Genomic DNA, 226824 nt, shown 5'->3' with positions numbered 1-226824 from the left:
GGATCGACTTGCCGGACGACCTCGCCCACCATCTGCCCGCCTTGGTTTACCTCCACTACAAGACGGTCGGCACCATACTGTTCCATCGCCCGTATCGCGGCCTTCGCCCAATCGGTCGGGCTTGCCTGGCTGACGGTTGCATCCGCCAGCACATAGGCCCGCCAATCCTGCGGTGCGCCATCCATGGTCACACCAGCCACGACAATCCCGCATTCATCGGAATGCGCCCCGTTGGTCGCGGCAGGGTCCAGCGCCACGACAATCCGGTCCAACTCCGGCGCCGTTGCCACGCGCAACGCCTCGATCCCGCCAGAGGTCCAAAGCGCGCCTTCCGCATCGGCCAGCAGCACCCCGTCCAACTCCTGTCGGCCCATTCGCGTTCCCGCATAGCGCGCGCGCACCTCTTCCAGGAAGGACGACGCCAGATTGGCCCGGTTCACTTCGGTCTTGGCATGGGTCGTGACAGTGGACGGCGTCTCCAGCAGTTGTTTGAGCACGGACACATTGCGCGGCGTCGTCGTGACACAGACACGGGGATCTTCGCCAAGGCGCAGCGCGAATTGCAGCATGTCCCACGTCTCCTGCGCTTTCGGCCATTTGGCCAACTCATCCACCCACGCCGCATCGAATTGCGGCCCGCGCAGGCCTTCGGGATCATTCGCGGAATGCACCGTGGCAATCGCACCATTTGGCCAAACCAGCCGCTTGCGGCTCGCTTCCCATTTCGGGCGGCGATCTTCGGGCGAGCAGGCCAAGATCCCGCTATCGCCGAAGATCATGACCTCGCGCACCTGATCGTAGGTTTCCCCAACCAATGCCATGCGGCGCGATGCGCCAACATCCATGGGCTTCGACCCTTCCACCTGTGCACGCACCCATTCCGCGCCCGCGCGTGTCTTGCCCGCGCCGCGCCCTCCCAGGATGACCCATGTGCGCCAATCGCCTTCGGGCGGCAACTGGTGGTCAAAGGCCCAGAACTCAAACAAAAAAGGGAGAGCACGAAGCTCTCCCTCATCAAGACTGTCCAGAAACGTCTTTTGCAGATCAGGATCCGCGGAGCTTATCCAACTTGCACCCGATCGAGTCCCGCGCGGCTTCAAGGTCGAAGGCGACGCCGCATTGGGCGATGCCGGCTTGCTGTTCTTTGCATTTGACAAGGCTGGTCTCCACTTCAAGACAGTTCTTCACAAGGCCTGTGAGGCGTTTGACATCCGGGCAGCTGGCTGCATCCGGGGCCTGCCCACGCTCAAGCTGCGCGCGCAGGGATTTCACTTCGTTCAAAAGACGCGAAACTTCTTCGCGGCTCGCCTCCAGCATTTCCTGCTGGCGGGTGATGTCGTGCTCCAGAGTAATCATGGTCATGTGCAAGGGCCTCAAGTTGGTTCGCAAAAGGTTCCCCGCACGAGAGACATGAAAAAACCCCGCGGGGCCAAGGCCCCCGGGGTGTTCATCCACGTCTTCTAGCGTGTCACAAGTTATACGCAGGACCGTTCGGTTTGTCAATTAAAAAAAGGTTAACAACGCCCGGTAAGCGACCGGTATAATTGACAAATCCTTAATCCGCCGTACGGCGCACGCCTAATTGTTTGAATTCGCGCGCTCCGCTTCAAGCCGACGGTACTCCGCGACATTGCGGTTATGTTCGTCCAAAGTGACCGCGAAGTTGTGCCCATCGGCTGGGTCCAGCGTCTTGGCAACGAAGAAGACGAAATCCGTGTCCGGCGGATTGGCGACTGCTTCAAGACTGGCCAGCCCCGGATTGGCAATCGGTGTCGGCGGCAGACCTTCGATCACATAGGTGTTCCACGGCGTGCGTGCGCGCAGCTCGCTCTGGCGCAGACCTCGGCCCAGGATGCCCTGCCCGCGTGTAACGCCATAGATCACTGTCGGGTCCGTTTGCAGCCGCATCCCCTGACGCAGACGATTGACAAAGACACTGGCCACCACGCCGCGCTCTTCGGCATTGCCCGTTTCCTTCTCGACGATAGAGGCGAGAGTCATCAACTCTTCGGGTGTTTCCAGCGGCAAGTCAGGATCGCGCTCGGCCCAGACGCGGGAAATCCGCTCCAGCTGGAGCTCTTCCATCTGCGCCACAAGCTCCGCCCGGTCATCGCCGGGACGCACTTCATAGCTTTCCGGGGCCAAAGCGCCCTCTGCCGGAACCTCGGCAATATCGCCTTCCAGCACGTCGATCGCTTTCAGGCTTTCGACCACCTGCCAGCTTGTCACACCGGGCGCCAAGGACACCGACAATTCCACCCCGACCTCGTCCAGCGCCGCGCTATAGGCTGTCGGTGCCTCTTCTTCTGCGGGACGGAACTCAGCCGTTGTGATAAAGCCCTGCGTCTGCGGATCAAGCGCACGCACACGCACCAACAGATCCGCCACGCGCACCAGATACCGGACCTGCGTGCCACAAGTGGACCGCCCGTCGCCGGTGATCGTCGCCACGATATCTGACATGGAGGCGGCTTCCGAAATCAGGAAAGACCCCGCTTTCAGATCATCGGCCAGTTCCTGATAATCCGCGCCCATGCGGAAGATCGCGCCGTTGCGGATCGCATTTTGCGCCTCCAAGTCACGGCTGACCGACTGAATCGTGCTGCCGCGCGGCACCTGAAGGCAAATGGAATCCTCCAACGGCCCCGCCGCGTTATATTCGCCACGTCCCCACAGGATGACGCCGCCCAACAGGAACAGCGTCAGTACCAGAAAAGTCACCGCGTTGGACGCGACATGCCGCCAAATCACGTTGTCAGACCTTTGTGAAGATGACGCTGGCGTTTGTACCGCCGAACCCGAAGGAGTTGGACAAAGCCGCTTTGACCTCACGCTCGCGCTTCTGGTTCGGGGCTAGGTCCACAGGGGTCTCCACCGCCGGATTGTCCAGGTTGATCGTCGGTGGGCAGACCTGATCGCGGATCGCAAGGATCGAGAAGATCGCCTCGATCGCGCCTGCGGCCCCCAAAAGGTGTCCGGTCGCAGATTTGGTCGACGACATCGTCACCTTGCCTGCCGCATCGCCCATCATCTTTTCAACCGCGCCAAGCTCGATCACATCCGCCATGGTCGATGTGCCATGCGCATTGATGTAATCCAGATCGGCCGGCTCCAGACCCGCCGATTTCAGCGCCGCCCGCATGGAACGCAGCGCGCCGTCGCCATCCTCGGACGGGGCGGTGATGTGGTAGGCATCGCCAGACAAACCGTAGCCAGAGACTTCGGCATAAATCTTGGCACCGCGCGCAACCGCGTGCTCGTATTCCTCCAGCACGACAATACCCGCGCCCTCGCCCATTACGAACCCGTCGCGATCCGCGTCATAGGGGCGGCTGGCCGCTTTGGGGTTGTCGGCTCGCTTGGTGGACAGCGCCTTGCACGCATTGAACCCCGCGATGCCGATCTTGCAGATCGCCGCTTCCGCGCCGCCCGCGACCATGACATCCGCATCGCCATACTGGATCAGACGCGCCGCATCACCGATGGCATGCGCCCCGGTGGAACAGGCCGTCACAACCGAATGGTTCGGCCCCTTGAAGCCGTACTTGATGCTCACCTGACCGGAGATCAGGTTGATCAGCGCGCCCGGCACAAAGAAAGGAGACACCCGGCGCGGCCCCTTTTCTTCCATGATCATCGTCGTATTCGCGATGGAGTTCAGCCCGCCGATACCGGAGCCGATCAGAACGCCGGTGCGCTCAAGGCTCTCACGATCTTCCGGCATCCAGCCCGCATCCTCGACCGCCTGCTGTGCGGCAGCCAGCCCGAACAGGATAAAGGTGTCGACCTTGCGCTGCTCTTTCGGTGCCATGTAGGCGTCGGCGTTGAAAGTCCCGTCAGTTCCGTCGCCCCGTGGCACTTCGCAGGCATAGGTGGTGGTCAACCCTTCGGGGTCGAATTGCGTGATCGGGCCCGCCCCGGATTGACCATCAAGGATCCGGCTCCAACTGGCTTCGACCCCATCGGCCAAAGGTGTGACCAAACCCAATCCGGTTACGACGACTCTGCGCATGCTAATTGCCCTTCTTCCTCCGTCCGAGCTTTCCTTGGCGGACAAGCCCCGGTTGGCTGCTCTTACCCCGCTTGTCGACCCATCGGCAAGGCCCACCGCAGCGCGGGGCAGCGTGCTTTCGCCGCTATGTTATGAATTTTCGTGATAAACCGACCCCGTACTTGGTCCCGGCCCGGTCAGATGAAATCGGCGACCGGTTCGACCTCGGGACGGGCAAGCTTCAGCACGCTCGGCAGATCGACGGCCTTCTCGAACAAGGCGCGGCCAACCATGGCCCCGGCGATGTTGGGAATGTATTTCAGCCGCGCGACATCGTCCTCGCTGCTGACCACGCCGCTGGCGATAACCGGCGCGCGGGCGATGGACGCCAGACCAGAGACAAGACCCAACCGGCCATCCGCGGCGCGATCCCGCGGCTCGATATCCGTCACGATGACCGCCGCAAGCGGGGCGTCATTATAGGCGCGGATCAGCGTTTCAGGCTCATAGGCGCTTTGCTGCTGCCAACCATGGGTCATCACGCGGCCTTCCAGCACATCGACCGAGATCACGATCTGATCGGGATAGGCCTTGGCCAGCGCCTTCACCCCGTCAGGGTCCAGCACCGCCAATGTCGACAGAACGACCCGTCCCGCCCCCAGCTCAATCCACTGCGCGACCGCATCCGCCGTGCGGAAGCCCCCGGCCAATTGCACCGGAATCCCGACGGAGCGGATGATCTCCCGCACCTGATCGGTGTTGCCGTCTCTCCCGGCCACCCAATCGAAATCGGTCAGATGCATCCATTCCGCCCCGGCCTCGGCCCATGAACGCGCTGTCTCCAGCGGATCGACATGCCAAATCGACGCTGCCTCCAGCCGGCCGCGCGTCACGGAAACACAGCGATGGTTCAGCAGTTCCAGTGTCGGATAGATGATCATTGAAGCCCCGGTGATTTTGTTGAGAGACTCACATGCTACCACGAGTGGAGCAGTCGTCCAAAAGATTGCGTGGCCCGCCCGGGGGCGTCTTGCGCAGATATAGTTGTAGCGCACCGTCGTCTTCAGTTTCGGGGTCCGCCAAGTGATAGCCAAGCTGCCGCGCGATGGCATCGGACCGGTCGTTGCCCGGCAAAATCCGGCAGGTCAGCGGCCCGGTGATGACCCGGTCGAACCAGTCATGGGCAGCTTGAACGGCGTCAATGCCCAGCCCCTGCCCCTGCGCGTCCGGGTGCAGCATCCAGCCGGCTTCGGGCCATGGCGATGCGGCCTCATCCGTGCGGTCGACGAAAAAACCGACCTGCCCGACCATCTCCCGCGTGCCATGCGGTTCAATCGCCCATTGGCCATAGCCGACCATCTGCCAATGCCCGGCATTGCGCAGGAAAGACGCCCAGGCGCGCGGTTCGTCCCACGGGACGCCGCCTAAATGTGCCACCACCGACGGATCACGCCAAATCTCTGCGAAACGCTCGAAATCCTGCAAGCGCATCGCCCGCAGCGTAAGCCGCGCGGTTCTTATTGTCGGAATTGCCCTCATTTTTGCGAGAGTCCATTCTGCTGCCTCTTAAGCATACACAATGACGCGCCACCGAGAGCCTGTCAGCCCGATTCCCGCACACCGGGAAAAAAAACGGCGTCTTTCCGCCAAGGAAAAACGCCGCTTAGATCATTTTGTAGCCGAAGCTTAGCTGGCTTCGGAAATGAACTTAACTGCATCACCGAAAGTTTGGATGGTCTCGGCTGCGTCGTCCGGAATCTCGATACCGAATTCCTCTTCGAACGCCATCACCAGTTCTACGGTGTCCAGGCTGTCCGCGCCCAGGTCATCAATGAAAGAAGCATTGTCGGTGACCTTGTCCTCTTCCACTCCGAGGTGATCCACCACGATCTTTTTCACCCGATCTGCGATGTCGCTCATACTTCAAGTCCTCATGTTACGTGTCGGATGCTTCAGATCCGAATATTTTGCCCCCGCTTCCCGGGAGAGCCTTGATATGCCCCACATGGGCGGTTCAACCCCGGGGTCCCCCCAAGGTCCCTTCGACATGGATCAACATGCCTCAGGGTCAATGTCAGCGCCGCCTATAGCATAGTCTGTTCGAATGGCAAGGCGTGCGAAGACGGTTCTATAACATGGCCATACCGCCGTTCACGTGCAAGGTCGTGCCCGTGACATAAGCGGCTTCCGCACTGGAAAGATAGAGAACGGCACTGGCGATTTCCGCCGGATCGCCCATGCGACCGGTGGGAATCTGGGTCAGGATCGCGGCCTTCTGATCGTCGTTCAGCTTGTCGGTCATCGCCGTCTGGATAAAGCCCGGCGCGACCGCATTCACCGTGATTCCCCGGCTGGCAACCTCATAGGCGAGGCTTTTGCTCATACCGATCATCCCGGCCTTGGAGGCCGCGTAGTTGCCCTGCCCCGGATTGCCCGTGGCACCCACAACCGAAGAGATATTCACGATCCGGCCCCACCGCGCCTTCATCATGCCGCGCAGCACAGCTTTGCACAGGCGGAATGTGGCTGTGAGGTTCACGTCGATGACGCTTTGCCATTCGTCGTTGGACATGCGCATGAAGAGGTTGTCGCGCGTAATGCCCGCGTTGTTCACAAGGATATCGACCGCGCCCATGGCTTCGACCGCTTGCTTGGGCAGCGCATCCACCGCTTCGAAATCGGACAAGTTGCAGGGCAGCACATGGGCGCGATCGCCCAGCTCTGCCGCCAATTGCTCCAACGGCTCCACCCGCGTGCCGGACAGCCCCACGGTCGCCCCCGCCGCGTGCAGCGTGCGCGCAATATCGGCCCCGATGCCGCCGGACGCCCCGGTGATGAGTGCGGATTTTCCTGTCAAATCGAACATTGAGATGCCCTTATTCCTTGCCTACGAGTTTCGCCACATCTTCGGGCGTGCCAACGGCCATGGTGACCAGATCGCGATTGATCCGGCGGACCATGCCGCTCAGCGCCTTGCCTGCGCCGATCTCAAGCAGATCGGTCACACCGTTTTCGCCCATCCACAGCACGCTTTCGCGCCAGCGCACGGACCCTGTCACCTGCTCTACCAGCAGCGCGCGAATCTGGTCGGGATCGCTGACCGCTTCGGCGCGGACATTGGCGACCAGCGGCACAGCGGGCGCCTTGATTTCGACCTCGGCCAGCGCTTGCGCCATGACATCGGCTGCGGGCTGCATCAGCGCACAATGGAATGGCGCGCTGACCGGCAGCATCACGGCGCGCTTTGCGCCCTTGGCCTTGGCACGTTCTACCGCATGCTCGACCGCTTCGCGGTGCCCCGAGACGACGACCTGGCTTGGATCATTGTCATTGGCGGCCTGGCAAACCATGTCGCCAAGCGCTGATTCCTGCGCGACCTCGCGCGCGGTTTCGAAATCCAGCCCCAGCAGCGCGGCCATCGCCCCGACACCGACCGGAACTGCCTCTTGCATGGCCTTGCCGCGCGTGCGCAGCAGCCGCGCCGTGTCCGAAAGTGAAATCGCCCCCGCCGCGCAAAGCGCCGAATATTCCCCAAGCGAATGCCCCGCCACATAAGACGCGCGGTCCAGCCCGAACCCTTCGGCTTCCATCGCCCGCAGCGCCGCGACAGAGGTCGCCATCAGCGCGGGCTGCGCGTTCTGGGTCAGCGTCAGCATATCCTGATCGCCCTCCCAGATCAGCTTGGACAAGGCTTCGCCCAGTGCGTCGTCGACTTCCGCAAAGACGTCTGCCGCAACCGGGTATGCGTCGGCAAGGGCCTTGCCCATGCCAATGGTTTGCGCCCCTTGTCCGGGAAAGATGAATGCAAGGCTCATATTGCTGCCCTCTGTTTCCTGCGATCCGGTGTTCTGGATACGCTGGCACCGCCCAAGGCGCAATCACCGCGGGCACAAAAGCTTTTGGATCGAACCACTACCTATGGTAGCATTGATTCGCGCCTACCGCGCAAGTTCGGGAAACCGCATCACTTTTTTGGATAACGTGACTTATGTTTCTACTCTTCGTTAATGCGACCTTTCCGATTGGTTTCGCCCTCCGCTTCAGTTCGTTGCCCGTAGCCAACGGGCCCCACTCACACCCTGCTTTGCTATCGCACAAGCAAAAACGGTTGAGGTGAATACCCCTGCGGGAGACGACGGCACGTACTCACTCCTGTCTCCCGCGTCCGGCCCCCCGTCCCAAGGCAAGTCCCCACGCGCCAAGACGAACCGGACCACTGCGCCAGCGCCTACTCTCCCCGCGCTGGCGCACTTGTCATGTGCAGCCGTGACGTTTTTGTTTGATCGCGCCCGGCCTATGTGAATTCCTGAAGGTGCCCGTACGCGGCGACCAAACTCAGCGACCCAATCAGGATCTGACACATGGCCACCACCAATTCGCATCACCGCTACGGGACCGTTTCGAAAAGCTTTCACTGGCTGACCGCGCTTCTGATCCTGACCCTGATTCCGCTGGGGATCATCGCCAATGGGCTGCCCTTCGACACCGGAGAGCAGTTGGCCCGCAAGGCATTCCTGTTCTCGCTGCACAAGACGCTGGGTGTGACCGTATTCTTCGTGGCGCTTGCCCGTATCGCTTGGGCGCTGTCGCAACCCAAACCGGGGCCGCTGCACCCGGATCGCCGGGTGGAGCATTGGGCCGCGGAAACCGTGCATTGGCTTTTGTATGGCTCGCTCCTGCTCGTGCCGATGTCGGGCTGGATTCATCACGCCGCGACAACGGGCTTCGCACCGATCTGGTGGCCATTTGGCCAATCGCTGCCCTTCGTGCCCAAGGATGACGCAGTCGCCGGGGTGTTCGCGGGGCTGCATATCGTGTTCGAACGGGTTTTGGCGGCATCCATTCTGCTGCATGTGGCGGGCGCGTTGAAGCATCACTTCATCGATCGCGATTCGACGCTGCGCCGCATGTGGTTTGGCCAGACCACAACGCCGGAAGCCGGGGCACATCGTTCGGCCGCCGCGCCGATCCTGTCTGCACTGGTCGTCTGGGGCGCCGCGTTGGGCATTGGCAGCGCAATCGGTGTCTTTGGCGGGCATGGCACCGCCGCGCCGCAAGCCGCCGCGCTGGAAACCGTCGCCTCCGATTGGACCGTGACCGACGGGAAAATCGCCATCACCACCCAGCAGTTCGGCAGCACTGTGGAAGGCAGTTTCGCTGACTGGACCGCAGCGATCACGTTCGACCCGGACGTGCCGCAGGGCAAGGCCGGCGAGGTCGAGGTCACGATCTCCATCCCGTCGTTGACGCTGGGATCTGTCACGGATCAGGCGCTTGGCCCGGATTACTTCGCAGCCGAAAACTATCCCACCGCTGTCTTCAAAGCCGATATCGTCACCATTGCTGACGGCTACGCGGCAGACGGCACGCTGACGATCAAGGACCACACGGTGCCCGTGACCCTGCCCTATTCGCTGGTACGGGATGGCGAGACCGCAAGCATGGAATCGACGCTGATCCTCGACCGTCTCGATTTCGGGATTGGCGAGAACATGGCCGATGAAAGCTCTCTTGGGTTTTCGGTCGAAGTAAACGTGGCGGTTACCGCAACGCGCAACGCCGACTAAATCCGCACCATTCATACAGAAGCCACACGCCACGCAGAAAAAAGCCGCGCTCCTTTCGGGGCGCGGCGGTCTGTCGTCTTGTGCGGAACGGCCGGCTTATTCGGCTTTCATCGCCTCGATCGAGATCATCACTTCGACTTCATCGCTGACATAGGGGGCAAACGCCCCGACATTGAAATCGGACCGCAAAAGCGTCGTGGTAGCGTCGAACCCGGCCCATGGCTTTTGCGCCTGCGGATGCGTGCCTGTCTGGTTCAACGTGGCATCCAGAACGACCGACTTGGTCACGTCATTCATGGTCAGATCACCGGTGATCTTGGCAGTGGTGTCGCCGGTCACTTCGATGGAGGTCGATGTAAAGGTCACCATATCCTCGTCCGTCGCCCCGAAGAAGTCGTCAGACATGAAATGGCCAAAGCGCCCTTCCCACCCGGTCATCATGGATTTGACGGGAAAGGACACGGATACGCTGGATTGCGCGGGGTCTTCCTGATCGAACATGATTTCGCCGTCAAAGCCGGAGAACATGCCATAGGTCGTGGAATAGCCAAGGTGCTGGTAGCTGAACACGACTTGACTGTGGCTGGGATCAAGAACGTATTTCTCTGCCGCAGTCGCAAGGCTGGCAGGCAGGGCAAAAGCGGCGGCAAGAACGAGGGATCGCATCGGTGGAAACTCCTTTATCCGGGGTCCGGTTGCTTACGGAGCACAGCAAAGAAGGTTTCACGTCATTTAGCAATCGCAAGCTCTCCACAGAATCTGCGCATGAGCGAACATCACGTGATTGTGTGGCCCGGAGCGGGTGTCGCCGGGCTTAAAGCGCTAGGCCCTCATCGCGCAGCGCGCTGCGCAGGCTGCGCAAGGCTGTGTCGTCGGCGATGGTCACCTCGGCCAGCAATTCCTGATCCGCGTCCCAGAACGAGACACTGTGATCCTGCGTCTTGACCGCCCCCAGATCGCGGAACCGGCGGCGCGTGACGATGGACCGGCTTGGGCCAAATCCACGGATCAGACGGACCTCGCGGCGCACCACGTCGATTTCCAACTCGGGCGCGGCAACCCGCCCACCCGCTTGCCACAGCGCGGCGCCGACAAAGCCAAGGACCAGTGCGAACATCAGTTTCAGCAGGATTTCGGCAGTCGTCTCAGCGCCGAAGGGAAGTAAAAGCAGGCTCAGCGCCGCAACGGACAAGGTAACACCCAAGAAGCGTTGCGCCGTTCGGATCAGCGCGCGCGTGCCGCCGCGTGCCGTCATTGTGACCTGACGCGTGGGCGCGTCCTTGCCGATATACCCTTGTTCGGTTGTTGCGGCCATTTTCTGTCCCTCCATCCACCGTTTTGGCGTTGTGCTTTACACACCTTTGACGAGAGTTTTGGCGGAAGATCCCGGCACAAATGCGGCAAACCCGTGCCGGAGCAAAGGCCATGTCTGGGCAGCCTTCCGTTGGCCCCGCCCCCCGCAGCACGGGCCGGGAAACACCTGTGCGACCTGTGCGACCTGCGGGGCGCGCAGGGCTTGATCCACACCGCGCCTCGTGTATAAGGCCCCATCCTTCCGCACGTGCAATGAACCGCGCAGTCTCTCGTGACCGGGCCGTGGAAGGATTAGCCCCGGTCTTTGAAATGCGCCTAGATAGAAGTGGAAAGATCCCATGCCTCTTTACGAGCATGTGATGATCGCCCGTCAGGACCTGTCCAATACACAGGCCGAGGGGCTCATCGAACATTTTGGCACCGTGCTGGCCGATAACGGCGGCAAATTCGTCGACACCGAATACTGGGGTGTGAAGACGATGGCCTACAAGATCAACAAGAACCGCAAGGGCCACTATGCCTTCCTGCGTTCGGACGCACCTGCGGCCGCCGTTCAGGAAATGGAACGCCTGATGCGTCTGCACGAAGACGTGATGCGGGTTCTGACCATCAAGGTCGACGAGCACGAGGAAGGCCCCTCGGTTCAGATGCAAAAACGCGAAGAACGTGGCGATCGCCGCGAGCGCCGGAACTAAGGAGCGTAACTCATGGCTGCAAAACCATTTTTCCGCCGCCGCAAGGTCTGCCCGTTCTCTGGCGACAATGCACCCAAAATCGATTACAAAGACACACGCCTGCTGCAACGCTACGTTTCCGAGCGTGGCAAGATCGTGCCTTCGCGCATCACGGCCGTGTCCGCAAAGAAGCAACGTGAGCTTGCGCGCGCCATCAAACGCGCCCGTTTCCTCGCCCTGCTTCCCTATGCCGTGAAGTAAGGAGCAAAGCAGATGCAAGTGATCCTTCTAGAACGTGTGGCCAAGCTGGGCCAGATGGGCGACGTGGTCGACGTCAAACCGGGTTACGCCCGGAACTTCCTTCTGCGTCAGGGCAAGGCTCTGACCGCGTCCAAGGAAAACATCGCCAACTTCGAAGCGCAAAAAGCGCAACTCGAAGCGCGCAACCTTGAGACCAAGAAAGAAGCCGAAGCGATGGCCGAACGCCTTGATGGCGAGCAATTCATCGTGATTCGTCAGGCGTCCGATGGCGGCAACCTCTATGGCTCCGTCACCACCCGTGACGCGGCCGATGCCGCAACCGAAGCTGGCTTCTCCGTCGACCGCAAGCAGGTCGTGATCGAACAACCGATCAAGGAACTGGGCCTGCACACGGTGTCCGTGGTCCTGCACCCGGAAGTCGCCGCCGACATCAAGCTGAACGTTGCGCGCTCCGCCGAGGAAGCGGAACTGCAAGCCTCCGGCAAGTCGATCCAAGAACTGGCCGCGGAAGAAGAAGCCGCAGCAGAGTTCGAAATTCAGGAACTCTTCGACGATATCGGTGCTGCGGCATCCGACGACGAAGACCTGGCCGAAGCTGCTGGCGTCGAAACGCCCGAAGGCGAAGGCACGGACGACGAACAGCCCGTCACATAAGACGCCTGTTCCACTGGAATTGACGAAGGCCGCGCCATCAAGGCGCGGCCTTTTTCGTGTCGTCCGGCCCAATTCGGTGCAAGCGGCTGTCCCCACATGCGCCGGGCCCTCAGCGCCCGTTGTCCATACGCAGGAACACAGGCCCAGAACGAAATTTGCCGCGCCCGGTAGCCCGGACGCGGCAGTTTTCACATGAGGTCAAAGGCTCCAACAAAAACCCCAGTGAAACTCGTTAACCTCAGGCCGGGTCTTGCTCCGACGGCGACAGGGCTTTCCAGATCAGGGCGCCCAGTGCTGCGCCGATCAACGGTGCCACCCAGAAGGCCCAAAGCTGCGCGATCGCCGGACCGTCCGCAAACAGCGCCACACCGGTCGAACGCGCCGGGTTGACGGATGTGTTCGACACCGGGATCGACACCAAATGGATCAGCGTCAGCGACAGGCCAATCGCGATCGGTGCGAAGCCAACCGGCGCCGATGGTGCCGTGCTGCCCAGAATGACGATAAGGAAGATGGCGGTCAGAATGATCTCGATCAGCAGAACCGACATCAGCCCATACCCGTGCGGAGACGCCGCGCCATAGCCATTGGACGCGAACCCGCCAACGCCTTCAAACCCGTCCATACCGGACAAGATGAGGTACAGCGCCAATCCGGCAACGATCCCGCCTGCGACTTGCGCGCCCCAATATTTTGCCAAATCGCCGAAACCGAACCGCCCCGCCATCGCAAGGCCAAGGCTGACCGCCGGATTGAAATGCCCGCCGGAGATCCCCCCGACCGCATAAGCCATTGTCAAAACGGTCAAACCGAAGGCCAATGCGACCCCCATATAGCCGATCCCGACACCTTCGATCCCCGCGGCGAAAACGGCGCTGCCGCAGCCCCCGAAAACCAAGACGAACGTCCCAACGAACTCTGCCAGTAATTTTTGCATCAACATCTCCCTCGTTACTTATTGAGTGCACCCTATGCGCGCGCCTTTTCAATTTGGCGGGGAATAATCACCAACTTCGCCCCCTCAAACGAAAAACGCCGCCCCAAAAGGGACGGCGTTTCAGAATGTCTTTAGATTAGAAGGTCTTATTCGTCTTCGAGCGACTCAACAGCTTTTTCAAGCTCGTCCTTGGACACTTCTTTTTCTGTCACTTCGATCTGATCCAACACATGGTCGATGACCTTGTCTTCAAAGAGCGGCGCGCGAAGCTGCTGTTGCATCTGTGCGTTTTGCTGCACGAACTCGAAGAACTGACGCTCTTGGCCCGGATACTGACGCGCCTGATTCATGATCGCTTGCGTCATTTCGGCGTCGGACACGTCCACCTCGGCCTTCTGGCCCAGATCGGCCAGCAACAGGCCCAGACGCACGCGGCGTTCGGCCAGCTTGTTGTGTTCGTCCGTCGTTTCGATTTCCGGGTGATCGTGCCCTTGCACGTCCGGGTTTTCCTCGTGCCACAGCTGATGCGCGATCTGCTTGGCTTCGGCTTCGACAAGGCTCGGCGGCAGGTCGAAGGACACCAACTTGTCCAGCTCGTCCAGCAGCGCACGCTTCATCACCGCGCGCGAAGCACCGGCATACTCGGCTTCCAGACGCTCTGCGATTTGCCCTTTGAGCGCTTCGAGGTCTTCTGCACCGTATTTCTTGGCCAGCTCATCGTCGATCTCAGCCGCGACGGGTTCCTTCACCTCTTTGATCGTGCAGGAGAACACGGCCTCTTTGCCGGCCAGATGCTCTGCCTGATACTCTTCGGGGAAGGTCACGTTCACGTCGATCTCATCTTCGGCCTTAACACCGACGAGCTGCTCTTCGAAGCCCGGGATGAAGGAGTTGGAGCCGAGCACCAGCGGATAATCTTCGGCAGCGCCACCCTCAAAAGGCTCACCATCGACCTTGCCGACGAAATCCAGAACGATCTGGTCGCCGTCTTTCGCCTTGGAGCCTTTGCGGCGGGCTTTGAAATCCTGCGCGCTTTCCGCAAGGTTGCCCAGCGCGTCGTTGACGGACTCGTCGTCGGATTTGACGACCAGACGCTCCAGCTTCACACCCGAAAAATCGACTTCGGGGATAGCGGGTAGCGCCTCGTAGGACATCTCGACATGGACATCATCGCCCTCTTTCCAGTCCTCGTTGGTCATTTTGACCTCGGGCTGCAATGCGGGACGATCGCCGGATTTCTCGAAATGCTCGTTCATCGCGCCGTCGATGGATTCCTGCATGACTTCGCCCATGATGCGCTGGCCGAACTGCTTTTTCAGCAGCGCCAGCGGGACTTTGCCCTTGCGGAAACCCTTCATTTCGATGTCGGGCTGCGCTTCGGTCAGCTTGGTCGTGACCTTTTCTTCGATTTCCGCGGCAGTGACTGTGATGGCATAGCCGCGTTTCAGCCCTTCGTTCAGCGTCTCGGTGACTTGCATTGTCGCTCCTAGCAAGAAGATCGGGGGCCGTGCCCGTGCGGAACGGCCCGAAAAATTTGCGCCTTACTAATTTGCGGCCCCGGTAGGATCAACCGGAAAATACGCGGGATGCGGCGTGTCTGTCCAGCGGGGCAAAGGCGCGCGGCGCTCCCCTGCCGATTGCGCCCCTATATGCGGCCCGAGGTCAGGTAACGCTCCGCCAGGTCCAGGGTGCCTTCGGTATACTGTTCCAGCCCCGCGTCACGGGCGGTTTCGGTTTCCCGGTGGCTGGAAATCCACGCGGTCAGCAACAGGCGGCGAAACAGGATAAATGTCGGGATCATGTCGACATGTGCATCGCTCAGCGCGTTGACACTGCGATAGCCGCGCACCCACGCCTCTTGCAGTTGCGGAACGATCGGGCTGGTTTCATAGAACGAGATCGCCGCCGCGAAATCGTAGATGAACCATGAAAAGCCGCAATCATCGAAATCGATCACGCCAAGCCGGTCGCCGTCCTTCAGCAAGTTTGCCAACCGGAGGTCAGCATGGACAAGCCCGAAGCGGTCCGGGCCATCGCCATATTGGGCAAGCTTTTCTCGCAGCGCATCGCTGAGCCGTTGCAAAGTGGTGTGACCGCTTTGGGTCAAACCCAGCGCATCACGCCAATCGCCCCAAAGCGGCGCCGGCCCGAAGGCCGTGGCGTGGTTCCAGGTCTTGCGGGTAAAGCCGGTGGGAACAGGCCAGGTTTGCACATGACCATGCAGACGCGCGCTGATCGCGCCCAACGTTTCAAAACCGGCGGCCAGATCACCGTCGAGGTTCGGCTCTTCCCCGGTCATGAATTCGAAGGCGACCACGTGGCGTGCCTGACCATCATCCTCGAACAGCGCGATGAAGTCCCCGTCCTGCTTGGGCAGTAGCGCCGGGGTGTCCACCGTTCCGGCGTGCCGCAGCGCAGTGATCCAACTGTGTTCAGAGGCGATTTCGGCCCGGCTGTGATAGGCAGGCCGGTGGACCCGCAAGACCACCGGCGCCGAACGGTTCGGATCGTCCGCGCGGAAGGTGGCGTTTTCGGACAGGCTCAATAGTTGCACCTTTGTCTCGGGCGACAATCCCCATTGATCAAGCACCCCTTCCGCCCCCTTCCGGAGACGCTCCACAAATGCGTCTTGATACATCCCACTCATGCGGTTCTTCCCCCTCGCGTTTTTGTGCTGTTTAGGGAAAGTCTTCGCCGGATGCACTAGCATCGCGCACCGCGTGCCGTGAGGTTTACCACATCCCCATGGCGGCGTGATTGGCGTGGCCCAATGGGGCTTAAGAAGTTTTGCAGGACTGCGGCGCCAATCCGGCGCCGCTTTCGCTTTTCGGTGGATACCTCGCCGCGCACCCTGGTGCGTTCAAAGTATCTCTTGAGGCCATCACACTCTCATCGCCCTATCGAATATCTATTTGGGTTACTCTGCCGCGAAACGCGGTTCATCCCCATCGCGATCGATTTCACTGGTCTTGAAGCCCTGCGAGATCCTTTCCAGATTGGCCGCCTCGGTCTTCAGCAACTCGCTCGTCGCAAAAGATTCCTCGAACAACGCCGCCGTCCGCTGCGTCGTGTCCTGAACCCGGGCAATCGACTTGTTGATCCCGGAAATCGTCTCGGATTGCTCATGGGTGCCATGCGCGATTTCCGAGATCGTGCCAGAGACGGAGGTGATGGAGTCAAGTATCGTCACAAGGGAAACGCCAGCCTCGCCCACTTCGACCGCGCCCTTGGAAATCTGCGCGCGCGAACGCGTGATCAGCTCATTGATCTCGCTCGCCGCATCAGAGGAGCGTTGCGCCAGCGCGCGGACCTCGGTTGCCACCACCGCGAACCCGCGGCCCTGCTCGCCAGCCCGCGCAGCTTCCACCCCCGCGTTCAGAGCAAGCAGATTGGTCTGGAAGGCGATATCGTCGATCAGACTGACAATCTTTGAAATTTGATCCGACGAACTTTCGATCTCTCCCATCGTTGCCACAGCCGTTTCCACGATGGCCTTGCTGCTCATCGCTTTCTCGCGGGTTTCGATCATGACTTCATTTGCCTTGCCAGAACGCTCGGACATCTGGTGGGCGCTGGCATCCAATTCGGAAATGGAGGTCGTGGAGTTTTCCAGCGCCGCCGCTGCGTGTTCCGTCCGTTCGGCAATATCCCGGGCGGATGCGGCAATGTCAGCGGACGACGCGCTCACATTACTCGCGCTGTCCTTAAGGGACTGGATCAGCCCCGAAAGGTTGTCCAGCGCCATGTTGAAGTTGACGCGCAGCTCTTTGTAGGCGGGCGGGAAATCTGCCTCGATGGCGACGGACAGGTCCCCTTGGGACAACCGCATCAGCGCGGCCTCAAGGTTGTTCACGACGATGTCCAGTTCGGCAGCGTGCTTGTCCCGTTCCGCTTGTGCGGCCGCTTCCAGCTTGCGCTTGCGCTCTTCTTCCTCGGCTTTGCGTTGCAGTTCCTCGTCGCGCAGGCGCTGTTTCTCGCGTGCGGCGGCTTCATCCGCTTTGCGCTTGGCGTCTTGCGCTTCAAGCTGGGCCTTGTGCTCTTGCTCCGCGCGTTCCTTGTCCCGAACGGCCATCTCTTGCCGTTCGATCAGACCACTGCGGAAGACTGACAGGGCCTCGCCCATGCGGCTGATTTCGCCGCCAATCCGGTCGAACCCCGTGACCTCGGACAGATCTCCCTGCGACAGACGGAGAGTCACATCGGTCAGCCGGACCATGGGGCGCAGGATCAGCATCCAGCTCGCTATGAGGGCGATGGCAATTACAGCCGCCGCAGTCAGGGCGACGAAATGCATCTGGCTCTGTGAGGCCTTCGTGCTTTCAAGAATACCCATGCCGGCATCCGTGACCATCGACACGGCGCGTGCACCCTCGCTTTGCGCTTCTTTAGAGATCGCAGACAACCGGCCGCGTGCGGATTCCGCGTGTTGGCGCTCAATCACGACATCCTCAAGATAGGTCTTGCGCGCCGCCAAAAGCCCGGTGTCCGCGGAGGTTAACGCCAAGCTTGCCGCAAGCACCTCTCTCAATCGGTCATCGACATCGCTGGCATCAACCAGTTCCATCAGCGCGGCGGCTTGTTCGCTAAGCAGCGTTTGGGTCGCATCGACCGCCGCGACATCGCGGGCAATGATGCCAAGCAAGGCGCTGATGAACACCTGTTTCGAAGCGGTGTCGATCTCAGCTGCCTGCAAGATATTGCCCACCTGACTATGCAGAAGCTCTTGAATGGCTGTCTCGTTCTCGGCCGCTGTTTCCTCTGCAAGGATGACCAGATCAAAGGACAGATTGTCGGTAAGTTCGCTCAATGCCGCATCGCTGGACTGCCGGAGCCGCAGGATTTGATCGACGTCGCGCGCCACCCGGAGGCTCCCGCGCCCGGCAAGCTCTTGCAGCAGATCATATGTCTCATGGACCGGCTGCATGAATGGCGCCGCGCTCTCTTCCTTGTCGAGCGTTTCCATTTGCCTAGCAAGACGATTCAGGCTCGCGCTTTGCAGGTCTTCAAGGATGGAAGACAGGGACGGGTCGCGTGTCTGCGCCAAGGCGAGCGTGACACCCGTGGACAGGCCGACCTCTGCGCGCAGGTTCAACGCCGCCTGCATGGTCGCAAACGCTTCATCCGTGAGTTTTGACAGGGTTTCGTTGACCGAGGTCACGGTGTCTTCGCCGCCGATGGTCAGGTCGAAGAACGCCGTGTCCATAAGCTCTACGAGATAGCCGCGCGCTTGTTCGCCCAATGTCAGAAAACCGTCGAGCTGCCGCAGCATTTCCTGTTCGGCTGTAAATCGGCGGCGCAGCGCATTTGCAACATCGCCGGCGGACGCATCAACCGCGTCGATCATCGGCTGAATTCGGGCGATCGCCTCTGGCTGCAGCGCGTTGGTTGCTTCGGAAAGCTCTGCGCTTGTTGCCTCAAACCGTGCCAGTTTGGCATCAACCGCCGGTATGTCTTCCGCCGCGCTCAACTCGCGCAGCGCCTCGCTGACATTGTTTGTCTTCTCGATGACCGCGAAGCTGTCGGTGATATCCGGCAGAACATCCTGCGTCATGGTCTGCAAGGAGCCGAACAATCCCCCGAAAGCGATCAGGCCGATACCGACCGCAGCTGCCGTTGTGCCGCCCAATGCGACCACAACGACCATGAGTTTGAACAGCAGGCTACCGAAGAATGAAGAACGTGCGCTTTGTGACATTCAGTGCGACCCTTGCTCATGAAGGTTCCGACTCGTTCGATACCAGCCGGAACCTTTCATTTCGGTTTACTTGCTGGCGTGTTGTTCGGAGAGCGCGATGCTCTCAAACCCGCCATCCTTCGTGATCCGGGTTAGGAAAACGGTATCCAGACCCTGGTTGTCGCCCGGCCCATAGGAGAAGGACAAACCGCCCAGATCGAAAGCGCCAAGGTTACCAAGCGCGGCGAGGAAGGAGTCGCGCGTCAGATCGGCCCCCGCCGTCTCAAGGGCGCGCAACGCAATCCGGCCGACCAGATAACCTTCGAAGGTGACGAAATTCGGCTCCGCCGCCGGATCGTTGGCTTTCAGCGCCGCGTGATATTCAGCGACGACTGGCAAGGAAGTATCCCACGGGAAGGGCACGACCTGGCTGATGATCACCCCTTCGCCGTCGTCGCCCAGTTCAGTCGCCAGCGCGTTGGAGCCAACGAAGGAGATATTCACGAAGGTCGGTTCGAATTTCAGCTTCTTGGACAGCTTCACGAATTCCGCGATGGGTTTATAGGCGCCGACCATGACAACTGCCTGCGGTTTGGCCTTGCGGATGTTCAGCAGCGCGGTTTTCACGGCCACGGTGTTTCGGGTATACGTGCCCTCGGCTGCAAGGCTCATCCCGCGCTTTTCCAATGCGGCGTTCACGCCCGCCAGACCGACGCGCCCGAACCCGTCATCCTGATACAGGATCGCGATGGATTCCATGCCCAGTTCGTCCACCAGATGCGCGATCCATGCCTCCGTCTCTGCGGCATAGGTCGCGCGGACATTCACGACGTTGTTCAAACTGGGATCACGCAGAAACCCCGCGCCGGTAAACGGCCCGACGAAAGGCATGCCCGCAGAGGTCGCGACCGGCTGCGTGGCCCTCGTTGTCGGGGTGCCGACCGGGCCGATCAGCCCCAGATGGGCGTCGCCTTCGATCACCGATTTGACATGCGCCACAGACCGGTCAGGCTCATACCCGTCATCGAAACTTTCAAGCGTCACCATGCGCCCGGCGATACCGCCATTTCTATTCGCCTCTTCGAAGGCGGCGGTGATCCCGATCCGCATCCCGTTGCCAAGCGCGGCGGCGGGGCCATCCAGCGCCGCGACCTGCGCGAATTGCACGGAAGACTCCGAGACGCCCTGCTGTGCCAAGGCGGGCATCGCAAATGTCGCGGCAGCAAGCAGGGCGGCGACGGAATTTGGAAGTTTCATGATGATCGAGCTCCACAAGATGTAATTGTGCGCTCTTCTGGCTACAGCCCCGGTCCTAATAAATCGTTTCCGGCGACGGGGAGCCGGGACGAGTGTCACGCCCGCCGGGTCACCCGATGGCCCCATGGCGTGACGCAGCGGGCCCGCATTTCCCAGCATTTGCGAGCCCCGCGCCGTTCGGCGGGCCTTTAGTCATATTCGAGGTATTATGCGGAAAAACCCGCGCTCAGACCGCAACCGGCGTCCGGCACAGTTCGCTCAGAACCTGCGCCGCGATTTCAAAGGAGCGTACCCGCGCATCGTGATCGTGGATCATTCCGGTGACCATCAGCTCATCCGGCGCGAAGCTGTCGATGATACTGCCAAGCTGCGCCCGCACCGTCTCCGGCGCGCCAATCGCGGAGCAAGAGAGCGCCTGATTGACTTGCGCCAAAACCGGGGCCGGAACCAGCTGTTCGATGTTGTCGACCGGGTGCGGCAGTTTACCGGGCTGCCCGCTGCGCAACCGTGCGAAGGCAAGCTGTTGCGACGTCCGCAAAAAGGCCGCTTCGGCATCTGTCGGTGCCGCGCAAACCCCAGCCGCCACGATGACATAGGGCTTTTGCAAATAGGCCGAAGGGCGGAATTGCGCCCGGTACGTCGCCAAAGCGTCCTCCAGCAAGGCCGGCGCGAAATGCGAGGCGAAGGCGTAAGGCAGCCCCAGAAATGCCGCGAGCTGTGCGCCATAAAGGCTCGACCCGAGGATCCAGATCGGCACATGGGTACCTTCACCGGGGATCGCACGGACTGTCTGCCCCTCTGCCGCCGGGCCGAAATAGGCAAGCAGCTCTTGCACGTCCTGCGGAAACGTATCCTCCGGCGCCATATGCCGCCGCAAGGCGCGGGCCGTGTTCATATCCGTTCCGGGCGCGCGGCCCAGACCCAGATCAATGCGATCGGGAAACAATGTCGCGAGCGTACCGAACTGTTCGGCAATCACCAGCGGCGCATGGTTCGGAAGCATAATGCCCCCTGCCCCAACCCGCATGGTCGAGGTCACCGCCGCCACCTGCCCGATCAGCACAGCGGTCGCGGCGCTGGCAATTCCGGGCATGTTGTGGTGCTCTGCCAACCAATACCGGTGGAACCCGGCGGCCTCTGCGGCGCGCGCAAGATCGAGCGTGCCGGCCATCGCGTCGGCTGCGGTCTTGCCGTCCGGTATGGGGGACAGGTCGAGAAGTGAATAATGCTGCATGGGTGCCTCCGTTGCATTGTCAGGTATGCACACGGCACGCAGATATCAAACGGTTGGGCGCATTTTGACAACGATTGGGCAACTCCATCCATGTCGCGCAGAATAGGAGCGCGGCTGAGTGAACAGGTCCCAAGTCAGATGTCCAAATCGCCCATATTTCGCCACACGGGTATCGCACATATTGAAAGGTTTAGTGTGAGGAATTCAGCGTGACCCATATTTTTGACCTGCGACTGCACAAAGTGCAAATTCCGACCGAAATGCGAGAGTGGGAAGAGCGTTTTCCTGTTGGATCACCAAACGTCGATCAATCAATAACTGATCGAGGACTTAACGCTGTCCATTGTTGGCGCGACGCGAAGGGGCCCAACAATGCAGAAGATATGCCCAAGGTTTTGCTTGCCGAACGCGCCCGCAAAACCTGGCCGGATGCCTTTACAACAACCAATGGGCTTTATGTGGTCTCCGGTGCCGCAAAACACGTGATTGAAGGCCTTGATCCCGGCATCCACCAGTTCTTTCCCCTGAAAATCCAGACCAAACGCGGCATCGACATTCCCGGCCCGTGGTTCGCGATGAATGTGCATGTGAAGCAGGACTCGATTGTCATGGAGAAATCCAGGGTCAACAAAAGTCAGAGAAAGCCAGACGAGCTGTCCCGGTTTTGGGGCGATACTAAGGACGGCGACGTGGTTGTTGATCCAGCCAAACAGTCCGGCATCCACCTCTGGCGCGAGGCGCGCTTCATTGGCAGCCTTCTCGCATCGGACGAATTGATCGCCGCGTTCAAAGTGCAGGGCGTCAAGTTTTTCCCGTCGTTCAAAGCGACCAATATTTCCGAGTTGTCCGAAGGTTGATCAATGGCTGTCAACACCCGGAACCAACAGGGTCTTCCGGCCTCGTTGCAGCCTCAATGCGCCGCGCGTCTCGGTTTGAGGACGCGCAGAGAGGTACCGACAACGCTGGTTACAATACGCCATGTCACGCCGCCCGATCCCAACGGTACCCTTCACAGCCGTCCATTTCTGGCCTCGCTTCGCCCGAACCCCAGCGGGGCAAGCGCCCGAATGGCCGGGCAGCGGTTACTTCCATCGGGAAATAGTGGTGCGGGTGGAGGGACTTGAACCCCCACGCCTTGCGGCGCCAGAACCTAAATCTGGTGCGTCTACCAATTTCGCCACACCCGCATCGGCGCGCGTCCTAGCAAAGCACAGCCAAGGTTGCGAGCGAAAAATGCGTGATGACGACAGGTAAGGTGGTGGCATCATTGCCACAAAATCGCCATCGTTGCCGCTGATTGGGAAAAAACATGCGTTTGCTTAAAGGTTTATAAGATACTCTTGCCCCATAAACGAGGCAGTGAAAGCAAGAGACGCCCATGAAACCGAAAACGGTCGGGCGCGTCACGGGTGGGCAAAACCGCCCCGAAAGCGCGCAGAATTTGTGCCACGGACTTCCCGTGGGCCTTCAAGTAACAACCGCAGATGGCATTCTGCCTGCGGAATTCCTGACACCGGGCGATCGGATCGTCACGCGCAATGGCGGCATGACCCGTCTTGACGCGATCGAGGCTGTTACCCGTGCCACGCGGGCGGTGAAGTTCAGCGCTGGATGTTTTGGCGCAGCGGGACCAAGCGAGGATATCGTCCTTCCCGCCGATCAGCCGGTTCTGGTGCGTGACTGGCGCGCGCGTGCCCTGTTCCACCAATCGCAGGCGATGACAACGGCCGCGCAACTGGTGGATGGGATCGAGATTACCGATATCGGCCCGCGCCGCATGGTTTTGTTCCGGCTGACATTCGACCGTCCGCGCGTGATCTATGCCGGCGGGTTGGAACTTGGCTCCGCGCCCGAGGCTGTCATGCCGCTGCGCGCAGTGGCCTGATCATCACGGCGACACCACGTCCCTGAACGCTTTCGGCAATTGCTCCGGCAGATCTTCCGCGATCAGGCCGGGGCCAAAGATCCGCGCGCATTCCACATGCAGCCACGTGGCCGCCTCGGCGGCCACCATTGGCGCATGGCCGCGCGCCATCAGCCCGGTGACAAAGCCGGAAAGCACATCGCCCGCCCCCGCCGTGCCCAGCCAGGGAACCGCCCGCGCCCCCGTTGCGGAATGGACCGCGACACGCCCGGCGGGATTGGCGATGACCGTCTCCACCCCTTTGAACAAAACGATGGCACCACTGCGCGCGGCGGCCTGTTTCGCCACCTCTGTCTTGACCTCAAGCGCGTCGTCCGCGTCCTTCAGGACCTGCGCCAGATCGGGGAACAGGCGCGCGAATTCGCCGCCATGTGGTGTCAGAACCGCCTTGTCGTGCAACAGGCCAAAGAGCACCTCTGGCTTGCGCTGAAATCGGGACAGGGCATCGGCATCCAGAACGCAGGCGCGCCCGCTTTCCAATGCGACCTGCGCCAGATTGGCGGTGATCTGGCCCAGCCCCATACCGGGGCCAAGGCAGATCGCATTGAACCGCGTGTCTTCCAGAATCTCGGCCAGCCCCGACGGGCCATCCAGCCCTTTCAACATGATCGCGGTCACATGGCCCGCGACTTCGGGCATCGCGCGCAGGGGACAGGCCAGCGTCACAAGCCCCGCGCCGATGCGCAACGCCCCGCGCGCCGCCAGACGCGCAGCGCCCGTCTTGTGCGGCCCGCCCGAAATCACAAGCGCGTGCCCGGCGTCGTATTTGTGCGCGCCCCCCTTGGACAGATCGGGCAGCGTATCACGGGTGATGGAAATGGTCGTCACTCGGCAAAGCCTCCGCCCTTGAGATCGCGTTTACGTCCCACCCTATAGGCCGATATCCTTAACGACCAGTTCCCCGCACAGCTCCGGGCCACGGGCGCTTGAATGGCCTGGTTTTGGCCGATGGAATGTCACAGTCAGATCGCAGCGAAAGACACGGTCCTGCCCGCCAACGACCTCGCCCGTATCGGCATCGAGCCCGGACGGCACATCGATACCGACAATCCGAGCGGTTCGGGACGCGGCGCTATCATTCAGTTGCCGCGCGACGGCTGCAACGTCATCGGGTATCGGGCGCGCCAACCCAATCCCGAAAAGCGCATCAATGACGATATCGACCTTCGGGAGCGCCGCGTTCGGATCACAGGGGACGAGCAACGCAGCACCCTCGGACCAAGGCTGCACCATCCCGACCCGGCCCCACCGTTCATAGTTCACCCGCGCGTCGGGCGGCAGCTTGGCCGGATCGCCATAAAGCAGCACCTCGACCATCCAGCCGGCCTTGTGCAGCAGGCGTGCGACGACGAACCCATCGCCGCCATTATTCCCCGGACCGCACAGGACGACGGCCTTTTTGCGCGCGCCCGCGCTGTCCCGCGCGGCAGATGGCGACAGGTCGGGCCATTTTTCAAAAATCGCCGCGACGACGCCCTGCCCCGCGCGTTCCATCAATTCCAGCCCGGTGACACGCCCGCTCTGCATCGCTGCGCGCTCTATCCGGCGCATTTCATCAGAGGTGATCGGCGTCATTTCGGCCCTCGCGATTCATTTTCGATTACTTTTTGTGCATCACGCCTATTTTTTAACGTGCACTTTCGGATTTCCGCTTACAGTTGATGCAAATTCTTGTAACCCATGGACGCTCCCAACGGGAAGTGATCTGCCTGCCGCAGACAAATGCACGGGGGTGAGGAGACCATCCATGAAAAAGATCGAGGCGATTATCAAACCTTTCAAACTCGACGAGGTGAAAGAGGCGCTTCAGGATATCGGGATTCAGGGCTTGTCCGTGGTCGAGGTCAAGGGTTTTGGCCGTCAAAAGGGCCATACCGAACTGTATCGCGGTGCGGAATATGTGGTTGATTTCCTGCCCAAGGTAAAAGTTGAAGTCGTCCTTGACGACGATCAGGTTGACGGCGCCATCGAGGCAATCGTCGACGCGGCCAAGACCGAAAAAATCGGCGACGGAAAAATCTTCGTGTCCGACGTGCAGCAGGCCATCCGCATCCGTACCGGCGAGTTCGGCTCGGACGCACTGTAACTGACCTAAGCCAAGTTTCCAAAGACAGAGGGGAAGAAGATGAGCGCTAAAGATCTGCTCAAGATGATCAAAGACGAGGATGTGGCGTATGTCGACATCCGTTTCACGGACCCGCGCGGCAAATTGCAGCACGTGACGGTGATGTCCGACCAAGTGGACGAGGATTTCCTCGAAGAGGGCTTCATGTTCGACGGCTCCTCCATCGCGGGTTGGAAATCCATCGAAGCCTCCGACATGAAACTGATGCCGGACACCGATAGCGCCTATATCGACCCGTTCTATGCGGAAAAGACTGTCTGTGTGCATTGCTCCGTTGTTGAGCCTGACACTGGCGAAGCCTATGAGCGTGACCCGCGCGGCACAGCCGAAAAAGCGGAAGCCTATCTGAAATCCTCCGGGATCGGCGATGTGGCTTATATGGGCCCCGAAGCGGAATTCTTCCTGTTCGACGATGTGCGCTTCTCCAACACCATGAACAAGGTGTCCTACGAAGTTGACGCGACAGACGCGTCCTGGAACACCGACACCGAATACGAAATGGGCAACATGGGCCACCGCCCGGGCGTCAAGGGCGGCTACTTCCCGGTCAACCCGACCGACGAAGCACAAGACCTGCGCTCTGAAATGCTGTCGACCATGAAGCGTCTGGGCATGAAAGTGGACAAGCACCACCACGAGGTTGCGTCCTGTCAGCACGAGCTTGGCCTGATCTTCGACAGCCTGACCAAACAGGCGGACGAGCTGCAGAAGTACAAATACGTGATCCACAACGTGGCCCACGCCTATGGCAAGTCGGCAACCTTCATGCCCAAGCCGATCGCAGGCGACAACGGCACGGGTATGCACGTGAACATGTCGATCTGGAAAGACGGCAAGCCGCTGTTCGCAGGTGACAAATACGCGGACCTGTCCCAGGAAGCGCTGTATTTCATCGGCGGCATCCTGAAGCATGCCAAAGCGCTCAACGCCTTCACGAACCCGTCCACCAACTCCTACAAGCGTCTGATCCCCGGCTTCGAAGCCCCGGTTCTGCGCGCGTATTCCGCCCGTAACCGTTCCGGCTGCGTGCGTATTCCGTGGACCGAAAGCCCGAAAGCAAAGCGTGTCGAGGCCCGTTTCCCCGATCCGTCCTCCAACCCCTACCTGTGCTTCGCAGCGCTCCTGATGGCCGGCCTTGACGGCATCAAGAACAAGATCGATCCGGGTGAGGCGATGGACAAGAACCTCTACGATCTGCCGCCCGAAGAGCTGGCAGACATCCCGACCGTCTGCGGTTCCCTGCGCGAAGCGCTGGAAGAACTGCAAGCCGACATGGACTTCCTTCTGGCCGGTGACGTGTTCACCAAAGACCAGATCGACGGCTATATCGACCTGAAGATGGAAGAGATCGAAACCTACGAACACACGCCGCACCCGGTTGAGTACGGCATGTACTACAGCTGCTAAGGCTGGTTTGATAAAATCACGAAAGGGCGCCTGTGACGGGCGCCCTTTTTCGTTGCCACGCACCGGTCCGCGTATCGTTCTGCGGGGCGGGCCGGTCTGGGCAAACACCGCCCGCGTCACCACGTCTTGACCCAAGCATTGCCGCATCTCTGCCCGATTGCCCCGGTATCCTGCCCCGTATCACAACGGCGCCAATCAGGAGACTTGCGATGTCCGGAAAGGACGAATTTGCGGAACGGCTCGCCCGGATTGCGGCGCAGCAGCAGATGCCGGCCGCCCCGGATGGTCCGGCCCCGCACGCGCCGCGAAGCGCTGATGACGGTCCTGCGCTCAAACCGCGCCGCCCATGGATGGTTCTGCTGTCCATCACCGCCGGGTTGGCGCTGATCGGGCTGGCGGCCCACTTGACGTTGGCCCATTTGGAACGCGGAACGCCCGGCATTCGCGCCGCCATCGCAGAGGGGATCACGGGCGGCAAAGGGTTCAACCCGCTCGAATTCATCGCGAAATCCACGGTGGGCGATGACCGCTGGAACGAAAGCCAGTCAGTGCCGCTGGAAAGCCGATATCTCAACAAGGACGGCACATCCAAACTGTCCGACACAGGGCGGTTTATCCTGAACAACTAAGCGCTGTCCCGGCCGCCTGCCCCGCTGCGCCCCCTTGGGCCGCTCGGTTTTCGGGCGCATCCCGATCCCGGCGATCTGCCCGTTTCGCCTCAAATTATCCGCGAATTGACCCAACCACGTCGCCGCACGGTCATAGATGCGCCTGAATTGCCCCCGACAAGCAAGACAGAACGGGAGTCATGCTATGCTCGATATCGTGGATGCAATTTACAACGTTGAAGCGTCGGCGCTGTTTTATACACGCCCCACCCCGGATATCGGCGCGCTGCTGACTGAACTGAACACGCGGCTCGCCGGTCAGGACGGCTGCCATCTGAGCGTCAGCCCCCTCAGCCACGCCGATTGGTGGCTGCTGGCCTGCGAGAAATTCCATATCATGGTCGCCTTCTCCGAAGAGAAAGACACGCGGCCCGCGATCGACGCCTCTGCCATTGCACCGATCACGGCGATCCGCCGCTTTGATTACGTGCAGGCCGCCCAAAGCCATACCGCGCATGTCCGCGTCGAGGTGGGCGACGGCAACGCGCCCTTGCCGCCCGAAGCGCGCGTGATCATGCAGGAATTCGGCGAGGCCAAGATTTGCGATGCCGCCCTCAAGATGCAGGCGCTGCATTGGACCACCCGCTTTATCGCCGAAAATCCCGGGTTTCTGGCGATGTATTTCGGCCCCTCTGAACGGATGTTCTGCCCCGATGAGCTGACAGCGGCGGGCGATACCCCGGACAAGCTGTTGCGCCATCCGGTTCCCGGCCTGCCCGAACAAGGCCCGAACGGCAATGACGGGTACAGCCTCAATCTGCGCAACCCCGAACATCTGGGCGCGCCTGCGATCAGCCTCGAAGGGTTGCCGGTTTCTGTTCCGCTGGCCACGGCGGTGACACTGCTGGACTCGCTCATGGCGGCGCGGGCGCGGGGCAAACTGGCACTGGAACATGGCCGCGTGTTGAAACCCAGCGCCAAGCTGACTTTCTATGTCCGCGAAGAGCCCGCGACACCTGACGCGCCCCTTGGCCGGTTCGTCTTGTCGCTTTGGAAAGATCGCGGCCATGACAAACCGCGTGCGGTGCCCGCACCGGTGCCAGAGGTTCCAGCGCAGCCTGCCACGTCCGGCCTGCCGTCCTTTGTCGCCGCCGAAGCCCCAGCGACGGTCCCCGCCGCGCAAGCCCCCGCCATGCCGCATCCCGCCCCGCAGACACCGTCTGACATGGTGGATATGGCCGCGCCCACCCCGCGCCGCGTCAAAGCCGCCGCCGCCCCGGCGGAGCCGGAGCCGCTGATGGCCCCGGTCGAAGCGCCCTTGCCGCCGCAGCCCGAAGACGAATGGAACGACATGGCGCAGCCCGCGCCGCGTCCGGGTCTGATGTCGCGGCTGATGCGCGCCGTATCCTTCGACACGAAACTGAAGATCGCCAGCATCGCCACGGTTCTTGCCGTGACCTTCTGGGCCAATCCTTATGCCGATTTCACCGGCGGTTTCGACACCACCGGCGCGCCCGCACCGGTCGTCATGGCGCAGCTGGCCGGGGACTTGCGGCTGTTTGCAGACACGCAATTGTTGCCACTTTTCGATACGCCCTGATCAGAACGTCCTTGGCCTGTCCCTGCTGGGATGGTTAACTCTCGCCCAGACACGGTTTTCAGAGAGCTATTGCCATGCCCCTTCCCTCGTTCCGCACACTGCGCAGCGCCGCTACCTCCCTTCTGCTGCTGACCGCCCTGCCCAGCGGCGCGCTCGCCGCGACCTGCGGCAATGACGGCAGCGGCTTCAACGCCTGGAAAGCCGCCTTCGCCAGCGAGGCCAAGAAGGCCGGCGTCAAGAAGCGCGGGTTGGAGGCGCTAGCCGCCGCCACCTATTCCACCGCGACGATCAAGGCCGACCGGAACCAGAAAGGCGTGCGCTACGCGCTGAACGATTTCATTCGCATTCGCCTTGGCTCTCTTGACGGGTTCGCGGCCACAGCCCGCAAGCGCAAGGCCCGCAACGCGAATTTCTACGCCTCTCTGGAACGCTCCTACGGCGTGCCTGCAGGGATTTTGCTGGCGATTCACGGCATGGAAACCGGCTTTGGCCGCAACATGGGCAACACGCCGGTGGTGTCCTCGATCCTGACCGTTGCTTATGACTGCCGCCGCAGCGCCTTCTTCACCCCCCATGCGATTGCGGCGCTGAAAATGGTCGATCGCGGCAGCATTACGGGCAACACGCGCGGCGCCAAGCATGGCGAGCTGGGCCATACGCAATTCCTGCCGGGCAACGCGCTGCAATATGGCGTCGATGCCAATGGCGACGGGCGCGTGGACCTTTACAATGAGGCCGACGCCATGGCCTCCACCGCCAACTTCCTGCGCGGCAAGGGCTGGAAGCCCGGCAAAGGCTACCAACAAGGGCAGCCGAATTTCCGCGTGCTGAACGAATGGAATGCGGCCACGGTCTATCAGCAGGCGATTGCGCTCTCGGCGGCGAAGATCGACGGCTAGGCCAATAAAACCGGGGGTTGAGGCGGCTGAAATAAGGCGAAACCACGGCGCGGGGGCAACAACGGACAGGCCCGCGCAACGGCCACACGTCAAACGCGTATCGCGCCGGACCGTCACCGACTAAAGCCTTGAAATAAAGAAAAATTTCAAATCCGCTCGGTCAAATCCGGGCGGATTTCCCGTTTCGCGGGATCGGTTTCTGGAAACAGTCTATTGCCTGATCCGGGCCTAGATGCCTCATTTTCGCCACATTCGGACCCCAACAAAAACATGGTCCGGCATATTTCCGCCGCAATTTATAGAACGTAAGTTTTCTGGGGGAACAGAATGGAACTTGCCACGAACGAGGCGTCTCGTGCGCCGGCCATATCGCAGTATTCCGCTGTTCTTGAAATGCCGAGCAATGGGCCGGTGCGGGATGTTCTCTATCTGTCGCACCTCTTTGCCGGTCTGATGCATGGCCTGGGCCATCCGGTTACAGCCATCGAAAAGCCCGGCAACCTGCAAATCACGCTGAAATCAGAGAAATTTCGCCTGATGCTGCGCTCTGACGAGGCCAGTCTTTTCATGTCGATCATTGCGCTCAAGGCTAATGATCCGGCCGCGTCGCAGGATGCGGAATACCTGCTGGCCCGGCTGATTGGCGCAGTGAATACGGTGCTGCACCCGGTCGCGATCCGCTGGCAAAACAGCGAAGAGCCGATCGACGCGCGCAGTTGGGTGTCGCGGGTGGTGCCGATCCGTCCGCGCCGGGCGATGCGCCGTGCGGGCAAGGTCACGGCCCGGCCGCAGGAGGAATTCGTGCAGGTCTACCCGAACCGCCCTTGGGATGCCCCCAACAGGGCCCGCTTCGCGGCAATCGACGGCACTGTGAATGTGGTCCCCCTGCACGGCGAAACCTCCGCCGAAACGGCTGAGAAGGTTGCGCTTTATCAACAGCTTGAAATGCCGCAGGACGACCAGACGGGCACGCGCAAATCCGAAGCTTTGCCCGTACGGCTTTGCAGCTGGGCGCTGACCGGGGTCACGGCGGCGCTGATGCCACCGGCGGGCGCGTCGCTGGCGGTCATCAACCTCGTCAAAGGGTCCGACGTGTGGTTGAGCGTTCAGGCGCTGGTACTGACCGTGATTATCCTTGGTCTCTACCAATCGGGTGTTCTGGCGCAGGCTTTCGCGGCGCTCGGCCTGTAATCAGCAGCTTTTCCAACAGATAGGTTACCCCTGCCCCGGCGCTTGGCCGTGCGGCTCGGGTGTTCCCGGCGCGGGGCATGACTTCCGTACCCCAGCCCCGCGCCGGTATTTCGCTGTTCGTCAGGTCAGGTGAACGCTGCCGGTGCGTCGTCTTTGTGCAGCACATAGGTGTGGATTGCGAAGACGGCCCACCGGGTTTGCGGCAGGCGCAGGATGGTCTGGCGCTCGCAGCGCAGAAAGCTGCGGGCATCCGGCGCGGTCTTGTCGCGCTCGGCCCCGGCGCGGCGCGGCTGATGTAACGCCGGGTCCGCGTACCAAAGCTGGTTGAACCGCCAGATCGGGCGGCCCGGTTGCACGCCGTCGAACAGCCGCTGCACCCGTGCGGCCAGGGTTGCGTCATATTCTTCGACCGGGCTGTGGATCGCGACAAGCGGGCGACCGGCCTTTTCAGCCAGGGTCCAGCTTGCCGGAAAGCACAGCGCCGCGCCTTTCAGGACGTGTTCCGCCCCGGCTTTGTCCAGCAGGCACAGATCGCATTGCAGCAAGCGGGCCAGAATCCTCAACGCGGGGCCGCGCCGCGCCACGCGCCGCCCATCGGGGCACAGCACCGTATCGCCCGACACGTCATATCCCAGCTCTGGCAAAAGCGTCGTCACATGGGCCAGCAATTCTTGCGCGGCCGCTTCTGTCGCCGGGTCGTCGTCCTGCCACAGAACATCCTCGGGCCGCGTGGCCAACAGCGTTTCGCGCAGGGCCATCTGCCCGGCATAGGCTTCGTCCCGCCGCAGCCAAAGGCCCTCAACCGGGCGGATTCCCGGCAAGGGGCGCGGCTGGTGCATGTCTTCGGGCAGGCGGCTGTGAAGGATGTCGGTCATGGATCGTGATGTGCCCGCCCCTGCCCCGATTGCCAAGCCCCTTCGCCGGTTCGCCCGGCCTCAAGGCAGAAAAGCGGCGCGGCCTGCGTCGCAAACGGGCAAGCGGAGCCATAACGGCCCGGCGCAGCCTTGGAACAGCGGACGATTGGAGACCGGAGCGATGAACCAGCACTACCGCGAGACCCGCAAGATCGACCCCACACGTGGGGCGACGCTTGGCGATGGCACCCCGAATGACGCCAACCGGGTAGAGATCGGCCCCACCCAGCTTGCCTTTCGCGAATGGGCCGCGGCGGGGCTGGCCCTGCCCGACCTTGCCGCCTTGCGGCGCTATCGCTGGGAACGGCTGGTGCAGCATATCGTGGCGCGCGGCTATGGCGGGCTGTTGCTGTTTGATCCGCTCAATATTCGCTATGCGACCGACAGCACCAATATGCAGCTCTGGAACACCCATAACCCGTTCCGCGCCACGCTGGTTTGCGCCGATGGGCATATGGTGATGTGGGATTACAAGAACTCGCCATTCCTGAGCGAATTCAACCCCTTGGTAAAGGAACGCCGATCCGGGGCGTCCATGTTCTATTTCTCTTGCGGTGATCAGACGGCAGCGGCGGCACAGGCGTTCGCAGGCGAGGTGGCCGAGGTGCTGCGCGCCCATGCGCCCGGCGACACCCGTCTGGCGGTGGACAAGATCATGCTGCACGGGGCCCGCGCGCTGGAGGCAGAAGGCCTGACGCTTGAGGAAGGCGAAGAGCTGACCGAAAAGGCACGCGCCATCAAGGGCCCGGACGAGATTACCGCCATGCGCTGCGCCATCCATGCCTGCGAGGCTGCGATGCACGCGATGGAGGATTACACCCGCGCCCACGTGCCCCAAGGCGGCATCAGCGAGGATGACATCTGGGCGGTCCTGCACGCGGAAAACGTCCGGCGCGGCGGCGAGTGGATCGAAACCCGGCTGCTGGCCTCTGGCCCGCGCACAAATCCGTGGTTTCAGGAATGCGGCCCGCGCGAGGTGCGCAACAATGAAATCGTGGCCTTCGACACCGACCTTGTCGGCGCCTATGGCCTGTGTACCGATATTTCGCGCACATGGTGGGTCGGGGACGCGCCCGCGCCGACCGAGATGGTGGATGCGATGTGCCACGCGCACGAACACATCATGACCAATATGGAGATGCTCAAACCCGGCGTGATGATAAGCGAACTCAGCCGGAACACCCATGTGCTGCGCCCGGAATTTCAGGCGCAGAAATACAGCTGCATCATGCATGGGGTGGGTCTGTGCGATGAATGGCCCCTTGTCGCATATCCCGATCGCATGGTGGAGGGCGCGTTCGATTACCCGCTGGAGCCGGGCATGATGCTTTGTGTCGAAGCGCTGGTCGGCGCGGAAGGCGGTGATTTTTCCATCAAGCTCGAAGATCAGGTTCTGATCACCGAGGATGGGTATGAAAACCTGACGCACTATCCGTTCGATCCGGCCTTGATGGGGGGCTGATCGCATCCTCTTTCGGGCGGCGGCGGGCGGTGCGGCGTCCGATCACCTCTGCGCGACAGGGCTGAAACAGCGCTTGGGTTTGGGCCGCGCGGCCTCCATTGTCTGGGGATGAAGGAGACTGCCTATGCCCACTGAACGCTTTACCTTTACCGGCCATGACGGAAGCACACTGTCCGCGCGTCTTGATCTGCCGGATACGGCGCATGTGGCGACCGCGCTGTTTGCCCATTGCTTTACATGCGGTAAGGACATCCCCGCGGCGCGCCGGATTGCGGCCCGGCTGAGCCAGCTTGGCATCGCCGTGTTGCGCTTTGACTTCACGGGGCTGGGCCATTCAGAGGGGGAGTTCGCCAATACCAGCTTCACTTCCAACGTCGCAGATCTTGAGGCCGCCTGCGCCGCGCTGACCGAACGCGGCCTTGGCCCCAGCCTGCTGATCGGTCACTCCCTTGGCGGCGCGGCGGTGTTGCGGGCGGCCGCGGATCTGCCCGGCATCAAGGCCGTGGTCACCTTGGGCGCGCCGTTCGATCCGGGCCATGTGCTGCACAATTTCGCCGACGCGCTGCCGGAAATCGAAGCCAAGGGCGCGGCAGAGGTTAATCTGGGCGGGCGGCCCGTCCTGATCGGGCGCAGCTTTGTAGAGGACGTGGACCGCGCCCATCTGTCCCAAGCCATCGGCCATCTGAAGGCGGCGCTGCTGGTCATGCACGCGCCCCGCGACGCCGTGGTATCCATCAACAACGCGACAGAGATTTTCGTCGCCGCGAAACATCCCAAAAGCTTCGTGACACTGGACGATGCCGATCATCTGATTTCCCGCCCCCAGGATGCGGAATACGCGGCGGGTGTCATCGCCACCTGGGCGTCACGCTATCTGGACCTGCCCAAGCCGCCCCCGCCCGAAGACGTGCCCGAAGGTGTCTTGCGCGTGCGCGAGGCGGACCCGAACGGATTTTTGCAGGACGTGACAGGCCATGGCGGGCACCACCTGCTGGCCGATGAGCCGGTGTCCTTCGGGGGCACGGATCGCGGGCTTAGCCCCTATGGGCTGGTTTCGGCCGGGCTTGGGGCCTGCACCTCGATGACGATCCGCATGTATGCACGGCGCAAGAAGTGGCCGCTGACCCATGTGGCGGTCGATGTCTCGCACAACAAGGCCCATGCCACCGACGCGCAGGCGCAATCCGGTGACAAGATCGATCATTTCCTGCGCGTGATCCGGCTGGAGGGCGATCTGGACGCAGCGCAACGCGAGAAACTGCTGGAGATCGCGGATAAATGCCCGGTGCATCGCACGTTGGAACGATCGTCAAAGGTGGAAACGACCTTGATGCCTTGATGTAGGTCAAGGCAGCCTGTCCGGCGGCGGGCAGGATGATCACATCGCAAGAGGTGATCTGATGACGTATTTTTCGAAAATGAGCGAGAGTGCCGGGCTGGTATCCGGCATGGCCTCGAGTCTTGACGTGGACCTGACGGAGCGCTTGGCAAGTTCGCCCGAAACCGGGGCGCGCAGCTATGCGGAAATGGTGCGGCGCTGCTCCAACTGTACGCAGCAATCGGCTTGCGCGCAGTTGCAAGAGGCGAACCCGATGCTGGATGACGCGCCGGAATACTGCACGAACCGCGATCTGCTGCACCGCTAGGCGGGCGCGTAGCGGCTGACCATGGTGTAATCCTTGGCCGGTCCCTGTACCCGCCACACGGTTTCAAATCGTGGCCACGCCGCAAAGCGGTAAGTGACCCGGTAATCATCGGGCGCGCACCAATGCCGCGTCTCACCGCCCCCCGGCGGGACGGTGTGAAAGAACCGCCCGTCCTCGAAATAGACATCCAGCGGCGCACGCCACAGGTAACGCCGTTCTGTCTGCATCGGCGGATGGCCTGTAACGGTCAGAATCCCGTTTTCCTGATACAGCAGCCCCGCCTCATCCGGGGTCCAGTGCGCGGTGCCCTCGTATTGCGCATCCGGCGCGTCCGCATGGGTAATCTGCCGCATGATCCGCCATGTTCCCTCAAAATCCGCCAATTGCCGCGACATTGCCCTGCCTTGTCCTTCGCCCGTCACCCGCCTATGAGGGCGATGCTTATCCGATCCACTCATTCGCAGGAAGCCACCGATGATCCCCCGCTATTCCCGTCCCGATATGGTCGCCATCTGGAGCCCCGAAACAAAGTTCCGCATTTGGTACGAAATCGAAGCCCATGCCTGCGATGCCATGGCTGATCTGGGTGTGATCCCGAAAGAGAATGCCGAAGCCGTCTGGAAAGCGAATGACGTGACCTTCGACATCGACCGCATCGACGAGATCGAGCGCGAGACAAAGCATGACGTCATCGCCTTTCTGACTCACTTGGCCGAACATGTGGGTAGCGAAGAGGCGCGTTTCGTGCATCAGGGCATGACCTCTTCCGACGTGCTGGATACTTGCTTCAACGTGCAACTGACCCGCGCCGCCGATATCCTGATCGAAGACCTTCAGGGGTTGTTGGCCGCGCTCAAGCGCCGCGCCTATGAACACAAGGACACGATCCGCATCGGCCGCAGCCACGGCATCCACGCCGAACCGACCACGATGGGCCTGACCTTTGCGCGTTTCTACGCGGAAATGGATCGCAACCTGTCCCGAATGCGTGACGCGCGCGCTGAAATCGCCACCGGCGCGATTTCCGGCGCTGTCGGCACCTTCGCCAATATCGATCCGGCCGTCGAAGAGCATGTTTGCGAAAAGCTGGGCCTTGTGCCTGAACCGATCTCCACCCAGGTGATTCCGCGCGACCGTCACGCGGCCTTCTTCGCCACGCTGGGTGTGATCGCCAGTTCCATCGAAAACGTCGCGGTCGAGATTCGCCACATGCAGCGGACCGAAGTGCTGGAAGCGGCGGAGTTTTTCTCCATGGGGCAGAAAGGCTCTTCGGCGATGCCGCACAAGAAGAACCCCGTCCTGACCGAGAACCTCACCGGTCTGGCGCGGCTGGTCCGCATGGCCGTCGTGCCCGCGATGGAAAACGTCGCGCTCTGGCACGAGCGGGATATCTCGCACAGTTCGGTCGAACGCAATATCGGCCCCGACGCGACGATCACGCTGGATTTCGCGCTGTCCCGCCTGACACAAGTCATCGACAAGCTGCTGGTCTACCCGGACAACATGTTGGAAAACATGAACAAGTTCCCCGGCCTCGTGATGAGCCAGCGCGTGTTGCTGGCGCTGACCCAAGCCGGTGTCAACCGCGAGGACGCCTATCGCCTTGTGCAGCGCAACGCGCTGAAAGTCTGGGACACACGGTCCGACTTCCGCGAGGAACTGCTGGCCGATGAAGAAGTGCGCGCGGCTCTGTCCGAAGAGGAAATCAACGAGAAGTTCGATCTGGGCTACCACACCAAACATGTGGATACGATCTTTGCCCGGGTCTTTGCCGAGGACTGATCTTTGCCCGCATAACGGGCATTCTTGCGCATGACGGGGGGCGCCGGGTTTCTTTATTTTGAAAATCGGCGCCTCCGGGTTATCTTTTGTGCCATCCAGCACAGGAGGACCGATGATGACGACCCTCAAGACCTTGGTACTTGCCGCCGCTTTGATGTCCCTGCCGGGCCTGTCGCTCGCCATGGGATGCAGCCATTCCAAGCAGCAAGCGCAATCCTGCGCCGACGGTGCAACATGGGACAGCGCAACGGGGACCTGTATCCCCGTGGTCAACAGCTGAACCAGAGTGAACATACCGTGATGGGCCCGAAATTCTCGGGCCTTTCGCATTTCCTGACCTATACTTTTTTAAAGACCATCCCGTTTGGAGTGTTATTGATGAAACGCGTTCTTTTCGCCCTGACCTTGACCCTGCCCGGCGCCGCCTTCGCCGCCGGTGCCGGGGACGAAACGCCGCCCAAGCCGACAGAAACCACCAAGAATTGCTTTCAGGAAAAGCAATGGGATCCGTCAATCAAGAAATATGTGAGGTTTTCCAAGCCGGTAAACGGCGTATGGGATCCCAAGATCAAGAAATGCGTGCGCCCGGACAAGACCTCTCATCTGGATACGGAAACGCGCTATGACGCGGTGCGCGAATTGGCCTATGCGGGCCGCCATGACGAGGCGCAGCAAGTCCTGGCGACCATGCCAGACCAAGAGGACGACCGCGTGCTGACCTATTGGGGCTTTACCGCCCGCAAGAAGGGCGATTTCGACACCGCGTTCAGTTTCTATAATCGCGCGATCCTCAAGAACCCGGGCAACCTGCTGGCGCGGTCCTATATGGGACAAGGTCTGGTGGAGGCTGGCGATCTGGACGGCGCACGGCTGCAACTGGCCGAGATCGAGACCCGCGGCGATGCGTCTGGCTGGCCCGCCACATCGCTGCGCACCGCGATCGAAAGCGGGAAGGTTTTTAACTACTGATATTTAGCGAATCTTCACGCCTGCCCGTCTAATCTGCCTTTGGATTGAGTGAGGCAGGCGATGAGTATTGCGATGACCCCTGCCCTTCCCGCGCCAGCCGGGGGGGCCATGACCATCAGTGGCAGACCGGGTGCCCGTCAATTGTCGCGGCGCGCGAAGGCCGCGATTGTGGTGCGCTATTTGCTCAATAACGGGGCGGAAGTGGCGCTTGAGGACTTGCCCGACAACCTGCAAGCGATCCTGACCCAGCAGATGGGCGCAATGCGTCTGGTCGATAAAGTGACCGTGGATCAGGTGATCGAAGAATTCACTGCCGAGCTTGAGGCCGTGGGCCTGCATTTTCCGGGCGATATTGCCGGGGCGCTGGACGCGCTGGACGGCAAGATCAGCGCCCATACCGCCGCGCGGCTGCGCAAGGAAGCGGGCGTGCGTCAGGCCGGCAACCCGTGGGAGCGGATCAAGGGCCTTGCCCCGGAGCGGCTTGTCCCGGTTTTCGAAGAAGAAAGCCCCGAAATCGCTGCTGTGATCCTGTCCAAGCTGGATGTGGGCTCGGCGGCCAAATTGTTGGGAATGCTGCCCGGCCCGCTGGCGCGGCAGATCACCTATGCGGTCAATCAAACCAGTTCCGTCACGCCCGAAGCGGTGGACCGGATCGGGCTGTCCCTTGCCTCGCAACTGGATGCCGAACCGATCCTGGCCTTCGATGAAGGCCCGGTCGAACGGGTGGGCGCGATTCTCAACAGTTCGACCTCCGCCACCCGAGAGGACGTGCTGCAGGGCTTGGATGAGACCGACAAGATGTTCGCGACCGAGGTCCGCAAGGCGATCTTCACCTTCGCCAATATCCCCACACGGATTTCCCCGCGCGACCTGCCGACCGTCCTGCGCGGCGTGGATCAGTCGCGCCTAATCGTGGCCCTTGCCGCCGCGAAGAATGCCGGGATGGAGGATGTGACCGAATTCATCTTCACCAATATCTCCGCCCGCCTGGCCGACCAGATGCGCGAGGAAATGGACGAACTGGACGATGTGAAACCCGCCGATGGCGAGGAAGCGATGTCCGAGATCGTCGGTGTCATCCGCGATATGGAAGCCAAAGGGGAACTGCTCTTGCTTCAGGTCGAAGACGACGACGCGGAATAGGCGCGGAGGCGTCGCAAATCGGGCTGGCCGGTTGTGCGCTGTGGCGCACACCTGTCTTCGCGGGCGGGCTTAAGGCTCGACACGGCGCGCAGTGGCAGATATCGGCGAAACATGACCACCCCATCCGCCACCTCGCCCGCGCGCGCCATAGCCATGATGGTCAGCGCCGTATTCTGCCTGTCGATCATGGATGTCTGCGTCAAAGCCGTCAGTCCCTCTGTCGGGCCGCTGCCCGCGCTTTGGGCGCGCTATGCCGGGCAAATGCTTGTGGTGCTGGTGCTGGTCGCGCCGCGATTGAAGCAGGTCGTTCGCGCCCGGCGCCCCGGATTGCAACTGGCCCGCGCGCTGCTGCTGATGGCGGCCACGTTCTTCTTCTTCTTCAGCCTTTCCTATATCGGGCTGGCCGAGGCGACCGCGGTCATGGTCCTGAACCCGATTTTCATCACGCTGGGCGGCGCATTGTTTCTGGGGGAGCCTCTCGGCCCGCGCCGCATCGGGGCAATCGTCGTGTCCTTCCTTGGCGCGCTGCTCATCATCCGGCCCGGGTCCGAGGCGTTCAATCCCGCCGCGCTTATGCCGATGGGGGCCGCGTTGTGCTTTGCCGGGTACAGCCTTGTCACCCGCGCCGTCGGATCGACAGAGGATGTCTGGACATCGCTGTTCTACACGGCGTCGGTCGGGGGCATCCTGATGACATTGGCCGCCCCTGCCTATTGGGTCTGGCCCGATCCCGGCAGCGCGGCGTTGATGTGCGGGATCGCTTGCGCCGGGACGATGGGGCAGCTTTTGCTGATCCGCGCCTTTTCCCAGGCCGAGGCGGGCTTGCTGGCCCCGTTCGGTTACTCCGGCCTGATTTTCGCAATCATCTTCGGACTGATCTTTTTTGCCGAGGTGCCGACGGTGCTGACGCTCTGCGGTGCAGCGATCATCGCCCTTGCTGGTCTTTATGTCTGGTGGCGGGAAACACGGCTCAAGAAGGTCGCCGCGCGCAGTGCCGCGCCTTAACCCCGATTACCGAAGCCGCGCCGCCCCCAGGACCGGGCCATGCCCTGCCGCCTGCACGATCACCACGACGGGCTGCGCGCCCGGCAGATCGACCTGCGCCTTGAAGGTTTCAGCGCCGCGCCACTTGTCCAGCACCTGCCACTGCGTCACGACATTATGGTAGCGCAGCGTCCGTCCGGCATTCTCGCCGCGCGTGATATGCACGTCCTGGCTTGGCTCGTACCGGATTGCGTTCACCACCATATCGACCGGGGCCGCACCGCTGTATTCGGCCGTGACGGACAGGGCACCGCCCTCGCGGGTCAGGGTGACGGCGACCGGCATCGGCATCTCTTCCGCCGCATCGATCGCGTCCGAAACCTCCATCGGGCGCGCCCCGACGACTGACGCCTCGCCATTCACGATCATCTGCGGGGTGTAGACCGACCGCCGCCCGGCCCGCTTGGCATAGGCGCGCTGGCGTTCGGAATTGGCCGGATCGGCGAAGACATCCTTCCAGCCGATATAATCCCAGTAATCCACATGCAGCGCGAGAGCGATCACGTCATCCCGCTCTGCAAGACGCCCCATCAGCTTGTCAGCCGGTGGGCAGGACGAACATCCCTGCGAGGTGAAAAGTTCCACAACCACAGGCGCGCGGTCCTGCGCCAGCGCGGGCGCGGCGGCAAAGGTCCATGCGATCAACGGGAAAAGGGCGATCCGAACCATTCGGAGGAGCATGTGACGGGATTCCTTGCTAGTGTTAAGCGTATGTAGACGGATGCTGGTGAAATAACCAATCAAGCGTTGTTGAAATCCCGATTGCGTGAGCGACGCCGTGATTGGAAAAGCATCTTTGTATACCGTTGTGTACAAAAAATGTCGCACCCCTGCGGATAAGTGTTGATCCCCGCGCAGACCGGGTCCATAGAGCGCACAGACCGCTAGCTACCATATGAAGGGAGCCGCCTCATGACGATCACCGTCGGCCATGACACCTCGAAAACCCGCAAAACCCTCACCGTTGGAGACCAAAGCGTCGCCTATTACTCGATTCCCGCCGCGACTGAGGCTGGACTTGGCGATTTCTCCAAGCTGCCTGCCGCGTTGAAGGTCGTGCTGGAAAACATGTTGCGCTTTGAAGACGGCAAGACCGTCTCGGTGGACGACATCAAGGCCTTCGCCGAATGGGCGACGCTGGGCGGTAAGAACCCGCGCGAGATCGCCTATCGCCCGGCCCGCGTGCTGATGCAGGACTTCACCGGCGTTCCGGCCGTTGTCGACCTTGCAGCCATGCGCGACGGTATCGTTGCCCTTGGCGGCGATCCCGAAAAGATCAACCCGCTGAACCCTGTCGACCTTGTGATCGACCACTCGGTCATGATCGACGAGTTCGGCAACCCGCGCGCGTTCCAGATGAACGTGGACCGCGAATATGAACGCAACCTCGAACGCTATACCTTCCTGAAATGGGGTCAGAAGGCGTTCAACAACTTCCGCGTTGTGCCCCCGGGCACCGGCATCTGCCACCAGGTGAACCTGGAATACCTGTCGCAAACCGTCTGGACCGATACCGACCAGAACGGTGAAATGGTCGCCTATCCCGACACGCTTGTCGGCACCGACTCGCACACCACCATGGTCAACGGCGCGGCCGTTCTGGGCTGGGGTGTTGGCGGGATCGAGGCGGAAGCCGCGATGCTGGGTCAGCCGATCTCCATGCTGATCCCCGAGGTCGTCGGCTTCAAGCTGACCGGCGAGATGATCGAAGGCACCACCGGCACCGACCTTGTTTTGAAGGTTGTCGAAATGCTGCGCGAAAAAGGCGTGGTCGGCAAATTCGTGGAATTCTATGGCCCCGGCCTCGACAAGCTGCCACTGGCTGACCGTGCGACCATCGCCAACATGGCACCGGAATACGGCGCGACCTGCGGCTTCTTCCCGATCGATAACGAAACCCTGCGTTACCTGCGCAACACGGGCCGCGACGAAGCGCGTATCGCGCTGGTCGAAGCCTATGCCAAGGAAAACGGGTTCTGGCGCGATGCGGGTTACGATCCGGTCTATACCGACACGCTGGAGCTGGACATGGGCACCATTGTGCCGGCGATTTCCGGCCCGAAACGCCCGCAGGACTATGTTGCGCTGACCGCTGCCGCGTCCTCCTTCGAGAAAGTCGTCGCCGATTTCCGCGGTATCGACATCACCGAAGACGCCAAGGACATGCTGGATGAAGGTCCGGCGGCGACCAAGACGGTACCGCTGCACAAGACCGCAAAGGTCGAAGGCGAAGATTATGACCTGCGCGACGGGTCGGTCGTGATCGCGTCGATCACTTCCTGCACCAACACGTCGAACCCCTATGTGATGATCGGCGCGGGCCTTGTGGCACGCAAGGCCGCCGCGCTGGGTCTGACCCGCAAGCCTTGGGTCAAGACATCGCTGGCACCGGGTTCGCAGGTTGTGTCCGCCTATCTTGAGGCCGCTGGCCTGCAAGAGGATCTGGACAAGGTCGGTTTCAACCTGGTCGGCTATGGCTGCACCACCTGCATCGGCAACTCCGGCCCGCTGCAACCGGAAATCAGCAAGGCCATCAACGAGAACGACCTGATCGCAACGTCGGTCCTGTCGGGCAACCGTAACTTCGAAGGCCGGATCAGCCCGGATGTGCGCGCCAACTATCTTGCGTCGCCGCCGCTGGTTGTGGCCTACGCGCTTGCGGGCGACATGAACATCGATCTGGCAACAGAGCCGTTGGCCCAGACCCCGGATGGCAAGGATGTCTACCTCAAGGACATCTGGCCGACGACACAGGAAGTTGCCGAACTGGTCGAGCAGACCGTGACGCGCGAAGCCTTCCAGTCGAAATATGCCGACGTGTTCAAAGGCGACGAAAAGTGGCAGTCGGTCGAAACGACCGATGAAAAGACCTATGACTGGCCGCCAAGCTCCACCTACGTCCAGAATCCCCCCTACTTCCAGGGGATCACGATGGACACCAAGAAGATCGAGAATATCGATGGCGCGCGTGTTCTGGCCCTGCTTGGGGACATGATCACGACCGACCACATCTCGCCTGCTGGTTCGTTCAAGGAAACCACGCCCGCCGGTCGTTATCTGACCGAACGGCAGGTCTCCCCGCGCGAGTTCAACTCCTACGGTTCGCGTCGCGGCAACCACGAGGTGATGATGCGCGGCACTTTCGCCAATATCCGCATCAAGAACGAGATGCTGGATGGCGTCGAAGGCGGCTACACCAAAGGCCCCGATGGCGAGCAGACGTCGATCTATGACGCAGCGATGGCCTATCAGGACCAAGGCACGCCGCTGGTCATCTTCGGTGGTGAGCAATATGGCGCGGGCTCGTCCCGTGACTGGGCTGCCAAAGGGACGGCGCTGCTCGGCGTGAAAGCCGTGATCGCAGAAAGCTTTGAGCGTATTCACCGCTCCAACCTCGTGGGGATGGGCGTGATTCCGTTTGAATTCACCGGCGGTGACACGCGCAAGAGCCTTGGCCTGACGGGTCAGGAAACTGTGGCGATCCACGGGCTGGAAGGCGTGACGCCGCTGGCCGAAGTGCCCTGCACCATCACCTATGAAGACGGCACCACCAAAGAGATCACGCTGAAATGCCGGATCGATACGGCGGTGGAGATCGAATACATCGAAAATGGCGGTGTGCTGCATTACGTGCTGCGCAACCTCGCCAAATCCGCGTAATCCCGGCAAAGGTGCGCTGAAGCGCACCCTACGCGGAGCTCGGATCGGCCCTGCCCCCTTTCTGGTGGCAGGGCTTTTCTTTTGGCGGCATGCTGGGTCCACCGCCATGGTGGCGGCGCGGAGGCGACGAGAATGCAGCAGGGCCGAAAAACCGCACTTGTGACCGGGGCGGCGCGCGGTATTGGCCGGGCCATCGCCGCCGATTTGGCCACGGATCACGATCTGGCCTTTACGTGGCATGCGCACCCGCCGGACGAGACCCTCGCCGATTGCCCCGATGCCTGCGCCGTGCAGGCGGATCTGGCCGATCCGGGTGCGGCACGCGAGGTGATCGACACGGTGATGCAAAGGTTCGGCCGGCTGGATGTGATCGTGAACAATGCCGGCGCAATTCAGACAACCCCGCTTGAGCGTGTCGAGCGCGACGTGCATCGCCATTTGATGGACCTGCATGTTACCGCCCCGGCCGCGCTGCTGGAAGCCGCGCTGGCGCATCTGAAACCGGGTGCGGCGATCGTCAATATCTCTTCCATCAACGCGGTGCTGCCGCCAATGGGTGCCGCCATCTATGGCGCGTCAAAGGCTGCGCAAGACCTGTGGATGCGCGGCATGGCGAAAGAGCTGGGCCCGCGCGGCATCCGGGTCAATTCCGTCGCACCGGGGGCCGTGAACACGCCCGAAGCGCCGCGCGACGCGGAACTGACCCAGGCCTTTCTGGACCTGACCGCGCTTGGCCGACTGGCCACGCCGCAAGATATCGCCGCAGCGGTGCGTTTCCTTGCCTCGGACGCGGCGGGCGCGATCACGGGTGAGGTGCTGAAAGTGTCGGGCGGCTATCGGTTCTAACCCCGATCACTCGGCGGCGCGGGCCATGGCAGGACGGATGGTGTCGTTCAGAACGCGGGGCGTCACGGGACCGGCAAAGCGCAGAACGATCACGCCCTCACCGTCGATCACATAGGTTTCCGGCACGCCGTATAGACCCCATTCCAGCCCTGTGCGTCCTTCGTCATCGGCGCCGATGCCGGTATAGGGATCGCCGAGCTCTTCGAGAAAGGCCAACGCCTTGGCAGGGTCATCCTTGAAGTTGACGCCATAGATCGGCACGCCCTCGCCCGCCAGTTGTTCCAAGACCGGATGTTCGGCCCGGCAAGGCGCGCACCAACTGGCCCAGAAATTCACCAGCTTGACCTGACCATCCGCCATTTGGGCGACAGTGAAACCGGGTTTGCCGGGCAGTTCCGACAAGGTCATCGGGGGTACTTTCTGCCCTTCGCGCGCGGATGGCAGCGCGTTGGGATCGTCGCGGAACATACCGATGGCCGCAAAGACCGCAAAGGCCAGGAACACCAGCGGCGGCGCGATCATCAGCGGGTTAAGCTTCATCTTTGATCTCCCGCCGCGTCTCAACGGCCTCAAGGGCCCGGCGCGCCTTGCGCCCGGCCCGCAGGCTGATCAGCACCAGCCCGATGAGCAAGACAATCGACGCGCCATAGGCCGACAGGACCGTGACCGCGTATTTCCCAAGATCGGGAATCATGCGCGTGCGGCCTCCCGCCGGATCAGGGCCTGCGTCCGGCGCAGGCGGATTTCGGTGCCCGTCCGGTACAAGACAAGCGCAAGGAACAGCAGCACAAAGCCCGCGATGCAGACCAGCAGCGGCAGGTAAAAGACATCGGCCACGTTTTCCTCCTTGTCGAGGCTAAGCGACGCGCCCTGATGCAGACCCTGGTTCCAGAACAGCACCGCATAGCGCGACAGCACCGCAAAGACCGACCCGACAAGGCACAGGACAGATGTCAGGTCCGCCGCGCTATCCGGGTCTTCGATCGCGGCCCAAAGCGCCATGTAGCCAAGGTAGAACAGGAACAGGATCAGGAAAGAGGTCAGGCGCGGATCCCATGCCCACCACGTGCCCCACATCGGCTGGCCCCAGATCGCACCCGTCACCAGCGCAATCAGCGTCATCGTCACGCCCACCGGGGCCGCGGCCTTGGCGGCGAGCGCACTGACATGGTGGCGACGGACGAGCCAGATCAGCGACGCCACCAGCATCATCAGCCAAGCGTTGATCGCCATCAGCGCAGCCGGCACGTGCAGATAGATGATCTTGACAGTGGAGCCTTGCCGGTAATCGTCCGGCGTAAAGAAGAAGCCCCAGATCAGGCCGATGACCAGACAAGCGCCCGCCAAAACCCATAGCACCGGCAGCACCTTTTCCGAGGTGCGCAGGAATTTGACCGGGTTTGCGTATTCCCAAATAGAAGCCATGCGATGTATCTATCTCTCCCTTGTGCCGCCGACAATCGGTGCTCACCGCAAATTCATGCGCAACACGGTCGCAGAGGCGAAGGGCATCAGCGCCGCAACGCCAAAGGTGATCCCCGCAAGCATCAGCAGCGGCGTGCCGACCTCCAGCCCCTGTGCCCCGCGCCGCGCGACCTCGGCGCCAAAGATCAGCGTCGGGACGTAAAGCGGCAGCACCAGCAGCGACAGCAGCAGCCCGCCTCGCTTGATACCGACCGTCAGCGCCGCGCCGAATGCGCCGATCACCGACAGCGCGGGCGTGCCCACGGCAAGGCTGATAACCAGCCACAGATAGCCCGCCGGGGCGAGGTTCAACAGAACCCCCAGCACCGGCGCGGCAAAGACCAGCGGCAGACCCGTCACCAACCAATGGGCCAGCGCCTTGACCGACAGCGCCCCTTCCAGCGGCACCGGCGCCGTGGCCAGCAGATCCAGCGTGCCGTCCTCCCAATCGAGGGCAAGCAGACGGTCCAGCGACAACAGGCAGGCCAGCAGCGCGCCCAGCCACAGCACCCCCGGCGCGATGCGGGTCAGCAGTTCCGATTGTGGCCCCACGGAAAACGGGACCAGCACGGTCACGATCAGGAAAAACGCCAGCCCCAGGCCGAACCCGCCCCCCGCGCGGAAGGCAAGCCGCAGGTCGCGCAGTAACAGCGCCCTCACAGGAAGGCCTCGTCAGAGGTGGCAGCGGCGCTTTGGGCGCGCGCGGCAAAGCGGCTGACATCGAAGACATGCGCTTCGGGCAGGCCAAGGTCGATATGGGTGGCAATGACGGCAAGCCCGCCCTGCCCCAGATGCGCGCGCACCGTCGCGGCGAAGAGTTCGACAGACGCCGCATCAAGCGATACCGTCGGCTCATCCATCGCCCAGATGGGCCGCCCCGTGACCAGCATCCGCGCCAGTCCCAGCCGCCGCTTCTGGCCGGCGGACAATGTCCCGGCCAGCCGGTCCCGCAGCGGCGTCAATTCGAAGGCGGCCAGCGCCGGATCAATCCCGCGCGTGCCATAGATTTCGGCCCAGAAAGTCAGGTTCTCCGCCACCGTCAGCATGGATTTCAGCCCGTCCGAATGCCCGGCATAGGCGATCTCTTCACCGCCGCCAAGGATCTCTCCGGCTTGGGGCGGTTGCAGTCCCGCCAGCGTGCGCAGCAGCGTCGTCTTGCCCGATCCGTTCGGGCCGCGCAGGATCAATGCCTGCCCCGGCGCCAAGGTAAAGGCGAGCCCTTCAAGCACGCAAGCAGCGCCGCGCGCCACAGCCAGATCGCGAATTTCAAGCATCGTCATTCCGGCGCGCACCACCCGCAGGTCGCAGGGATCACATGGCGGAAAGGTTCCGGCGGCATGATCATTCCACCGGTAGCATGGCCAGGGCGACGCGGCGGCCCTCGCTCAGCAGGACGTTATAGGTCCGCGCGGCGGCGGGTGACGACATCGGTTCGGCCCCGATGCCTGCGCGATCCAGCGCATCACGCAATGCCGCAGGGATATGGGCGATGTCTTTTCCAGTGCCCACGAACAGCACATCCACATGCCGCGCGAGCGCCAAAAGCGGCGCGCTGTCCTCATATCCGCCCCACGGGCCAGTGCCCTGCGGCCCGGTCAGCACCCCGCCTTCATAGACCTGCCCACCGATCCGAAAATAGCCCGGTCCGTAGCCCTCGATCGGGGCGCTGTCGTTGAAGTCGATTTCGTTCAAACGCATTTTATTGGTCCCAGAACGGTAAGCCCATCACGGCGGACGCCATGATCACGCCGTAAGCCACCCCTCGATACACGCCCGCCCGGCCCGGGTCAAAGATCGCTTGGCCCAGCAGGATGCCCAGCGTGTTGGGGATGGCCAGCATCGCGCCCAGCAGCATCGGCGTCAGGGCAAAGGCGCCCGCAGCCCAAAGGGCGGCCAGCATCAGGAAATCGACGATGAACAGGAACAGCATGGCATTGGCCCGCACCTGCGCCACCGGCAGGCTGGACGCCATGTAAAGCAGCACGACCGGCGGCCCCGGCAGACCCGCCAGCCCGCCCGATACGCCCGACGCCGCGCCGGTCAGGCCCACCATCGCGCCAGTTGGCTTGCCGGAATAGCGCAGCCCGCCGACAAGGCACACCACCAGGCCGATGGTCAGCCCACACAGTGCGAGGCGATATGTCTCGGGTGCGATGACGGTCAGCAGCCAGACGCCCAAGGGCACGCTCAGCGCTGCAAAGACCGTCAGCAGCGCCAGATCCCGCAGGTTCGCCTGCCGCGCTGTTCGGCGCAGCACCGGAAGCGGGCCGATGATATCCATGGCGATCAGGCACAGGATGGCCCATGCGGGGGGGATGAATTGCGCGGCGATGGGCAGGAACACCATCGCCGTGCCAAAGCCGGAAAAGCCGCGGACCATGCCGCCGACAGCCGCGCCAAAGACAAGCCAGCCAAGCCCCGGCACCGCCAGGGCTTGGGCCAGAATATCAGGCATCTACATTCGCGAACTGTGTTCCGGCATTCGCGTCGGGCTTGGACCAGTCGCGTTTGACACCCAGCCACAGCAGCACGGTCGAGGCCACGAAGATCGACGAATAGGTGCCGACGATCACGCCCCAGATCATCGCAAAGACGAAGCCCCGGATCACGTCACCGCCCAGCACATACAGCGCGATTAGCGCCAGCAATGTGGTCAGCGAGGTGATGAACGTCCGGCTCAACGTCTCGTTGATGGAGATGTTCATGACCTCGGCCAGCGGCTTCTTCTTGTGCTTGCGCAGGTTCTCCCGCACGCGGTCAAAGACCACCACCGTATCGTTCAGCGAATAGCCGACGATGGTCAAAAGCGCCGCGATGATCGCCAGATCGAACTTGATCTGCAATTCAGAGAACACGCCGATGGTCAGCACCACGTCATGCACCAGCGCCGCCACGGCCCCCAGTGCGAACTGCCATTCGAAGCGTAGCCAGATATAGACCAGCACCGCCCCAATCGCGAGCATCACCGCAATGGCCGCCGTCTGGATCAACTCGCCGGACACTTTCGGCCCCACCGATTCCACGGCGGTAAAGCGGATATCGGTCACAGCCGTCTGCAAGGCCGCCTCGACCGCCTCGATGGTTTCCGGCGTGACCGCCTCGGCCCCGTCCTGCGCCTGAATGCGGATCATGGACACGTTCTGGTCTGGCCCGAAGGTCGGATCGAACACCTCGGTGATAGAGATATCGCCCAGTTCCAGCGCATCGATCGCGCCGCGATAGACACCGATATCCACCGGCTGCGAACTTTCCGTCCGGATCGTCGTGCCACCGCGGAAATCAATGCCGAAATTCAGCCCTTGCAGCGCAAAGCTGGCAAAGCCGACGACGACCATGACGGCGGAAATCCCAAGCCACAGGCGCGCGCGTTTGAAGAAGTCGAAGGAGGTGTCGTCCTTCACCACGCGCAGCAGCCACGTCACCTTGATGGTCTTCGGGCGTTTGCGTTCGAACCACATCACGACCAGCAGGCGTGTCACGAAGATCGCGGTGAAGACCGATGTGATGATCCCCAGACCCAGCGTGATGGCAAAGCCGCGCACCGGGCCAGAGCCCATCATGAACAGGATCACAGCGGTGATGAACGTGGTGATATTGGCGTCGATAATCGCCGACAGCGCCTTTTCATAACCAAGCTCGATGGCGCGGGCCGGTCCCCGGGCTGTTCGCAGCTCTTCCTTGATACGTTCGAAGATCAGCACATTGGCGTCCACCGCCATCCCGACGGTCAGCACGATCCCCGCGATCCCCGGCAAGGTCAGCGTCGCCCCGATCAGGCTGAGAAGGCCAAAGATCAGCCCCACATTGATGATCAGCGCGATATTGGCGTACATCCCGAAACGCCCATAGGCGAGCACCATGAAGCCCAGCACGGCGATGAAGGCCACCGCCGTCGCCGTCTTGCCAGCGTCGATGCTGTCTTGGCCCAGTTCCGGGCCGATGGTGCGTTCTTCGAGGAAGGTCAGTTCGGCGGGCAGCGCACCGGCGCGCAGCAGAACCGCAAGCTGGGTGCTTTCCTCGACCGAGAACCGCCCGGTGATGATCCCGGACCCGCCCGGAATATGCGATTGGATCGTCGGGGCGGACACGACTTCGTCATCCAGAACGATGGCGAAGGGCTGGCCGATATTCTCGGCGGTGTAATCCCCGAACTTCCGCGCGCAGGTGGTGTTGAACCGGAAGTTCACCGCAGGTTCGCCATTCTGGTCGAAGGCAGGCTGCGCATCGACCAGGCACTCCCCGGTCACGACCGGCGCGCGTTCGATGATGTAGTAACGGCCCGGCTCATCGATGGAAGGCAGCAGGACATTGCCCACGCCCGGCGCGGCATTTTCGTCGCCCGTGGTGGAAACAACCGGATTGAAGGTCAGCTGCGCAGTGGTGCCGATCAGTTCCTTGAGTTCCGCGGCAGAGCCGATGCCCGGCACCTGAATCAGGATACGGTCATTGCCTTGGCGCTGGATTGTCGGCTCGCGCGTGCCGGCCTCGTCGATCCGGCGGCGAACGATTTCCAGCGATTGCGCCATGGTCCGTTCGTCGGTGGCCCGCTTTTCGTCCTCGCTCAGGCGGACAATGATGGTGTCGCCATCGGGAATCGCTTCGATATCGGTGCCGCCCAGACCCGAGAAAGTCTGGATCGGGCGCGCAAGACCGCGCACGATTTCAATGGCTTGTGCCATGCCTGCGGGCTCCGAAATCCGAACGCGAAGTTCGTCATCGGGGCCTTGTTGCAGACGGATGGTGCCGATTTCGGCCCGCAGCGGACGCAGCGCGTCACGTACTTCGGGCCAGAGGGCCTGCATCCGCGCGGCATAGACGTCATCGACTTTGACCTCGGCCAGAAGATGCGCGCCGCCGCGCAAATCGAGCCCCAGATTGACCAAGCCCGAAGGCAGGATACCGGGCCAGCGGGCGACATCGGCCTCTTGCTCGGGCGTGGCCACGCCGCCGCTTCTCTCGATTGCCTGAACCGCGTCGTTATGGCTTTCGACCCGGCTGTAGAACCCGTTGGGCAGCGCCAGTAGCAGACCCACCACAACAGTAAGCCAGATCAGCACGCGTTTCCACGTCTCAATTTGCAGCATTGCGCAGCGCCCTCAATGGGTTATCGGAAGAAGTTACTTCGCCGGTTCGGTCTTGTTCAGAACCTGCGCGATGGTCGATTGAACCACGCGCACCTTGACGCCTTCGGCCAGTTCGACTTCGACTTCGTTGTCATCCTTGACCTTGGAGACCTTGCCGATCAGCCCGCCTTGGGTGACCACCTGATCACCGCGACGCAGCGAACTGACCATCGCCTGATGCTCTTTCATCTTCTTTTGCTGCGGACGGATCAGCAGGAAATACATGATCGCGAAGATCAGAATCAGGGGTACGAATTGTCCAAGGGCTTCCATGTGGCGCTCTTCATCTGTGTTAGGGGAAGGGAGCGCACTGGCCCCGCTCAAGTCGGCAGGAACCTATGCGTCACCTGCGCCGAGCGCAAGACGATTGGCCCGAAAATCGCCGCGCCGATCCCTGCTATGCTGTGTGTGCGGCCCAAAGCGCGCAAGCCGCGCCGGTGTCAGCGGGCGGCGCCTTGCCTGGATCGGGCGGCAGGCATCACGTAAAAGTGCCATCCCACGCGGCGGGTTTGGCACGGTGCCCCTTGGCAGGGGCGCGTATCGGCGTCACATTTGCCGGATGATGACGATGTCCGCCCGTTTGACCCAGATCCGCCGCCCCGCCGCCTTGCTGCTGGCGGCCCTGTCCTGCGTTGTCTCGGTTTGTGCCGCCCTGCCCGCCGCAGCCCAGCAAAGTGCGCCCGCCGCGCGGACCGATCCGGCCCAGAGCCTGGCAGCGCAGCAGTCGGCCTCCATGCCGGCCTTCCCCGAAGAGATGACCGCGCAGCTTGGCGCCGTGGGGCGGGTGAATATCGCGGGCTTCAAGATCAAGGGCAACTGCACCGGCACGCTGGTCGCGCCCGCCGTCGTGCTGACAGCAGCCCATTGCACCGGAAATCCCGACGTGATGACCAATAGCCGCGTCTTCGTGGCCGGCTGGGACCGGGGCGAGTTCATCGCCGCGCGCAAGATCAAACGGGTGGTGCGCCACCCCGGCTACCAGACTGGCAGCCACATCAATATCCAGTTCGATATCGGCCTGCTTTTTCTGGAAGAGCCGATCACCGAGGTCGCCCCCCTGCCCATTAGCCTTGACCGGGCCGAGCAAGTGACCATCGCGGGCTATCACCGTTTTGTGCCGCATATGCTGAGCGGTCGCGAGGATTGCCCGGTCCTGTCGCGCAACGCGCGCCTGCTGCGTTTGAACTGCCCCGTTGTGTCCGGCAATTCGGGCGGGCCGGTGCTGGAACACAATGATGCGGGCGATTGGGTCGTCACTGCCGTCGTAAGTTCGCAAGAGCGCCGCGCCGACGGGATTCGGGCCATTGCCGTGCGGATGCCGCATTGGGTACACGAGATGCTGGCGGAGCAGTAGGCGGCGCACTATAGAGGCGCCACCGATTCAACCGACCAGAAGGTGACAGACATGCATGACATCAAGGCGATCCGCGAGAACCCGGAAGCGTTCGATGCCGCGCTGACGCGGCAGGGGCATGAGGCCGTGTCGTCCTCCCTGCTGGCGATGGACGAGGCGCGCCGCGCCAAGATCCTTGCGGCGGAAACCGCGCAGGCGGAACAGAACAAGGCTTCCAAATCGGTGGGCGCGGCGAAGGCCAGCGGCGACGAGGCGGAATTCGAACGCCTGCGCGCGCTTGTCTCCGAGAAGAAAGCCGAAGTGGCGCAGATGCAGGCCGAGGCCAAGGCGCTTGATGAAGAGCTGCGCATGGCGCTGATGGGCATTCCGAACCTTGCGCTGCCCGAAGTGCCCGAGGGCGCGGATGAGGATGACAATGTCGAAATCCGCCGCTGGGGCACGCCGCGCAGCTTCGATTTCAAACCGGTGGAGCATTTCGAACTCGCCGCCGTGCAAGATGGCATGGATTTCGAGACCGCCGCGAAACTGTCTGGCAGCCGCTTTGTGCTGATGCGCGGCGCGGTGGCACGGGTGCACCGGGCGCTGGCGCAATTCATGCTTGATCTGCATGTCAACGAACATGGGCTGACGGAAACGATCACGCCGGTTCTGGTCCGCGACGAAGCGATGTATGGCACGAACCAATTGCCGAAATTCGCGGAGGATTCCTATCAGACCACGAATGGCTGGTGGCTGATCCCGACATCGGAAGTGACGCTGACCAATACCGTATCGGGCGATGTACTGGACGAGGCCGATCTGCCGATCCGCATGACCGCCCATACCAATTGCTTCCGCTCCGAGGCGGGCAGCGCCGGGCGCGACACGTCGGGGATGCTGCGCCAGCACCAGTTCGAAAAGGTCGAGATGGTCTCCATCACGCATCCGGACAAATCGCTGGACGAGCATGAGCGGATGACCGGCTGCGCCGAGGCGGTTCTGCAAAAGCTGGGCCTGCCCTACCGCGTGGTGGTTCTGTGTACCGGCGATATGGGCTTTGGCGCGCGCAAGACCCATGACCTTGAAGTGTGGCTGCCGGGGCAAGACACCTATCGTGAGATTTCGTCCGTATCGGTCTGCGGCGACTTCCAGGCGCGGCGGATGAATGCCCGGTTCAAGCCCGAAGCGGGCGGCAAGCCGGATTTCGTGCATACGCTGAACGGCTCTGGCCTGGCTGTGGGGCGCTGCCTGATCGCAGTGCTGGAGAACGGCCAGCAGGAAGACGGCTCTGTCGAACTGCCCGAAGCGATCCATGGCTATCTCGGTGGCAAGACCCGGATCACGGCGCAAGGCACCCTGGCCTGAGCGCCCGATTGCAAACGCCCCAATGACCGGGCCGCGGCTTCAGGCAGCGGCCCGTATCTGTCCGGCGATCACAGGCCGCCGCGTGGTGATCACACGGCGCGCCTCTTCTGTCAGACCCAGCTTCATCAGAACATTCACATAGCTGAGTTCCAGCAGGTCACGCTGCGCCCGGCTGCCGCCAAGGCGCACGGCCTCGCCCATCACGGGCGTCAGTTCCGCCAGTGCGCCCTGCCAATCCTGCGCGGCCATCGCGGCCCATGCTCGCGCCACCGGTCGCACCAGATCGGCGGCAAAGCCGGTTTGCGTATCGGCCAGCCGCGCCAGTTTCTCGCCCTCGCCCGCCATAGCATAGGCCAGCGCCGCGTGAATATCGACAAAGCTCTGGCCCGGATTTGGAAAACGCGCGGCGACATAATCGCTTAACTCCGACCAACGCTCGGGCGCGACGGCGACGCCGGCCATCTGCGCCCGGTACAGGATCGCGGCGGTATCGGTGACCACGTTGATCGGCAGGCTGCAGGTGCTGCGCGGCCCGATCCGCGCATCGACCGTCTGCCACAGCCCATCGGTATCGCCATCCGCCAGCGCCCAGAGCGCGCTGTGCCAGCTTAAATGCCCATGCAGACTGCCGGTCGCGTCATAGCCCGTCATCCAGTCGTCAAGATACCTCCGCCCGGCTGTCACCTCGCCCAGTTCATACAGGGCATGGGCCTTGAAATGCGCGCCATTGGCGTTGCGCGGATTGAGCGCCAGCGCCTGTTCCATCAGTGCCAGCGACGCATCGGTTTGCCCGGTTTCGCACAAGGCGAGCGCGTGCATCGACATCATCCACCAATCCTGCCCGTAATGGGGCAGCAGGCGCGAGGTATAGGCGAAGAGTTCCGCCTCGCGCCCGACTTCCCCGGAAAAGCCGATGAGGCCGAAGACGTTGGAACAAAGCTGCGCCACCAGCGCGTCACGCGGATGGTCGGCCACATGGGCCATGGTCAGCCGCCGCGCCTCGGCGCTTTGTCCGGCGATCATGGCAGCCATGGCGGCAATATGGGCTTGCTCTCGTGCGCTGGCCTTGGCGGCAAGGCTTTGCGCCGTTGCAATGGCTGCGCGGGCGTCTTTCATCTGTGCGCGCGTTGTAAACGCCCGTGCCCGTCCCGCATGGGCCAGGGCGAAATCCGGGTCTGCGGCAATGGCGCTATCGAAGGCCTCCAACGCGCCGCTTCCGGCAGCCAATAGGAGGGCAACGCCCCAGTCATAGGCATCCCGCGCGGCGGTGGCCCCTGTGCTCAGCGCGTTGCCGTAATGGTCTGTCAGTGTCATCTCTGCCGCCCTCGGCCTGTGTTATTGTCCCACTGCCCATCGAAGAGAGCGATTCATCATAGGGCGCTTGAACGGCGCGGCGTCAAGCACACCGCGCCGCTTTTTCGATCAAGGCGCGCCGACGAAGAAGGCCGGGCGCAGCAGCCGGATCGTGATCGCCCCAAGCCCCGCCAGCACCAGCGCCAGCACGAAGAGCCAGCCGAGGAACGGGATCACACCGATGATGGCCGCCACCAGCGCGCCAATCGCCGCCGCCAGAATACGCTCTGGCAGGCTTTCCGGCAGGGACCGGCCCACGGCAAGCAACAGCCCCACCCCAAAGGAATAGGTTGCGACCACATAGCCCGCAAAGCCGCTGACCACCGCAAGCGCGATGAAGGCGGGCGTCAGCAACAGGCCGATCACGGTCATGCCCACCAGAATGCCCGCGCCGATCAGCGCCGACAGCGCCAGAAAGCCGATCCAAAGCGCGTTGAACGGGCGATCCAGCATCTGCCGCCGCATGTCGGCCAGCCGATCCGGCACCAATGCGGCCACCAGCGCGGCCAGCCCTGTCACCAGAAGGATGCCAAGGACGAATTTCCCCAAAAGCCGACCGAAACTCGGCGGGCGCGGGCCGTCCCAGTCTTCGATCTCGCGCCGGTCGATCCGGTCCTCTGCGACCACGCCGCCGGGCACGGTCGTCTCGCCCGGGTCGTCCTCGTAAAGGATCAGCTTCCCGTCGATCTGGGCGGTGTCGCCCCATGTGATCTCTTCGGCGGCAAGGCGCAGATCCCCCATGATCCGCCCTTCGATCCGCACCTCTTCGCCCGCGACCATGGCATAGCCTTGCACATCGCCCAGAACCGACACCTTGGACCCGGCGATGCGCAGATCACCGCCCACATCCTGCACGCTGACCGCGCGCCCGGCGAGCGTGGCATCCCCCGTCACCGCGCCATTCAACGCGACCTCTTCGCCGAATGCATAGGCGTCCCCCTGCACTTCGCCATCCATCACGATCTTGCGCCCGGCCAGATGCGCCGATCCGGCGATATCGCGTTTGCCGGTGACGCGGGCTCCGGCCATGAACAGATCGTCGGTGCCCTCTGCATCATGGGTCACGACGCGCCCGCCTTGGAAAACGTCGCCGCCCATTTCGACAATTGCGGGCCGCTCTTCGGCCAACAGCGCCGAGGACGTCAGGATCAAAAAGAAACAAGCTAAAATACGTGTCATGGTATCTCTCCCCCAAACTATCGGGGGCAGAATATACCGGCCCGCCCCAGCGACCTTGCGTTACATCAAAGACGCCGCCGGGGTGGCGATTCACCGCCCAAAGAGACGTTTGAGGCTTCCCGGGTTGTAATCGCTGCGCCCGCTGCGGCGCTGATTGACGCTGTCATGCAGGTCATGCGCCTTGTTCGGCCCCTTGCGCCATGCGCTCAACCAACCGGATTTCGGCGCGACCTCTTCGGTGTCCTCCAGCGGGTCCGGCGGCAGGATCGGATAGATCACCGCCGGATCGAGGGCGAGCCGCCCCGCCCCCTGCAAGATCCAGTCACCGGTGATGGCGGACAGGCGCTGCGCCTGACCAGAGCCACCGACAACGCCGTGATTTCCGACGAACCAGACCTGTTGATAGGGCCGCAGCGGGTCCGCGAAAGCGTCGCCATTGCGTTCGGCCACATTGTCCCACAGCGCCGGGCGGTAAAGCCGCCGCATCTCGTCCAGCGCGACCGCGTGGCGCGCCGATTTCACGAGAGAGCTGAGCTTCATGTCATGGAACTTGTATTGCAGGTTCCAAAGCGCGGCGACCGGCCCCAGCAGCGCCAGCGGCAGACCGCGCGCGCCCACCGTGTCCCAGACACCGACATAGGCGATCTGGACCAGTTCGGACCCGTCGGCGCGCCACGCCAGATCGTCCTGCGAGGTGCCAAAGCGCGGCGACATCGCCCGGCGCGCCTGCTGGATATGCCGTTTGTCCGGGTGGTTGCGCGCCCCGCGCTTGCGATACAGCGCGAAAGCCGCGTTGATGCCTGCGGGCGTGGTATCCTCGACGATGCCGCATTTGCGGATCATCCCCGCAACGGAACGCGCGGTAAACGCGCCGCGCGAGAATCCGAACAGGTAGATCTCATCGCCCGGCTGATAGACCTGCGCGATGAACTGGTAGGCTTCCTTGACCTTGGCATCCAGACCCCAGCCGAAAGCGCCGCCGCCCCATTTCTGGACAAAGCGTTTTACCGGCCCGTCGAAACGTTCGACCGTGCCGATCCCCCGGAAATAGACCGACACCTGCCCCTGGGTCGGATCGTGCCGCACCGCACGCTGGAGCTTGTGCACATGCGTCGTCTCGGAGATGTCCGGGGAATTCCACGTTCCGTCACAGAAAACCGCAATCCGCGTCATAATCCAATAAGCCCTTCAAAACCTGTTCCTTGTCGGGATAATACAAGGTTAACGTGTCCGGGGCAGCCCCGCAGGCCAGGAGAGTGTATTTTTCATGTTAGCCGCCGTTTTGACCCTTGTGGTCACGCTTGCTTTTGCTGTCAGCCCCTTTCTTGTGCCCGGCTTCAACGGGTTCTCGCCCGAGCAGTTCCCGATCCCGCAGAACGACCCGCCGGTGCAGCCAGCCGGATATGCCTTTTCGATCTGGGGCCTGATCTATCTGTGGCTGATCGCCAGCGCGGTGTTCGGGCTGTGGCTGCGCCGCGACGATCCCGATTGGGCAGAGATGCGACCGGCGCTGATCCTGTCCCTGGCGATCGGTGCCGCCTGGCTGCCCGTGGCGCAGCAGAACCCGCCGATTGCGACGGTGATGATCTGGGCCATGTGGCTGACCGCCGTGGCCGCGCTGATGCGCAGCCCGCGCGATGATCGCGGGATCGCGGCATGGCCCGTGGGGCTTTATGCGGGCTGGTTGACCGCGGCCTCTTGCGTGGCGCTGGGGCTGTGCCTTGCGGGCTACGGAATTGTCAGCGAACGCATCGCGGCGCTGGCGATGCTTGGGCTTGCGCTTGTGTTGGCGGTGGCGATCCAGTGGAAACTGGGGCGCGCGCCCGGCTTCGGCCTTGCGGTGGTCTGGGCGCTGATCGGCGTCTTTGTTGCCAATCGCACGCCCATGACCGAGATCACGATGCTGGCCGTCGCAGGGGCTGCGCTGGTGCTGTTTCTGGCCCTTGTGGCCGCTTTCCGCGATTGGCGCAGCAGCCCGGTCTAAGCCCCAGAGGCGGCCGGGCTATTTCTTCTTGTTGAGGTGCTTGCCAAGCGCGCCGGGGCGTTTTTCGCGCTTGCCCTTGTACGGGTTGTCGCCGCCCTGCCCGCGCAAAGTCAGCCGGATCGGCGTGCCGGGCATGTCGAAATCCTCACGCAGCCCGCCCACCAGATAGCGCGTATAGCTCGCCGGCATCTTGTCCGGGTGCGAACACATCACCACAAAGCCCGGCGGCCGGGTCTTGGCTTGTGTCATATAGCGCAGTTTGATCCGGCGGCCCTGTGGCGCCGGGGGCGGATGCGCTTCGAGCATCCCCGTCAGCCAGCGGTTCAAGGCGGCGGTCGGCACACGGCGATTCCAGACATCATGCGCACGCAGGATCGCGTCATGCAGCCGGTCCAACCCACGCCCGGTCCGTGCGGACACGGTAATGAGCGGCGCCCCCTTGAGCTGCGGCAACAGGCGGTTGAACGCCTCTTTCAGCCCTGCCAGTTTGGCCTGTTTGTTCTCTTCCAGATCCCACTTGTTGACCGCGACGACAACCGCCCGGCCCTCGCGCTCTGCCAGATCGGCGATGCGCAAATCCTGCTGTTCGAACGGGATATCCGCGTCCAGCAGCACCACGACGACCTCGGCGAATTTGACCGCGCGCAGACCGTCCGAGACCGAGAGTTTTTCCAGCTTTTCCTGCACCTTGGCCTTTTTACGCATGCCAGCGGTGTCAAAGATGCGCATGGGCGTGCCCTGCCAGTCGAGGGTCAGCGAGATCGCATCGCGCGTGATCCCGGCCTCCGGTCCGGTCAGCAGCCTGTCCTCACCCAGAATCTTGTTGATCAGCGTGGACTTGCCCGCGTTCGGGCGGCCCACGACGGCAACCTGCAACGGCTTCTCACGGGTCGGCTTGTAGGACTCTTCGTCCTCGGCCTCGTCGTCATCCATCACATCCAGATCGGTCACGGGATCGGGCGTGGAGGCTTCAAGTTCATCGGCGATGGGTTGCAGCACGGCGTATAGCTCGTTCATGCCCTCGCCATGTTCGGCGGACACGCGGATCGGATCGCCCAGCCCCAGCGCATAGGCTTCAAGCGCGCCTTCCTCCCCGGCGCGGCCTTCGGCCTTGTTCGCCACCAGAATCACATGGGCGGAGCGTTTGCGCAGGATCTCCGCGAACAGCTCGTCCACCGGCGTGATCCCGACACGCGCATCAATCATGAAGACGCAGATGTCGGCCATATCCACGGCCCGTTCCGTCAGGCGGCGCATCCGGCCCTGAAGGCTGTCATCGGTGACTTCTTCCAGACCCGCCGTGTCAATCACGGTAAAGCGCAGATCGCCCAGGCGCGCCGCGCCCTCGCGCAGATCGCGGGTCACACCGGGCTGGTCATCCACCAGCGCCAGCCGTTTTCCAACGAGCCGGTTGAACAGGGTGGACTTGCCCACGTTGGGTCGGCCCACAAGGGCCAGCGTGAAGGACATCGGGAAACGCTCCGGGTTAACAGAAACGGGGCTTTAGCTGAAATCACGCGCGGCGGGAAGCCCCCTTGCGCAGGAGGCCCCGTTACCGCGCCAATGCTTTGGTGCCTTAGCGGTAGGCCAGCAACTGCCCGTTGGCATTCACGACATAGAGCGTGCCGCCCGCAATCGCCGGGGTCGTCGCCGCGCCGCCGGGGATTTCCACGCTGTTGACCAGCGCGCCATTGGTCGGGTCAAAGCTGCGCAACTGACCGTCGGACGAGGCCAGCACAACGCGTCCGCCCGCCACGATCGGCCCAAAATGCGCATAGATTTCGGCCCGGCGGCGGGGACGGTCATTGACGAAGTTCGGCAGTTTGGTGCCCCAGATGCGGCTTCCGTCCTTGGCCGAGAGGCGCACCAGTTCATTGAGGTCGGTGACGAAGAACACGCTGTCCCCCGCCGGCCAGATCGGTCCTGCCGCGCCTTCTTGCGCGGTCCAGACGCGGTTGCCGCTGCCGATATTCAGCGCGACGACACGGCCCGATTGGTTGCCCACATAGACATTGCTGCCCGATACCACGGGCGGTGCGGTGATGTCGCTGACCTCGGCGCTGGCATAGCCGCGCCGTTCGCCCACGATGGTGGCATCCCAGCGGCGCAGGCCACCTTTGGGGAACACCGCCTGCACATCGCCGGAGCCGAACGCAAAGAGCGCAAGCCCGTTGCTGATCACCGGAGACGGTGCGCCCAGCACGTTATCAACGCTTTTCGCCGCGCCGATCTGCCAGCGGACCCGGCCGGTGGCGGCGTCGATCGCCCAGCCGGTTTCGTCGCCAGAGGTCAGATAGACCAGATCACCGGACACGCTGGGCGCGCCGGAACTGGAGGCGTCCAGCTCTTGCGTCCAGATCGTGCTGCCATCGGTGCCGTTGAGCGCGGCAAGCAATCCGAAACCGATCGTGACGTACAGCCGCCCATTGGCATAGGCCAGACCGCCGCCCGTCGCCTCGTCCGCGCCGTCATTGGGCGGCGTCAGATCGCGGGTCCAAAGCGTCCCGCCCGAGGTCGAGGTCGCGGTCACCCGCGCGCCTGCATCCAGCGTATAGATGCGGCCATCGGCCACGACGGGATCGGCTGTGATACGTTGGCGGCGCGCATTGCCCTGCCCGATATCCGCGCTCCAGACCAGTTGCGGCGCGGCGGACAGCGCCGGATGCGCCGTGCGGTTGGCAGGCGCGCCCCAGAACTGGGCCCAGTTCGCATTGGCGCTTGTGGCACCAAGGGAAATCGGTTGCGAAGTGTCTTGCTGCGCCACGACGGGTTCGGGATCTTCCAGCACGTCGCGCAGATCTTCGCGCAGACCCGGCAGGACCCGATCCGGTTCTTCGCAGCCGGTCAGCACCAGCGCTGACAAAAGAACGCCCGCCAGAAGCGGGGTTCGGGACTTCAATGTCGTCTTCAAGGATTGCTCGATCATCTGTGCCATGCCGGTGCTCCCGGTCTGTCGCCGGTCAATTGCTGTCAGTCTGCGGCAGAACCGAGACATCCGGCTCCCCACCCAGCGCCACAATCACCTGCAATGCCCGCTGTTGCAAGTCAGTGCCTGCTTCGGCGTCATTCAGGATGGCTTGCAGGCGGGCGATTGCCGCTTCGCGCTGGCCGGTTTCGATCTCGATCAGGGCCAGTTGTTCTTCGGCCAATACGCGCATCGGGTGGCCCGGCGTTGCGATCCGGCTGAACCCTTCAAAGCGTTCCGCGGGCAGTTGATCCGCCGCGCCAACCAGCAGTGCCTTGAACGCGGCGATCTGGCGATAGACTTCCGGCACGTCGGGATTGACCGAAATCGCTTCCAGCCGCGCGGCCGCGTCGGTCGTGTCGCCCGTCGCCGCCAGTTCAGAGGCCGCAATCATATCCACCAGCGCCGCCGCTTCGGGATTATCCGCCTCGACCGAGGAGATCGCCGCCGCACGTGCCGCGGCATTGGGCTGGGTCAGCGCGCCGACGATTTCATCGCCCAATGCCTGCGCCTTGGTTTCTGCCTGCGCCTTGCGATACTCATTCCACGCCGCACCCCCGACGATCAGCAGCACCGCAAGAATTGCGATCCAGCCATAGCGACGCAAATAGCCGTAAAGCTTGTCGCGGCGGACCTCTTCGGTGACTTCCTCAATGAAACTGTCGGTGTCGCTCATTGCGCTCCCCACTGGCAATTTTGCCCGTCTTACAGCGCCCCGCCCGACAAGCCAAGTGGCAGCGGCCCCGCGAAGCGCAGGAAAAACTCGTTGTATTGCAGGTCTTTGGAAAAAACCATAACTTGCGCGCGTTCGATTGGAGCATTCCTGCCCTATATTCAACTAATCATCCTGTATGGCTGGCGCGGCTGATGCCAACGCGGCTGACAAGGAGAGGTCCGAATTGATGCGTGTTTTCCCGGTTCTCTTGTCGATCCTGGTCGGCGGACTCCTCTATTTGTGGATCATGGAGCGGGAGTGGCTCTATGCGCGGATCGGCATTGATACCGCGCCCGCCGAAGACGCCGCGCAAACCAGCGCCGTCGATACGGCCCCGGACGACGCCGAGCTGATCAAGGTGATCGCGGTTCACAGCACCGCGCAAGTGATTGATACCGCCGTGGTTCTGCGCGGCGAGACCGAAGCCTTGCGGCAGGTCGATGTGCGCTCGGAAACCTCGGCGACCGTGGTGTCGACACCGCTGCGCAAGGGCGCGTTCGTCGAAGAAGGCCAGATCTTGTGCGAACTCGATCCGGGCACGCGTCCCGCCATTGTCGCAGAGGCGCGCGCGCGGCTGTCTGAAGCCAAGTCGCGTGTGACCGAAGCCGAAGCGCGCGGTCCCGAGGCCCAGGCGCGGCTGGCCGAAGCAGAGGCGCGGCTGGAAGAGGCTTTGACCAATGACAATGTCGCAGTTCAGTTGAGCTCTGGCGGCTATGCCTCTGATACACGTGTGAAAAACACCCGCGCCGCACTGGCCGCTGCTCGCGCTGGCGTGGAAGCGGCCCGATCCGGGCTGAAGACCGCGCAGGCCGGGGTCGATTCGGCTCGCGCTGGCGTGGAAAGCGCCCAAGCAAGCGTTGCCGCCGCCGAGAAAGAGATCGAACGCCTGACGCTGGTTGCCCCTTTCGCGGGCCTTCTGGAAAGCGACGGGGCGGAGCTTGGCACGCTACTGCAAACCGGCGGGCTGTGCGCGACGGTCATTCAGCTTGACCCGATCAAACTGGTGGCTTTCGTGCCAGAAACCGATGTGAGCCGGATCAAACTTGGTGCGCAGGCGAGCGCGCGGTTGACAGATGGTCAGCAGGTCAGCGGCGTCGTTACCTTCCTGTCGCGCAGCGCCGATGAAACCACCCGCACCTTCCGCGTCGAGATCGAAGCCGACAATGCGGAACTGGACATTCGCGACGGGCAAACGGCAGAAATCCTCATCTCCACCGCCGGGCAAGAGGCGCATCTGCTTCCGGCCTCGGCGCTGACGCTGAATGACGAGGGCACGCTTGGCCTGCGGGTGCTGAGCGCGGGCAACATCGTCGCCTTTGCCCCGGTCACGATCCTGCGGGACACGACCCAGGGCGTCTGGCTGACGGGCCTGCCGCCGCAGGCCGATGTCATCATCGTCGGGCAGGAATACGTCACCGAAGGTGTCAGGGTCGCGCCCAGCTATGAGAAGGCCAAGACATGACCGGGTTGATCGACTGGGCCGCTGAACGGGCGCGGATGATCCTCGCCTTCATTGGCCTGTCGCTTGCGGTCGGAACCTTTGCCTATGTCGGCCTGCCCAAGGAGGGCGAGCCGGATATCGAAATCCCGATGCTGTTCATCTCGGTCCCCTTCCCCGGCATTTCCGCCGCCGATAGCGAAAAGCTGCTGGTCAAACCGATGGAAACGGAACTCGCCGATCTGGACGGGCTCGATTCCATGACCGGCACCGCCGCCGAAGGCTATGCGGGGATCATCCTCGAATTTGAATTCGGTTGGGACAAGACCGCGATCATGGCCGATGTGCGTGACGCCATGAACAGCGCAGAGGCCGATTTCCCCGAAGGCGCAGAGCAATATTCGATCAACGAGATCAACTTCTCCGAATTTCCGATCCTGATCGTGAACCTGACCGGCCCGGTGCCGGAACGCACGATGAACCGGATCGCCAAGGATTTGCAGGACGATCTCGAAAGCCTGGACGCGGTGCTGGAAGCCGCGCTGACGGGCAATCGCGACGAGATGCTGGAAGTGATCATCGATCCCCTGCGGCTCGAAGCCTATAACGTGACGGCGGGTGAGCTGATTTCCGTCGTGCAGAACAACAACCAGTTGATCGCGGCGGGCGAGGTTGAAACCGCGCAAGGCACCTTTGCGGTCAAGATCCCCTCCAGCTTCGATGAGCCGCGCGATGTGTACGATCTGCCGGTCAAGACCAATGGCGACCGCGTTGTGACGCTGGGCGATCTGGCGCAGATCAATCTGACCTTCGAGGATCGCGCAGGCACCGCCCGGTTCAACGGCACCAAGACCGTGGCCTTGCAGGTGGTCAAGCGCAAGGGTTTCAACCTGATCGACACGGTCGCGCTGGTGAAAGAGCGCGTCGCCGCCGCCAGTGAAAGCTGGCCCGAGGGGCTGAAAGCAGCGGTGGAGATCGGCACATCGAACGATCAGAGCCGTCAGGTCAATTCCATGGTCAAGCAGCTTGAAGGGTCGGTCCTGACCGCCATCGCGCTGGTCATGCTGGTCTCTCTCGCGGCGCTGGGGCCGCGCGCCTCGCTGCTGGTCGGCTTTGCGATCCCGACATCCTTCCTGCTGTGCTTTGCCCTTCTGGCGCTGATGGGCGTGTCCATTTCCAACATCGTCATGTTCGGCCTGATCCTTGCGGTGGGGATGCTGGTCGATGGCGCGATCGTGGTCGTGGAATATGCCGACAAACGCCAGGCGGAGGGCGTCGGCCCGATGCACGCCTATGTCGAAGCCGCCAAGCGGATGTTCTGGCCGGTGGTGAGTTCCACCGCGACGACGCTGTGTGCCTTCCTGCCCATGCTGTTCTGGCCCGGTGTGCCGGGGGAGTTCATGGGCATGTTGCCCGTGACGCTGATCTTCGTGCTCTCGGCCTCGCTTGTCGTTGCGCTGGTCTATCTGCCGGTTATGGGCGGCGTCACAGGGCGGCTTGAGCGTTGGATTTCGCAACAGACCCACGTGATCGCGGGGCTGCGCTGGTATCTGCATCTGGCGATCTTCGTGCTGGCCGTTCTGGGGATCGTGCTGGCCATCGCAGCGGTAAGCTTTCTTGGCGGTATGGCCGCCGGTCTGATGGGCGGCATCGACACGCAAAATATCTTTGGCAGCGTCGTGCCGACCTTTGCCAAAGTGTTCTTGCTGGCGGTTGCGCTGGTCGTGGCCAGTGCCGCGGGCGTGGCCGGGGTGGTGGTAATCCTGCTTGGCGTCGTGGCGATCTTCACGCGCATCTCGGTGGGGGCGCGGATGCTCTATCGCCACCTCTTTCCCAAACGCGGCGAGCGGATACGCTCCGGCTATAGCCGCAGCCTGTTCGGGCGGGCCATTCACGGCATCGCCGGCAATCCGGTCATGCCACTGGTCGTGATGGGCGTGGTCTTCACCTTTGTCGGGGCGACACTGTTCTATTTCATGAACAATTCGCGCGGCACCGAGTTCTTCGTCGAATCCGAGACCGAGCAAGCCATCGTCTATGTGCTGGCGCGCGGCAATCTCAGCCTTGAGGAGAAAGACGCGCTGGTCAAACGGGCCGAGGATATCGTTCTGGCCCATCCCGGCATCGACAACGCCTTTGCCTTCGCTGGCGAGGGCGGGCTGAACTCCAACACCGGCGGCAGTCAGGCGCCCAAGGATACGATCGGTCAGATCCAGCTGGAAACCGTCCCGTGGGAGGACCGCAAGGACCAACCCGAACTGGACGGCGATCTGGTGATGGAGGAACTGACCGAGCAGTTGAACCAGATGCCCGGCGTCCGGATCGAAATCCTGTCGCTGTCCCGCGGTCCTGCATCGGGCAAGCCGGTGCATCTGCGGATGAAGGGCGATAGCTGGGATGCATTGCTCCCCGCCGTGGGTATGGCGCGCGCCGCCTTTGACGCCACCCCCGGCCTGACGCTGATCGAAGACACGCGCCCCCTGCCCGGCATTGACTGGCAGATCGACGTCGATGTGGAAAAGGCCGGGCGCTATGGCGCGGATGTGGCCACGGTGGGCGGCATGGTCCAACTTGTAACGCGCGGCATTCTGCTGGACACGATGCGGGTGGACAGTTCCGACGAAGAGATCGAGATCCGCGTGCGCCTGCCGGAAGAGGATCGCATCCTCTCCACGCTCGACTCGCTCAAGGTGCGCACGATGGATGGGCTGGTGCCCCTGTCGAACTTCATCACGCGCACGCCCGTCCCGTCATTGGCCGAGATCAACCGCGTCGATCAGAAGCGCTTCTTCGATGTCAAAGCGGACGTGATGACCGGGCTGCAAAAGCTGGTCGATGCCGATGAACAGACCGTGGCGACGGTGCGCGTCACGGATGCGGACCCGGCGATCACCGGCGCGGATGGCACCGGATACGCCCTGCTGGGCGGGGGCCGTGATGGCGCAGCCTTGCAGGACGGTATCGATGCGGGCGATCTGCGGATGGTGCCCGTGAATGCGAATGAGCGTATCGCCACCTTGACGGAATGGCTGGAAAGCGCGCCGCTGCCCGCAGGTGTGACGTGGGAATGGACCGGCGACCAGGAGGAACAAGCGGAATCGGCCGCCTTCCTGCAAAGCGCATTCAGCGCGGCGTTGGGTCTGATGTTCATCATCCTGCTGGCGCAGTTCAACTCGTTCTACAATTCTGTCCTTGTCCTGCTGGCGGTGATCCTGTCCACGACCGGTGTGCTGTGGGGGATGATCATCATGGATCAGACCTTCTCCATCATCATGACGGGGACCGGGATCGTGGCGCTGGCCGGGATCGTCGTGAACAACAATATCGTGCTGATCGACACCTATCAGGATTACGCGCGCTTCATGCCCCGGATCGAGGCGATTACCCGCACCGCGCAGGACCGTATCCGGCCGGTTCTGCTGACCACGATCACCACGATGGCGGGGCTTGCGCCGATGATGTTCGGCCTCAGCCTCGATTTCGGTGCGGGCGGCTATTCCGTGGATTCGCCCACCGCCCTGTGGTGGAAGCAGCTTGCGACCGCCGTGGTCTTTGGCCTTGGGATCGCAACGGTGCTGACCCTTGTCGTCACCCCGTCGCTGCTTGCCCTGCGGGTCTGGGCCGCCACTTACGCGCAATGGTTCGCGACCTTGCTGGCGCGCCTGTCCATGGGCCGGGCCAGCCGGGCCGCGCGTGACTGGGCGCTGGGGCGCGAAGCGCGGCGCCTGCGCGACAATGAGATCATCTGGGACGACATGACCGATCTTTCCACCGTTTCGACGGACGAATTGCGCGCCGCCGAATAACAGGCGGCGGGCGTCTTTTCGCCAATCGGGCGACGCGGACACGCCATTGTGAGGCGCTGCCCCCATGGCCGGTGCTAGGGTCGGATCAACATTGCAACCAAGGACGCTTCCCATGCTTCGTACCCTGATCACAACGGCCACACTTGGCCTTGCCGCCCTGCCCGCGCTTGCCGATGACCTGATCCGCAAGTCCAGCCCGCATTCCGTGGCAGAAACCATGGACAAGCTGGAAGCTGCGGTCACAAAAGCGGGCGCAACCGTCTTTGCCCGTATCGATCACGCGGGCGGCGCTGAAAAAGTCGGGATGGAACTTGCCGATGCGCAGGTGCTGATCTTCGGCAATCCCAAGCTGGGCACTCCCGCGATGCAGGCCGATATCACCGCCGGGTTGGACCTGCCGCTGCGGGTGCTGGTGGCGCAGGGCGAGTCCGGTGTCGAGGTGATCTACCACGCCCCCGCATCACTGGCCGCCGCATATGACATTCCCGCAGATGCCAAACCGCTGCAAATGATGACCGGGGCGCTGGATAAGCTGACCGGCGCGGCGATCGCTGCGGAATAACGCCAGACTGCGACGGCGCGCCAGCCTTGGGGCAGCGCGCCGCGCCATTGTGCGGGCCATCATTGCAACCGCGACCCGCGGGCGAATGTGCCGGTTTAGCCGACGATCAACTGTTTGAGTTGCAAAGCTTCGTGTTCGAGTTCGGTCAGCCGATAGTTCACCACATCGCCGGTCGTAATCATCGCAACGACCGCGCCGCGTTCCATCACCGGCATGTGGCGGAACCGTCCTTCGGACATGCGGCGCAAAACCGACACGAGTGTATCGTCCGGCCCACAGGTCTTTACGTCGCGGGTCATGTTCTCGGCCACGGTTTGCGGCAGGGTCTGACCGGGCGTCTCGGCCAGTTTCCGCACGATATCGCGCTCGGACAGGATGCCCTCAAGCGCGCCATGGGAATCCAGCACCACCAGCGCACCGATTTTCTCGTCCCGCAGGATCTTCACCGCGTTCGAGATCGTCTCTCCCGCCGTGATCGTGATCAGGGCGCGGCCCTTGGTGTCAAGCAGGTTGCTGACCCGCGCCGTTTCGGTTTTCGCATTGGTTTCAAGCGACTGGCTGACACTCGACGGTTTCTCTTTATCCCCCGCCATCGGAGCCTGATAGGATGTTGGCATTGTGTCGGACCTCCTCTTTCCTGCGCTGATGCCTGCATATGCAAGTCATGATAGCAACAAAGCGGGGTCTGTCAGTCAAAACCTGCACAGACGCGGGAAAGAGGGGGCATTTCCGCGCCCGTGTCAGGCCGTTTCATCCGCCTGCTGCAATTGCCACAGCATCGCGTAACGCCCGTCCTTGGCCAGCAGATCGTCATGGCTGCCCCGTTCGATCACTTCGCCCTTTTCCAGAACGACAATCTGGTCCGCCTCTGCCACGGTGGACAGGCGGTGCGCGATGGTCAGCACCGTGCGCCCTTCGCCCGCCATGCGCAGCGCGCCCTTGATCTCTTGCTCGGTATCGGTGTCGAGCGCCGAGGTCGCCTCGTCCAGCAGCAGGATCGGCGGGTTCTTGAGCAATGTCCGCGCAATGCCCACGCGCTGCTTTTCACCGCCCGACAGTTTCAGGCCGCGTTCGCCCACGGTGGTGTCATAGCCATCGGGTAGCGCTTCGATGAAGTCGTGGATTTGCGCGGCGCGCGCGGCGGCGATGATGTCGTCCTGCGTGGCGCCATCGCGGCCATAGGCGATGTTGTAACGGATGGTATCGTTGAACAGCACCGTATCCTGCGGCACCACGCCTATCGCCGCGTGCAGGCTGTTTTGCGTGACGTTGCGTACGTCCTGCCCATCGATGCGCAAGGCCCCGCCCTGCACATCATAGAACCGGAACAGCAAGCGTCCGATGGTCGATTTCCCCGACCCGGTCGAGCCGACAATCGCGACGGTCTGGCCCGGCTCTGCCGTGATGGAAACGCCCTTGAGGATCTGCCGGTCCGGATCATAGCCGAAGCGCACATCGTCCAGTTCGACACGCCCCCCCGACACCTCCAGCGGGCGCGCATCCGGGGCGTCCTTGACCTCTGCCGGTTGTTCCAGAAGGTCGAACATCTCGCCCATATCGACCAGCGCCTGACGAATTTCGCGGTAGACCGACCCCAGGAAATTCAGCGGCATGGTGATCTGAATCATATAGGCGTTGATCATCACGAAATCGCCGACGGTCAGCGTACCGGCCTGCACTTCCAGCGCGGCCATGACCATCACGATCACCAGCCCGCCGGTGATCAGGAAGGATTGCCCGGCATTGAGAAACGCAAGGCTGTACGCGGTCTTGAGCGCGGCGGTCTCATAGCCTTCCATCGCGCTGTCATAGCGTTGAGCTTCGCGCGCTTCGGCATTGAAATATTTGACAGTTTCAAAGTTCAGCAGGCTGTCGATCGCCTTTTGATTGGCGTCGGTATCCTGATCGTTCATCTGGCGGCGCAGCTTCACCCGCCATTCGGTCACTTTGAAGGTGAAGACGGTGTACAGCACCACGGTGCCCACGACCACGGCCACATAGGTCCAGTCGAAGAGGAACAGCAGCACCACCGCGATCATCAGCAGCTCCAGCACCAGCGGGCCGATAGAGAACAGCAGGAACCGCAGCAGGAAATCGACACCCTTGACGCCGCGTTCGATGATGCGGCTCAGCCCGCCGGTCTTGCGCGTGATGTGATAGCGCATGGACAGGCGGTGAATATGCTCGAAGGTTTCCAGCGCCAGCATCCGCAGCGCGCGTTGACCCACGCGGGCGAAGATCGCATCGCGCAATTGCTGGAACCCGATGGTCAGAAACCGCGCCATGCCATAGGCGACAGTCAGCCCCACGGCCCCCAGAAGCAGCGGAGAGACCCCCTCGCCACTGAGCGTATCGACCGCCTGTTTGTAGAACATCGGCGTGACGACCGTGATCAGCTTGGCGATGAATAGCATCAGCAAGGCCCAGACCACGCGGCGCTTTACCCATGGCATGTCCTGCGGCCACAGATAGGGGCCGACCTTGCGGATAGTCCGCATACCAGAGGCACGGTCAGTGGTGTCGCCCGTAGGCTGCGGTGCCGGAGGGGCGGTTCGCGATAAAGAGCGCATCGATTTTCCTGTTGCTATCCCCGGTAACTAGGACCGGACGCCCCCGATTGCCAGCGCAAGGGCGGTTTATTCTTCGGGCAGCGAAAAGACCTGTCCGGGATAGATCAGGTCGGGGTCGCGAATGGCGGTGCGGTTTGTCTCGAAGACGCGCACATACAGCAGCCCCTCGCCATACCGGTCGCGCGCAATCGCCCAGAGCGTGTCGCCCTTTTGCACGGTGACCGCTTTGACGGTGGCATCGCCTGCGGGCGTGGCCTCGGCAAGGCGGGTGGGGTCTTCGCGCTTGAAGGGGGTTTCGACGCGGCTGGTGACCTCGCCTGTCGCATTCACCTCGTCGATGCGCAGCGTGTAGACCCCGGAATCGATGCTGGGCAGTTCACCGCGCCACGCGCCGCTTTCATCGACATCCAGCGCCGCCACAGCGCGATTGTCGATATAGACGCGCACAGCCTGCGCCCCGGTCTGCGCCCGCCCCGTCAGTTCGACCGCGCCCTGGCTGGAATAGCCGATCGTATCCAGCGCCACCTGATCGGGGATCGCGGGCGCGGAATTGGCGCCGCGCAGCACCTCTACCCCGTCCTCATTCGATTTCAGTATCGCGACCCGTTGCGGGGCGGCATTCGGGACTGAGGCTGGGACCGGGTCTGAGGCGGTTTCGGTGGCGGTGTCGGCGGAGGATGTCGCCGCCGGTGCGGCCTGCGGCTCTGGCGTGGGATCGTCGTTTTGGGCATCAGGGGTGCCGACCGGCTGATCGGCGGTGGTCGTCACAGAGCCTGCCAACGCCTGATCTGCGGGCACCTCCTGCGCTGGGGCCAAAGCCGCGACAGCGCGGGGCGCGTCCTGTGCTGCATCAGGGTCTGCACCCGCGCGCGGCGCCTCGGGCGCCTCGCTCTCCTCAACCGCGCCGCCCAGTTCCGGCGCGGCGGATGCGATGGCCGGTGCTGTGTCGGGTGTTGCGTCTGGGGCTGCACCCGATGCGGGTTCGGATACAGGTTGGGCGGCAGCCGTGACAGGGGCCAGGATCAACTCGTCCGGCGATGGCGTCTCTGCCCCGTCGGCAGCGAGTTCCGCCAGCGTCAGAACGCGCGGAGCGGCGCTTGGTTCCAACATCGCGATGGTCGCGAAAGCGCCCGCGTCATCGGCGGTGGCCCGGGCGATCTCTTGCCCGTCGGCACGCAGGATAATCGCGGCGTTGGGACTGGCCCGCCCGGCGATGACCGCAAGCCCGTCATCCTCCAGCCGGATTTCATCAAGGCGCGGCGCGGCCGGTGCGGTGGTGGGTTCGGTCGTGGTATCGGTGGTGGGTTCCGTCGGCTCTGCGACCGCTGGGGTGGCCTCGCCCCCCGTCGCCTCACCGCGTGCCGGGTCTTGCGACGTACTCAGCGGCAGCGCCGCTGTTGTCGCCAATTCGGTGGGCCGCGTGGCATACCATGTTCCGGCGGCCCCGATCCCGCCAAGCAACACAATGGCACCGATCCAGATCGGCCAGTTTCGCGCGCCCTCCGCCGGCATGAGCCATGTCCCCTTCGATGCCGTTTGCCCAGTTGAGCCTACATATCAGCCAAGTTATCAACGGTCAAAAGAGTTGACCATTTTCCCCATGCGAAAGGCCGTCCCATGTCCCCTTTTTCCGTTTGCGTCTATTGCGGCTCTCGCCCCGGTAGAAATCCGAACTATTCGGTGGCCGCAGAAACACTTGGCACCGCGCTCGCGGGGCATGGTTGGCGTCTGGTCTATGGCGCGGGCGATGTGGGGCTGATGGGCACCGTGGCGCGGGCGGCGCAGGTGGCGGGGGGCGAGACATTCGGTGTCATTCCAGACCATCTTGTGCGGCGCGAAGTCGGCAAAAGCGACCTGACCACCTATGTCGTGACCGAGACGATGCACGAGCGCAAGAAAGTCATGTTCATGAATTGCGACGCGGTCGTGGTTCTGCCGGGCGGTGCCGGATCGCTGGACGAGTTTTTCGAGGTTCTCACATGGCGGCAGCTTGGCCTGCATGACAAGCCCATCGTGCTGCTGAACACCGATGGGTATTGGGCCCCGCTCAATCGTTTGCTGCAACATGTGGTCGAAGAGGGCTTTGCCGATCCCAGCCTGCTGGAGTTCATCACAACCGTCGACACGGTCGAGACAGCCATTGCATTGCTGGAAGGCACCGCCGCCGCGTAAAAGCGCAGGCGCAAACGAAAACGGGGCGGAAAGCCCGCCCCGTTCGATACATCATTCGCGTCCCGATTACATGCGGGAGGCGACGTTTTCCCAGTTCACCAGGTTGTCGAGGAAGTTCGACAGATAGGCCGGGCGCTTGTTGCGGAAGTCGATGTAGTAGGAATGTTCCCACACATCGCAGCCCAGCAGCGCGGTCTGGCCGAAGCACAGCGGGTTGACACCGTTTTCGGTCTTGGTCACGGCCAGGGACCCATCGACATTCTTGACCAGCCAGCACCAGCCGGAGCCGAACTGGCCTGCGCCCGCAGCGGAGAATTCTTCCTTGAACTTGTCGACGGAGCCAAAGCTTTCGGTCAGCGCCTTTTCAAGCTCACCCGGCATCGCGCTATCGCCCGGGCCCATCATCTCCCAGAACTGGTTGTGGTTCCAAAGCTGCGAGATGTTGTTGAAGATCCCGCTTTGAGCCACCGCGCCCTTGTCATAGGTGCCGGTGATGATCTCTTCGAGAGACTTGCTCTCCCATTCGGTGCCGGCAATCAGCTTGTTGCCGTTGTCGACATAGGCCTTGTGGTGCAGATCGTGGTGGTATTCCAGCGTTTCGGCAGACATGCCTTTGCCAGCCAGCGCATCATGTGCGTAGGGAAGATCGGGAAGTTCAAAAGCCATTTTGCGGCCCTCCTGTCAGCGTCGTCATTGGCGTCTTGGTGACAGATTGGTCTTGTGGCTGCAAGGTCAAGGCTGCGATTGTGCACAGGGTTCTCGCAGCCCTGCCCGTCTGGTGCTGTCAAGGACGGCGGAACTGCCTGGGCACATCGGTCCGGACCTTGCAGGTGCCGCTGCCCTTCCAGCTTTGTGGTGGGCCGACCGGGCGCGCCGTCACCGAAATGGTCCCGGTCTTCGGGCTGAAGCGCGCGCCATATTGGAAACGGAAACGGGACCTGGCGCTGTCGATCCCTGTTACGGACCAGCGCAGCACATCTTGCGCGCCCCGTTTCGTGACCTTGGCCTGAACCGGTGCCTCGTTGAAATGCAAAATGACGGCGTCGATCACCAGCACCTGCCCATCAGGCTGATATACCAGACCGATCAGCGGTGGCACCCAATCCACGTTTTTCTGGCGTTTGGTGATCGCGCACTCGTAAAAGGTGCCCTTCTGCTGCGCGGTCGCCGCGCCCGCAGCACCAAGCGATAAGGCCAGAACAAGACTGAGAATACGCGTGAGGCCTCCGGCTAAGTAATTGCAGAATAGCTGAATATTAACGCGATTTCGGCGCGGGCTGCGGATGTCAGCTATCGGCCTTCTTGGCCGCGCATGTGCCATTGGCAGAGCCGGGCAGTATGAAATAGCTTTCACCGACGCCGTTATAGGTGAAGGTTCCGCGCTTGAGGTTGATCGACATCTTGAAGCGGACATTTTGCACCTTGTCGGTGCGGTCGCGAATGCCAATCAGCTTCCAGTCCAGTTGGATGCGGTCCTTGGACGGGCGCGTCACATCGGCAAATGCGGGGCCGTCAAAGACCTGAAGCGTGAAATCGTCGATCACGGCCGCGCGTTGGGCGAAGGGGTCGATCTGAATCAGAACGCCTTTCGGCACCCAATCCTTGGAGGCCGGGTTGGAGGTCACGCAGCCCAGCACGATTGCCTCTTGGGCGCGGACGCTGTCCGGCGTGGCCATCAAGGCCGCCATGGTGGCCAATACCGTTACGATCCGACGCATGTGACTGCAACTCCTCCTTCGAATGCGGACCCGTCTATACCCCGCCCCGACGTTCGACGGAAGAGGTCAGAAATAGCCGACTTCGCTGCCCGGCTGGGCGGCTGTCTTGAGCAGATCGAACATATATTGCGCGACCGACCGGAAGCACACGATTTCGAAGCTGTCCGTCTCGCGCAGGAAAAAGGCTGCGGGCACCTGCGCCATGCGCGTGCGGCGGAACATGCCTGTCTTGAAAGCGTCCGGTGCCAGATCGGCCGGGGTCAGCTTGGCCATGATTTCGCGCGCATAGGGGCCGGTGACGCGGAACACGGCGCGCGCATCCGACACATTCACCGCCAGCGCATGATGCCCTGCCAGCGCTGAGGTCAGCGCAGCCAGCATCGCCGCGACATCGCCATAGGGGCACAGCACCAGCAATTCGTCCGGGGACATCCAGCACAGCGTGTTCTCACCCGACATCTGCACGGCGCGTTGCCCCGGCATGTCCAGCCCTACCGCGTTCTTCACGGCCACCCGGAATTCGGGATCATCGAAATCGCCGCGGAGCGTGATCATGCCCTGCGGCCCGATTTCCGCGATCTGCGCTATGCCATCGGCCCAAGTCACGCCGCCAAGTGCGCTTACCGGTTCAGACATTCTGCTTCTCCCCGTCCTTGTCATAGAAGACCGGGTCCACGATCTTCGCCTTGTAGGTCTTGCCATCGACGCCGGGGAACTCGATCACCTCGCCCATCCGGTCCGGCCCATGCAGCACCAGCCCCATGGCGATGCCGCGATCCAGCGTCGGCGAATGATAGGTCGATGTGACCCGCCCCTGCACATTGCGCTGGCCATTGGCATTGGTGCCCTCGGCCACGGCATAGGCCCCGTCGGGCAGAACCGCGCCATCGACGGTTTCAAGCCCCACCAGCTTCCAGCGGGTCGGATCGGCCATATGCGAGCGTTCCTGCGCCCGCTTGCCAAGATAGTCGTCCTTCTTCTTGGACAGCGCCCAATGCAGGCCCAGATCCTGCGGAATCACCGTTCCGTCGGTTTCATCGCCGATCATGATGAACCCCTTTTCGGCCCGCATGATGTGCAGCGCCTCGGTGCCGTAAGGCATTGCGCCGAACTCTGCGCCCGCCTCCATCAGAGCTTCCCAGAAAGCCAGCCCCTGACTTGCCGGGACCGCGATCTCATAGCTCAGCTCGCCCGAGAAACTGATGCGAAAGGCCCGCGCCGGGATGCCGGCGATCTCGCCTTCCTTCCATTCCATGAAGCCAAGCGCCTCTTTCGAGACATCCATACCGCCCAGCTTTTCCAGCACCTTGCGTGCATTCGGGCCGACCACCGCGATCTGCGCGTATTGTTCGGTCACATTGGCGGTATACACCTTCCAGTCCCACCATTCGGTCTGGAGCCACTCTTCCATATGGCCATGCACGCTGTCAGCGCCGCCCGACGTGGTGTGGCACAGCCACGTGTCCTCATCGATCCGCGCCACGACCCCGTCATCGGTCAAGAAGCCGTTTTCCGAACACATCAGGCCATATCGGCATTTGCCGACCTTCAGCGTGGACATCATGTTGGTATACATCATGTCGAGGAACCGGCCCGCGTCGGGGCCTTTGACGATGATCTTGCCCAACGTCGAAGCATCAAGCAAACCAAGCGCTTGCCGCGTGTTCTTTACCTCGCGCATTACCGCGTCATGCACGCTTTCGCTGCTGCGCGGATAGGCGTAGGGCCGCCGCCAATGGCCGACGGGTTCCCAATCCGCGCCATGCGCGTCGTGCCATGCCTGCATCGGCGTCCGGCGGATCGGCTGAAAGACCGCACCGCGCGCTTCACCCGCAATCGCCCCCATGGAGATCGGCGTATAAGGCGGACGGAAGGTGGTGGTGCCGGTCTGCGGGATCGGCTGACCCAACGCATCAGAAAGGATCGCAAGACCATTGATATTGCTGAGTTTCCCTTGATCCGTCGCCATGCCCAGCGTGGTGTAGCGTTTGGCGTGTTCGACGCTTTCGAAACCTTCCTGCGCCGCCAGTTGCACGTCGGAAACCTTTACGTCGTTCTGGAAATCCAGCCATGCCTTCATGCGCAGCTCATAGGGCGCGCCCTGCGGCATCAGCCAGACCGGCTCCATCGCCGCCTCTTGCGGGCTGGTCACATCGGGGGTCGCGACCGGCTTGGGCTTGTGACCCGCGGCCTTGGCAGCCGCGCGGCCCGACATCTCTGCATCTTCCAGCGCAAGGGCGATATGCATGGCCCCATTCGCGGTGCCGACGGGGATCACGAAAGCTTCCCCTGCGTCATCCCGCGGCGGATTGTCCACATCCGGGCGGAAATGCGCGTGCCCGGTGTCCCAGGTCAGCTTGCCGCCGCAATGGGACCAGAGGTGAACGACCGGTGACCAGCCGCCGGACATGGCAACCGCGTCGCAGGCGATCTCTTTCAGGACAGCGCCTTCGCCCGCCTGCACACAGATGGCAACGCCGGTCACGCGGCGCGTGCCCTTGACCTTTGCGATGGCTTTGCCGGTCTCGACCGGAATGCCTAGATCCTGCGCCGCCTGCATCAGCGCACCGCCCCCTTCGGGCCGCGCATCCAAGATGCAGGGCACTTCAAGACCGGCCTTTTTCATAGCAATTGCAGTGAGATACGCGCTGTCGTTATTCGTGACGACAACAACGCGATCCCCGACGGATACCCCGAAATTCACGACGTAGTCGCGCACGGCAGAGGCAAGCATCACACCCGGCACATCGTTTCCGGCAAAAGACAGCGGCCGTTCAATCGCGCCGGTGGCGGTGACGATCCGCTTGGCACGAATACGCCACAAGCGGTGACGCGGGCCAGCGGCGGTGGGCGCGTGATCGGTCAGCCGCTCATAGCCCAGCACATAGCCGTGGTCGTAAACGCCCGCGCCCATCAGGCGCAACCGCATGGACACATTGGGCATTTTCTCAAGCGCGGCGCGGGTTTCCTCCACGAACTTGTCCACAGGCGCACCACCTATGCGGCCCTCCGCCAAAGGCTCGTCAACCATAGCGCGACCGCCCCAATGGGCCGTCTGTTCGATCACAAGCACCTTGGCACCCGATTTCCCGGCCGCCAGCGCGGCTTGCAACCCGGCGATGCCGCCACCGATCACCAGCACGTCTACATTGACGTTGAAATGCTCATAGGTGTCGGCGTCCTGCTCCTTGGGCGCTTTGCCCAGACCGGCGGATTGGCGGATGAAGGGTTCGTACACATGTTTCCAAAGCGGGCGCGGATGAATGAACATCTTGTAATAGAAGCCCGCCGTCAGGAACCGGCTGAAGCCCGCATTGATCGCGCCCACATCGAATTCGAGATTGGGCCAGTGGTTCTGCGACCCGGCCTGAAGCCCGTCATAAAGCTCTGTGGTGGTGGCGCGCTGGTTCGGCTCGAACGTGCCACCCGCGCCGTGGTTCATCAATGCGTTCGGCTCTTCCGCGCCGCTGGCGACGATGCCGCGCGGGCGGTGGTACTTGAACGAGCGGCCCACCATGACCTGCCCATTGGCCAGCAGCGCAGAGGCCAGCGTGTCGCCCTCATAGCCCTTGAGACGTTTGCCGTTGAACGTGAACGTGACCGGCTTGCCCTTGTCGAGAAACCGCCCCCCCTTGGCCAGACGCGTGCTCATGCGAATTCCCTCCAGCTCCAGCCAGGCCGTTTGGCGCTGATCTTGTCCTTGATCTCTTGCGGCGGTTCGGTGGTTTGGGCGCTGTAGGTGCCGAATACCTCAAGCGTCGAGGTGCAGCGCGCCGCATGGAACCACTTGCCGCAGCCATTGGCATGGCGCCAGCGTTCGAAATGCACGCCCTTGGGGTTCTCGCGCACGAACAGATAGCTTTCGAACTCCGCATCGCTCGATCCGGGGCCGTAGCGCTTTACATGCGCCTCCCCGCCTGCGTGCAGTTCGGTTTCATCGGCATCGACGCCGCAATATGGACAGTGCAGGATCAGCATGGTGCGGCTCCGCGTATTGATCGTGAACAGGTCATGACGCGGCCTCGATCAGCCGGGTCATAAAGATATCGCCAAACCCCCATTGCAGGGTCGCGACGCTCATCAGGGCCACGTTGGCCATGTTGAAGGGGGCAGCTTCCTGGCGCAGGCGGTCGAAGTTGCGCTCTTCCGTCAGGAAATCGACGGCATAGCCTTCCTCGGGGATCTTGGTCGCCTCTGTGCCCGCGCGCATGGCGGCCAGTTCGACGCCGTATTCGTGCAGCAACCGTTCGACAGAGCGTTGCCGCCCCAATTCGATTTTCAGCAGCCGGTCGGAAAAGAACAGGACCGAAGCCGCCACACCAAGCGCGCCGAAGCGGTGGAAGATATCGGCATCCATCTTCGCCAACGCGATCACAGAGCCAATCGCCCACGCCGACAACCCCAGATAGGCCATCGCGACACCAAAACGGTGGAGGATGTAACGCGCCGTGCTCATGCCCTACGCCCCAAAGCATTACGCTGGGAAAGCTCTACTCGACCGCCCGGTGGGCACCACCGGGCAGCGCCCGACCGCCCCCCCGGGCGGGCGCTTTGCTTCCGCCCGCGTTCGGTCGCTGCCCTCAGCACTGCCATTGTCCGCAGCCTACCAGCTTGTCGACGACCAAATCGCCGAACCCCCAAACAACAGTCGCGAGCGCGCCGGAAAATAATTCCGCAACCACAAACTGTCTGGCCTTGGTGATTTTCGGCAGAAATTCGTTGGAAAACGAGCCGGTCAAAGGATAGTCGTTCAGTTTCCGCAGACCCATCTCGTCTAAAGCTTCCGAAAGCTCCAACTTAATCTCGCTCTCAACGCCACCGCTTTTCCTGCGATCTAGTCCGTAGAGTAGTATCAAGACAGCGATAAGCAGGGCTCCAGAACGACTAAACCAATCGTAATTGCTCGCTATCGAAATCGCCAAGCCACCAGCAAGAATGACGACCGTCAGAACAACTATCGGCCACACACCCGCGCTCTCATGAGCCTTTTTGATGTTTTCCTGATCCATCCCTAATGCGCCACCCCGGCCGCCACGCTTTCGTCGATGAACTTGCCTTCGCGGAAACGGAACATGGAGAATTCATCGCAGAGGGGGGAGTCTCCCTTGGCGATCAGTTCGGCAAAGCCCCAGCCGCTGCCGGGGATGGCTTTGAAGCCGCCCGTGCCCCAGCCACAGTTGACGAACATGCCATCCACCGGGGTTTTCGACAGGATCGGCGACCGGTCGCCCGTCACGTCCACGATACCGCCCCATTGGCGCAGCATCTTGAGGCGCGAGATCATCGGGAAGGTTTCGACCAGTGCGCGGACGGTTTCCTCGATATGGTGGAAACTGCCGCGCTGGGTGAAGTTGTTGAAGGAATCGGTGCCGCCGCCGATCACCATCTCTCCCTTGTCGGATTGCGACATATACCCGTGCACCGTGTTGGCCATCACGACCACATCCATGCAGGGTTTGATCGGCTCGGACACCAGCGCTTGCAGCGCCACGGATTCCAGCGGCAGACGGAAGCCCGCCATATCGGCCAACTGCCCCGAATGGCCCGCGACCACGACGCCCAGCTTGTTGCAATCGATCGCGCCGCGATTGGTATCGACGCCAACGACCTTGTCGCCCTCGCGGCGGATGCCCGTCACTTCGCATTTCTGGATGACATGCATCCCCATATCCGAACAGGCCCGCGCATAGCCCCACGCCACCGCATCGTGCCGCGCCGTGCCGCCGCGCGGCTGCCACAGCGCGCCCAGGACCGGGTAGCGTGGCCCGTCGATATTGATGATCGGGACCAGCTTCTTGACCTGTTCCGGGCCGATGAATTCGGTCGACACGCCTTGCAACGCATTGGCGTGGGCGGTGCGCTGATAGCCGCGGATTTCGTGCTGGGTCTGGGCCAGCATCATCACGCCGCGCGGGCTGAACATGACATTGTAGTTCAGATCCTGGCTCATCGTCTCGTAGAGGGAACGCGCCTTTTCATAGATCGCGGCAGAGCTGTCCTGCAGGTAGTTCGACCGGATGATCGTCGTGTTGCGGCCCGTATTGCCGCCACCCAGCCAGCCCTTTTCAAGGATCGCAACATTGGTGATGCCGAAATTCTTGCCCAGATAATACGCTGTCGCCAGACCATGCCCACCTGCCCCGACGATGATCACATCATAAGAGGATTTCGGCTCTGGGCTGGCCCAGGCGCGTTCCCAGCCGGTGTGCTGGCGCAAACCCTCACGGGCGATGGCAAAGGCGGAATAGCGTTTCATGTCAGGCGAATCCCCGTCACTCGGATTTTTGTTCTTGTCGCGCAGTTTCGCAAAATACCGCCGTGAGAAGCCGCCGCAATAGAACCCAGTTGCGACATGTTTTCCGACTGGCGGCGATTTGAACGATTTGCCCTTTTTTCGGGCCATGCGGGCAGATACATCGGATGCCATGAGTTTTTGGGTGATCATTCTGGGAATGGCGGTGCTGTCCGCCGCAATCCTCATACTGGCGAGTCGGCGGCGGACCGATCAGGCGGCGCCTGCGGCGGCCTATGACATGCAGGTCTATCGCGACCAGCTGGCCAGCCTTGACCGCGACGTGGAGCGCGGCGTGGTAGAGGCAGAGGACGCAGAACGCACGCGGGCCGAAATCGGACGACGCATTCTGGCGGCAGACCGGGCCGCGCAGCAGGCAAGCGGTTCCGCAGGCGACGGTTCCGGCTGGGTCTGGGGCGCGCTGATGGGCGTCGGCGTTCTGGCCGGATCGATCGCGCTTTATTCGCAACTGGGCGCGCCGGGCTATGGCGATCTGGCGCTGAAAGACCGGATCGAAGCGGCTGAGAGCCTGCGCAAGACCCGTCCCAGCCAAGAAATCGCCGAGGCAGAGATCGACCCGGCGATGCTGCCTATCCCGGTGGAGCCGCCAAGCGCCGACTACTTGGCGCTTGTCGAACAGCTGCGCAGCGTCGTCGGCGAACGCCCGGATGATCCGCGCGGGTTTCAGTTGCTGGCCCAGTCCGAACGCAACCTTGGCAATTATTCCGCCGCGCATCGGGCGCTTGCGCGCTATCTCGATCTGCGCGGCGATGCGGTGACGGCGAGCGAATTCGCTGACCTGGCCGATACGCTGGTGCTGGCGGCGGGCGGCTATGTCTCGCCCGAGGCGGAAATCGCGCTTGCCCGCGCCTTGCAGCTTGATCCGGCAAACGGACCGGCGCGCTATTACTGGGGGCTGATGATGTCGCAGACAGGTCGCCCCGATCAGGCCTTCACGATCTGGGATCGCCAGTTGCGGGCCGGACCGCCGGATGCCCCATGGATCGGCCCGATTCAGGCGCAGATTGCCGAGATCGCCATGCGCGCCGGGCAGACCAATTACGAGATCCCCCAGATCGGCTCCGCCGCCACCCCGCCGCGCGGCCCCTCGCAAGAGGATATCGACGCGGCAGGCGACATGAGCCCGCAGGAACGCATGGAAATGATCGAGGGCATGGTTTCCAACCTGTCGGAGCGACTGGCCAGCGAAGGCGGCGCACCGCAGGATTGGGCGCGGCTGATCACGGCGCTTGGCGTGCTTGGCCGAAGCGGCGATGCGCGCGCCATTTTCGACGAGGCCAGCCGCGTCTTTGCCGCCGATCCGGGCGCTTTGGATCAGATCAACCGGGCGGGCGAACGCGCGGGGGTTTCCAATTGATCTACGAAGAGATCGAGGATTTCGTCGCCGCCCTGCCCCAAGGCGCGGCAGTGGCCGGGATCGACCTTGGCACCAAGACCATTGGCGTCGCTGTCTCTGACCGGATGCTGTCGGTCGCCTCGCCGCTGGAAACGATCAAGCGCAAGAAATTCGGCATCGATGCGGCGGCGTTGCAGGCGCTTCTTGCCGCGCGCGAGATCGGCGGCATCGTTCTAGGCCTGCCGCGCAACATGGACGGGACCGAGGGGCCGCGCTGCCAATCGACCCGTGCCTTCGCGCGGAACTTCGACAATCTGCACAGCATCCCGATCACCTTCTGGGATGAACGCCTGTCTACCGTGGCCGCCGAAAAGGCGCTGTTGGAGGCGGATACGACCCGCAAACGTCGCGCCGAGGTTATCGACCACGTGGCGGCTGCCTATATCCTGCAAGGGTTGCTGGATCGGTTGAGCATCATGCGCAGCCGGGCGTAAGGAAAATCATGGTGGACAAGAAATCCAAAGACGCGGTCTGGACGCGGAACGAGATCGAAAGCCCCTGCGTTCAGGTCTGTGTGATCCACCCCGAGACGCGGCTTTGCGTGGGCTGTGCGCGCTCCATCGACGAGATCGGCGGCTGGTCCCGGATGACTCCAGAGGCCCGGCGCGACGTGATGGAAGACCTGCCCAACCGTGTCGCCGCCCCGAAGACCCGGCGCGGTGGGCGCGCGGCGCGGGTCAAGTGATCAGGGCGCATTCAGCCATGTCTGCGGGTCCGGAAATTCCGGCCTGAAGAACGCGGTCATCCGCCCCTCGGCGTGATCGCCGCCCGTCCAGGGCGCTGTCCCATGCAATGTGAAGCGGTGCAGCAGCAGTGCAGCGCCCGGCGCGCCTTGCAGTGGTTTGGGATCAACCGTGTCGAACACCTTGCGTCGCGCTTCGTGGTAAGCCTCGGTTATGTCGGTCTGCGCGATCGGCCCTGCCCCTATGGCCTGCCGCAGCGCCTCTGCGACGATCCGGTGACTGCCGGGCCAGAACACCGTTGGCGCGTCGGCACAGTCATTGAGGTGTATGCCAAGGATATAGGCGTGGAACTCGCGGGCAAAGCGCCGGCGGTCCGGCCCGTCTGGCAGCAGCCCGTCCACATGCGCGGCGCAGCGCGTGACGCGGTAGCGGTGGTTCGCCTCGGACTGGTCCGGGTCACGTTGCGGATAGCCGGGATAGACGATGGACAGCTGCGCCCTGTGCAGCGGCGCGCCATGCAGTGGCAGCGCGTCCTGCCATGGGCCGCGAAGTGCCACGCCATCCACACTGCCATCGGCAGCGTTCGGCAGCGCATCGACGCCGGGGAACCATGTGCGCCCGTGCCTCAGATCGCCTTGCGTCCGGGGAAGGCGCAGCGCCGCGTGATAGGCCGCACGCGCCCAGTTTCGGCTGTCGTCGGTCGCGGCAAACTGCACTGCCCCGGTGTCGGCCAGCGCCATCGCGCTAGCCCAGCATCGCTTTGCGCAGCATGTTGAGCGCCACCAGTGTCAGGAACACGCCGAACGCCTTCTTGAGCGGGCCGGGATCCATCGCATGGGCCAGCTTCACCCCCCAAGGGGTCGTGATCAGCGTCATCGCGATGACCAGCACGAATGCCACAAGGTTGACAGATCCAAGGGTCAGCGGCGGGCGCATCGCGGGGTCGATCTGCACCATCAGGAACCCCAGCACCGAAGGCACCGCGATCACCACACCAAAGCCCGCCGCCGTCGCCACGGCACGGTGAATCGGTACGTTCATCAGGCTCATCAAAGGCACCCCGAAAGAGCCGCCGCCGATGCCCATCAGCACCGATCCGAACCCCATCAGCGGCGACAGAACCGCCGTGCCCAGAAGGCCGGGCATACTGTCACGCAAGCGCCAATGCGCACGCCCAAGCAGCATGTAAAGACCGATGATGATGGCCAGGCAGCCGAACACGATCTGCAATGTCTGGGACTTCAGGCCAGAGACAAGCCAAACCCCCAGCACCGCACCGATGACGATGCCCGGGCTCCAGCGGCGCAGGATCTCCCAATCCACCGCGCCCTTCTTGTTATGGCTCAGCACAGAGCGCATGGACGTCACGATGATCGTTGCCAGCGACGTGGCAAGGCACATCTGCATCAGTTGCGGCCCATCATAGCCAAGCGTTTGAAACGCATAGAAAAAGGCGGGAACAAGAACGATCCCGCCCCCGACGCCCAAAAGCCCCGCCAGCACACCGGCAAAGCCGCCGATCACCAGCAGCAGAACCAGCATTTGCACCAAAAGCGCCGTATCGGCCATCTACCCTGCCCCCTCATATTCTTGCGGGCAGGGTGTAGCGCCTGTCAGATCAAAGCGCCAGTGTCAGCTTCGCGCGCGGCGTTTGCGGCGTAGCAGGCCAAACCCGGCCACCCCGGCACCAAGAAGCGAGGCGGATGCGGGCAACGGCACCGGGGAGATCGGAACGGCCAGCCCGTCGATCATCACGCTGATCAATTCCCCGTCCTGCACCACGCCGCCACCGGCAAGATAGGTCGCGTCGTCGATCAGATAGCCGAAGATCGTCGCTGTCCCGGTCAGATCATAGTCGGTCGCATCCGTGACCAGGCTGGGAAACAGGCTTTCTTCCTGTGACTGCCCCACCAGCGCACCGATCAAAAGCGGATCGCCATAGCGCAGCGTCACCGTATTCCCATCGGCAGAGCGGGACGCGCTTGTCGGGCCCTTATCGCCAAGGCCGTCGGTCCTGTATTCAACTTCAAGGCTGGTGTCCCCATAGCCCGTCAGCTGCATCCCGGTGATCGCGAAAAAGCCGCCGTCGATATTGTAGGTGTCCCTGATCCGCGGCGCGAATACCAAGTCTCCCGTCGGTTTGGTCATAACGCGGTTCTGGATATTGCCGCCGACCAATGAGAATGGGGTGATAGGTGTCGGGTCCAGTGTAAACGGCAGCAGATTGTCGTTCGCAACGACCTGAACACCGCCATGTACCGGATCTGCCGCAGTTGTCCCGAACAGGTTCTCGACACCGCCCGGATCAAGCGTGGCCGCAACCGCCGCACAAGATGTAAAGGCAAGCGCCGCAACACTCGCAAGAAGGGTCTGTTTCATGAGTTTTCCCCCAAAAACGGATTCAGTGAATGGGGGGATCATATCACATTTCTACCTATGAGGGTGCATCCTCGCTTGGGTCGGCGGGTTCACGCCATTACGCGGCGCGCTGATCCATCATCGACAGGGCCTTGTCCAGAACCTCGATCCCGGCGCCGGGGCGCGGGGCATCTTCGCTCAGCACCCGGCGCCACTGCCGCGCGCCGGGCTTGCCGGCGAACAATCCCAGCATGTGCCGGGTGACTTGCCCCAGCTTGCCGCCTGACGACAGATGCGCATCGATATAGGGCTTCATCGCCTCGACCACGGCGCGCGGGTCGGACACCTCCCCCACCCCATAGATGCGGCTATCGGCGGCGCACAGAATGTCGGCGGGCTGATGGTAGGCCGCGCGCCCGATCATCACCCCGTCCAGCCCGCCCTCAAGGAACGCCTCGGCCGCGTCCAGCGAGGCAATGCCGCCGTTGACAGAGATATGCAGGTTCGGAAACAGCCCCTTCATGCGATGCACCAGATCATAGTCCAGCGGCGGGATATCGCGGTTTTCCTTGGGGCTCAGCCCTTCGAGCCATGCCTTGCGCGCATGGATCGTGACCCGCTCGCAGCCCGCCGCGACGATGCGGGCGAGGAATTCGGGCAAGACCTCTTCGGGGTTCTGGTCATCCACACCGATACGGCATTTCACCGTGACCTCGACATCGACCGCATCCCGCATCGCCGCCACGCAATCGGCCACCAGCCCCGGTGTCTTCATCAAAACCGCGCCGAAGCTGCCCGATTGCACCCGGTCGGATGGGCAGCCGCAGTTGAGGTTGATCTCGTCATATCCATGCGCCGCGCCCAGCCGGGCCGCCTGCGCAAGTTCCGCCGGGTCGGAGCCGCCAAGCTGCAAGGCAACCGGATGTTCCTCTGCCGAAAAGTCCAGCAAATGCAACGCCCCGCCGCGCACCAACGCGGGCGCGGTCACCATTTCCGTATAAAGCAGCGTTTGACCGGAGAGCAGCCGATGCAGATACCGACAATGCCGGTCGGTCCAATCCATCATGGGGGCGACGGACAATCTGGCGTGTTGTATCAACTGCATGTTTCGTGTCTTCGACCTGTTGCGGCGGATGCGGCGATGCCGGGATGCGGGCCAAACTTCCCGGATGTGCCCGTATCGGCGTGTCTATAGACGATATGGGCGCGTGAGGGAAACCACCCCGGCGCATGGCTTTCAGGGGAGCATGGCTGGGGCGACCATGTAGGCAATGCGGCGCGCTTGGGGCGCGCCGCAGGCTGAAACACCGAAGGGCGGGCACTCTGCCCGCCCGTTGTCTTGGAACGTCAGAATTCGGCGTCGATATCGACAACATCAATAAGCTTGTGATTGACGAATTCCTTGATCCCCAGGCCCAAAAGCTCGCGGCCATAGCCGGAATTCCGGATGCCGCCAAAGGGCAAGTCGGCTTTCACCATTGTCGGGTGATTGACGAACACCATGCCGGTCGAAATCTGTCTGGCGACCTCGGCCCCATGTTTGGTGTCGGTCGTGAAGACAGACCCGCCAAGACCGAAGGGGGAATCGTTCGCGATCCGAATGGCGTCGGCCTCATCCTTGGCGCGGAACAACATCGACACGGGGCCGAAGAATTCCCAATAACGGGCCGGATTGTCTTCGCCGATATCGGTGAGGATGGTGGGCTGAACGAAATTACCCTGATTAGGAACCTTCGGGCCAATCTCCGTCGCCGTCGCGCCAAGTTTGACCGCCTCTTGGATCTGCTTGTTGATATCATCCACCGCGCCGCGCGAGGAAAGCGGCGCTAGGGTTGTCTTGGGATCACGCGGATCACCGGCGACAAGCCCCGCCACACCTTTCGTGTAACGCTCAAGGAACTCGTCATAGACCTCATCGACGATGATCATGCGCTTGGAGGACACACAGACCTGCCCACCGTTCCAGTGGCGACCAAACACCGCCCATTCAACGGTCTTTTCCATATCCGCATCGGCCAGCACGACAAACGCATCGGCGCCGCCCAACTCAAGCGTAGATTTTTTCAACGCCCGTCCGGCGGCGGCGGCCACCACGGCGCCCGCGCCTTCCGATCCCGTCAGCGCCACGCCCCGCACCAGCGGGTGTTCGATGATCATCTCGATCTGGGAATGGGACGGATACAGGTTGATGAACGCGCCGTCCGGCAGACCTGCCTTCTGCATCAGGCTTTCCATCGCGGCGGCGCTTTGCGGAACGATGGCCGCATGTTTCAGCAACAAGGTATTCCCGGCGGACAATTGCGGCGCGATGATGCGTGCGACCTGATAGAAGGGGAAGTTCCACGGCTCCACCGCCAAGAGAACACCCAACGGATCATGGACTAGCATCGCCTCCCCCTCAGCCAAATCGGCCACCGGGAGTTTCTCGGGCTTGAGCTGTTTTTCCGCATGTTCGGCGTAATATTCAAAAATCCGGGCCGATAGTTCGACCTCGCCCTTCGCCTCGGACAGCAGCTTGCCCATTTCCAAGGTCAGAAGCCCCGCATAATGATCGGCGTCACGCCGCAACAGGTCGGCCGCTTTTTGCATGACCTGCGCGCGTTCGGCAAAGCTGGTCTCTTTCCAGGACTGAAAGGCGTGGTCTGCTTTTTCGATCGCAGCGACGATCTCTGCATCGGTGTTTTCCGAGAACGTCTTCACGACTTCGCCGGTATAGGGGTTGGTGGTAGCATAGGACATGGCTGTTTTCCTGAGGGGATTAGTGGTCAGCTTTTCACGGGGGCGCGCGCTTTGGTTTTTCCCAATCGTCTTCGGGAGTTGCCCGCGCCCCGCGTTTGCCGACCAAACCACCCTTCGGCACGCCATGAACTGACATTGGTCAATCTGCCGAAGCACCGGGGCGATAAACGTTCAGGCGAAGACGATCCGCAGCAAGGAGACCCCCATGGAAAAAATGATGAAGGCAGCAGTGGTGCATGAATTCGGCAAGCCGCTGGTCATCGAAGACGTGCCAATCCCGACGCCCGGTCCGGGCGAAGTGCTGGTGAAAATCGTCGCGACAGGCGTGTGTCACACGGACCTGCACGCGGCCAATGGCGACTGGCCGTTCAAGCCGACGGTTCCCTTCATCCCCGGCCATGAGGGCGCGGGTATCGTCGTGGCGCTTGGGCCGGACGTGACCGAAGTGAAGGAAGGCGACAAGGTGGGGATCGCATGGCTGCACGATGCGTGCGGCGGCTGCGAGTTCTGCGAAACCGGCTGGGAGACCTTGTGCGAATCCCAACATATGAGCGGCTACACCGTGAATGGGACATTCGCGGAATACGCGATCGGCAATGCGAAATACGTCGCGAAATTTCCCGATGACGTGGATTTCGCGGCCATGGCCCCGATCCTGTGTGCCGGTGTGACGACCTACAAGGGCATCAAGGAGACCGAGGCGAAGCCGGGCGAATGGGTTGCGATTTCCGGTGTTGGGGGCCTGGGCCATGTAGCCGTTCAATATGCCAAGGCGATGGGCCTTCACATCATTGCGCTGGACGTGACCGATGAGAAGCTTGCCCTTGCCAAGAAACTGGGGGCCGATGTAGCCGTGAATGCGCGCGATGCGGACGCGGTGGATCAGGTGATCAAGGCGACCGATGGCGGCGCGCATGGCGTGGTGGTGACGGCGGTCTCCACCCCGGCTTTCGCGCAGGCCATTGCCATGGTCCGGCGCAAGGGAACGATTGCGCTGAACGGGCTGCCGCCGGGCGATTTTCCGATGCCGATCTTCGATGTCGTGCTCAAGCGTATCACCACGCGGGGCTCCATCGTCGGCACGCGCAAGGATCTTGCCGAAGCGGTTCAATTCGCAAATGAGGGCAAGGTCAAAACCCATATCAACAAAGCGAAACTGGACGACATCAATACGATCTTCGCCGATCTCGAAGCTGGCAAGGTTGACGGGCGTATGGTGATCGAAATGTAACCGTTCGGGGCCGGTTGGCTTTGGCCCGGCGCCATTGCCAATCGGCGCAGTCATGGATCGGGCCGTCAGGTGCCCCGGACGCAAAAGGATCGCGCCGCCCCTCTGCCGAACGGGGGGCGGCGCGGCGGCGCATTACTTCTTCAGGTTCGTCCAGATCTGGTCATAGACTTCCTGCGTGGCCTGATCGCACACTTCGATGAAAACACCGGCGCCGGCCTCTGCGGGCGGGTTGCTTTCGGGCTGCGTGGCAAGCGTGGGGTCAAGATAGGCTTCCACACCCGTCAGCCCGGAATTGTAGCGCGCATAGTTGGACACGGCCGCGATGTTTTCCGGCTCCAGCAGGAAATCCATGAACAACAGCGCGTTCTCGCGGTTGGGCGCGTCCTTCAGCAGCACGACATTGTCCATCCACACGACATAGCCTTGCGCGGGGAACGCGTATTCCACATTGGCCCCTTCGGCGCGCGCCTTGGCGGCAAACCCGTCGTAGATCTGGCCAACCGCCGCGTCGCCGGACACCAGCACTTCCTTGGCGGTGTCGGAATTGAAGCTTGCCCAGTTCGCCTTGGCCGCTTGCAGCATGTCGTTCAGCGCGCTCAGCTGCGCCCGGTCGCCGGAGCATTGCGGGATGCCCATATGCAGCGCCGCCATGGCCAGCACTTCGCCCTGACTGTCGAGCATGTTGATCTTGCCAGCCAGTTCCGCCGGGGGGTTGAACAGGATATCGGTGGTGCTGATATCGCCCGCGTAATCATCGCGGTTCACCGCGAAAGAGGTAGAGCCCCACTGATATGGGATCGACGACGCGCGGCCCGGATCGAAGGAAGGGTCCGCCCATTCCGGCGCGATATTGCCCTTGTTGGCAAGCTCACCTTCGGCAATCGTGTCCAGCAGACCTTCATTGCCCATGATCTGGACCATGTAATCCCCCGGTACGGCAACGTCATAGGTGCCGATCCCGCCCGCCTTGAGCGCGGCCAACAGCGCCTCGTTGCTGTCATAGGTATCCATGACCACTTCGACGTCGTATTTTTCGCTGAACGTATCCAGCAGCTCTTGCGGGATGTATTCGAACCAGTGGTAAATCACGAGCTTGCCTTCCGCATGGGCGGTGCCCGCCAGAAGGCCGAATGCCATCGCTGTGCTTAGCAGTTTTTTCATGTGTTCTTCCTCTGTTGGATTCAGGTTTTTTGGTCTTTACGGCCGATCAGCCATGACAGCGCGACCATGACGATGGACACCAGCAAAAGCAGTGTCGAAATCGCCATGATGTTGGGTTTGATCCCTTGTTTTACCGCGCCGAAGATCGCGGTTGGCAGCGTCTCGACGCCCGCGCCTTTCACGAAATTGGTGATGATGAAATCGTCGAGCGAAATGATGAAGGCGAGGATGAAGCCCGACACGATCCCCGGCATCATCAGCGGCATCAGAATGCGCGTGAAGGCCATTCGCTTGGTGGCGTAAAGGTCCATCGCGGCCTGTTCGTAGCTGGCTTCGATCCCCTGCATCCGGGCCGAGATCGGCATATAGGCAAAGGGGATGCAGAACGCGATATGCGCCAGCAGGATGGTGAGGATGCCACGCTCGAACGCGAGCGCATTGAAGAAGATCAGCGTCGCCACCGCTGTCACGATTTCCGGCACCATCAGCGGCAGGGAGATCAGCCCGATGGATACGGTGCGCAGGCGGAACTTGCCCGATCGCAGCACTGCGGTCGCGGCCAGCGTGGCGATGATGGAGGCAGAGGTCGCTGCGGTAATCGCGATGATAAAGCTGTTCCACGCCGCGTCCCTGTACTTGGCGCTTTCGGGTCCGGTGAAGACATCCGCATACCAGCGCAGGGAAAACCCCTCCCAGATCGTGATCGAGGCAGAGGCGTTGAAGCTGTAGACCGCGACGACCATCAGCGGCGCGTAAAGAATGACGAGACACAGGATGGTGATGGCAAGGAAGCCGGGATAGCGGCGCAGGTCATGGGGTTTGGCCATCAGGCACCGCCTTTCTGGCTTTGCCGGGCAGAGAAGATCAGCAAAATCAGCACCATGGACAGAAGGATCATGGAGGCCGCCGCGCCGAAGGGCCAATTCCCGGCATTGCCTTTGAACTGTTCTTCGATCAGCGAGCCGATCATGAAATTCTTGGCACCGCCCAGCAGGTCTGGGGCCAGAAACGATCCCAGCGACGGCACGAATACCAGAATGCAGCCCGCAACGATCCCCGGTTTGACGGCAGGCAGCAGAACCCGGCGCAGAACCGTCCAGCGCGGCGCGTAAAGGTCGGCGGCGGCTTCGGACAGGGCGAAGTTGTAACGCTCCACCGCGGCATAGATCGGCAGCACCATGAACGGCAGGTAGGAATAGAACAGACCAAGCTGCACCGCGAGGTTGGTGTTCACGATGCCCAGCGGTTCGGAGATCACGCCAAGCGCCATCAGCCCGTCATTCAGCGGCCCTTCGTCGCGCAGCAGGAACTTCATCGACACGGTGCGGATCAGCAGGTTGACCCAATAGGGAATGGTGACAAGAAACACCCAAAGCGCCCGCTGCCTTTGGGGCCGGGTCGCGATGAAATAGGCGGTTGGAAAGCCGATCAAGAGGCTAAGGATCGTCGCGACCCCGGCCTGCCAGATCGAACGCCAGAAGATGCCGATATAGGTCCATTCGATCTTGGGGGCGTCATCGCCGAACAGCCCGCGATCAAAGAAGAACTGGTCATAGGCCCCAAGGCTGAATTCCCAGATCACGCCGCCGCGAAATTCCTTGGTCAAAAAGGAATAGACCAGCATGATCATCAGCGGCGCAAGCGTCAGCAGACCAAGCGTCACCCATGCGGGCAGCAGCAGCCACAGCCGCGCCTCGCGATATGTCTCGCTCTGGACAGAGCCGCCGGGTGCCGCCCCGCCCGCCATCAATCCGCCAGGAGGCGCGCGGCCCCCGTCTCCATGTTGACGGCGACGTTCTGACCCGGTTCGAACACCCGCGCATTGCCACGCGTGGAATTGGACGACCGCACGGTGAATTGCGGCCCATCCTCAAGATCGACGATGGTGGCGATATCGGTGCCGATATAGATCGTCTCGCGCACCGTGCCCGGCAGGCTGCCCGGCTCGGCCGGCTGGGCTGACAGGAACAGGCGTTCGGGTCTGAGCGACATATGCACCCGCGCCCCTGCCTCGACCCCGTCCACCGCGTCGCAGGTCAGGCTATGCCCACCGCCCAGATGGCATTGCGCGCGGCCCCCGGACACCTTGTCGACGGTGACTTCCATCAGGTTGGTGTCGCCGATGAAATCCGCCACGAAGACATTGCGGGGGCGCTCGTAGATCTCGCGCGCTTCGCCCAGTTGCTGCAATTCCCCTTCGGACATCACCGCGATCCGGTCCGACATGGTCAGCGCCTCTTCCTGATCATGCGTCACGAAGATGAAGGTGATCCCGGTCTCGCGTTGCAGGTGCTTGAGTTCCACCTGCATGGATTTGCGCAGCTTCAGATCAAGCGCCGAGAGCGGCTCATCCAGCAACAAGACCCTGGGCCGGGGCGCGAGGGCCCGCGCCAGCGCGACCCGCTGCTGCTGGCCGCCCGACAATTGCGACGGCTTGCGAGAGGCGAATTGCGAAAGCTGAACCATCTCAAGCGCCTCGCCGGCACGCGCGCGGGCTTCGGCCTTGGATTTCCCAAGCATCTCCAGCCCGAAGCCGACATTTTCCAGCACGTTCATATGCGGAAACAGCGCATAGTTCTGGAACACCGTATTGACCGGCCGCTTGTAGGGCGGAAGCGTGTCGAGCGCCTCGCCATAAAGATAGATCGCGCCTTCGGTCACGTCCTCGAACCCTGCGATCATCCGCAGCAGCGTGGTCTTGCCGCAGCCCGACGGCCCCAGAAGGGTGAAGAATTCATTATCCCGAATCGTCAGAGAAATGCGTTTGAGGGCCGCGAAAGTGCCATAGCGCTTGACCGCATCCCGAACGTCGATGGCGATTTCCCTGTCTTGCGGCACCGTGCTTTCTCCGAGACGTCATTGGCTTAGTTGACCCTAAGAAAGACCGGTTGCACGCATAAGACTTTAGTTCCTCAGCGCTTCTTAGCCTTTGCCTAATTCCGCTTCATATTTTGCCCGTATATTGGGCATGCACATGCGGGCCAGACGGGCCTAGGCCGCCATGTCATCCAACACCCGGTCCAGCATCGCCGCGCAGGCGGAAAGCTCTGACAGCGCGATGTATTCGTCGGCCTTGTGCCCCTGCCCCTCCATCGATCCGGGACCGCAGACCACCGTGGGGATGCCCAGCGCGGTGAAGACGCCCGCCTCGGTGCCGAAGGCGACTTTGGTCGTTTGAGTGCCGGCAAATCGCAGCACGTCGCGCACCATTTGCGACGCGACCGGTGTCGCAAGACCGGGATAGTCGCTGGTCTGGGTGATCTCGATCCCTGCCGCCGGACCGTAGGTGGCGCAGATTGATCGCGCGGCGTCCCGAATGCGCTGGTCCAGACGGTTTGGATCGTCTTGCGCCAGATGCCGAAACTCGAAACGCATCTCGGCCTGATCGGGCACGATGTTCAGCGCCCGCCCCCCGCTTAGCGTGCCGACATGAACCGTGCTGTAGGGAATGTCGTAGCCGTCATCGCGCCCGCCCAACTGTTCCAGATCGGCCTGAAGCGCTTGCAAAGCCTGCATGAAATCGCTGGCGACATTCAGCGCGTTGACAAATCGCGGAGCCAGTGCGGAATGCCCCGCCTGCCCCCGGATCACCGCCTGATAGGCGCGTTTGCCCTTGTGCCCTGTGGCCACTTGCAGGCCTGTCGGCTCTCCTACGATGGCGATGCGCGGCGTGCCGACCAGGGGTTTGAGACGGCCAGCCATGCGCGCGATCCCGACGCAGCCGATTTCCTCGTCATAGGACAGCACCAACCGCAGCGGCGCAGACAGCGTCATCCGGCTGGCCCTGTCAGCCGCCCCCAGCATCGCCGCGACAAAGCCTTTCATATCCGTGGTTCCGCGCCCATAGGCCCGGCCCCCTTCGACGGTCAGGCGGAACGGATCACGGGTCCAGACCTGCCCGGCCACCGGCACAACATCGGTATGGGCCGACAGCAAGACCCCGTCGCCCGCCGGCCCGATTTCAGCATACAGCCCGGCTTTCGGCTCTGCCGGATCGGTAAGCCGGGTCACGGAGAACCCGCGCGAGGTTAGAAAATCCTGCGCGAAATCAATCAGATCGAGGTTCGACTGATCGCTCACCGTGTTGAAAGCAACCAGCCGGTCGAGAAGATCCAGCATCGGCCCGCTCAATCGACCGCCAATCCGGTGATTTCCCTGCGGAAGGGCAAGGCGTCGCCAATATCTTCGCCATCCAACTCGCGGGCATAGCGGTGTCCGGCATAGGTCGCCCATGCAATCGGGCCGGGTGCCTCCGCATCGCCGATGATCTTCACGGATTTGATCCCCGCATCGGCCCATTCTGCCTGCCGCGCGGTCAGGGCGTGATAGATCGCGTTGTTTTCCAGTTTTGAAGCCACGACAACCACCGCGTCGCAGTCGATCTGCCGCGTCTGGTCGGTATATGTGCAGTTCGACACCACATGGCCCGCGCCAATCGCCGTCACGCCCCGGTTGAGGATGATCTCCACGCCCATTTCGGCCAGCCGCCGGTGGATCGTGTGCTGCTCAAGCGTGTTTACCGTCCAGTCGGACAGATAGGCCGACGGCGTGACGATCGTCACATCGCACCCGTCCGAGCGCAGAAGCTCTGCCAACACCCCGCCCATGTAGTAATGATCGTCGTCATAGATCACCACGTGGCCCGAGGGGCGCTTGCCATCCATGATATCATCGGGGGTATAGACCGGCATCGCGGCGTCAATCGGCAGCGGCACAACATGCTGGCGGCTGACCCCATCGGCGCGCCATTTGGCACCGGTCGCGATGCAGATGTTTTCAAAGCCGAATTCAAGGATCGCGTCGGCGTCCAATGCGCTGTCGAAATAGGTTTCCACATTGGCTTTCTGGCTGATCTGGAAGTCGCGGTAATCGACAACGCGGCCCCATGCCGACAGGCCGGGCAACAGACGTTCGCGCGCAAGACGTCCCCCCAGCACGGTGCCAGCCTCTGCCAGCGCCACGTCATAGCCACGCTCTGCCAAGGCGCGCGTGGCCTCAAGCCCGGCCGGGCCTGCCCCCACGACAAGAACATTGGTGCTGCCGCCCTTGGGGTTCATCCGTTCGGGATGCCAGCCCTTGCGCCACTCCTCCATGAAGGTGGGGTTCTGGGTACAGCGGCTGATCGACATGGTCATATCGCCGGTGATGCAGATATTGCAGCCGATACATTCGCGGATGTCTTCGATCCGGCCCTCTTCGATCTTCCTGGGCAGGAACGGGTCGGCAATCGACGGGCGCGCGCAGCCAATGGCATCCAGCACGCCCTGGCGGACCATTTTGGCCATCACATCGGGTGAGGTAAAGCGGCCCACACCGACGACCGGTTTGGAGGACAGCTCGCGGATGCCGCGCACCAGCGCCTCTTGCGCGGCCTCCTCCTTGAAGCGGCTGGGGCCGGAGCAGTCCTCCCACGTGCCATGCGCCAGATCCCAAAGATCGGGCAGATCCCTGTTCATGTCGATGAATTCGCGCAGTTCCGCATTGGAAAAGCCCAGATCGCCGATGGTTTCATCCAGACTGACCCGCAGCGTCAGCCCCATCGTGTCGCCCACCGCATCGCGCATATCGGCGATGACCTCCCGTGCGAAACGCGACCGGTTTTCAAGGCTGCCGCCGTATTCGTCGTCGCGCATATTGGTGGCCCGGCTCAGGAAGTGCTGGAAAATCCCGAAGCCATGGGCACCGTACAGACAGATCAGGTCAAAGCCCGCCAGCTTGGCGCGTTTGGCCGCATTCACGAACCAGCGGCGCAGATCCTTGATCTCGTCCCGGGACAGCGCCCGCGCTTGCACCGGATCGTTGGTGAAGGTGCGGATCGGCCCGGGCGAGACCGCCAGCGGCACTTCCTTGGTGTAAAGGTTCGGCCCGTTGATCCCGGAATAGGCAAGCTGGATACCCGCCAGCGCGCCATGTTCCTTCATCTTGCCCGCCATCTTGGCCAGCATCGGGATATCCTTGTCTTCCCAAAGGCGCAGTTCGATGAAGGGGGTGATCTCGGATGTGTGGTGCATCTCGCATTGTTCGGTGAAGATCACGCCCCACCCACCTTCGGATTTGATCCCGCGCATCGCGGCCGCGGCAGAAGGATCGCGGTAGCCGCCCCCGTTGCAATGCGGAACCTGATAGAAGCGGTTCTTTGCCGTGACGGGGCCGATCGCCAGCGGCTCGAACAATACGTCGTAACGGGAATCGCGTCCGTCTAGCATCTTTGTCTCCTGTCGGTTTGGCACAGCTTCACCGCAAATCCCGCCCTGCAAAAGCCCGCCTTCTGGAACCGTTGATTAGCCTCGCGCTAAGTCAGCGGCTCTCCGCCAATCCGGTCCAGCTGCCCGCTGCGCGCCAATGTGCTGGCATAGTCCACCAGCGCCCGCACCGCGTTGGAGCGGTCGGCATTCTGCGCGGTCAAAAGCCCCATGCGCAAGGCACGCGGCGCGCCACTAATCGGCAGGACCCGCACCGGATTGCCATCGGGCGACGTATCGCTGAGCGGGCGCACATTGGCGATGGAGTAGCCGAAATCATTGCCCACCATCGACCGCATCACGGCCATGTCGCGGGTGCGTTCGGCAATTTCGGGTTTTTCACCGATCTCATCGAAAAGCGACAGGAAGTAATCCGCGCTCAGCGGCAGGTCCAACAGCACCATGGGATGGGTGCTAAGCTGCGCCATGCTCACAGTGTCCTGCGCCGCAAGCGGGTGCCGCTCGCTCATCAGTGCGATGGGCGGCAGACGTACCAGCCCGGTGAATTGCAGATCGGCAGGCAGGTCCAGATCATAGGTCAGCGCCACGTCGATTTCAGACCGGCGCAAGGCGCTGAACAATTCGACTTGGTTCAGCTCGTGCTGGCGCATGCGCACTTCGGGATACTGCGCCTCGAACCCTTTGCGCAGGGTCGGCAGCACCAATTGCGCGAAGGTCAACAGGCAGCCCACGCTCAGCGGGCCACGCACCGACCCGGTAATGTCGCCAGCAATATCCATCATGGCGGCGGCTTCGCGCAGGACAAGCTGCGCCTGCACCAGCATTTCGCGCCCCGCTTGGGTCAGGGACAGGCCCTGCGCATGTTGGCGCACGAATAGCGGCAGGCCGAACTCTGCCTCAAGCTGCGAAATGGCGGAAGAGATCGACGGAGAGGAGACATTGATCCTCTCGGACGCGCGCGCGATGCTGCCGGTCTCTCCTACAGCGACGAAGTATTCAAGCTGCCGAAAGGTGTAGCGCAGCATTGGCAGACCCTGACCAGTTATACCGCTGCGACCTTGTACGTGTTCCATCCGGGCTTCAAGATCGCGAATGGGTCATCATTCGTCCCCCGGCACGCCGTATGAGGGGGCCGCCGTCGGATCAAGCGCGCGCTGCACATAGGCGTCAAGCTGCGGTTTGTAGACCTCCCATGCGGTGCGCAGGGCGGCGATGGGGCACGCTTCGGTCCAGTCGCACCGCAGATCGGCGACCGGCCAGTTGACCTTGTCGACCAGCATCAGCCCCGCCGAATGGACCGGACCGGCCTCGCCGCCCGCATCCAGACCCGCTTGCAGAGCCGCCAGAAGCCGGTCGCCCAGATGCCCCGCTGCCGCTTCGAACCCGGCCACGATCGCTGCGGGCACGCCGTCATTGGCCAGCAGATTACCGCCCGAGGCGACGTCGCGCCCCTCGGCCTGCGTCCAGATGCCCAGTGAGTTCGGCCCGGAATGGATCGCCGTGCCGCCCGCCGCGTCAATTGCCAGCACTTGCCGATAGGCGATGTGATGCGCCTGATCGCGCAGCCCTGCAATCGCCTGGGCCGCAGACATGCCGCCTTGCATTAGGTCCAGCGCGAATGGCCCCAATGACGGGTCCGTGACATTCTGGCTGGCCACCGCCCCCACCCCGGCGCGCGCATATGAACATCGCGCCGCAACCGCCGGAGAAGACGAAGAAATCGCGACGCCGAACATGCCGGTTTGCGCGCAGCGGGCCACAAGCGAAAAGGTCATTTGCCGTAGCCTTCCGGGATCACTGCGGTGCCATCGATTTCCACCAGCCATTCGGGCCGCGCCAGCGCCTGAACCACCAACCCGGTAGAGACCGGATGCACGCCTTTGATATATTCGCCCATGGTCCGATAGACCGCCTCGCGGTGGCGCACATCGGTGATGTAGACGACGACCTTGACCAGATGCGCCATCTCGCCGCCCGCCTCTTCAATCAGCTGCCGGATGTTCTGCATCACCTTATGGGTCTGTTCGACGGGGTCATGGCTTTCGATGTTCCTGGCATCATCCAGGTTCTGCGGGCATTGACCGCGAAGCCAGACCGTGCGCCCGCCTTCGGTGACGACCGCCTGACACAGATCATTGTCCAGCTTCTGTTCGGGATAGGTATCGGCAGTGTTGAACTTGCGAATGCGTGTATGGGCCATCGCCATCATCCTCTTGAGGTCTCTTTGGGTATTATCCGGGCCGGTGGCCATTCCCGAAAGACGTATTTCCTCATCCGCGCTTAGCCCGAGACTAAGATTGATTAGAATGAACCCAAGCAAGGCTTCCGCAATTCGTTGTGTTCCGGCTCTGTGGCCGCTGCCTATGGTCGATCCAAGCGTCATGGAGGCATTGATGGAACGAATAGACACCGTTGTGATCGGGGCTGGGCAAGCCGGGGTCGCCATGAGCGAACACCTTACCAATCTTGGGATCGACCACATGGTGCTGGAGCGGGACCGCATCGCGGAACGCTGGCGGACCGGGCGGTGGGATTCCCTCGTGGCCAATGGCCCGGCATGGCATGACCGCTTTCCGAACATGGAATTCGACTGCGACGCGGATGCGTTCGCCCCCAAGGAGGACGTTGCCGCCTATTTCGAAGCCTATGCCAAGCAGATCAACGCCCCGATCCGAACCGGGGTCGAAGTGACCGCTGTCACGCCGCGCGGTGGCGGCTTCGATGTCGAAACCTCCGAGGGCCGTATCGAAGCCCGGCATGTGGTCGCGGCGACCGGGCCCTTCCAGAAGCCCGCCATTCCCCCGGTCATCCCGGCGGATGCCGCGCCCTTGCAGATGCACTCCGCCAATTATCGCAATCCCGGCCAGCTTCCCAAGGGCGCGGTGCTGGTTGTGGGCGGCGGCTCCTCCGGGGTGCAGATCGCCGAGGAACTGAGGACATCGGGGCGCGAGGTATACCTGTCCATCGGGCCGCATGACCGCCCGCCCCGCCGCTATCGTGGGCGCGACAATGTCTGGTGGCTTGGTGTGTTGGGCAAGTGGAATGCCGACAGCCCGGGCCCGGGCGCCGAACATGTGACCATCGCGGTCAGCGGCGCGGAAGGCGGCAAGACCATCGACTTCCGCAATCTGGCCCAAGCGGGCATCACCCTGCTGGGCATGACCCAAGGCTATCGCGATGGGGTCGTCACGTTCGCGGATGATCTGCGCGCGAACCTTCAGGCGGGCGATGCGAACTATCTGTCCGTGCTGGACGAGGCCGACGCCTATATCGCGCGCCACCGGCTGGACCTGCCCGAAGAACCCGAGGCGCGGGACATCCCCAGCGACCCGGTTTGTGTCACGCAGCCGATCCATCAACTCGATCTCGCGAAGGCCGGGATTGGCACGATCCTCTGGGCGACCGGCTATCAGTTCGACTTTGGCTGGATCAAGGCGGACACGTTTGACGATATGGGCCGCCCGCAGCATCAGCGCGGTGTCAGCCGCGAACCGGGGCTCTATTTCGTCGGGCTTCCATGGCAAAGCCGTCGTGGATCGTCCTTCATCTGGGGCGTCTGGCACGATGCCAAGTTCATTGCCGACCAGATCGCGATTCAGCGCAATTATCTGGCCTATGAGGGCAATGCCGAGATTCGCATCCCCGAACAGGTCTGAGCTGCCCTGAGTCTGGCGTGATGGCCACGCGGTGCTACCTCGCCCACTGAAAACGTGATGGCTGCGCCAAGTTCAACTGCGCCCGCGCCGGAGGCGATTTTGCCTTTGCGTGCTTGGCTTTTCCTGCGCCTGCCCTTCGCCTCTCCGCCATATGCGTCGGTCTAAATGAAATTTTGGTATTCCAAAATTCCAAAATGCAAGTTACACCCTCCTTGTGCGCTTCGGCGCCATTTTCCAGGGAGGATACCATGAAGACACTATTCGCCATTGCGGCTGCGACCGCGATTGTCGGCGGCGCGGCTGCCGCCGAGGAATTCCCGGCCAAGACCATCGAAGTGATTACCCATGCCGGGAACGGCGGTGGGACCGATGTGACCACGCGGATGATGATGATCCGCGCGCGCCGTGAACTGGGCACTGATATGGTCGTGGTCAACAAACGGGGCGGTGGAGGCGCCTCTGCGATGGATCACTACCTGACGCAGGCGGCGGACGGGCACAGCATCCTGACCTTCACCATCGGGCATTCGGCCACGGTGGCGCTTGGCAAGACGGATATGAAACTGGAAGACGTGCGCCCGATTGCGCGGGGCACGGACGATCCGCAAATCCTGATGACGCGCTGCGGTGTATACGATTCCGCGCAGGCTTTCGTGGACGCCCAGAAGGACGCGCCACTGACCTATGGCACCACCCATCTTGGCGGCATCGACGACGTGTCGGCCTTCATGTTCACCCGGCGCGGCGACCTGGCGACCCCAAAGATCGTGCCCTTTGAAGGCGGCGGCGAATTGGCGACGCAATTGGTCGCCGGTGCGGTGGATGTGGCGGTTCTGAACCTTGCCGAAGCTGGATCGCAGATCGAGGCGGGCGATATCTGCCCGATGGTCGTACTGGCGCCCGAACGGATGAGCGGGCTGCCCGAAGTTTCGACGGCGCAGGAATTGGGGATCGATGCCAATTTCTCGACCGTGCGGGGCTTTGTCGTCCATGCGGATACGCCCGATGACGTGGCGGCCAAGATCGAAACGGCGCTGCTGAACGCGATGAACCACACGGTCTATCAGGGCTTTCTGACTTCTGTGGGGCTGGACAAGACATCGGTGGCGGATTCGCAGGTCTGGGGCAACCAGTTGGCGTCGATGCAATCCGATATGGACGCCGCCCTGCGAGAGCTAGGCTTCATCAAGTAAACGGCCCGGACATCCGTTCGGCCCAGATCCGGCCTGCCCCCGCAAGGACGCGGCGGGCCGGGTTCCAAACCCAAATTCAGGATACAGATGCAATGACGCGTTATGTGGTTCCTTGCGGGACGATACTCCTTTGTCTGATCGCCTATTGGCTCAGCACACGGTTCGACGAAGTGCCACCGATCTTGCTGCGCGGGATGCAGCCTGCGGATTTCCCGCAGATGGTCTTGCTGCTGATCATCGCGCTGTCGGTGCTGGTCATGGTCTTTGATCCGCCCATCGAACATGCGCCCATCGGCCTGAACGCCTGGACCAGCATGGGGCTGTTCGCGGTCTTTGCCCTGCTGGCGCAAATCGATCTCTTTCTCGGGCTGGGCGTCTTTGCAGGCGGGCTGGCCTATGCCTGGGGCGAGCGCCGGATCTGGGGCATTGGCCTTGTGTCGGTTCTAAGCCCGGCGCTGATCTTCCTTTTGTTCGATCAAGCCTTCCGCATCCGCTTTCCGCGCGGGCTTCTGACCGACCTTTGGTACGGGTGACGGATATGGAACCTTTGCTTGCAGGACTTTACGCGCTGCTCGATCCGCACTTGCTGGTGCTGCTCTTTGCCGCGACGCTGGGCGGTGTCATCATCGGCGCCCTGCCCGGCCTGAACGCCACCACCGGTGCGGCGCTGCTGCTGCCCTTCACCATCACGATGGAGCCGATCCCGGCCATTGCGATCCTGACCACGATCTATTGCGCGGCGACCTTTGCCGGGGCGATCACGGCGATCCTGATCAACACGCCCGGCACCTCTGCCAGCGCCACCACTTGCCTTGATGGCTTCCCCCTCGCCCAGCGCGGCGAGGCCGGGCGCGCACTGGGGATGGCCACGGTGTCCTCGACCATTGGCGGCATCATCTCGGTCGTGTGCCTGATGCTGGCCGCACCGCTGATGGCCCGCATGGCCTATAATTTCGCACCGCCCGAATATTTCGCCCTGACGGTGTTTGGCATTTCCATGCTCGCCACCATCGGCGACGGCACCCCGATGAAGAACATCATCGCAGGCGCGATCGGCATAGTGCTGGCCACGGTGGGCAAAGACCTTCTGACCACGGTCGAACGCTTTACCTTCGGGTTCAACGAGTTGTCCGAGGGGATCGGTTTCGTCCCCGTGATGATCGGCATCTTCGGCATTTCGGAACTGCTGGTGCAGGCGGACCGCCTGAACGGAGAGCCTAAGCTGATCCATATGAAGGCGATCAAGCTGCCGTCGCGCGACGATTACCGCCGGGTCTGGAAAACCATCCTGCGCTCGTCCGGCATCGGCACCTTCATCGGCATCCTACCGGCCGAGGGCGCAACCGTCGCTTCCATGATCGGCTATAACGAGGCGCGGCGATGGTCCAAGACACCCGAAGAATTCGGCAAAGGCTCTGTCGAGGGGATCGCCGGGTCTGAGGCGGCCAATAACTCGGCCACGGGCGGCGCGATGGTGCCGACCCTTGCGCTGGGTATCCCCGGCAGCCCGACAGCGGCGGTCATTCTGGCCGGGCTGATGGTGCATGGCCTGCAACCGGGGCCGACCATGTTCACCCAGCAGGCGGAATTCGCCTATGCGATCTTCTGGGCGATGCTGCTGGTCAATATCACCTTCATCTTCGTCGGCCTTTTCGGCGCAAAGCTGTTTGCCCGCGTCACCTTCGTGCCGGTGCAGATCCTCTGGCCCATCGTCTTCTGCTTTTCGATTGTCGGAGCCTATGCGCTCGACCAGTCGATGCTGGATGTCTACATCGCGCTTGGCGCGGGGGTGGCGGGCTATTTCATGCGCCGCTTCGGCTATTCGGTCGTGCCCTTGGCCATCGGCCTGATCCTTGGCGGGATGCTGGAAAAGCGCCTTGGCCAATCGCTGATCATGCTGGACGACCAATGGTGGCTGATGTTCACCCGCCCGCTGTCCCTGCTGTTTTTCGTCCTGACGATCCTTGCGCTGTTCGGCCCCTATGTCTGGCGTCTGTTCAAGCAACGCGATCCCCTGCTTTCCACCGGAGAATAACCCATGACCAAGATCAAATCTGTGCGCACCCGCGTCTGGAACTGGACCGGGCCGACCGTTCCCCCGCAGGGCCATTTTTGTACCAATGCGTCGGATGCGCTGTGGATCAAAGGCGACGCCATGGCCTCGTTCCGGTTCCACCAATGGCTGACTTGCGAGGTTGAGACAGAGGACGGGACTATCGGCATCGGAAATGCCGCCCTGGCGCCCACGGTGGTGAAACAGGCCATCGACGACTGGTACGCGCCGCTGGTGATCGGGGAAGACCCGTTCGACTACGCCTATATCTGGGAAAAGATGTACCGCCGCACCCATGCCTGGGGTCGCAAGGGCATCGGCATGACTGCGATCAGCGCCATCGACATCGCGATCTGGGATTTGATGGGCAAGCTGGTGAACAAGCCCGTGTTCAAGCTGCTTGGCGGGCGCACGAAAGAGAAGATCCCGGTCTATTACTCCAAGCTCTATGCCGACAGCATCGAGGCGATGCAGCGCGAGGCCGAAGAGGCCGCAAGCCACGGCTACAGCGCGTTCAAGTCCCGCTTTGGCTTTGGCCCAAAGGACGGCATGGCGGGGATGCGCGAGAACCTCAAGCGCGTCGAAGCGCTGCGCGAGGTGCTGGGCTATGACGTCGATCTGATGCTTGAATGCTACATGGGCTGGAACTTGGATTACGCCAAGCGGATGTTGCCCAAACTGGCCCCGTTCGAGCCGCGCTGGCTGGAAGAGCCCGTGATCGCGGATGACGTCGAAGGCTATGCCGAACTCAACGCGATGGGGATTGTGCCGATCTCGGGCGGGGAGCATGAATTCAGCGTCATGGGCTGCGCCGATCTGATCCGCAAGAAGGCGGTAAGTGTGCTGCAATATGACACCAACCGCGTGGGCGGCATCACGGCGGCGCAAAAGATCAACGCCATCGCCGAGGCCGCGCAAATCCCCGTCATCCCCCATGCCGGGCAGATGCACAATTATCACCTGACAATGGCGAACACGAATTGCCCGATTTCGGAATACTTCCCGGTTTTCGATGTCGAGGTCGGCAATGAGCTGTTCTACTACATCTTCGAGGGCGACGTTGAGGCGGAAAACGGCTATCTACAGCTGGACGACAACACGCCTGGCCTTGGCATCACGATCACCGATAAGCACATGAAACATTTCGAGATTATTGAATGACGCAGTATACAGGTATATGGCCGGTCGCCCCGACGCCGTTCCACCCGGATGGCACGCTTGATCTGGACGGCATGAAGCGCGTGCTCGATTGCCTGATCGATCAGGGCGCGGATGGGATTTGCATTCTGGCCAACTTCTCAGAGCAGTTCCTGATCTCCGATGCGGAGCGTGAAGTTCTGGCACGGCTGAGCGTCGAACATATCGCGGGCCGCGTGCCGGTGATCGTCACGATCAGCCACTACGCCACCCAGATCGCGGTAGAGCGCGCGCGTTTTGCCAAGGATCTGGGCGCGGATATCGTGATGATGATGCCGCCCTATCACGGCGCGCTTCTCAAAGGCACGCCAGAGCAGAGCTTTGAACAATTCGCCGCCGTGGGCGAGGTCGGCATCCCGATCATGGTGCAGGACGCACCGCTTTCGGGCGTCGATCTGCCGGTGCCGCTTTTGGTGCGCATGGCGCGCGAGATCGAGGCGGTGAAGTTGTTCAAGATCGAATGCCCACGCGCCGCGAACAAGATCCGAGCGCTGATCGAAGACGGCGGCGACGCGATCGAAGCGCCCTTCGACGGTGAAGAAGCGATCACGCTTCTGGCCGATCTCGACGCGGGGGCGACCGGGTCGATGACCAGCGGCATGATCGTCGATCAGATCAAACCGGTCATCACCCGGCACCACGCGGGTGATGTGGCCGGCGCGACAGAGGCTTATGGCCGGGTCGCCATGGCCATTAACCACGAGAACCGCCAATGCGGCTGGCAATCGTGCAAGGCAGCGATGGTCGAAGGCGGTGTGATCAAATCCGAATTCTGCCGCCATCCGATCCCGCCCCTGCATCCGGCCATCCGGGCGCGGCTGATCGACTTGCTGCGCCCGCTTGATCCTTTGGTGTTGCGTTGGGGGACATGAGATGAGCGAAACCGCATGGACCAATGAGCTGCGCAATTTCGCCGAGTTGAAGCCACGCAAATCGCTGGCGGCAGATGCGGCGGACCATCTGCGCGAATTCATCCTGCTGGGCAAGCTGGCCCCGGGGATGCCGGTGCGCGAACGCGATCTGGCCGAGGCGTTCGGGATTTCCCGCACGCCGCTGAAGGAAGCGTTGCGTATTCTGGAAAGCGAGGGGCTGATCGACTATGGCCCGACCCGCAGACCGGTGGTGGCCGATCCGTCGCTGGACGAGATCAACGATTGGCTGCGTGTGCAAGGCGCGTTGGAGGCGCTGGCGGGCGAACTCGCCTGCGAGGTGGCCAGCGACGCGCAGATCGCCAGGATCGACGCGCTGAACACCTCCATCAAGGAAGCGCGCGACGCCGAAGGTCAGCTGGCCGCGTTCCGGCGGGACATGGATTTTCACGGCGCCATTGTCGAAGCTTCCGGCAACCGCGCGCTGCTTGAAACCCACGCAACCTATAACGCGCGGCTTTGGCGGGTGCGGTTCCTGTCTTCGCAGCGGGTCGCCAGCCGCGACATTACCCGCCGCGAACATCTGGATATCGTGAACGCGCTCAAAGCCCGCGATGCCGCCGCTGCCCGGCGGGCACTCACACAACATCTGCGCACGGCCGAAATCAACATCGCCGCCGCCATCGCAGAGGCCAAGGCCGAAACGGAGGACACCTGATGCATCCCAAGCTCGCCATTATCCCCGGCGATCCGTCCGGGATCGGGCCGGAACTGATCGCCAAACTGCTGTCGCAAGACGGCGTGACCGAGGCCGCCGACATCCTGCTGGTGGGGGACGCCCATATCTGGCAGCGCGGCGCGGCGCAGGCTGGCTGCGAAGTGACGCTGAACACCATCGGCGAAGATGCGATTGCCGGTTTTCAGGGGCTCGCCCATCTGGATATGCAGACCATCGCACCCGAGGATGTGCGCATCGCCCAGACGACCGTGGCCGGGGGCACCACATCCCTGCGCTGTCTCGACAAGGCGCTGGATCTGGCACAGGCGGGGCTGGTCCATGGCGTGCTGTTTGCGCCGTTCAACAAGGCCGCGATGACCTCTGCCGGGCTCAATGCCGAGGATGAGCATCGCTATATGGCGCGGTATCTGGGCTTTACCGGCTATCATTCAGAGATCAACGTGCTCGACGATCTGATGACCACCCGCGTCACCAGCCATATCGGTCTGAAGGATGTCGCCGCCAATATCGACGGGCCGGGGATCGAGCGCGCCATCGAACTGGCCCATGCGACGCTGGCGCGGTCCGGCAAGACGCGCCCGCATGTGGCGGTCGCCGCGCTGAACCCCCATGCGGGAGATAACGGCAAGTTCGGGCGCGAGGAAATCGACGTGATCGAACCCGTGGTCAAGGCCTGCCAAAGCCGCCAGATGAACGTCACCGGCCCCTGGCCGTCGGACACCGTGTTCCTCAAGGCCAAGCGCGGCGAGGTCGATGCGGTCGTGACCATGTATCACGATCAAGGGCAGATCGCGATCAAGCTGATGGGGTTTGAACGCGGCGTGACCGTGGCTGGCGGTCTGCCGATCCCGGTGGCGACGCCCGCCCATGGCACCGCCTTCGATATTGCGGGGCAAGGCGTCGCCAATGTGGGCGCGACGCGGCAAGCCTTTGATCTGCTGGTCCGCATGGCGGGCAACGCCGCCCCGGAGGTCGCGGCATGACCCTTCCCGCTTTGGGCCTGATCGGTGCGGGGATGATGGGCTCTGGCATGGGGCGGTGCCTGCTGGCGGCGGGCTATCCGCTTGCGCTGAGCGTGCATAAACGGCGCGACCATCTGGCGCCGCTTTTCGCCGCCGGTGCGACAGAGGCGCCAAGCCTCGCGGCGCTGGCTGGCGATGCCGATGTGCTGCTGACCTGCCTGCCAAAGGCCGAGACCGTGCTTGCCATCGCGGACGAAATCATCCCGCATTTGCGCGCAGGCCAAATCTGGATCGACACCAGCACCGCAACGCCGGACGTGGCAGAGACGCTTGGCCCACGGCTGGCCAAACGCGGCGCGCTCTTTGTCGATGCGCCCGTGACCGGCGGGCCACCGCAGGCGCAGGACGGCACACTCGCCGCGCTTGTCGGCTGCAAGGCAGACGATTTCCCCGCGCTTCGTCCCCTGATCGGGGCCTATGCCAAGATAGTGCGCCGATGTGGTGATCCCGGACGGGGCTATGCCGCCAAGCTGCTGAACAATATGGTCACGCAAGGAACCCTGCTGCTGCTCGCCGATGCGTTTCACTGCGCAGGCAAGCTGGGCGTCGATGCCGATGCCCTGCATGAGGTGATGCAATCGGGCGCGGCGCGGTCCGGCACGCTGGAAAAGGCTGTCACGCCTGCGTTGCAAGGCAAATACGACGGCGCGCAATTCACCATCGAAAACGCCGCCAAAGACCTGCGCTATGGGCGCGACCTGATCGCCGATCTGGCCCCGGCCCGCGCCCCCATCGCCGCCGCGTTGGCGGATCGCCTTGACGCGCTGGTCGCGGCAGGGCGTGGGCCGGATTTCGTCAGCACGATGCTGGACCCGGCAAGACCTTGAACTTGAACACCCCTCTCCCCCGGACAGGACGCTGACACGCGCCGCCTGCCCTCCTGAAATCAAGATACGGACCCCAAAAAGATGAGCTTTACCCCCCACGGAAAACACCTGATCGCCGGGACTTGGACGCAAAGCGACAAGACCTTCCAATCCGATCCGGCCCACGGCCCGGCCCATAGCTTCAGCCTTGGGAGTGCCGATCTGGTAGATCGCGCCTGCACCGCCGCCGAGGATGCCTTTGCGGTCTATGGCCAGACCAGCCGCGAGGCCCGCGCACAGTTCCTGAACGCCATCGCGGACGAAATCGAAGCGCGCGGCGCGGCCATCACCGAAATCGGCACGCAGGAAACCGGCCTGCCGGACGCACGGCTTCAAGGCGAACGTGGGCGCACCACCGGTCAATTGCGGCTCTTTGCCGATCACATCCTAAAGGGAGATTACCTTGACCGCCGTCACGACGTGGCGCTGCCGGACCGGGCACCGCTGCCCCGGCCCGACCTGAAGATGATCCAACGCCCAATTGGCCCCGTGGCCGTCTTTGGCGCATCGAACTTCCCGCTGGCCTTTTCGACCGCCGGGGGCGACACGGCGGCGGCGCTGGCGGCGGGCTGCCCGGTCGTGGTGAAGGGGCATCCGGCCCATCCCGGCACGACAGAGATCATATGCGAGGCGATCCTTGCCGCCATTGAAAAGACGGGTACGCCCAAGGGCGTGTTTTCCATGGTCCATGATGGCGGCCAGGCGGTGGGCGCTGCGCTGGTGCAGCATCCTCTGATCTGCGCGGTCGGCTTCACCGGGTCGCTGCGCGGCGGGCGCGCGCTCTTCGATCTATGCGCCGCGCGGCCGGACCCGATCCCCTTCTTCGGCGAGCTGGGTTCGATCAATCCGATGTTCCTGCTGCCCAATGCGATGAAGGCGCGCGGGGCGGAGATTGGCACCGGCTGGGCGGGATCGCTGACCATGGGCGCGGGCCAGTTCTGCACCAATCCCGGCATCGCGATCGTGCTGCCCGGCGCAGAGGCGTTCATCGACGCCGCCACATCCGCGCTGCAAGACGCTGCCGCCCAGACCATGCTGACCGATGGCATTGCCGGGGCGTACCGGGATGGGGTGGCGCGGGTCGCGGGCAGCCCCAGCGCCGCCGAGGTGCTGAGTTCTGCCTGTAGCGGACGCAGCGCAACGCCAAACCTGTTCCGCGTTTCGGCGCAGGACTGGCTGGCCGATCACGACCTGCAAGAAGAAGTCTTTGGCCCGCTCGGCATCGTGGTCGAGGCACAGACCCCCGAAGAGATGACCAAGATCGCCACGTCGATCCAAGGGCAATTGACCTGCACCATCCACATGGACGATGCCGACACGGCGCAGGCCAAGACGCTGATGCCACTGATCGAACGCAAGGCCGGGCGCGTGCTGGTCAACGGCTTTCCCACCGGGGTCGAGGTCGCGGATGCGATGGTGCATGGCGGCCCCTACCCGGCTTCGACCAATTTCGGCGCGACCTCTGTCGGGACATTGGCGATCCGCCGCTTCCTGCGCCCGGTCTGCTATCAGAACGTGCCCGATGCGCTGCTGCCCGAAACGGTCTGATCGCCGGTTCCCGCCTTACTCCCGATAAGACCCGGGCGTTCTGTTTGTCCACTTACGGAACGCCCGGTGAAAATTAGCGGGGGCGGAAAAGCCGGTATCGAAGGCGATCTGTTCGATGCTGTCCTTGCCATGTTGCAGCGCGCGGATGGCGATGTCGCGGCGCAGGGCGTCCTTGATGTCCTGAAACGAGGCGCCCTCTTCCTTCAGGCGCCGGTTCAGCGTGCGCGGGGCCATTTTCAGCGAGGCCGCCGCTTCGGGAAGCTGGCACGTCTGCCATTGCGCGCCGTAGAGAAACGCGCGGACCTGCAAACTATATGTGTGCGCGCGCGAGCCGGTGAAAATCCAGTCAAGCGGCGCGTTCTCCACAAAGGCGGTCGCCTCGTCCCGGCTGCGCGCCAGCGGGCGCGGGAATTGGCGCGCGTCGAACAGAATACTGGTGCGCGGCGCGCCGAACCGCACCGGACAGGGAAAGACAACCGCGTAATCGGCGGCGAAATCGGGCCGCGCAAAGGCAAAGCGGACCTCTTGAACCGGCATCTCCGCCCCGCCCAGCCAGGACAGCAGCCCATGCGCCAGCTTGAGCAGCAGCATATGCCCAAAGCGTTGCGGCGGCGTGCCGGGCGTGTAGGGGGTCAGCGACAGCTCATAGATGTCTTCGGTGCTGTGCAGGGCCAGTTGGAAATCGTCCAGCAGCAGGTTCCAGAAGGTCGTATAGCGATACAGCGCCGCGGTCAGGCTGCGCGCCTCGCGCTGGACTGTCACCAGATGCTGCAAGGCCCGTGGGCGGATCGGGCGACTGTACAGGCCCATCATCTCATCTCCGGTTTCAATCGCCGCCAGTTGATACAGCCGCACGATTTCGGTCAGCGTCACCCGCTGGGACGGCATCATCGGCCCCGCTTGCAGCCCAGACCGGTGCAACAGCGAGGCCAGGACAGGCGGCGCACAGCGCGAGCGCAGCGCATCCAGCCAATCGTGGATGAAAGCCGCCGACACCGTGGTCAGCGCGATTGGATCATTGTTTGGCACTGCGGGCCCTTTTGGCGTAATCTGATAAGAGACTGGCGAGTTATGATCTTTTCGGCAAGCCCTGTGGCAGCTACATGACGCAATACCATAATCATCGGTGAGGAGGCCCCATGACATACCAACCGCCCGTACAGGATGTGATGTTCTGCATCGAACATCTGTCGCACTGGGATGAGGTGTCGCAAATCGCGCCCTATAGCGACTTCGACCTGTCCGATATCGGTGCCGCGTTGGAGGGGCTCGCCCGCTTTTGCCAGGAACAGATCGCGCCGCTGTCCCGCACGGGCGATGAACTGGGCGCGCAGTTCGAAGATGGCCGCGTCATCATGCGCGATGCAGTGCAGCACGCCTATGCCCAGTTCGTCGAGATGGGCTGGCAGTCGCTTGCGCATCCGGCGGAATATGGCGGCATGGGCTTGCCCCGCGTGGTCGGAGCCGCCGGGGTAGAGATGCTGAACGCCGCCGATATGAGCTTTGGCCTATGCCCCCTGCTGACCGATGGCGCGATCGAAGCCTTGCTTCTGACCGGCTCGGACGCGCAGCGCGCCACCTATCTGGAGCCGCTGATTTCCGGGCGTTGGTCCGGCACGATGAACCTGACCGAACCGCAGGCGGGCAGCGATCTGGGGCGGGTCGCGACCAAGGCGGTCGCACGGGGCGACGGCACCTACGCGGTCTCCGGCACCAAGATCTTCATCACCTATGGCGCGCATGACCTGACAGAGAACATCGTCCATCTGGTGCTGGCCCGCACGCCAGATGCCCCGGCCGGACCCAAGGGGCTCAGCCTGTTTATCGTGCCGCAGAAGCTGGTGAATGCGGATGGCAGCGTCGGCGCGGGCAACGCGGTCAACTGCGTCAGCATCGAACACAAGCTGGGCGTGCGCGCCAGCCCGACAGCGGTGCTGGAATACAAGGACGCCACCGGCTTTTTGATCGGCGAGGAGAATCGCGGGCTGGAATATATGTTCATCATGATGAACGCCGCACGGTTTTCCGTTGGGGTTCAGGGCGTTGCGACCGCCGACCGGGCGTACCAGCGGGCGCTGGCCTATGCCCGTGACCGGGTGCAGAGCCGGCCTGTCAACGGCTCTGCCAAGGAAGCGGTGGCGATCATCGACCACCCCGACGTGCGCCGGATGCTGCTGCGGATGCGCAGCCTGACGGAAGGCGGACGCGCCATGGCGGCGGCAACGGCGGGGCTGCTGGATATCGCCCATCATCAGGACGCGCCCGAAATGGCGGCACTGGCCGAATTCATGGTGCCGCTGGTCAAGGGGTTCTGTTCGGAACGCGCGGTCGAGGTCGCCTCCCTTGGCGTGCAAATCCATGGCGGCATGGGCTTTATCGAAGAAACTGGCGCGGCGCAGCATTACCGCGATGCGCGCATTCTGCCGATCTACGAGGGGACCACCGCCATTCAGGCGAATGACCTTCTGGGCCGCAAGGTGATGCGCGACGGCGGCGAGACCGCGCGGCTTTTCACGGCCCGCATCGCCGCGACAGAGGCCGAACTGGCGCAGGGCGACGCCACCGCGCAGGCCATTGGCGCTGCGTTGACGCAGGCGCGCGGCACGTTCGAAACCGCGCTTGCATGGCTGCTTGAGAACAGCCGCAGCAATATCGACGGCGCCTTTGCCGGGGCGGTGCCATTCCTGACGCTGACGGGCACACTTGCGGCCGGCTGGAAGCTGGCCAAGGCCGCGCTGGCGGCGCAGACCTGCCGGGACGCCGGTCAAGACCCCGATTTCATGGCGCAAAAGATCGCGACCGCGCTGTTCTTTGCCCAGCATATTCTGCCCGAATGCCATGCCGAAACGGCCCGCATTCTGCATGGCGCGCCCAGTGTGCTGGATGCGGCATTCCCTGTTTGACGCCTTTTGGAAGGACTATACCCCATGAACGATGTCGTGAACCCCGACAGCTACGAGACCCTCGCGCTTTCACCGCAGGAAAACGGACTTTACGTTGTCACGCTGAACCGTCCCGAAAAGCGCAACGCGCTTGATGTGGCCACGATCGAAGAGTTGATCCGCTTTTTCAGCGGCGCGCGCATGGCGGGCGTGAAGGCGGTGGTCCTGACCGGCGCCGGGGATCACTTCTGCGCCGGGCTGGATCTGGTCGAACATTGGAAGGCCGATCGCAGCGCGGATGACTTCATGCATGTCTGCCTGCGCTGGCATGAGGCGTTCAACAAGATGGAATATGGCGGCGTGCCGATCATCGCGGCGCTCAAGGGCGCGGTTGTGGGCGGCGGTCTGGAACTGGCCAGCGCGGCGCATGTGCGGGTGATCGATCCGGGCACGTATTTCGCCCTGCCCGAAGGTCAGCGCGGTATCTTCACCGGCGGCGGCGCGACGATCCGGGTGTCGGACATGATCGGCAAGTATCGCATGATCGACATGGTCCTGACGGGCCGGGTCTATCAGGGGCAAGAGGCCGTCGATCTGGGTCTCGCGCAGTACATCACCGACGCGGGCGGCAGCTTTGACAAGGCGATGGAACTGGCATCCAAGGTCGCGCAGAACCTGCCGCTGACCAACTTCGCGATCTGTTCGGCCGTCAGCCACATGAACAACATGTCCGGGCTGGACGCCGCCTATGCAGAGGCCTTTGTCGGCGGGATCGTCAACACCCAGCCCGCCGCGCGCGAGCGGCTCGAAGCCTTTGCCAACAAGACCGCCGCACGGGTGCGCCCCAAAAGCTAGAACATCGCCTTGGGAAGCCAGGTGGCAAGCGCGGGCCAGAACCAGACCAGCGCCACGCCCACCGCTTGCAGCGCGATAAAGGGCAGCACGCCGCGATAGATATGCGCGGTTGTCACCTCTTCGGGGGCGGCGCCGCGCAGATAGAACAGCGAAAACCCGAAAGGCGGCGTCAGGAACGACGTTTGCAGGTTGATCGCAAGGATGATGCCCAGCCAGATCGGGTCATGCCCCAGCAGGATCAGCGTCGGCGTCACCAGTGGCAGCACGATCACGGAGATTTCGACAAAGTCCAGAAAGAAGCCCATGATGAAGACGATCAGCATCGTCACCAGCAGCGCGCCCGTTGCGCCTCCGGGCAGGTTGGCAAGCCAATGGGCCACCCGCTCTTCCCCGCCAAGCCCGATGAAGACAAGGCTGAACATGCCCGCGGCAAGGATCGTGGCAAAGATCATCGCGGTCATGGTCATCGTGGATGTGGCGGCGTCATGGATCATGCGTTCGGCCACCACATTGCGCAGCGCCGCCAGAATGCCGGCCAGCCCGATCACCGCCAGCAGAATATAGGCGCCGCCCGCGATATAAGACCCGGGGCCCAGATCGGAGCGTTGCAGCCGCACGGGAAAGATGCCCGCCGCGATGGCCAGCACGATCAGCGCAGCCGCGCCGGTCAGGATCAGGGTCCGGTTGCGCCCTGCCCGCGCCGCTGACAACAGCAGCGCGCCGATTGCGCCCACCGCCGCAGCTTCGGTCGGGGTCGCCAGCCCGCCAAGGATCGACCCCAGCACCGCGAAAATCAGCAGCACCGGCGGCACGATGGCGCTGAGGATTTCCGTCCGCGTCGGTTTGGGAATACCGGCATCCGCTGGCGGCATGTCCTGCGGGCGCAGACCGCCGCGCACCAGCACATAGGCCAGATACAGCGACACCAGCACCAGCCCCGGCACAAGGGCGGCGGCAAAGAACTGGCCGACGGACAAGGCCTCGACCGCGAATTTGCCCTGTTCGTATTGCGCCTGCTGATAGGCGTTGGACATCACATCCGCGAGGATGATCAGCAATGTCGAAGGCGGGATAATCTGGCCCAGCGTTCCGGCGGTACAGACGATCCCGGCAGAGACGCGCGGATCATAGCCCGCGCGCAGCATGGTCGGCAGCGCGATCATGCCCATGGCCACAACCGTCGCCCCCACAATCCCGGTGGAGGCCGCCAGAAGCGCGCCCACAAGGATCACCGAAATGCCCAGCCCGCCGCGTAACTGGCCAAAGGCCCGGCCCATCGTGTCCAGCAGTTCCTCAGCGATGCGGCTTTTCTCCAGCAAGGCGCCCATCAGCACGAAAAGCGGAATGGCGATCAGAACCTGGTTGGAAATCAGCCCGAATACGCGCTGGCCAAACGCGCCCAGAAGGGAGATATCCATCACCCCCACCATCCAGCCGAAATAGGCGAAAAGAACCGCGACACCCGCAATGCTGAACGCCACCGGGAAGCCGGACAGGATCGCCACGACCAGCGCCGCGAACATCAGAAGGTCAAGATATTCGGTCATGCACGGGTCTTTCCGGCCAGCAGCCGCAACAGGATGGCAATGGATTGCAACGCGATCAGAAGGCAAAAGGCCGGGATCAGCGATTTCAGCAGGAACACGGCTTCGATCCCCCCGACAGAGATCGGCCCCTCCAGGATTTTCCACGCATTGCGCACCGACGGCCATGACCACCAGCCCAGCGCGGCCATCGCGGGCAAAAGCAGCAACACGTGACCGGCGATGTCGATGCGGCGGCGCGCGGCGCCGGAAACCTTGGCATAGAAGATATCGACGCGCACATGCCGGTCGACCAGCAGCGTATAGCCGCCCGCCAGCATGAACAGCGCGCCATGCAGATACAGCACGCTTTCCTGCACCCAGATCGAATTGACGCCAAAGACGTAGCGCCCGATCACGATGCCAAACTGGATCAGCACCATGGCAATCGCGAACCAGCGCAGCACAAGCGCCAGCCCACGATTGAGCGCGTCAATGAAATCGGCCACCCGCAACATGCGCGCCTCCCCCGTTCCGGTCGTGAAAATGCGCGGCGCTGATCCGCCGCGCATTCGGTCTTTGCGGCCTTAGTACCCCATCACATGGGCACGGGCATTCATCTGACCATTATCGGCAAAAGTCATATACCCGCCGACACTGTCGCGATAGGCGACAAAGCTTTCGGTGATCTGTTTGACCAGCGCATCGTCGTCCTCGCGCAGATCGGCGATCACTTCGGCGGCCGCCGTCCCCATGGCGTCGATGACCTCTTGCGGGAACATCTTGACCTGCACGCCGTCTTCTTCGACCAGCTTTTTAAGCGCAGCCGCGTGTTTCGTCGTGTATTCGGTCCAGACCGGGTTGTAGAGGCTTTCGCAGGCCAGCGCGACCGCCTGTTTCAGATCGTCGGGCAGCGCGCCGAACACCTCGGCATTGACGCCGCATTCCTCGGCAGAGGACGGCTCGCCCACGCCCGGCCAGTAATAGTTCTTGGCAACCTGTTGATAGCCCAGCGCGCTGTCGGTCCAGGGGCCGATGAACTCGCCCGCGTCCAGCGCCCCGGTTTGCAGCGCTTGGAACATGGCGGGGCCGCTCATCGCTTCGGCGGCCATGCCCAGCTTGGCGCACATCTCGGAGGCCAGACCCGTGGTGCGGAATTTCAGCCCCTTGAGATCCTCGGCCGAGTTGATTTCATCGCGGAACCAGCCGCCCCATTGCGGGCCGGAATTGCCGCACAGGAACGGCTTGATGCCAAAGCGGCCATACATTTCGTCATAAAGCGCCTGACCGCCCCCGTGATAAAGCCAGCCGAATTGCTCATCCGCGCGCAGGCCGAAGGGCTGTGAGCCGAACAGCAGGATGCCCTTGGATTTCGACCCCCAATAGGCCGGAACCGCGTGATACAGCTCCGCCGTGCCCTCGCTTACCGCGTCGAACACACCACGTCCGGGCACCAATTCGCCCGCTGCATACAGCTTTACCTCGATCCGGCCACCCGACAGCGTGGTGATCCGGTCGGCCAGCATTTGCGCGGCGACGCCCGGCCCGGGCAGGTTCTTGGGCCATGCCGTGACCAGTTTCCATTCGCGGATATCCTGCGCAATGGCGGGCGCCGCCAGCGAGGCGCTTGCCGCACCCAGCGCGCCGGCCTTGATGAAATTTCGTCTGTCCATGAGGTATCTCCTTGTCGGTTCAGGTTGTTGTTATCGCGTTCAATTTCGCAGAGTGCCCGGACGCCGCCGCCCGTGATCGCGCGCCATGTCCCGCCAGTTGTGCAGATCGGCATTGTCCGGCAACAGATCCTTTCTCGCCTGATCGGTCACGATGTCCGGGCGCAGACCCTGACGATGAATTTCCGGGAAAAGATCGGCGGCATTGCCTAAAAGCGCGACAGATCTTGCCTCGCCCGCCTTGGTGCAGCGGTCAATCATCGCCAACGCTGCGCCAAGGCTGTACGTCTTTTCACCGTCATGGACGACAAGCGCCTGCGGGTTCTCGGCCATGCCGCGATACAGGCTGTCGTGACCAGTACAGGATCTGCCATCCCCACTCCTTGCCATAAATCCTACATAACCGTATTTTGTCGCTACTTAATTTGTCAACGGAGAGTACGCATGAAAAATGCCCAAGCCAAACAGGTGCTTACGCCAGAGGCACAGGCCGGAGTTGCATGCGTTACGCTGGATCAGGGGCGGATCGTTCGAATCTCAGGCCGGATGGGCGCGACAGCCGTGCCGGACTACGCGCCACGCCTGCGCAGAATGTACCGGGCGGCGGTGGCGACGGCGGGTCGGACCACCAGCCAGATCGCTGACGGCTCAGGCGCGGCCCCGAACATGCTGCCGATGGATGGCGAATTACTTTGCGACGCTGCCGGGCAGACTGCCTGCGACAGCCTCATCTTTACCGGGCGGGGTCGCAGTTGTATCACGGACGTCTGGAGCGCGGGACGCCACAGGGTCAAGGCAGGACGCCATGTCCACCGCGACCGCAGCGCCGCGCGTTTCATGGCGCAGACGAAGGAACTCGGGCAGGACAAATGACAACCACCAACCGCTTGTCATGGAAAGATGTGCGTGACGAAATTCACGACGCGATCCTTTCCGGGCGCTACGGGCCGGGGGACCGCCTGCCGCGCGATGCCGACATCGCCGAAGAGATGAAATGCGCCCGTTCGACCGTGCAGCGCGCCATGCAGGACCTGTCCGATAGCGGTCTGGTAGAGCGGCGGCGCAAGGGCGGCACGCGGGTGCGCGCGCATCCCGTCACACGCGCCACGCTTGATATTCCCATCACGCGGCGCGAGGTCGAACAGAAAGGTGGCCGCTATGGGCACCAATTGATCCGCCGCACGCAGATGGATGCCCCGCGCAGCGTCATGGCGACGTTTGAACTGACAGAGCCGCGCCCGATGCTGCGGGTCGAGGCGCTGCACCTGTCCGATGGGCGGCCCTATATCTTTGAGGATCGCTGGATCAGTCTGGACACCGTGCCGGAGATGATCGATCTGGATCTGACCACCCAAAGCGCGAATGAGTGGCTGGTGCTCAACAAGCCCTATAATCGGTGTGATCTGCGGTTCTACGCCATTTCCGCCGATGCCCAATTGGCCGAGGTTTTGGACACCGCCCCTGGGGCTGCGCTGTTCGTGATCGAACGGACCACATGGACCGACAGCGCGCCCATTACCACGGTCAAGGCCATCACCGCCCCCGGCTATCAACTGTTGACGCGCAGCTAGCGCGCTGGGACCTCACGCGCGGAAATGGCGGGGCGCGCATATGCCGGGCAGCGCTGAACGCGATTGCATCGGTCGCAGCACGCCGGGTGAATAGAGGTTGACGGCTGCCCCGCAAATCTGGCACGCAAACACAATGTCTGGTTCCGGGGCCTGCCCCGGAGGAAACAGGGAATGCGGTGCGCGGCCTTTGTCGAAAGACGGGTCCAATTCCGCAACTGCCCCCGCAACTGTAGGCGGCGAGCAGGGTTGATACGCCACTGGGGTTTCCCGGGAAGGCCAGCCCAATGCTTTGACCCGCAAGTCAGGAGACCTGCCCGACATGCACCCCCGGAAAGGGTGCGCCACCGGCGACGGGGTGTGCGTCAGGCCTGTAAGCCCAATTCGGGTAGATGGCTCTGTTCAGTCCGTTGTCAACACAATGCGCCGGGGATGGCGCTGCGGGACAAGGACGACCATATGAAAACGCTGCTTGGAACAGCTCTTACCGCGCTTGCACTGCCTGTCATGGCGCAGGCGCATTTCCTGCTGGAATACACGACCGACACGATGATCGACCGGCCCGGCGACGTCCCGGTGAAGCTGATCTTCTGGCACCCGTTCGAGAACGGCCATGTCATGGATCTGGAGATGCCGCAGGAATTCTTTGCGATCCACCGGGGCGAAAAGATCGATTTGCTGGGCGGCTTGGAACCTGTCCGTTTTCGCGGCGCCCAGAACGAAGGCGCGGCGTTCAAGGGCGCTGTCCCAGTCAAGCGGTCGGGCGATTACGTGCTGGTGACGGTCCCCGCGCCCTATTACGAAGAGGCCGAGGATATTTATATCCAGCAGATCACCAAGGCGTTTCTCAATCGCAATGAACTGCCGACCGACTGGATGAACCCGGTCGGCCTGCCGGTGGAAATCCTGCCTCTCGTCAAACCCTATAACGTCATCGCCGGATCAACCTTTACCGGGCAGGTCGTCGCGAATGGCGTACCTGTGGCGGGGGCCGAGATCGAGATCGAATATATGGCCGCAGAGCCGGATATGGACACCGCCGCCGCATCGACCGGCACCGCGTCGCCCCTGCCCGGCGGCGCACTGGTCGCGATTTCGGACGCGAATGGCTATTTCACTTTCGGGGTGCCCAAGGCGGGCTATTGGGGTTTTGCCGCGCTTGGCGCTGGTCCCGCGACCGAACATGAGGGCAAAGAGCTTAGTCAGGATGCGGTGATCTGGATACGCGCCTGGGACATGCAGTAAGCGGGGGGAGCACACAGGATGCACATCGTTGATGGAGCCTTGTCCAACCCGGTCGTGATCGGCGGCGCGATTGCCTCTGTCGGGGGGATCGCCCTTGGCCTGCGCGCGCTGGACCTGGACCGCATCCCGACCGCCGGGATGTTATCCGCCAGCTTTTTCGTGGCTTCGCTGATCCACGTTCCCATCGGGCCGTCCTCGGTTCACCTGATCCTCAACGGGCTTGCCGGGCTGATGCTCGGCTGGGCGGCGTTCCCGGCGCTGTTCGTGGGGCTGCTGCTTCAGGCGGTATTTTTCGGGTTTGGCGGCCTGACGGTGCTGGGCGTCAACGCGGTCAATATCGCCTTTCCCGCCGTGCTGGCGGGGCTGTTGATCCGCCCGATGATCGGGCGCGGCACGGCGGTATCCGGCGCGATCTGGGGCGGCATTGGCGGGGCTTTGGCCATCGCGCTGACCACCTTCATGGTGGCGATCTCGCTCGCCTCTTCCGGGGATGCCTTTGTGCCGGCTGCCAAGCTTGTCTTTGTCGCGCATATCCCCGTCATGGTGATCGAAGCGCTGCTGACCGGCTTTGCCGTATTGCTGGCGCGCAAGGTAAAACCCGACCTCTTCTTCCAAAGCGCTCTGGCATGACCCGCGCGCTTATCCTGCTTGCGCTGCTCTGCGCGCCCCTGCCTGCGTTGGCGCATAAGGTCATCGCGGGGGTCTTTGCCTCCGGCAGCGCGATCGAAGGGGAAATCGGGCTTTCCAATGGGGAGATGGCGGCGGGGGTCGAGGTCATCGTCACCGGCCCCGATGGGACGGAGCTGGGCCGTGCCCTGACCGATGCCGACGGTTTTTTCATCTTTACGCCGACACAGCCGGTGCGCCACGATTTCCGCGCCAATCTTGGCGCGGGACATGTGGCGAATGTGACCATGCCTGCGGGTGAGGTCGCGCAAATTCTGGGCGTCGCTGCCCAGACGCAAAGCCCGGCCCCCACGGCCCCTGCCACCGGCCCCGCAACGGGCGCGCCGGTCCTTGCCTCCCTATCCCCGGCAGAGCGGCAGGTGATCGCCCAAATCGTGCGCGATGAGATGCGCCCGCTCCGGCGCGAGATCGCGGCCTACCGAGAACGCAACGACCTGCAAACCATTCTGGGCGGGCTGGGCTATATCGCGGGGCTGTTTGGCATCGGGTTCTACATGGCCGCGCGGCGAAAGCTGTCCTCCTGATGGCGCATCTTCTGGGCCATCGCAACACGGCACTGACCGAGGCAGGCCTGTTCGGGCGCACGGGTCTGATCGCGACGCTGGACCCACGGATGCGTATCGTCATGGCCTGCCTCTTTGCCGCCACGGTGATCGCGCTTTCGTCGCTGACGGCACTCACGGCCTCGCTCGCCGTGTCCGTTGTCTTGCTGGCCCTGTCCCGCCTGCCGTGGCGGCAGACACTGCGCCGCATGGCGATGATGGACGGGTTCATCCTGTTCACGCTGTTCCTGCTGCCCTTCTCGGTGCCGGGGGACGAAATTTTCACGCTTTGGGGCTTTGCCGCAAGTTGGCAAGGTCTGTGGAAAGCGATCGAGATCGCGCTGACCGCCAATGCGGTGATCCTGTCGCTGATGGTTCTGGTCGGCAGCATGGAACCGGTGACGCTGGGCCATGCCCTGTTGCGCCTGCGCTGTCCGGAAAAGCTGGTGCATCTGCTGATGTTCACGGTGCGCTATATCGACGTGCTGCGCGAAGAATACCTGCGCCTGCGCGCCGCAATGAAAGTGCGCGGGTTTCGCCCCGGCACCAATTGGCACACCTATCGCAGCTTCGGATACCTTGTCGGGATGATGCTGGTGCGGGCCATCGAACGGTCCGAACGTGTGCTTGGCGCGATGAAATGCCGGGGCTTTTCGGGGCGGATTTTTCTATTGCAGGAGTTCACATTAAGCCCACGGGATATTGTCTTTGCCGCCGGGCTCAGCGCAGTAAGCAGCGGCCTGCTTATTCTGGACCTTGCATGACACTCATCGCGCTGGACGACATCTGCTTTGCCTATCCCGGTCATGCGCCGGTTCTGGACGGGGCCAGTTTGACGCTGGAGGCGGGCCAACGGCTTGCGATCACCGGCCCAAATGGCGCGGGCAAGTCGACCTTGTTGCATATCATGCTGGGCTTGCAGCGCCCGACCTCTGGCACGGTGACGGCTTTCGGCCAGGTACGCACGGCCGAGGCGGATTTCCACGAAGTGCGCCGCCGGGTCGGTCTGGTGTTTCAAGACGCCGACGATCAGCTGTTCTGCCCCACAGTGGCCGAGGATATCGCCTTCGGACCACTGAACCTTGGCAAGACGCGGGACGAGGCGCTTGCCATCGTGGACCGGGTTCTGGACGATCTGGACCTGCGGCACCTGAAAGACCGCATCACGCATAAGCTGTCGGGCGGAGAAAAGCGGTTGGTCACGCTGGCGACCGTGCTGGCGATGGAGCCAGAGGCGCTGCTGCTGGATGAGCCGACCAATGCGCTAGACACCAGGAATGAAGCGCGGCTGCTGGAGATCCTGCAATCGCTGCCGCAAGCCATCCTGCTGGTCAGCCATGCCCCCGCCTTCCGCGAGGCGCTGGCCCCGGACCGGATGGACCTGCGCGGCGGCAAACTGATCCCCGCCTGACCGCACCCTGCCCCTGCGTTGCGCAGTTTATTCGGCGGTGCGGCGCAGCAGATAGGTATCCATGATCCAGCCATGGCGTGCGCGCGCCGCGTCGCGGGTCTGCACGATGCGCGGCGCGGCCTCGGCCAGTGGTCCGGCCTCAAGCACCTGTTCCGGCATTCCCAGAAATCCGCCCCACCAGATATGCAGCCCTTCGGGCGCGAGGGTCTGAAAACTGCACTGACCGTCCAACATGACGACGACCGTATCGGCACCCTCTGGCCAACCGTGATCGCGCAGGCGGCGGCCCGTGGTCACCGTGACGGCACCATTCACGGTGTTGAACGGGATCGCATGGGCACTGGTCAGCGCCTGAAGCGCGGTGATACCCGGCACGACGCGCAAGCGCGGTGCGGGCGTCAGACGTTCGGCAATGCGCAGCGTGCTGTCGTAAAGCCCCGGATCGCCCCAGACTAGCAGCGCCACCGGCCCCTCTGGCGCATCGGCCAGCGCTGTCTGCCAGCGGCGGGCGATTTCGTCATGCCAAAGCGAGACACGCTGCGCATAGGGCTGGCTTTCATCGCGCACCGGCATATCGAATTCGATCACCCGCGCCTCGGCCCCGGCATCGCGCAGAATGGCGTGGCGCAGATGGGCGAGATCTTCCTTACCCGCCCCCTTGCGCGGGATCAGAACGCAGGCCGCATCGCGCAGCGCCGCCATCCCTTCCATCGTGACATGACCCGGATGCCCGGTGCCCATGCCGATCAGCCAAAGTTCAGTCAAAGCCGGTCCCCAATTCCGCCAGCGGACCGTAAAGGATCAACGCGGGTTTATCGCTGATTTCCTGCGCGAGCTGCTCTGCCAGCGCGGCGACGGTCGCGCGCTGCACCTTTTGGTCGGGGGTGGACACCGCCTCGGCCAGAATGGCGGGCGTTTCGGGCGGCAAGCCCCGCGCTTCCAGCGCCTTGAGAAGCTGCGGGAACGTCCGTTTGCCCATGAAAACCACGGTGCAGGCCCCCGGATCGGCCAGCGCGTCAAGGTCGATATCTTCGGGCAAGGTGCCGCGCGCGTCATGGCCGGTGACGAATTGGACCCGCCGTGCGGTCAGGCGCCGTGTCAGCGGGATACCGCATTGCGCCGCCGCCGCGATGGCCGACGGCACACCGGGGATGATCTCATAGGCGATCCCGGCCTCGCGCAGCGCGACGAGTTCCTCCTCCAGCCGTCCGAAGAGGCCACTATCGCCCGATTTCAGCCGGACGACCCGTTGGCCGGTCTTGGCGTAATCCACCAGAAGACGGCTCACGTGATCCTGCCGGGGCGAGGCGCGCCCGGCCCGTTTGCCGACACCGACCAAATCAGCCTCCGGCCCCGCATGATCGAGGATCGGCCCGGAGGACAGATCGTCGAACAGCACCGCATCGGCACGTTTGAGACGGTCGACCGCCTTCAGTGTCAAAAGCTCCGGGTCGCCCGGACCCGATCCGACAAAGCTGACAAAACCGCTCATGCCGCGCCCTCTTCTTCGGAAATGAGATGGAAAAACGTACCCGTCACATGGCCGCGGGCGGAACCGGTCTCTGGCACCGGGTTGCCATCGGCATCGCAGACCTCGGCCAGCGGCGCGTCGGGTTGATCGAGGATCGTCGAATAATGGAATTCATGGCCGCGCAGCACTGCACCCGGCGCAAATCCCGGCAGCGGCGCGCCCAGCGTGGCCCGGCGATAGCCCAGATGGAACTTGCGTTTCTCGTAGCTGGTCACAAGCCCCAGCAACCCGGCCATCTGGTGACGCGTGCCATCCTTGTCGATCAGCCCCGCGCCAAGCGCCATATAGCCCCCGCATTCACCATGCACGGGGCGGGTTTGCGCGTGGGCGCGCAGCCCTGACAGGAACCGCTCTGCCGCCGCGATGCGGCCCGCGTGAAGCTCGGGGTAGCCGCCGGGTAGCCAGACCAGATCCGCGGCCGCGTCCGGGGCTTCGTCGGCCAGTGGCGAAAAGGGCAGGATTTCCGCCCCCGCGCTGCGCCACCCTTCCAGAAGGTGCGGATAGGTAAAGGAAAAGGCGGCGTCCTGCGCCAATGCGATACGCTGCGCGGGCGGGTTCGGCAGCGCGCCGCCCTTGGGCAGCGCCGCGCCTGCGGCGGCGGTTTTGATCGCCTCCAGATCGACATTTTCCCGCAGGAAGGCGGCATAGCCCGCAATGGCTGCCTCCAGATCGGGATGTTCCACCGCTTGGATCAGGCCCAGATGCCGTTCCGGCAGGGCCAGATCGCCGCGCCGGGGCAGCACGCCCAGCACCGGCAGCCCGGCGCGTTCCATTCCCTGCCGCGTCAGACGCTCATGCCGGGGGGATGCCACGCGGTTCAGGATCACGCCCGCAAAGGGCAAATCCGGCAGATAGCTGCGAAAACCCAGCGCGGTGGCCGCCGCCGATTGCGCCTGCCCGCCAACATCCAGAACCAACACCACCGGCCAGCCTATCCGCTGCGCTGTTTCCGCGCTGGAGCCGAACCCCGTCTGCCCCCGCGTGGCCACGCCGTCGAACAGGCCCATGGACCCCTCGGCAACGCAGATATCCGCGCCCTGCGCCTGCTGTGCGATGGCCGAGAGCAGATCGCCCCCCATCGCCCATGTATCAAGGTTATAGGATGCGCGCCCACTGGCGGCGCGGTGGAAAGCCGGATCGATATAGTCCGGGCCGGATTTGAACGGCTGCACCGTCAGGCCGTCCTGCGCCAAAGCGCGCAGCAAGCCCAGCATCACCGTTGTCTTGCCCGTCCCCGATGACGGGGCCGAGATCAGAACGCCGCGCATGGTCACTGCCCCTCCGGCGTCCAGCCCGACCACGGGCTGTCGGCGCTTTGCGGGCGATACCGGCGGTCGTAGTCAACGGCATAAAGGCAGCTTTCGTCAAAGCCTTCGCCCGCCAGCGCGGGGCCAACAAGGATCAGCGCCGTGCGTTGCACGCTGCCGTCAAGGCGGTCCTGGATATCGGCCAGTGTGGCGCGAATGATCTTTTCGTCGGGCCAGCTTGCGCGGTAGACCACGGCGACGGGGCAATCCGCGCCATAGGCCGGTGTCAGATCCGCCACCACGCGGGCCAGGTTCTGGATCGACAGGTGGATCGCCAATGTCGCGCCGGTCGCGGCGAAATTGGTGAGCGTTTCGCCTTCGGGCATGGACGAGGCGCGGCCCGGCGTGCGTGTCAGAACCACCGATTGCGCCAGCCCCGGCAGCGTCAGTTCAGCGCCCAGCGATGCTGCCGCGGCGGCAAAGGCCGGAACGCCCGGCGTGACAGAGACCGGGATACCTTCGGCGCGCAGGCGGCGCATCTGTTCGCCCATGGCCGACCAGACCGACAGATCGCCCGAATGCAGCCGCGCCACATCCTGCCCCGCGGCATGGGCCGTGCGGATTTCCGCGATGATCTGGTCAAGGTCCATCGGCGCGGTATTCACGATGCGCGCGCCGGGCGGGCAATGGTCCAGAATGGCTTCGGGCACCAGCGACCCGGCATAAAGGCAGACCGGACAAGAGGCGATGATATCGCGCCCGCGCAGGGTCAGCAGATCGGGGGCACCGGGGCCTGCACCAATGAAATGAACGGTCATTCTGGCTCTCCTTGGATGGGCGCGCGGGCAATGGCACACGTTGCCATGCGATCCTGCGAGATGACGCGCGCGCACAAAAGTTTCGCACCGGGCCCCGCCGCGAACAGCGCTGCGGCTTCGGCAACGCTTCCGGTCTGGCGGTGGTCCCGGATGGTCGGGCTATCGGTGGTGGTTTCGGTCTCTGACAGATCGGCGCCGCAAATGGGATGAATGGGCAAATCCAGTGCGTCGGCAAATGCGACAAAGGCGGGTGCGGCGGCCTTGTCATCGGCGGTTGCCAGCGCCTGCACATCCGCCGCGAACCCGGTACGGGCCAGCGCGTCGGACAGGCTGCCCGCCTCAGCCGCGCCGCGAAATCCGAACCCTGCCACGATCATAGACGCCCGCTCCATTGCACGATGGGAAAGGCCGATTTCCAGCCATGTTTAGACCCCAAAGGCACCGCCTCTGACAGGGCGATCCGGTGCAGGTTGCCGCCCCTGTCGGCATGGGTCTGCGTCAGCAGCGCTTCGCTTTCCAGCGTGACCGCATTGGCCACGATCCGCGCGCCCTGCGCCACGTCGCCAAGCCGCGCCAGCAGCGCCGCCGACAGACCGCCGCCGATAAACACCGCGTCGGGCGGGGCCAATCCTTCAAGCGCGTCCGGCGCTGTCCCGGTCACAACCTTCAGCCGCGCCGCCCCAAGCCGCGCCGCGTTCTTCGCAATTCGCGCCGCGCGTTCCGGCACGGCTTCGATCACGGTGGCCTGCGTCGCGGGATGCGTAAGCAGCCATTCGATGGCGATGGACCCGGACCCGCCGCCTATGTCCCACAGATGCTCCCCCGCGCGGGGCGCCAGCGCCGAAAGCGTCAGCGCGCGCACAGGGCGCTTGGTGATCTGGCCGTCATGGTCGAACCAATCGTCGGAAAGGCCGCTGGCCTGGCTTAGGCAAGCGCCCTGCCCCTGCACCTCAACCGCGACGCATACCGGATGGGTGAACGCGGTCTGGGGGGTCAAGGCGCTGGCGGTATGGGTGGTGATCTGCTCTGCCGGTCCGGCGAGCGATTGCAGCACATGCAACTGACTGTCGCCGAAGCCCTCGCCAGTCAGGTAAGCGGCCAGCGCGGCCGGCCCTTCGCCATCGCGCAGGGTCACGATCAGCCGTGTGCCGGGCGCAAGATCGGGCCGCAGATGCGACAGCGGCGTGGCATGCAGGCCAAGGCAGGTTGTCTTGTCCAGCGCCCAGCCCAGTCGCGCTGCGGCCAGCGAAAAGCAAGACACACCGGGAAACGCGCGCCATTCACCGGGCGACAGGTGCCGCACCAGAACGCTGCCCGCGCCGAACCAGAACGGATCGCCCGAGGCCAGAACCGCCACCTTTCGCCCGCGATAGGACAGCAGCTTTTCGATCCCGTCCGCGAATGGCACGGGCCATGTCACGCGCTCTGCCCCCGTATCGGGAAGCAGCGCAAGATGCCGGTCCGGGCCCATCACGATTTCTGCACCGTTCAGCGCGGCAAGGCTTGCGCTTGTCAGCCCTTCCGGCCCATCTTCGCCCAGCCCGATGATCGTCAACCAAGGGAGATCAGCCATGACACCCAACCTTTTGATCCTTGGCGGCACGATGGAGGCAACAGCCCTGTGCAACCGGCTGGCCGATCTGGAGATCGCGGCCACCTTGTCGCTGGCGGGCCGGGTCGAACGGCCCAAGCGCCAGCCATTGCCGCTGCGGGTCGGCGGATTTGGCGGGGCGGAGGGGCTGGCGGACTATCTGCGCGCCTCCGGCATCACCCATGTGATCGACGCGACCCATCCATTTGCTGCACAAATGAGTTTGAACGCGGTGCAGGCCTGCGCTGTAACGGGCGTGCCGCTGGCCGCGTTGACGCGCCCTGCATGGCAGGCGGAACCCGGCGACATCTGGCAACGGGTGCCCGATATCCCCGCCGCCGTGGCCGCGCTGGACCGCCCGGCGATGCGCGTTCTGCTGGCCGTGGGCCGTATGCATCTGGCGCAATTCGCGCCCAATCCGCAGCACCACTACGTTCTGCGCCTCGTCGATCCGCCCAACGGCGCGCTGCCCCTGCCGGACACGCATATCATCGTCGATCGCGGCCCGTTCAGTGTCGAGGGTGACACCGCCCTGATGCAGGAACACCGGATCGATCTGGTCGTGTCCAAGAATGCGGGCGGCACAGGGGCGGTGGCCAAGATTCACGCGGCCCGCGCGCTTGGCCTTCCGGTCATCATGATCGATCGCCCGGCCCTGCCAGAGCGGCGCGAACTGCACGGCGTTGATGCCGTTCTGGGCTGGCTGGCCGATCATGGGGTCGACCTTGGCGTATAAACGATGGGCGCGCCTTCACGGTCGATGATCCGTGTCCGCGACGATCCGACCAGAACCATGGTCCGCATATCGGCCATTTCCGGCGTGCAATCGGGCAATGGCACGATGCGCAGGCTTTCCTCGGGGGTGGAAACCGCGCGGGCAAAGATCACCGGACGGGTGTCACCGCAGGCCTCTTTCAGCACGTCCAACGCCTTGGCAAAGCCTTCGGGCCGCGATTTTGATCGTGGGTTATAGAACGCCATGGCGAAATCGGCCTCGGCCGCCAGACGCAGGCGTTTTTCGATCAGCGACCACGGCTTGAGATTATCGCTTAGATTGATGGCACAGAAATCATGCCCCAAAGGCGCACCGGCGCGGGCGCTGGCGGCTAGCATCGCGGTGATGCCGGGCAGCACCCGGATATCCAGATCGCGCCATGCGGGCGGGCCGTTCTCCACCGCCTCGAACACCGCCGAGGCCATGGCAAAGACGCCCGGATCGCCCGACGACACGACAACCACCCGGCGCCCGGCGCTGGCCAGTTCCAGCGCATGACGCGAGCGGTCCAGTTCCACCCGGTTGTCAGAGGCATGTTTGACCAGCCCTTCGCGGTCCGGAACGCGCGCCACGTATGGGATATAGCCGATAATGTCGGTCGCCTCGGCCAGGGCCTGCGCCGCTTGCGGTGTCACAAGCTCTTCCGCCCCCGGCCCCAGCCCCGCGATCTGCACCCAGCCCGTCATGGCCGGCGCCCCTGCCCATGCACCACGATGATGGAAAAATAGGGCGTGACCTTATCCGCCGCATCTGCAAGGCGCTGCACGGTTTGCCCCGGCATCGCCGCGAATTCGACCAGCCATGCGGCGTCGTATTTGCCCGCCTCTTGCAGCGCGCGGCGCACCTTGTCGATATTGCGGCCGATTTTCATGATGACCAGCGCATCGGTGTCCTTGATCCGCTGGGTCAGAACCTCTTGCGGCAGGGTGCCGGTCAGCACGGTCAGAATATCGTCGCCCCATGTGATCGGCGTGCCCGTCGCGGTCCATGCTGCCGACATGCCGGTAATGGCCGGGACGACCTCGACCGGGACATCTTCGATCAGCCGGGTATAAAGATGCATGAAGGAGCCGTAGAAGAACGGATCGCCCTCGCACAGCACCACGACATCCTCGCCCGCAACCGCAAGGGCGCGCAGATGGGCCGCGGATTCCTCGTAAAACTCTGACAGAAGGCGGTTATATTCGGGATCGCTGACAGGGATTTCCGTTGTCACCGGATATTCCATCGGGAATTCCACGGCGCTCTCGGGGATCATGCCCTCGACGATCTGACGTGCCTGCCCCTTGCGCCCGGCCTTGCGGAAAAAGGCGACATGGCGTGCGCCGCGCAGCAAGCGGTCGGCGCGCACGGTCATCAGCTCCGGATCACCGGGACCGAGGCCAAGCCCATAGATCGTGCCCGCGCTCATTCCGCGCGGCTCGCAATGGCGTTGATCGCGGCCACGGTGATCGCGCTGCCGCCCAGCCGCCCCTTGACGATACAGCAAGGAACGGGCTGATCGGCCCACAAGGCATCCTTGCTTTCCATCGCGCCGACAAAGCCGACCGGACAGCCGATGATCGCCGCCGGGCGCGGGCAATCGGGGTCTTCCAGCATGTTGAGCAAGTGAAACAGCGCCGTCGGGGCATTGCCGATCGCGACCAGCGCGCCTTCCAGACGGGGCCGCCACAGCTCCAGCGCGGCGGCGGAGCGGGTATTGCCCATCTGTTTCGCCAGATCGGGCACAGAGGGATCTTGCAGCGTGCAGATCACATCGTTTCCGGCGGGCAGACGCGGGCGCGTGACCCCTTCGGACACCATGCGCGCGTCGCAGAAGATCGGCGCTCCGGCCTCCAGCGCGGCGCGGGCCTTTTGCGCGAAACCGGGCGAGAAGCGCACATGCTCTTCCAGACCGACCAGCCCCGCCGCATGGATCATGCGCACCGCGATCTGTTCTTCATCCGGGTCGAACCGGGCCAGATCAGCCTCTGCCCGGATGGTCGCAAAGCTTTGGCGGTAGATCGCCGCCCCGTCTTTTTCGTAGGTATATGGCATCAGGCCTGCTCGGATAGGTTATTCAGGTCATCGGGGGTCAGCCCGTATCGGTGCGGCTCATCCCATGGCGTGCCGTTCTCGACAAGGTCAAACGCGCCGTCACGGCCCACCAATGTGGTGTCCGCCGACTTGGGATGGGCGCAGCCCTTGGCGCAGCCCGACACGTGCAGCACGCCGGGCACACGGCCTGCCAGCCGGGTGGCAAGGGCGCGTGTCTCGACGCTCGATTGGGGACAGAACGGTGCACCGGCGCAGGCATGGGCGCGCAGCAGCGGATCGGATTCGTCGGTGATGTATGGCGCTGCGTCCTGCGCCCCTTCCAGCACGAACAGCCGCCACGGGGTCACGCGCAGCCCGCGCACATCGCCGCGCCGGATCACGTCCTGCATCTGCGCCGCATCGATCTGACCGAATGCCGCGCCTGCCAGCATTCCCAGCGCAAGCGCGCCGGGCGTTGGCCGCGCGGCGGCGGCGCGGGGCGGCTCTTGCAGCCAGTCGGCGGGCAAAGCATGGTGCGCCACCACGGACGCCATGCGCCGCATGTCGCCCGTGCGGCGGGCGTTGAACCAGTCGATCATCTCGGCCAGCGCTTGCAGGGCTGCGGCTTCGCTGACCACCCGGCCCGCCCTGGCCCCGTCGGCGCGCAGGATCAGCCCCGATGCGCTGCGTTCAAACCGAAAATCGGCAGAGCCCGCAGACAGCAGCGGCGCCTGATCGGTATCGACCGCCACCCCCACCTTTGCAGGCAGCTCCGGCAAATCAGGAACGGCGTCCAGAACTGCGCGGCTCAATCTTTCGGTCAGGTCACCGGGCAGCCAGAACGGGGACACCAGGATATTGCGGCGGCTTTCCAGCGCCGGGTCCACGTCCAGCAGGTCCAGCGCGGCCAGCCCTTGCAAAAGCGCGTCATGCTGCGCGCTTGCAACGCCGCGAATTTGCAGGTTCGCCCGGTTGGTCAGGTCGATGAACCCGGTGCCAAAGCGCTGCGCAAAGGCGCACAGGCCCAATGCCTGATTCCGGTTCAGCCGCGCCAGCTTCGGGCGCACCCGTACGACCAGCCCATCGCCGGACATCATCGGACGGTGCGCGCCGGGGCACCAGCCTTTGACTTCGGGACCGGATGCGGTCGCGTTGGAGGGTTGGGGCGCGCTCATGTGCGGGCCTCCAGCGCGGCGCGGATCGAGTTGCGGCGGGTCTGCCATAGCCCGGCTTCCAGCAAGGCAGCAAAGCGGTCGCACATGGCGCGATAGGCTTCGGGGTTTTCACGTTCCAGAAAGGCGCGGGTGTCGTCGTCGCCCAGCGTCGCCTCGTGATAGAGGTCGAACAGATGCGGCCCCACCACGCCAGCCAGATGCGCGAAGGCCGCCATGTGATCCAGCGTGGCCGCGATCTCTGCCGCGCCGCGAAACCCATGGGCGCGCATGCCTGAAATCCAGTCGGGATTGGCGGCGCGGGCCTGCACGACGCGGGCGATTTCCTCTTGTAGGCTGCGGGCGCGCGGCGCGTCCGGGTTGGTATTGTCCACGTGCCACAAGGCCGCGTGACCGCCCTGCCCGCCCTGAATGGCCTTGGCGGCGGCGAACCCGGCCTCATGCGCGGCGTAGTCAGAGGCCAGCAGCACATCTGTTTCCGGCAAGTCCTGAAGATGCACGAAGCTGTCCGCCTGCGCGACACGCTGGCGAATGCCCGCCACGTCCTGCACCGCGTTATCGCCATCCAGCGCCCATGAGGACGCGGCCAGCCACGCCTCGCCGGCGGCGCGACGGCTGGCGTCGGAATAGTCCTCCAGCATCGGCCCCATGCCCAGCCCGAAACTGCCCGGCGCCGGGCCATAGACCCGCGCGTTTTGGGCATCGGCCCGGCCTGCAAAGGGGTTCCAATCGGGCGCCTCGTCACGGGCACAGAGCGCCCGCACCGCTTGCGAAAACAGCGCCGACAGCGTCGGAAACACGTCGCGGAACAGGCCCGACACCCGCAAGGTCACGTCGATCCGGGGGCGGTCCAACTCGGTGATCGGCAGCACTTCGATGCCCGAAACCCGTTCCGAGCCCGCATCCCAGACTGGTCGAACGCCCAGCAAATGCAGCGCCATGGCGAATTCCTCGCCCGCCGTGCGCATCGTGGCCGACCCCCACAGATCGACGATGAGGCCACGCGGCCAGTCGCCTTCGTCCTGCAAGTGCCGCCGGACCAGTTCATCGGCCAGCTTGACCCCCTGCGCACAGGCCGCGCGCGATGGAACAGAGCGGGGATCGGTCGTGTACATGTTGCGCCCGGTGGGCAGCACATCGCTGCGACCGCGATAGGGAGAGCCGGAGGGGCCTGCCGCGACCCGGTGACCCGCGAGCGCATCCAGCAGCGCCTGACGCTCTGCCGCGACGGAGGCATCGGTATCGAAGGGCGCGCCGGGCCGCGCGGGACGGCCCCAGACATGCAGCCCCTCACCGAACTGGCTTTCCTTCACGTCGCAGACGAAACGGTCGATCCGCGTCACCGCCTCTGCAGGGCATTCGGCCCGGTCCAGCCCAAGGTCGTCCTCAAGCCCGAGGGCTTGCGCCTCTTCGCGGATGTCGCGTTGCAGGCGGTCGCGGCGGCGCGGGTCCAGACCGTCGGCGTTGGAAAATTCATCCAGCAGCGCTTCGAGCCGGGCCAGCCGATCCGGTGTCCGGCTTTGCCGCAGCGGCGGTGGGATATGTCCCAGTGTGACCGCGCCAATGCGCCGCTTGGCCTGCGCGGCCTCGCCCGGATCGTTGACGATGAAGGGGTAGATCACCGGCAGCGCGCCGATCAGCGCGTCAGGCCAGCATTCCGCCGACAGGGCGACGGATTTCCCCGGCAACCATTCCAGCGTGCCATGCGCGCCGATATGGACCAGGGCATCCGCTTGATTTTGCAGCCAAAGATAGAAGGCAACGTAGCTGTGGCGCGGGGTGCGCGACAGGTCGTGATATTCGTCCTCGCGCAGATGCGCCGCGCCGCCGCGTTCCGGCTGAAGCGCGACCCATGCCTTGCCACAGCGCAGCGCCGCAAAGCGAAACGCGCCATCGGTCACGTTGGGATCATCCTCGGGCGCGCCCCATGTCTGCGCCAGATCCTGCGCCAGTCTTTCGGGCAGTTTCGCCAATGCGGCGGCATAGTCTTCCAGCGACCACGCCACGCTGCGCGCCAAAAGCGCCGCCGAAAGATCACCGGGCGCCTGCGTCACGTCATAGCCCGCCCCCGCAAGGTCCGACAGAATGGCGCGCGCAGAGGCAGGTGCATCCAGACCGACCGCGTGGCCAAGGTTCCAGTCCTTGCCCGGATAGGTGGACAGGATCAGCGCCGGACGCCGCTGCGCCGCGGGGCGTTCGGCCAATCGCAGCCAGCCGTCGACACGCGCGGCGACAGCTTCGATGCGCTCCGGCTCTGCCCGGTGGCCAAAGCGGGAATATTCCAGATGCGGGTCGCGCTTGCCCGGCTCCTTGAAGGACACGACGCCGCCCAGAATGCGGCCATCGACTTCGGGCAGGACCACATGCATCGCCAGATCACTGGGGGCCAGACCGCGTTCGGAAAGCGCCCAATCCTTGCGCCGCGCGGTCGACAGCGCGACCTGAAACACCGGCACGCCGCCCGCATCCAGCGGCGAGCGCCCATCCTCGCCCTTGCCGGAAAAGGCGGTGGCGTTGACGATGGCATCCGGGTCCAGATGGGTGATCTGCCTGCGTAGCCACGCGGCGGCTTCCGGCGCTTTGAGCGTTGGTGCGTAAAGCGCGACAGCCTCGTATCCGCGCGCCTCGAACGCCGTCAGAAGCGCCTCGATCGGGGCAGTATCCGCCGCCACAAGGTAAGAGCGATAGAACGTCACCACGATCCGCGGACGGGTCTTGGCCGGGATATCGGCTGGGTCATATACGCCCCGCGCCGGCGACCATGCGCCGGTTGGTGGCAAGGATTTGGAGCCCGGCACCGGCCCGGCATACAGACCCGCCGCCAGCGCCAGCTGCGCCAGCGCCGCCTGCGCCGCGACCTCGCCGCCGGTATCGGCCAGGTGGGACAGTCGCCGCAAGGTCGACACCGGCAGGGTCGAAACCTCGTCAAGGCGCGGGTCGGGTCGGCCATCGGCGGGCAGAACCGCCAATGCGATCCCCTCGCGCCGGGCCAGTGCCGCGACCTGTTGCAACCCGTAGGCCCAATAAGGCACGCCCCCGATCAACCGGATCAGGATGCCCTTGGCCCCGCACAGCGTCTGTTCGATATAGGTATCGACGGAAAGCGGATGGCGCAGCGCGACCAGATTGGCCAGACGCAGGCTGGGCAGCCCGCCATCTGGCCCGCCCGCACGATGCCACGCCTTTGCGAAAGCGCCCAGATCACTGTCGGAAAAGGACAGCACCACCAGATCCGCAGGGCTTTGCCCCAGATCCATCGGCGTGTCGGTTTCCTCCAGCCCGTGGCTTTCGCGAAAGATCACATGCATCGGTCGATCCTGCCCAGCGCCGGTTCCCCCGGCCCTATTCGGCGGCTTGGGCGATCACGCCCAGCGCGGCTTCGATCACGTCGCGGCGGATGTCGTCATGTTCCGCAATGACCACAAGACGGCCCTGACGGGTTTCGTCCGGTGCCCAGGGGCGGTCATACTGGTGCCGCACCCGCGCGCCCACAGCCTGCACCAGCAGGCGCATCGGCTTGCCCGTCACAGCGGCATAGCCTTTGACCCGAAGGATGTTCTGCGTATTCGCCAGCGTCTCGATCGCGGTGACAAGCTGCACCGGATCGGCGAGTTCGGGGATATCGACGGTGATGCTGTCGAAATCGTCATGTTCGTGGTCATGGTGGCCATCATGGTGGCTTGGACGCGCCTCCATATCGTCTTCGGCCGCCGCTTCGAGGCCGAGGATCACGCGCGGATCGACGACACCTTCGGCCACCTCAATGACCGGCAGCGGGCGCGGCGCTTCGGCGGCGATGATCGCTTTCGCCTTGGCCACCCCTTCGGGACCGGCCAGATCGGGCTTGGTCAGCAGCACGATATCGGCGCAGCTGATCTGATCTTCGAACACTTCCGACAGCGGCGTTTCATGGTCGATGCTTTCATCGGCAAGGCGCTGCGCATCGACAGCGGCGACATTGGGCGCAAACCGGCCTGCGGCCACCGCTTCGGCATCGGCCAGCGCGATCACGCCATCCACGGTGATCCGGGAGCGGATATCGGGCCAGTCGAACGCCTTGAGCAGCGGCTTGGGCAGCGCCAGACCGCTGGTTTCGATCAGGATGTGATCGGGGCGCGGATCAAGCGCCATCAGCGCTTCGATTGTCGGGATGAAATCGTCGGCCACGGTGCAGCAAATGCACCCATTGGCCAGTTCCATGATGTTTTCTGCCGGGCAATCGGGGATCGCGCAGCTTTTCAGGATGTCGCCATCGACCCCGACATCGCCGAATTCATTGACCACCACCGCAAGGCGCTTGCCGCCCGGGTTTTGCATCAATTCGCGCACCAATGTCGTTTTCCCGGAGCCGAGAAAGCCGGTGATGACGGTAACGGGGAGTTTTGCCAGTTCGGACATGGTAGCCCTTTCTCAAAGATCGGTCAGGTTCGGCGCCGGTTTGCGCAGGGGGGGAATGCGCGCAACGCAGTTCCGTTTGAAATGTTCAGGCCGCTGCCGCCACGGGATCAGGCCATCGGCTGCGTCACGATACAGCGAAATCCCCTCCAGCAGGAGGTCCGTATCCGACGCTTCGTGCAGATTTGCGTACACATATGTCCAGCGCAGGTCGCCCCCGCGCATCGCGACAGAGCATCCGCCCTCGCAGTTTTGCAGGCATTCGACCGGGCTGAGCGTCACGCCTTCGGGCAGATCACGGGCGGCAAGGCTTTCATACAGGGCCGTGCCGGGGCGTTCGCCATCCTCGGCCACATCGGTCCCGCGCTTGCATTTGACGCAGACCAGAAGCTCCACCGGAGCAGGTGTATCACTCATTCAATTCCTCCTCCGGGGCACCCCGCCCGGGACTTCGTGTTGCACATCGGATGGCAGATCTCCTGGCTCGCGGGTTTCCCCCCTGTCGCCTTCCCGATAGCGGCGGACCGCAATCAGTGGCGTTGTGACAGGGGCAACCGCTTACAGTTGCGGGGGCAGCCGTGGACTTTCACCACGTTCCCTTTTCATGCGCCAAACGGCGCAACCATCAGCGGCCAAATGGCCTTGAACCGGCCCCCTTGTCAATTGCCGGATTGACGGCCCCAAAGGCGAATGTCACCTGTGGTGCCCGAACAGGGAGACCCCAGCATGACCGATGACATCACCGCCCGCCACAATGAGAAGATGCGCAAGATCAAGGCCGCGCGCGACAAGATGATGGCCACCAAGACCGAGGAAAAGGGCCTGATCATGGTCCATACCGGCACCGGCAAGGGGAAATCTTCTGCGGGTTTCGGCATGGTCATGCGCTGTATCGCCCACGGGATGCCCGCCGCGGTGGTGCAATTCATCAAGGGCAACTGGGACACCGGCGAAAAGACGTTCCTGCGCGATCGCTTCGCCGATGAGGTGCGCTTCTTCGTGTCTGGCGAAGGGTTCACTTGGGAAACGCAGGACCGCGACCGCGACATCGCCGCCGCCCAGAACGGCTGGAAGATCGCCAAGGAACAGATCCTCGACCCCGAAATTCAGTTCGTGCTGCTGGACGAGATCAACATCGCGCTGCGCTACGATTACCTTGATATCGACGACGTGGTTGATTTCCTGATGAACGAAAAGCCCGAAATGACCCATGTCTGCCTGACCGGGCGCAACGCCAAGCCCGAATTGATCGAGGCCGCCGATCTGGTGACAGAGATGACGCTGGTCAAACACCCGTTCAAGGATCTGGGCGTCAAAGCGCAAAAGGGTGTGGAGTTTTAGGCGGAACCGCCGGACGCCGAACGCCGCCCTGCGCCGCCCCGAAGCGGCTGCTTGACTATCCGGCGCGGCGACCGAAAAAAGGGACGATCCATCGGCACGCGCCTGCCGTTACCCTGCGGGCGCTTTTTCAAGGACACTGCCATGCCCCGCGCGCTTATGATCCAAGGCACCGGCTCCAACGTGGGCAAGTCCATGCTGGTGGCGGGGCTGTGCAGGGCGGCGACGCGGCGCGGGTTGTCCGTCGCGCCGTTCAAGCCGCAGAACATGTCCAACAATGCCGCCGTGACGGTCGATGGGGGCGAAATCGGGCGCGCGCAGGCGTTGCAGGCGCTGGCCTGCGGGGTGGCGCTGCATACGGATATGAATCCGGTCCTGCTCAAACCCGAAACGGATACGGGCGCGCAGGTCATCGTGCAGGGCAAGCGGCTGACGACTGCCAAGGCGCGCGACTATTTCCGCCTCAAGCCGCAGCTTCTGGAAAAGGTGTTGGAGAGTTTTCACCGCCTCGCCGCTGCCCATGATCTGGTGATCGTCGAAGGCGCAGGCAGCCCCGCAGAGGTCAATCTGCGCGCCGGCGACATCGCCAATATGGGCTTTGCCCAAGCGGCCGGGGTGCCGGTGGTTCTGGCGGGCGATATCGACCGGGGCGGCGTCATCGCGCAGATCGTCGGCACGCAGGCGGTGATCGATCCGGGCGATGCGGCGCGCGTCGCGGGGTTCTTGATCAACAAGTTTCGGGGCGATCCCAGCCTGTTCGATGACGGCTACAGGATGATCGAGGATCAGACCGGCTGGCGCGGTTTCGGCGTGGCCCCGTGGTTCCCCGATGCGTGGAAATTGCCCGCAGAGGATGCCTTGGACATCGCCGCCCCGTCCCGCAGCGCGGGGCTGCATATCGTCTGCCTGCGCCTGTCGCGCATCGCCAATTTCGACGATCTGGACCCGCTGGCGCAGGAACCGGGCGTCCGGCTGACCATGCTGGCGGCGGGCGAAGCGATCCCCGGCGATGCCGATCTGGTGATCCTGCCCGGCACCAAATCCACGCGCGGCGATCTGGCTTTCTTGCGTGCGCAGGGCTGGGATGTGGACATTGCCGCGCATGTGCGCCGTGGCGGGCATGTGTTGGGCATTTGCGGCGGCTATCAGATGCTGGGCCGCAGCGTGGCCGACCTCGATGGGATCGAAGGCGACGCAGGCACCGATAGCGGTCTGGGCCTGCTGCAGATCGATACCGTCATGACCCAAAGCAAGCATCTGACTCAGATCACCGCCACCCATTGCGCCAGCGGTGCGGGGTTTCAGGGCTATGAAATCCATATCGGCGAAAGCACCGGCCCGGACCGGGACCGCCCCTTCGCCCATGTGGCGCAAATGCCGGAGGGCGCGGTGTCTGCCGATGGGCGCATCATGGGCAGCTATCTGCATGGCATGTTTTCCGACGACGGCTTCCGCGCGGCTTTCCTGTCCGGTTTCGGCACCCGGTCCGAGGCGCGTTACACCGCCAGTGTGGAGGCGACGCTGGACGCGCTTGCCGATCATCTGGAACGGCATCTGGACGTGGACGCTTTGCTGGATGCCGCGCGGGAGCCGACGGCCTGCTTGGGCCGGGACGCCAAGACCGGGTGATCCCCGGCCACGTGCCTATAGCCCGGCCAGCCCCGCCAGCGCCAGCAGTGCCACCATGGCCAACATCGCGCGGCGATACAGCCGCAGCCCGCGCGCCAAATCCATGGCCGAGGGGTCCGGTGCCCCGGCATTCACCCATGGCTCTTCTGCGATACGGTCGCCATAGACGCGCGGCCCGGACAAACGCACCTGCAACGCCCCGGCCATCGCGCCTTCGGGCCAGCCTGCATTGGGGGACCGGTGATGACCTGCATCGCGCCACATCACCCGCGCGGCATCACGCGCGCGGCCCGACACCAGCACGAAAAGCGCGCCGGTCAGACGCGCCGGGATCAGGTTGACCAGATCGTCCAGCCGCGCCGCCACCTTGCCGAACGCGTCATAGCGGGCATTGCGGTGGCCGATCATCGAATCGAGCGTGTTGATCGCCTTATACGCTGCAAGACCGGGCAATCCGGCAACCGCGCCCCAGAACACGGGCGCGACAATCCCGTCAGAGGTGTTTTCCGCCAGGCTTTCCATCGCGCCGCGGGCGACACCGGCGGCATCCAGCTTGGTGGGATCGCGCCCCACGATCATCGACACCGCATGGCGCGCGCCTTGCAGATCGCCTGCGGCCAAGGGGGTTGCCACCGCTTTGACGTGGTCATGCATCGACCGCAGCGCCACGAAAGGCCATGCCAGCACCCCGCCAAGAACCACGCCGACCGCGCCATCGGGCAGCAGCGCCTGCACCGCGAGGGCCAGCGCAGCGGTCACCCCGACAACGGCTACGGTGGTCACGGCCCCTGCCCCGATCCGGCGCGATGCGGCCCCGGAATTGAGCCGCCGCTCCAGCCCGGAAATCAGCGCGCCGATCCATGTGACCGGGTGGCCAATCCGTGCGTAAAGCCTGCCCGGCCAACCCAGCACCGCATCCAGCGCGCAGGCCACGATCATCATCGCCGCAAAGCTCATGTCACGCCGCCCTCATTCACCGCGATCACCGAAAACCCCTGCGCAAAGCAGCGCAGCCGCACCAGCGACAGGGGCGCAATTTCGAATTTCAGCGCCAGCGCCGGGTGCCCCATCGCGATCCCGAGCGCCGCGCGCGCGGTGCCCGCATGGGCCACCAGCACCATCGGCCCTTCCGCCTGCACCGATGCCGCATAGGCCATCAAGGCGGGGTCGATCCGGGCTGTCATGTCCAGAAAGCTCTCCCCCTCCGGGGCCGCATGGCGGGCCAGTTCCTCGGTCGTCAGCGGGCCAAGATCGGGCAAATCGCAAAAGGCGCGCCCATCATCCGTGCCGAAATCCTGTTCCCACAGGCGGGGGTCTTGCGGAATGGTCCGGTCGGGGAAAAGCGCCTGCGCAGTGGCCTGGCAGCGCAGCGCGGGGCTTGTCACGACCTGCGCCCCGGCCAGACGCGCGCGCAGCGGGGCCAGTACCTCCTCGCCCGGAAGACAGGCGGCCACATCAGTCCGCCCGCACAGCCGCCCGCCATGATCGGCGGGGGCGTGGCGCAGAAGGATCAGTTCATCGCGCGCGATCGGGGTCAAAGTGCTCTTCCCTCTTTCTTTCGTTTCTGCTTTGTCACGCAGCCATGGGAAAGTCGATACTGATCACCGGCGGCGCCCGTTCGGGCAAAAGCACCTTGGCAGAGCGCATGACTCTGGCCCTTGGTGCGCCCGCGATTTACATCGCCACGGCCGATGCGCATGACGCCGAAATGGCCGACCGGATCGCGCTGCATCAAAGCCGTCGCGGCGCGGAATGGACGACGCTGACCGCGCCTCTCGATCTGAGCGAAGCGCTGGATCGCAGCGATGGGCAAGGGCCACGTCTGGTCGATTGCCTGACGCTGTGGCTGTCCAACCTGATGTTCGCGGAACGCGACGTGGCCGCGCAGACGGATGCGCTGTTGCACAGCCTTGCGCGGCAGAGCTCTCCGGTGATCTTCGTCACCAACGAGGTCGGCGCGGGCATCGTCCCCGAAAACCGACTGGCGCGCAGATTTCGCGATGCCGCCGGTCTGATGAACCAGCACGTAGCCACTGCGTGCGATGAACTCTGGCTATGCGTGGCAGGCCACCCAATTAAGGTCAAACCTACATGACATCTCCCTTGCGCTTTGACAGCTTTGCCTCCGTTTCCGGGTTCGCAAAGGATCTGCCCCTGCCCGACCAAGCCGCCATCGACGCGGCGCGCGCGCGGCAGGCGGAACTGACCAAGCCGCCCGGATCGCTTGGCCGACTGGAGGATTTGGCGATCTTCATGGCGGGCTGGCAGGGCGACGCGAAACCGGCGATCACCTCGGCGCAAGCCCTTGTTTTCGCGGGCAATCACGGGGTCTGCGCGCAGGGCGTGAACCCGTTCCCGCAGGAAGTGACCGCGCAGATGGTCGCGAATTTCGAAGCGGGCGGCGCGGCGATCAACCAGCTTTGCGGCGTTTCGGGCGCGCAGCTTTCGGTCATCGCGCTGGACCTCGATAATCCGACCGCCGATTTCACTGAAAGCCCGGCCATGTCCGAGGCCGAGTGCCTCGATGCGATGCGGCGCGGCGCAGAGGCGGTCGACCCCAAGGCCGATGTCCTGATCCTTGGCGAGATGGGGATCGGCAATTCGACCGTGGCCGCAGCGCTGGCCAATGGCGCCTTTGGCGGCGCGGCCGCCGATTGGGTCGGTGCGGGCACCGGGTCGGACGCGGCAGGTATCGCGCATAAGGCCAGCGTCGTGGCGACCGCGGTGGCGCGCCATGCGGCGACATCGGGCCTGACGCAGCTGGCCGCGCTTGGCGGGCGCGAACAGGCGGCGATCTGCGGCGCGGTTTTGGCCGCCCGCGCGGCCCGCATCCCGGTCCTGCTGGACGGGTTCATCTGCACCGCCGCCGTCGCGCCGCTGCACGTGGCCGACCCTGCCTTTCTCGATCACTGCCTGATCGGTCATGCCAGCCGCGAGCCGGGCCATCGCCATCTTTGCGCGTCCTTGGGCAAGGAGCCGATCCTCGCGCTCGACATGGCGCTTGGCGAAGGTTCCGGCGCGGCGCTGGCGCTGTCCATCCTGCGTGGTGCGCTGGCCTGTCACAGCGGCATGGCCACCTTTGCCGAGGCCGGGGTCGCAGGCGGATGAGCGCGGCGCGCCGCATCCACGAAGCGCGGCTTGCCATGATGATGCTGACCCGGATTCCGATGGGGCATCTGCCCGACCCGGCACCGCGCTTGGCGCAAGCGGCATGGGCCTATCCCCTTGTCGGTCTGGTGACCGGCGGCATCGGCTGGGCCGTCTTGCACGCGGCCCTGTTCATGGGACTGACGCCGCTTCTGGGGGCCCTCGTTGCGCTGGCTGCGATGGTGCTGAGCACCGGTGCGCTGCATGAGGACGGGCTGGCCGATTGCGCCGACGGGCTGGGCGGTGGGCGCGACCGCGACCATTGCCTTGAGATCATGCGCGACAGCCGGATCGGCAGTTACGGCGTCGTGGCGCTGGTTTTCGCACTGTCCCTGAAAACCGTGGCTCTGGCCGAAATCGCGACCGGCCCTGCCCTTTTGGCGTTGCTGTTCACCGGTGTTTTCAGCCGGGTATTGATGCTGGCCGCGCTGGTCTGGATGCCCGCCGCGCGCCGTGATGGGCTGGGCCACGGGGCGGCAGGCCCGGCTGCCGGGGCGCTTGTCCCCGGGGCAGTGTCGGGCGCGGTGCTGGCCGTTCTGCTTGGCCCGCCCGCCCTTGGAGCGTTGATCGCGATGGGCCTTGGTGCCGCAGCCGTTGCAGCACTGGCCCAGCGGCGGATCAAGGGCCAGACCGGCGACGTTCTGGGCACGGTTCAGGCGGTGTCAGAGACGTTGGGCCTTGTCGCATTGACCGCCGCGCTGGCCTGACCCCAGCGCCACTCAGGCACTGCCATCCACCAGCTTCAGCCCGATGATACCCGCGACGATCAGACCGACACAGGCAAAGCGCGCGATGGACACAGGCTCGGCGAAGATGATGATGCCGAAAATCACCGTCCCCACTGCGCCGACCCCGGCCCAGACCGCATAGGCGGTGCCAACGGGGATGGAGCGCGCGGACAGGCTGACAAGGTAAATGCTGAACATCGCCAGCGCCAGCGTCAGGATCGTCGGCACCAGTTTGGTGAAACCGTCCGACAGTTTCAGCCCCATCGTCCAGCCGATTTCCAAAAGTCCCGCAATACACAAGATCAACCACGCCATCGCGGCACCCTTTCCTTGATGATTTTCGTCACACCGCCCCGCCGGGCGCCCTTAAACGGGGGCCCTTAAACGCGGGCTGGTACCTTGTTCAGCGCCACGTCGGTTTCGTCCGGGTAGATGCCCGCCGAGGTGGGCGCGCCATCGTCGAATTTCGACAGGTACTCCACGATCACCGGGCGGTTCACCGCAAAGCCTTTGTAATCGGCCAGTTCATCGGGCAGATCGCGCAGGACACGGTGCAGGCGGCGCCCCCATTTGGGCACGCTTGTCAGGTCTTCCAGATTGATCAGATAACAGCGGATCGGAAAAGCCAGCGCGTTCGATCGCGGCAACCGCCAGAAGGTTTGAAGTTCGACCCGAAGATACTGTTTTTGCCCGACATTCTCTGGCGTGATCGTGCGCTTTTCCGGGCCCCATTTGTGGTAGTTTTCCGGGCTGGTATCCAGCCGGGGATTGACCGTCATGGTCCAGTTCAGCCGCCGCGCCGGAGTGTCCTGATTGACATGCATGAGGAATTTCAACGCCCGCTGGAAGACGCCCATTTCATGCGCCTTGGGCACCGGTGCATGCCATTCGAAGAAGTTCATGCCGATGTCGAAATCAAGGCTCCAATCCGCCTGGCTGGTGACCATACCGGCATCCATCCACAGATTGTCCTCGCGCTGGTCCAGCACGGCGAAATCGCCTTGGGCCTGCCGGGTGATGTATTCCATCGGCCCATAGGGCAGCGTCGTGGGATCGCCGAAGGTAAAGCGTTGTTCGATCCCCAAGGGCTTGTTGATCCAGTGCCAGCGATCGCCGTCGCGGTTCAGCGTGAACAGGTCGGGATAATCCGCCGCCTTGGACACCATGATCAGTTCCAGCAAATCCCAGCCCGCCAGTTCCATATGCGGCAGCGACTGGCAGCGCAGCGGGTCTTCGTCGAGCGTGATCGCCCGGTCGCGCATTTCGCTGACATAATGTTCGTCCACGTCAAAGCGCACGTCAAAGGGCGTGCCCTCCGGCCCGGTCTCATGGGGTTCCATGTTGACCGAATACATGTAGTCGTCCTTGTCGAAGGGGAACGGGAACCGGGCGATGGCGACGGGAGAGTTGAAGAAGGTGTAATCATCGCGGAAGGTTTCGTCGTTGAACTGGATGGTCATCGCAGCCTCCTATCGGTCAATGATGAGTTCCTGCCCCTCGAAACGAGAGACGCAGGGCATGATCTTGGTCTGGGCGGCGCAGTCATCGTCGCTGAGCCAGTGGTCGTTATGCTCGATCCGGCCCTTGCACGAGGTCACGGCGGTCTCGCATTGGCCGCAGGCGCCGCCACGGCAGCTCCATGGGATGTCGATCCTGGCGGCTTCCAACGCTTCGAGAAGGCTTTGATGCGGGCCGACCGTCAGCGTCTGGCCCGAGCGCGCCAGCGTGACCTTGAACGGCTTGCCCGGCGGCGGCGACAGGAACGCTTCGGAATGAAGCGCGGCGGCGGGCCAGCCATGGCGCCGGGCCGCATCTTCCACCGCAGCGATCAGCCCTTCGGGGCCACAGGTATAGACATGGGTGCCCAAGGGTTGCCCGCTGAGGATCGCGCCAAGGTCCATCCGGTTGCCCTCGTTGCTGATATGCAGGTGGATATGCGGCAGGCTGGGCAAAAAGGTCAGCCCTGCGGCCTCTTCCCGGCTGCGGGCCGCGTAATGCAGTTCGAACGGCACCTGCATCCGGGACAATTGGTGCAGCTGCGACAGGAAGGGCGTGATCCCGATGCCGCCTGCGATCAACACGTGCTTGCGCGCGCGCAGGTCCAGCGAAAACAGGTTGAACGGGCTTGTCACGGCCATCAGGTCGCCGGTCGCGACATTGCCATGCATGAAGCGCGACCCGCCGCGCCCGTTATCTTCGCGCCGCACTGCGATCTCATAGCCCGACCCGTCATCAGGGGCAGAGATCAGCGAATAGGCGTTGCGGCGCAGCATGTCGCCATAGGGCATTTCGACCACCACATGCGCCCCGCCGGAAAAGAGCGGCAGCGGCGCGCCATCGGGATGTTCAAAGCGAAAACGGGTCACAAGCGGGGTCAGCGCTTCTTTTTCGGTCACGCGAAGCATTTGGGCGATCATGGAAGAATCTCCTGGCGCTCGGGCACCTCGCCCGGTGTTTCGGCATCGACGCAAACCCCTTGGAAGGCCCCCAGCCTGCGCGAGAAATGGTCCCGCACGAACAGGGTCAGACCGCAATGGGAACAGGTGAAGGGGTCGGTGGTCACATCTTCGGTCACGCCCTTGCAGTGAACGCATTGCATCCGGCGCGCGATGGAGCCGCGATGTTCGGCCTGAATGGCCTGCGCGGGCAATCCGGCGGCAAGCGCCTCGGCGGCGGCTTTGCCGATCAGACCTTCGGTGCCGGCAAGATACAGCCGCGTGCCCATGGTCGCATCGGCCAAGGCCTTGCGGTAGCGCGCTGTAATCGCGTCATAACTTGGGGCCTCGTGATATTGCCGCGCCTCCAGTGCGCGCATCCGCACGGTGTAATCGCTGCCCGACGGGATATAGATCACATGCGCATAATCCATCACCGCCGGGTCGCGCTCGGCCAGGTCCAGAATGGCCGCCGCCCCTTCGGCGTCGCACAGCATGATCGTGGGCCCGGCGCCGTGGCTTTCCAGCGGCGCATAGACCGGGCGGCTCAGGATCGAGGGGGAAAATGTGACTCGGGTCATGGGGTATCCTCAGTCTTTTGCTGGGGGTGCAGCCCTTGCAACGCGTGAGGCATCGCAAGGGCCGACATCCTTAGCCTTTCGCAGTCCGGCGCAGCTTGTCCGGGTCGTAGAACGGCATCGGGCTTGCGGTCGCGGCGATCTCGCCATCGGGGTTCTGCACGGTCAGCGCGGTGCCCGGCACGGCGCAATCGACCGGCATCCGGGCGATGCCCACATTGTGTTCGTTCAGCGGGCTGTACATGCCGATGGTGACGACACCGACCTGCTTGCCATCCTTGAGCAGCGGCGCGCCCTCGGCCGCCGGTTCGGTGCCCTCCAGCTTGACGCCGTAGATCTTGAACCGTTCCTTGCCCTTGAGGCGGTAATGCTCTTCCGCGCCGCGAAAGCCGGTCTTGCCCTTGGACACGGTGAAATCCAGACCGAGTTCCCAAAGCGTGTCGCCATGGGCCTCGTCCTCGAACGGGTACATCTCGGAATTGTCATAGGGGAAGAACAGCAGATAGCTTTCCGCCCGCAGCAGATCGAGCGTGGTAAAGCGCGTCGGAATGATGCCCATCCCGGCCCCTTCCGCGACGATCGTGTCCCAGATTTCCACCGCATCCTGACGGCGGCAGAAAATCTCGTATCCGCGCTCGCCGGTATAGCCAGTGCGCGAGATCGTGACAGGCTTGCCGAACAGCATGGTGTGGATGTGGCTGAAATAGACCACGTCGCGGATGCCCGGCACGTGCTTTTCCAGAAAATCCACGGCCAGCGGGCCTTGCAGCGAAATGTCGTGCAGATCGTCGTCGAACAGCACCGACACATTGCGCCCGGTCGCCGCCATTGTCAGCTGCTCGTGTCCCGCGCCAGAGCCATGCACCACCATGAAGCTATGCGGGCCCATGCGGTAGATCACGCAATCATCGACGAATTTGCCCTGCTCGTTCAGCATACAGGCATAGGTCGAACGCCCCGGTTTGAGCTTTTCGATATCGCGCGTCACGGCGCGGTCGATCACGTGGCTGGCATGGGGGCCGATCACATGCACCTTCTTGAGACCGGATACATCCATGACGCCCGCCTTGGTGCGAATGGCAAGGTATTCTTCGGTCTGGTCCTTGTCATAACTCCAGGCGGTGCCCATGCCGCTCCAGTCCTCCAGATCGGAGCCCATGGCGCGGTGCCGGTCGGCAAGGGCTGAAAATCTCCATGATGCGGTCATTTGTCTGTCTTCCTAACCTGTCTAGCGTCTTGTTCTTGTGTGTTCTGCAAGGGTCCGGGGCAGCGGGACCGCCCCGGACCAAAGGCCGTGGCCTTAGCGTTTTTCGACCGCGTCGTAGGCCGATTTCTCGTGCTTGTTGCCAAGGAAGATGGCGATACCCAGCAGCACCATGGTGGCCAGCAGCCAGATCAGTTCCATGCTGCCAAAGCCGGTGTAATAGGCGCCTTCAAATCCATCCCAGGTTCCAGCGGTTACAGGGTTCATCTTGTTTCCTTTCCGATTAAGAGCGAGCCCGTCCGCTTATTCAGCGGGCGAGACAGAGGGGTGGATCGATTCCGGGTAAGCGGAGGACGGCACCTTGGTCAGATCGAGACCCAGCACTTCCGCCGCTTCCGGCACGCGCAGCATCCCAGTCACCTTGAGAAGGAAGGACACGGCATAGCCCGGCACGAAGCCCAGCAGCGCCATGACAGCCGCGCCGCCCAGCTGGCCCATGAGCGAGATTTCGATCACGTCCGCGTCGCCGAACATCGCCGGATAGCCGCTGCCGACGATACCGACAGCGATCACGCCCCAAAGGCCAAGGAAGCCGTGGACGGTGAACGCGCCGACCGCATCGTCGATCTTCATCCGCTCGATAAAGCTGGCGACGAAGGGCATCATGCAGGCCCCGATGAAGCCGATCACGAAGGCCAGCGGCGGCCACCACAGATCGATCCCGGCTGCGGCCGAAATGATCCCGCCCAGCGCGCCGGACATCATCCAGAACGGATCGCGCGTGGTCATCCAGGCGCCGATGATGCCGCCCGCAAAGGCCATCAGCACGTTGAAGGTCATGCCCGACATGGTCATCGGCGTGCCATAGATCGACGTTTCGATCTTGCCGCTCCAGGACCAGGCCTCACCCGGGACGATAACGCAGCCCATGAGAAAGCCCCAGAAGCCCGCGATGATCAGCATCAGGCCGATCAGCGTCATCGGCATGGAGTGCCCGGCAAGCTGGTTGGCGCTGCCATCGGCGTTGAACTTGCCGATCCGCGGCCCAAGGTTGAGCAGAACGCCCAGCGCGAAGAAGCCCGCGATCATGTGGACAACGCCCGATGCGCCGAAATCGTGATAGCCAAGCTTTGTGACCAGCCAGCCATCTGCATGCCAGCCCCAAGCGGCGGCAAGAATCCACACGAAGGCGCCCAGCACAACGGCCAGCACGATAAAGCCGGTCAACTGGATACGCTCGATCACCGACCCGGACAGGATCGACGCGGTGGTGGCCGCGAACAGGACGAACGCGCCCCAGAACACACCCGACGCCTGGTCGGCAAGGTTCGGACCCATGTAAGGGCTGGTCGGGCTTGCGATCTCGTTTGCATAGGCAAAGCCGGAGATTTCCATGGCGCCCATCGCGCCGCTCAGCCCTGTGGGGAAGGCCCAGTAGATCCACCAGCCGACATAATAGAAGAACGGCACGATCATCGCGAAGGCGAGGATATTCTTGATGCCTGACGCCAGCGCGTTTTTCGACCGCGATGCGCCCATCTCATAGGCAAGAAAGCCCACATGGATCAGCACCATGAGGGGGATCGTCAAGTAGTAGAAGGTTTCGGAGAAAATACTGCCGGTCGCGGCCGCCTTTGCCTCCAGTTCGGCGACTGTTGCCGCCAAGTTTGCCAGTTCCTGTTCCACGTCCAAGCTCCTTGTTGTGTCTCCGGACGGCGCGCCGCCCGCGTGGAGTTTCCCTCCCCATCCCCGGCCTTATGACCGTGGGCGTTCTTTCTTCGGGTCGTAGTGTGGGAAGGGCGAAATCCGTGCTTCGACCCGTTTGATATGTCCGTCCAATTGTCCGATCTCGACCTCGGTGCCGATCTCGGCATGGGCCACGTCGATGCGGGCCAGCGCGATCATGCGGCCCAGACGCGGAGAGCGCATGGCAGATGTCACCTCGCCCACCTGCGCGCGTCCGATCCGCACCGGATCGCCATGCGCCACCGGCTCCTGGCCTTCGATCTCCAGCCCGACCAGCTTGCGGGCGGGCGTTTCCTTGCGGCGGATCAGGGCATCGCGGCCCACGAAATCGGCGGTTTTCGACTTCAGCGGAACGGTAAAGCCGATGCCGGCCTCGAACGGGTCGGTCTGATCGGTGAAATCGTAATCGGCAAAGATCAGGCCCGCTTCGATGCGCAGCAGGTCCAGCCCTTCCAGCCCCAGCGGGCGGATGCCCAGCGGCGTGCCGGCCGCCCAGATCGCGTCAAAGACCTCTGCCCCATCCTTGGGGTGGCAGAACACCTCATAGCCAAGCTCGCCCGTATAGCCCGTGCGCGAAACCACGACCGGCGCGCCCTGCGGCCCGCCGATGCGGCCCACGGTAAAGCGGAACCAGCCCAGATCCTGAATTGCGGGCTGATGGGGGGCGGTCCAGATCACCTCGGCCATCAGGCCGCGCGACTTGGGGCCTTGCACAGCCAGATTGTGCATCTGATCGGTGGAGGACCGGATCAGCACGTTCAGCCCCAGCGCCTCGGCCTGTTCGCGCATCCACACGCCGCCCTCGTCAGAGCCGCCGATCCAGCGGAAGTTCTGCGCGCCAAGGCGGAACAGCGTGCCGTCGTCGATCATCCCGCCATGGGGGTAGCACATGGCCGTATAGACCACCTGCCCCACGCCCAGCTTTTCGACGTTGCGCGTTAGCACCCAGTTCATCAGCGCTTCGGCATCGGGGCCGGTGACTTCGAATTTGCGCAGCGCGGAGAGGTCCAGCGCCACGACGCCCTCGCGGCACGCCCAATAGCTTTCCACGGCATCGGTGGTCGGGAAGGAATTGGGCAGCCAGAAGCCCTTGTAATCCACGAAATCACGGGTCATGGCCGCAAACTTGTCGTGGAAGGCAGTTTCGCGCGTCATCACAGGCTCCGCGTCTGGGGTGGCACGCCATGCGGCGGCGCGTTGAAAACGCTCGGTGCCGGAATAGCTGCGCACGTGAATGTCGGTGAGATCCCAGCCATTGGCCGAAGAGGTGTCATCGGGACAGGCAGAAGAAACGCAGACGATATCGGTCAGCGCCCGCAGCATCACGTAGTCGCCCGGACGCGACCACGGCTCGTCCGCCAGCAGCACGCCATGGTCGTCCACGGCGGTGTTGAAGAAGAAATTCGCCGCCATCCAGCCGGGCCGCGCAGGCACGCCGTAATCGGCCAGCGCGCTGTTGAAATTGTCCGAGCAGTTGGCATGGCCGGGATAGCCGATATCGTCGTAATACTTGGCCGCACAGGCCAGCGCGAAGGCATCGTGCCGCCCGCATGTGTCCTGAATGACCTCGACCAGCGGCACCATGTCCTGATCGAAATACTTCCCGTGTAGCCCCGGCATCGGATAGGCGTGGTGTTGCAGCGTGCGCGTGGTCGTCACGTCCAGTGGATGGGCGATACCGCGATCCAGCTTGCGGGCGTCAAAGCATTGGAAATCCGTGCATTGGCGGCCATCCACATCGATGATCTGGAAATACTCGCCTGCCTTGATCCGATACGCCTCGGCGGTGGCGGAGCGCACGCGCAGATCGAGGATCGGATCGGCCAGAGGGTCCGGCAGATCGAAACGCGGGCTCAGATCGGGATTGGCGCGGGTCAGATGCAGTGTCAGCGGCGTGGCGGTGTCCTGCCGTTCCAGATCCATCGGCGTGCCGGGGGCTGCCACGATCGCATAGCCCGGCCCTTGCGCAGTGAATGCCGCGCGATCGCCCTCCGGGCTGGCCGTGCCGAACAGCGATACCGCCTGCCCGGCCCTCAGCGCCGTGTCCAGATCAAGCCCGCGCCGCGCGCAGCCTGCCCGCACGCGTTTGGACGGCGGACCGCCCGCGCCGATCAGTGCGACAAGCCCCGTGGCGGAGCCCTCCGCCGCCGCGCCCAGCAGACCCGCGTCGGCGCGCCCATCGGGATGGATCGCCACAAGCTCGGCCCGCTGGCCACCTTCGTCATTCACCAGTTCGATCCGGTCACCGGGTCGCAATTCGACCAAAATGGCCCCTGCCCCCGGTATCCCATGCCGTTCCTCGCCGCGCAGCCGGATCATGCCGGATGGCCGCCGCACGCGCGTCGGGCGCGGCGGGCCGGGGCGGAAATCTGCGCGGAGGATATCGTCCAGCATGGGCTTTTGGGTGACCGGGACAGACCCGGCCACGCTCCTTCTTCAGTTTTGCAGATAGACTTCCATCGAGTCGTCCAGCGCGTCTTTCCACGGGGTATGGTGGACAGGCGCCATGGTGCCGGTGATGACCGATTTGTAGCTGTTGTTGCGGAAGGCCATGATGTCTTCGGCCTTATGCGCCTTCCATTCGAAGAACGCCTGACAGGCCCCATCGATGTCGAAGCTGGGGTAATCCGTCTCGGCCACCAGCTCCTTCACGTATTCCGCCTGATACTTGATGGCGTATTTCACGTCATCGCTGGCCTCTTCGCGCGCCTCGCGCTCGGCCACATCGGCCAGCATCGCGTCCTTGTCATTGGGCAGTGCGATCTTGCCCATGATGGCATCGCGCACCCACCATGCCTGCGCATCGAACATATTGAAGGTGAACCACTGGTCCTGCATCCCCAGATAGAACATCGCCGGGTTGTGGACATAGACCACCCCCTTGTAGAGATCCGCACTGGCCAACCGGTTGGCAGTCTTCAGGCGCAGATCGTCGGGCAGGAAGCTGAAGAAGTGCTTGTAGCCGGTGCACAGGATGATCGCATCGACATCCTTGGTCGTGCCATCGGCAAAATACGCGGTCTTGCCGTCCAGCTTTTGCAGCGCGGGCTTCTCTTCCCAGTTCTCCGGCCAGGCAAAGCCCATCGGCGCAGAGCGGTAGCAGCTGGTGATCGACTTGGCGCCGTATTTCCAGCATTGCGAGCCGATATCCTCGGCCGAATAGGACGCGCCCACCACCAGCACATCCTTGCCGGTAAATTCACGCGCATCGCGGAAGTCATGGGCATGGACGATCCGGCCGTTGAAATTGTCGAACCCCTCGTAATAGGGCACGTTCGGGGTCGAAAAATGCCCAGAGGCGCAGATCACATAGTCGAATTCCTCGCTATAGGAGCTGTCCTTGTCGTGGTCATGCACGGTAACGGTGAACTTGCCGGTCTCTGCGTCGTAATCCACCCAGCGCACGGGGCTGTTGAACCGGATCCACTTGCGCACATCCGCCTTGATCACCCGCCCTTCGATATAATCGAAAAGCACCGCACGCGGCGGGTAGGATGCGATCTGCTTGCCGAAATGTTCCTCGAACGAATAGTCCGCGAATTCCAGCCCCTCTTTCGGGCCGTTGGACCACAGGTAACGATACATGGAGCAATGCACAGGCTCGCCATTCTCATCGAGACCGGTGCGCCACGTGTAGTTCCAAAGCCCGCCCCAATTGCTCTGTTTTTCGAAGCAGACGACCTCTGGGATGTCCTCTCCCTTTTCGGCGGCCGACTGAAATGCCCTGAGCTGCGCAAGGCCGGACGGTCCGGCCCCAATGACTGCAACACGTTTCGACATGATCTTCCCCTCTGCTCAGAATTTGGTCCATACCAGGTTCGGAAACTGGTCCAGCGTCGTGAACCATTGAGGGGCGCGCGGTGCCAATCGGTCAATTATTTCCCCTGTAGAAATTTTATTTCCCTAAAATTTCGGCAGAATTTGAGCGAGAAACCGGATAAGGATGAATTTATGAGCAGTGTTTCGTTCGCACAGCGCCTCGCGGTAACTGGTTCGCTCAAGTTATTGGGCGCGCAGAATCGGTCTCCTGTCCGAATTGGCTTTGTCACGCCCCTCACCGGGCCGGAGGCAGAGTGGGGTCAGCAGGGCATCGATGGGTGCCGCCTTTGGGTGCAGGGGATCAATGCGTCGGGCGGTCTGATGATCGCCGGGCGGCGCCACCGGGTAGAGATCGTCACCCATGACAGCGCGCTTGGGCCGGACGCGACCCTCGCCGCCACGCGCGATATGGTGGAGCATCAGCGCGTAAGGCTGATCCTGACCCTGGGGGGCGACAGTTTCGCGCCGGTGCTGCCCTATCTGATGCGGCGGCGCGTGCTGGTCTCGACCCTGCTGCCGACCGACCTGTCCCCCGATACGCCCTATATGATCGCCCCGGCCGAGGTGCATCCGCTGTTCAACGTTACCGGCGTCGAATGGTTGGCACGGGCCGCCCCGCAGGCCAGAAAGGTGGCGCTGTGCAGCCAGACCGACCGGCTTGGCCTGCCTTCGCTTGCCGTTTACCGCGCCGCGTTCGAGGCGACCGGACACCAGATGGTCAAGGAAATCCGCTATGCCCCGACGGACACCAACGCGGAAGAGATCGTCGCGGCGATGCTGGCCGAGGGGCCGGATGTGCTGTGCTGGTGTTCTTCCGCGCCGCCGATGATGCAGGCGCTGACCGAAGCGGCGTATCAGCAGGGGTTCAGGGGCGAAATTCTGGCCTGCACGGCGGACGATTACGCAAGGATGATCGCGCGGACCTCGCCGGATTTCATGGCAAAATACACCTTTCAGTTCCCCGATTTCGACGATCCGATGCTGGCCGACACGGCGTTTTTCTTCAGCCGCCCCAAAGCGTTTTTCGACAGCTACAACCAGAATTTCCCGGGCAAGTGGAACGCGGTCAGCTGGGAATATGCCTCTGTGCTCGATCTGTGGCACAACGCGGTGGAACTGGCCGATACCGTCGCCCCCGTGTCAGTTCTGGCAGCGATGAAGCGGCGGCAGGAAATGCAGCACGCATTTGGCCCCGCGCGCTGGTACGGCACACCGCTTTTCGGGATCGACAATGCGCTGGTCGGCGACTGGCCCGTGGTGAAAATCCGCGACGGGCGCGCGCGGATCGCGGAATTCGGATCGGTGCTGAAATGGCTCGACGCGCATGAGGACGGTCTGAAACGGCATATGACCGCGCTGGGCCAGATGTGGCATCAGCGCCTTGCCCCACCCGACCCGGAGGTGGCGGTCAATCTTCCTGCATAAGCAGGCTTTGGTCTTCCAGCAGCGTCAGCTTCATGAATTCGCTGGCCTCTTCGATGTCGCGCGCGGCAATCGCGTTGAACAGCGCATTATACCCACGTTGATAGGCCGCAATCCGGCTGGGCGTCAGGTGACGGCGATACATGGCGGACCGAAAGCTTTGCCGCCGCGCGTCGATCACGAGGTTATAGCAGGCGGTCAGCAGCGGATTGCCGGTGCCCTCCGCGATCTGGCGGTGGAATTCTTCCTCCAGCCGCACGAATTTCATCGCGTCGGTCTGCACCGCTTCCATTTTTGACAGGGTTTGGCCCAGCGCTTCGATCTGGCGCGGGGCCATGTTCAGGATCGCCAGCCGCACCATCTCCGGCTCGAACATGCCGCGCACGACTTGCAGGTGGAGCGGCCCCGTTTCCGCCGCGACGGGCGCGATGGAACTGGCTGCGGCGTCCGGGTCATAGGTCACGAAAGAGCCGGACCCGGCACGGCGGCGGATCATGCCCCGGTCTTCGAGCTTGTCGAGCGCTTCGCGCACCGTGTTGCGCGCCACGCCCAGATCCAGCGCCATCTGCCGTTCCGACGGCAGCCGTTCATCGACGCCGTATTCCTGCGACACGATGCGGTTGGTCAGCGTGTCGATCACATATTGCACCGTGACGCCGACAACCTGCCCGGCGTCAGCGCTGATTGCGGCGCGGCGTTGCGGTCCGGTCACGTATCAGGCCCCTTGCTGCGAAGTCTTGAACTCATGGCCTGAATGAGTATGCGCCGCAGCCGGAAAAATCCAGCCACGGCGCACCGGCATGTCGCAATTGCGCAAGGCGCGTAGGCGTCAGCCCATGCGTTCGCTGGAATAGCTGCCGGGCGATGCCGGGAAGACCACGGTTTTGTTCCCGTTCAGGAACACGCGGTGATGGGCATGGGCGTGAATGGCACGGGCCAGAACCTGGCTTTCCACATCGCGGCCCAGCGAAACATAGTCATTGGCCGATTGCGCATGGGTGATGCGCACGATGTCCTGTTCGATGATCGGGCCTTCGTCCAGATCGGCCGTCACGTAGTGCGATGTGGCCCCGATCAGTTTGACGCCGCGCTGGAACGCTTGCTTGTAGGGGTTCGCCCCCTTGAAGGACGGCAGGAAGGAGTGGTGGATGTTGATGATCTTGCCGCTCATCTTCTGGCACATCTCGTCCGACAGGATCTGCATGTAGCGCGCCAGCACGATCAGGTCCGCTTCGGTGTCCTCGACCACCTGCATGATCGCCGCCTCTGCCTGCGGTTTGTTTTCCTTGGTCACCTTGATGCAATGGAACGGAATGTCCTGATTGACCACGACTTTCTGGTAATCCATGTGGTTGGAGATCACGGCCACGACCTCGATCGGCAGCGCGCCGATCCGCACCCGGTACAGCAGATCGTTCAGGCAGTGCCCGAAGCGGGACACCATGATGACGACCTTCATCTTCTCGGCCTCGTCATGGAAATTGTAGGTCATTTCGAATTTTTCCGCCGTGTCGGCGAAACCTTCGCGCATTTTCTCTAGATCGACGCCCTCTTCGCTATGGAAGCTGACCCGCATGAAGAAATTGCCGGTCTCCATATCGTCGAACTGGGCACTGTCGGTGATGTTGCAGCCGTGTTCGACCATATAGGTCGCGATGGCCGCCACAATCCCACGGGTGGATTTGCAGGTTACGGTCAGGGCGTATTTGCTCATGTCAGTCTCCGGTTTGGACATGTCTCGGCGTGGATCGGGCCGGGAAAAGGGGGAATGGGGTCAGATCAAGGGTCGGGACGCGGGCGTTACGCCGTCAGCCCTTCGGGTTCGGGCAGGCCATTTGCGCGGCAGCAGGCGGTCAGCGTGTTGGCCAGCAGGCAGGCGATGGTCATCGGGCCGACACCGCCGGGCACTGGCGTGATCGCGCCGGCAACCTCTGCCGCGCTGTCGAAATCCACGTCGCCCACAAGCCGGGTGCCGCCGCCTTCCTTTTCGATGCGGTTGATGCCCACGTCGATCACCGTCGCGCCGGGCTTGACCCAGTCGCCTGTGACCATCTGCGGGCGGCCCACGGCGGCGACAAGAATATCCGCCGTGCGGCACAGCGCTTCGATATCGCGGGTGCGGCTATGGGCGATCGTCACGGTGCAGCTGTCACGCAGCAGAAGTTGCGCCATCGGCTTGCCGACGATGTTGGACCGGCCCACGACCACCGCATTCATCCCCGAAAGCGATCCGTGCTCTTCGCGCAGCATCATCAGGCAGCCCAGCGGCGTGCAGGGCACCATCGCCTTTTGCCCGGTCGCCAGCAGCCCGACATTGGAAATATGAAAACCGTCCACATCTTTTTCCGGCGCGATGGCATTGATGACCAGATCTTCGTTCAGATGCCCCGGCAGCGGCAGTTGCACAAGGATACCATGCACTTGCGGATCATTGTTGAGATTTGAGATCAAGTCGAGCAGCGCGGATTCACTGGTATCGGCGGCCAGCTTGTGTTCGAAAGAGGCCATGCCGCATTCGATCGTCTGCTTGCCCTTGTTGCGCACGTAGACCTCGCTTGCCGGGTCTTCTCCGACCAGCACAACGGCCAGACCGGGGGTGATGCCGTGCGCCGCCTTGAGTTGCGACACCTCTGTGGCGACCTGCGCACGCACCTTGGCCGCGAAGGCCTTGCCATCGATTTTCCGGGCGGTCATCTGTTCTCTCCTGCTGCGGCGCGCGCGGCCGCTGTTTCCAATGCGTGCCATAACGACCCTGCTGCGGAGCGCATCCCCAGCACCGTGACGTCGGCGGCGTTCCGGCACAGAACGAACACGCCGAGATGTTCGATGCCAGTCCGGAAAGCGCCATTCGAATGGCAATGCGCGACATCGATGTTGACCAGTTTTTCCAATAGAGGATGAAGTGTTCCTTTGGTGGTCGATATGTCGATGACAACCCAGCCATCGGTCTGTTCGGTCACCGAACATCCGGGGGCTTCTTGCGACAGGGTGGCGGCGAAATCGGTCTGGGCCGCGTCCTTGGCGCCGATCATCCATTGTCCCGGCGCAGACCAGAAGGCGAAGTAATCCCCTTCCTGCACCAACCCGCCCGGCCCCGGCAGGGTCAGGCCCATGGGCGATGGTTCCGCTGCGTCCCGGCGCAGCGCGAGAGAGGCCAGCGCCACATCGGGCCGTTCGCTCAGGGTCAGCGCGCCCAACCGGGCGATGCGCGGCCCGGCGGCCCCAAGGGCGGTTATGGGTGTCAGGTCAGTCACGCAGGCGTCCTCCCTCCGGGTCGATGAAATGAGGGCTGACAACGCGCACCCGCGTGCTTTGCCCTTCGAGCGGGTTCGCGGCGATGATTTCCGTGCCCATGCGGTCTGCGCCCCCGGTCAGATAGCCAAGGCCGATCGCACAGCCCAGATGCGGTGAATGGCAGGCAGAAGTAATCCAGCCCAGATCGCTTTGCGTGGTTTGCGCGGCATCGGTTTCGAACAGATGCGCCCCGGCCACCACGGGCGTTTCGGGATCGACCGCCTGCAGCCCGACGAGAACCCGCGTATCGGCGACCAGCCCCGCGCGCCGCGACATGACCGCGCCGATGGAGTCCTTCTTGGCCGACACCATGCGCCCCATGCCCAGCATTTGCGCCGTGGTCTGACCGTTGAGCTCATTGCCCGCTGCATGGCCCTTTTCGATCCGCAGCACGCCCAGCGCCTCTGTGCCGTAGGGCGTCGCGCCAAGGTCTTTGCCCAGATCGACCAGACGCGCCATCAGCGCCGCGCCATAGCGTGCCGGAACCGCGAGTTCATAGGCCAATTCGCCCGAGAAAGAGATCCGGAACAGCCGCGCGCGCAGCCCACCGCAGACTGTCACCGGCGCGCAGGACATGAAGGGGAACGCCTCGTTCGAGGTGTCATGCGCGTCGATGACACGCTCCAGCAGCATCCGCGCCTTTGGCCCCGCAATGGACAATTGCGCCCAGGCATCGGTGGTGGAGATCAGCTGCACGTCAAGCTCTGGCCAAAGACATTGGCGCGCGAATTCCATATGGCGATAGACCGCGCCCGCCTGTGCGGTGGTGGTCGTGACGACGAATTGATCGTCCGCCATACGGGCGCAGGTGCCATCGTCAAAGGCCATGCCATCCTCGCGCAGCATCAGGCCATAGCGCACCATGCCGGTCTTCAGGGTCTTGAAACCGTTGCAGTAAATCCGGTTGATGAACTCTGCCGCATCCGCGCCCTGCACGTCGATCTTGCCCAGCGTCGTCACATCGCACAGCCCGACACCCGCGCGCGTGGCCAGCACTTCGCGGTCGACGGTTTCGCGCCAATGGGTTTCACCCGGCTGCGGGAAATACTGCGCCCGCATCCACTGCCCGACCTCGACAAAGACCGCGCCGCGCGCCTCGGCCCATGTGTGGGTCGGCGTCAGCCGGCGTGGCCGGAATTCCGGTCCGGTATTGCCGCCGCCCAGAACCGACAGGGACACAGGCGTATAGGGCGGACGAAAGATGGTGGTGCCCGTCTCGGGGATCGGCTTGCCCGTCAGTTCCGACATGACCGCCAGCGCGGTGACATTGGCGGTTTTGCCCTGATCTGTGGCCATGCCCAGCGTGGTCCAGCGTTTGAGATGCTCGACCGGGGTCATGTTTTCCTGATGCGCCAGCTTGATGTCCTTCACAGTGACATCGTTCTGGAAATCGACCCATGCGCGTGCCGTGCCCGGCACATGCCAAAGCGCGGTTTGCGTGGCCGGGCTGTCATCGGCCTGCGGCAAATCCGGCAGTCCGGCGTCGCGCCCCAGATCGGCCATGGCCTGCTCTGCCGCCGCAGCGCCGGACTGCAACGCGCCGTGGACCGTGCCCTTGCCATTGGCCGCCCCTGCCGGAATAAGCCCTGCAGGACCGCCCGCGCCCGGCAGGAACGCCAGATGCGCATCCGACCAGACCGGCCGTCCGCGATGATGGGACATCAGATGCACATTCGGGTTCCATCCGCCCGAGACACCCAGCGCGCCGCATTCCAGCCAATGGGTCTGATCGCCCTGCCGGATTTCCACATGGCGCAGGCCAAGCCGCCCGATCGTATTGGTGACCACAGCGCCTGGGAAGATCGGGAAATCGCCGGTCGAGCGCGGCTCTGGCCGGGGGTCGATGACGCCCGCGATTTGCACGCCCTTGGCGGCCAGATCGCGCGCCGTGCGATACCCGTCATCGGTGCTGGTAAAGATCGCCACGCGATGCGCCGGACTGACCGCCCAGCGATTGGCATAAGCCCGCAGCGCGCCGCCCAGCATGATGCCAGGGCGATCGTTATTGGCGAAGGGGATGTGCCGCTCCGTCGCGCCGGTGGCAAGGATCGCGCGCTTGGCCGTGATCCGCCAAAGCGTCTGGCGCACGGTGTCTGGCTGCGGCAGATGATCCGCGACCCGTTCGACGGCGCCGTAAATACCGTGGTCGAAAGCGCCGAAGACGGTGGTGCGGCGCAGGATGCGCAGGTTGGGCAGGCTTTCGAGTTCGCCTTCCACTTCGGACAGCCACCGGGTCGCGGGCGCGTCATCGAGGGTATGCGTCTCTGCCAGCAGACGCCCGCCAAGGCGGAAATCCTCATCGGCAAGGATCACCCGCGCGCCGGTCCGGGCGGCGGTCAGCGCCGCTGCAAGCCCCGCAGCGCCGCCGCCGATCACCAGCAGATCGCAATGCAGAAAGCCCTTGTCATAGGCATCCGGGTCAGGCTCCATCGACAGGCTGCCCAGACCGGCGGCCTTGCGGATGGCTGGCTCATACAGCTTTTCCCAGAACGCCTTGGGCCACATGAAGGTCTTGTAATAAAAGCCCGCCGCGAAGAACGGCGAGAAGAGATCGTTGACCCCAAGCACATCGAAGCCAAGCGCGGGCCAGCGGTTCTGGCTTTTGGCGGTCAGCCCCTCGAACAGTTCGATGGTGGTGGCGCGGGTGTTCGGCTCTTGCCGGGCGCCGCTGCGCAGTTCGACCATCGCGTTCGGCTCTTCCGATCCGGCAGAGAACACACCGCGCGGGCGGTGGTATTTGAAGCTGCGCCCGACCAGCCGCACATTGTTGGCCAGCAGCGCCGAGGCCAGCGTGTCGCCGGGATGCCCCAGATAGCGCCGCCCGTCAAAGCGGAAGGTCACGGTTCTGTCGCGGTCGATCAGCCCGCCGGGAAGCCGGGTCATGCGCCCGCCTCCCGCCGGGCCAGCGACACGTCGCGCGCCAGTTCGGCCCCGATGATCTCGTGTGTCGTGGTATCGCGCGTCACGACCAGCCAAGACCGGTCGCCCTGTTCGTGGAACCACAATTCGCGGTGCAGCCCCGCCGGATTGTCGCGCTGATAGACATATTCGGCAAAGGCGGCCTCGGCCCCTTCGGCCATGCCGTCAGGGCGCGCGATCAGGCTGGCATCGCCCAGATAGGTGAACTCCTGCGCGTCGCGCAAACCAAGGAGAGGATGAGGGATCAGCATCAGAGGGCCTCAATGCAGGTTGGGCGTGGCTCCCACGCCTTTTTCGTCGATCACATGGCCTGTGGCGAACCGGTCCAGCCGGTAGCCGCGCGCGGTGTCATGGGGGGTGCCAGTCGCCAGCAGATGCGCGAAGGCATAGCCAGAGGCCGGTGTCGCCTTGAACCCGCCATAGCACCAGCCCGCATTCAGGAAGAGACCGTCTATCGGGGTCTTGTCGATGATCGGCGAGCCATCCATCGACATGTCCATGATACCGCCCCAAGCGCGCAGCAACCGCGCGCGCCCGATCATCGGCATCAGCGCCATGCCCCCTTCGGCCACGTCTTCGATCGTGGGCAGGTTGCCGCGCTGTGCGTAGGAGTTGTAGCCATCCAGATCGCCGCCAAAGACCAGACCGCCCTTGTCGGACTGGCTGACATAGAAATGCCCTGCCCCAAAGGTAATGACGCCCGGAATGGTGGGTTTGAGCCCTTCGGAGACGAAGGCCTGCAAGACATGGCTTTCGATCGGCAGGCGCATCCCGGCCATCTGCATCACGCGGCTGGACGATCCGGCCACCGCCACGCCGACCTTGCCCGCCGCGATATACCCGCGCGAGGTTTCGACCCCGCGCACCGCGCCGCCTTCGATCCGGAAGCCGGTGACTTCGCAGTTCTGGATCAGGTCCACACCCGCCAGATCGGCCCCGCGCGCATAGCCCCAGGCCACGCCATCATGGCGGGCAGTCCCGGCGCGGCGCTGCAAAAGCCCGCCCTTGATCGGAAAACGCGCATTGTCGAAATTCAGGAACGGGGCCATGTCGCGCACCTGATCCGCATTCAGCAGTTCCGCATCCGCCCCCGACAGCAGAATCGCATTGCCCCGGCGGCGGAACGCATCGCGCTGCCCGTCCGAGTGGATCAGGTTGAGAATACCGCGCTGGCTGACCATGGCGTTGAAGTTGAATTCCTGCTCCAGGTTCTCCCAGAGCTTCATGGAAAACTCGTAGAAAGGCTGGTTGCCGGGCAGCAGGTAATTCGACCGGATGATCGTCGTGTTGCGCCCGATATTGCCAGAGCCAAGCCAGCCCTTTTCCAGCACCGCGATGCGGGCCTTGCCGAAAGTCTTGGCAAGGTAATAGGCCGCTGCAAGGCCATGCCCGCCGCCGCCCACGATGATGTAGTCATAGGCGGGCTGGGGGTCAGGATTGCGCCATAGCGGGCGCCAACCGGTATGGCCGGTCAGCGCCTCCGCCAGCACGCGAAAGCCAGAAAAACGCATGGAAATCGTCCCGGTCCAAGGCTCAGATATCGAGCGTGTTTTCACGTTCCCATTGCGAGAAATGCGACACGAAGGAGGTCCATTCCTGCATCTTCATCTTGACGTAAGAGGCCGAGAAATCGTTGCCCAGCTTGGCTTTCAACTCGGCGTCCTCGTCGAACCAGCGGATCGCATCCAGAAGGTTCAGCGGCAGTTTGGGTGCGTCGGTCACGGTATGGCCTTCGGCATACATGTCGATGTCATAGCGCGGGCCGGGATCGGCCTTGGAGGCGATGCCGGACAGGCCCGCCGCGATGATGACCGCTTGCAGAAGATAGGGGTTCGCCGCGCCATCGGGCAGACGCAGTTCAAAGCGGCCCGGCCCCGGCACGCGCACCATGTGGGTGCGGTTGTTGCCGGTCCATGTGACCGTATTGGGTGCCCAGCTAGCCCCCGACATGGTACGCGGCGCGTTGATCCGCTTGTAGCTGTTCACGGTCGGGTTGGTCAGCGCGGCCAGAGCTTCGGCATGTTTCATGATGCCACCCAGGAAATGCGCGCCCTGCTCGGACAGGCCAAGCTCGCCCGTGGGGCCGGTGCCCTTGTCGGTCGCAAAGGCGTTAGTCTTGCCCTCAAGATCCCAGACCGAGATATGCGCATGGCAGCCATTGCCGGTCAGCCCCTCGACGGGTTTGGGCATGAACGTGGCGCGCAGACCATGCTTTTCGGCCACTGATTTGACCATGAACTTGAAGAAGGAATGGCGATCCGCCGTGATCAGCGCATCGTCGAATTCCCAGTTCATCTCGAACTGGCCATTGGCGTCCTCGTGGTCGTTCTGATACGGCCCCCAGCCCAGATCCAGCATGTAATCGCAGACTTCGGCGATCACGTCGTAGCGGCGCATCACCGCCTGCTGGTCATAGCAGGGCTTTTCGGCAGTATCGGCGGGGTCTGAAATCTTGTCCCCTTCGGGCGTCAGCAGGAAGAATTCCGCCTCGATCCCGGTTTTGACGTTCAGGCCCAGTTCGGCGGCTTCGGCCACCAGCTTGCGCAGCACGTTGCGCGGGGCTTGTTCGACCTCTTTGCCTTCCATCACCGGGTTCGCGGCGACCCATGCGACTTCAGGCTTCCATGGCAGTTGGATCACCGTTTCAGGGTCCGGCACCGCCAGCATGTCAGGATGCGCCGGGGTCATGTCGAGCCATGTGGCGAAACCGGCAAAGCCCGCGCCGTCTTCCTGCATGTCGGCGATGGCCTGTGCCGGAACCAGCTTGGCCCGTTGCCCGCCGAACAGGTCGGTGAAGGAGATCATGAAATACTTGATGCCGTTTTCGGCGGCGAAGGCTGCGAGGTCTGTCACTGTCCTGTCCTTTGATTGTCTGTTGGCCGGGGCAGTTCCCCGCCCCTTTGATGCCGCGTCTTGGCGTGGGTTCAGAAGCCGGGTTTGCCCGGATACCAATTGGTCCCCGCCAGCGGCACTTGTGCCATTGCGGCGGCTTCCATCGTCAGGGCGCACAAATCTTCCGGTTCGAGATTGTGGACGTGGTTATGCCCACAGGCCCGCGCGATGGTCTGGCATTCCAGTGTCATCACGTTGAGATAGTTGCGCAGGCGGCGGCCTGCCGCGATCGGATCGAGCCGTTTGGACAGCTCCGGGTCTTGCGTGGTTATGCCCGCCGGGTCGCGCCCTTCGTGCCAGTCGTCATAAGCGCCGGTGGTGGAGCCGAGCTTTTGGTATTCGGCTTCCCATTTGGGATCGTTATCGCCCAGCGCGACCAGCGCCGCCGTTCCGATGGCCACCGCATCCGCACCCAGCGCAAGCGCCTTGGCCACATCCGCGCCGCCCCGGATACCGCCCGATACGACAAGCTGCACTTCGCGGTGCATTCCCAGATCCTGAAGCGCCTGAACGGCGGGGCGGATACAGGCCAGCGTCGGCTGCCCCACATGTTCGATGAACACATCCTGCGTCGCCGCCGTGCCGCCCTGCATCCCGTCCAGCACGACCACATCGGCCCCCGCCTTCACCGCTAGCGCAGTATCGTAATAGGGGCGCGCGCCGCCGATCTTGATATAGATCGGCTTTTCCCAATTGGTGATTTCGCGCAGTTCGAGGATCTTGATCTCCAGATCGTCCGGCCCGGTCCAATCCGGGTGACGGCAAGCGGAGCGTTGGTCGATCCCTTGCGGCAGATCGCGCATTCCCGCGACCCGTTCAGTGATCTTCTGGCCCAGCAGCATCCCGCCACCGCCCGGCTTGGCCCCCTGCCCGACGACCACTTCGATGGCATCGGCGCGGCGCAGATCGTCCGGGTTCATCCCGTAGCGCGACGGAAGGTATTGATAGACCAGCTTTTCGGAATGGCCGCGCTCTTCCTCGGTCATGCCGCCGTCGCCGGTGGTGGTGGAGGTGCCCGCCATGGTCGCGCCGCGGCCCAGCGCCTCTTTCGCCTGACCGGAAAGCGCGCCAAAGGACATGCCCGCGATGGTGATCGGGATCTTCAATTCGATCGGCTTCTTGGCAAAGCGCGTGCCCAGCACAACCGAGGTGTCGCATTTCTCGCGGTAGCCTTCGAGCGGATAGCGCGACATCGACGCGCCCAGAAACAGCAGGTCGTCGAAATGCGGAACGCGGCGCTTGGCGCCCCCGCCGCGAATGTCATAGATGCCCGTGGCGGCAGCGCGGCGAATTTCGGAATTCACTTCGTTCGAGAAGGTCCAGCTCTGGCGCGGCAGGGTCTGCGGTGTCTTGTCCATATCGCGCTCCTCAGTATTCGTCTGCGTGATCGATGTTGAAATTGTAAAGCTTGCGGGCAGAGCCGTAGCGCTTGAACTCTTCGGGTTTGGCATCCGCCCCGGCTTTTTCCAGAAGCTCGGCCAGCAGGGTCAGGTGTTCGTCCCGCATCTCTTTTTCGATGCAATCGGCCCCAAGGGATTTGACCGATCCCCGCACGAACAGACGCGCCTCGTACAGGCTGTCCCCCAGCGCGTCGCCCGCGTCGCCCAGCACGACAAGATTGCCCTTTTGCGCCATGAACGCGCACATATGGCCGATACTGCCATGCACCACGATGTCGATGCCCTTCATCGAAATGCCGCAGCGCGAGGACGCATTGCCCCGGATGTTCAGCAAACCGCCATGCCCGGTCGCCCCGGCATATTGGCTGGCGTCGCCCTGAATGGTCACGACACCCGACATCATGTTTTCCGCGACACCCGGCCCGGCGGAGCCTTCGACCGTCACGGTGGCGTCCTTGTTCATCCCGGCGGTGTAATACCCGGTCGAGCCTTTGACCGTGACATCCAGCGCCCCATCAAGGCCGCAGGCCATCGCATGGCTGCCGCGCGGGTTTTCGATGATATACGCCTCATTCGCCTGCCCCTTGGCAGCCGCTTGCAGCGTGGTGTTGACGGTGCGCAGATCGGTCTGCGCCATATCCAGCGTGATGGTCATGGATCAACGCTCCCAGAAATAGACAGTTGCGGGCTCCGGCTCCCAGATGCGGGCTGCTTCGATGCCCGGCAGATCGGCAAAGGCCCGGTATTCACTGGCGAAGGCGACGTAATCGTCGGTTTCAGCCATCACGGCGGGCTTGCAGGCGATCGGGTCGCGCACGACGCCGAAGCCGTCCTTGGTGCCCGCAACAAAGGTGAAGAAGCCGTCCAGATCCTTTAAAGTGCCTTCCAGCGCCTCGCCCAGCGTGTCGCCATCGGCCACCCGCGACGAGATATAGGCCGCGCCCACCTCGGTATCGTTTTCGGACCGGGTAAAGACCCCCTTGTGGGCGAGCTTGCGGCGCATCTGGTTGTGGTTCGACAGCGAGCCGTTATGCACAAGGCATTGGTCATCCGCGGTCGAGAACGGGTGCGCCCCAAGTGTCGTCACCGCGCTTTCGGTGGCCATGCGGGTATGGCCGATGCCGTGGCTGCCGCCCATGTCGCGCAGACCAAAGCGGGCGGCCACGTCCTTGGGCAGGCCGACTTCCTTGTAAATCTCCATCGACTGGCCAGACCCCATGATCCGCAAGCCGCGCGCTTCGAGCCAAGCGATGGCTGCGGCCTCTTTGTCCGACGGCACGCTTAACACCGCATGGGTATCGATCACGCGGGTCGTCGCGGCGACGCCGATTTCGGCGCTCAGCGCGGGTTCGAGCCCTTCGAAATCCGTATCCGGTGTATCGGACTGCACCGTGATCTTGACCCGGCCCTCGGCCTCGTCGCCATAGATCGCGATGCCCGCACTGTCGGGACCGCGATCGGTCATGGTGATGAGCATATCGGTGAGCATGTCACCAAGCTGGGGGCGCAGCTCATCCCGTTTGAGAAACAGCCCTACAATCCCACACATTGCATTCTCCGTTTTGCTTTGGCGCTGGCGCCGTCGGAGATTTCTTACCGGGAAATAATGTTCACCCTCAATCCAAATTATTTCCCCGGGGGAATATTTCTTTACAAAAGATTTCGCGAGCCGAATTCTGCGCGATTATTGGGCATTTTTCCAAGCGCCCGCCGCGAATTTGGGCTGCACCGGCATCACTTCTGTTGCGGATAGGTGATGATGGAGAGGAATCGCGCGGGCAGTTCGATCAACTCCTCCGGCCCATGGGGGGCATCGGCGTCGAAGAGCAGGCTATCGCCTGGTTCTAGCCGGTAAAGCTGGTCGCCATGCCGATAACCGACCACGCCTTCGATCATATAAAGGAACTCCATCCCCTCATGCTGGAAGGTGCGAAAACGGTCGGCTTCATCCGTCAGAACAAGCAGATAGGGTTCGACCACCACGCCGGTATTGTTCGAACCGATATGCCCCAGAAGCTGGTATTGATGGCCCGAGCGCGTGCCCTCACGCTCCACCTCTGCGCCCTGCCCGGCTTTGACATGCATCGCGCCGCGCCGTTCTTCAAAGCCCGAGAAAAGCTGCAAAAACGGCACCCGCAGCGCGTCGGCCAAGGTTTGCAGCGTGTTGAGCGATGGGGAAATCACACCGTTTTCGATCTTGGACAGCATCCCCACCGACAAACCGGTCATCACAGCCAGATCCGATCCGGTCAGCCGCTGGCGTTTGCGCAATTCGCGCACCTGGCGGCCAATCGCGGTTTCGAGGTTCTTCTCACGGGTCTCTCGCAGGGCGTGCGGGTCTTGCGACAGTTTGGCGGCGGGCTTGGCGGCTTTTTCGGAAGTCTGTGTCAAGTTATGTCGTCTCGCATTTTAGGGGCACGCCGATCCGTGGCCCGGCGGGGCAGCAGATGCGCTGGCAATCGCGGCATGAAAATATTTCCTCTACCGAAATAAATTTTACACAGCCGCAGAATGAAAGCTAGCCCCAAGGCTATGAAACCAGACCGCCACCCATGCAGCGCGCGCCTAATCGCGCGGCGTGGTGCTTGCGGCGTCCGGCGTGTCGGCGGTGCCATCGAACAGGGGGATGCGAATGCGGATCGTGGTGCCCTTGGTGACGGGCACGACGGCGATCTCTCCGGCGTGGTTCTTGACCACCTCGTCCACGATGGTCAGCCCCAAACCGCTGCCGGCCCCGGTCTCCAACTGCCCAAAGCGGCGGAAGGCCACGTCGATCTTGTCCTGCGGCAAGCCGCGACCATCGTCACTGACCGACAGTTCCGCCTGATCCGCGACCTGCGCAACGCGGACCCAGATCGTCGTCATATCCGGGCCGCCATGGCACAAGGCGTTGTCGATCAGGTTGGTGAGCGCCTCGCGCAGCAGAACCTCATCACCGAAAACGGGAAGCTCACCCTCTGGCGCGTCGAACTCGAATTGCAGGTCTTGCAACAAAACCTGCGGCGCGGCGGCGCGGCTGGCCTGTTTTGCGATCTCGGCCAGGTCCACCCGCCGCGGGTTTTGCAAACCATTATAATGTAGCCGTTCGAGTGACAGAAGCTGATCGGTCAGGCGGCTGAGTTGCCGGGCGGCATCGATTAGGTCCTCCTCGCGCTCTGCGCCGGTGCCCGCCTTTCGGGCAAGCGGCAGCGTTTCGGCCAGCGCCAGCACTGCCGCTGCCGGGTTGCGCAACTGATGCGCCGCGTCCGAGATGAAAGCCTGATGCGCCTGAATGCTGTTTTCCATCTGTCCGAAAAGCCGGTTCAGCGTCGAGACGATGCCGGAGACCTCGGTCGGGACCGGGCGTTGAATCCGGCTGAGATCATCGGGCGAACGCCGCGCGATCGCGTCCTGCAATCCGCGCAACGGGCGCAGGCCCCGCAACACGCCGAACCAGACCACGACCGCCAGCGTCGCCATCAGTGCCGCCATGACGATCAGGGTCCGGCGAGCCAGCTGCGCGGCAAAGGCGTTTCGGTCGGACACGCGCTGCCAGACCGTCACGACCGTCATGCCGGTCAGGTTGTCGATGGTGGTCGTTTCGGACATGCGCATGACGCGCACTTCGTCGCCGCGATAGGTCGCCACGAAATAAAGCGGGTCTTGCGGCGTCACCTGGGCGCTGGGTCGGGGCGGATAGGCATATCCGGTGACATAGATACCGCCGGGGCCGGTCACGTGGTAGAACACCTCGCCCCCGCCCGCGTCCGAGATCAGCTGACGCGTGCGCGGCGACAGGGCGTCGCCTTCGGAAATCCCCACATCGCGCGAGATCGCCAGTGCCGCCGACAAAAGCCCCCGGTCGAACAGCTCTTCGGAGGTGCGCTGCGCCGCCACGAAACGCCATGCCCCCAGAACGACCGACACCAGCAAAAGCGGTGTGAGGATCAACAGGAACAACCGTAGCCGAAGGGACCGCGCCCGCTGCGTCATTCGGGGTCGGTCTCCAGCATATAGCCAAGACCGCGCGCGGTTTTGATCCGCATTCCATAGGGTTCCAGCCGCTTGCGCAGGCGCGAGACATGCGGTTCGATCGCGCTTTCCTCGACATCCGCGCCGGTGCCGTAGACATGGGCCAGAAGCTGCGCCTTGGAGACGATGCGCCCGCGCCGTTCCAACAGGCATTCCAGCGTGGCGATTTCCTTGCGCGGCAGATCCAGTGCGGTGTCGCCGTCCAGCAATTGCCGCGAGGCTTTGTCGAACACCAAAGTGCCGGTCTGCTCGCGCGCGGTATAGGTCAGGTTCTTGCGCCGCGACATGGCCCGCAGCCGCGCGTCAAGCTCATCCATGGCGAAGGGTTTGGTCAGGTAGTCATCGGCCCCCGCATCCAGCCCCGCCACCCGTTCATGGGTATCGCTGCGCGCGGTCAGCAAGATCACCGGTGCGCCGTCGCCCCTGCGGCGCATGGACCGCAGAATATCAAGCCCATCAAGACCCGGCAGGTTGATGTCCAGCACCACCATATCCGCGCCTTCGCGGGTCAGAAACGCATCCGCGCTTGGCCCGTCATGCAGCAGGTCCACCGCATGGCCATGCTCGCGCAGGCGGTAGGCAATTCCATTGGCCAAGGCCACGTTATCTTCGATCACAGCAATCCGCATGCTGAAAACTTTGTCACGATGCGCAAGGTTCGTGCAAGGTTGAGTCGTCACTAGAGAGACATCGGAGGAGGGATTCGTTCCCTTTAAATTACCAAATGCGTATCGTCGGGCCATGTTTCCGGCGATCTCAAGGTCTATGGGAGGACACCAATGACCATCAAGAACCTCGTAAGCTCTGTTGCATTGACGACGCTGCTGGCCGCTCCGGCGCTGGCAGAGGTCGATTTTTCCGGCAAGACGATCGAATGGGTCATCCCGTTCTCGGAAACCGGTGGTTCGGCGAAATGGGCCAACTTCTTCGCGCCGCTGCTGGCCGAAGAACTGCCCGGCAACCCGACCGTGGTCGTGAAATTCATGCCGGGCGCGGGCTCTACCAAGGGCGCGAACTGGTTCCAGGAACAAGAGCACGAAGACGGCACGCTGCTGTTCGGCACGTCCGGTTCCACGCAATTCCCGTATCTGCTGGGCGATCCGCGCGTGCGCTATGAATATAGCGACTGGACCCCGGTCATGGCATCCGGCACCGGCGGCGTCGCATATCTGAACCCCGAAGACGGGGCAAAGTTCGACGGCACCGCGAACAACCTCAAGGATATCGACTTCATCTACGGCTCGCAGGGCGCGACGCGGCTTGACCTCGTTCCGCTGCTGGCCTGGGAAATGCTGGGCATGAATGTCGAGCCGGTCTTTGGCATCAAGGGCCGTGGCGATGGCCGCCTGATGTTTGAACGCGGCGAAGCGACAATCGATTACCAGACCTCGTCAAGCTATCTGGGCGCGGCTGCGGATCTGGTGGCGCAAGGCAAGGCCGTACCGATGATGACATGGGGCGCGCTGGACGCCGATGGCAACATCGTGCGTGACCCGACCTTCCCGGAGATGCCGACCTTCAAGGAAGTCTGCGAAGCGACCGAAGGCTGCGAAACATCCGGTGAGGCATGGGACGCATGGAAAGCCTTCTTCGTCGCCGGTTTCCCGGTTCAGAAGATCGCCTTCCTGCCCGCAGGCACCCCCGATGAGGTCCGCGACACCTATGCTGCGGCCTTCGACGCCGTGCGCAACCGTGCCGATTTCGCGGAAATCGCCTCCAAGCGCGTCGGGAAATACGACGTCTTTGTTGGTGAAAGCGCCCGTGCCGCGACTGACGCAGGCACATCGGTGTCCTCCGGCGCGAAGGACTTTGTGACAAACTGGCTCAAAGAAGCCTATGGCGTTTCGCTGAACTAAGCGGAACCACTCTGGCCCCGGACTGCGGTTCGGGGCCGCATTTCTTTTCGACATACAGAAGACGGTGGGGGCGATGGACACATTCGCAACTGCCCTGCCCGCGTTAGGCGAGGCTTGGGCACTAATTCTGCAACCGATGGTGCTGGGTTATCTGGTGCTTGGCGTGGTGATGGGTCTGGCCGTGGGCGTCTTCCCGGGCCTTGGCGGGATCGCGGGCCTGTCGCTGCTGCTTCCTTTCATGTTCGGCATGGACCCGGTTCTGGGCCTGGCGCTGATGATCGGGATGGTCGCGGTGGTGCCGACATCGGACACGTTCGCCTCTGTTCTGATGGGGATACCGGGTTCCTCCGCGTCGCAGGCGACCGTGCTGGACGGCTTCCCGCTTGCCAAAAAGGGACAAGCCGCGCGGGCCTTGTCGGCGGCGTTCACCTCGTCGCTTTTCGGCGGGCTTGTGGGGGCGTTCTTCCTGACCCTCTTCATTCTGGTGGCGCGCCCGATCGTGCTGGCCTTTGGCCTGCCCGAGATGCTGATGATCACTGTGCTGGGCCTGTCGATGGTCGCCGTTCTGGCGGGCCGGGTCGCGCTCAAAGGGCTTGCGGCCGCGGGTCTGGGCATGATGATTGGCACCATTGGCGAGGCCGATGCGGGCGGCAGCCTGCGCATGGCGACCTATGACATCCCCTATCTGACCGACGGTCTGAAACTGGTAATCGTGGGGCTTGGCATCTTCGCGGTGCCCGAGATCGTCAGCCTGCTGCGGCAGGACCGGTCCATCGCCAAGGATGCAAAGCTGGGCGCGGGCTGGGGCGCGGGCGTCAAGGATTGGGTCGCGAACAAATGGCTGTCCGTGCGCTGTTCGCTGATCGGCGTGCTGGTCGGCGTCATTCCGGGCCTCGGCGGGTCGGTCGTGGACTGGATCGCCTATGGCCATGCGGTGCAGACCACCAAGGACAAATCCAACTTCGGCAAAGGCGAAATCCGCGGCGTGATCGGGCCGGAAAGTTCCAACAATGCCAAGGAAGGCGGCGGACTCGTACCCACCTTGCTGTTCGGCATCCCCGGCTCCGGCTCCATGGCGATTTTCATCGGGGCCATCGCGCTGCTGGGCTCCGGCGATATCGAGGTCGGCCCCTCCATGCTGCGCGACAATCTCGACATCACCTATTCCATCGTGTGGTTGCTGGCGCTCGCGAATGTGGTGGGCACGCTGCTGTGCATCGCGGCCTCTGGCGGGATCGCCAAGCTGACAACGGTGCGTTTCACCTATCTGGCGCCCTTCCTGTTCATGCTGATCAGCTTCGCCGCGTTCCAATCGGGGCAAAACTTCGAAGACCTTCTGGCCCTGTTCGTGATCGGCCTGATCGGCATCTTCCTGCGCCGCTTCGACTGGTCGCGCCCGGCCTTCCTGATCGGTTTCGTGCTGTCCAACCCGGTTGAGAAATTCTCCAACCAGGCGTTCCAGATTGCCTCCTTCCGGTTCCGCAAGAGCTTTGAGGAAGGCATGGATTACCTGTTCTCGCCCATCGTGATCGTGCTGATCATCGTCACGGTCGTGTCGGTGGTACTGGGCATCCGGCAGGCGAAGAGCATCATGGCCGAAGGCGATGTGCAATCGGGGTCCAAGCGCGCGCCGGTGGTATTCCTTCTGGTGATCGCGGGCTATCTGGTCACGGCGCTGATCAATGCAAGCCTGATCCCCGACTACAACATGACCGACAAGATCGTGCCGTTGGTGATCGGGGGCATCGCGCTGGCCTGCTGCCTTGTGATGCTGGTGCAGATGATGCTGCGCCCGGAAACCGACGTGATCTTTGCCGACAAGGAAATCGCGGGCGAGGACGCGGATGCGCCCTTTGGCCTGTGGTCCACCTTGGCATGGTTCGCGGGTCTGATCGTGGCGACTTGGTTCGTCGGCTTCATCCTTGCGCTGCTTGGCTTCCTGACCGCGTTCCTGCGGGTGCGCGCCGGGGCCAGCTGGGGCCGGACATTGCTGCTGACCGCCTGCGGGATTGCGATGATGTGCGTGATGGCCGGGGCGCTCAACCGCGACTTCCCGCCGGGCCTGCTGCAGGACGCCGTCGATCTGCCGTGGCCGCTGAAATAAGGAGCGTTGGACATGACGCAAACGGGTATCCCCTTCTTCTTCATGCGGGGTGGCACCTCGCGCGGGCCCTATTTCAACCGCGCGGACCTGCCCGAAGACCTTGAGACGCTGGCAGACGTCCTGATCGCCGCCGTGGGATCGGGCCACCCGATCAATATCGACGGGATCGGCGGCGGCGTGGCGGTGACGACCAAGGTCGCCATGCTTTCGGCGTCCGACGACGATTGGGCCGACGTCGATTATTTCTTTGCGCAGGTCTCGGTCGAGGATCAGCTGGTCGATTTCAAACCGACCTGCGGCAACATCCTGTCAGGGGTGGGGCCCGCCGCGATTGAAATGGGCCTGATCGCGCCGCAGGGCGACGTGACAGAGGTCAAGATCCGCGCCGTCAACACAGGGGCCAAGGTGCTGGCCAAGGTGCAGACCCCCGGCGGCGCGCTGACCTACGAGGGCGATGCCCAGATCGCGGGCGTGCCGGGCAGCGCCGCGCCAATTGCCCTGAATTTCATGGGGGTTGTCGGATCATCTACCGGGGCGTTTCTGCCCACCGGCAACCTGCGCGACAGCTTCGACGGGATCGAAGTCACCTGCATGGATGTGGCGATGCCCATGGTGATTGCCCGGGCCGAGGATTTCGGCCTGACCGGGCACGAAAGCGTTGCCGAACTTGACGAGAACAGAGAGTTCTTCGCCCGGATGGAGGCCGTCCGGCTTCAGGCGGGGGCGGCGATGGGGATGGGCGATGTGTCCAAATCCGTGACGCCCAAATTCGGCCTACTGGCCCCGGCCAAATCCGGCGGCACGATTGCGACGCGCTATTTCATGCCGTGGACCACGCATCCGTCGATGGCGGTGACCGGCTCGCAATGTCTTGCGTCCTGCGCACTTACGCCCGGCAGCGTCGCCGACGGCCTGCTGAGCCGTCCCAATGAAAACCCGGCCAATGTGGTGTTGGAACATGCATCCGGCACCATCGAAGTGCTGGTCGATTTCGACATGGCGGATGGGTTCTCGCTTAACTCGGCCGGGCTGCTGCGCACGGCCCGGAAACTCGCGGATGGGCGTGTCTATGTCCCGTCGCACATCTGGAAAGGTCACTGATATGCCGATCATGAACCTTCTTGTGGCGTTCAATGGGTCCGCCCAATCGGAGGCCGCGCTGCGCTATGCCGCATCGCTGGCCAAGGATCGCGGTGCGCATGTGACCGCCCTGCTCGCCCATTCCACGCATGAGGTGATCGACCGCCGTTCGCGCTGGATCCCGAAAGAAGCGCAAGAAATCCTGACCGCCGCCAACAAGGGGCTGATCCAAGAGATCGAAGATCGGTTCAACGCGCTGCGCGCCACGCTGGACCTTGGCGATGCGCTCAGCTTCGAGGAAAAGGCCGGCCGCGTCGATACAGTGCTGTCGGAAGCCGCGCGGCATTTCGACATGCTGATCGTGGGCGCGCATAGCGAGGATGACGACGAACATGTGACGCTGCACCCGGACCGGATCGCGCTGCTGTCCGGACGGCCCATCATCGTGGTTCCCGCAGGCTATGATGCGGGCGCGCAGCACAATCACGCCGCTTTAGCCTGGGATGGGGGGCGCGCCGCTGCGCGGGCGCTTTCCGACAGCCTGCGCCTGCTGGAAAGCGACGGGCGCGTCAGCGTGCTGACAATCGGGCATCGGACCGATTGGCCGATCAACGATCTGATGACCCATCTGGCGCGTCACGACATCAAGGCGGTGCACGAGAATTTTCCCGGCAGCCACCCGGTCGCGGACACGATCCTGTCCTATTGCGCCCGTCACACGCCCTCTCTTCTGGTGCTGGGGGCCTATGAACATTCCAAGTTCCGCGAGGATTTCTTTGGCGGTGTCACCGGCGATGTCCTCCGCAACATCCAAATCCCTGTCCTGCTGTCTCACTGAGGAAGACGACAATGACCGATTACGACAAGCTCTGCATGGCAAAGCGGCAACTCGAAGACCTGCGCGCGGATCTGGCTGGCAAGATCGCCACCGATCCTGCCGCGGAAAGCACGCTGATCGATCTGCACGCACGTGTGAGCAAGGCGCTCAAGGCGCTGACAGCGCAGGCCTGAGCGATGAAAGTCCATATTCTCGACGATTGGTTCGACACGCTGCGCGCCCTGCCCTGTTTTTCGCTGCTGGAGGGCCATGATGTCACCGTCTGGACCGATCATGTCGAGGACGAGGCAGTTCTGGCGGAGCGGTTGCGGGGCGCCGATGCGGTGGTGCTGTTCCGGGAACGCACCCGCGTCACCCGCAGCTTGCTGGAACGGTTGCCGGGGCTGAAGCTGATCTCGCAGCGGGGCGTTTATCCGCATGTGGATGTGGACGCCTGCACAGATCACGGCGTGCTGCTGTGTTCCAAAACCGGCGGCGCCGGCGCGAATTACGCGGCGGCGGAACTGACCTTTGCGCTGATGCTGGCGGCGATGCGGCAATTGCCGCAGCAGATGGCCTCTGCCAAGGCGGGGGGCTGGCAGATGGGTGTCGGGCGCACGCTGCGGGGCCGTGTTCTGGGCCTTTATGGCTATGGCCGGATCGGGCGCGTTGTGGCCGACTATGCCCGCGCCTTCGGGATGGAGGTCGTCTGGTGGGCCTCGCCCGAGGGGCGTGCCCGCGCCCAAGCCGATGGCGAAACCGTGGCCCAAAGCCGCGCCGCCTTCTTTGGTCAAAGCGATATCGTGTCGCTGCATCTGCGGCTGAAACCCGACACACGGGGCATCGTCACGGCCGAGGATCTGGCGCTGATGTCGCCGCGTTCGGTTCTGGTGAACACGTCGCGCGCCGGGCTGATTGCTCCGGGCGCGTTGCTGGACGCGCTGAATGCCGGGTGTCCCGGCATGGCGGCCACCGATGTCTTCGATAGCGAGCCGCTGACCGATCCGGCCGATCCGCTGCTGGCGCATCCGAACCTGATCGCCACGCCGCATATCGGTTTCGTCACGGAAGACGAGTTCGACACGCAGTTCGCCGACATTTTCGCGCAGATCAACGCCTATGCGAATGGCGCGCCGGAGAACATGGTCAATCCAGAGGTCTTCGCCGCCGAATGATCCCGGCCACCAGCGGTGCGCCGACGATCACCAGCACGATCCGGGTCAGGTGGTGTGTGATGACAAAGCCAAGGTCCGCGCCGGACACGATGGCCAGAACCGTCATCTCTGCCTGACCGCCGGGCGCGAAGGCAAGGAAGGCATCCACCGGATCGCCCAGCCCAAGGTTGGACACGAAGACGGTGAAGCCTGCCGCAAGCAGCGCCAGCACAAGGACATAGGCGACACCCGCCGCCACGACCCGCGTCAGTTCCGACCATGTGACGCCCAGAAACTGCACGCCGATCCCACAGCCGATGAAGAACTGCGCGAACAGGATCGCCTCACGCGGGGGGCGGATATGGATCAGCCCCGCCAGTGACAGCGCCGCCGTCACGATCATCGGCCCAAGGATGGACGCGCCGAAAAGGCCGATCCGCTCCCCGCCCTTCCAGCCGATCAGCGCCGCCGCAACCATCAGCGCAAGCTCCATCGCGGGCACTTCGCTGACAGGCGCGCCAATCGGGTTGGTCAGCCCCGCGCCATAGACAGAGGTCAGGAAGACCGGCGCCAGTGTCACGATGATCAGCACCCGCGTCGCATGGACCAGCGACAGCGCACGTGGATCGCCGCCCGCTTCGCTGCCGAAGATCACCATGTCCTGCAACCCGCCCGGCATCGCCGCGTAATAGGCGGTGGGCGCGTCAAAGCCCCAGATCCGGCGGAAAAACGGCACGCCGATGCATCCGATAAGCGCGATGAACAGGGGCACCAGCGCCACTGACATCGCCATGCGCGGCAGCTCCGCGAACAGGGCCGGTGTGATGGAGGCCCCGACCGCCACCCCCAAAATCGTGCGCGCCGCGACAGAGACCTGCCCGAAGCCTTGGATCGGCACATGCGCCAGCGCCGCGATCAGGCACGCCGCCATCGGTCCGAACAGGAACGGCAGCGGCAAATGCAACCACCAGAACAGCCCCGCCCCCGCCGCGGCCAGTGCGAGTGTCAGGGCGCGTCTTTGCCAGACAGAGCGGGAAAGTGAGGGGGACGACATGACGCGTTTCTTCCTTGTTGACAGCCTATGTACGCACTTGTATCCACCTGTATGCAATTTGCAAGGACCGATAATGATCGACCCGGATGACAGCCCCAAGACCGGCACACATAGCGGCACACAGACCGACCCTGTGGCGGGTCCTCAGACCGGTCCGCAGGGCAACTCGGCCTATCGGCAAATGCTGTCCGAAATCCGCGAGGGCAGCCTGCTGCCCGGGGATCGTTTGCGCGAAACCGAACTGGCCCAGCGCCTTGGTGTCAGCCGGACCCCCGTGCGCGAGGCGATCCGCCAGCTGGAGGCCGACGGGCTTGTGGCCCATGTCCCGCGCACCGGCGCGACCGTGCGGCGGCTGGATTACCCCGAGGTGATGGAACTTTACGAGATGCGCGCGGTTCTGGAAGGCACGGCGGCGCGGCTGGCGGCGCGGGCGGCCTCCGATATCGAGTTGGAAGAACTCGCAGCGCTGCATGACCGGCTTGCCGCGACCGGCGATCCCAAGGAAGCGGCGCGGCTCAACCGGGTGTTCCACGCCACGCTGCTGGATGCGGCAAAGAACCGGTTCCTGTCCAAATCCATGGGATCGCTGCAAAAAGCGATGATGATCCTGGGGCCGACCATGCTGTCGGACAGCGCCCGGGCGGAAGCGGCGGATGACGAACATCGCCGCGTGCTTGACGCGATGGCGGCACGCGATGGCGCGGCGGCCGAGGCAGCGATGCGCGCACATATCGAAGCCTCGCAACGGCTGCGCATCCGCACCCTGCGCGAACGCGAACGTGGTACGGAAGATGACGAATGAAAGGGCCAAAAGTGAAAGCCTCTGAGCAAACATGGGATCTCGTCGTGATTGGCGGCGGCAATGCCGGGCTATGCGCGGCGATCACGGCGGCGGAGGCCGGGGCACGGGTTCTGATCCTTGAAACCGCGCCCAAGCCCTATCGCGGCGGCAACTCCCGCCACACCCGCAATTTCCGCTGCATGCATCACGGCCCGCTTGGTCCGCTGGTCGAATCCTACACCGAAGAGGAATACCTGTCGGACCTGCTCAAGGTGACGGATGGCAAAACCGATGAGGGGCTGGCGCGGCTGGCGATCCGAACATCGGAAGAATGCCTGCCATGGATGCAGGATCACGGCGTGCGCTTTCAGCCATCGCTGTCGGGCACCTTGTCGCTTGCCCGGACGAACGCCTTTTTCCTTGGCGGTGGCAAGGGGCTGGTCAACGCCTATTACCGCACGGCCCAGGGGCTTGGCGTGCAGGTCGAATACGAGGCCGCCGTCACCCATCTGGAGCTCGACGACAACCGCGTCGCGTCCATCACCTATACCCAGAACGGCGAAACACACCGCCTTAGCCCCACATCGGTCGTCGTCGCCGCGGGCGGGTTTCAGGCGGATACGGATTGGCTGGCCCGCGCTTGGGGCCCGGCGGCGAAGAACTTCCTGATCCGTGGCACGCCCTATAATCGCGGGGTCGTGCTGGCCGATCTGCTGGATCAGGGGATCGAACAGGTGGGCGATCCGACCCAATGCCACGCGGTCGCCATTGACGGGCGCGCACCGAAATTCGATGGCGGCATCGTCACGCGGCTGGACTGCGTGCCGTTTTCCATCGTCGTCAACAATCAGGCCGAACGTTTTTATGACGAGGGAGAGGATGTCTGGCCCAAGCGCTATGCGATCTGGGGCCGTCTCGTCGCCGCGCAGCCCGATCAGGTCGGCTATGTCATCATCGACGCCAAATCGCTGAAACTGTTCATGCCCTCGGTCTTCCCGCCGATCAAGGCCGACACGCTGGAAGAACTTGCCGTGAAGATGGACCTGCCCCCCGAAAAGCTGCGCGCCACGGTGGCGGAATTCAATGCAGCCTGCGGCGACATATCGGGGTTCCATCCGACGGAACTGGATGGGGTGTCCACCACCGGGTTGACGCCGCCCAAGACCAACTGGGCGCGCCCCATCACCGATCCGCCGTTTTATGGCTATTCGCTGCGCACCGGCGTCACCTTTACCTATCTGGGTCTGAAGGTGGACGAGAATGCGCAATGCTCCATCGGGAACCGCCCGGTGACGAACCTTTGGGCGGCAGGTGAAACCATGGCCGGGTCGATCCTTGGCCAAGGCTATCTGGCCGGGTTCGGCATGACCATTGGCACCGTATTTGGACGTATCGCCGGCAAGGAGGCCGCAGCCCATGCAAACTGAATTGCTCGCCGAAGCGCGCCGTCAGGCCGAAATCTGCAATGCCTGCCGTTATTGCGAGGGGTATTGCTCTGTCTTTCCGGCGCTTCATGCGGAACGCGCCTTTTCCGATGGCGACCTGACGCAACTGGCCAATCTGTGCCACAACTGCCGGGGGTGCTATTACGCCTGCCAATACACCGCGCCCCACGAATTCGAACTGAACCTGCCGCAAGCGCTTGCCAATGTCCGCCAGGACAGTTGGGAAGAGTTCGCATTTCCGCAATCGGCGGCGCGGGCCTTTCAGAAAAGCGGCGTGATGATCGCCGTTGCAACCGTGCTGGGCTTTGCCCTGCTGTTCTGGGCCGCGCAGGCCTTGGCCAGCATGGGCGGCGACGGGTTCTATGCGGTGCTGTCGCATAATGCCATGGTGGCGATCTTCCTGCCGGCCTTCCTGTTCCCGTTGGCCAGTCTTGGCCTGAGCCTGCGCCGATATTGGCGGGCGACGGGCGGCGAACGGCTGCGCCTGTCGGATCTGGTTCAGGCCTTTGGCGCCGCCGCGAACATGCGCAACCTGTCGGGCGGGCATGGCGATGGCTGCAACTTCGAGGATGAAGACCGCTTTACCCAAGCCCGCCGCGCGGTCCATCAGGCGGTGATGTATGGGTTCCTGCTGTGCTTTGCCTCCACCAGCGTGGCGACAGTGATGCATTACGGCTTCGACATACCCGCCCCCTATGGGTTGCTGTCGCTGCCCAAACTCTTGGGCCTGTCCGGCGGCGTGCTGCTGGTGGTCGGCTGTTTCGAGATGATCCGCCTGAAACTGAAATCGGACCGGCATCTGGGCGCCGCCCATGCCTGGGGCGGGGAAATCGGGTTCATCGGCCTTCTGGGGTTCGTCGCGCTAAGCGGTCTGCTGCTCTACGGGCTGGGCGAGACCGCCGCGATGCCCGCGCTTTTGGTGCTGCATCTGGGGGCGGTTCTGGCGTTCTTCCTGCTGACGCCTTTCACCAAGATGGCGCATGGGTTCTACCGCCTTGCCGCGCTGACCCGCGACGCGCAAAGGGTCAGAAAAACAACGCCTTAACGCACATACGCAGATCGAAAAACAGGGCCGGACCGCAACGTCCGGCCCTTTTTGCATGCGCTTTGCGTGCCCTTTGACCCGCCCTTGCCCCTGCGCAAGTTCACGCCGCGTCAACGCGCATGACGGGAAAAATTTTCGGAACCATCCGTCCCGCGCTTCGTTGACTGGACATACAGCAATCACGCTGAACACTGCAAAAGGAGGTCAGACCATGAAACATGTTCTTATCGCATCCACCCTTCTCATCGGCACCGGCGCGCTGGCAGACAGCCACTCTGCAGCGGAGACGGAGATGGAAGACGACTCCAACTATTCCAGCAATCTGAGCAGCACCAGCACTCAGCTCGGCGAAACCGAAATGGCCGACACCAACGCCATGAATTATGGCGGCATGATCCGCACCAGCGCCCTGACCGGCGGCGACGTGTATACGGCGGCCACGACGGAAGGCTACAAATGGGATGCGGAAGTCGAATTTTCCGAGATCAATCCCGAATGGAACCGCATCGGCGAGATCAAGGACGTTGTTCTTGACAGCAACGGCCAGATGATTGGCGTCATCGCCGAAGTCGGCGGGTTCCTCGATATCGGTGACAAGCATGTCATGCTGAAGCCGGCGGAATATGCGATGGTTCAGGAAGGCGACGACTATGATGACGTCGTGTTCGTGACCGGCCTGTCGAAAGACGCGCTGACCGACCGCGAAGACATGACCGAGGGCATGTTCGACTAACCCTCTCTTCCCCCTACCCCCGGAGCGCCTGCGCGTTCCGGGGTTTCCCTGCACACCTGCACCCGAGGAAGGATACCCCCATGACAAAGTCCGATACCAAAGCCGAGCGCCTCGATGAGGTTGTGAACGAAACAGCAAACGCGGCGGAAACCACGGCCAAGAGCCTCAAGGATGGCGTGTCGAGCATTGCAAGCTCCGCGCAGGCCCAAGCCGACGCCACCGCCGACCAGATCGCAAGTTCCGTTGACCGCGCCTCCAGCACGCTGCGCAATGCGGCGTCTTCGCTGCGGGACGGGTCTTTTCAGGAACGCTCCTTCGGGCAACTGGCCGCGGGCCTTGCCGATGCGGCTGATGCGATCCGCGACAAGGATTTGGGCCAGCTTGGCCGCGACGTATCCGGTTTTGCCAAGCGCAATCCGGTGGTCTTCGTCGGCGGCGCGGCCCTGCTGGGCTATGCCGTCGCCCGTATGATGGCCGACAATGGGGACCGGTCATGAGCGATCGCGATCCCAGAAGCACGCTGGCCGTGCTGGTCGATGTCCTGCGCCAAAGCGCAGGGCTCGCCCAATCGGAAGTGCAGCTTGCCAAGGCCGAGATTGGCGAGAACCTGTCTCGTGCCGCCTTGGCTATCGGCCTGATGCTGGCCGCTGCCGTGATGGCGATGATCAGCCTCAATCTGCTGGCGGGCACCTTGGTGACGCTGCTGATCGCCTGGGGCCTGTCCGCCACGGCGGCTGCGCTGATCGTCTGCGCGGTCTTCGGGCTGGTCGCCGTTCTTCTTGTGATGAAGGCGATGAGCGATCTGCGCGCCTCCAGCCTGGCCCCGACCAAGGCAATGGCAAGTATGCGCCGCGACGCCCACGCAATCCGGGAGCACGCCCATGGCTGATCTTGAGCATCTTCAACGCGAAGCGGCGCAAAACCGTCTGGAGCTGACCCAATCGCTCAGCACGTTGAGCGAACGTCTGACGCCCCAGAACCTTGCTGCCGAAGCCACGCAGCATGTCGCCGCCAGCGGATCGGATTTCGTGAAATCGCTGGCACAGAACATCAATGGCTCAGGCACCCAGCCGATCGTGACGACACTGATCAGCACCGGGTGGGACTGGCTGCGCACACCGAAGAAACCGGTCGCGCGCTTCCGCCATGACGCCCCGCCAGAGCCGATAACCCCCGCTGCGGCACAGGCTGCCGCGCAGACCCAGACACAGGAGACCGAACAGATGACAACGCATCCCGGAACCTTCGAGAAAGCTCAGATCGAACTGAGCAAACTGCGCCATCAGGCGCGTGACATGCGCGCCCGCATCGCGGAAGGCACCGAAGAGCTTAGCGAAGAGGCCCGCGCCCGCGTCATTGCCGCGCGCGAGAAAGCCATCGCCACTGCCGAAGCCGCCGCAACCAAGGGGCGTGACGCCACACGGCGCGGCACGGATTTCGTGCAGGAAAACCCGCTGGTCGTGGGCGGTATCGCCCTTGCCGTTGGGGCCGCCGTGGCTGGCGCGATCATGTGGAAGCGCAACAATGACCATGACCGCGAAAGCGCCTTTGCCGAAGCTGATGCCGTGCTGGAGGATGAGCTTTCCAAGGTCAGTGGCCGCGACCGCACCGCCGTCATTGCCGACCTGAACGAGTCGAGCCGGTGATCGGACGCGGACGCGCCGCCCGCCGCCCGACCCAAATCCCCGCATCGGGGTGGCTGGATATCGGTGCGCGCGTTTGGAAGCGGATCGGCGAGGACCAACTCAGCCTCGTCTCCGCGGGCGTCGCGTTCTTTGGCCTGTTGGCCATCTTCCCGGCGATCACCGCGATCCTCGCCATCGCCGGGCTGATCCTCGACCGCGAAACCGTCGTGGCGGAGCTTGAATCGCTGCGCGGCGTGGTTCCCGGGGATGTCCTTGAAATCATGACAGAACAGGCAACGTCAGTCGCCACCTCGCAAGAGTTGGAACTGGCGTTGCTTGTGTCTGTCGGGCTGGCGCTGTGGTCCGCGTCACGCGGCGTGAACGTGCTGTGTGATGGGCTGAATGTGGTCTATGACGAAGACGAAGCGCGCGGCTTTGTCGCCAAGAACCTTCAGGTCCTGGGCCTGACTGCACTGATCATCCTTGGTGTTGTGCTGGGGCTTGCCGCGATCCTTGGCATCCCTGTCCTTCTCGCCTTTCTTGACCTTGGCACAGTCAGCGAAGCCATCACGCGCATCGGGCGCTGGGTTGTGCTGGCCGGTATGACGATTGCCGGATTGTCGATCCTCTACCGCTTTGGCCCGTCGCGCGCGAACCCGAAATGGAACTGGGTGTCCTACGGGGCGGTGCTGGCCTGCATCCTGTGGGTCGCGGCCTCTGGCGCGTTCACCGTATACGTAGAGAATTTCGCCGACTACAATAAGAGCTTCGGCGCAATCGCTGGCGTCATCATCCTGATGATGTGGATGTGGATTTCGGTCTTTGTTGTGCTGATCGGAGCAAAGGTGAACGCCGAAATGGAACATCAGACGAGCATTGATACGACGACCGGCGCACCGGCCCCGATGGGGGAACGTGGCGCGGTCAAAGCCGATACGCTTGGCCCCGCGCGGGATGCCTAGGCGATGGACCGCGTACATTGGTCCCTGATCGGGATTTTCCTCATCCTCGCCATTCACATGCTCAGCTGGGCGGCGTCCTTTCTGATCCCGATCACCGCAGCGCTGCTTGGCTTTCTGCTGGTGCTGCCGACCGAACGCTGGCTGTCGCGCAAGGGTGTGCCTAGCGTCGTGACCGCCAGTGTCGTCACGATCGGGCTGGGCACGCTGATCACGACGGTCATTCTGTCGGTATCCAGCCCCGTCATGATGCTGGTCGATGACCTGCCCCAAATGGTGCGGGAGCTACGCGCCGACATTTCCGCCATGGGCGGGGAAACCATCGAAAAGCTGCAAGAGGCCAGCGAAGCGGCCGAAGAGATGATGGATGGCGAGACAGATGACACGCCCGCCGTCGCCGTCGAAGAGCGCAGCGGTCTGCTGACCCAGGCGGCGCAGATCGGACCGATCTTCGTGGCACAATTCGCGCTGACGCTGATCCTGATGTTCTTCATGATTTCTTCCGGCTCTACCTTTCTGCGCAAGCTGGTGGAGGTGGCACCCGATTTCCAGGACAAGCGCGCCGCTGTCGTCGTAGTGGACCGCGTGTCCGACAAGCTGGGCACCTATCTGGGCGGCATTACGATGATCAACGCCGGTCTGGGCATATGTATCGGCCTTGCGATGGCCTTTCTGGGGCTGCCAAACCCGATCCTGTTCGGCTTTATCGCCTTTGCCTTCAACTTCATCCCCTATCTCGGCGCGATGGCAGGCGCGAGCCTTGCGGCGCTGGTGGGCTATGGCGAAAGCGGCGAGCTTTGGTCCGCCGCGCTGGTTTTCGGCACTTATATGACTTTGACCTCGCTCGAAGGGCAGTTCCTGACGCCCTACCTGATCTCAGGCCGGCTGCGGCTGAACCCGACCGTGGTGTTCATCACGGTGGCTTTCTTCGCATGGCTCTGGTCGGTGATGGGAATGCTTGTGGCGGTGCCGATCCTGATTGCCAGCAAGATCATTCTGGACGAGGTGCCGGCAACCCGCGCCATCGGGTTGTTCCTGGGCGGCGAAGATGACCAGATCGACCGCTCTGACCGCGCCGGCGGGGCAACGAAGCCTAGCTGAGCCAGATCGCAACCACCAATGTCACCAGCGTGAACCCGTACCCGATTGCCGCGATCAGGCCGTCGCGGCTCATCAGTGCCAGTCCGAAGGCCAGCGTGGCGAGGGCTGCGGGCGTTACTGCGCCGGGCAGCAGCGCCAAGGGGAAGAACAGCACGGCAAGAAAGGCGGTCGCGGCGATCATCGCACCGCGCGCGAGCTTGCCTTCGGTCAGGAATGTCAGCCGCCCGGCAAGGTGATGATCGACCCATTTCGCCGCCGACATGGACTTGTCGATGGCCTTGTCGATCTTGTCACTGTCCAGCTCTACATCGCGCAGACGCTGCGGCGCCCAGATGCCGCCATCGGCGAACAGCGACTGGCCGATCGCAGCAATGATCAGCACCCCCGTCGCGATGGAAGCCCCGGGCAGCGCGCCGATAATCGGCAGGGCGGCGACCACCGAGAAAAGCGTGATGAGCACCCCCAGTGATCGTCCGCTGAACGCATCCAGAAGTTCACCGACCTTTACATCGCCGGAACCTGCGGTGTCTTTCAGATCGTCAAGGATTTCATGCAGTTTCATCTCTCCGCTCCGCTCTGTAACGTCGTGGGTCGGTTGGCGTTCACCGGTCTGCCGGCCGCGTTGCATGGGCGGCGAAGGCTGCGGTGAAGGTGCCAAAGCAATCGTGGATCGAATCCGTCGCTATTGCGCTGCCTTCGGTCAAGCGGCCCAGAAAGTAGAGCCCCGGCACCGGCTGATCGTCTTGGCCGACGGGTTGACCATCGGGCGTGATGCGCACGCCCGCGCCTTTATCCAGTGCGGTCAGCGCGCCGTCAGAGACAAGCCCAGTGACCAGCGGATCGGTGACGCGTGCCAGATCGGGCGCGGCCAGGACCGCGTTGACCATCACCTGCGCTGTGGTTTCTCCATCAAGGCGCCAGCCGGACTGCGACACGTCGATATCGGGATCATCCGCCACCCCCAGCCGGACCAGCCCTGCCTCGACCAGGGCAAGCAGCAGGGCGGCGCTGCTGACGGGCGGGCCGTAAGAATACCGTTTCAACCCGGTGTCGAAGCCCAGAATCGCCAGCCGAGTATCGACGCGCCCGGCATGAGCGCGGAAATCCTGCCGTAGTTGCGGCTGCCATTTGCGCCAGATCTGCCCCAGCGTATAGCCGACCGAAGGCGCCGCGCTGCCCGTAGCCATATCGATGCCACTGCGTAGGGCCGCAACCGGATCGTCGCCGCGCTGCGTGCCGGGGGCGTCCCGCTCTGTCTCCAGCCACGCGCGCGCGTCCTGCCCGGTTATGCGATGGACCGGGGGACATAGGGCGGCAGTCAAACTGTCCAGGGCTTCGTCCGGCCCCTGCCCCAACGCCGTTTTCAGCGCATCGCGAAGATCGGCCAATTCGCCGTCCAGCAGGTCAAACCCCGGATCGACAGCTTCCACTGGTTTGGGCGCTGGCGGCATCCCGTCAAGCGAGAACGGCACGATCGCGCGCGGCTCATTGCCCGAGGCGCGATAGACCTGCCCGTCGAATGCGCCCCCTTGGCCAAGCGTCAGGATGGACACCACGTCAAGGGTCGACAGCGCCAGCCCGCGGATCGCGACGGTCTTGTCCGACCAATCGCGTGCGGCGGCCAAAAGCTCGCGCGCAGGATATGCCTCTGTCAGTGTCAGGTTATGGGTCGCGGCGGCGCGCTGCCATTTGGAGATTTGCGCGTCGGGCGCGGTGCGCGGCTGTCCAAGGGTCAGCAGCACCGCGTCAAAGGGGCCGACCCGCCCACCATCATGTTCCAAAAGCCAGCGGTCATCATCCCGAACAGCGCCAGTGATGCAGCTTTGATGCAGCCGAAGCGCCTCTGGATGCGCTGCCATCAGCGCGGCCAACCGGTCATTGAAATAGCTGCCAAGCTCTGCGCGCGGCGGATAGGTATCGGCGTCTGTGACGCGGCTCCATACATCGAAGGTGGGAAAGTCAAAGCTGCCCGGCGCGGGCAAATCAATCGCGCGCATGGGCAGGTTGATTTTGCACAGGTCGGGTTCTTCCGGGTGGAAATTCGGCCCGGCGGCGGGGGCCGTTTCGGGATCGAACACGTCGATACGCACCGCGCCGCCACTTTCGCGCAGCAGCGCTTCGGCGGCGGCCAGCCCGCGCGGACCAAACCCAATAATCGCAATATACTTCATATGCTTAAGCCGCCCTGTTCCCGCAAAACATGAACGGCGCCGGCATCATCTGACACCAGCGCCGTTTGTCATGTCACGCGTGCATCAGCTGCGCAGCCATTCGTTGACCGCCTCGCGCGCTTCTTCCTTGGTCTGACCGTACCGCTCTTGCAGTTTGCCTTCGAGAGCTTCGCGGTCACCGTCGATCTGATCGACTTCGTCATCCGTCAGCTCGCCCCATTTGCTTTGGACGTCGCCTTTGAATTGCTTCCACTTGCCTTGGATTTCATCCCAATTCATCGTCTGTCTCCTTGTTTTCCGTTTCCGGTTACAAGTACAACGCCCGGTGGTCAGAAAGGTTCCCGCAATCAGACCAATTCTTCGGGCGCGCCGGGCAAGTGCTGCCCCATTTCGGCGGCAGGCTGCGGGTCATAGGGCAGGATGAAGTGGCTGCGATCCTCGGGCCGCTGGGCGAGGTTTGCCGCCGCTGCCCTGTCCCATGCCGCCGCAGTCGTCAGCCCGCTGGGCGGCGCGTCGCAGAACCAATGCGCGCAGCACCGATCGAACAGGGTTTGCGCCTCTTCCCCCTCAAGCTGCACACCGGTTTCCGTATCCCAGCGCATCGACCGCCCATTGAGATTGGCCGACGACACAAGCGCTGCCGCACCATCGACGATCACCGCCTTGGCATGAACATAGATGATCTCTGCCCCGCCCAGACTGTCGCGATTATCCGGGGTTGTCGCAGAGGATGGCTGCGCGGGCGCGCCCAGGAACAGCCGTTCTCCATAGGCGGCGCGCAAGGCCTTGACCGCATTGACCTGCAACTGCTCGCCAAAGCGGGCATCCAGATCGGAACTGTCCTCGAACGCGACATCTTCGGGCGCGGCAGGCAGAATGACGATCAGGTCCACGCCCCGCCCGGCAGCGGCCACCAGCGCCTCTGTGATCACGCTGGAGCGCAGGAACTGCGTCTCGACATAGATGAAGCTGCGCGCGGCGCGGAACATTTCCAGCAGGGTGTCTTCGATTTCGCGCAGAACCTCTGTCGGGCCGATCCGGCGCGCAAAGCTGCGTTGGCGGCGCGACAGCGTGCGCAGCAGCCCGGCGGTCTGCCCCGGCGGCGTGCCTTCGGTTTCCTGCCGGAATTTCAAGATATGGTCGCGGCCCGCCTTGGCACGGGCATCGCGCACGATCACCTGAATGTCGTGCCACGTTTGCTGCGCGACACGGTCATGATCCAGCGTGTCATAGCGGCGTGGGTTCAGGTCCAGACCGCCCACATAAAGCGCCTTGCCATCGATCACCGCCATCTTCTGATGATGTGACGCCGGGCGCAGACTTGCCGGGGGCCAGCGCTTGGGGGCAAGAGATCCGCCTTCGCGGATCAGCTTGCGAAATTCTGGCATATGGGCCAATTGGCGGTCCCGCTCTTGCGGCGGCAAATCATTCAGACGGGCGCATTCATCGGCGATTTTCTGGCGCGTCGTGGCGCGCAGCGCGAGGGAATAAAGCCATCCAGCCCGTGCGGGATGCATATGCACCCGTGCCCGGATCTTGCCGGGGCCGGTATCTTGGAGCTTGTTCAATTCTGCCAGACATTCCCACGAATACCGGTGTAATTCGGGCCGTGCGACCGGGTCGAAATCGGTGATGGTCACATCGACATCGATCCCCTGCGACAGTTTATGCGCGATCAGGTCATTCCATGTCTGGCCCAGATCGGTATGCTTGCGCAGGCGCGTGCGCGGATCGAACAGGCGCATGGAGATAAGAACTTCCCGCTCTGCCTCGGCGACCAGCGTTTCAAAGGCTGGATACGCTTCTTCGGCGGTCAGCAGGATTTCAGTCATCCTCCGACGGCTCCGGGAAGCTGGCGACAAAGACGTTGCCCTGCCAGCCCGCGGCTCCTTTCAGGTCACGCGCGAATGTCTTGACCAGCGCGTCGCTTAGCCGGTTTGGCGGCACGTCTCCACAATCGGCGGTGATCGTCAGCGCGTCTTCCGTCGCCACCATCTGCACTTCGGTCGCGCCCATCCGGTCCAGCCGGTAGAGCGCCTCAATCGTCAGGTGCAGCAAGGCATAGACCCGCGCCACAGAATGGTGAACCGGCGCCAAATCCGTCTCGATCGGGGCGCCAATCAGCATCCCGGCGCTGCGCACCCCGTCCAGCAGCTTTGGCACCGCCTCGTGGAAGCTGTGCAGACTGGTGCCGTCGATGTCATGCAGGGCGTGGTGTACGAGACTCAACATCTGGACGCGCTGCGAGATTTCGTCGGTCTTTTCGATCACGCTGCCTTCGCGCGCAATCAGACGGATGGTGGACAGGATGATCTGGAAATTGTTGCTGACGCGGTGGAACACTTCGCGTTGGAGCGTTTCGGAATGGGCCAGCCGGGCCAATCCGATCTGTTCTTCTTCCAGAAGTTGCTGAGCGAGAATGCGGAAGTCAGAGCGCATCATGCTGGTATCGCTGGTGAGCGACGGCGCGATGCCCCCCTCTGAGGCCACCCGGCGATCGGCTGCGAATTCGGCCATCTCCTGACGCAAGCTGTTGATATCCCGCAAGGCGAAGGATTTCAGCAAGATCGATGCGAGACCAAGACAGGCGATGAAAAAGCCCAGAGGCATGATTGCCGATTGCGCGATCAGCCCCAGCTTCGTGGGGCCGACGTAATCATCGTCCAGCACGGCAAACAGGTTTATATCGTCGATGCCAACCGGCATGCTGGCAATCGACGCCGCGTTGAAGCGGCGGATCGTGGCGGGCTGTTCCGGGTCGCCGCGCGCCAGCGCCGGATCGGTCAGCGTTTGCGGCTCGCCCAGCAGCGTGACAATCGCATCGTCGCGGCCAATCAGCGAGATTTCGGTGGTGTATTCGGGCAGGTCCAGCCCCGGCAGCGACAGTGACAGCGCCAGCAGTCGGTCGCCGGATTCGCGCACCATGACGAGGCCGCCCATGATCTCGGGGTCTTCCGAGGGGATCGAGGCCAGGCTGCGCGACACGTCCGGGGCGAAATCCGCATCGGCGCAGATGGGCGTGCCATCCGGGTCGAAGACCCCGGCCAGATTGGTCACAAGCCGCGTGGTGCGCACGGCGCTGAGCGCCACATCGCAGTCCAGCCCATTGCGATCCACCGCCGCCAGCATATCCATCAGGGTTTCAGCGGTGCGCAACTGCCCCACCAATTCCTGCGTGCCGACGATGACCGGCTCAAGCGTTTCCACTTGCTGCGCCGTCACGTTGTTCTCTGTCAGGTAATAAGACGCGTACCACGCCACTGCCACGATCGGCAGCAGCGCAAGAGCAAAAACCGAAAGAAATCGGGCGTGTAAGGACCATCCGGACCCGCGCATGGAAAACCCCATCGTTCAGACCGACCAGCTAGCCGCTCCGGTTGTGGCAAACTCATTCTCAGCAATCACACCAGCGTCATCCAGTTGCATTCGTTCCGCCAGTTCCTTGCGCGCCCGACCGACGCGGCTTTTCATCGTTCCGGTTGCGACGCCGCACATCTTGGCGGCTTCGTCATACGACATGCCCAGCGCCCCGATCAAGGTCAGCGCCTCGCGCTGTTCATCGCTGAGTTCGGCGAAGGCCGTTTGAAATTCGGCATATTGCAGACGCCCGTCATGGTCGGGTTTGACCGACAGGCCCGCCGCCAATGTACCTTCGGGATCTTCGCTTTCGCGCACCGCCTTGCGGCGATCCGAATAAAAGAGGTTCCGCAGGATCGTGAAAAGCCACGCCCGCATATTGGTGCCCTGCTGGAATTTTTCAGCGTTGCTGAACGCCTTCACCAGCGTATCCTGCACCAGATCATCTGCCCGCGCCGCATCGCGTGTCAGGCTTCGGGCAAAAGCACGAAGGGTGGGAACGTGTGAAACCACCTCGTCCTGAAATGCCGTCATTGTGTCCCCGCGTTTTTGGTCTTTTCCGACAGTTGAGCGATCAGATCGGCAAAACGGTCAGGCACGCCTTCGGAAACCGTATCGTCGAAAGCCTGCTTGAGGTTCCGGTCGATAAGTTCTTGAAATTCAGCCGGAACACCCTCGTCGACGGTGTCGCTATAGGCGGAGCGCAAGTTCTCGCCGAGCGGGCTCTGTGTGGATTTGCCTCTATCACTCATTTCGTATTCTTTCGTTTTACCTCCGGGGTTCGCCCGCTATATATGAGAGCACAACGCGGCGAACGGCAATTGGTTCCCTGCGTAAGTCAGAAAGTGGGGGCAATGAAGCACATTTCTAACCAAATTCCGTTTCTCCGGCGTTATGCGCGGGCATTGACGGGCAGCCAGTCGACCGGTGACGCCTATGCGGCGGCCGTACTTGAGGCGATGATCGCGGACCCGGCCACGGTTCCGGATCCGGCCTCGGCCCGATTGGAAATGTTCCGCATGTTTCACGGGATCTGGCACAGCTCGGGCGCACCTGTCTCGGAAGAGGAACAGGGCAAGGCGGCCAAGGCGCAGGCCCATCTGGCCCGTTTGACGGTGAATTCCCGCGAGGCGCTGCTGCTTTTCGCGATGGAGGATTTCAACGTGGAGCAAGTCGCCCATATCCTTGAATCGAGCGTCGAGGAAGCGAGTGAACTGATCCGTATCGGCCAGCAGGAACTGGCGGAAGCGGCCCGTGGGTCGGTGATGATCATCGAAGACGAGCCGATCATCGCGGCCGATCTGGAACATATCGTATCGGATGCCGGTCACCGCGTCTTTGGCGTGGCGCAGACCCATGACGAAGCGATCGAAATCGCGTCGGGCGAAAAGCCGGACCTGATCCTTGCCGATATCCGTCTGGCGGACGAAAGCTCGGGCATCGATGCGGTCAATGATCTGCTCTCCACACATGGCGATATCCCGGTCATCTTCATCACGGCCTATCCCGAACGTCTGCTGACGGGCGAGAAGCCAGAACCCGCCTTCCTGATCACCAAGCCGTTCCGTGCAGAACAGGTCTTGTCGTCGATCTCGCAGGCGATGTTCTTTGCCTCGACAGAGGTTCTTAGCGAGGGGACGTAACCGCCCCCTTACTGCTTCCACGGCAACCGGACAGTCACAGAAAGGCCGTCCGGTTTCCAATCCAGTTCGTATTCGCCGCGCAGTTTGCGCCGCACGGTCATGTCGATCAGCGTCGATCCGAACCCTTCATCCACAGGCTTTTGCAGCGCCCCTGCCGCGCAGGTTTCGTTCCAATGGATGTGCAGCGTGTCGCCCTGATGAGTCCAGCTGACATTCAGGCGGCCGTCGATATGGGACAGCGCACCGTACTTGCCGGCATTGGTGGCCAACTCGTGCAGCAGAAGGGCGAAGGACGACGCCAGATCGGGCGCGATCGAAATCGCCGCGCCATTGCTTTGCAACTGCTCGGGCAGCCGCAGATGCGGGCTGATGATTGTTTTGACCAGCCCATCAAGTTCCGCTTCGGTATCGGGGGTTTCTTCGCCGACGATGGCGGGCCGCACAAGGTCGTGGGCCGCGGATAGCGACAGGATACGCGAGCGCAGCGCATCTGCCATCTCCTTGCAATCCTTGGATTCCTGGGCGGTGATGCTGATCAGCCCTGCGGTAATCGCGAACAGGTTCTTGACGCGGTGGTTCAGTTCCTTTGTCAAAAGCCGCTGCTGTTCCAGCGCATTCCACAGTTCGGACACGTCCTGTACCGCCCCGACCATCCGTTTGGGCGTCTCCCCCTCAAAGGACACCTTGCCCTGCGCATGCAGCACGCGGGAAGACACCTCTCCCGGAACGCGGACGCGCAGATTCATCGAATAAAGACCATCGCCGCCGGGCGTCTTGGCTTTCTCGAATTCCTCTTCATGGGCTGGCAGATCGTCGGGATGCAGCATCTGCATCGCCAGCGGGAACGGGTTTGCTTCGGTCTTGGGCATCCCCCACAGATCGAACAACATGCTGTCCCACTGCGACTCGCCGGTCTCCAGATCCAGATCGAAGACACCAAGCCGCCCTGCCGTGATCGCCAGATCGAGCCGGTTCTTCATCTGCTGGCTTTCCTGCCGCAGCCGCTCTTTTTCCAGCAGCGCCGCACGCAGCTTGATCTCGTTCGATATCCCGTCGGCCAAATCGGTCATCAGCGCGCGATCTTCTTCGGTCCATTGGCGCGGCTGGCTGTCAATCGCACAGAAAGAGCCAAGAACCGCACCCGACGGGTGCCGCACGGGCACGCCCAGATAGGCCACGACGCCCAGATCGGGGATCGCCAGATTGTCTTTCAGCATCTCGTCCTTGCGCGCATCCTCGACAATAAGCGGCGCGTCGCTGGACACGACATGCTGGCAGAAGGAATGGCTGAGCGGGGTTTCGCGCAACGTCGCCCAAGGTTCGGCAAGCCCCTTCTGGGCCTTGAAAAATTGCCGCGTGCCATCAACGAAGGACAGCAGGCTGACCGGCGCGCCGACAAGCCGTGACGCCAGTCGCACACCGCGATCGAACACCTCTTCCGAAGGGGAATCCACAAGGCCGAGATCGGCTTGAAGGATCACGTTCTCGTCGGTCAGCTTGGCAGGATCTTCGCGCATTGGGATCGTCATCTGGCATCCTTTCCGATGCCACGCAAAAACGGCCGGTGGCAAAACAGATGCACCAGTTACGCAAGCCTTAACGATCAGGTCAAATCAATTAGGTGTTCGTCGTGACAGCCATCCAAGAAAAAGGGGGTCGAAAAGGTCGGGGCGTTCAAGAAAGGGCAAATGCCCCGTCGGGACCAGCGTGGCGCTGGAATTGCCCAGCAGACGCAAGGTATCTATCTGATGATGCGGGGAAATCACCGCATCGCGCGTGCCGATGACCGATGCCACGGGGGCCGAAATATCGGACAGGTCGGCACCGTCGCGATGAGACATCCACTGCAAAAGCGCATGAAGCGTGCGCGGGCATGCAGACCGCATCATTTCGCGCATATCGACCGGAACATCGAAAAGCCCGGCCCTGTCGGCCATGGAAGAGGCCAGACCGGCGCGAAACGATTCCTCGGACCGCAACCAAGCCTTGAGCGCGGCGGACAGAAGAAACGGACCGATCCACGGCATTTCGGCCGCGGCATGGGTCCATGTCTTGTGCCCGCCCACGTCGCCTGCGTGCAGCGCGCCAATCAGCAAAACGTCCTTCACCAGATCCGGGCGCAGCCGCGCAATTTCAAGCGCAACAAGCCCGCCGGTCGAATGGCCCACAAGGCGCACGCCTTTTGGCCCCAGGTCTTCCAGTGTTTCCGCAATGGTGTTGGCCCAGTCGTCGGTCAGGTGATCATCCGGCTCCGGCACCCAAGGCGGGTGCCCCGGCAAGGACAGCGCGTGACACTCCGGCAGGAATGGGCGCGTGCGCCGCAATAGCGAGGACCAGATATCGGTCGTCTCAAGAAAGCCGGGGATGAACACCACGGGCATACCCGTGCCGTCATGCACGCGGGCAATGTGCCCGGCGGCAGGTTTTGGCGCTTGTATGGGGACCGCGATGTTCATTTCTATTGCACCTAGACCTTTACGCGGCGTCGGCGTTTACACCGCCCTCGCCCGTGGCAATGTCGGTCATCCGGCGGTCGCCGTCATAGCAGCTGTCCAGCATCTCGTTGAACCGGGCACCATCGCCATCATGGCCCAGACGGTTGGCAAAGGCGCGCAGCGTGCCATAGGCCGCAATCGCATAGTGACCCAGTCGCTGATACTGGCTGATGATCATCGCATCACGCAGCGCGTCATCGTCAAAATCATGTTCGATGGAATGCTTGCGCGCTTCCTTGACCAGCCCTTCCATGCCCTCGCATTTGTGGCCATCCGGATTGATGTCATGCTCGGCGCACATGCTGGCCAGCTTGTCCATGCCGTCGACGATCCCGTTCGTCGCGTCGATCAGCGCCTCTTGCAGCGCCTGATCCGTGGCAGCCCGGCCCATGTCGCGCGTCGCTGCGAGCGATTGCTTGCAGGCGGAATAGGCGTCTTGCATTTCGGTGTGATAGAGTTCTTCAAGCGTCGATACAGACATAACGTCCTCCTTGGGGAAGTTTCACAAGGTCAACGCGCGCCGGGTGCAATTCGTTCCCGAAGTTTTTCGCGCCCGATGCCTTACTCCCCGATCTGAATCTGCCACGAAAAAACCCGCCACACGAAGGTGGCGGGCAAGTTGTGTGACATCTCGGGGAAGATGTCTCTTGGGAGTGGGCGGCAAGAGGGACGTCGGCCGCCCGGGGGGAGTAGGTTAGTCCTGATCGGCGGGAACGCTGCTTTCGGGCGCAGCGCTCGCGTCGTTCTCGACCAGGGAATTCTGGAAAAAGAACATGGCGGCGATGGCAAAGACGACAACGGCGGCCATACCCGCGATCGGGAATCTGTGCCCGCGGACTCTTTCCTCTGGATTTGTGGAATTGTCAGACATCGTCAGCCTCGCATTGTTTGAAGAAATGGGGGGGGCGTTCGCTGACCGCGCCGTGGGGATCCGGCGCGGTCAAGGAACTGTCAGGTGGCGCGGCGCAGCAGCGACACGACGAACAGTACGGCAAAAACCACGAACAAGATTTTTGCGATACCTGCGGCCGTACCGGCGATCCCGCCGAAGCCCAGAACTGCCGCGATCAGAGCGACAACAAGAAACGTAATTGACCAGCCCAGCATTTGAGTATCCTCCGTTTGCTTTCAGTCTGATTGGGTAACGGCGGGGGATCGGATTGGTTCCCGAATATGAGTGAAAAAAGTTGGGAGACCGCGTTTTTCTTTAGTTATCCCAGAATGTTGGATCGACCGCGTACCAATCCCCCGTTGTGATAAAGGCCGTGGGCGAGACAAAAGAAAAGGCGCCCGCGATGGGGCGCCAGTTCTTGGATGGTGGGGTTTTGTCTGCGCCTCGCCGCGCGGTGGGCGTCCGCGTCAGTATGCGGCTTTGCGCGCACGCGGTCCGACAAAGAACCAGACGATGAAACCGATCACGGGCAGCACGATCACGAACAGGCTCCACCCGACTTTCGCGCCGGTCGATGCGTTCGAACTGATGATCGAGACCAACGCCCAAAGCGACAAAGCCAGACCGATCAGACCCAGAATTCCTGCAACTTCAAACATCTCGAACTCCTTCGTTTTGCTATTTGCTGGTAGGTCAACGCGCGGCGGTGCGATTTGGTTCCCGCAGATGTGCCGCGTGGGCGTCGCCGCCCAAAATTCGGGCGAAGGCAAAGCCTCTGACACGCGCCCGGCAGCAGGCACGCGGCGGGCGGCTCCGGCGGGATATTTTCGTTGACAGTCAAAGCGGGCGACTCCTAGCGTTGCCGCACGTAGACCCCGTGGTGCGGATAGTGGTGAGGGCCATGGTGAGGAAGGTGAGCGCGTGACAGCACAATATTTCATGCCGACCCGGTTGGACGAGGCGCTGGGGGTTCTTGCAGATCGCCCCGCGTCGATCCTGGCGGGCGGCACGGATTACTATCCGGCCCGTGGACGTCAGCCAGAGCCGCGCGATCTCTTGGATATCTCCCGTGTTGAAGGTTTGCGGGGCATCCGCGCCCTGCCCGATGGAAATGGCTGGCATATCGGCGCGGCCACCACATGGAGCGATATTGCCGCCGCCGATCTGCCCTCGGCCTTTGCCGGGCTGCAATCGGCCGCGCGCGAAGTTGGCAGCCGCCAGATACAGAATACCGGGACCGTTGCGGGCAATCTGTGCAACGCCTCGCCCGCTGCCGATGGGGTGCCGCCACTTTTGACGCTGGACGCACAGGTAGAGATCGGGCGCGCCGGGGGCACGCGGCGGCTGGCCCTTGGCGAGTTCATCACCGGCGTCCGCCAGACGGCGCTGGCCCCGGACGAGATGGTCATCGCCCTGCACATCCCCAGCCCGGCGGACCGGGCCGCAAGCGCCTTTCACAAGCTGGGCGCGCGCAAGTACCTTGTCATTTCGATCACGATGACCGCAGCGCTTGTCAGTCTGGACGCCAATGGCCGGATCGCGGCGGCGCGCGTGGCGGTGGGGGCCTGTTCACCCGTGGCGCAGCGGTTGCACGCGCTGGAGGCGGATGTGATCGGCAAGCGCGGGGATGAGATCACGGTGACGCCGGACCATCTGTCCTGCCTGTCCCCAATCACCGATATGCGCGCCGATAGCGCCTATCGCGCGGATGTGGTGGCCGAACAGGCCAAACGCGTTCTTCAGCAGGCGGTGGCGGCACATGGATAAACGTGCGGGGCTGGACCCGCTTCAATTCCGTCTCAATGGTCGCACGGTCCTGATCGAAGTCGCGCCCGATGCGCGGCTATCCGACGTGCTGCGCGACGATTGCGGTGTGAAGGATGTCAAAGTCGGCTGTGACGCGGGCGATTGCGGTGCCTGCACGGTGCTGGTGGATGGCGCGCCGGTCTGTGCCTGCCTGACCCCGGCCCGCCGCGTCGAACGCCAGCAGATCGAGACGCTGTCAGGCCTGGTCAAGAATGACAGCCTGACCCGCAAGCTGGCCGCGAGCTTCGAGGCACACGGCGCGGCGCAATGCGGTATCTGCACGCCGGGCATGATCGTATCCGCCTCTGCCTTGCTGCGCGAGGTGCCAGAGCCGACACCCGACATGGTCGAAGACGCGCTTGGCGGTGTGCTGTGCCGCTGTACCGGCTATCGCAAGATCATCGACGCGGTGGTGAGTACCCATCGCGAGCCCGCGCCCGCGCCTGCGCTGACCGGTCCGGGCCATACCGGCGCGGCGATCCCCCGGGTCGATGGCAATGCCAAGGTTTCGGGCCGCGAACGGTTCGGTGACGATGTGGCCCCGCCCAATGCGCTCCATCTTCGGATCGTGCGCAGCCCCTATCACCATGCCCGGTTCACCCTTGGTGATATCGCGGGCTGGGCCACGCGCATTCCCGGGATCGAGACGGTCCTGACCGCGCGCGACATTCCCGGCCGCAATCTTTTCGGCGTGATCCCCGGCTTTATCGACCAACCGGTTTTCGCCGAAAGCACCTGCCGTTTCAGGGGCGAGGCAATCGCAGCCATTGTCGGCACGGCCGAGGCAATCGCGGGATTGGATCTGTCCGGCTTTCCCGTCACCTGGACAGAGCTGCCCGCCAGCCTGACCCCGCAAGAGGCGCAAGCGCCGGGGGCCAGCCTGCTTCACGATGGTCATGCGCGCAATGTCATGTGCGGCGGGTTCGTTTCTCATGGCGATGCGTCCGCCGGGTTCGACGGCGCCGACGTGACTGTCGCGGCGGAGTTTTCGACCGCCTTCGTCGAACATGCCTATATCGAACCCGAAGCGGGCTATGCGCGTGTGGCCGATGGCCGGGTAGAGGTCTTTTGCTGCACGCAGGCCCCGTTCATGAACCTTGAGGGGCTGATGGACATCCTCGCCCTGCCCCGCAGCCGCATCCGCATTCGCCCCACCGGGGTTGGCGGCGGTTTTGGCTCCAAGCTCGATCTGACGGTACAGCCCTATCTGGCGCTCGCGGCGCTCAAGACCGGGCGGCAGGTGCGCATGGCCTATAGCCGGACGGAGTCGATGCAGTCCTCCACCAAGCGCCACCCGTCGCGGATCAGCGCGCGGATCGGTGCGGATAAGGATGGCACGCTGCGGGCGATGCAGTTCGACGGGGTGTTCAACACCGGAGCCTATGCCAGTTGGGGCCCGACGGTCGCGAACCGGGTGCCGATCCATGCCTCTGGCCCCTACCGAATTCCGAATTACCGGGCCGAGGCGCAGGGCGTCTATACCAACTGCCCCCCTGCCGGTGCGTTTCGCGGCTTTGGCGTGCCGCAATCGGCGGTGGCGCAGGAAAGCCTGCTGGACATGCTGGCCGATAAGCTGGGCATGGACCGGCTGGACCTGCGTATCCAAAATGCGCTGGAGAACGGCGTGCCGACGGTCTGCGGGCAGGTCTTTGACACCGGCGTTGGCATCCGCGCCTGTCTGGAAGCGCTGCGCCCGGCTTGGCAGGCAGAGCGTCAGGCACTGGCCGCAAACCGTTTGCCGAATGGCCTTTTGCGCGGGGTCGGGATCGGCGCGGGCTGGTATGGGTGCGGCAATACCTCGATGCCGAACCCCTCGACGATCAAGGCCGGGCTGACCGCCGATGGGACGCTGGTTCTGCATCAGGGCGCCGTCGATATCGGTCAGGGATCGAACACGGTGATCACGCAGATTTTCGCCCGTGCTTTCGGCGTGCCGACCGCATCCGTCCGGCTCTTGGGCGGGGACACCGATTTCACCCCCGATGCGGGCAAGACCTCGGCCTCGCGGCAAACCTTTGTTAGCGGCAACGCGGCCCAGCGCGCGGGCGAAGGCTTGCGCCGTCAGGTGCTGGAACGTGTGAACGCAAGCGAGACAGCGCAGATTTCCCTTGAGCAGGGGCTGATCCGCGTCACGGATGAGGATCGGACCCACGACATCGTTCCCGCGCAGCTTCCCACCGATGAGGATGGCTATGTGCTGCAAGCCGAAGGCTATTACGATCCCCCCACCGCGCCGCTGGACAAAAATGGTCAGGGCGCGCCCTATGCGCAATTCGGCTATGCCGCGCATCTGGCGGTGGTAGAGGTCGATCCCGCCTATGGCACGAGCAAGGTGATCCGTATCGTCGCCGCGCATGATGTGGGCCACGCGATCAACCCGCTGTTGGTCGAAGGTCAGATCGAAGGCGGCGTGGCGCAGGGCCTTGGCATGGCGCTGATGGAAGAATACCATCCCGGACGCACAGAGAACCTGCACGATTATCTGATCCCGACCATCGGGGATGTGCCCCCGATCGAGACGCGGATCATCGAAGAGCCGGATGCGCATGGCCCCTATGGTGCCAAAGGGCTGGGGGAACACGCGCTGATCCCGACGGCCCCCGCGATCCTCAACGCGATTGCCGACGCGACCGGCGTGCGGATGACGGAACTCCCCGTGACGCCTGCGCGGCTGCGGGCAAAACTACGGCAGGCAGGACATGGCTGACGGCGACATAAAACCGACGAAAATACGCTGCGATGCGTGCCCGGTGCTGTGCTACATCGCCGACGGGCGTTCCGGCGCCTGCGATCGCTACGCCAATCACGGCGGCGATCTGGTGCGGCTGGACCCGCTGACGATTGTGGAGATGTCCGATACGCTGGTGCCGTTCCTGCCCTCTGGCGCGCCGGACAGCGACGAACCTGCCCCCTCTGACTGGGACGGTGACATCGTTCAGGGCGCACGCCCCTTCGTCACCGCCATCGGCGCTGGCACGACCTATCCCGATTACAAACCCGCGCCCTTCATCGTTTCGCAGCAGGTGGACGATGTGGATATGGTAACGGTCGTGACCGAGGGCATATTTTCCTATTGCGGGGTGAAGGTGAAGATCGACACCGACCGCCATATCGGGGAAGAGCGCGACGTGGTGCGGGTCAAGGGAGAGCCGATTGGCCATGTGATGACCTCTGAATACGGCTCGCGCATGTTGTCGCTGGGCGGGGTCGAACACCTGACCGGCGGCTCCAAGGCCGAAGGGCGTGTGACCTGTGACGCGCTGCTGCGCCTGTGCAATCGCGATGCGGTCGAAATGGTGATCGGCGATAACCATCCGGTGACGGTCGTGGTGCAGGCGGGCAAGCCGCCCATCATCGACGGGGAAGAGGAAAAACTGATGCGCGTCGGTTGCGGTTCGGCCGCGATTGGCATGTTCGCGAAGCAATGGCATGGGCATGTGGACGAGGTCGTGGTGGTCGATGATCACATCACCGGCGTTCTGTCCGAACATGAGGCGGGCAAACAGCTTGGCATCGCGCCGACCGGCATCCGCATCAAGGGCCGCCGCTCCACGCCCGGTCGATATTTCCAGGTGGCGCAGCCGGGCAAAGGCTGGGGCGGCACCGATATCGAAGACCCGCTCACCATTCTTGGACCGTTCAAGCCGGATGTGGCGCGGCCCGGTCTGACGCTGCTCATGGTGTCCACCACGGGCGAGCAATACGGCTATTTCATGCTGGACGATGATCTGGTTCCGCAGCCTGCCCCGATCCCGGCGCGGCTGAAGGCCTCTGCCGATCTGATCGCGGAAAACTGCGAACCTTCCGTCTGTTCGGTGCTGTTCATGGGCGGCGCGGGCGGATCGCTGCGGGCGGGCGTGACGGAGAACCCCGTGCGCCTCACCCGCTCTGTCCGCGAGGCGTTGGCCCATGTCACCTGTGGCGGCGCGCAGACCTATCTGTGGCCCGGCGGCGGGATCACGGTGATGGTCGATGTGCTGGACATGCCCAGCGGCGCGTTCGGCTATGTGCCGACCCCGGCCTTGGTCGCGCCGATCGAGTTTACCATGCGCTTGTCCGACTATGGCGCGCTGGGTGGTTATATGGACCGTGTGCAGCGGGTCGAAGAGGTCGATATGCGCACCGCGCGGCGGGTTCCGCCCGCCAAGGGCCAGCCCGATCCTGCCAACCGCGCCCATTACCGCTGGCCACGCGAATGAGCGTTCAGGCGGTTCTGCTGGGCGATGGCCGATTGCATCTGACCCAAGGCCCTATCGACCTTGTGGTGGATTGCGATATCGCAGCGCGGCAGGCGGGCTTCGACGCGGCCCATGCGTGTTTCACCGGCCTGCTGGACGACCTTGTGCGCGAGTTGCCGACGCTGCGCGCGCCCATGACGCCGGGGGGCACCACCGCCGTCACCGGGTCAACCGCGCTGCGCATGGTCGCGGCGGTGCGCCCCCATGCGGGCCGTTTCGTCACACCGATGGCCGCTGTTGCCGGGGCCGTCGCCGATACGGTGCTGGCGGCGATGTGCGCTGCCCTGCCGCTGCGCCGCGCCTATGTGAATAATGGCGGCGATATCGCGCTGCATCTGGCAGAGGACGCGCGTTTCACCATCGCCATCAGCGATCAGGCCGGCACGGGGCTGGGGCGGATTACCGTGACCGGCGCGGACGGGATCTGCGGGATCGCGACCTCTGGGCGGCACGGGCGCAGCCACTCGCTTGGGATCGCCGATAGCGTGACGGTGCTGGCGCGCTCTGCCGCGCAGGCCGATGCAGCAGCGACGCTGATTGCCAACGCGGTGGACCTGCCCGGCCATCCCGCGATCCGCCGTGTTCCGGCGCATGACCTTTCCCCCGATAGCGATCTTGGTGCGCGCCTTGTCACGACCGGCTGCGACCCGCTGCCCATCCGCGATATAGGCCGCGCGCTTGCAGCCGGGACCGCCTGCGCCGATACAATGCGCCGCGCCGATCTGATCCATTCCGCCGCTTTGTTTCTACAGGGCCAATCCCGACTTAGCGGCCCTTTGCCCTCACTGCCCCACCGGAGCCTGACCCATGCCTGACATCCGCCTGCGCAAAACCGTGCTGAGCCGCGAAGACATCTTTCACGAAGGCGGCCCGGCCGCAGACACACCGCATCTGCGCGGCTCGATCCTTGCGATCATCGAAAACCCCTTTGCCGGGCGCTATGCCGAGGATTTGCAGCCCTTCATGGAAGACCTGAAGCCGCTGGGGCTGGAGATGGCCCGCAAACTGGCCGATGCGCTTGGCGGACCGGCGGCAATTCAAGGCTATGGCAAGGGTGCGATTGTGGGCGAAGCGGGGGAATCGGAACATGGCGCGCTGTGGCATGTGCCGGGCGGTTACGCGATGCGCGAACTTCTGGGCGATGCCAAGGCGATTGTGCCCTCGACCAAGAAGGTCGGCGGCGCCGGGGCGCGGCTGGACGTGCCGGTGACGCATATCAACGCCTCTTACGTGCGCAGCCATTTCGACGCGATCGAAGTGGGCTGCAACGATGCGCCGCGCGCCAATGAGCTTGCGCTGGCGCTGGTGATGACAACAGGCCCGCGTATCCATGACCGGATGGGCGGGCTTGCGGCGGAGGACATTACTGGCGAGGACGGGCTGCGATGAAGGCGCGCTCTGCATGAAAGCCAAATTGCGCAAGCTGCTCGTCACCGTCGAGGACACCCACCGCGAGGGCGGACGCGCCATCGCCCCGCCCACGCGCAAGGCCGTGGCGGTTGCGGTGATCGCCAACCCCTATGCGGGGGGGTATGCCGATGACCTGACGGAGTTGATCGACATCGGCGCGGAACTTGGCGCCCTGCTGGGCGAGAAATGCGTCGCCGCGCTGGGGATCGCGCCAGAAGCCGCACAAAGCTATGGCAAGGCGGCGATGGTCGGCGCCGCGGGGGAACTGGAACATGCCGCCGCGATCCTGCATCCGGCGCTTGGCGCACCGCTGCGGGGCACGGTTGGCGGCGGCGCGGCGCTGGTGCCCTCCTCCAAGAAGATGGGCGGGCCGGGTCAGCCATTGGACGTGCCGCTGGGCCACAAGGACGCCGCCTATGTGCGCAGCCATTTCGACGCAATCGAAACCCGGCTGCACGATGCCCCGCGTGCGGGCGAAATCATGGTCGCGGTGGCCGTCACCGATAGCGGCCGCCCCCTGCCCCGCGTCGGCGGTCTGCGCGCCGAAGATGCGATTGGCGCGGACGGGCTGCGCTGACCGGAACGCGGGCCGCGCAAGACAGAAGAAAGGGACCGATATGAGCTTCATTCGTAACGCCTGGTACGTGGCCGGATGGTCCAGCGCCTTTGGCGAGGCACTCAGCCCGCTGGAAATCACCGGCCAGCGGCTTGTGATGTTTCGCGCTTCGGACGGGCGCGTGATCGCGTTGGAAGACCGCTGCCCGCATCGCCTGCTGCCCCTGTCGAAAGGCAAGCGCATCGGCGATACGGTGCAATGCGGCTATCACGGGATGACCTTTGACAGTGCGGGCAAATGCGTGCGCGTGCCGGGCCAGACCAACCTGCCCTCCAGCGCCTATGTCGATGCGTTCCCCGTCGAAGATCGTCACGGCATCGTCTGGATCTGGATGGGCGAGCCGGAGCGCGCCAACCCGGACGATATTTTCGACCTGCCGCAATTCTCAGATCCCGGCTGGCATGTGCATCATGGCGGCCAGCTGCACATCCGCGCCCATTACCTGAACGTGGCCGAAAACCTCGTGGACCCGGCGCATGTCAGCTTCGTGCATCCGACGACCCTGGGCAATTCGGCGTCAGAGAACGTGCCGGTGCATGTCTCTACCTCTGGCGATGTGCTGCGCGCATGGCGCTGGATACGCGACGCGCCGCCCATCGGGTTCTTCCAGAAATTCGGCGGGTTCAGCGGCAATGTGGACCGCTGGCATTACTACGACCTGCACATGCCTTCGACGGCGGTGATTGATTTCGGCTCCATCGCGACAGAGGAAGCCTGCCCGGAGGAGGAGCGCGACCGCGGCGTGCGGATTTTCGCGCTGCATTTCGTGACCCCGGTGACCGAGGATTATACGATCGACCACTGGATGCACTTGCGTAACACGGCGCAGGGGGATGACGCGGCATCGGACCAGATGGATGCGATGTTCCGCGTCGCCTTTGACGAGGACAAGCAGGTGCTGGAAGCGATCCATGCAGAAGAGCAACGCCCGCAAAAGCGCAAACCGATCCGCATTGCCATCGACAAGGCCCCCAATGTCTATCGCAAACGCATCCGCGACCTGATCGAGGCCGAACGGACCGAAGATTTGGGCGCGCCCGAGGGACCGGCCTATGTGATGCACGACTAGGCACGCCGGCAGCGGCGATCCGGCCCGGCAGGACGGGGCGAAGGGAGAACGCGATGACCGACACAGACATCCGGCCAAATGAAACCGCGGTTCGGCTGGCCCCCGCGGGGGACGCGCAGCTGCGTTTCATCGGCACCATCCACACGCCCTGGACAGACCGCAAGGACTGCCCGCGTCAGGGGCGCCATGACGGGCCAATCTGCCGACTAGTGCTGGACCCGGTCTGGCAACCTGCCTTGACCGGGCTTGAGGCCTATCCGCAGATCGAGGTGCTGTATTGGCTGGACCGCAGCCGCCGCGACCTGGTGACACAAAGCCCCAAAAGCGATGGCAGCATCACCGGGACATTCGCCTTGCGGTCCCCCGTGCGGCCCAATCCCATCGGCGTGTCACGGGTACGGCTTGTCGGCATCGACGGGCCAGAGGTCTTGGTGCGGGGGCTGGATTGCCTCGACGGCACGCCCCTTATCGACATCAAGCCGGATCGCTGCGCCTTCAGCCCGCAAGTGCCGCCCAAACCGGGCGACACTGGCTAGGGTCAGTCTGCCGGGGCGCGCTTGCGCCAGAGCGCAAAGAAGGTGCAGACCGCCGCAAACGCATCCACGGCAACCAGCGCCAACAGCAGCGCGTCAGGCACCGGATCGCTGCCAATCCGCGCGGCGGAGACGCCCATTGCGACGATAATACCAAGCAGAACGGCCCACGCGATACTGCGCCAGCCGGTCCACAGACCCGCCGCTGCAAGAACGGCCAGCCCGGTGTAGAACACCTCTCCTGCCCCGGCAAAGCCGATGAAGATCAGGTGCAGCACCGCCGCTGCCATCATCCCAAGCGCCGCGAGACGCAGTAATCCATTACGCATGTCAGATACTCCCTGCGGCGCAGTTACACGAAATCGACGAACTTGTTGAAGGGCATTTCCCGAAGGCGCGTCCCCGTCGCCGCAAAGATCGCCCCGGCCAGCGCAGGCGCGGCGGGGGGCACTGGCGGCTCGCCGATCCCCAGCACCCGGTCGCCGTTTTCGAGACCGCGCACCATGATCTCGGGGCATTGCGGCAGGCGCATCCCCTCGAAGCTGTAGTAATTGTCCTGATCGGCAACGCCGTCGGTATAGGTGATCTCGCAGTTCATCGCGTGACCAAGGGCAAAGATCACCCCACCCTGCACGAGGTTCTCGAAATTCACCGGATCGACGACAGTGCCGACTTCGGCGGCGACCCAGACCTTGTCGATCTTGATGCCGTCCTCGGTCGCGGTGACTTCGACGATTTCCGCTGTCGGAACGCCGAACGACTTGGTGAAGGCGATGCCGCGCCCTTTGCCATTGCCCATCGGTCCGGACCAATCGGCCATCTCGCCCACGGCTTCCAGCGTCTTGCGCGTGACGTCGTCGCTGGCAAGGCGCAGCCGTTCTTCCAGCGGGTCGGTCCCGGCGGCATGGATCAGTTCATCCAGCGCGGCGTTGTAGAAGAACCCATTGGTCGATGCCCCAACCGATCGCCACGAACTCAGCGGTGCGAGCGGTGCGGCACGGTAGCCCGTGACCCGGTGATTGGGGATCGCAAAAGGCTGTTCGAACGCGCCCGCGACGATCTGGCTGTCAGGCCCCGAAGCGGGCAACCCCTGCCGCCCCATCTGACTGGTAATGACCGACGGCATGGCGATGCCCAGATCGAAGCTTTCGACCTTGCCATCCGCCACCGTGCCACGCGCCCGCGCCATGGCGATCTGGCGGGTGTAATCATGGGTCATGTCCATTTCGCGCGAATAGGTCAGCTTGACCGGCGTGCCCTTCATCTGCATTGCGATTTCGGTCGCCTGACGCACCACGTCATCTTCCAGACGATGCCCGAAAGAGCCCCCCATCATCAGCACGTGAATGATGACATTCTCTGCCGGAATGCCGGTGATCCGGCTGACATTGGTCTGGGTAAAACGCGGAATTTGCGTCCCGGTCCAAATTTCCACCTTATCGTCATCGACGCGCACAATGGCGTTGATCGGCTCCAACGGGGCATGGGCAAGATACGGCGCGCGGTATTCGGTTTCGATCGCACTGCCTGCTTCCAGCGCGGCGTCCATGTCGCCATCATCGCGCACACGGCTGTCCTGCGCTTCCTCGGTGAAGGCCGCATCCAGCGCCGCCCAGTGCCCGTCCATCTCGGCGGGCATGGCGCTGTCTTCCCATTCGGCCTCGACCAGCGCTGCGGCCTGAAAGGCGCGCCATGTGTTGTCGGCCACGATCCCGACACCGCCGGTGATCGGCACCACATCCCGCACGCCGCGCATCTTCAGCGCCTCGGTCCCGTCAAAGGATTTGATCCCCGCGCCCTGCGCCGGGTTCAGCAGCACCGTCGCGTGCAGCATCCCGTCCACCGCCGCGTCGATCCCGTAGTCTTGCGTGCCCGTGCATTTCGCGCGCATGTCGATCCGCTGCATCGGTTTGCCGATATAGCGCCACGTGGATGGATCGCGCAGCGGCACATCCTGCACCGGGCGCATCTGCGCCACATCCGCGATCAGATCGGTATAGGCGACCTGTGTGCCGTCCGGCAGAATGACCTGCCCCGCGTCAGTCTGGCACGCGCTGGCGGAGACCCCGGCCCGCACGGCCGCCGCCTGTTTCAGCGTCTCGCGGGCAGAGGCCCCCGCCGCGCGCAGCTTGACGAATTGATCGGCCACGGTGGTCGAGCCGCCGGTGATCTGCACCCCGGCCGTTTTCATCACCGCATTGACCGCGCCAATGGTCAGGTCTTGCATCGTGCCCGCCTCCGGCACGAAGAATTCCGCCGCCTCGGTGGACAGCGCGGTGTTCCAATAGGCGGGCGATGGCATACCCGGATCGACCATGACCGCGTCGAGATCGACATCGAGTTCCTCGGCGATCAGCGCGGCCTGCACGTGGTAGACGCCCTGCCCCTTATCGGCGCGCGGGGTGATCAGCGTGATCCCCTCACGCGTCAGTTTGACATAGGGGGTCAGCGCGGCCTCGCCCTGTGCCAGATCGGCGCTAAGCGGGTTCGCATGCGGTTTGCGCACGGTATAGGTGCCAAAGGCGATACCGCCCGCGACGGCCACCGATCCCACAAGAAATCCACGGCGGGTGATTGTTCCAAGACGGCTCATGCTCAGGCCCCCTTCAGGTTAGCGGCGGCTGTTTTCACCGCGGCGCGAATGCGGGGATAGGTACCGCAGCGGCACAGGTTTCCGCCCATTGCGGCGTCGATATCCTGATCGGATGGCGACGGGTTGTCCGCCAGCAGCGCCGCGGCCTGCATGATCTGCCCCGACTGGCAATAGCCGCATTGCGCGACCTGATGTTCGACCCAGGCCGCTTGGACCGCATGCAGGTTGTCTGGTGTTCCAAGCCCCTGGATCGTCGTAATCTCGGCCCCTTCAGCATCGGCGGCCCATGTCTGACAAGACCGCACGGCCGTTCCGTCCAGATGGATTGTGCAGGCCCCGCATTGCGCGACGCCGCAGCCATATTTCACCCCGGTGATCCCCAATTCGTCCCGCAGGACCCACAGCAAGGGCATGTCATCCTCGACATCCACCTCATGCGTTACGCCGTCGACCGTCAGTTTCATGGCAGGCTTGCTCCTTCGCTAGCGCGTTTGAGCACAAAATAGGCAAAAGCGCCCATAAGCATAGTTGCAAAGGATGCCAATATGATAACAAACCGCGCCAAACTGCCGAGATGCGCTGCGTCAGGCCGCCGCCGGGGACTCCGGCTCTGGTGACAAGCGGCGCGCGACGAGCGCGCTCAATGCGACCAACAGCGCCGCTACGGCAAGGCACAGGCCAAGTCCGCCGGTCTGATAGGCCGCGCCGGACAGGACCGTGCCCACAAGCCGCCCGCCAGCATTCGCCATATAGTAAAAGCCGACATCCATTGTCACCCGTTCCGACCGGGTAAAGGCGAGGATCAGATAGGAATGCAGCGCAGAGTTCACGGCAAAAAGCGCGCCAAAGCCCAGAAGCCCGGCAATCAGCAGCGCGGTCAGCCACGGGGCGGGCTGCGGCGTCAGGAATACTGCTCCGGCCAGCACTGCGGGGATGACGCTCAGCATCAGCGCCCAGACCTGCGCCGCGGAGATGAGATCGGCCAAGCCGCGCTCCTTCGCGCGCAGCATCCGTGGCGCGTTGGCCTGCACGGCCCCGTACAGGATCGTCCAAACCGCCATGAAGCTGCCAATCGTGAAGAACGCGGTGCGGTTGCCGGCCGCGCTGCCGTCTGACAGGACCGCGTAGAAATAGATCGGGATACCGACGACGAACCAGACATCGCGCGCCCCGAACAGGAACACCCGCGCCGCCGATAGCCAGTTGACGTTGGCGGATTTTGAAAAGACCTCGGTGAACTTCGCGCCTTTTCGGCCACGTGGCAGCCCCGGCGGCATGAAGGCCATGACCGCGACAAGGATCACCGCCAGCACCGCCGCCATGCCCAGCACCGCCCAGATGAATCCGACCCCGGCCAGCAATGCCGCGCCCAGCAGGAACCCTACGCCCTTGACCGCGTTCTTTGACCCGGTCAGCACCGCGACCCAGCGAAACAGCCCGTCCCCTTCGGCCGGGGCAAGAAGCTTTACCGCCGATTTGGAAGACATCTTGGCCAGATCCTTGGCGACCCCGCTCAGACCCTGAACCAACATCACAAAGATGACAGAGGCGGTCAGCGTCCAGCCCGGATCAAGCTGCGTAAGCGCCAGCAGCGCGACGATCTGAAGGCTCAGCCCCGCGTAAAGCGTCGATGTCAGCCCAAAGCGCGCAGCGATCCACCCGGCGGCAAGGTTCGTGACCATGCCCGCGATCTCGTAAAGCACAAAGAGATAGGCCAACTGCACGGGGCTGAAGCCTTCTTCGTGGAAGTGCAGCAGCACCAGCATCCGCAGCGCGCCATCGGTCAGCATGAACGCCCAATAGGCAGCGGTGACGGCGATATAGGCGGACATGCCTGTGGGGCGGCTCATCTGAACTCTCCTGACTGGGTCGGGGTGTCGGCGCGCGGGCGGGCCGCCTCGCTAGAGGCTGCGCGCGACCATTTGGGCCACATCGACCAGACGATGCGCATAGCCCATTTCATTGTCGTACCAGACATACAGCTTTACCTGCGTGCCATTGATCACCATGGTCGAGGGCGCATCCACAATGCCGGACCGGGTGTCATTGGTGTAATCGGCGGATACAAGCGGGCGGGTTTCATAGCCCAGAATGCCGTGCAGCGGGCCCTGGGACGCGGCTTCGAGAGCGGCGTTGACCTCTTCGACAGTGGTGGCGCGCTCGACCTCGAAGACGCAATCGGTGATCGAGGCATTCAGCAGCGGCACACGTACCGCATGGCCGTTCAAACGCCCCTTGAGTTCGGGATAGATCAGCGTGATCGCGGTGGCCGATCCGGTGGTGGTCGGGATCAGCGAATTGAGCGCAGAGCGCGCGCGCCGCAAATCCTTGGCCGGACGATCCACGATGGTTTGCGTGTTGGTCACGTCATGGATCGTCGTGATCGACCCGTGCCTGATCCCGAAGGTTTCGTGGATCACCTTGACCACCGGGGCAAGGCAATTCGTCGTACAACTGGCCGCCGTGACGATGCTGTGCTCGGCCGGATCATAGCTGTCTTCGTTCACGCCCATCACGATATTCGCGGTCTCGCCATCCTTTACCGGCGCGGAGACCACGACCTTCCTGACCCCGGCTTCGAAATACGGGGCCAGCTTGGCCTCTGTCTTGAACACGCCGGTGCAGTCGATCACCACATCGACGCCGTCCAACGGCAGATCCGCCAGATTGCGCGTGCCGACGAACGGAATGCGCGTGCCGTTGATCGTGATCGCGTCGGCATCATGCGCGAAGTCGGCCTCCCAGCGTCCATGCACCGTGTCGAATTCCAGCAGATGCGCATGCATCTCGGGATCGCCCACCGCGTCATTGATCCACGCGATGGTCGCGCCCTGTTCCAACAGCGGACGGATCGCGAGTTTTCCGATCCGCCCCATCCCGTTTACAGCAAAAACCGTCATGCGTTTTCTTCGGCTCCGATGAAGGCGATGTCGTCCACGGCTTTTTGCAGCGACATACGGTCAAGCTCTGCCAGCGACAGGGCGGAAAAGGCGAGAATTCTGTTGCGCAGCAAACCATAGGCCTGCTGGAAGGCGAGCATCTTTTGCGCGTCGGTGCCTTCCGCCTTGACCGGATCGGGCACACCCCAATGGCCGCTGATCGGCTGGCCGGGCCATGCCGGGCATTCCTCGTTCGCGGCCTGATCGCAGACGGTAAAGACGAAATCGAAGACCGGCGCGCCATCGCCCTGATATTCTTCGATCGACTTGGAGCGCAGCGGACTGACGTCATAGCCCTTGCTTTCCAGCAATTCGAGCGCGAAGGGATTGGGCGCGTCGCCGGGCCGGACACCCGCGGAATAGACGTCGAACCGGTCGCCGCCCTCTTTGCGCAGGATCGCTTCGGCGAAAAGCGACCGGGCGGAATTTCCCGTGCAGATAAACAGAACCTTCAAGGCGGTATCGGTCATTGGATCATCTCCAGTTAGCAACGTCTGCATGACGGGCGGGCACAGATCGGCCCGGCCGCGACAGCAGTCTCGGAACAGGTAGTCGAAAGTGTCGTAGACCTCGATCATGTCAGTTGAGTAACGCAGCGAAGTGCCCACGCGTTTTTGCGTGACCAGCCCCGATTGCATCAGTGTCGACAGATAGCTCGACAGGGTGCTGGCCTTCAGCCCCAGAACGGACGCGATTTCCCCCGCCGGCATCCGGTGGGGATAGCGCCGCACAAGCAGCCGAAAGATCGCCAACCGCGTCGGGTGGCCAAGGATAGACAGACGATTCGAGACTTCAATTTCCATATTTCTCGAATATGTGAAATAGAAGCATGGGACAAGCAAAATAACGGGCGCACCCTGCCCCGGCGCGCCCGTGTATCTGGTGGCGGCCAAAACCCGAGGGCTGGCCGCGCTATCTTGTTGAAATCTGTGGTGTCAGGCGTTGTTGCGCGGGATCAGCATCTGCGCGCGGTCCCCGGCACGGGCAAGCGCGGCGTGATACTCATCCTCAAGCCGGGACACATAGGCCTCGACCGGCATCCGGCTGTCGACCGCCCCGATCCCCTGCCCGCATCCCCAGATATCCCGCCATGCTTTCTTCTTCTCATCCCGGTCGGAGCCAAAGCTCATCTTGCTGGGATCGGCTTCCGGCAGGTTTTTCGGGTCCAGCCCCGCGGCTTCGAGGGAGGGCGCAAGATAGTTGCCATGCACGCCGGTAATCAGGTTGGTATAGACGATATCTTCCGCGCCATATTGCACGATGGCGTCCTTATAGGGATCGACGGCGTTCGCTTCATCAGCTGCGATGAAGGCAGACCCCATATAGGCGAAATCGGCCCCCATCGCCTGCGCCGCGAGGATTGCGCCCCCCGTCGCGATGGACCCGGACAGCGCCAGCGGGCCGTCAAAGAAGCTGCGGATCTCCTGAACAAGCGCGAAGGGCGACAATTCCCCCGCATGGCCGCCCGCCCCGGTGCAGACCGCAATCAGCCCGTCGGCGCCCTTTTCCAGCGCCTTTTCCGAAAACCGGCGATTGATCACGTCATGCATGACCGTGCCGCCATAGGAATGGATCGCGTCGTTCACGTCGGGCACCGCGCCCAGCGACGTAATGACCAGTGGCACTTTGTATTTCACGCAAAGGTCCACATCCGCCATCAGCCGGTCATTGGTCTTGTGTACGATCTGGTTCACCGCGAAAGGCGCAGAAGGCCGATCCGGGTTCTTGGCGTCATAGTCGGCCAGTTCGGTGGTGATCCGGTCCAGCCACTCGTCCAGCAGCGCCTGGGGACGCGCGTTCAGCGCCGGGAAAGAGCCGACAATTCCCGCCTTGCACTGGGCGATGACGAGTTCCGGCCCCGATACGATGAACAGCGGGCTGCCGATCACGGGGATACGCAATTTCGAGGTCAACTCTTGTGGCGTCATGGTGGTCCCTCCCTTGGACATGTCGGGGAGATCATGTGTCTGCCGCAAAGCGCCTGCAAGTATCTGGTGTGGTTACGTTCCGTCAACTCGCGGTGCGAAGATGGGCGGATCGAAGACGGTGATCGGCGGCACCGGTCCGGTCCAGCGGGCGGCATCGACTTGCGCGGAATGGGCGGCGGGGCTTTGGCTGAAGGTGCTGGTGCGCAGGTCATGGGTCAGGACATTTGGATTGCCGTGGCGGTCCCGCGCGTGCGGCGCGTCGAAATCGGGATCGTACCAGGCCCCGGTCCACAGGAAGACGCAGCCGCGCGCGATATCCGGTGTCAGCCGCGCGCCCGCTAGGCAGCGCCCCCGGTCATTGAACAGCTCCACCACATCGCCATCGGCAATGCCGCGATCACGCGCGTCCTCGGGGTGGATCAGAACAGGTTCGCGCCCCGCCACTTTCTGCGAGCGGCTCAGATCGCCATTGTCAAACTGGCTGTGCAGCCGCGTCGCCGGTTGCCCCGAAAGCAGCGCCAGCGGGTAGCGCTCTGCCAGCCCGGCCTGCCGATCGCGCGTTTCGCGCCAGACCGCATGGCCGGGGCAATCGGGTGCCGCGCAATCGGCGACGACCTGCGAAAAGAGCTCGATCTTGCCGCTGGGCGTCGCGCGTTTATCGGCGACCGGATCGGCGCGGTAGTCGGCCAGAAAGACCTGATCCGGCGCGGGATCGGGCAGCACGACGATATCGCCCGTGCGGAACTCCTCCCACTCCGGCAGGTGAAGGCCCCGGCGCTCTGCCGCGCTTTGCGTTTGCGCCCAGAGGCGGCGCAGCCAGCCCTCCGTGTCCAGCCCTTCGGTGAAGGCGTCGCGCGTGCCAAGCCGGTCCGCCAGATCGGTATAAATCTCATACTCGGTGCGCGCCTGCCCCGGTGGCGGCACCAGACGGGGCATCGGCACCAGTACATTGTCGGTTTTGCCCGCGCCGAAATCCTCCCGCTCTGTCGCGGCGGCGACAGGCAGAACGATATCGGCATGGCGCGCGGTGGCCGTCCAGTTGATCTCGTTCACGATGACGGTTTCGGGGTACTGGAACGCCCGCCGCAAGCGGTTGAGATCCTGATGGTGGTGGAACGGGTTGCCGCCCGCCCACCACAGCAGCCGCGTATCGGGGAAGATGCGGTCCCGCCCTTCGGCCCGGTAGGCCCCGCCGGGGTTCAGCAGCATTTCTGCGATCATCGCCACCGGGATTTGTTCGGCAATCGGATTGGTGCCCTGTGGCAGCGCCCCCCACGGGACCGGCCGCGTAATCGCCCCGACATGGCCGTTGACCGCGTATCCCACCGTATAGCCGCCGCCGGGCAGTCCGATTTGCCCCAGCATCGCCGCCAGCGTGACCACTGCGAAAAGCGGCTGCTCCCCCCAATCGGCGCGTTGCAGGCCAGCCGCGCAGGTGATGAGCGTGCGGCCCCCGGCCATCTGCCGCGCAAGACGGCGCAGGCGGTCCGGGTCGAGGCCGGAAATCGCGCCCGCCCATTCGGCCGATTTGGGCTGCCCGTCATCGGCCCCGGTCAAATAGGCCTCCACCCGGTCGAACCCGGTTGTGTAGCGGTCCAGAAATGCCCTGTCGTGCAGCCCTTCGACCAGCAGCGTATGCGCAAGCGCCAGCATCACCGCCACATCCGATCCGGGGCGCGGTGCCAGCCACTCGGCGTTCATGTCATCGGCCATATCGCCGCGAAACGGGCTGAGATTTACACAGCGGACACCCCGCGCCGCGCAGTCTTTCAGCGCTTGCGGAATGCGGTGAATCGCGTTGCCACCGTCGCAGATTTGCATGTTGCGCAGCGCCAGCCCGCCAAACGCCACGATCAGATCCGTGTGCCGGGCGATGACCGGCCAGCGCGTCGCCTCTGCCAGATGCTGCCGGAACCCGCCGCCCAGTATATGCGGCATCGTCACCAGCGCGGCGTTATAGCTGTAATTCCCGTCGGACCCGACAAACCCGCCCACCGAATTCAGGAAGCGTTTGAGCTGGCTTTGCGCGTGGTGAAACCGCCCCGCACTGCCCCATCCATAGCTTCCCGCGAAAATCGCCTCATTGCCGTGATCCTTGCGTACACGGGTGAGGTCGCCGGCGATCAGGTCGAGCATCTCGGACCAGTCGAGTTCCACGAACGGATCTTCGCCGCGCGTGCCGCGCCGCCCCTCCAGCCAGCCCTTGCGCACTGCCGGGCGCAGCACGCGGGCGCGCCCGCCAAGGCTGGCCGCCATGTTGTCGTTCAGCGCAGACGGGGACGGGTCGGCAGGATGCGGCGCGATGTCGGTGATGCGGCCGCCTTGCGTCCGGACCAGCCCAAGCCCCCAGTGGTTCGATGTCAGTTGCCGTGTCATGGGCGCACCGTGGCATAGCGGCCAGGCGTTGTCATTGCCCCTTTCGACTTCGCCGCGCGGGCTTCATAGTGGCGCACGAACCGTGGCGGCACTGGCCGCAGAACACGGCGCTGCGCGAATATCGGACCGAGGAGAGGATGATGGCGAAAGTTGCGTTTCTGGGATTGGGGGTCATGGGCTACCCGATGGCGGGGTATCTGGCAAAGGCCGGGCATGAGGTGACGGTGTATAACCGGACACAGGCCAAGGCAGAGGCATGGGTCAAGGAGCATGGCGGCACGGCAGCGGCAACGCCGCGCGCGGCAGCCGAAGGCGCGGAATTCGTGATGGCCTGCGTCGGCAATGACGATGATCTGCGCGCCGTTTGCACGGGCCCGGATGGCGCGCTTGCAGGCATGGACAAGGGCAGCGTCTTTGTCGATCACACGACGGTGTCGGCCAAGGTCACGGCAGAGCTTTACGACGTCGCAAAGGCGGCGGGCGTCGGTTTCGTGGATGCGCCGGTCTCTGGCGGTCAGGCGGGGGCCGAGAATGGACAGCTTGTGGTCATGTGCGGCGGCGATGCCGAGGTCTATGACCGGGCCGCACCGATGATCGACGCCTATTCCAAACTGTGCAAACGCTTGGGCGAGAGCGGCGCGGGGCAGTTGACCAAGATGGTCAATCAGATCTGTATCGCAGGTCTGGTGCAGGGCCTGTCCGAAGGCTTGCATTTTGCCCAGAAGGCCGGGCTGGATGGGCGCGCGGTGGTCGAGGTGATCGGCGGCGGCGCGGCAGGCAGCTGGCAAATGGTCAACCGGTTTGAAACCATGCTGGATGACGAATTCGACCATGGCTTCGCCGTGGACTGGATGCGCAAGGATTTGGGCATCTGCCTTGATACGGCGGATGAAAACGGGGCGAGCCTGCCGGTCACGGCGCTGGTCGATCAGTTCTACAAGGATGTCCAGAAGATCGGCGGCGGGCGCTGGGACACGTCCTCGCTGATCAAACGGCTGCGCGCGCTCGACGGCTGAGGCCGCGCGATCCGGACCAAGGAATGGCGATGGGAAACCGGCCCGGTTTCCCATCCTTTCAAATGCCTCTCCGGGCCGGGCCCGCAATCCGGCACGGATTGCGACCGGAAACCGGGTCGGTTTCCGGCCCCCGCTAACCGGCCAGCGACGGCAGCCAGAGCACGATCGACGGGAAGGCCACCAGCAGCGCAATCGTCACCGCATCGGCGATGAAGAACGGAGTCACGCCCTTGAACACATCCTGCACGCTGAGGTCTTCGCGCACGCCCGCCACAACGAAGCAGTTCAGGCCAATGGGCGGCGTGATCAGACAGAACTCCGCCATCTTGACCACCAATATCCCGAACCAGATCGCGCACATCGGGCCGGACATGCCAAAGGCGCTGTCGGCGGCCGCGACGGTTTCACCCCCGTTGAGCGCCATCACCGCCGGGTAGACCACCGGCAGCGTCAAAAGCAGCATCCCGATGGCGTCCATGAACATCCCCAGCACCGCATAGGCCAGCAGGATACAGACAAGGATCAACATCGGAGACATCTCCAGCGACGTGATCCAGTCGGCAAAGGCATCGGGCAGCTTGGCAAAGCCCAAAAAGCGTACATAGATCAGCACGCCCCAGATGATGGTGAAAATCATCACGGTCAGCTTTGCGGTTTCCAGCAGCGCGGCCTTCAGTTCGGGCCAGCGCATCCCCCGCAGCATCGCCATGCAGAAGATGATGAACGCGCCAATCGCGCCACCTTCTGTCGGGGTGCCCCATGCGTCTCCGAACGGGTTGTAGACGAAGAAGATGATGATGATCACCACCGCTACGATCGGCAAGGCGGGCGGCAGTGCGGCGAAGCGCTGGCTCCAGGTATAGCCGCGCACCGGCGGGCCGACGTTTTTGAAGACAAGCGCGATGCCGATGATGATCGCCGCATAAACCACTGCGGAAAACGCGCCGGGAATAAAGCCGGCCAGCAGCAGCTTGCCCACATCCTGTTCGACGATGATCGCATAGATCACCAGAATGGCCGATGGCGGGATCAGCGAGGCCAGCGTGCCCCCTGCCGCCACGACCCCGGCCGCGAATTGCTTGTTATAGCCGATCTTGAGCATCTCGGGGATCGCGATGCGGGCAAAGACAGCCGCCGTCGCCACCGAGGCGCCAGAAACCGCCGCGAACCCGGCGGTGGCGAAAACGGTTGAAACAGCCAGCCCCCCCGGCACCCACGCGAACCAGCGCTTGCAGGCCTCGAACAGGGCGGAGGTCAGCTTGGCGTGATAGGCCAGATAGCCGATCAGGATGAAGACGGGGATCAGCGACAACACGTTGGAGCTGACCTTCGATTGCGGGATCGACCCGGCGATCTGCATGGCCTTGCCCAGCGCACCGTCCCAGACCTCGCGCCGTTCGTTCCAGTACAGGAACTTGTCCGTCGCATATTTGGCGCGGTCCCAGAACACCCACGTGATGCCGACAAATCCGGCCAGACCCGCCGCGAAGGCGACCCGCATGCCCAGAAGAACAACGACCAGCATGCCGGCAGTGACCCAAAGGCCAATCGTAATCGTATCCATCAGTCGGCCCCTTCCACGGAAGACGCTTCGAGCCGCGCCTGTTCCGCCACGGACATTTGCAACGGCACAGCGGCGGGCGTTTCAAGCCCCAGGACCAGTGCGCGGGCATATCCCCAGATTTGCAGGATCAGCCGGGCGATCAGCACGAAAAGCGCCACCGGCACCACCAGCTTGGCGGGCCAGACGGGCAGGTAAATGTCAGTTGTACTGTCGCGCGAACACAGGGGCCGCGAACAGTCGAAGGAGCGGGCGAAATGTTCCCACGCGCCATAGGCCAGTCCAATGGCCAGCACGAGGATCAGCAGGACCGAGATCAGCTCGAAAAACCAAAGCGCCCTGCCCCGTAGCGCGCCCACCAGCATGTCCATGCGGATATGTGCGCCCTCACGCTGCACATAGGACACGCCCATGATCGCGATCAGCGGCATCAGCAATTCAATGATGTCGACATAGCCCTTGGTCGGGAACCCCAGCTTGCGCGAGGCCACGAAGTAGACCGCCAGAAACATCAGCGAGAATACGGCAAAACCACTCAGATATGCACAGAACCGCTCGATCGGCACCAAAGCGCGATCAAAACGGCTGAGCAGGCTGGAATCTTGGAGAACGGCTGCGGAACCGGCCATCTTGCCCCCTGTTCTTTGAAGAAAACTGCGCCCCGCCCCAACGGGGCACCGCCCCCACGAACAAACGCAGAGGCGGTGCCGGGCCGAAGCGCAGCTTAGATTGCGTTATCAGCTTCCGGACTTGGCGTCGGCAAGCGTTTTCACCACCAGGTCATAAAGCTCCTGGCCCGGCAGGCCCTGGGCTTCCATGTCCGCAATCCACGCGTCGCGGATCGGATCGGCGGCCTTGGCACGGAATTCGGAGATCACCTCATCCGAGATCATGACCTTTTCGACACCCTTTTCTTCCAGCACGCTGTCCCAGCGTTTCAGAAGCTCGCCGTAGTTGGCAAGATAATGATCGATCGCTTCGGGAATGGAGCTGTCCAGCGCGGCGCGGTGTTCGTCGCTCAGGTCTTCATAGGCGTCGATATTCACCACAACCGGGCAGTTCACGGTGCCGGGGTTCAGGTTGGCGGTCCACCAGTCAGCCTGATTGATCGTGCCAAAGGACAGGTGCGCGTGCTGCGCGAAGGCCACTGTATCGACCAGCCCGCCTTCCATCGCCTGATAGGCTTCGGTCGCGGTCACAGAGGTCGGCACGCCGCCCACGGCTTCAAACGCCTTGCCGATCCCGCCGGTGGCGCGCACGCGCATCCCGTCGAAATCCGCCAGATCGGTGCGCGCCTCGCCGGTGCCCACGATATTGTATTGCGGCATGGGCGAAGTCATCAGCAGCTTGGCGTTCCACTGGGCCATTTCCTCGGTCGCGGCGGGGTGCGAATACACGGCCTGCGACACAGCCACTTCCTGCGCAAGGTTTTCCACCCCGAGGAACGGCAGTTCCAGTACGGTGATCACGCGGTTCTTGTCGCGGTGATAGCCCGCGCAGAATTGCGCCATTTCGAACGCCCCGATGGAGATCCCGTCAAGGTTCTCGCGGTTCTTGCTGAGCCCGCCATAGCTGACATTCATGGTGAATTCGCCATTGGTCTTTTCAGACACAAGCTCGGCCAGTTTTTCGATATGCTCGGTGAAGGCGCGGCGCTTGCCCCAGACCGAGACATTCCACTCTGTCGCCATTGCATCGGACACGAAGGCAAAGGACATGGCACCAGCGACGGCGCCAACGGCAATCTTGTTCATATGATATCTCCCTTATCTGCGGACCTGTTACCGATCCGCTCGGCCAGACGCTAGCGCAGCACGCCGCCAGTGCCAAGTCGGATCGAATCTCGTGGCACGCGCGCCCAACCACGACCAAAGTCGCGACTCTTGACGCACTGCCCCGGCGGGCGTGGCTCTGCGCCACGCATGTGGCCATGTGCCCCTGCCCGGCTTAACAGTCAACGCAACGATTTTCCGAGACATTTTCAGATTTACAGCAAGAAATTTACAAACCCCGCGCGACTTGGAAAAAACTTTACCAAGAAACCCTTATATTTCTGCGGGTTGTTTCTTTCTTTTCATCGTTCGTTAATATCCAAGTCGACGACGGGGCCGCAGGGACGCCCCCGGCGCATTCGGAAGTCAGAGGGAGGAGCTCCATGTCCAAGACTTATGCCCCACCGGCAGCTATGGCTGCCAACGCCCATGTCAATGCTGCCAAATATGACGAGATGTATGCCGCCTCGCTCGCCGATCCGGATGCGTTTTGGAAAGAACAGGCAGGACGGATCGACTGGATCAAAGACCCGACGCGCATCAAGGATGTAAGCTTCGATCTGGGGAACGTGTCGATCAAGTGGTACGAGGACGGCGTGCTGAACGTCGCCGCCAACTGCATCGACCGCCACCTTGAAACGCGCGGCGATCAGACTGCGATCATCTTTGAACCCGATGATCCCAATGATGCGGCCCAGCACATCACCTATCGCGAACTGCACCGGAATACCTGCAAGATGGCCAATGTCCTCAAGGGCATGGGCGTGGGTAAAGGCGACCGCGTGGTGATCTATCTGCCGATGATCCCGGAGGCCGCCTATGCGATGCTGGCCTGCGCCCGGATCGGTGCGATCCATTCCATCGTGTTCGCGGGCTTCTCGCCTGACGCCTTGGGCGCACGGGTCAATGGCTGCGACGCGAAGGTGGTCATCACCGCCGATGGTGCCCCGCGCGGTGGCCGCGTCACCAACCTGAAAGACAACGTCAACAAAGCGCTGCTGCATGACACCGACGATGTTCAATGCCTGATCGTCAAGCGCACAGGCCAGCAGATCGCGTTCCGCAACGGACTTGATTTCTGGTACGAGGAAGAGGCCGCGAAAGTTGCCGACGATTGCCCGCCAGAGCCGGTGAACGCCGAAGACCCGCTGTTCATCCTGTATACCTCCGGCTCCACCGGCCAGCCCAAGGGCGTGGTGCATACGACGGGCGGTTATCTGGTCTATGCAGCCATGACGCACCAGATCACCTTCGATTACCATGAGGGCGACGTTTATTGGTGTACGGCCGATGTGGGCTGGGTCACAGGGCACAGCTATATCGTTTATGGCCCGCTCGCCAACGGGGCGACGACGCTGATGTTCGAAGGCGTGCCGACCTTCCCGGATGCCAGCCGCTTCTGGCAGGTCTGCGAAAAGCACAAGGTCAACCAGTTCTACACCGCGCCGACCGCGATCCGCGCCCTGATGGGGCAAGGCGACGATTTCGTGACGAAATGCGATCTGTCCAGCCTCAAGCTGCTGGGCACGGTGGGCGAGCCGATCAACCCCGAAGCATGGGATTGGTATTACAACGTGGTCGGCGGCGGCAAATGCCCCATCGTTGACACGTGGTGGCAGACCGAAACTGGCGGCCATTTGATGACCCCCCTGCCCGGCGCACATGCGACCAAACCGGGTGCGGCGCAAAAGCCGTTCTTTGGCGTAATGCCGGTCGTGCTTGATCCGACATCGGGCGAAGAGATCGAAGGCGACGGCGTCGAAGGCGTGCTGTGCATGAAGGACAGCTGGCCCGGCCAAATGCGCACGGTCTGGGGCGACCATGAGCGGTTCGAGAAAACCTATTTCTCGGATTACAAAGGCTACTACTTCACCGGCGATGGGTGCCGCCGCGATGAGGATGGCGACTATTGGATCACCGGCCGCGTCGATGACGTGATCAACGTCTCCGGCCACCGGATGGGCACGGCAGAGGTCGAATCCGCCCTCGTCGCGCACGAGAAAGTCGCCGAAGCGGCCGTTGTGGGCTATCCGCACAACATCAAGGGACAAGGCATCTATTGCTATGTCACGCTGATGACCGGGCAGGAACCCACTGACGAACTGCGTCTGGAACTGCGCAACTGGGTCCGGCAGGAAATCGGCCCGATCGCCAGCCCGGACCTGATCCAGTGGTCACCCGGCCTGCCCAAGACACGGTCCGGCAAGATCATGCGTCGTATCCTGCGCAAGATCGCCGAAAATGACTATGGCAGCCTTGGTGATACGTCGACACTTGCGGACCCGTCCGTGGTCGATGAACTGATTGATAACCGGATGAACCGCTAAGCGGCGGCCGCTATCGGCTGAATACCTGCTCAATCCGCGCGGCGTCTTCGACAGGGGGCGCCGCGTTTCTTTCTGGAGCGCAGACAACCCTAGATTGTTTGCGCCGCCTTAATACCCCCATAGCGCGATAACTTGTTGCCTTGGCCTGCATTTCAACCTAGCGTCGCCCACGTGATATAGCGATTGCGATGGTGATAACCGCTACATAGAAGACGGGCGCATGTCGGGCATCAGCTTTCCCCCACGCGAAATCATTCGCGAACTCCAACGCAGCGAAAGCGCGAGCAGCTTTGAATTCATCGCCCGCACGGGGCTTGTTGTTTCGACCATCCTGATCGGTTGGATGCTGTTCGGGCTGAACTTTCTGATCCTGTGGGTCGCGGCGTATTACGGTGCAGTCGTGTTGGAGAAACTGGCAATCGACCACTTGGCGCGGCAGCCGTCGCGCGCACGGTTCTATCTGGTGGTCGCCGCCGGGTTCCTGGTCGCCTCGGCCTTTGCCACCTTGCCGGTCTATCTGTGGAGCTTCGAAGATCCGGTATGGAAACTGGCCAGCGCAGTACTGCTGGCAGGTGCGTCGGTGAACGTCATCCTGCTGCGGGCCCGCACATGGCAAACAGCGGTCGCCTATCTTCTGCCGATCATATTCAGCTTTCTCGCCATCGCCTTTCAGGTCGCAGAACCCAGTTGGTCTGATCCGCATTTCATCGGCGGTCTGGTGCTGGCGACGGCGATCTGCATGTATTTCTGCATAGCCGTGCGCGAGGCGCAGAATGCCAGCGAACGCCTGATCAACACCCAGACGCAGTTGATGCGCGCACAAAAGGTCGAGGCGCTGTCGACGCTCACCGGCGGAATATCCCATGATTTCATGAATGTGCTTAGCGTTATTCAAGGCAATCTTGAACTGTTGGCCGAAGCGCCCGATGACCGTGAGCGGACGACATTCATCAAGGATGCGCTGCGGGCCACGCGCCGGGGCGCGGACCTGACGGCGCAGCTGAACCTCTATGCGCGCCGCGCCACGCTGTCGCCGGGCCCCGTCGATCCCATCGACGTGGTGGATGATGTAGAAAGCCTCGTGCGGCATGTATTGCCGCCCAATATCTCTTTCGAGACGCAAAAACCCAGCGATATGGGGGATATCATCATTGACGAAAGCGCGCTGAAAGCGGCGCTGATCAACCTGATCGTCAATGCGCGCGATGCAATCCCCGCCAGCGGGCGGATTTCCCTTGAGACATACCGCGTGTCCCCGCATGAGGGCCGCGCTGGCCGGCAGCCGGGCAAACCGATGGTGGTGTTCGAGGTCAGCGATACCGGCACCGGGATCGACCCGGCGGTGATGCCCAAAGTGTTCGATCCGTTCTACACCACCAAGCCCGCAGGCCAAGGCACCGGACTGGGGCTGGCGACGGTTCTGGGCTTTGCCCGGCATTCGGGCGGTGACGTCGCTGTCGAAAGCCAGCCGGGGCGCGGCACCCGCGTCAGGTTGCAGCTTCTGGCCTGATCGGCAGTCAGGGCGGCCGGTTTGCGCGTTTCACGTAAAGGTGGTTATATGAGCTGTCTGCAACGTCCTGCAGGGGCGCGAATATATGCGAACTGAGACCAATAACAGCGCCCCGGATCGGGTTTTGCTGTTGGAAGACAACGCCATCGTCGCATTGGACATGATCGAGCAACTTCGCGCGCTCGGCTTTACGGATGTCGCCTATAGCCCTGTGGTCACCGATGCCCTGGCCGCTTTTGACAAGCAGGCGTTCAAGCTGGCGGTGATCGATATCGGGATGACCGAAGGGACCAGCCAACCTGTCGTCGACCGCGCCAATGACCTTGCCTTGCCGGTCATCCTGACCTCCGGCTATGACGATGCGCATTTGCTGGAAACGGAACCCGACCACTTCGTGTTCCTGCAAAAGCCGGTCTGCGGAACCTCGCTGCAAAATGCGATTTCTCAACTGCTTGGCCCAGCGGGGACCGGTGCCGCTTGATCTCGTTCGTTTGTCGGACCAGTCTGCAAACGTGACCCGTTCGACCTGTCGCAAAGCTGCCATGTCCGCGCTCTAGGATCGCGGCCGATATGCCAAAGGAATACGCTATGCCCTCCTCCCCCTCTTTCTCTCGCCGTACGTTCCTTGCCACCAGCGCCAGTATGCTGGCCGTGCACCCGTTTTCCGTCCATGCGGCGGCGAACCAGGCGCATTTGCGGCTGTTGGAAACCACGGACCTGCACGTCCATGTCTTTCCCTATGACTATTACGGCGACCGCCCGGTCGATACCGTCGGGCTAAGCCGCGTGGCCTCCATCGTGAAGGAAATGCGCGCCGAGGCGACCAATTCGCTGCTGCTGGACAATGGTGACTTCCTGCAGGGCAACCCGATGGGCGATTACATCGCCTATGAGCGCGGCATGAAGGACGGCGATCAGCATCCGATCATCAAGGCGATGAACACAGTGGGCTTCGACGCTGCCACCTTGGGCAACCACGAATTCAACTACGGGCTGGATTTCCTGATGAAATCGCTCGCCGGGGCGGATTTCCCCGTCGTGTCTGCCAACGTGGCACTGGAACAAGGTGGTACTCCGACCGAGGACAAGACGCTGGTTCCGCCTTATGTGATTCTGGACCGCGTGGTGACGGACGGCTCTGGCCAGTCGCACCCGATCAAGGTCGGTCTGATCGGCTTTGTGCCGCCGCAGATCATGGCATGGGACCGCCGCCATCTTGAGGGCAACGTGCGCGCCCGAGACATCGTCGAGACCGCAGCCGCCTTCGTGCCGCAGATGAAGGAAGCGGGCGCGGATATCATCGTGGCGCTCAGCCATTCGGGCATCGCGGGGGCCAATGCAGAGGACGGGATGGAAAACGCCTCTGTCCCGCTGGCCGCGATTGACGGGATCGACGCGGTTCTGACCGGTCACCTGCACGCCCCCTTCCCCGGCCCCCGCTTTGAAGGGCTGGACATGGTCAATGCCACCGACGGCACGATCCACGGCAAACCCGCGGTAATGGGCGGGTTCTGGGGCTCTCACCTTGGGGTGATCGACCTGATGCTGGAACGGGACGGGTCCGGTTGGCGTCTGGTGGCGCATAGTTCGGAACTGCGCTCGGTCTCGCGCCGGAACGAGGACCGGTCCGTGACCGCGCTGGTGGATGACGATGCCGAAGTGCTGGCCTCGGTCCAGCAAGAGCATGACGAGACGCTGGCCTATGTCCGCCGCGCCGTGGGCAAGACCTCGGCCCCGCTGCATTCCTATTTCGCGCTGGTCGCGGACGACCCGTCGGTCCAGATCGTGTCGAACGCGCAGAAGTGGTATATCGCGCAGATGATGGAGGGCACCGAATACGAGGGCCTGCCCATCCTGTCCGCAGCGGCCCCGTTCAAGGCAGGCGGGCGCGGCGGCCCAGATTATTACACCGATGTGCCGATTGGCGATGTGGCGATCAAGAATGTCGCCGACCTTTACCTTTATCCCAACACGGTGCGCGCGGTGCTGGTGACCGGCGCGCAGGTGAAGGACTGGCTGGAGCGGTCAGCGGGCATGTTCAACATGGTGGAGCCGGGCAAGGCCGATCAGGTGCTGCTGAACCCGGATTTCCCAAGCTACAATTTCGATGTGATCGACGGCGTCTCCTACGAGATCGACCTGTCGCAACCGTCGAAATTCGATCCCAAGGGCGGCCCGGCCGCGCCGGATGCCAGCCGCATTCGGAACCTTACCTATAACGGCCAACCGATTGACCCGGAACAGAAATTCATCATCGCCACCAATAACTACCGCGCGGGCGGCGGCGGTGCATTCCCCGGCGCCCAGGGCGATACCGTCATTTTCGAAGCGCCCGACACCAACCGCGACGTGATCGTGCGCTATATCGTGGAAAACGGCACCATCGATCCCAAGGCGGATTCCAACTGGCGCTTCGCTCCCGTCGAAGGCGCAACCGCGATCTTTGAAACCGGCCCGAAAGCCAGCGCCTATGTGGACGATGTAAAGGATGTGACGTTGGAACCGGCGGGCCAGACGGATGCGGGGTTTGCCCGGTATCGGCTGACATTCTGATCAAATCCAACCGGCGGCGGGGGGTCTCGTCGCCGGTCCTGGTTTGAGCCCGCACGCGCGTTGAAGGCTGGGAAAACTCGATCTAAAGTAGTATTTCAAAGGCAATTCCAATAGTTAACTTCCCGTGACGTCACTTTGCTGCCACACTCCATACTGATCAGGGTGAGGGCATTATGACTGTTACTATCGTCGCATTAACGACCGTAAACACTGAGAATTTAGATGATGTGAGTACCTATTTGGGTACGACGACGCCGCTTCTCGACAAGGCAGGGGCACGGATCGTCACACGATGCGAGGTCGCGCGCACCATTGTGGGGCAGTTGACCCCATCGATGCTGACCATCGTGGAATACCCGAACGAGGACGCGATCGCATCGGTTTTCGAAAGTGCGGAATACGGTTACTTGCAGGAGGTCCGCGAACGCGCCTTTCTGCAATATGAAGTCTATCAGACGGCCGAGCGGCCTAGCGAAATCGCGATCAAGGCCGCTTTGGGCGCGACAGAGCCGGATGATTTGGGCTGACAGCCAAGGCAAGCGACCGGCAGCGCCAGCCACCGGGCGCGCAGTCCCTCGCCCGGTGAGGACCGCGCCGGTCCAGACGGGTTGCGGCACCGCGCCCATGGCATAAGCTGCGCGGGAATTGAGACCAAGGATCATTTGATGGCTGAGCCCATGATGGCGGCGGGCTTCTTTTCGGCCCTGCTTGATTATGCGACGCAGCGAGGGGCTGCGCGCGCCCCGCTTCTGGCGGCCACCGGATTGACCGAGGACGATCTGGCCCATCAGGACAACCGGGTGCCTGTCGGCGCCTATCACGCGCTTATCGCTGCCGGGATCGAGGCAACCGGCGACACCGCGCTGTTGCTGCGCCATACGTTTGACTCGCGGCTTGAGACGATGTCCGTCGTCGGCCAGATCGTGCATAGCTCTGCCTCGCTTGGTCATGCGATTGAGCAGCTCAACCGTTACCTGTTCCTGATGGCGGAAAACGATGTGGTCGCGGCGCGGGACCGGTTTGAGCTTTGCCATGAAGGCGCGCAGCTTTGGATCGTCGATCACATGCCCGTTCAAGGCCCGGACCATATCGGTCTGGAGGCTTCCTTCGCCCGTTTCATCAGCGAGTTTCGCCGGTCCTTCCCCGGTGTCACATTCGAGCTGGAGATGCAGGTGACGTATGCCCCGCCGCCTCACGCGGCCGAGTATCCGGCGCTGTTCAAGATCCCCGTCCAGTTCAACGCGCGCCGCAATGCGCTGCGGATCGATCCGGTCTGGGACCGACCGGACACGCATTTCGAGCCGGGCAATGAATACGCGTTCGGTATCTTCACCCGCCACGCGGACGAGATGCTGGCCAAGCTACGGCTGAGCAATTCGCTCCGGGCACGGATCGAAGCACAGATCATGCCCGATCTGCACAAGGGGGCGTTGTCGATGGACACGGTCGCGCGCGACCTCGGGATGAGCCGGCAGACCTTGTATCGCCGCCTCAAGGAAGAGGGCGTGACCTTTGCAGAAATCCACGACAGCCTGCGCGCGCGGATGGCCCGCGATTACCTGACGGCGCGCAAAGTGTCGGTGAACGAGACCGCCTATCTTCTGGGTTTTTCCGAGGCGTCGTCTTTCGTGCGCGCGTTCAAGCGGTGGACCGGGCAGAACCCGACCGCGTTCCGCGACGGGGCCTGACGGGCACGGGCCGGACACGGCAAGGCGGGGCGCTGATTGGCACGAAGTGTCAAATCTCTGATCTGTGCGGTCATGCTGCGAGGCCGCGGGGGCGACTATGTCCCGGTCATCAATTCAAGATGACCAAGGATAGACCCATGAAACCCCAGATCACCTCGCTATGTGCTGTCGCTGTGATGCTCTCCGCCTGTGCCGATAGCGGCGCGGAGTATACGCCCATTCTGGACGGGCAGCCGACGGCGGCCTTCCATTCTGACCTGAGCGCCTGCCAGTCGCTGGCGCGCAACCAGACCCAACTGGATCAGGAAACCGTTGCCGCCGCCGCGTTGG

At 63.2% G+C, this 226824-nt stretch carries 221 protein-coding genes, 1 tRNA gene and 2 riboswitches (2 of these 224 running past the window's edge); of the genes, 91 read left to right on the top strand and 131 right to left on the bottom strand.

Features of this window, described 5'->3' with window-relative positions; all coding sequences use genetic code 11:
• The 9 genes from E4Z66_RS01660 to fabD form a co-directional block, all read right to left on the bottom strand.
• Positions 1-1100, bottom strand: partial view of a DNA-packaging protein gene (locus E4Z66_RS01660; RefSeq protein ID WP_136461196.1) — the 5' portion only. It extends 259 nt beyond the left edge of the window; 1100 of the gene's 1359 nt are visible here — the first part of the coding sequence; the start codon lies at positions 1098-1100; its stop codon lies off the left edge, out of view.
• Positions 1045-1362: a hypothetical protein gene (locus E4Z66_RS01655; protein ID WP_136461195.1), complete on the bottom strand. Its 318-nt coding sequence runs from the start codon at positions 1360-1362 to the stop codon at positions 1045-1047. Before E4Z66_RS01655 ends, E4Z66_RS01660 begins: the two co-directional genes overlap by 56 nt.
• A 216-nt stretch (positions 1363-1578) precedes the next feature.
• Entirely contained in the window at positions 1579-2748 is a 1170-nt protein-coding gene (mltG, locus tag E4Z66_RS01650; protein ID WP_136462098.1) for an endolytic transglycosylase MltG, read from the bottom strand.
• Positions 2749-2755: 7 nt separating this feature from the next.
• Entirely contained in the window at positions 2756-4012 is a 1257-nt protein-coding gene (gene fabF / locus E4Z66_RS01645; RefSeq protein WP_136461194.1) for a beta-ketoacyl-ACP synthase II, read from the bottom strand.
• Positions 4013-4188: 176 nt separating this feature from the next.
• Positions 4189-4932, bottom strand: coding sequence for a 1-(5-phosphoribosyl)-5-[(5-phosphoribosylamino)methylideneamino]imidazole-4-carboxamide isomerase (locus tag E4Z66_RS01640; protein WP_136461193.1), 744 nt, complete (start codon positions 4930-4932; stop codon positions 4189-4191).
• 28 nt (positions 4933-4960) lie between these two features.
• Positions 4961-5530, bottom strand: coding sequence for a GNAT family N-acetyltransferase (locus tag E4Z66_RS01635; protein ID WP_136461192.1), 570 nt, complete (start codon positions 5528-5530; stop codon positions 4961-4963).
• Between the two features lie 147 nt (positions 5531-5677).
• The gene (locus E4Z66_RS01630) at positions 5678-5911 is read right to left on the bottom strand and encodes an acyl carrier protein (RefSeq protein ID WP_136461191.1); all 234 of its coding nucleotides are present in this window, start codon (positions 5909-5911) and stop codon (positions 5678-5680) included.
• Between the two features lie 208 nt (positions 5912-6119).
• On the bottom strand, positions 6120-6857 hold the full coding sequence (fabG, locus tag E4Z66_RS01625; RefSeq protein ID WP_136461190.1) for a 3-oxoacyl-ACP reductase FabG: 738 nt from the start codon (positions 6855-6857) through the stop codon (positions 6120-6122).
• 10 nt (positions 6858-6867) lie between these two features.
• Positions 6868-7806, bottom strand: a complete 939-nt coding sequence (gene fabD, locus E4Z66_RS01620) for an ACP S-malonyltransferase (protein ID WP_136461189.1) — start codon at positions 7804-7806, stop codon at positions 6868-6870.
• Positions 7807-8352: 546 nt separating this feature from the next.
• Between fabD and E4Z66_RS01615 the strand changes: the two genes are divergently transcribed.
• The gene (locus E4Z66_RS01615; RefSeq protein WP_136461188.1) at positions 8353-9558 is read left to right on the top strand and encodes a cytochrome b/b6 domain-containing protein; all 1206 of its coding nucleotides are present in this window, start codon (positions 8353-8355) and stop codon (positions 9556-9558) included.
• A 96-nt stretch (positions 9559-9654) separates the two neighbouring features.
• On the opposite strand, the gene E4Z66_RS01610 is transcribed toward E4Z66_RS01615, so the two are convergent.
• A complete protein-coding gene (locus tag E4Z66_RS01610) occupies positions 9655-10224 on the bottom strand; it encodes a YceI family protein (protein WP_136461187.1) in 570 nt (189 codons plus the stop codon).
• A 148-nt stretch (positions 10225-10372) separates the two neighbouring features.
• Positions 10373-10873 (bottom strand): hypothetical protein, encoded by a 501-nt coding sequence (locus tag E4Z66_RS01605; protein ID WP_136461186.1) that lies wholly within the window; start codon positions 10871-10873, stop codon positions 10373-10375.
• A 337-nt stretch (positions 10874-11210) separates the two neighbouring features.
• Here E4Z66_RS01605 and rpsF point away from each other — a divergent pair, with 337 nt between their 5' ends.
• The 3 genes from rpsF to rplI are packed head-to-tail and all read left to right on the top strand — an operon-like array spanning position 11211 to position 12461.
• Positions 11211-11567: a 30S ribosomal protein S6 gene (gene rpsF, locus E4Z66_RS01600; protein ID WP_136461185.1), complete on the top strand. Its 357-nt coding sequence runs from the start codon at positions 11211-11213 to the stop codon at positions 11565-11567.
• A gap of 12 nt (positions 11568-11579) precedes the next feature.
• On the top strand, positions 11580-11807 hold the full coding sequence (rpsR, locus tag E4Z66_RS01595) for a 30S ribosomal protein S18 (protein ID WP_058310770.1): 228 nt from the start codon (positions 11580-11582) through the stop codon (positions 11805-11807).
• Positions 11808-11819: 12 nt separating this feature from the next.
• A complete protein-coding gene (gene rplI, locus E4Z66_RS01590; protein ID WP_136461184.1) occupies positions 11820-12461 on the top strand; it encodes a 50S ribosomal protein L9 in 642 nt (213 codons plus the stop codon).
• A gap of 238 nt (positions 12462-12699) precedes the next feature.
• Here the strand turns inward: rplI and aqpZ are convergent, their stop codons facing one another.
• From aqpZ to E4Z66_RS01560, 6 genes are all read right to left on the bottom strand, one after another.
• Complete coding sequence (gene aqpZ, locus E4Z66_RS01585) at positions 12700-13401, bottom strand: aquaporin Z (RefSeq protein ID WP_136461183.1); 702 nt, start codon at positions 13399-13401, stop codon at positions 12700-12702.
• Between the two features lie 143 nt (positions 13402-13544).
• Positions 13545-14876 (bottom strand): trigger factor, encoded by a 1332-nt coding sequence (gene tig / locus E4Z66_RS01580; protein ID WP_136461182.1) that lies wholly within the window; start codon positions 14874-14876, stop codon positions 13545-13547.
• Between the two features lie 167 nt (positions 14877-15043).
• Positions 15044-15988 (bottom strand): phosphotransferase enzyme family protein, encoded by a 945-nt coding sequence (locus E4Z66_RS01575; RefSeq protein WP_246035837.1) that lies wholly within the window; start codon positions 15986-15988, stop codon positions 15044-15046.
• Between the two features lie 327 nt (positions 15989-16315).
• Positions 16316-19093, bottom strand: coding sequence for a methyl-accepting chemotaxis protein (locus E4Z66_RS01570; RefSeq protein WP_136461180.1), 2778 nt, complete (start codon positions 19091-19093; stop codon positions 16316-16318).
• Positions 19094-19159: 66 nt separating this feature from the next.
• Positions 19160-20329 carry an ABC transporter substrate-binding protein gene (locus E4Z66_RS01565; RefSeq protein ID WP_136461179.1) on the bottom strand — a complete coding sequence of 390 codons (1170 nt, stop codon included), beginning with the start codon at positions 20327-20329 and terminating at the stop codon, positions 19160-19162.
• Between the two features lie 226 nt (positions 20330-20555).
• Entirely contained in the window at positions 20556-21563 is a 1008-nt protein-coding gene (locus tag E4Z66_RS01560; RefSeq protein WP_136461178.1) for an LLM class flavin-dependent oxidoreductase, read from the bottom strand.
• 209 nt (positions 21564-21772) lie between these two features.
• Between E4Z66_RS01560 and E4Z66_RS01555 the strand changes: the two genes are divergently transcribed.
• On the top strand, positions 21773-22420 hold the full coding sequence (locus E4Z66_RS01555) for an imm11 family protein (protein ID WP_136461177.1): 648 nt from the start codon (positions 21773-21775) through the stop codon (positions 22418-22420).
• Positions 22421-22665: 245 nt separating this feature from the next.
• Here the strand turns inward: E4Z66_RS01555 and E4Z66_RS01550 are convergent.
• Positions 22666-22750 (bottom strand) — tRNA-Leu (locus E4Z66_RS01550).
• Positions 22751-22941: 191 nt separating this feature from the next.
• Between E4Z66_RS01550 and E4Z66_RS01545 the strand changes: the two genes are divergently transcribed.
• On the top strand, positions 22942-23448 hold the full coding sequence (locus E4Z66_RS01545) for a Hint domain-containing protein (protein WP_136461176.1): 507 nt from the start codon (positions 22942-22944) through the stop codon (positions 23446-23448).
• Positions 23449-23451: 3 nt separating this feature from the next.
• Here E4Z66_RS01545 and E4Z66_RS19960 read toward each other — a convergent pair whose 3' ends face one another.
• Positions 23452-24315, bottom strand: a complete 864-nt coding sequence (locus E4Z66_RS19960) for an NAD(P)H-hydrate dehydratase (RefSeq protein WP_342773436.1) — start codon at positions 24313-24315, stop codon at positions 23452-23454.
• A 42-nt stretch (positions 24316-24357) separates the two neighbouring features.
• Positions 24358-25062 carry an NAD(P)H-hydrate epimerase gene (locus tag E4Z66_RS19955; protein WP_342773435.1) on the bottom strand — a complete coding sequence of 235 codons (705 nt, stop codon included), beginning with the start codon at positions 25060-25062 and terminating at the stop codon, positions 24358-24360.
• 172 nt (positions 25063-25234) lie between these two features.
• On the opposite strand from E4Z66_RS19955, the gene E4Z66_RS01535 reads away from it, so the two are divergent.
• The 6 genes from E4Z66_RS01535 to E4Z66_RS01510 all read left to right on the top strand — a co-directional run bounded on the left by E4Z66_RS01535 (position 25235) and on the right by E4Z66_RS01510 (position 31317).
• Positions 25235-25573, top strand: a complete 339-nt coding sequence (locus tag E4Z66_RS01535; RefSeq protein ID WP_136461175.1) for a P-II family nitrogen regulator — start codon at positions 25235-25237, stop codon at positions 25571-25573.
• A gap of 39 nt (positions 25574-25612) precedes the next feature.
• Positions 25613-27019: a type I glutamate--ammonia ligase gene (gene glnA, locus E4Z66_RS01530; RefSeq protein WP_136461174.1), complete on the top strand. Its 1407-nt coding sequence runs from the start codon at positions 25613-25615 to the stop codon at positions 27017-27019.
• Between the two features lie 209 nt (positions 27020-27228).
• Positions 27229-27648 carry a hypothetical protein gene (locus E4Z66_RS01525; protein ID WP_136461173.1) on the top strand — a complete coding sequence of 140 codons (420 nt, stop codon included), beginning with the start codon at positions 27229-27231 and terminating at the stop codon, positions 27646-27648.
• Positions 27649-27832: 184 nt separating this feature from the next.
• On the top strand, positions 27833-29227 hold the full coding sequence (locus E4Z66_RS01520; RefSeq protein WP_136461172.1) for a flagellar biosynthesis protein FlhF: 1395 nt from the start codon (positions 27833-27835) through the stop codon (positions 29225-29227).
• A gap of 74 nt (positions 29228-29301) precedes the next feature.
• The gene (locus E4Z66_RS01515) at positions 29302-30126 is read left to right on the top strand and encodes a lytic murein transglycosylase (RefSeq protein ID WP_136461171.1); all 825 of its coding nucleotides are present in this window, start codon (positions 29302-29304) and stop codon (positions 30124-30126) included.
• 327 nt (positions 30127-30453) lie between these two features.
• Positions 30454-31317 (top strand): hypothetical protein, encoded by an 864-nt coding sequence (locus tag E4Z66_RS01510; RefSeq protein WP_136461170.1) that lies wholly within the window; start codon positions 30454-30456, stop codon positions 31315-31317.
• 125 nt (positions 31318-31442) lie between these two features.
• On the opposite strand, the gene E4Z66_RS01505 is transcribed toward E4Z66_RS01510, so the two are convergent.
• On the bottom strand, positions 31443-32192 hold the full coding sequence (locus E4Z66_RS01505) for a heme-dependent oxidative N-demethylase family protein (protein WP_136461169.1): 750 nt from the start codon (positions 32190-32192) through the stop codon (positions 31443-31445).
• 160 nt (positions 32193-32352) lie between these two features.
• Between E4Z66_RS01505 and dddP the strand changes: the two genes are divergently transcribed.
• The 3 genes from dddP to E4Z66_RS01490 all read left to right on the top strand — a co-directional run bounded on the left by dddP (position 32353) and on the right by E4Z66_RS01490 (position 35339).
• Entirely contained in the window at positions 32353-33693 is a 1341-nt protein-coding gene (dddP, locus tag E4Z66_RS01500; protein ID WP_136462097.1) for a dimethylsulfonioproprionate lyase DddP, read from the top strand.
• Positions 33694-33817: 124 nt separating this feature from the next.
• Entirely contained in the window at positions 33818-35032 is a 1215-nt protein-coding gene (locus tag E4Z66_RS01495; RefSeq protein ID WP_136461168.1) for a bifunctional alpha/beta hydrolase/OsmC family protein, read from the top strand.
• A 61-nt stretch (positions 35033-35093) separates the two neighbouring features.
• Positions 35094-35339, top strand: coding sequence for a DUF6455 family protein (locus E4Z66_RS01490; protein ID WP_168797697.1), 246 nt, complete (start codon positions 35094-35096; stop codon positions 35337-35339).
• On the opposite strand, the gene E4Z66_RS01485 is transcribed toward E4Z66_RS01490, so the two are convergent.
• Positions 35336-35734, bottom strand: coding sequence for a DUF6314 family protein (locus tag E4Z66_RS01485; RefSeq protein ID WP_136461166.1), 399 nt, complete (start codon positions 35732-35734; stop codon positions 35336-35338). The two genes, E4Z66_RS01490 and E4Z66_RS01485, sit on opposite strands and share 4 nt — an antisense overlap.
• Positions 35735-35813: 79 nt before the next feature.
• Between E4Z66_RS01485 and purB the strand changes: the two genes are divergently transcribed.
• From purB to E4Z66_RS01465, 5 genes are all read left to right on the top strand, one after another.
• A complete protein-coding gene (gene purB / locus E4Z66_RS01480; RefSeq protein ID WP_136461165.1) occupies positions 35814-37121 on the top strand; it encodes an adenylosuccinate lyase in 1308 nt (435 codons plus the stop codon).
• A 112-nt stretch (positions 37122-37233) separates the two neighbouring features.
• Complete coding sequence (locus tag E4Z66_RS19565; RefSeq protein WP_211097096.1) at positions 37234-37401, top strand: hypothetical protein; 168 nt, start codon at positions 37234-37236, stop codon at positions 37399-37401.
• A gap of 98 nt (positions 37402-37499) precedes the next feature.
• Positions 37500-38090, top strand: a complete 591-nt coding sequence (locus tag E4Z66_RS01475; protein ID WP_136461164.1) for a tetratricopeptide repeat protein — start codon at positions 37500-37502, stop codon at positions 38088-38090.
• A gap of 60 nt (positions 38091-38150) precedes the next feature.
• On the top strand, positions 38151-39233 hold the full coding sequence (locus tag E4Z66_RS01470) for a flagellar motor switch protein FliG (protein ID WP_342773434.1): 1083 nt from the start codon (positions 38151-38153) through the stop codon (positions 39231-39233).
• Between the two features lie 111 nt (positions 39234-39344).
• Entirely contained in the window at positions 39345-40238 is an 894-nt protein-coding gene (locus tag E4Z66_RS01465) for a DMT family transporter (RefSeq protein WP_136461162.1), read from the top strand.
• Between the two features lie 6 nt (positions 40239-40244).
• Here E4Z66_RS01465 and E4Z66_RS01460 read toward each other — a convergent pair whose 3' ends face one another.
• Complete coding sequence (locus E4Z66_RS01460; RefSeq protein ID WP_246035836.1) at positions 40245-40958, bottom strand: DUF1223 domain-containing protein; 714 nt, start codon at positions 40956-40958, stop codon at positions 40245-40247.
• Positions 40959-41189: 231 nt separating this feature from the next.
• Here E4Z66_RS01460 and acnA point away from each other — a divergent pair, with 231 nt between their 5' ends.
• Together acnA and E4Z66_RS01450 are read left to right on the top strand one after the other, a co-directional pair.
• On the top strand, positions 41190-43937 hold the full coding sequence (gene acnA, locus E4Z66_RS01455) for an aconitate hydratase AcnA (protein ID WP_136461161.1): 2748 nt from the start codon (positions 41190-41192) through the stop codon (positions 43935-43937).
• Positions 43938-44069: 132 nt separating this feature from the next.
• Positions 44070-44783: an SDR family NAD(P)-dependent oxidoreductase gene (locus tag E4Z66_RS01450; RefSeq protein ID WP_136461160.1), complete on the top strand. Its 714-nt coding sequence runs from the start codon at positions 44070-44072 to the stop codon at positions 44781-44783.
• 6 nt (positions 44784-44789) lie between these two features.
• On the opposite strand, the gene E4Z66_RS01445 is transcribed toward E4Z66_RS01450, so the two are convergent.
• The 9 genes from E4Z66_RS01445 to yajC form a co-directional block, all read right to left on the bottom strand.
• On the bottom strand, positions 44790-45323 hold the full coding sequence (locus tag E4Z66_RS01445) for a DsbE family thiol:disulfide interchange protein (protein ID WP_246035831.1): 534 nt from the start codon (positions 45321-45323) through the stop codon (positions 44790-44792).
• Complete coding sequence (gene ccmD / locus E4Z66_RS01440) at positions 45313-45477, bottom strand: heme exporter protein CcmD (RefSeq protein ID WP_168797695.1); 165 nt, start codon at positions 45475-45477, stop codon at positions 45313-45315. Before ccmD ends, E4Z66_RS01445 begins: the two co-directional genes overlap by 11 nt.
• On the bottom strand, positions 45474-46208 hold the full coding sequence (locus tag E4Z66_RS01435; RefSeq protein WP_136461159.1) for a heme ABC transporter permease: 735 nt from the start codon (positions 46206-46208) through the stop codon (positions 45474-45476). Before E4Z66_RS01435 ends, ccmD begins: the two co-directional genes overlap by 4 nt.
• Before the next feature lie 42 nt (positions 46209-46250).
• A complete protein-coding gene (gene ccmB / locus E4Z66_RS01430) occupies positions 46251-46907 on the bottom strand; it encodes a heme exporter protein CcmB (protein WP_136461158.1) in 657 nt (218 codons plus the stop codon).
• Positions 46904-47521 carry a heme ABC exporter ATP-binding protein CcmA gene (ccmA, locus tag E4Z66_RS01425; protein WP_425456107.1) on the bottom strand — a complete coding sequence of 206 codons (618 nt, stop codon included), beginning with the start codon at positions 47519-47521 and terminating at the stop codon, positions 46904-46906. The genes ccmB and ccmA overlap by 4 nt, the downstream gene beginning before the upstream one ends.
• A gap of 67 nt (positions 47522-47588) precedes the next feature.
• Positions 47589-47945: an Mth938-like domain-containing protein gene (locus E4Z66_RS01420; protein WP_136461156.1), complete on the bottom strand. Its 357-nt coding sequence runs from the start codon at positions 47943-47945 to the stop codon at positions 47589-47591.
• A gap of 1 nt (position 47946) precedes the next feature.
• Positions 47947-48702, bottom strand: coding sequence for a sulfite exporter TauE/SafE family protein (locus E4Z66_RS01415; protein WP_136461155.1), 756 nt, complete (start codon positions 48700-48702; stop codon positions 47947-47949).
• The gene (gene secD, locus E4Z66_RS01410) at positions 48695-51331 is read right to left on the bottom strand and encodes a protein translocase subunit SecD (RefSeq protein ID WP_136461154.1); all 2637 of its coding nucleotides are present in this window, start codon (positions 51329-51331) and stop codon (positions 48695-48697) included. Before secD ends, E4Z66_RS01415 begins: the two co-directional genes overlap by 8 nt.
• Positions 51332-51364: 33 nt before the next feature.
• Positions 51365-51643, bottom strand: a complete 279-nt coding sequence (yajC, locus tag E4Z66_RS01405) for a preprotein translocase subunit YajC (protein WP_136461153.1) — start codon at positions 51641-51643, stop codon at positions 51365-51367.
• Between the two features lie 286 nt (positions 51644-51929).
• On the opposite strand from yajC, the gene E4Z66_RS01400 reads away from it, so the two are divergent.
• Together E4Z66_RS01400 and serS are read left to right on the top strand one after the other, a co-directional pair.
• Positions 51930-52724: a trypsin-like serine peptidase gene (locus E4Z66_RS01400; protein WP_168797694.1), complete on the top strand. Its 795-nt coding sequence runs from the start codon at positions 51930-51932 to the stop codon at positions 52722-52724.
• 51 nt (positions 52725-52775) lie between these two features.
• Positions 52776-54068, top strand: a complete 1293-nt coding sequence (serS, locus tag E4Z66_RS01395; protein ID WP_136461151.1) for a serine--tRNA ligase — start codon at positions 52776-52778, stop codon at positions 54066-54068.
• A gap of 39 nt (positions 54069-54107) precedes the next feature.
• On the opposite strand, the gene E4Z66_RS01390 is transcribed toward serS, so the two are convergent.
• The 3 genes from E4Z66_RS01390 to E4Z66_RS01380 all read right to left on the bottom strand — a co-directional run bounded on the left by E4Z66_RS01390 (position 54108) and on the right by E4Z66_RS01380 (position 57773).
• Positions 54108-55382 (bottom strand): tetratricopeptide repeat protein, encoded by a 1275-nt coding sequence (locus E4Z66_RS01390; protein ID WP_136461150.1) that lies wholly within the window; start codon positions 55380-55382, stop codon positions 54108-54110.
• Positions 55383-55490: 108 nt separating this feature from the next.
• A complete protein-coding gene (locus E4Z66_RS01385; protein WP_136461149.1) occupies positions 55491-56600 on the bottom strand; it encodes a DUF8173 domain-containing protein in 1110 nt (369 codons plus the stop codon).
• Positions 56601-56690: 90 nt separating this feature from the next.
• A complete protein-coding gene (locus tag E4Z66_RS01380) occupies positions 56691-57773 on the bottom strand; it encodes a DUF2235 domain-containing protein (RefSeq protein ID WP_136461148.1) in 1083 nt (360 codons plus the stop codon).
• Between the two features lie 94 nt (positions 57774-57867).
• On the opposite strand from E4Z66_RS01380, the gene E4Z66_RS01375 reads away from it, so the two are divergent.
• A complete protein-coding gene (locus E4Z66_RS01375) occupies positions 57868-58584 on the top strand; it encodes a tryptophan-rich sensory protein (protein ID WP_136461147.1) in 717 nt (238 codons plus the stop codon).
• Between the two features lie 18 nt (positions 58585-58602).
• Here the strand turns inward: E4Z66_RS01375 and der are convergent, their stop codons facing one another.
• The 3 genes from der to E4Z66_RS01360 all read right to left on the bottom strand — a co-directional run bounded on the left by der (position 58603) and on the right by E4Z66_RS01360 (position 62225).
• Entirely contained in the window at positions 58603-60054 is a 1452-nt protein-coding gene (gene der, locus E4Z66_RS01370; RefSeq protein ID WP_136461146.1) for a ribosome biogenesis GTPase Der, read from the bottom strand.
• A gap of 106 nt (positions 60055-60160) precedes the next feature.
• Positions 60161-61519, bottom strand: a complete 1359-nt coding sequence (locus E4Z66_RS01365) for a PQQ-like beta-propeller repeat protein (RefSeq protein WP_342773433.1) — start codon at positions 61517-61519, stop codon at positions 60161-60163.
• Between the two features lie 25 nt (positions 61520-61544).
• Positions 61545-62225: a tetratricopeptide repeat protein gene (locus E4Z66_RS01360; protein ID WP_136461145.1), complete on the bottom strand. Its 681-nt coding sequence runs from the start codon at positions 62223-62225 to the stop codon at positions 61545-61547.
• A 226-nt stretch (positions 62226-62451) separates the two neighbouring features.
• Here E4Z66_RS01360 and E4Z66_RS01355 point away from each other — a divergent pair, with 226 nt between their 5' ends.
• The 3 genes from E4Z66_RS01355 (at position 62452) to E4Z66_RS01345 (ending at position 68070) form a co-directional block, all read left to right on the top strand.
• Complete coding sequence (locus E4Z66_RS01355) at positions 62452-63726, top strand: efflux RND transporter periplasmic adaptor subunit (RefSeq protein WP_136461144.1); 1275 nt, start codon at positions 62452-62454, stop codon at positions 63724-63726.
• Complete coding sequence (locus E4Z66_RS01350; protein WP_136461143.1) at positions 63723-67508, top strand: efflux RND transporter permease subunit; 3786 nt, start codon at positions 63723-63725, stop codon at positions 67506-67508. The genes E4Z66_RS01355 and E4Z66_RS01350 overlap by 4 nt, the downstream gene beginning before the upstream one ends.
• A gap of 112 nt (positions 67509-67620) precedes the next feature.
• Entirely contained in the window at positions 67621-68070 is a 450-nt protein-coding gene (locus tag E4Z66_RS01345; RefSeq protein WP_136461142.1) for a DUF302 domain-containing protein, read from the top strand.
• 95 nt (positions 68071-68165) lie between these two features.
• Here E4Z66_RS01345 and E4Z66_RS01340 read toward each other — a convergent pair whose 3' ends face one another.
• The 3 genes from E4Z66_RS01340 to E4Z66_RS01330 form a co-directional block, all read right to left on the bottom strand.
• Positions 68166-68687, bottom strand: a complete 522-nt coding sequence (locus E4Z66_RS01340) for a CBS domain-containing protein (RefSeq protein WP_136461141.1) — start codon at positions 68685-68687, stop codon at positions 68166-68168.
• A gap of 123 nt (positions 68688-68810) precedes the next feature.
• Positions 68811-70640, bottom strand: coding sequence for an ABCB family ABC transporter ATP-binding protein/permease (locus E4Z66_RS01335; protein ID WP_136461140.1), 1830 nt, complete (start codon positions 70638-70640; stop codon positions 68811-68813).
• A gap of 66 nt (positions 70641-70706) precedes the next feature.
• Positions 70707-72152, bottom strand: coding sequence for a LysM peptidoglycan-binding domain-containing protein (locus tag E4Z66_RS01330; protein ID WP_136461139.1), 1446 nt, complete (start codon positions 72150-72152; stop codon positions 70707-70709).
• A 105-nt stretch (positions 72153-72257) separates the two neighbouring features.
• On the opposite strand from E4Z66_RS01330, the gene E4Z66_RS01325 reads away from it, so the two are divergent.
• On the top strand, positions 72258-72812 hold the full coding sequence (locus E4Z66_RS01325; RefSeq protein ID WP_136461138.1) for an LOG family protein: 555 nt from the start codon (positions 72258-72260) through the stop codon (positions 72810-72812).
• 66 nt (positions 72813-72878) lie between these two features.
• On the opposite strand, the gene E4Z66_RS01320 is transcribed toward E4Z66_RS01325, so the two are convergent.
• From E4Z66_RS01320 to E4Z66_RS01280, 9 genes are all read right to left on the bottom strand, one after another.
• Entirely contained in the window at positions 72879-73478 is a 600-nt protein-coding gene (locus tag E4Z66_RS01320) for a superoxide dismutase (RefSeq protein ID WP_136461137.1), read from the bottom strand.
• Positions 73479-73596: 118 nt separating this feature from the next.
• Positions 73597-74133 (bottom strand): hypothetical protein, encoded by a 537-nt coding sequence (locus E4Z66_RS01315; RefSeq protein WP_136461136.1) that lies wholly within the window; start codon positions 74131-74133, stop codon positions 73597-73599.
• Positions 74099-74530, bottom strand: coding sequence for a hypothetical protein (locus tag E4Z66_RS01310; protein ID WP_136461135.1), 432 nt, complete (start codon positions 74528-74530; stop codon positions 74099-74101). Before E4Z66_RS01310 ends, E4Z66_RS01315 begins: the two co-directional genes overlap by 35 nt.
• A gap of 66 nt (positions 74531-74596) precedes the next feature.
• Positions 74597-75166, bottom strand: coding sequence for a sarcosine oxidase subunit gamma (locus tag E4Z66_RS01305; RefSeq protein ID WP_136461134.1), 570 nt, complete (start codon positions 75164-75166; stop codon positions 74597-74599).
• Entirely contained in the window at positions 75159-78182 is a 3024-nt protein-coding gene (locus E4Z66_RS01300) for a sarcosine oxidase subunit alpha family protein (protein WP_136461133.1), read from the bottom strand. The genes E4Z66_RS01305 and E4Z66_RS01300 overlap by 8 nt, the downstream gene beginning before the upstream one ends.
• Positions 78179-78508 carry a sarcosine oxidase subunit delta gene (locus tag E4Z66_RS01295; RefSeq protein WP_136461132.1) on the bottom strand — a complete coding sequence of 110 codons (330 nt, stop codon included), beginning with the start codon at positions 78506-78508 and terminating at the stop codon, positions 78179-78181. Before E4Z66_RS01295 ends, E4Z66_RS01300 begins: the two co-directional genes overlap by 4 nt.
• A gap of 31 nt (positions 78509-78539) precedes the next feature.
• Positions 78540-78986: a hypothetical protein gene (locus tag E4Z66_RS01290; RefSeq protein ID WP_136461131.1), complete on the bottom strand. Its 447-nt coding sequence runs from the start codon at positions 78984-78986 to the stop codon at positions 78540-78542.
• A gap of 124 nt (positions 78987-79110) precedes the next feature.
• The gene (locus tag E4Z66_RS01285) at positions 79111-79539 is read right to left on the bottom strand and encodes a hypothetical protein (protein WP_136461130.1); all 429 of its coding nucleotides are present in this window, start codon (positions 79537-79539) and stop codon (positions 79111-79113) included.
• Positions 79540-79541: 2 nt separating this feature from the next.
• Positions 79542-80786 carry a sarcosine oxidase subunit beta family protein gene (locus E4Z66_RS01280; RefSeq protein WP_136461129.1) on the bottom strand — a complete coding sequence of 415 codons (1245 nt, stop codon included), beginning with the start codon at positions 80784-80786 and terminating at the stop codon, positions 79542-79544.
• Between the two features lie 169 nt (positions 80787-80955).
• Here E4Z66_RS01280 and ccmI point away from each other — a divergent pair, with 169 nt between their 5' ends.
• Genes ccmI through E4Z66_RS01265 form a run of 3 tightly spaced genes read left to right on the top strand, consistent with a single transcriptional unit; the run spans position 80956 to position 82924 of the window.
• Entirely contained in the window at positions 80956-82200 is a 1245-nt protein-coding gene (gene ccmI / locus E4Z66_RS01275; protein ID WP_136461128.1) for a c-type cytochrome biogenesis protein CcmI, read from the top strand.
• Positions 82197-82673: a Holliday junction resolvase RuvX gene (gene ruvX / locus E4Z66_RS01270; RefSeq protein WP_136461127.1), complete on the top strand. Its 477-nt coding sequence runs from the start codon at positions 82197-82199 to the stop codon at positions 82671-82673. The genes ccmI and ruvX overlap by 4 nt, the downstream gene beginning before the upstream one ends.
• 8 nt (positions 82674-82681) lie before the next feature.
• Positions 82682-82924, top strand: a complete 243-nt coding sequence (locus tag E4Z66_RS01265; RefSeq protein WP_136461126.1) for a DUF1289 domain-containing protein — start codon at positions 82682-82684, stop codon at positions 82922-82924.
• Here E4Z66_RS01265 and E4Z66_RS01260 read toward each other — a convergent pair whose 3' ends face one another.
• From E4Z66_RS01260 to E4Z66_RS01240, 5 genes are all read right to left on the bottom strand, one after another.
• On the bottom strand, positions 82925-83662 hold the full coding sequence (locus tag E4Z66_RS01260) for a hypothetical protein (RefSeq protein WP_136461125.1): 738 nt from the start codon (positions 83660-83662) through the stop codon (positions 82925-82927). It lies immediately after the preceding gene.
• Between the two features lie 4 nt (positions 83663-83666).
• Positions 83667-84491, bottom strand: a complete 825-nt coding sequence (locus E4Z66_RS01255; RefSeq protein ID WP_136461124.1) for a sulfite exporter TauE/SafE family protein — start codon at positions 84489-84491, stop codon at positions 83667-83669.
• Positions 84492-84554: 63 nt separating this feature from the next.
• Positions 84555-85301: a VPLPA-CTERM sorting domain-containing protein gene (locus tag E4Z66_RS01250; RefSeq protein ID WP_246035829.1), complete on the bottom strand. Its 747-nt coding sequence runs from the start codon at positions 85299-85301 to the stop codon at positions 84555-84557.
• A 97-nt stretch (positions 85302-85398) separates the two neighbouring features.
• On the bottom strand, positions 85399-86385 hold the full coding sequence (gene dusA / locus E4Z66_RS01245; RefSeq protein WP_136461123.1) for a tRNA dihydrouridine(20/20a) synthase DusA: 987 nt from the start codon (positions 86383-86385) through the stop codon (positions 85399-85401).
• 242 nt (positions 86386-86627) lie between these two features.
• Positions 86628-88019, bottom strand: a complete 1392-nt coding sequence (locus tag E4Z66_RS01240; RefSeq protein ID WP_136461122.1) for an NAD-dependent succinate-semialdehyde dehydrogenase — start codon at positions 88017-88019, stop codon at positions 86628-86630.
• A 205-nt stretch (positions 88020-88224) separates the two neighbouring features.
• Between E4Z66_RS01240 and adhP the strand changes: the two genes are divergently transcribed.
• Positions 88225-89250, top strand: a complete 1026-nt coding sequence (gene adhP, locus E4Z66_RS01235; RefSeq protein WP_136461121.1) for an alcohol dehydrogenase AdhP — start codon at positions 88225-88227, stop codon at positions 89248-89250.
• Positions 89251-89382: 132 nt separating this feature from the next.
• Here the strand turns inward: adhP and E4Z66_RS01230 are convergent, their stop codons facing one another.
• From E4Z66_RS01230 to E4Z66_RS01190, 9 genes are all read right to left on the bottom strand, one after another.
• Entirely contained in the window at positions 89383-90411 is a 1029-nt protein-coding gene (locus E4Z66_RS01230; RefSeq protein ID WP_136461120.1) for an extracellular solute-binding protein, read from the bottom strand.
• Between the two features lie 20 nt (positions 90412-90431).
• Complete coding sequence (locus E4Z66_RS01225; RefSeq protein WP_211097095.1) at positions 90432-91238, bottom strand: ABC transporter permease; 807 nt, start codon at positions 91236-91238, stop codon at positions 90432-90434.
• Positions 91238-92158 carry an ABC transporter permease gene (locus E4Z66_RS01220; RefSeq protein ID WP_136461119.1) on the bottom strand — a complete coding sequence of 307 codons (921 nt, stop codon included), beginning with the start codon at positions 92156-92158 and terminating at the stop codon, positions 91238-91240. Before E4Z66_RS01220 ends, E4Z66_RS01225 begins: the two co-directional genes overlap by 1 nt.
• Positions 92158-93249 carry an ABC transporter ATP-binding protein gene (locus E4Z66_RS01215; protein ID WP_136461118.1) on the bottom strand — a complete coding sequence of 364 codons (1092 nt, stop codon included), beginning with the start codon at positions 93247-93249 and terminating at the stop codon, positions 92158-92160. Before E4Z66_RS01215 ends, E4Z66_RS01220 begins: the two co-directional genes overlap by 1 nt.
• A 153-nt stretch (positions 93250-93402) precedes the next feature.
• Positions 93403-94530, bottom strand: coding sequence for an acetylornithine deacetylase (gene argE / locus E4Z66_RS01210; protein WP_136461117.1), 1128 nt, complete (start codon positions 94528-94530; stop codon positions 93403-93405).
• A gap of 8 nt (positions 94531-94538) precedes the next feature.
• Entirely contained in the window at positions 94539-96617 is a 2079-nt protein-coding gene (locus E4Z66_RS01205; RefSeq protein WP_136461116.1) for an oxidoreductase, read from the bottom strand.
• 86 nt (positions 96618-96703) lie between these two features.
• Positions 96704-97639 carry a LysR family transcriptional regulator gene (locus tag E4Z66_RS01200; protein WP_136461115.1) on the bottom strand — a complete coding sequence of 312 codons (936 nt, stop codon included), beginning with the start codon at positions 97637-97639 and terminating at the stop codon, positions 96704-96706.
• A 75-nt stretch (positions 97640-97714) separates the two neighbouring features.
• Entirely contained in the window at positions 97715-98389 is a 675-nt protein-coding gene (locus tag E4Z66_RS01195) for a DUF1028 domain-containing protein (protein ID WP_136461114.1), read from the bottom strand.
• Positions 98386-98814 (bottom strand): RidA family protein, encoded by a 429-nt coding sequence (locus E4Z66_RS01190; protein WP_136461113.1) that lies wholly within the window; start codon positions 98812-98814, stop codon positions 98386-98388. The genes E4Z66_RS01195 and E4Z66_RS01190 overlap by 4 nt, the downstream gene beginning before the upstream one ends.
• A 193-nt stretch (positions 98815-99007) precedes the next feature.
• On the opposite strand from E4Z66_RS01190, the gene E4Z66_RS01185 reads away from it, so the two are divergent.
• The 10 genes from E4Z66_RS01185 to E4Z66_RS01140 all read left to right on the top strand — a co-directional run bounded on the left by E4Z66_RS01185 (position 99008) and on the right by E4Z66_RS01140 (position 109757).
• Positions 99008-100270, top strand: coding sequence for a flavin-containing monooxygenase (locus tag E4Z66_RS01185; RefSeq protein ID WP_211097094.1), 1263 nt, complete (start codon positions 99008-99010; stop codon positions 100268-100270).
• Between the two features lie 248 nt (positions 100271-100518).
• Positions 100519-101463 carry a Bug family tripartite tricarboxylate transporter substrate binding protein gene (locus E4Z66_RS01180; RefSeq protein ID WP_136461111.1) on the top strand — a complete coding sequence of 315 codons (945 nt, stop codon included), beginning with the start codon at positions 100519-100521 and terminating at the stop codon, positions 101461-101463.
• Positions 101464-101555: 92 nt separating this feature from the next.
• The gene (locus E4Z66_RS01175) at positions 101556-101996 is read left to right on the top strand and encodes a tripartite tricarboxylate transporter TctB family protein (RefSeq protein ID WP_136461110.1); all 441 of its coding nucleotides are present in this window, start codon (positions 101556-101558) and stop codon (positions 101994-101996) included.
• A gap of 5 nt (positions 101997-102001) precedes the next feature.
• The gene (locus E4Z66_RS01170) at positions 102002-103498 is read left to right on the top strand and encodes a tripartite tricarboxylate transporter permease (protein WP_136461109.1); all 1497 of its coding nucleotides are present in this window, start codon (positions 102002-102004) and stop codon (positions 103496-103498) included.
• A gap of 3 nt (positions 103499-103501) precedes the next feature.
• Positions 103502-104677, top strand: coding sequence for an L-rhamnonate dehydratase (locus tag E4Z66_RS01165; protein WP_136461108.1), 1176 nt, complete (start codon positions 103502-103504; stop codon positions 104675-104677).
• A complete protein-coding gene (locus E4Z66_RS01160; protein WP_136461107.1) occupies positions 104674-105585 on the top strand; it encodes a dihydrodipicolinate synthase family protein in 912 nt (303 codons plus the stop codon). Before E4Z66_RS01165 ends, E4Z66_RS01160 begins: the two co-directional genes overlap by 4 nt.
• 1 nt (position 105586) lies before the next feature.
• The gene (locus E4Z66_RS01155) at positions 105587-106300 is read left to right on the top strand and encodes a GntR family transcriptional regulator (protein ID WP_136461106.1); all 714 of its coding nucleotides are present in this window, start codon (positions 105587-105589) and stop codon (positions 106298-106300) included.
• Positions 106300-107304, top strand: a complete 1005-nt coding sequence (locus E4Z66_RS01150; RefSeq protein WP_136461105.1) for a 4-hydroxythreonine-4-phosphate dehydrogenase PdxA — start codon at positions 106300-106302, stop codon at positions 107302-107304. The genes E4Z66_RS01155 and E4Z66_RS01150 overlap by 1 nt, the downstream gene beginning before the upstream one ends.
• Positions 107301-108170, top strand: a complete 870-nt coding sequence (locus E4Z66_RS01145; protein ID WP_136461104.1) for an NAD(P)-dependent oxidoreductase — start codon at positions 107301-107303, stop codon at positions 108168-108170. The genes E4Z66_RS01150 and E4Z66_RS01145 overlap by 4 nt, the downstream gene beginning before the upstream one ends.
• 81 nt (positions 108171-108251) lie before the next feature.
• Complete coding sequence (locus E4Z66_RS01140) at positions 108252-109757, top strand: aldehyde dehydrogenase (NADP(+)) (RefSeq protein WP_136461103.1); 1506 nt, start codon at positions 108252-108254, stop codon at positions 109755-109757.
• Positions 109758-109772: 15 nt separating this feature from the next.
• On the opposite strand, the gene E4Z66_RS01135 is transcribed toward E4Z66_RS01140, so the two are convergent.
• On the bottom strand, positions 109773-110786 hold the full coding sequence (locus tag E4Z66_RS01135) for an AraC family transcriptional regulator (protein WP_246035826.1): 1014 nt from the start codon (positions 110784-110786) through the stop codon (positions 109773-109775).
• 110 nt (positions 110787-110896) lie between these two features.
• On the opposite strand from E4Z66_RS01135, the gene E4Z66_RS01130 reads away from it, so the two are divergent.
• Together E4Z66_RS01130 and dmdD are read left to right on the top strand one after the other, a co-directional pair.
• A complete protein-coding gene (locus E4Z66_RS01130) occupies positions 110897-112660 on the top strand; it encodes an acyl-CoA dehydrogenase family protein (RefSeq protein ID WP_136461101.1) in 1764 nt (587 codons plus the stop codon).
• A 24-nt stretch (positions 112661-112684) separates the two neighbouring features.
• Complete coding sequence (gene dmdD / locus E4Z66_RS01125) at positions 112685-113494, top strand: methylthioacryloyl-CoA hydratase (RefSeq protein WP_136461100.1); 810 nt, start codon at positions 112685-112687, stop codon at positions 113492-113494.
• On the opposite strand, the gene E4Z66_RS01120 is transcribed toward dmdD, so the two are convergent.
• From E4Z66_RS01120 to E4Z66_RS19980, 4 genes are all read right to left on the bottom strand, one after another.
• Positions 113491-115041, bottom strand: coding sequence for a TRAP transporter large permease (locus E4Z66_RS01120; protein WP_136461099.1), 1551 nt, complete (start codon positions 115039-115041; stop codon positions 113491-113493). The two genes, dmdD and E4Z66_RS01120, sit on opposite strands and share 4 nt — an antisense overlap.
• A complete protein-coding gene (locus tag E4Z66_RS01115; RefSeq protein WP_136461098.1) occupies positions 115038-115535 on the bottom strand; it encodes a TRAP transporter small permease subunit in 498 nt (165 codons plus the stop codon). Before E4Z66_RS01115 ends, E4Z66_RS01120 begins: the two co-directional genes overlap by 4 nt.
• 69 nt (positions 115536-115604) lie before the next feature.
• Positions 115605-116690, bottom strand: coding sequence for a TRAP transporter substrate-binding protein (locus tag E4Z66_RS01110; protein WP_136461097.1), 1086 nt, complete (start codon positions 116688-116690; stop codon positions 115605-115607).
• 39 nt (positions 116691-116729) lie between these two features.
• Complete coding sequence (locus E4Z66_RS19980; RefSeq protein WP_136461096.1) at positions 116730-117077, bottom strand: hypothetical protein; 348 nt, start codon at positions 117075-117077, stop codon at positions 116730-116732.
• Positions 117078-117131: 54 nt separating this feature from the next.
• On the opposite strand from E4Z66_RS19980, the gene E4Z66_RS01100 reads away from it, so the two are divergent.
• From E4Z66_RS01100 to E4Z66_RS01070, 7 genes are all read left to right on the top strand, one after another.
• The gene (locus tag E4Z66_RS01100; protein ID WP_136461095.1) at positions 117132-117560 is read left to right on the top strand and encodes an amidohydrolase family protein; all 429 of its coding nucleotides are present in this window, start codon (positions 117132-117134) and stop codon (positions 117558-117560) included.
• A complete protein-coding gene (locus E4Z66_RS01095; protein ID WP_136461094.1) occupies positions 117557-118258 on the top strand; it encodes a histidine utilization transcriptional repressor HutC in 702 nt (233 codons plus the stop codon). Before E4Z66_RS01100 ends, E4Z66_RS01095 begins: the two co-directional genes overlap by 4 nt.
• A gap of 121 nt (positions 118259-118379) precedes the next feature.
• A riboswitch (cobalamin riboswitch) is annotated at positions 118380-118590 on the top strand.
• Positions 118591-118714: 124 nt separating this feature from the next.
• Positions 118715-119500, top strand: a complete 786-nt coding sequence (locus tag E4Z66_RS01090) for a DUF4198 domain-containing protein (RefSeq protein ID WP_136461093.1) — start codon at positions 118715-118717, stop codon at positions 119498-119500.
• 18 nt (positions 119501-119518) lie between these two features.
• Complete coding sequence (gene cbiM, locus E4Z66_RS01085; protein WP_136461092.1) at positions 119519-120130, top strand: cobalt transporter CbiM; 612 nt, start codon at positions 119519-119521, stop codon at positions 120128-120130.
• Positions 120127-120711 (top strand): carboxypeptidase-like regulatory domain-containing protein, encoded by a 585-nt coding sequence (locus E4Z66_RS01080; RefSeq protein ID WP_136461091.1) that lies wholly within the window; start codon positions 120127-120129, stop codon positions 120709-120711. Before cbiM ends, E4Z66_RS01080 begins: the two co-directional genes overlap by 4 nt.
• Complete coding sequence (cbiQ, locus tag E4Z66_RS01075; RefSeq protein WP_136461090.1) at positions 120711-121493, top strand: cobalt ECF transporter T component CbiQ; 783 nt, start codon at positions 120711-120713, stop codon at positions 121491-121493. Before E4Z66_RS01080 ends, cbiQ begins: the two co-directional genes overlap by 1 nt.
• On the top strand, positions 121490-122140 hold the full coding sequence (locus E4Z66_RS01070; RefSeq protein ID WP_136461089.1) for an energy-coupling factor ABC transporter ATP-binding protein: 651 nt from the start codon (positions 121490-121492) through the stop codon (positions 122138-122140). Before cbiQ ends, E4Z66_RS01070 begins: the two co-directional genes overlap by 4 nt.
• A gap of 27 nt (positions 122141-122167) precedes the next feature.
• Here E4Z66_RS01070 and cobF read toward each other — a convergent pair whose 3' ends face one another.
• From cobF to cbiE, 6 genes are read right to left on the bottom strand one after another with little or no spacing between them, the layout of a single operon-like run.
• Positions 122168-122905, bottom strand: a complete 738-nt coding sequence (cobF, locus tag E4Z66_RS01065; protein ID WP_136461088.1) for a precorrin-6A synthase (deacetylating) — start codon at positions 122903-122905, stop codon at positions 122168-122170.
• On the bottom strand, positions 122898-123632 hold the full coding sequence (cobA, locus tag E4Z66_RS01060; RefSeq protein ID WP_136461087.1) for a uroporphyrinogen-III C-methyltransferase: 735 nt from the start codon (positions 123630-123632) through the stop codon (positions 122898-122900). Before cobA ends, cobF begins: the two co-directional genes overlap by 8 nt.
• A complete protein-coding gene (locus E4Z66_RS01055) occupies positions 123629-124939 on the bottom strand; it encodes a cobyrinic acid a,c-diamide synthase CobB (RefSeq protein ID WP_136461086.1) in 1311 nt (436 codons plus the stop codon). Before E4Z66_RS01055 ends, cobA begins: the two co-directional genes overlap by 4 nt.
• Before the next feature lie 2 nt (positions 124940-124941).
• Positions 124942-125736: a precorrin-4 C(11)-methyltransferase gene (cobM, locus tag E4Z66_RS01050; protein ID WP_136461085.1), complete on the bottom strand. Its 795-nt coding sequence runs from the start codon at positions 125734-125736 to the stop codon at positions 124942-124944.
• A complete protein-coding gene (locus E4Z66_RS01045; protein ID WP_342773432.1) occupies positions 125733-126128 on the bottom strand; it encodes a cobalamin biosynthesis protein in 396 nt (131 codons plus the stop codon). Before E4Z66_RS01045 ends, cobM begins: the two co-directional genes overlap by 4 nt.
• On the bottom strand, positions 126110-127309 hold the full coding sequence (gene cbiE, locus E4Z66_RS01040) for a precorrin-6y C5,15-methyltransferase (decarboxylating) subunit CbiE (RefSeq protein ID WP_136461084.1): 1200 nt from the start codon (positions 127307-127309) through the stop codon (positions 126110-126112). Before cbiE ends, E4Z66_RS01045 begins: the two co-directional genes overlap by 19 nt.
• Between cbiE and E4Z66_RS01035 the strand changes: the two genes are divergently transcribed.
• A complete protein-coding gene (locus E4Z66_RS01035; protein WP_136461083.1) occupies positions 127308-128063 on the top strand; it encodes a cobalt-precorrin-6A reductase in 756 nt (251 codons plus the stop codon). The two genes, cbiE and E4Z66_RS01035, sit on opposite strands and share 2 nt — an antisense overlap.
• Here E4Z66_RS01035 and cobJ read toward each other — a convergent pair.
• From cobJ to E4Z66_RS01000, 7 genes are read right to left on the bottom strand one after another with little or no spacing between them, the layout of a single operon-like run.
• Positions 128039-128788, bottom strand: coding sequence for a precorrin-3B C(17)-methyltransferase (gene cobJ / locus E4Z66_RS01030; protein WP_136461082.1), 750 nt, complete (start codon positions 128786-128788; stop codon positions 128039-128041). The two genes, E4Z66_RS01035 and cobJ, sit on opposite strands and share 25 nt — an antisense overlap.
• Positions 128785-129513: a precorrin-2 C(20)-methyltransferase gene (locus E4Z66_RS01025; protein WP_136461081.1), complete on the bottom strand. Its 729-nt coding sequence runs from the start codon at positions 129511-129513 to the stop codon at positions 128785-128787. The genes cobJ and E4Z66_RS01025 overlap by 4 nt, the downstream gene beginning before the upstream one ends.
• Positions 129510-130139: a precorrin-8X methylmutase gene (locus E4Z66_RS01020; RefSeq protein WP_136461080.1), complete on the bottom strand. Its 630-nt coding sequence runs from the start codon at positions 130137-130139 to the stop codon at positions 129510-129512. Before E4Z66_RS01020 ends, E4Z66_RS01025 begins: the two co-directional genes overlap by 4 nt.
• Complete coding sequence (locus E4Z66_RS01015) at positions 130139-131293, bottom strand: cobalamin biosynthesis protein CobG (RefSeq protein WP_246035823.1); 1155 nt, start codon at positions 131291-131293, stop codon at positions 130139-130141. Before E4Z66_RS01015 ends, E4Z66_RS01020 begins: the two co-directional genes overlap by 1 nt.
• A complete protein-coding gene (cobN, locus tag E4Z66_RS01010) occupies positions 131290-134598 on the bottom strand; it encodes a cobaltochelatase subunit CobN (protein ID WP_136461079.1) in 3309 nt (1102 codons plus the stop codon). The genes E4Z66_RS01015 and cobN overlap by 4 nt, the downstream gene beginning before the upstream one ends.
• Before the next feature lie 34 nt (positions 134599-134632).
• Positions 134633-135688 (bottom strand): cobalamin biosynthesis protein CobW, encoded by a 1056-nt coding sequence (gene cobW / locus E4Z66_RS01005; RefSeq protein WP_136461078.1) that lies wholly within the window; start codon positions 135686-135688, stop codon positions 134633-134635.
• A gap of 12 nt (positions 135689-135700) precedes the next feature.
• Positions 135701-136102, bottom strand: a complete 402-nt coding sequence (locus tag E4Z66_RS01000; protein ID WP_136461077.1) for a DUF1636 family protein — start codon at positions 136100-136102, stop codon at positions 135701-135703.
• A 35-nt stretch (positions 136103-136137) separates the two neighbouring features.
• A riboswitch (cobalamin riboswitch) is annotated at positions 136138-136327 on the bottom strand.
• 84 nt (positions 136328-136411) lie between these two features.
• On the opposite strand from E4Z66_RS01000, the gene cobO reads away from it, so the two are divergent.
• Together cobO and E4Z66_RS00990 are read left to right on the top strand one after the other, a co-directional pair.
• Positions 136412-137026, top strand: a complete 615-nt coding sequence (gene cobO, locus E4Z66_RS00995; RefSeq protein WP_136461076.1) for a cob(I)yrinic acid a,c-diamide adenosyltransferase — start codon at positions 136412-136414, stop codon at positions 137024-137026.
• Positions 137027-137167: 141 nt separating this feature from the next.
• Complete coding sequence (locus E4Z66_RS00990; protein WP_136461075.1) at positions 137168-138652, top strand: cobyric acid synthase; 1485 nt, start codon at positions 137168-137170, stop codon at positions 138650-138652.
• Between the two features lie 15 nt (positions 138653-138667).
• Here the strand turns inward: E4Z66_RS00990 and cbiB are convergent, their stop codons facing one another.
• The gene (gene cbiB / locus E4Z66_RS00985; RefSeq protein ID WP_136461074.1) at positions 138668-139609 is read right to left on the bottom strand and encodes an adenosylcobinamide-phosphate synthase CbiB; all 942 of its coding nucleotides are present in this window, start codon (positions 139607-139609) and stop codon (positions 138668-138670) included.
• The gene (locus E4Z66_RS00980) at positions 139606-140190 is read right to left on the bottom strand and encodes a histidine phosphatase family protein (protein WP_136461073.1); all 585 of its coding nucleotides are present in this window, start codon (positions 140188-140190) and stop codon (positions 139606-139608) included. Before E4Z66_RS00980 ends, cbiB begins: the two co-directional genes overlap by 4 nt.
• Before the next feature lie 44 nt (positions 140191-140234).
• Here E4Z66_RS00980 and cobU point away from each other — a divergent pair, with 44 nt between their 5' ends.
• Genes cobU through cobS form a run of 3 tightly spaced genes read left to right on the top strand, consistent with a single transcriptional unit; the run spans position 140235 to position 142506 of the window.
• Positions 140235-140747, top strand: coding sequence for a bifunctional adenosylcobinamide kinase/adenosylcobinamide-phosphate guanylyltransferase (gene cobU, locus E4Z66_RS00975; RefSeq protein ID WP_136461072.1), 513 nt, complete (start codon positions 140235-140237; stop codon positions 140745-140747).
• Positions 140744-141760, top strand: coding sequence for a nicotinate-nucleotide--dimethylbenzimidazole phosphoribosyltransferase (gene cobT / locus E4Z66_RS00970; RefSeq protein ID WP_136461071.1), 1017 nt, complete (start codon positions 140744-140746; stop codon positions 141758-141760). Before cobU ends, cobT begins: the two co-directional genes overlap by 4 nt.
• Positions 141757-142506, top strand: coding sequence for an adenosylcobinamide-GDP ribazoletransferase (gene cobS, locus E4Z66_RS00965; RefSeq protein ID WP_136461070.1), 750 nt, complete (start codon positions 141757-141759; stop codon positions 142504-142506). Before cobT ends, cobS begins: the two co-directional genes overlap by 4 nt.
• 12 nt (positions 142507-142518) lie before the next feature.
• On the opposite strand, the gene E4Z66_RS00960 is transcribed toward cobS, so the two are convergent.
• The 9 genes from E4Z66_RS00960 to E4Z66_RS00925 form a co-directional block, all read right to left on the bottom strand.
• Positions 142519-142842 carry a DMT family transporter gene (locus E4Z66_RS00960; protein WP_136461069.1) on the bottom strand — a complete coding sequence of 108 codons (324 nt, stop codon included), beginning with the start codon at positions 142840-142842 and terminating at the stop codon, positions 142519-142521.
• A gap of 65 nt (positions 142843-142907) precedes the next feature.
• Complete coding sequence (locus E4Z66_RS00955; RefSeq protein WP_136461068.1) at positions 142908-143987, bottom strand: heme-dependent oxidative N-demethylase family protein; 1080 nt, start codon at positions 143985-143987, stop codon at positions 142908-142910.
• Positions 143988-143996: 9 nt separating this feature from the next.
• Positions 143997-144944, bottom strand: a complete 948-nt coding sequence (locus E4Z66_RS00950) for a PDR/VanB family oxidoreductase (RefSeq protein WP_136461067.1) — start codon at positions 144942-144944, stop codon at positions 143997-143999.
• Positions 144941-145543 (bottom strand): dimethylamine monooxygenase subunit DmmA family protein, encoded by a 603-nt coding sequence (locus E4Z66_RS00945; protein ID WP_136461066.1) that lies wholly within the window; start codon positions 145541-145543, stop codon positions 144941-144943. The genes E4Z66_RS00950 and E4Z66_RS00945 overlap by 4 nt, the downstream gene beginning before the upstream one ends.
• Positions 145544-145613: 70 nt before the next feature.
• The gene (locus tag E4Z66_RS00940) at positions 145614-146747 is read right to left on the bottom strand and encodes an aminomethyl transferase family protein (protein WP_136461065.1); all 1134 of its coding nucleotides are present in this window, start codon (positions 146745-146747) and stop codon (positions 145614-145616) included.
• A gap of 93 nt (positions 146748-146840) precedes the next feature.
• A complete protein-coding gene (locus E4Z66_RS19560) occupies positions 146841-147011 on the bottom strand; it encodes a hypothetical protein (protein ID WP_168797693.1) in 171 nt (56 codons plus the stop codon).
• A gap of 36 nt (positions 147012-147047) precedes the next feature.
• Complete coding sequence (locus E4Z66_RS00935; RefSeq protein WP_136461064.1) at positions 147048-148430, bottom strand: ammonium transporter; 1383 nt, start codon at positions 148428-148430, stop codon at positions 147048-147050.
• 69 nt (positions 148431-148499) lie between these two features.
• Positions 148500-150884, bottom strand: coding sequence for a trimethylamine N-oxide demethylase (locus E4Z66_RS00930; RefSeq protein ID WP_136462088.1), 2385 nt, complete (start codon positions 150882-150884; stop codon positions 148500-148502).
• A gap of 42 nt (positions 150885-150926) precedes the next feature.
• Entirely contained in the window at positions 150927-152270 is a 1344-nt protein-coding gene (locus tag E4Z66_RS00925) for an NAD(P)-binding domain-containing protein (RefSeq protein WP_211097093.1), read from the bottom strand.
• A gap of 171 nt (positions 152271-152441) precedes the next feature.
• On the opposite strand from E4Z66_RS00925, the gene E4Z66_RS00920 reads away from it, so the two are divergent.
• The gene (locus E4Z66_RS00920; RefSeq protein ID WP_136461062.1) at positions 152442-153734 is read left to right on the top strand and encodes an ABC transporter substrate-binding protein; all 1293 of its coding nucleotides are present in this window, start codon (positions 152442-152444) and stop codon (positions 153732-153734) included.
• Here E4Z66_RS00920 and E4Z66_RS00915 read toward each other — a convergent pair.
• From E4Z66_RS00915 to E4Z66_RS00850, 14 genes are all read right to left on the bottom strand, one after another.
• On the bottom strand, positions 153718-154443 hold the full coding sequence (locus tag E4Z66_RS00915; RefSeq protein WP_246035821.1) for a FadR/GntR family transcriptional regulator: 726 nt from the start codon (positions 154441-154443) through the stop codon (positions 153718-153720). The genes E4Z66_RS00920 and E4Z66_RS00915 overlap by 17 nt on opposite strands.
• 117 nt (positions 154444-154560) lie before the next feature.
• On the bottom strand, positions 154561-155445 hold the full coding sequence (gene purU / locus E4Z66_RS00910) for a formyltetrahydrofolate deformylase (protein WP_136461061.1): 885 nt from the start codon (positions 155443-155445) through the stop codon (positions 154561-154563).
• Positions 155446-155531: 86 nt separating this feature from the next.
• Positions 155532-156425, bottom strand: coding sequence for a bifunctional methylenetetrahydrofolate dehydrogenase/methenyltetrahydrofolate cyclohydrolase FolD (gene folD, locus E4Z66_RS00905; protein ID WP_136461060.1), 894 nt, complete (start codon positions 156423-156425; stop codon positions 155532-155534).
• Complete coding sequence (locus E4Z66_RS00900) at positions 156422-156985, bottom strand: sarcosine oxidase subunit gamma (protein WP_136461059.1); 564 nt, start codon at positions 156983-156985, stop codon at positions 156422-156424. Before E4Z66_RS00900 ends, folD begins: the two co-directional genes overlap by 4 nt.
• Positions 156978-159908, bottom strand: a complete 2931-nt coding sequence (locus tag E4Z66_RS00895; protein WP_136461058.1) for a sarcosine oxidase subunit alpha family protein — start codon at positions 159906-159908, stop codon at positions 156978-156980. Before E4Z66_RS00895 ends, E4Z66_RS00900 begins: the two co-directional genes overlap by 8 nt.
• Positions 159905-160195, bottom strand: coding sequence for a sarcosine oxidase subunit delta (locus tag E4Z66_RS00890; RefSeq protein WP_136461057.1), 291 nt, complete (start codon positions 160193-160195; stop codon positions 159905-159907). The genes E4Z66_RS00895 and E4Z66_RS00890 overlap by 4 nt, the downstream gene beginning before the upstream one ends.
• Before the next feature lie 9 nt (positions 160196-160204).
• The gene (locus E4Z66_RS00885; protein ID WP_136461056.1) at positions 160205-161455 is read right to left on the bottom strand and encodes a sarcosine oxidase subunit beta family protein; all 1251 of its coding nucleotides are present in this window, start codon (positions 161453-161455) and stop codon (positions 160205-160207) included.
• Between the two features lie 22 nt (positions 161456-161477).
• Positions 161478-162749, bottom strand: coding sequence for a type III glutamate--ammonia ligase (glnT, locus tag E4Z66_RS00880; RefSeq protein ID WP_246035896.1), 1272 nt, complete (start codon positions 162747-162749; stop codon positions 161478-161480).
• Between the two features lie 119 nt (positions 162750-162868).
• Complete coding sequence (locus E4Z66_RS00875) at positions 162869-164194, bottom strand: FMN-binding glutamate synthase family protein (protein WP_136461054.1); 1326 nt, start codon at positions 164192-164194, stop codon at positions 162869-162871.
• 10 nt (positions 164195-164204) lie between these two features.
• Complete coding sequence (locus E4Z66_RS00870; protein ID WP_136461053.1) at positions 164205-164891, bottom strand: GltB/FmdC/FwdC-like GXGXG domain-containing protein; 687 nt, start codon at positions 164889-164891, stop codon at positions 164205-164207.
• Between the two features lie 3 nt (positions 164892-164894).
• The gene (locus tag E4Z66_RS00865) at positions 164895-165785 is read right to left on the bottom strand and encodes a class II glutamine amidotransferase (RefSeq protein ID WP_136461052.1); all 891 of its coding nucleotides are present in this window, start codon (positions 165783-165785) and stop codon (positions 164895-164897) included.
• Positions 165786-165970: 185 nt separating this feature from the next.
• The gene (locus E4Z66_RS00860; protein ID WP_136461051.1) at positions 165971-166627 is read right to left on the bottom strand and encodes a helix-turn-helix domain-containing protein; all 657 of its coding nucleotides are present in this window, start codon (positions 166625-166627) and stop codon (positions 165971-165973) included.
• Between the two features lie 174 nt (positions 166628-166801).
• Positions 166802-168175, bottom strand: coding sequence for a sensor histidine kinase (locus E4Z66_RS00855; RefSeq protein WP_246035820.1), 1374 nt, complete (start codon positions 168173-168175; stop codon positions 166802-166804).
• A gap of 29 nt (positions 168176-168204) precedes the next feature.
• A complete protein-coding gene (locus E4Z66_RS00850) occupies positions 168205-168876 on the bottom strand; it encodes a response regulator transcription factor (protein ID WP_136461049.1) in 672 nt (223 codons plus the stop codon).
• A gap of 150 nt (positions 168877-169026) precedes the next feature.
• On the opposite strand from E4Z66_RS00850, the gene E4Z66_RS00845 reads away from it, so the two are divergent.
• From E4Z66_RS00845 to E4Z66_RS00825, 6 genes are all read left to right on the top strand, one after another.
• Positions 169027-170103 (top strand): type 2 periplasmic-binding domain-containing protein, encoded by a 1077-nt coding sequence (locus E4Z66_RS00845; protein WP_136461048.1) that lies wholly within the window; start codon positions 169027-169029, stop codon positions 170101-170103.
• Positions 170104-170176: 73 nt separating this feature from the next.
• Positions 170177-172207: a tripartite tricarboxylate transporter permease gene (locus E4Z66_RS00840; protein ID WP_136461047.1), complete on the top strand. Its 2031-nt coding sequence runs from the start codon at positions 170177-170179 to the stop codon at positions 172205-172207.
• A 12-nt stretch (positions 172208-172219) separates the two neighbouring features.
• Positions 172220-173308 (top strand): 4-oxalomesaconate tautomerase, encoded by a 1089-nt coding sequence (locus E4Z66_RS00835; RefSeq protein WP_136461046.1) that lies wholly within the window; start codon positions 172220-172222, stop codon positions 173306-173308.
• 1 nt (position 173309) lies between these two features.
• Positions 173310-174125 (top strand): universal stress protein, encoded by an 816-nt coding sequence (locus tag E4Z66_RS00830; RefSeq protein WP_136461045.1) that lies wholly within the window; start codon positions 173310-173312, stop codon positions 174123-174125.
• Between the two features lie 11 nt (positions 174126-174136).
• Positions 174137-174298 (top strand): hypothetical protein, encoded by a 162-nt coding sequence (locus tag E4Z66_RS19555; RefSeq protein WP_168797692.1) that lies wholly within the window; start codon positions 174137-174139, stop codon positions 174296-174298.
• A 3-nt stretch (positions 174299-174301) separates the two neighbouring features.
• The gene (locus tag E4Z66_RS00825; RefSeq protein ID WP_136461044.1) at positions 174302-175279 is read left to right on the top strand and encodes a D-2-hydroxyacid dehydrogenase family protein; all 978 of its coding nucleotides are present in this window, start codon (positions 174302-174304) and stop codon (positions 175277-175279) included.
• Here E4Z66_RS00825 and E4Z66_RS00820 read toward each other — a convergent pair.
• The gene (locus E4Z66_RS00820) at positions 175251-176312 is read right to left on the bottom strand and encodes an AbrB family transcriptional regulator (RefSeq protein WP_136461043.1); all 1062 of its coding nucleotides are present in this window, start codon (positions 176310-176312) and stop codon (positions 175251-175253) included. The two genes, E4Z66_RS00825 and E4Z66_RS00820, sit on opposite strands and share 29 nt — an antisense overlap.
• A 73-nt stretch (positions 176313-176385) precedes the next feature.
• Here E4Z66_RS00820 and E4Z66_RS00815 point away from each other — a divergent pair, with 73 nt between their 5' ends.
• The 9 genes from E4Z66_RS00815 (at position 176386) to E4Z66_RS00775 (ending at position 184001) form a co-directional block, all read left to right on the top strand.
• A complete protein-coding gene (locus tag E4Z66_RS00815) occupies positions 176386-177114 on the top strand; it encodes a GntR family transcriptional regulator (protein WP_136461042.1) in 729 nt (242 codons plus the stop codon).
• Positions 177111-178520, top strand: coding sequence for an FAD-dependent tricarballylate dehydrogenase TcuA (tcuA, locus tag E4Z66_RS00810; protein ID WP_136461041.1), 1410 nt, complete (start codon positions 177111-177113; stop codon positions 178518-178520). The genes E4Z66_RS00815 and tcuA overlap by 4 nt, the downstream gene beginning before the upstream one ends.
• Positions 178510-179583, top strand: a complete 1074-nt coding sequence (tcuB, locus tag E4Z66_RS00805) for a tricarballylate utilization 4Fe-4S protein TcuB (RefSeq protein ID WP_136461040.1) — start codon at positions 178510-178512, stop codon at positions 179581-179583. The genes tcuA and tcuB overlap by 11 nt, the downstream gene beginning before the upstream one ends.
• A gap of 211 nt (positions 179584-179794) precedes the next feature.
• Positions 179795-180316, top strand: a complete 522-nt coding sequence (locus tag E4Z66_RS00800) for a PRC-barrel domain-containing protein (RefSeq protein ID WP_168797691.1) — start codon at positions 179795-179797, stop codon at positions 180314-180316.
• 80 nt (positions 180317-180396) lie between these two features.
• Positions 180397-180813: a hypothetical protein gene (locus E4Z66_RS00795; protein ID WP_136461038.1), complete on the top strand. Its 417-nt coding sequence runs from the start codon at positions 180397-180399 to the stop codon at positions 180811-180813.
• The gene (locus tag E4Z66_RS00790; protein ID WP_136461037.1) at positions 180810-181205 is read left to right on the top strand and encodes a phage holin family protein; all 396 of its coding nucleotides are present in this window, start codon (positions 180810-180812) and stop codon (positions 181203-181205) included. Before E4Z66_RS00795 ends, E4Z66_RS00790 begins: the two co-directional genes overlap by 4 nt.
• The gene (locus E4Z66_RS00785; protein WP_136461036.1) at positions 181198-181962 is read left to right on the top strand and encodes a DUF3618 domain-containing protein; all 765 of its coding nucleotides are present in this window, start codon (positions 181198-181200) and stop codon (positions 181960-181962) included. Before E4Z66_RS00790 ends, E4Z66_RS00785 begins: the two co-directional genes overlap by 8 nt.
• Positions 181959-182903: a YihY/virulence factor BrkB family protein gene (locus tag E4Z66_RS00780; protein WP_246035819.1), complete on the top strand. Its 945-nt coding sequence runs from the start codon at positions 181959-181961 to the stop codon at positions 182901-182903. Before E4Z66_RS00785 ends, E4Z66_RS00780 begins: the two co-directional genes overlap by 4 nt.
• Before the next feature lie 3 nt (positions 182904-182906).
• A complete protein-coding gene (locus tag E4Z66_RS00775) occupies positions 182907-184001 on the top strand; it encodes an AI-2E family transporter (RefSeq protein ID WP_136461035.1) in 1095 nt (364 codons plus the stop codon).
• Here E4Z66_RS00775 and E4Z66_RS00770 read toward each other — a convergent pair.
• The 7 genes from E4Z66_RS00770 to E4Z66_RS19550 form a co-directional block, all read right to left on the bottom strand.
• Positions 183994-184629, bottom strand: a complete 636-nt coding sequence (locus E4Z66_RS00770; RefSeq protein WP_136461034.1) for an exopolysaccharide biosynthesis protein — start codon at positions 184627-184629, stop codon at positions 183994-183996. The genes E4Z66_RS00775 and E4Z66_RS00770 overlap by 8 nt on opposite strands.
• Positions 184604-186172 (bottom strand): FAD/NAD(P)-binding protein, encoded by a 1569-nt coding sequence (locus E4Z66_RS00765; RefSeq protein WP_136461033.1) that lies wholly within the window; start codon positions 186170-186172, stop codon positions 184604-184606. Before E4Z66_RS00765 ends, E4Z66_RS00770 begins: the two co-directional genes overlap by 26 nt.
• A gap of 84 nt (positions 186173-186256) precedes the next feature.
• Positions 186257-186451 (bottom strand): CsbD family protein, encoded by a 195-nt coding sequence (locus E4Z66_RS00760; protein WP_136461032.1) that lies wholly within the window; start codon positions 186449-186451, stop codon positions 186257-186259.
• A gap of 68 nt (positions 186452-186519) precedes the next feature.
• Complete coding sequence (locus E4Z66_RS00755; protein WP_136461031.1) at positions 186520-188004, bottom strand: phospholipase D-like domain-containing protein; 1485 nt, start codon at positions 188002-188004, stop codon at positions 186520-186522.
• A complete protein-coding gene (locus tag E4Z66_RS00750) occupies positions 187997-189439 on the bottom strand; it encodes a sensor histidine kinase (protein WP_168797690.1) in 1443 nt (480 codons plus the stop codon). Before E4Z66_RS00750 ends, E4Z66_RS00755 begins: the two co-directional genes overlap by 8 nt.
• An 84-nt stretch (positions 189440-189523) precedes the next feature.
• Entirely contained in the window at positions 189524-190063 is a 540-nt protein-coding gene (locus tag E4Z66_RS00745; protein WP_136461029.1) for a sigma-70 family RNA polymerase sigma factor, read from the bottom strand.
• Positions 190060-190281 (bottom strand): NepR family anti-sigma factor, encoded by a 222-nt coding sequence (locus tag E4Z66_RS19550; protein WP_168797689.1) that lies wholly within the window; start codon positions 190279-190281, stop codon positions 190060-190062. The genes E4Z66_RS00745 and E4Z66_RS19550 overlap by 4 nt, the downstream gene beginning before the upstream one ends.
• Positions 190282-190383: 102 nt before the next feature.
• Here E4Z66_RS19550 and E4Z66_RS00735 point away from each other — a divergent pair, with 102 nt between their 5' ends.
• Positions 190384-191172, top strand: coding sequence for a response regulator (locus tag E4Z66_RS00735; protein ID WP_136461028.1), 789 nt, complete (start codon positions 190384-190386; stop codon positions 191170-191172).
• Between the two features lie 8 nt (positions 191173-191180).
• Here the strand turns inward: E4Z66_RS00735 and E4Z66_RS00730 are convergent, their stop codons facing one another.
• The 5 genes from E4Z66_RS00730 to E4Z66_RS00710 all read right to left on the bottom strand — a co-directional run bounded on the left by E4Z66_RS00730 (position 191181) and on the right by E4Z66_RS00710 (position 195218).
• Positions 191181-192701 carry a sensor histidine kinase gene (locus tag E4Z66_RS00730; protein WP_136461027.1) on the bottom strand — a complete coding sequence of 507 codons (1521 nt, stop codon included), beginning with the start codon at positions 192699-192701 and terminating at the stop codon, positions 191181-191183.
• Positions 192702-192785: 84 nt separating this feature from the next.
• Positions 192786-193628 carry an alpha/beta fold hydrolase gene (locus tag E4Z66_RS00725; protein ID WP_136461026.1) on the bottom strand — a complete coding sequence of 281 codons (843 nt, stop codon included), beginning with the start codon at positions 193626-193628 and terminating at the stop codon, positions 192786-192788.
• A gap of 19 nt (positions 193629-193647) precedes the next feature.
• A complete protein-coding gene (locus E4Z66_RS00720; protein WP_136461025.1) occupies positions 193648-194148 on the bottom strand; it encodes a DUF892 family protein in 501 nt (166 codons plus the stop codon).
• Between the two features lie 470 nt (positions 194149-194618).
• Positions 194619-194774 carry a DUF1328 domain-containing protein gene (locus tag E4Z66_RS00715; protein WP_136461024.1) on the bottom strand — a complete coding sequence of 52 codons (156 nt, stop codon included), beginning with the start codon at positions 194772-194774 and terminating at the stop codon, positions 194619-194621.
• A gap of 252 nt (positions 194775-195026) precedes the next feature.
• Positions 195027-195218, bottom strand: a complete 192-nt coding sequence (locus E4Z66_RS00710) for a PLD nuclease N-terminal domain-containing protein (protein WP_136461023.1) — start codon at positions 195216-195218, stop codon at positions 195027-195029.
• A 262-nt stretch (positions 195219-195480) separates the two neighbouring features.
• Here E4Z66_RS00710 and E4Z66_RS00705 point away from each other — a divergent pair, with 262 nt between their 5' ends.
• The 8 genes from E4Z66_RS00705 to tsaA are packed head-to-tail and all read left to right on the top strand — an operon-like array spanning position 195481 to position 204234.
• Positions 195481-196326, top strand: a complete 846-nt coding sequence (locus E4Z66_RS00705) for an FAD binding domain-containing protein (RefSeq protein WP_342773431.1) — start codon at positions 195481-195483, stop codon at positions 196324-196326.
• Complete coding sequence (locus E4Z66_RS00700; protein ID WP_136461022.1) at positions 196319-199072, top strand: molybdopterin-dependent oxidoreductase; 2754 nt, start codon at positions 196319-196321, stop codon at positions 199070-199072. Before E4Z66_RS00705 ends, E4Z66_RS00700 begins: the two co-directional genes overlap by 8 nt.
• Positions 199065-200564, top strand: coding sequence for a 6-hydroxynicotinate reductase (locus E4Z66_RS00695; protein WP_136461021.1), 1500 nt, complete (start codon positions 199065-199067; stop codon positions 200562-200564). The genes E4Z66_RS00700 and E4Z66_RS00695 overlap by 8 nt, the downstream gene beginning before the upstream one ends.
• The gene (locus tag E4Z66_RS00690) at positions 200561-201418 is read left to right on the top strand and encodes a UPF0280 family protein (RefSeq protein ID WP_136461020.1); all 858 of its coding nucleotides are present in this window, start codon (positions 200561-200563) and stop codon (positions 201416-201418) included. The genes E4Z66_RS00695 and E4Z66_RS00690 overlap by 4 nt, the downstream gene beginning before the upstream one ends.
• Positions 201411-201992, top strand: coding sequence for an amino acid synthesis family protein (locus E4Z66_RS00685; protein ID WP_136461019.1), 582 nt, complete (start codon positions 201411-201413; stop codon positions 201990-201992). Before E4Z66_RS00690 ends, E4Z66_RS00685 begins: the two co-directional genes overlap by 8 nt.
• 13 nt (positions 201993-202005) lie before the next feature.
• Positions 202006-202590: an amino acid synthesis family protein gene (locus tag E4Z66_RS00680; protein WP_136461018.1), complete on the top strand. Its 585-nt coding sequence runs from the start codon at positions 202006-202008 to the stop codon at positions 202588-202590.
• 40 nt (positions 202591-202630) lie between these two features.
• Positions 202631-203698, top strand: a complete 1068-nt coding sequence (locus E4Z66_RS00675) for an aromatic ring-hydroxylating dioxygenase subunit alpha (RefSeq protein WP_136461017.1) — start codon at positions 202631-202633, stop codon at positions 203696-203698.
• A gap of 53 nt (positions 203699-203751) precedes the next feature.
• The gene (gene tsaA, locus E4Z66_RS00670) at positions 203752-204234 is read left to right on the top strand and encodes a tRNA (N6-threonylcarbamoyladenosine(37)-N6)-methyltransferase TrmO (protein WP_136461016.1); all 483 of its coding nucleotides are present in this window, start codon (positions 203752-203754) and stop codon (positions 204232-204234) included.
• Positions 204235-204236: 2 nt separating this feature from the next.
• On the opposite strand, the gene E4Z66_RS00665 is transcribed toward tsaA, so the two are convergent.
• The 8 genes from E4Z66_RS00665 to E4Z66_RS00630 form a co-directional block, all read right to left on the bottom strand.
• On the bottom strand, positions 204237-204560 hold the full coding sequence (locus tag E4Z66_RS00665) for a hypothetical protein (protein ID WP_136461015.1): 324 nt from the start codon (positions 204558-204560) through the stop codon (positions 204237-204239).
• Between the two features lie 23 nt (positions 204561-204583).
• The gene (locus E4Z66_RS00660; protein WP_136461014.1) at positions 204584-206824 is read right to left on the bottom strand and encodes a xanthine dehydrogenase family protein molybdopterin-binding subunit; all 2241 of its coding nucleotides are present in this window, start codon (positions 206822-206824) and stop codon (positions 204584-204586) included.
• Positions 206825-206826: 2 nt separating this feature from the next.
• Positions 206827-207288: a (2Fe-2S)-binding protein gene (locus E4Z66_RS00655; RefSeq protein ID WP_136461013.1), complete on the bottom strand. Its 462-nt coding sequence runs from the start codon at positions 207286-207288 to the stop codon at positions 206827-206829.
• Positions 207289-207408: 120 nt separating this feature from the next.
• Positions 207409-208674: an organoarsenical effux MFS transporter ArsJ gene (gene arsJ / locus E4Z66_RS00650; RefSeq protein WP_136461012.1), complete on the bottom strand. Its 1266-nt coding sequence runs from the start codon at positions 208672-208674 to the stop codon at positions 207409-207411.
• A 51-nt stretch (positions 208675-208725) separates the two neighbouring features.
• On the bottom strand, positions 208726-209724 hold the full coding sequence (locus E4Z66_RS00645; RefSeq protein WP_136461011.1) for an ArsJ-associated glyceraldehyde-3-phosphate dehydrogenase: 999 nt from the start codon (positions 209722-209724) through the stop codon (positions 208726-208728).
• A complete protein-coding gene (locus E4Z66_RS00640) occupies positions 209721-210566 on the bottom strand; it encodes an arsenate reductase/protein-tyrosine-phosphatase family protein (RefSeq protein WP_136461010.1) in 846 nt (281 codons plus the stop codon). The genes E4Z66_RS00645 and E4Z66_RS00640 overlap by 4 nt, the downstream gene beginning before the upstream one ends.
• A gap of 132 nt (positions 210567-210698) precedes the next feature.
• Positions 210699-211691 carry an NAD(P)H-dependent flavin oxidoreductase gene (locus E4Z66_RS00635; protein WP_136461009.1) on the bottom strand — a complete coding sequence of 331 codons (993 nt, stop codon included), beginning with the start codon at positions 211689-211691 and terminating at the stop codon, positions 210699-210701.
• A 72-nt stretch (positions 211692-211763) separates the two neighbouring features.
• Positions 211764-214067: a molybdopterin-dependent oxidoreductase gene (locus E4Z66_RS00630; RefSeq protein ID WP_136461008.1), complete on the bottom strand. Its 2304-nt coding sequence runs from the start codon at positions 214065-214067 to the stop codon at positions 211764-211766.
• 140 nt (positions 214068-214207) lie between these two features.
• Here E4Z66_RS00630 and E4Z66_RS00625 point away from each other — a divergent pair, with 140 nt between their 5' ends.
• Entirely contained in the window at positions 214208-215083 is an 876-nt protein-coding gene (locus tag E4Z66_RS00625) for an NAD(P)-dependent oxidoreductase (RefSeq protein WP_136461007.1), read from the top strand.
• A gap of 133 nt (positions 215084-215216) precedes the next feature.
• Here the strand turns inward: E4Z66_RS00625 and E4Z66_RS00620 are convergent, their stop codons facing one another.
• From E4Z66_RS00620 to E4Z66_RS00610, 3 genes are all read right to left on the bottom strand, one after another.
• Positions 215217-216647 (bottom strand): TRAP transporter large permease, encoded by a 1431-nt coding sequence (locus tag E4Z66_RS00620; protein WP_136461006.1) that lies wholly within the window; start codon positions 216645-216647, stop codon positions 215217-215219.
• A complete protein-coding gene (locus E4Z66_RS00615; protein WP_136461005.1) occupies positions 216647-217273 on the bottom strand; it encodes a TRAP transporter small permease subunit in 627 nt (208 codons plus the stop codon). The genes E4Z66_RS00620 and E4Z66_RS00615 overlap by 1 nt, the downstream gene beginning before the upstream one ends.
• 108 nt (positions 217274-217381) lie before the next feature.
• Positions 217382-218398: a C4-dicarboxylate TRAP transporter substrate-binding protein gene (locus E4Z66_RS00610; protein ID WP_136461004.1), complete on the bottom strand. Its 1017-nt coding sequence runs from the start codon at positions 218396-218398 to the stop codon at positions 217382-217384.
• A 401-nt stretch (positions 218399-218799) separates the two neighbouring features.
• On the opposite strand from E4Z66_RS00610, the gene acs reads away from it, so the two are divergent.
• The 7 genes from acs to E4Z66_RS00575 form a co-directional block, all read left to right on the top strand.
• Positions 218800-220743, top strand: a complete 1944-nt coding sequence (gene acs, locus E4Z66_RS00605; RefSeq protein ID WP_136461003.1) for an acetate--CoA ligase — start codon at positions 218800-218802, stop codon at positions 220741-220743.
• A gap of 220 nt (positions 220744-220963) precedes the next feature.
• A complete protein-coding gene (locus E4Z66_RS00600) occupies positions 220964-222253 on the top strand; it encodes a sensor histidine kinase (protein ID WP_136461002.1) in 1290 nt (429 codons plus the stop codon).
• Between the two features lie 85 nt (positions 222254-222338).
• Complete coding sequence (locus E4Z66_RS00595) at positions 222339-222734, top strand: response regulator (protein WP_136461001.1); 396 nt, start codon at positions 222339-222341, stop codon at positions 222732-222734.
• A gap of 107 nt (positions 222735-222841) precedes the next feature.
• Complete coding sequence (locus tag E4Z66_RS00590) at positions 222842-224806, top strand: bifunctional 2',3'-cyclic-nucleotide 2'-phosphodiesterase/3'-nucleotidase (protein ID WP_136461000.1); 1965 nt, start codon at positions 222842-222844, stop codon at positions 224804-224806.
• A 173-nt stretch (positions 224807-224979) separates the two neighbouring features.
• Positions 224980-225333 carry a DUF1330 domain-containing protein gene (locus E4Z66_RS00585; RefSeq protein ID WP_136460999.1) on the top strand — a complete coding sequence of 118 codons (354 nt, stop codon included), beginning with the start codon at positions 224980-224982 and terminating at the stop codon, positions 225331-225333.
• A gap of 138 nt (positions 225334-225471) precedes the next feature.
• On the top strand, positions 225472-226494 hold the full coding sequence (locus E4Z66_RS00580; RefSeq protein WP_136460998.1) for an AraC family transcriptional regulator: 1023 nt from the start codon (positions 225472-225474) through the stop codon (positions 226492-226494).
• A gap of 137 nt (positions 226495-226631) precedes the next feature.
• A protein-coding gene (locus E4Z66_RS00575; RefSeq protein ID WP_136460997.1) for a glycine zipper family protein crosses the window boundary here: on the top strand, positions 226632-226824 show its 5' portion. The gene runs 173 nt beyond the window's last position; only the first 193 of its 366 coding nucleotides appear in the window; its start codon is at positions 226632-226634; the stop codon falls past the right edge of the window.

Origin of the sequence: Aliishimia ponticola, assembly GCF_004803475.1 — a bacterium.
GTDB classification, from domain to species: Bacteria; Pseudomonadota; Alphaproteobacteria; order Rhodobacterales; family Rhodobacteraceae; genus Aliishimia; species Aliishimia ponticola.
This window is presented reverse-complemented; position numbering and strand designations above follow the sequence as displayed.

Coding starts and splice junctions, on each gene's coding strand:
- E4Z66_RS01220 (WP_136461119.1), bottom strand. CDS start 92,158: ATGGCGGGCGGGGCGGCACCCGGCGGCTCTGTCCAGAGCGAGACATAT.
- E4Z66_RS01265 (WP_136461126.1), top strand. CDS start 82,682: ATGGTGGACAAGAAATCCAAAGACGCGGTCTGGACGCGGAACGAGATC.
- E4Z66_RS00955 (WP_136461068.1), bottom strand. CDS start 143,987: ATGACCATCCAGTTCAACGACGAAACCTTCCGCGATGATTACACCTTC.
- E4Z66_RS01360 (WP_136461145.1), bottom strand. CDS start 62,225: ATGAGCGACACCGACAGTTTCATTGAGGAAGTCACCGAAGAGGTCCGC.
- E4Z66_RS00850 (WP_136461049.1), bottom strand. CDS start 168,876: ATGCGGATTGCTGTGATCGAAGATAACGTGGCCTTGGCCAATGGAATT.
- E4Z66_RS00595 (WP_136461001.1), top strand. CDS start 222,339: ATGCGAACTGAGACCAATAACAGCGCCCCGGATCGGGTTTTGCTGTTG.
- rpsF (WP_136461185.1), top strand. CDS start 11,211: ATGCCTCTTTACGAGCATGTGATGATCGCCCGTCAGGACCTGTCCAAT.
- E4Z66_RS01185 (WP_211097094.1), top strand. CDS start 99,008: ATGGAACGAATAGACACCGTTGTGATCGGGGCTGGGCAAGCCGGGGTC.
- E4Z66_RS00870 (WP_136461053.1), bottom strand. CDS start 164,891: ATGACCATCACGCTGGATATGGCGCAGACCGATCTGCGCACCGTCAAC.
- cobA (WP_136461087.1), bottom strand. CDS start 123,632: ATGAGCGGTTTTGTCAGCTTTGTCGGATCGGGTCCGGGCGACCCGGAG.
- E4Z66_RS01400 (WP_168797694.1), top strand. CDS start 51,930: ATGATGACGATGTCCGCCCGTTTGACCCAGATCCGCCGCCCCGCCGCC.
- E4Z66_RS19560 (WP_168797693.1), bottom strand. CDS start 147,011: ATGAACCCTGTAACCGCTGGAACCTGGGATGGATTTGAAGGCGCCTAT.
- E4Z66_RS00680 (WP_136461018.1), top strand. CDS start 202,006: ATGAAAGCCAAATTGCGCAAGCTGCTCGTCACCGTCGAGGACACCCAC.
- cbiB (WP_136461074.1), bottom strand. CDS start 139,609: ATGAGCTTTGCGGCGATGATGATCGTGGCCTGCGCGCTGGATGCGGTG.
- E4Z66_RS00825 (WP_136461044.1), top strand. CDS start 174,302: ATGAAAGTCCATATTCTCGACGATTGGTTCGACACGCTGCGCGCCCTG.
- E4Z66_RS00755 (WP_136461031.1), bottom strand. CDS start 188,004: ATGACTGAAATCCTGCTGACCGCCGAAGAAGCGTATCCAGCCTTTGAA.
- cobU (WP_136461072.1), top strand. CDS start 140,235: ATGGGAAAGTCGATACTGATCACCGGCGGCGCCCGTTCGGGCAAAAGC.
- E4Z66_RS00840 (WP_136461047.1), top strand. CDS start 170,177: ATGGACACATTCGCAACTGCCCTGCCCGCGTTAGGCGAGGCTTGGGCA.
- cobJ (WP_136461082.1), bottom strand. CDS start 128,788: ATGACGGGCTGGGTGCAGATCGCGGGGCTGGGGCCGGGGGCGGAAGAG.
- E4Z66_RS01320 (WP_136461137.1), bottom strand. CDS start 73,478: ATGGCTTTTGAACTTCCCGATCTTCCCTACGCACATGATGCGCTGGCT.
- E4Z66_RS00790 (WP_136461037.1), top strand. CDS start 180,810: ATGAGCGATCGCGATCCCAGAAGCACGCTGGCCGTGCTGGTCGATGTC.
- dmdD (WP_136461100.1), top strand. CDS start 112,685: ATGAACGATGTCGTGAACCCCGACAGCTACGAGACCCTCGCGCTTTCA.
- E4Z66_RS01190 (WP_136461113.1), bottom strand. CDS start 98,814: ATGGCCCATACACGCATTCGCAAGTTCAACACTGCCGATACCTATCCC.
- E4Z66_RS01460 (WP_246035836.1), bottom strand. CDS start 40,958: ATGCTCCTCCGAATGGTTCGGATCGCCCTTTTCCCGTTGATCGCATGG.
- E4Z66_RS01145 (WP_136461104.1), top strand. CDS start 107,301: ATGACCCTTCCCGCTTTGGGCCTGATCGGTGCGGGGATGATGGGCTCT.
- E4Z66_RS01325 (WP_136461138.1), top strand. CDS start 72,258: ATGTCCCCTTTTTCCGTTTGCGTCTATTGCGGCTCTCGCCCCGGTAGA.
- E4Z66_RS00580 (WP_136460998.1), top strand. CDS start 225,472: ATGGCTGAGCCCATGATGGCGGCGGGCTTCTTTTCGGCCCTGCTTGAT.
- E4Z66_RS01385 (WP_136461149.1), bottom strand. CDS start 56,600: ATGACACGTATTTTAGCTTGTTTCTTTTTGATCCTGACGTCCTCGGCG.
- E4Z66_RS01420 (WP_136461156.1), bottom strand. CDS start 47,945: ATGCGTTTGAACGAAATCGACTTCAACGACAGCGCCCCGATCGAGGGC.
- E4Z66_RS01415 (WP_136461155.1), bottom strand. CDS start 48,702: ATGCCTGATATTCTGGCCCAAGCCCTGGCGGTGCCGGGGCTTGGCTGG.
- E4Z66_RS00795 (WP_136461038.1), top strand. CDS start 180,397: ATGACAAAGTCCGATACCAAAGCCGAGCGCCTCGATGAGGTTGTGAAC.
- E4Z66_RS00875 (WP_136461054.1), bottom strand. CDS start 164,194: ATGGACAAGACACCGCAGACCCTGCCGCGCCAGAGCTGGACCTTCTCG.
- E4Z66_RS01445 (WP_246035831.1), bottom strand. CDS start 45,323: ATGAAGCTTAACCCGCTGATGATCGCGCCGCCGCTGGTGTTCCTGGCC.
- E4Z66_RS00735 (WP_136461028.1), top strand. CDS start 190,384: ATGAAGCACATTTCTAACCAAATTCCGTTTCTCCGGCGTTATGCGCGG.
- E4Z66_RS01170 (WP_136461109.1), top strand. CDS start 102,002: ATGGAACCTTTGCTTGCAGGACTTTACGCGCTGCTCGATCCGCACTTG.
- E4Z66_RS00590 (WP_136461000.1), top strand. CDS start 222,842: ATGCCCTCCTCCCCCTCTTTCTCTCGCCGTACGTTCCTTGCCACCAGC.
- E4Z66_RS00730 (WP_136461027.1), bottom strand. CDS start 192,701: ATGACGATCCCAATGCGCGAAGATCCTGCCAAGCTGACCGACGAGAAC.
- E4Z66_RS00610 (WP_136461004.1), bottom strand. CDS start 218,398: ATGAACAAGATTGCCGTTGGCGCCGTCGCTGGTGCCATGTCCTTTGCC.
- E4Z66_RS00615 (WP_136461005.1), bottom strand. CDS start 217,273: ATGGCCGGTTCCGCAGCCGTTCTCCAAGATTCCAGCCTGCTCAGCCGT.
- tcuB (WP_136461040.1), top strand. CDS start 178,510: ATGCAAACTGAATTGCTCGCCGAAGCGCGCCGTCAGGCCGAAATCTGC.
- cobW (WP_136461078.1), bottom strand. CDS start 135,688: ATGTCCGAACTGGCAAAACTCCCCGTTACCGTCATCACCGGCTTTCTC.
- E4Z66_RS19550 (WP_168797689.1), bottom strand. CDS start 190,281: ATGAGTGATAGAGGCAAATCCACACAGAGCCCGCTCGGCGAGAACTTG.
- E4Z66_RS01390 (WP_136461150.1), bottom strand. CDS start 55,382: ATGACACTGACAGACCATTACGGCAACGCGCTGAGCACAGGGGCCACC.
- glnA (WP_136461174.1), top strand. CDS start 25,613: ATGAGCGCTAAAGATCTGCTCAAGATGATCAAAGACGAGGATGTGGCG.
- E4Z66_RS01285 (WP_136461130.1), bottom strand. CDS start 79,539: ATGGATCAGGAAAACATCAAAAAGGCTCATGAGAGCGCGGGTGTGTGG.
- E4Z66_RS00960 (WP_136461069.1), bottom strand. CDS start 142,842: ATGGCGTGGTTGATCTTGTGTATTGCGGGACTTTTGGAAATCGGCTGG.
- E4Z66_RS01380 (WP_136461148.1), bottom strand. CDS start 57,773: ATGACGCGGATTGCGGTTTTCTGTGACGGAACGTGGAATTCCCCGGAC.
- E4Z66_RS01035 (WP_136461083.1), top strand. CDS start 127,308: ATGACACCCAACCTTTTGATCCTTGGCGGCACGATGGAGGCAACAGCC.
- E4Z66_RS01560 (WP_136461178.1), bottom strand. CDS start 21,563: ATGCAGCATTATTCACTTCTCGACCTGTCCCCCATACCGGACGGCAAG.
- E4Z66_RS01375 (WP_136461147.1), top strand. CDS start 57,868: ATGTTAGCCGCCGTTTTGACCCTTGTGGTCACGCTTGCTTTTGCTGTC.
- E4Z66_RS00930 (WP_136462088.1), bottom strand. CDS start 150,884: ATGCTGGACGATATCCTCCGCGCAGATTTCCGCCCCGGCCCGCCGCGC.
- fabG (WP_136461190.1), bottom strand. CDS start 6,857: ATGTTCGATTTGACAGGAAAATCCGCACTCATCACCGGGGCGTCCGGC.
- E4Z66_RS01510 (WP_136461170.1), top strand. CDS start 30,454: ATGGAACTTGCCACGAACGAGGCGTCTCGTGCGCCGGCCATATCGCAG.
- E4Z66_RS19555 (WP_168797692.1), top strand. CDS start 174,137: ATGACCGATTACGACAAGCTCTGCATGGCAAAGCGGCAACTCGAAGAC.
- E4Z66_RS01165 (WP_136461108.1), top strand. CDS start 103,502: ATGACCAAGATCAAATCTGTGCGCACCCGCGTCTGGAACTGGACCGGG.
- E4Z66_RS01515 (WP_136461171.1), top strand. CDS start 29,302: ATGCCCCTTCCCTCGTTCCGCACACTGCGCAGCGCCGCTACCTCCCTT.
- E4Z66_RS01615 (WP_136461188.1), top strand. CDS start 8,353: ATGGCCACCACCAATTCGCATCACCGCTACGGGACCGTTTCGAAAAGC.
- E4Z66_RS01365 (WP_342773433.1), bottom strand. CDS start 61,519: ATGGCACAGATGATCGAGCAATCCTTGAAGACGACATTGAAGTCCCGA.
- ccmI (WP_136461128.1), top strand. CDS start 80,956: ATGAGTTTTTGGGTGATCATTCTGGGAATGGCGGTGCTGTCCGCCGCA.
- tig (WP_136461182.1), bottom strand. CDS start 14,876: ATGCAAGTCACCGAGACGCTGAACGAAGGGCTGAAACGCGGCTATGCC.
- E4Z66_RS01520 (WP_136461172.1), top strand. CDS start 27,833: ATGCTCGATATCGTGGATGCAATTTACAACGTTGAAGCGTCGGCGCTG.
- E4Z66_RS00620 (WP_136461006.1), bottom strand. CDS start 216,647: ATGGATACGATTACGATTGGCCTTTGGGTCACTGCCGGCATGCTGGTC.
- E4Z66_RS01505 (WP_136461169.1), bottom strand. CDS start 32,192: ATGACCGACATCCTTCACAGCCGCCTGCCCGAAGACATGCACCAGCCG.
- cobN (WP_136461079.1), bottom strand. CDS start 134,598: ATGCATGTGATCTTTCGCGAAAGCCACGGGCTGGAGGAAACCGACACG.
- E4Z66_RS01250 (WP_246035829.1), bottom strand. CDS start 85,301: ATGAAACAGACCCTTCTTGCGAGTGTTGCGGCGCTTGCCTTTACATCT.
- cbiM (WP_136461092.1), top strand. CDS start 119,519: ATGCACATCGTTGATGGAGCCTTGTCCAACCCGGTCGTGATCGGCGGC.
- E4Z66_RS01605 (WP_136461186.1), bottom strand. CDS start 10,873: ATGGCCGCAACAACCGAACAAGGGTATATCGGCAAGGACGCGCCCACG.
- E4Z66_RS01025 (WP_136461081.1), bottom strand. CDS start 129,513: ATGAGCGCGGGCACGATCTATGGGCTTGGCCTCGGTCCCGGTGATCCG.
- E4Z66_RS00765 (WP_136461033.1), bottom strand. CDS start 186,172: ATGAAGTATATTGCGATTATTGGGTTTGGTCCGCGCGGGCTGGCCGCC.
- E4Z66_RS01485 (WP_136461166.1), bottom strand. CDS start 35,734: ATGTCGCGGCAATTGGCGGATTTTGAGGGAACATGGCGGATCATGCGG.
- fabD (WP_136461189.1), bottom strand. CDS start 7,806: ATGAGCCTTGCATTCATCTTTCCCGGACAAGGGGCGCAAACCATTGGC.
- E4Z66_RS01305 (WP_136461134.1), bottom strand. CDS start 75,166: ATGTCTGAACCGGTAAGCGCACTTGGCGGCGTGACTTGGGCCGATGGC.
- cobM (WP_136461085.1), bottom strand. CDS start 125,736: ATGACCGTTCATTTCATTGGTGCAGGCCCCGGTGCCCCCGATCTGCTG.
- E4Z66_RS00640 (WP_136461010.1), bottom strand. CDS start 210,566: ATGGAAATTGAAGTCTCGAATCGTCTGTCTATCCTTGGCCACCCGACG.
- E4Z66_RS01195 (WP_136461114.1), bottom strand. CDS start 98,389: ATGACCTTTTCGCTTGTGGCCCGCTGCGCGCAAACCGGCATGTTCGGC.
- E4Z66_RS01565 (WP_136461179.1), bottom strand. CDS start 20,329: ATGAAACTTCCAAATTCCGTCGCCGCCCTGCTTGCTGCCGCGACATTT.
- serS (WP_136461151.1), top strand. CDS start 52,776: ATGCATGACATCAAGGCGATCCGCGAGAACCCGGAAGCGTTCGATGCC.
- cobS (WP_136461070.1), top strand. CDS start 141,757: ATGAGCGCGGCGCGCCGCATCCACGAAGCGCGGCTTGCCATGATGATG.
- rplI (WP_136461184.1), top strand. CDS start 11,820: ATGCAAGTGATCCTTCTAGAACGTGTGGCCAAGCTGGGCCAGATGGGC.
- E4Z66_RS01495 (WP_136461168.1), top strand. CDS start 33,818: ATGCCCACTGAACGCTTTACCTTTACCGGCCATGACGGAAGCACACTG.
- E4Z66_RS01435 (WP_136461159.1), bottom strand. CDS start 46,208: ATGGCTTCTATTTGGGAATACGCAAACCCGGTCAAATTCCTGCGCACC.
- E4Z66_RS00865 (WP_136461052.1), bottom strand. CDS start 165,785: ATGTGTGGGATTGTAGGGCTGTTTCTCAAACGGGATGAGCTGCGCCCC.
- E4Z66_RS01155 (WP_136461106.1), top strand. CDS start 105,587: ATGAGCGAAACCGCATGGACCAATGAGCTGCGCAATTTCGCCGAGTTG.
- yajC (WP_136461153.1), bottom strand. CDS start 51,643: ATGGAAGCCCTTGGACAATTCGTACCCCTGATTCTGATCTTCGCGATC.
- E4Z66_RS00745 (WP_136461029.1), bottom strand. CDS start 190,063: ATGACGGCATTTCAGGACGAGGTGGTTTCACACGTTCCCACCCTTCGT.
- E4Z66_RS01335 (WP_136461140.1), bottom strand. CDS start 70,640: ATGCGCTCTTTATCGCGAACCGCCCCTCCGGCACCGCAGCCTACGGGC.
- E4Z66_RS01150 (WP_136461105.1), top strand. CDS start 106,300: ATGCATCCCAAGCTCGCCATTATCCCCGGCGATCCGTCCGGGATCGGG.
- E4Z66_RS00690 (WP_136461020.1), top strand. CDS start 200,561: ATGAGCGTTCAGGCGGTTCTGCTGGGCGATGGCCGATTGCATCTGACC.
- E4Z66_RS01310 (WP_136461135.1), bottom strand. CDS start 74,530: ATGCGTCGGATCGTAACGGTATTGGCCACCATGGCGGCCTTGATGGCC.
- E4Z66_RS01115 (WP_136461098.1), bottom strand. CDS start 115,535: ATGTTGCGGGTGGCCGATTTCATTGACGCGCTCAATCGTGGGCTGGCG.
- E4Z66_RS00760 (WP_136461032.1), bottom strand. CDS start 186,451: ATGAATTGGGATGAAATCCAAGGCAAGTGGAAGCAATTCAAAGGCGAC.
- E4Z66_RS00885 (WP_136461056.1), bottom strand. CDS start 161,455: ATGCGTTTTTCTGGCTTTCGCGTGCTGGCGGAGGCGCTGACCGGCCAT.
- E4Z66_RS00625 (WP_136461007.1), top strand. CDS start 214,208: ATGGCGAAAGTTGCGTTTCTGGGATTGGGGGTCATGGGCTACCCGATG.
- E4Z66_RS00715 (WP_136461024.1), bottom strand. CDS start 194,774: ATGCTGGGCTGGTCAATTACGTTTCTTGTTGTCGCTCTGATCGCGGCA.
- E4Z66_RS01290 (WP_136461131.1), bottom strand. CDS start 78,986: ATGAGCACGGCGCGTTACATCCTCCACCGTTTTGGTGTCGCGATGGCC.
- arsJ (WP_136461012.1), bottom strand. CDS start 208,674: ATGAGCCGCCCCACAGGCATGTCCGCCTATATCGCCGTCACCGCTGCC.
- E4Z66_RS00700 (WP_136461022.1), top strand. CDS start 196,319: ATGGATAAACGTGCGGGGCTGGACCCGCTTCAATTCCGTCTCAATGGT.
- dusA (WP_136461123.1), bottom strand. CDS start 86,385: ATGCAGTTGATACAACACGCCAGATTGTCCGTCGCCCCCATGATGGAT.
- E4Z66_RS00775 (WP_136461035.1), top strand. CDS start 182,907: ATGGACCGCGTACATTGGTCCCTGATCGGGATTTTCCTCATCCTCGCC.
- ccmD (WP_168797695.1), bottom strand. CDS start 45,477: ATGATTCCCGATCTTGGGAAATACGCGGTCACGGTCCTGTCGGCCTAT.
- E4Z66_RS01175 (WP_136461110.1), top strand. CDS start 101,556: ATGACGCGTTATGTGGTTCCTTGCGGGACGATACTCCTTTGTCTGATC.
- E4Z66_RS19980 (WP_136461096.1), bottom strand. CDS start 117,077: ATGGCAAGGAGTGGGGATGGCAGATCCTGTACTGGTCACGACAGCCTG.
- E4Z66_RS01350 (WP_136461143.1), top strand. CDS start 63,723: ATGACCGGGTTGATCGACTGGGCCGCTGAACGGGCGCGGATGATCCTC.
- E4Z66_RS00725 (WP_136461026.1), bottom strand. CDS start 193,628: ATGAACATCGCGGTCCCCATACAAGCGCCAAAACCTGCCGCCGGGCAC.
- E4Z66_RS01045 (WP_342773432.1), bottom strand. CDS start 126,128: ATGGAGCGGGCGTCTATGATCGTGGCAGGGTTCGGATTTCGCGGCGCG.
- E4Z66_RS00720 (WP_136461025.1), bottom strand. CDS start 194,148: ATGTCTGTATCGACGCTTGAAGAACTCTATCACACCGAAATGCAAGAC.
- argE (WP_136461117.1), bottom strand. CDS start 94,530: ATGCTGGATCTTCTCGACCGGCTGGTTGCTTTCAACACGGTGAGCGAT.
- E4Z66_RS19565 (WP_211097096.1), top strand. CDS start 37,234: ATGATGACGACCCTCAAGACCTTGGTACTTGCCGCCGCTTTGATGTCC.
- E4Z66_RS00940 (WP_136461065.1), bottom strand. CDS start 146,747: ATGACCGCATCATGGAGATTTTCAGCCCTTGCCGACCGGCACCGCGCC.
- E4Z66_RS01610 (WP_136461187.1), bottom strand. CDS start 10,224: ATGCGATCCCTCGTTCTTGCCGCCGCTTTTGCCCTGCCTGCCAGCCTT.
- rpsR (WP_058310770.1), top strand. CDS start 11,580: ATGGCTGCAAAACCATTTTTCCGCCGCCGCAAGGTCTGCCCGTTCTCT.
- E4Z66_RS00645 (WP_136461011.1), bottom strand. CDS start 209,724: ATGACGGTTTTTGCTGTAAACGGGATGGGGCGGATCGGAAAACTCGCG.
- E4Z66_RS01090 (WP_136461093.1), top strand. CDS start 118,715: ATGAAAACGCTGCTTGGAACAGCTCTTACCGCGCTTGCACTGCCTGTC.
- E4Z66_RS01465 (WP_136461162.1), top strand. CDS start 39,345: ATGACCACCCCATCCGCCACCTCGCCCGCGCGCGCCATAGCCATGATG.
- E4Z66_RS01095 (WP_136461094.1), top strand. CDS start 117,557: ATGACAACCACCAACCGCTTGTCATGGAAAGATGTGCGTGACGAAATT.
- secD (WP_136461154.1), bottom strand. CDS start 51,331: ATGCTGCAAATTGAGACGTGGAAACGCGTGCTGATCTGGCTTACTGTT.
- E4Z66_RS01345 (WP_136461142.1), top strand. CDS start 67,621: ATGCTTCGTACCCTGATCACAACGGCCACACTTGGCCTTGCCGCCCTG.
- E4Z66_RS00945 (WP_136461066.1), bottom strand. CDS start 145,543: ATGACCCGAGTCACATTTTCCCCCTCGATCCTGAGCCGCCCGGTCTAT.
- E4Z66_RS00895 (WP_136461058.1), bottom strand. CDS start 159,908: ATGACCCGGCTTCCCGGCGGGCTGATCGACCGCGACAGAACCGTGACC.
- E4Z66_RS01140 (WP_136461103.1), top strand. CDS start 108,252: ATGAGCTTTACCCCCCACGGAAAACACCTGATCGCCGGGACTTGGACG.
- cobO (WP_136461076.1), top strand. CDS start 136,412: ATGACCGATGACATCACCGCCCGCCACAATGAGAAGATGCGCAAGATC.
- E4Z66_RS01200 (WP_136461115.1), bottom strand. CDS start 97,639: ATGCTGCGCTACACCTTTCGGCAGCTTGAATACTTCGTCGCTGTAGGA.
- E4Z66_RS01020 (WP_136461080.1), bottom strand. CDS start 130,139: ATGCCATATACCTACGAAAAAGACGGGGCGGCGATCTACCGCCAAAGC.
- E4Z66_RS00800 (WP_168797691.1), top strand. CDS start 179,795: ATGAAACATGTTCTTATCGCATCCACCCTTCTCATCGGCACCGGCGCG.
- E4Z66_RS00890 (WP_136461057.1), bottom strand. CDS start 160,195: ATGCTGATCCCTCATCCTCTCCTTGGTTTGCGCGACGCGCAGGAGTTC.
- E4Z66_RS00925 (WP_211097093.1), bottom strand. CDS start 152,270: ATGTCGAAACGTGTTGCAGTCATTGGGGCCGGACCGTCCGGCCTTGCG.
- tsaA (WP_136461016.1), top strand. CDS start 203,752: ATGACCGACACAGACATCCGGCCAAATGAAACCGCGGTTCGGCTGGCC.
- cbiQ (WP_136461090.1), top strand. CDS start 120,711: ATGGCGCATCTTCTGGGCCATCGCAACACGGCACTGACCGAGGCAGGC.
- E4Z66_RS00950 (WP_136461067.1), bottom strand. CDS start 144,944: ATGATCGCCCAAATGCTTCGCGTGACCGAAAAAGAAGCGCTGACCCCG.
- E4Z66_RS01470 (WP_342773434.1), top strand. CDS start 38,151: ATGAGTATTGCGATGACCCCTGCCCTTCCCGCGCCAGCCGGGGGGGCC.
- E4Z66_RS01070 (WP_136461089.1), top strand. CDS start 121,490: ATGACACTCATCGCGCTGGACGACATCTGCTTTGCCTATCCCGGTCAT.
- tcuA (WP_136461041.1), top strand. CDS start 177,111: ATGAAAGGGCCAAAAGTGAAAGCCTCTGAGCAAACATGGGATCTCGTC.
- E4Z66_RS00815 (WP_136461042.1), top strand. CDS start 176,386: ATGATCGACCCGGATGACAGCCCCAAGACCGGCACACATAGCGGCACA.
- purB (WP_136461165.1), top strand. CDS start 35,814: ATGATCCCCCGCTATTCCCGTCCCGATATGGTCGCCATCTGGAGCCCC.
- E4Z66_RS01655 (WP_136461195.1), bottom strand. CDS start 1,362: ATGACCATGATTACTCTGGAGCACGACATCACCCGCCAGCAGGAAATG.
- E4Z66_RS01545 (WP_136461176.1), top strand. CDS start 22,942: ATGAAACCGAAAACGGTCGGGCGCGTCACGGGTGGGCAAAACCGCCCC.
- E4Z66_RS01490 (WP_168797697.1), top strand. CDS start 35,094: ATGACGTATTTTTCGAAAATGAGCGAGAGTGCCGGGCTGGTATCCGGC.
- E4Z66_RS01080 (WP_136461091.1), top strand. CDS start 120,127: ATGACCCGCGCGCTTATCCTGCTTGCGCTGCTCTGCGCGCCCCTGCCT.
- E4Z66_RS00710 (WP_136461023.1), bottom strand. CDS start 195,218: ATGTTTGAAGTTGCAGGAATTCTGGGTCTGATCGGTCTGGCTTTGTCG.
- E4Z66_RS00675 (WP_136461017.1), top strand. CDS start 202,631: ATGAGCTTCATTCGTAACGCCTGGTACGTGGCCGGATGGTCCAGCGCC.
- E4Z66_RS00820 (WP_136461043.1), bottom strand. CDS start 176,312: ATGTCGTCCCCCTCACTTTCCCGCTCTGTCTGGCAAAGACGCGCCCTG.
- E4Z66_RS01180 (WP_136461111.1), top strand. CDS start 100,519: ATGAAGACACTATTCGCCATTGCGGCTGCGACCGCGATTGTCGGCGGC.
- E4Z66_RS00920 (WP_136461062.1), top strand. CDS start 152,442: ATGAGCAGTGTTTCGTTCGCACAGCGCCTCGCGGTAACTGGTTCGCTC.
- E4Z66_RS00695 (WP_136461021.1), top strand. CDS start 199,065: ATGGCTGACGGCGACATAAAACCGACGAAAATACGCTGCGATGCGTGC.
- E4Z66_RS01160 (WP_136461107.1), top strand. CDS start 104,674: ATGACGCAGTATACAGGTATATGGCCGGTCGCCCCGACGCCGTTCCAC.
- E4Z66_RS01295 (WP_136461132.1), bottom strand. CDS start 78,508: ATGCTGATCCTGCACTGTCCATATTGCGGCGTCGATGCCGATGAAACC.
- E4Z66_RS00990 (WP_136461075.1), top strand. CDS start 137,168: ATGCCCCGCGCGCTTATGATCCAAGGCACCGGCTCCAACGTGGGCAAG.
- acnA (WP_136461161.1), top strand. CDS start 41,190: ATGACGATCACCGTCGGCCATGACACCTCGAAAACCCGCAAAACCCTC.
- E4Z66_RS00685 (WP_136461019.1), top strand. CDS start 201,411: ATGCCTGACATCCGCCTGCGCAAAACCGTGCTGAGCCGCGAAGACATC.
- E4Z66_RS01635 (WP_136461192.1), bottom strand. CDS start 5,530: ATGAGGGCAATTCCGACAATAAGAACCGCGCGGCTTACGCTGCGGGCG.
- E4Z66_RS01330 (WP_136461139.1), bottom strand. CDS start 72,152: ATGCCGGCGGAGGGCGCGCGAAACTGGCCGATCTGGATCGGTGCCATT.
- purU (WP_136461061.1), bottom strand. CDS start 155,445: ATGAGCAAATACGCCCTGACCGTAACCTGCAAATCCACCCGTGGGATT.
- E4Z66_RS01240 (WP_136461122.1), bottom strand. CDS start 88,019: ATGTCCTATGCTACCACCAACCCCTATACCGGCGAAGTCGTGAAGACG.
- acs (WP_136461003.1), top strand. CDS start 218,800: ATGTCCAAGACTTATGCCCCACCGGCAGCTATGGCTGCCAACGCCCAT.
- adhP (WP_136461121.1), top strand. CDS start 88,225: ATGGAAAAAATGATGAAGGCAGCAGTGGTGCATGAATTCGGCAAGCCG.
- E4Z66_RS00845 (WP_136461048.1), top strand. CDS start 169,027: ATGACCATCAAGAACCTCGTAAGCTCTGTTGCATTGACGACGCTGCTG.
- E4Z66_RS01100 (WP_136461095.1), top strand. CDS start 117,132: ATGAAAAATGCCCAAGCCAAACAGGTGCTTACGCCAGAGGCACAGGCC.
- E4Z66_RS01055 (WP_136461086.1), bottom strand. CDS start 124,939: ATGCGCGGCGTTCTGATCTCGGCCCCGTCATCGGGGACGGGCAAGACA.
- E4Z66_RS00835 (WP_136461046.1), top strand. CDS start 172,220: ATGACGCAAACGGGTATCCCCTTCTTCTTCATGCGGGGTGGCACCTCG.
- E4Z66_RS01315 (WP_136461136.1), bottom strand. CDS start 74,133: ATGGCACATGCGCGGCCAAGAAGGCCGATAGCTGACATCCGCAGCCCG.
- cobT (WP_136461071.1), top strand. CDS start 140,744: ATGACATCTCCCTTGCGCTTTGACAGCTTTGCCTCCGTTTCCGGGTTC.
- E4Z66_RS01255 (WP_136461124.1), bottom strand. CDS start 84,491: ATGGCCGATACGGCGCTTTTGGTGCAAATGCTGGTTCTGCTGCTGGTG.
- E4Z66_RS01340 (WP_136461141.1), bottom strand. CDS start 68,687: ATGCCAACATCCTATCAGGCTCCGATGGCGGGGGATAAAGAGAAACCG.
- der (WP_136461146.1), bottom strand. CDS start 60,054: ATGTCCTTCACGCTGGCCCTTGTGGGCCGACCCAACGTGGGCAAGTCC.
- E4Z66_RS01475 (WP_136461164.1), top strand. CDS start 37,500: ATGAAACGCGTTCTTTTCGCCCTGACCTTGACCCTGCCCGGCGCCGCC.
- E4Z66_RS01205 (WP_136461116.1), bottom strand. CDS start 96,617: ATGCTAGACGGACGCGATTCCCGTTACGACGTATTGTTCGAGCCGCTG.
- E4Z66_RS01450 (WP_136461160.1), top strand. CDS start 44,070: ATGCAGCAGGGCCGAAAAACCGCACTTGTGACCGGGGCGGCGCGCGGT.
- E4Z66_RS00665 (WP_136461015.1), bottom strand. CDS start 204,560: ATGCGTAATGGATTACTGCGTCTCGCGGCGCTTGGGATGATGGCAGCG.
- E4Z66_RS00600 (WP_136461002.1), top strand. CDS start 220,964: ATGTCGGGCATCAGCTTTCCCCCACGCGAAATCATTCGCGAACTCCAA.
- E4Z66_RS01225 (WP_211097095.1), bottom strand. CDS start 91,238: ATGGCCAAACCCCATGACCTGCGCCGCTATCCCGGCTTCCTTGCCATC.
- E4Z66_RS01630 (WP_136461191.1), bottom strand. CDS start 5,911: ATGAGCGACATCGCAGATCGGGTGAAAAAGATCGTGGTGGATCACCTC.
- E4Z66_RS01130 (WP_136461101.1), top strand. CDS start 110,897: ATGACATACCAACCGCCCGTACAGGATGTGATGTTCTGCATCGAACAT.
- ccmA (WP_425456107.1), bottom strand. CDS start 47,521: ATGCTTGAAATTCGCGATCTGGCTGTGGCGCGCGGCGCTGCTTGCGTG.
- E4Z66_RS01260 (WP_136461125.1), bottom strand. CDS start 83,662: ATGGCGCTGGCCGACACCGGGGCAGTGCAGTTTGCCGCGACCGACGAC.
- E4Z66_RS01570 (WP_136461180.1), bottom strand. CDS start 19,093: ATGTCACAAAGCGCACGTTCTTCATTCTTCGGTAGCCTGCTGTTCAAA.
- E4Z66_RS00585 (WP_136460999.1), top strand. CDS start 224,980: ATGACTGTTACTATCGTCGCATTAACGACCGTAAACACTGAGAATTTA.
- E4Z66_RS00635 (WP_136461009.1), bottom strand. CDS start 211,691: ATGACGCCACAAGAGTTGACCTCGAAATTGCGTATCCCCGTGATCGGC.
- E4Z66_RS00770 (WP_136461034.1), bottom strand. CDS start 184,629: ATGCAACGCGGCCGGCAGACCGGTGAACGCCAACCGACCCACGACGTT.
- E4Z66_RS01015 (WP_246035823.1), bottom strand. CDS start 131,293: ATGAGCGCGCCCCAACCCTCCAACGCGACCGCATCCGGTCCCGAAGTC.
- fabF (WP_136461194.1), bottom strand. CDS start 4,012: ATGCGCAGAGTCGTCGTAACCGGATTGGGTTTGGTCACACCTTTGGCC.
- glnT (WP_246035896.1), bottom strand. CDS start 162,749: ATGATCTCCTTCACCGACCTGTTCGGCGGGCAACGGGCCAAGCTGGTT.
- E4Z66_RS00630 (WP_136461008.1), bottom strand. CDS start 214,067: ATGACACGGCAACTGACATCGAACCACTGGGGGCTTGGGCTGGTCCGG.
- E4Z66_RS01280 (WP_136461129.1), bottom strand. CDS start 80,786: ATGAAACGCTATTCCGCCTTTGCCATCGCCCGTGAGGGTTTGCGCCAG.
- E4Z66_RS01120 (WP_136461099.1), bottom strand. CDS start 115,041: ATGACCGAATATCTTGACCTTCTGATGTTCGCGGCGCTGGTCGTGGCG.
- E4Z66_RS01300 (WP_136461133.1), bottom strand. CDS start 78,182: ATGAGCACGCGTCTGGCCAAGGGGGGGCGGTTTCTCGACAAGGGCAAG.
- E4Z66_RS01355 (WP_136461144.1), top strand. CDS start 62,452: ATGCGTGTTTTCCCGGTTCTCTTGTCGATCCTGGTCGGCGGACTCCTC.
- E4Z66_RS01000 (WP_136461077.1), bottom strand. CDS start 136,102: ATGAGTGATACACCTGCTCCGGTGGAGCTTCTGGTCTGCGTCAAATGC.
- dddP (WP_136462097.1), top strand. CDS start 32,353: ATGAACCAGCACTACCGCGAGACCCGCAAGATCGACCCCACACGTGGG.
- E4Z66_RS01640 (WP_136461193.1), bottom strand. CDS start 4,932: ATGATCATCTATCCGACACTGGAACTGCTGAACCATCGCTGTGTTTCC.
- E4Z66_RS01230 (WP_136461120.1), bottom strand. CDS start 90,411: ATGAAAAAACTGCTAAGCACAGCGATGGCATTCGGCCTTCTGGCGGGC.
- E4Z66_RS00830 (WP_136461045.1), top strand. CDS start 173,310: ATGCCGATCATGAACCTTCTTGTGGCGTTCAATGGGTCCGCCCAATCG.
- cbiE (WP_136461084.1), bottom strand. CDS start 127,309: ATGGCTGATCTCCCTTGGTTGACGATCATCGGGCTGGGCGAAGATGGG.
- E4Z66_RS01110 (WP_136461097.1), bottom strand. CDS start 116,690: ATGGACAGACGAAATTTCATCAAGGCCGGCGCGCTGGGTGCGGCAAGC.
- E4Z66_RS00660 (WP_136461014.1), bottom strand. CDS start 206,824: ATGAGCCGTCTTGGAACAATCACCCGCCGTGGATTTCTTGTGGGATCG.
- E4Z66_RS00655 (WP_136461013.1), bottom strand. CDS start 207,288: ATGAAACTGACGGTCGACGGCGTAACGCATGAGGTGGATGTCGAGGAT.
- E4Z66_RS00785 (WP_136461036.1), top strand. CDS start 181,198: ATGGCTGATCTTGAGCATCTTCAACGCGAAGCGGCGCAAAACCGTCTG.
- E4Z66_RS01535 (WP_136461175.1), top strand. CDS start 25,235: ATGAAAAAGATCGAGGCGATTATCAAACCTTTCAAACTCGACGAGGTG.
- E4Z66_RS01525 (WP_136461173.1), top strand. CDS start 27,229: ATGTCCGGAAAGGACGAATTTGCGGAACGGCTCGCCCGGATTGCGGCG.
- E4Z66_RS19955 (WP_342773435.1), bottom strand. CDS start 25,062: ATGACGCCGATCACCTCTGATGAAATGCGCCGGATAGAGCGCGCAGCG.
- folD (WP_136461060.1), bottom strand. CDS start 156,425: ATGACCGCCCGGAAAATCGATGGCAAGGCCTTCGCGGCCAAGGTGCGT.